Origin of the sequence: Pseudomonas sp. MWU349 (genome assembly GCF_017947325.1) — a bacterium.
Lineage (GTDB): Bacteria > Pseudomonadota > Gammaproteobacteria > Pseudomonadales > Pseudomonadaceae > Aquipseudomonas > Aquipseudomonas protegens.
Map to the genome: position 1 here is coordinate 622,218 of NZ_JAFEVP010000002.1, position 225,913 is coordinate 848,130.

Genomic DNA, 225,913 nt, shown 5'->3' on the forward strand with positions numbered 1-225,913 from the left:
CAGGATGGCGAACAGGTATCGGTGCCGGTGCAGGGCAACATCAGCGCCAACGAGGCCAGCACGCTGTTGCGCGCCACCATGGCCGGCGCCGGGATCGCCATGCTGCCCAGCTACCAGGCCGGCGAGTACATCAAACGTGGAGAGCTGGTACGCCTGCTGGCTCACGCCGAACCGCGCACGATGAACATGTACGCGGTCTATGCCTCGCGCAAGCACATGCCGGCGACCTTGCGCAGCATGCTCGACTTCCTGGTCCTCAGGTTTCCCCAGCAACCGCTCTGGGACGAAGGTTTGTAGAGAGATGCGCGGCGCTGGCCGGGCTGCTCGATCCAGTTGCTGAATACCCTGCCAAACAGGCCGGGCAAGCCCCCGCAACTGACCTATGCTGATAACAGTACCCCTTTAAACCAAAGGGGTATGGGTTCAGAGGTCGTTGCCATGAACGTCAAGACAAGAAGGTACCTGGCCATCTTCATGACCTGCACCGTGACTCTGGCGCTATACGGTACTGCCGCTTATCGCGTGGAGCAGGCGCGCATGCAACCGCGCAACTACGCCAGTTGCAACCTGGAGCGCTGCATACCCCACAACGCCACCTTGAACGCCCTCAGGTGAGCGTCTGCGAATCGGCGTCGCCGGCCTGATCGGCCTTCAGGCGGTCGCGAAATACCTTGGGCGAGATCCCCACCCGGCGCCGAAACAGCCGGGTGAAGTTGGTAGGGTCGGAAAACCCCAGGTCCGCGGAAATCTCGTAGATGGTCATCCCGGTGTAGGTCAGCAGCCGCTTGGCTTCCAGCAACTGGCGTTCGTGCATGATCTGCAGCGCCGGCTGCCCTGCCAGCTCACGGCAGGTGCCGTTGAGGTGCGACACGGAAATGCCCAGCCTGTGGGCCAGGTCCTCGACCTTCACATGCTCGCGGTAATGGGCTTCCACCAACTGGATGAAGCCATTGAAATACTCACGGGCCCGCTGGGGACGCCGGCTGGCACTGCTGCGCTGCAACGCCTGGCGCACGACCCAGACCACAATCATGCTGACCTGCGCATGCATGAGCATTTCCCGAGCCGGCTGCTGACCCTGGTACTCCTGCTGCAAGGCGGCAAACAACCCGTTCAGGTACGCCTCGTCTGCCCCCGTCGGATACCCCTCGGGCCTGGACAGGGTATTTTGCCCCTGACCCAGTTGGGTTTGCAGATGGCTTACCAGCGGCGCTGCCAGTGTCACCACATAGCCTTCTATGTCTTCGGAAAACCGGAAGCCATGGACCGACAGCGGCGGCAGGACCTGGACCATCGATTTGTCCAGCAGGGTGCGCTGGCCTTCGATCTCCAGTTCCGCCTGCCCACGGTACACAAACAGCAACTGGCAGAGGTCGGCATGCCGGTGGGGCTTGATTTCCCAGTGGTGCTCGCGGCTGCGCTGGCTGATGGGCTCGCAATGAAGCAGGTCCGGGGTAGGCCAGTCCAGGCTCTCGCCATAGAGCTTGAACACCGGAATCGACGCAAGGGCAGGCTTGTTCATCACTACAGTCCAGGCCTCAGTGTGACGGGCGACGGGGGCGCCAGTGGGCGAACCATCAGACAACCGCCAGGGCTCTTCGATAAACGAATAGGCCCGGGCGAAATGCAAGCAACAGCAATATCAATGGGCATTGACCGGCCCGGCGTTCAGAACACCAGCCCGGTGCCGGGCACTATACAGAATGCGTCCCATTACCAGCTAATCCTTGCCGCATCATCTGCGCTTTCGTATGACCGCCCACGGCTTCACACAGCATCGTTCCCACCAGTTAAGCCCAGATGAAAAATCCCCGCAGACTTCCTTGTATGGCTATCTAGTAGGCTCCTATCTAGTACACTGAAGCGCACTTCCACCGGCCTTGCTCCGCCGGGTCAATCTCTGCCCGCAGGTTCTTTCGTGACCCACTTCCAACAGCCCGTCTCGCCCAAACCGGCCATTCGCAGCGTGCTGATCGCCCTGATGCTGGCGATCTTTCTCGGCGCCCTGGACCAGACCATCGTCGCCGTCTCCATGCCGGCCATTTCCGCCCAGTTCAAGGACGTCGGCCTGCTGGCCTGGGTGATCTCCGGCTACATGGTGGCGATGACCGTGGCAGTGCCCATCTACGGCAAGCTCGGCGACCTTTATGGCCGCCGCCGCTTGATGCTGTTCGGCATGGGGCTGTTCACCCTGGCTTCGTTGTTCTGCGGCCTGGCACAGAACATGGAGCAACTGGTGCTGGCGCGGATTTTTCAGGGTATTGGGGCCGGCGGCATGATCTCCGTGAGCCAGGCCATCATTGGCGACATAGTTCCGCCTCGGGAGCGCGGCCGCTACCAGGGCTACTTCAGCAGCATGTACGCCGTGGCCAGCGTTGCCGGCCCGGTGCTGGGCGGCTACATGACCGAATTCCTTTCCTGGCGCTGGGTGTTCCTGATCAACCTGCCCCTGGGCCTGGGCGCCTGGTGGGTGGCGCATCGCACTCTGATCGGGCTGCCGGTGCCCCAGCGCAAGCCGATCATCGACTACCTCGGTACCGTGCTCATGATCATCGGCCTGACCGCCCTGCTGCTGGGTATCACCCAGGTAGGCCAGGGCTATTCCTGGCGCAGCGCCGAAGTGCTCGATCTGCTGGCCATCGCGGTCATCGTCCTGGCACTGTTCGTCTGGCATGAGCGCCGGGCCCGGGAACCCCTGCTGCCGATGCACCTGTTCACCAACCGCAACGCGCTGCTGTGCTGGTGCACGATCTTCTTCACCAGCTTCCAGGCCATTTCCCTGATCGTGCTGATGCCGCTGCGCTTCCAGAGCATCACCGGCGCCGGGGCCGACAGTGCCGCCCTGCACCTGCTGCCGCTGGCCATGGGTCTGCCAATGGGCGCCTATTGTGCCGGTCGCCTGACCTCGGTCACCGGCCGCTACAAACCGATGATCCTCAGTGGCGCGCTGCTGATGCCGCTGTCGATCCTCGGCATGGCCCTGGTCCCGCCGCAGTCGGAGCTGCTCAGCGGCCTGTTCATGCTGCTCTGCGGGATCGCCGGCGGCATGCAGTTCCCCACCTCCCTGGTGGGCACGCAGAATTCGGTGGAGCAACGGGATATCGGTGTGGCCACCAGCACCACCAACCTGTTCCGCGCCCTAGGCGGGGCGGTGGGCGTGGCGCTGATGTCGGCGTTGCTGCTGGCCTTGCTCCAGGATTCCAGCCTGGCCCATCTCAGTGGCGCCGGGCTGATGGCTGAAGGGCACTCCGGCAATGCCCTGCTGGAAGGCCTGAACGCCGCCCCCGGCCCGGCGCGGGACGCCTTGCGGGCCGAGTTGCTGACGACCTTCAAGCATCTGTTGCTGGTCAGTGCCGGGGTATCCCTGCTGGGGCTGGCAGCGGCGATCGCCATGCCCAACCGCCTGCTGCGCGGTCGCGACGACAAGGCGCGTTAACCCGCCCCGGGCTCCTGTAGCCGCTTTGCTCGAAGCGCTCCAGCCCTTGCTGAAGCCGCCTGCGGCAGCGGGGCAGCAGGATCAAGGGCTGTAGTAGCCCACCGCAACCAGCAGATTCCCTACCTTGCGCAGGTAGGCGTGCTTGTCCTCCACCTTGCCGGTTACCGGGTTCTTCCAGCGGTATTGGTATTCGCCCTGATCCTCGCGAGCCATGAGCGCCAGCATCGGCTCGCCCACAGGCTTGCCTTCCGGATCCTTGACCTTGGCGAAGTCGGTGTTGAGCAAACGCAGGTTGGTGCCATGGGCCAGGTAGCGCCGGCTGTCCAGGTCCACCACGAACACGTACAGATCGTCTTCGAGAAAACCGCCCTGCAACTGGTTGATCGCCTTGAGCGTGCCATTGCGGTCCGCGCTCAGAGCCGTGGCTGCCCTCTCCAGCAATGCCCTGGCCTGATCAGCAGACGCCCGAGGCTGGTAGTAACCCACCGCCAGGATGCGCTCGCCAACCCGCTGGAAATACACATGCTTGCGCTCGATCTTGCCGTCGGCCCAGTTCTGCCAGCGGTACTCGGCCTGCTGGATGCCATTGCCCTCGGGCGTCTTCAGCGCGTGCTTGAACGCCTTGCGCAGATCCGGCCCCAGGACTTGCGACACATCACGGCCAATCAAGGCCGACGAGGGACCGCCACTGGCCAGCATCACGCCTTGGGTATCCACCACGAACACATAGCGGTCGTGGTCGACGAACTCGCCCTGGCGGCTGAAGGCAGCGAATGCCTTGTCGCCCTGCTCGTGGTAGTAGCCCAGGGCCTTTTCCAGCAGCGCCCGGGCCGCCGCGCCATCCTCCACCGCCGGCGCCGCCTGCAGCGGGCTCAAGCACAACAGCAGCAGCCAGCCCAGCCAGGTATTTCCAAGCCACCGTCTCATCGCCCGCTCCTCGTTCGTGTTGGCGTTCGAAGAGCGTAGACGGCGACAGGATATGCGGAAACATTCAGCACACGGGGGTGAACCGGCGTCTTCCCACGCCAGGCGCGGGAAGACCGCCCCCCATCAAGGACGGGTGTTGATCTGCTGCTGCAGGTTCTGGATCTGGCTTTGCAGCGTGTTGATGTTGCGGGTCACCTGGCCGCGAAAGGCATCGAACTCGGCAGTGCTGGCACCGTTTTGCGCAGCGGCGGGACGGTTGTCCTGCTGGCTCTTGAGTACGATCAGGTCCTGTTCCAGGCGCTCGATGGCGGCGCTCGGATTGCCCTGTTTCTTCAGCGTGGCCAGGTCGGCGGCCAGGCTCTTGAGCTGGGCATCGACCTTGCCGTTGTCGCTCTGGGCGCTTTTCAGGCTCGCCAGTTCACCGCTCAAGGCTTTCACCTGAGCCTGCAACTGGCTGTTGGCTGCTTGCTGTTCGGCGGTCTGCGCGCTCATCTGCGCCAGGCGCTTGTCCAGATCGGTGGCCTGCCCCGCCACGCCCTGCTGCTGGCGGCTCTGGTCCTGCAGGCGGCTCTCCAGTTGCTTGATCTGCAGCTTCAGCGCTTCGCTGTCGGTGGTGACATTGGTCTGGCTGGCCACCACTTTGCCGGAGATGTCCTGCAGGCGGCCGGCCGCTTCCTCACTGATCCTGGCGAAGCTTTCCTGGGTCGCTACCAATTGCTGTTCCATCAGCGAAATCTGCTGGAAGCTCCACCAGGCAAGGCCGATGAAGGCAAAGAACAAGGCACCCACCAATGCCCAGAGCGGGCCGGTGCTGGGGCTCTTGACCTTGACTACCGGCGCACTGCGCGAATGCACGGAAGTGCGCTCGCGGGCAGCACTGGTGGTAGGGAAGACATCGTCGTCGAGAGGATCGGCGCGCAGACTGGGAACGTCGTCGAAGTCATCGTTTGCATCGTTACGCATGGGGCAACCTTTGTGAAACGCAGTGGTGGCTGAGTGCGGCGAGTATAAACCGCTAATCCGCCCGGCCAATGGACCGGGCCGGACAAACTCGGTTCAGTCTTTGGTTTCAGCTTATGTCCTGGGCTTTCCACCAGGCGCAGAACTCATCCAGGGCAGCCCACAGGCTGACCTTGGGCTCATAGCCGAGATAATGCCGGGCACGGCTGATGTCCAGGGTGAAATGCTTGTTCATGACCTGCATTCCCAGGCGCGACAGAGTCGGCTCTGGCCGCCCCGGCCAGAGCTTGCAGACACCTTCGTTGAGCGCCGCCACGCCATAAGCCAGGCCGAAGGAGCGATAACGGGTGACTTGCGGCACCTGCATCTGGCGCATCACGTAATTGACCACATCCCACAAAGGCACCGGTGTGCCGTTGCTGATGTTGTAGGCCTTGCCCAGGGCCGAGCCGCTGGCGTGCAGGCTGCTGTACAACGCATCGTTGAGGTTGTGCACACTGGTGAAGTCCACCTTGTTCAGGCCGTTGCCGACAATGGCCAGGCGGCCCTTGCGCTGCATCTTCAACAGCCGCGGGAAGATGCTCATGTCGCCGGCGCCGGTGACGAAGCGCGGGCGCAGGGCAAGCACTTCAAGGCCGAACTCCTGGGCGCCGAAGACCTTTTGCTCGGCCAGGTACTTGGTGGCCGCATAAGGATGCGCGAAGCGCTTGGGCACTTGTTCCTCGGTCAACCCCAGGTGATCCCGACCGTCGAAGTAGATCGAGGGCGAAGACAGGTGCACCAGCCGCTGCACCCGCTGCTTGAGGCAGGCTTCGACCACGTTTTCAGTGACCAGCACATTGCCCTGGTGGAAGTCCTGGTAGCGCCCCCACAAGCCCACGGCACCGGCGCAATGCACCACGCTGTCGACGTCGCGGCACAGCTCGCGCACCAGATCGGCATCGCTCAGGTCCCCCTGGACGAACTCTGCGCCACGGCGCACCAGATGCTCCACGGCTTCGGCGCGACGGCCATTGACCCGCACCTCCAGGCCCTGCTCAAGGGCAAAACGGGCGAAGCGCCCGCCGATGAAGCCGCTTGCGCCGGTAACCAGAATCTTCATGAAATATTCCTAAGAAAGCAGTGACGAGCTACGAGCTACAAGCTGCAAGTTAAAAATCAGTGCGCAAGCTGTCTACTTGCAGCTTGTCGCTTGACGCTTACGGCTGCTCCCAGGGCACCAGCCATTGTGCCGACAAACGTGCCAGGTGCTCGGTGAGCAGCCCCAGCAATTGGCCGCCGTTGCGCCAATGATGCCAGTACAGCGGCACATCGATGGGTTTATCCGGCAACAGCTCCAACAGCAGGCCCCGCTCGAGCTGCTCGCGGACCTGCAACTCGGGCACAAGCCCCCAGCCCAGGCCGGCCTCGGTCAGGCGAATGAAGCCCTCGGAAGAGGGGCACAGATGATGCTCGAAAGCACCGTCCACGCCCAGAGACGCCAGGTAGCGATGCTGCAGGAAATCGTCGGGGCCAAACACCAGCGCCGGTGTGCGCGGCAACTGCTCGGCACGCACGCCCTGGGGAAAATGCCGGGCGATGAATGCCGGGCTGGCCATGGCCCGGTAGCGCATGGCCCCCAGCAGCAGGCTGCGGGCCCCGGCCACCGGGCGCTCGCTGGCACAGACACAGGCCGCCACTTCCCCGGCGCGCATGCGCTTGAGGCCGACGGTCTGGTCCTCCACCACCAGGTCCAGGAGCAAGTGGTGCTCGGCGCAAAAATCGCCCACTGCGCCAGCCCACCAGGTGGCTAGGCTGTCGGCGTTGAGGGCGATGCGCAAGCGCTCCGGCAGGCCTTCCTCGTCCAGGGCCGGCACCAGGCTTTGCAGGTCGCGCTCCAGCAGGCGCACCTGCTGCACATGGTTGAGCAGGCGCCGGCCGATTTCCGTCGGCGCCGGCGGCGTCACCCGCACCAGCACTGGCTGGCCGACCCGGGCCTCCAGCAGTTTGATCCGCTGGGAAATCGCCGACTGTGACAAACCCAGCACCTGGGCCGCCCGCTCGAACCCTGCCTGCTCGATCACTGCGGCCAAGGCCGAGAGCAACTTGTAGTCGAACATCAGTTTTCCTAATGAGAGATCAGCAATATTGGTTTTTCTTATACAACCTGGGCCAGGAAAATAGCCAGCGTAAAGCCTCAGCAATGCCTCTTCGTTCAAGGATTCCGTTCATGGCCGGTGAAACCTCCCTCGCAACCCTGCTGCGCAGCATGAGCCCGCAGCTCAATGACGGCGAGTACGTGTTCTGCTCCCTCCCCGACCGCAGCCTGCTGCAGGACTGCGAAGTGCTGGGCAGTTTTCGCGAGCGCGAAGGCCTGACCGTGATTCTCCCGCGCCAGCAGGCCGAGCGCCTGGGCCTGGGCTTCGACTATGTAGCCGCCTGGATCACCCTCAACGTGCATTCGGCGCTCGAAGCCGTGGGCCTGACCGCAGCCTTCGCCGGGGCCCTGGGCAAGGCCGGAATCAGTTGCAACGTGATCGCCGGCTACTACCACGATCACCTGTTTGTCGGCCAGGCGGATGCCGGGCGGGCCATGCAGGTATTGCAACAACTGGCCGCCGGCGAGGAGCAATAACCATGTGGCAAAGCTATATGAATGGCCTGTTGGTGGCCTTCGGCCTGATCATGGCCATCGGTACTCAGAACGCTTTCGTCCTGGCCCAGAGCCTGCGCCGCGAGCACCACCTGCCGGTGGCGGCACTGTGCGTCACCTGTGATGCGCTGCTGGTGGCGGCCGGAGTGTTCGGCCTGGCCACCGTGCTCACCCAGAGCCCGATGCTGCTGGCGGTGGCACGCTGGGGCGGCGCGGCGTTCCTGATCTGGTATGGCGCCCAGGCATTGCGCCGGGCCTGCTCGAAACAGAGCCTGCAGCAGGGCGAAGGACAGACCGTGCGTTCGCTGCGGGCGGTGATGCTCAGCGCCCTGGCGGTGACCCTGCTCAACCCCCACGTGTACCTGGACACGGTGCTGCTGATCGGCTCGCTGGGAGCCCAGCAGACCGAACCGGGCGCCTATGTGGTGGGGGCCGCGAGCGCTTCGCTGCTGTGGTTCTTCACCCTGGCGCTGGGCGCTGCCTGGCTGGCTCCGTGGCTGGCACGCCCGAGCACCTGGAGGATACTCGACCTGCTGGTGGCGGTGATGATGTTCAGCGTCGCCCTGCAGTTGATCAGCGCCGCGTGACTTATTCCAAAAGGCTCTGGAACCTCTATCCCACACAGTTGTTGCGTGGTTAAGCCGCACCCCCGGTGCTATGATCCGAACCCTGCGCCGCAAAGAGTACAAACTCCCCGGCGCTTGTCTGGCCGCCCGTGATCGGCCTTGCGCTCACCGCAACTGACCTGATTAGGAGAATCATCATGGCTTTCGAATTGCCGCCGCTGCCCTATGCACACGACGCTCTGCAGCCGCACATTTCCAAGGAAACCCTGGAATACCACCACGACAAGCACCACAACACCTACGTCGTGAACCTGAACAACCTGGTGCCAGGCACCGAGTTCGAAGGCAAGACTCTGGAAGAGATCGTCAAAACCTCTTCGGGCGGCATCTTCAACAACGCAGCCCAGGTCTGGAACCACACTTTCTACTGGAACTGCCTGGCGCCAAACGCCGGCGGCCAACCTACCGGCGCCCTGGCTGAAGCCATCAACGCTGCGTTCGGTTCGTTCGACAAGTTCAAAGAAGAATTCACCAAGACTTCGGTTGGCACCTTCGGTTCCGGCTGGGGCTGGCTGGTGAAAAAGGCTGACGGCTCCCTGGCCCTGGCCAGCACCATCGGCGCCGGCAACCCGCTGACCAGCGGCGACACCCCGCTGCTGACCTGCGACGTCTGGGAACACGCCTACTACATCGACTACCGCAACGTTCGTCCAAAATACGTCGAAGCGTTCTGGAACCTGGTCAACTGGAAATTCGTGGCTGAGCAGTTCGAAGGCAAGAACTTCGTCGCTTAAGTCCGTTTGCAGTGTAAAAAACCCGGCATGGCCGGGTTTTTTTTGCCTCTGGCAAAGCCGGGATCTTGTCCCGCCCACCTGAAGCGCTAAGATTCATGACAGGTAAAAATAACGCCGCCCCTCAAGTTGCAAGGCGTCGCTACCGACACACTATCCACAGCACGAGCAATCCTGATTCTGATCACCCGGGCCTGGCCCGCAGACGTCCTGTTCTCGGCACTCATGTCACTTTGACGGCCATCACGGGATTGCCAATACTCATGGCAACTTGACGCTACACGCACGGAACAAGGAATAGCCCTTTGAAGCTGGAACTCAAAAACAGCTTGTCGGTGAAGTTGCTCCGGGTTGTGCTGCTGTCGGCACTCATAGTGGGCGTGGTCCTGAGCTGCGCCCAGATCGTCTTCGATGCCTACAAGACTCGGCAGGCGGTAGCTAGCGATGCCCAGCGCATTCTCGACATGTTTCGCGACCCATCGACACAGGCGGTCTACAGCCTGGACCGGGAAATGGGCATGCAAGTCATCGAAGGCCTGTTCCAGGATGACGCTGTGCGCATGGCCTCCATTGGCCACCCGAACGAGACCATGCTCGCGGAGAAATCCCGCGACCTGCAGAAATCCTCCAGCCGCTGGCTGACCGACCTGATCCTCGGTCAGGAACGCACCTTTACTACGCAATTGGTGGGCCGAGGCCCATACAGCGAGTATTACGGCGACCTGAGCATCACCCTCGACACCGCCACTTATGGCCAGGGTTTCATCATCAGTTCGGTGATCATCTTCATTTCCGGAGTCCTGCGGGCACTGGCCATGGGCCTGGTGCTGTACCTGGTCTATCACTGGCTGCTGACCAAGCCGCTGTCGCGGATCATCGAGCACCTGACCACCATCAACCCCGACCGCCCCAGCGAACACCAGTTGCCCCTGCTCAAGGGCCACGAGAAGAACGAGCTGGGGATCTGGATCAATACCGCCAACCAGTTGCTGGCCTCCATCGAGCGCAATACCCACTTGCGTCACGAGGCGGAAAACAGCCTGTTGCGCATGGCCCAGTACGACTTCCTCACCGGCTTGCCAAACCGCCAGCAGCTGCAACAACAGCTGGACAAGATCCTGGTGGACGCCGGGCGCCTGCAACGCCGGGTAGCGGTGCTCTGTGTCGGCCTGGATGATTTCAAGGGCATCAACGAACAGTTCAGCTACCAGACCGGCGACCAGCTGTTGCTGGCCCTGGCCGACCGCCTGCGTGGCCACAGCGGCCGGCTTGGCGCCCTGGCACGCCTGGGAGGCGATCAGTTCGCCCTGGTCCAGGCCGATATCGAACAGCCTTATGAAGCTGCGGAACTGGCCCAGAGCATCCTCGATGACCTGGAGGCTACCTTCGCCCTGGATCACCAGGAAATCCGCCTGCGTGCCACCATCGGCATCACCCTGTTCCCGGAAGACGGCGACAGCACGGAAAAGCTCCTGCAAAAAGCCGAACAGACCATGACCCTGGCCAAGACCCGGTCGCGCAATCGGTATCAGTTCTATATCGCCAGCGTCGACAGCGAGATGCGTCGCCGCCGCGAGCTGGAAAAAGACCTGCGCGAGGCCCTGGCCCGAGATCAGTTCTTCCTCGTCTACCAACCGCAGATCAGCTATCGCGACCACCGTGTGGTGGGCGTCGAAGCGCTGATCCGCTGGCAGCACCCCGAGCATGGCCTGGTGCCGCCAGACCTGTTCATTCCCCTGGCGGAACAGAACGGCACCATCATCGCCATCGGCGAATGGGTGCTGGACCAGGCCTGCCGCCAGTTGCGGGAATGGCACGACATGGGCTTCAGCGACCTGCGCATGGCGGTCAACCTGTCCACCGTGCAACTGCACCACGCCGAATTGCCACGGGTGGTCAACAATCTGTTGCAGATCTACCGCCTGCCGCCCCGCAGCCTGGAGCTGGAAGTCACCGAAACCGGCCTGATGGAAGACATCAGCACCGCCGCCCAGCACCTGCTGAGCCTGCGCCGCTCCGGCGCCCTGATTGCCATCGACGACTTCGGCACTGGCTACTCGTCTTTGAGCTACCTCAAGAGCCTGCCCCTGGACAAGATCAAGATCGACAAGAGCTTCGTCCAGGACCTGCTGGATGACGACGACGATGCCACCATCGTGCGCGCGATCATCCAGTTGGGTAAGAGCCTGGGCATGCAGGTGATCGCCGAGGGCGTGGAAACTGCCGAGCAGGAGGCCTACATCATCTCCGAAGGCTGCCACGAAGGTCAGGGCTACCACTACAGCAAACCCCTGCCCGCCCGGGAGCTGGGGGCCTACCTGAAACAGGCCCAGCGCAGCAATGCGGCAATCCTCTGAGCCAGGCACGGCGCTGGCGAACCTGACCCAGCGCAATCCCCTGTTGAATAAGAAATATTTCCAGGCACAACCCTTTACACATAATGCAAATCTTTCGCATTATGTCGCAGCTTTTGCGCGCCCCCGCGCCGTCCACTCCCCTCTCGAAGCAGGATGTTCGCCATGATTCGTATGCCTCTGGCTACCGCCAGTCTGTTGGCCATCGCCATTTCCCTCGCCGGCTGCGGCGAAGGCAAAGACGACAAGGCTGCCGCCCAAGCGCCGACCCCGGCCACCAGCACTGCCACCCCAGCGGCCGATGCGGCCGGCAAGGTCGACGAAGCGGCTGCCAAGGCCGTGGTCGCGCATTACGCCGACATGGTCTTCGCCGTATACAGCGACTCCGAATCCACCGCGAAAACCCTGCAAACCGCCATCGATGCCTTCCTCGCCAAGCCCAACGAGGACACCCTGAAAGCCGCCAAGGCTGCCTGGGTCGCCGCTCGCGTGCCTTACCTGCAGAGCGAAGTGTTCCGCTTCGGCAACACCATCATCGATGACTGGGAAGGTCAGGTGAACGCCTGGCCCCTGGACGAAGGCCTGATCGACTACGTCGACAAGAGCTACGAGCACGCACTGGGCAACCCGGGCGCCACCGCCAACATCATCGCCAACACCGAGATCCAGGTCGGCGAAGACAAGGTCGACGTGAAAGACATCACCCCGGAAAAACTCGCCAGCCTGAACGAGCTGGGCGGTGCCGAGGCCAACGTCGCCACCGGCTACCACGCCATCGAATTCCTGCTCTGGGGCCAGGACCTCAACGGCACCGGCCCTGGCGCCGGCGCCCGTCCTGCTTCGGACTACCTGGAAGGTGCCGGTGCCACAGGCGGCCACAACGACCGTCGTCGTGCCTACCTGAAGGCCGTGACCCAACTGCTGGTCAATGACCTGGAAGAAATGGTCGGCAACTGGAAGCCGGACGTGGCCGACAACTACCGCGCCACCCTGGAAGCCGAGCCGGCCGAGACCGGCCTGCGCAAGATGCTGTTCGGCATGGGCAGCCTGTCCCTGGGGGAACTGGCCGGCGAGCGGATGAAGGTTTCCCTGGAAGCCAACTCCCCTGAGGACGAGCAGGACTGCTTCAGCGACAACACCCACAACTCGCACTTCTATGACGCCAAGGGCATCCGCAACGTCTACCTGGGCGAATACACCCGTGTCGACGGCACCAAGATGACCGGCGCCAGCCTGTCGTCCCTGGTGGCCAAGGCCGACCCGGCCGCCGACGCGGCCCTGAAAGCCGACCTGGCGGCCACCGAAGCCAAGATCCAGGTCATGGTCGACCACGCCAACAAGGGCGAGCACTACGACCAACTGATTGCTGCGGGCAACGAGTCCGGCAACCAGATCGTGCGCGACGCCATCGCCGCCCTGGTCAAGCAGACCGGCTCGATCGAGCAGGCCGCTGGCAAGCTGGGCATCAGCGACCTGAACCCGGACAACGCCGATCACGAATTCTGATCAGCATTGCACCCGGCAAAAAGGCGACCCTAGGGTCGCCTTTTTTGTGCCCGTCACAACCGTTTGCACAACCTGCAACATCACGGCCTGAGCTCCGGCCAGCTTGTCCTGGGTCAAACTAAACGATAATTCCTCTTATTCAATCCAGGCCGCCCTGTTAGACTTTGCGCCCTTGTTTTGCTCGTCTTGCAGGATGTCCGATGCCCTCGTTGCTGCTTCGCTGGTCCGCTCTGTTCATGGCCCTGAGCCTGAGTGCCTGCGATGACGCGCCGCGCTTTACCCAGGCCGAACCTGGAGAAGCCCGGGCGGGCGGCGCAACCACGGTCAACAAGAGCGATCGCAATGCCTTCTCCCTGCCGTCGGCCAACCTGCCACCCACCCGGCGCCTGGACTTCAGCGTCGGCAACAGTTTCTTCCGCAACCCCTGGGTCATCGCCCCCTCCACCACCACCGCCCGCGACGGCCTCGGCCCGTTGTTCAACACCAACGCCTGCCAGAACTGCCACGTCAAGGACGGGCGCGGCCATCCCCCGGCGCCGGATGCGCTGAACGCGGTGTCGATGCTGGTGCGCCTGTCGATCCCCGACGATCCGGCCTTTGCCAAGCTCATCGAGCAGGCAGGCATCGTTCCAGAACCGGTGTACGGCGGCCAGTTGCAGGACATGGCCATTCCCGGGGTCGCTCCGGAAGGCCGGGTGCGGGTGGACTACGATCCCCTGCCGGTACGCTTCCAGGACGGCACCCAAGTGGAGCTGCGCAAACCCAAGCTGCAGATCACCGACCTGGGCTACGGGCCGATGCACCCGGACACGCGTTTTTCCGCCCGGGTGGCGCCACCGATGATCGGCCTGGGGCTGCTGGAAGCCATTCCCGAGGAGGCGATCCTGGCCAACGCCAGGCCGGCGAATAAAAATGCCATTGCCGGCCGGCCCAACTGGGTCTGGGATGACGCCCTGCAAAAGACCGTACTCGGGCGTTTTGGCTGGAAAGCCGGGCAACCCAACCTCAATCAACAAAATGTTCACGCATTTTCTGGTGATATGGGCCTGACCACCCGCCTGAGACCCTTCGATGACTGCACCGACGCGCAAACCGCCTGCAGGCAGGCCCCCAATGGCAACGGCCCGGATGGCGAGCCGGAGGTCAGCGACAACATCTTGCGCCTGGTGCTGTTCTATACCCGCAACCTGGCGGTACCGGCACGTCGCGATGTCGACTCGCCCCAGGTCCTGGCCGGCAAGAACCTGTTCCTCCAGGCCGGCTGCCAGTCCTGCCATACCCCAAGTTTCACCACCTCGGCCAACGCCGCCGAACCCGAGCTGGCCAACCAGGTGATACGCCCCTACAGCGACTTGCTGCTGCATGACATGGGCGAAGGCCTGGCGGACCACCGCACAGAGTTCAAGGCCAGTGGCCGCGACTGGCGCACCGCACCGCTGTGGGGCATCGGCCTTACCGAAACCGTCAGCGGCCACACCCAGTTCCTGCATGACGGCCGCGCCCGCAACCTGATGGAGGCGGTGCTCTGGCACGGCGGCGAAGCCGAAGGCGCGAAACAACAGGTCTTGACCTTCAATGCCCAGCAGCGCGCCGCGTTGCTGGCCTTCCTGAATTCTCTATAACGCTCGACTCACACGTTTTCTCCACAATAAAGGGAGCCCGAACATGTTCCGCCCCAAACTGCTGTTCACCAGCCTTGCCGCACTCGCCCTGGGCGCCTGCTCGCCCCAGGACCCACAAGCCGTGACCTCGGCGGCCATCGCCAAGCAGGTCATCCTGCCGACCTACAGTCGCTGGGTCGACGCTGACCGCCAGCTGGCCATCAGCGCCCTGGCCTTCTGTGAAGGCAAGGAAAGCCTGGACACCGCCCGAGCCGACTTCCTCCATGCGCAAAAAGCCTGGGCCGAGCTCCAGCCGTTGCTGATCGGCCCACTGGCCGAGGGCAACCGCTCCTGGCAGGTCCAGTTCTGGCCGGACAAGAAGAACCTGGTGGGCCGTCAGGTGGAGCAACTGGTCACTGCCAACCCGCAGATCGATGCCGCCGCCCTGGCCAAGTCCAGCGTCGTGGTGCAGGGGCTGTCGGCCTACGAATACATCCTCTTCGACAGCAAGATCGACATGGCCGACAGCGCGCAGAAAGCCCGCTACTGCCCGCTGCTGACGGCCATTGGTGAGCGCCAGAAACAGCTGGCCGAAGAAATCCTGTCGAGTTGGAACACCAACGACGGCATGCTCGCGCAGATGAGCAAGTTCCCCAACCAGCGGTACGCCGATTCCCACGAGGCTATCGCCGACCTGCTGCGGGTCCAGGTCACGGCTCTGGACACATTGAAGAAGAAGCTCGGCACGCCGATGGGCCGCCAGACCAAGGGCATCCCGCAGCCGTTCCAGGCCGATGCCTGGCGCAGCCAGTCGTCCCTGCAAGGCCTGGAAGCCAGCCTCAGCGCCGCCCAGACGGTCTGGGCCGGGGTCGACAACAAGGGCTTGCGCGGCCTGTTGCCTGCCGATCAGAAGCCTCTGGCCGACAAGATCGACGCCGCCTACGCCGCCTCGCTGAAACTCTTCGCCAGCACCCAGCGCTCGCTGACCGAAATGCTCAGTGACGACGCTGGCCGCCAGCAACTCAACGACCTGTATGACAGCCTCAACGTGGTCCACCGCCTGCATGAAGGCGAATTGGCCAAGGCGCTGGGGATCCAACTGGGCTTCAACGCCAACGACGGTGACTGATGATGCTGCGACGTCAGGCTTTGGCGCTGGGCAGCCTGCTGCTCAGTGCGGTGACCTTGGGCGGCTGGACGCTGTTCAAGCAAAAGGGCAAGCAGCCCCTGCTGCTTTCGGCCAGGGACGATGGTGACGGCAAGCATTACGCCGTCGGTTATCAACTGGACGGTAAACAGGTGTTTGCCACCCAGGTCGGCCAACGTTGCCATGACATCATCAACCACCCGCAACTGCCCATCGCCCTGTTCGTGGCGCGGCGCCCGGGCACCGAAAGCTACCTGATCGACCTGCGCAACGGCGCGCTCCTGCAGACCCTGGCCGCGCAACCGGACCGGCATTTCTACGGACATGCGGTGATCCACAAGAGCGGCGAATGGCTGTACGCCACCGAGAACGATACCCGGGACCCGGGCCGAGGCTTGCTGGGCGTCTACCGCTTCGAAGGTGAGCGCCTGGTGCACAGCGGCGAGCTGTCCACCCATGGCATCGGCCCTCACCAGGTGTCATGGATGCCCGACGGGGAGACCCTGGTGGTGGCCAACGGCGGTATCCGTACCGAAGCCGAAAGCCGGGTGGAAATGAACCTCGACGCCATGGAACCGAGCCTGGTCCTGATGCAGCGCGATGGCACCCTGCTGAGCAAGGAAACCCTGGCCCAGCAGATGAACAGCGTGCGCCACATGGGCATTGCCGGCGACGGCACCATAGTCACGGGCCAGCAGTTCATGGGCGCCGCCCATGAACCCTCGGAACTGTTGGCGATCAAGCGTCCCGGCCAGCCTTTCGCCCCCTTCCCGGTAGCCCAGGAACAATTGCAGTCCATGGGGCACTACACCGCCAGCGTGGCAGTGCACAGCGACCTGCGGCTGGTGGCCCTGACCGCTCCCCGGGGCAATCGCTTCTTTATCTGGGACCTGGACAGCGGTGCCGTGCGGGTCGACGCCCCACTACCCGATTGCGCCGGTGTCGGAGCGGTGGCCGATGGCTTCGTGGTGACCTCGGGACAAGGTCGCTGCCGCTTCTATGACTGCCGTCAGACACAGATCGTGGCCAAGCCCCTGGACCTTCCAGCAGGCCTGTGGGACAACCACCTGCATCTGATCTGATCATTCCCGGGCAAATAAAAGGCCTCGCATTGCGAGGCCTTTTTCTAGGGGCTGAACAAGCTTCAACTCTGGGGTTTCAAACCTTGAGCCATGCCGAACATGAACAGCAACAAGTCATGGTCGGGCTTGACCGCCACAGAGGCTTTGGCCACCCGCGGCAACGGGCAGTGGGCGTCTCCCTGGGCGCTCAGGACCTGCGTGCGCGGCTGCTCCCAGGCAGCTACGGCCAAAGAAGCGACTGCCAAGGCTCCTGCCAGGAACAAACCTCGTGCAATTTCTAGCTTCATCGCTATAAACCTTTGATGGGGCTGCCAAACACCGTCTTATAAAAGTAGTAGAGCTTTTGCCAGTCCGCGTCATTCCACGACGAATGGCGACGCAGTTGCTTGAGGTCATGGGCTGCGGCCCGCCGACTGCTCAAGCGCTGGCGGCATTTCTCGAAATCCAGCAGTGCGACTCGCACCTGAGCCTGCTCGCCCTCGCCGTCCACTCGTACGAAAACGTGCTTGGCGTACAGGCAACCATGTTGCCAGCGCCCCTTGTGCATGCGCGCCAGGGTCGCAGCCACTGCTTGCAACAAACGATCATGAAAGGCTTCACCATGGCGCTCGCGCCCACCGGCGGCATACCAGTTGTCGACCTCCATGAAGCCCTCCAGCGCTGCGGTGACCAGCAACGCCTGCCATTGGCGATCCGGGCCACGTCGGGCCCCGCAGAACACCAGCTCCGGAACCTCTACGTCCAGCAGGCGCAGGCCTTGCAGCGCTTCGCGCTCACGCAGGACCGTCGGTCGCCCGAAAGGGTGCAACCAACTGCGATGAATGTGCCCGATCTGCCGCTTGGCATAGAGCAGGCCGCCGCTACTGCTTTGAATGCGTTGGACGCCGCTCTCGCCGCCTCGACGCTGATTGGGTTCCTCGACCCATTCACCTTGTTTGTTCCAGAAGTATTCGAAGCAATCTGTGGGCGCGGCATCCAGTTCCGAAGCACATTCAACAGCCATCCTTTTACCTCTTGCGTAATACGTAGACCCGCCACATGGCGTAGAGCGGAAAGAAGTCCAGGTGTTCCTGGACACGAAAGCCGGCTTGCCTGAATTCTTCTTCGACCGTGGCCGCCGGTAACACGAAACGATTCTGGTAACCCTGCTGCCCGGCTTCAGCCTGGCGTTTGCGCTCCATGCGCTTGCGTTTCCAGGCCTTGAAGTTGCCATCGACCCACAACGAGATGATCACGCTATCACGGCTGACCCGCTGGAACTCCCGTAGCAGCGCCATGCGGTGCTCCGCCTGGCCTATGTGGTGCAATAAACGCATGGAAAAAATGCAGTCCACGGCGTTGTCCGGCAAATCAATGGCAAACGCAGAGGTCTGCAAGGGCCGTACCCGTTTTACCACATCGGCCGGCTGGGCCACCGTGGCGGTACTGAGCATAGCTGCCGAATTGTCGGCGCCAATGATCACTCGATTGGTTTTTTCTGCCAGCAGCGGCCAGAAACGTCCGGCGCCGCAGGGCAGGTCCAGCACCAGCCCGGGTTCTCCCGCCAGAGACAGCGCAGTACGGGCCAATTGTTCGTCACGTTTGTGAGACAACTGCCGCGCCAGGCCATCCTGATGCTTGAGCAGGTATTCCTGGGCATGTTGGGCATCGTATTTGTCGGAAAATTCCAGCTTGATCGGCGTAGCCATCATCAAAGTCTCCTGCAACTGATGGCGCCACCTTAAGCAGCGACGTGTCAGCGACAGGTCATCCCTTTGTGAAAACTTCGTACCGTCCAACGAGGAAATATTTCAGGGTTTTACAGGCTGAGGACAGTGGCCTGGGGCCACTTAAGAGGAAAAAACGACAAGTGACCGGCCCCGTAAAACAGGGCCGGAAAGAAGAGTCAGGCCTTGGCCGAATTCAGCTGAACGTAAAAACGACAGCCATTGGGCGTCATGGTAGTGAGGCTGACAGTCCAGCCCTGGTTCTCACAGATCCGCTGCACCAGGGACAGCCCCAGCCCCAGGCCTTCCCCACGCTTTTCATCGCCGCGGACGAAAGGCTGGAACATCGCCTCGCGCTTTTCCTCGGGAATGCCCACGCCGCTGTCCTCTACCACGAAGCCTTCCGGCAGCAGGGTCAGGCGAATGAACCCCTGCTCGGTGTAATGCAGGGCATTGCGCAGCAGGTTGCCCATCACCGCATGCAGGAAGGTCGCGTTGTAACGACTGTCACCCGGAGTGCCCGGCTCGAAGATCAGTTCGATTCCCTTGGCCTCGATGGCTTCGCTCCAGATCCCGATCAAGTCACTGGCCGCCTGGCTCAGGGTCAACTGCGGCGACATGCTGGCGTCTTCACGCTGGGCCCGCGCCAACATCAGGAAGGTCTGAACCAGTTCGCGCATTTCTTCACAGGCGCGGGCAATGCGTTCGACCTGGGCCCGGCCACGGTGATCCAGGCCAGGATTTTCCAGCAGCAGTTCGCAGGAGGTGGCCAGCACCATCAATGGCGTGCGCAGCTCATGACTGACGTCACTGGTGAACAGCCGCTCGCGGCTCAAGGCCTGGCGCAAGCGCCCCAGGGTTGCGTCAAAGGCGATGGCCAGTTCGCCGACCTCGTCCGCGGCATAATCCGGCGCCAAGGGCGGGGCCAGCCCCAGCAACTGGTCCCGGTGACGTACCTGGCGGGCCAGGCGGACCACCGGCGCCATCACCCGGCGAGCCAGGACCCAGCCGAGAAACACCGCCAGCGCCAGGCTCAGGACAAAGCCCACCAGCACCACGGCGAACAATACCCGCTCACGCTCTTCAAAATCGCTCTGGTCCTGCAGCAGCACATAGCGTCGACCGTCCACCACTTCGACCATCGCGTGATACGACAGCTGTTCACGGAACACTTCATGGAAGCCCGGATCCAGATGGCGCAAATCCTTGGGCAGCTCGAAGTCGCCGCGCCCGCCACTGTAGTAGAACAACTGGTCGGGCTCGGGACGATGCCGCCAATCGCTGACATCATCCATCAACAACAGGCGTTGCAGATCACCGCCCAGGCCAGCGGAGATGAGTTTCTCCTCCACCAGGTGCACCGTCGCCACGATGCCCATGGCGAACGCCCCCGCTACCAGTGCGCTCATCAACGCAAAGGCGATGATGATGCGCTGGGCAAGGCTCTGCTTAAACTCCATCACGGCCCTCGGCCAGGCGGTACCCAACACCGTGCACGGTGTGCAGCAGTGGCTTGGCGAACGGTTTGTCGATCACCTGGCGCAATTGGTGAACGTGGCTGCGCAGGCTGTCGCTGTCCGGGCAGTCGTCGCCCCACAGGGCTTCTTCGAGGATCTCCCGACGCAGCACATGGGGGCTTTTCTGCATCAGCACCGCCAGCAGCTTGAGCCCCACCGGGTTGAGCTTGAGCAAGCGGCCTTCGCGGGTGACCTCCAGGGTATCGAGGTCGTAGCTCAGATCGCCAACCTGCAGCGCCCGACGACCACCCCCCTGGGAACGGCGCATCACCGCCTCGATACGCGCCGCCAGTTCCGAGAGCGCGAAAGGCTTGAGCAGGTAGTCATCAGCCCCGGACTTGAAGCCCTGAAGGCGGTCGTCGAGCTGATCGCGGGCGGTGAGCATGATTACTGGAGTATCACGCCGGGCGTCTTCGCGCAGGCGCTTGCACAGGGTATAGCCATCGATTCCCGGCAGCATGATATCGAGCACGATCAGGTCGTAATGCTCGGTGGCCGCCAGGTGCAACCCGGACAGGCCATCCTGGGCGCAATCCACGGTATAGCCCTTGAGCCCCAGGTAGTCAGCCAGGTTGGCGAGAATATCGCGGTTGTCTTCAACCAGTAGAATTCGCATCGGCACTCTCTCCGTACACAGTTACGGCCATCTTGGCTCGCGCAGCTTAAGGCCAAGTCCGGTTCGCCGCCAGCCTTGTCGCCAGCGCCCGGCAGAGTTCTGCCGAGCCTCGGGGCTTAACAATATTTTCACCAGCGGTTCACAAGCTGACTACAGGGACAACCTCAGACTGCGGACCATTTGCCCCCAAGGAACACCCTCTGATGGATCTTCTCAAGACAGCTCCAGCGCGTTTCGTGCTGCTGCTGACCAGCACCTGGCTGGCGATTTTCCTGCTGACCCGCGGCATTTTGCTGCTCACCCACCTCAACGAAGCCGGTAGCGGCTGGCTGCCGCTGTTTGGCGTCGGCCTACTCTACGACCTGGGTTTCCTGGCCTATGCCGCCCTGCCCCTGGGCCTGTACCTGCTGCTCTGCCCACCCGCCCTGTGGCGTCGGCGCGGCCACCGCTGGCTGTTGCAGGGCCTGTTCAGCCTGAGCCTGTTCGCCATGCTGTTCACGGCCGTGGCGGAGTGGCTGTTCTGGGATGAGTTCGGCGTGCGCTTCAACTTCATCGCCGTCGATTACCTGGTGTACTCCGACGAGGTCCTCCACAACATTCTCGAGTCCTACCCGATCGGCCTGTACATGAGCCTGCTGGCCCTGGCGGCAATCTGCCTGAGCCTGGCCCTGCGCAAGCCCCTGAAGGCTGCGCTGGATGCACCCTTGCCGCCCCTGCGCGGCCGCCTGCTCAGTGCCCTCGGCTTGCTGCTGGTGGCCGGCGCCAGCCTGCAATTGCTCAGCCAGGACAGCCCGCGCAGCCAGGGTGGCAATGCCTATCAGAACGAACTGGCAAGTAACGGCCCTTATCAGTTCTTTGCCGCCTTTCGTAACAACGAACTGGACTACCAGCAGTTCTATCGCAGCCTGCCCGCCGATGTGGTGGCCCGTCAGATGCGTGCCGAACTCAATGAGCCCAATGCCCGCTTCATCGGCAAGGACCCGCTGGATATCCGACGTGTCATCGACAACCCGGGAACTCCACGCACTCCCAACATCGTCCTGGTGACCATAGAAAGCTTCAGCGCCAAATACATGGGCAGCAACGGCGACGACCGCAACCTGACGCCCAACCTGGATGCGTTGCGCGCACAGAGCCTGTACTTCAACAACTTCTACGCCACCGGTACCCGCACCGACCGCGGCCTGGAAGCCATCACCCTGGCAATCCCCCCCACTCCAGGTCGCTCCATCGTCAAGCGCATCGGACGTGAAAGTGGTTTCGCCAGCCTTGGCCAGCAACTGCGTGCCGTGGGTTACGACAGTGTGTTTGTCTATGGCGGCCGGGGTTACTTCGACAACATGAATGCCTTCTTCAGTGGCAACGGCTACCGTGTGGTGGACCAGAGCAGCGTCGAGGAATCCGAGATCCACTTCAAGAACGCCTGGGGCATGGCCGACGAAGACCTTTACACCCAGACCCTGAAGCTGGCGGACGCCGACTACGCGCAGCAGCGGCCCTTCCTGTTGCAACTGATGACCACCTCCAACCATCGCCCTTACACCTATCCCGATGGCCGGATCGACATCAAGTCCGGCAAGGGCCGGGATGGCGCGGTGAAATACACCGACTACGCCATTGGCGAGTTCCTCAAGGTTGCCCGCCAGAAGCCCTGGTTCGACAACACCATTTTCGTGTTTGTCGCCGACCACACCGCAGGCAGCGCGGGCAAGGAAGACCTGCCCATCAGCAACTATCAGATTCCGTTGTTCATCTACGCTCCCAAGCTGGTTCCAGCGCGGGAAAGTGCACAACTGGCCAGCCAGATCGACTTGGCGCCAACCCTGCTGGGCCTGTTGAACCTGGACTACGAATCGACCTTCTTCGGACGCAACCTGCTGCAGGACAACCCCCTGCCACCCCGGGTGCTGGTGGGCAACTATCAACACCTGGGCCTGTTCGACGGCCAGGACCTGGCAATTCTCAGCCCGCGCCAGGGGTTGCGCCGGCATGACCAGGCCCTGGGCGCCAGCCAGGAATCCCGGGTACCGGACAGCGATCCTTTGATCCAGCGCGGCATCAGCTATTACCAAAGCGCCAGTTATGGCTTCAAGCAGCAGTTGCTGGACTGGAAGGTGCCCAAGGCAGCGGCGGATGAAATGAGCCAGCGCTGAGGTCGTTCGCGGGCAAGCCCGCTCCTACAGAAGTGGAGCGGGCTTGTCCGTGAAGGTCCAGGCCCCGCCTCCATATCCCAGCAATAAAAAAGCCCCGCCGGCTTTCACCGGCGGGGCTTTTTAGTACGGGGGTAAGGCTGGCTTACATCATGCCGCCCATGCCACCCATGCCGCCCATGTCTGGCATGCCGCCAGCTGCAGGCTTGTCTTCCACGATTTCAGCAACAGCGGCTTCGGTGGTCAGGATCAGACCGCCGATGGACGATGCGGCTTGCAGCGCGGAACGGGTTACCTTGGTTGGATCCAGGATGCCCATTTCGATCATGTCGCCGTATTCGCTGGTAGCAGCGTTGTAGCCGAAGTTGCCGGCACCCTGCTTGACCTTGTCCACGACAACGCTTGGCTCGTCACCGGAGTTGGCAACGATCTGACGCAGTGGAGCTTCGATCGCGCGACGCAGAACAGCGATACCCACGTCCTGGTCGGCGTTGTCGCCTTTGAGGTCCTTGATGCCTTGCAGAGCACGGATCAGGGCTACGCCACCGCCAGGTACCACGCCTTCTTCAACGGCTGCACGGGTAGCGTGCAGGGCGTCTTCAACGCGGGCCTTCTTCTCTTTCATTTCCACTTCGGAGCCAGCACCAACCTTGATCACTGCAACGCCGCCGGACAGCTTGGCCAGGCGCTCTTGCAGTTTTTCACGGTCGTAGTCGGACGAAGTGTCGGCCACTTGTTGACGGATCTGAGTCACACGAGCCTGGATGTCCGCTTCAACGCCAGCACCGTCGATGATGGTGGTGTTTTCTTTGGACAGGATCACGCGCTTGGCGTTACCCAGGTGCTCCAGGGTGGTGCTTTCCAGGCTCAGGCCGATCTCTTCGGAGATGACGGTACCGCCGGTCAGAACGGCGATGTCCTGCAGCATGGCCTTGCGACGGTCGCCGAAGCCTGGTGCCTTGACGGCAGCGACTTTGACGATGCCACGCATGTTGTTCACGACCAGAGTCGCCAGGGCTTCGCCTTCAACGTCTTCAGCCACGATCAGCAGTGGGCGGCCGGCTTTGGCAACGGCTTCCAGCACTGGCAGCATTTCGCGGATGTTGGAGATCTTCTTGTCCACCAGCAGGATCAGCGGGCCGTCGAGTTCGGCGACCATGGTGTCCGGCTTGTTGATGAAGTAAGGGGACAGGTAGCCGCGGTCGAATTGCATGCCTTCTACGACAGACAGTTCGTTTTCCAGGCCCGAGCCTTCTTCAACGGTGATCACGCCTTCTTTACCGACTTTTTCCATGGCTTCGGCAATGATGTCGCCGATGGAGTTGTCGGAGTTGGCGGAGATGGTGCCGACCTGAGCGATGGCTTTGGAGTCAGCGCATGGCTTGGACAGACCCTTCAGTTCTTTGACGATGGCGATGGTCGCCTTGTCGATACCGCGTTTCAGGTCCATCGGGTTCATGCCGGCAGCGACGGCTTTCAGGCCTTCGTTGACGATCGACTGAGCCAGAACGGTAGCGGTGGTGGTGCCGTCGCCAGCGTCATCGTTGGCACGGGAGGCAACGTCTTTGACCAGCTGCGCGCCCATGTTTTCGAAGCGGTCTTTCAGCTCGATTTCTTTGGCAACGGAAACGCCGTCCTTGGTGATGGTCGGAGCGCCGAAGCTCTTCTCGATGATCACGTTACGGCCTTTCGGGCCCAGGGTCGCTTTTACTGCGTCAGCCAGAACGTTGACACCAGTGAGCATTTTCTTGCGGGCGGAATCGCCGAATTTAACTTCTTTAGCAGCCATGATCGATATTCCTTAAATACTGTGTAGTAGCGGGAAAATACGCGGGAAATCAGCCTTCGATAACAGCGAGAATCTCGTTCTCGGCCATTACCAGCAGATCTTCGCCATCGACTTTCACGGTGTTGCTGCCGGAGTACGGGCCAAACACCACTTTGTCACCCACTTTCACGGCCAGCGCACGTACTTCACCGTTGTCCAGCACACGGCCGGTACCTACAGCGACGATTTCGCCACGGTTAGGTTTTTCAGCGGCCGAACCAGGCAGAACGATACCGCCGGCAGTTTTCGATTCTTCTTCGCTGCGACGGATGACGACGCGGTCATGCAGAGGACGAAGCTTCATTGTCGATCTCTCCTAATTGTGGTTTTCAACGGCCGGTGTCGATACCGGCGGGTTAGCAAATCCGGCTTTGCCGGGTGCGACTCGACAAGCGAGCCGCGGAAGTCTGTCTGGTGTCAGCACCAGAAACCTTGCGGTGACCGTTACATAAGGGCGCATAAGGTTATTACAAGGGGTGGTCGATGAAATTTTTTACATCGCTGGCGCCAAAACGAACACGGCACCCGAAGGTGCCGTGTGCCTAGAGTTTCTGACTCAGGAGTCGCGATGCTCGAATTCGCCTTCGATCACGTTGGGCTCGCGGCCCAGCGGCTGCTGGGGTGCAGCGCCGCCTTGGGCGGCACGCATGTCGTCGGCAAAGGCGCGCTGGCGCAGGGCCTGCTCCTCGGCACGCTGGCGCATTTTATTGGCCAGCAGGCGACGGCTGATCGGCAACAGCATCAGCAGACCGAACACATCGCTGATGAAACCCGGCAGGATCAGCAGACCACCACCCAGGGCCAGCATCAGGCCCTCGAGCATTTGCTGGGCCGGCAGCTCACCGCGATTGAGGCTTTCACGGGCACGCAGAGCCGTGGCCAGACCGGCCACGCGCAACACCAGCACACCGAGCATCGAACCGAGGATCATCAGCAGCAGCGCCGGGAAAAACCCGATGGCCGCGCTGACCTTGACGAAGACGAACAGCTCAAGCACCGGGAACAGTAAAAAGAGCAACAGAAAAGGGCGCATCAAATGGTTTCCTCTGCGGAAGAATGCCTTCCAGTAGACCGTAAATGACGTCGCCAATTCGTGAATTCAAGCACCCAGGGGCGGATTTTTCGGCCATTGATCAGCTCGGGCCAGGAAAACCAGGGCCTCGCGTACTTGTGTCGGCGTATTGCAAGGCGCCTGGAAGGGCAGCCAATACAAGGCCTGGCCGATGCGCAGGTGCATGCCTTCGGTATCGATCCCCGCCATTTGCGCCGGCGCGTTGTCCGGCAACCCGGTCAACTGGACATAGTGGGCAATGGCCTTGGCATGGTCGCTGTTCATGTGTTCCACCATGCTCAGCTCGGCCTTTCCGGCGAAGGGGTTGGCCAGGGTCAGTTGGTCGACCCAGTGGATCGCCCCGAAGCCGCCGATGTAGCGGTGGCGTACCGGCTTGAGCACCCAGAAATCGAAATCGTGGGCCTTGTGGTAGTTCTGCGACTCGGGAAAGTAACGGTAGTAACGCTCGGCTGCGGCGTCGATGGCGGCCTCGTCCTCGAGCTTCTCAGCCTCGGCCAGGTAGGTCAGGCGACCGACTGCCTGCACGTCGTCGGCATCGCGCTCGCCCACCAGCAGCGAACACTTGGGATCCTTCTGCAGGTTGTGGGTGTGCTGGGCGATACGGCTGATCAGGATCAGCGGCCGGCCCTCGGCGTCCAGGCAATAGGGCACCACGGACCCGAAGGGAAATCCCGGCATGGCCTTGGAGTGAGTGGACAACACCCCGCGATATTCCTTGAGCAGCAGTTCTCGTGCATTCTTGGCAGCTTCAACGCTCACTTTATGACTCCTTATGTAGAATCCGTCGAAAACGGACGGGCGCCTGGAGCATTGTTCCAGCTACGCCAACAGGGCAATTCTCATCTGCAGCCAGGCCAGGTCCGGCCGCCGAGCGAGGGTTCCCGAAAAGGACTCCCCTCAAGATCAGCTAGCGGGACATGCGAATGCAACTCACTGACAAAGTAATCATTATCACCGGCGGTTGCCAAGGTCTGGGCCGCTCCATGGCCGAGTATTTCGCGGCCAAGGGCGCGCGGCTGGCATTGGTCGATCTGAACCAGGAAAAACTCGACCAGGCGGTTGCGGCATGCAAGGCGCTCGGCGTCGAAGCCCGTGCCTATCTGTGCAACGTCGCCAATGAAGAACAGGTGAACCACATGGTGGCCCAGGTGGCCGAGGACTTCGGCGCCATCCACGGCCTGATCAACAATGCCGGAATCCTGCGCGACGGCCTGCTGGTCAAGGTCAAGGACGGCCAGATGACCAAGATGAGCCTGGCCCAGTGGCAGGCGGTGATCGACGTCAACCTGACCGGGGTCTTCCTCTGTACCCGGGAAGTGGCGGCAAAAATGATCGAGCTGAACAACAACGGCACGATCATCAACATCTCGTCGATCTCCCGCGCCGGCAATATTGGCCAGACCAACTATTCCGCGGCCAAGGCCGGGGTCGCAGCGGCCACCGTGACCTGGGCCAAGGAACTGGCGCGCTATGGCATCCGCGTGGCCGGTATTGCCCCGGGTTTTATCGAAACCGAGATGACCCTGGGCATGAAGCCCGAGGCCCTGGAGAAGATGACTGCCGGTATTCCCCTCAAGCGCATGGGCAAGCCGGAAGAGATCGCCCACTCGGCGGCCTATATCTTCGAGAACGACTACTACACCGGGCGCATCCTAGAATTGGATGGTGGCCTGCGGGTCTGATCCTGCCGTCGCAACGGTAGGAGCCGGCTTGCCGACGAAAGCGATCTTGAGGACGCCTTCGCCGGCAAGCCGGCTCCTGCATGACTCACCCGCCTGGGGCTTCAGTCGTCGCTGATGGTGATGTTGGGCATCGCCGGGGCGGCCGCTTCTTGCAAGACAATGCGCGCGCCCACATGCCGTGCCAACTCCTGGTAGACCATGGCGATCTGGCTTTCCGGCTCGGCGATCACCGTCGGCTTGCCGCCGTCGGCCTGCTCGCGGATCAGCATCGACAGCGGCAGCGAGGCCAGCAGCTCGACATCGTACTGGCTGGCCAGCTTCTCGCCGCCGCCTTCGCCAAACAGGTGCTCGGCATGGCCACAGTTGGAGCAGATGTGCACCGCCATGTTCTCCACCACGCCCAGCACCGGAATGTTGACCTTGCGGAACATCTCCACACCCTTGCGCGCATCCAGCAGCGCCAGGTCCTGGGGCGTGGTGACGATCACCGCACCGGCCACCGGGACTTTCTGCGCCAGGGTCAGTTGGATGTCGCCGGTGCCTGGCGGCATGTCGATCACCAGGTAGTCCAGGTTGCCCCAGTCGGTCTGGGTCACCAGTTGCAGCAAGGCCCCGGAGACCATCGGCCCGCGCCAGACCATCGGCGTGTTGTCATCGGTGAGGAAGGCCATGGACATGACTTCCACGCCGTGGGACTCGATCGGCACGAACCACTTCTGGTCCTTGATCTTCGGCCGGGTGCCTTCGGCGATGCCGAACATGATGCCCTGGCTCGGGCCATAGATGTCGGCGTCGAGAATCCCCACCTTGGCGCCTTCGCGGGCCAGGGCCAGGGCCAGGTTGGCCGCGGTGGTGGACTTGCCCACACCGCCCTTGCCGGAAGCCACCGCCACCACGTTCTTGACGTTGGCCAGGCCCGGGATCTGCGCCTGGGCCTTGTGCGCGGCAATGACGCTGCTGATCTCGACCTTGGCCGAGCTCACGCCGTCCAGGCCTTCGATGGCCAGTTGCAGCATCTGCGCCCAGCCGCTCTTGAACAGGCCGGCGGCATAACCCAGTTCCATGCGGACCGTGACCCGGTCGCCCTGGACCTCGATGTCCCGCACGCAGCCGGCGCTGACCGGGTCCTGGTTCAGGTATGGGTCGGTGTATTGACGAAGGACGGCTTCCACCGCTGCGCGATTGACGGCGCTCATGGGCAACTCCGATAACAAGACAGGAAAATCAGCCGGCTATCCTACGCCGCCGACTCCTTCGTGGCGAGAAAGCTTGCTGCGCACAATGTGCCTGGAAGGGTGAAAATTCCGCGCCGGCGCTTTATAGTGGCCGACCTCCGTTTCATCAAGTAGCCGAGCCCCATGTCCGAGCCACGCAAGATCCTCGTCACCAGCGCCCTGCCCTATGCCAATGGTTCCATCCACCTTGGCCACATGCTTGAGTACATCCAGACCGACATGTGGGTGCGCTTCCAGAAGCTACGCGGCAACCAATGCATCTATGTCTGCGCGGACGACGCACACGGCTCGGCCATCATGTTGCGCGCGGAGAAGGAAGGCATCACCCCGGAGCAGTTGATCGCCAACGTGCAGGCTGAACACTGCGCCGATTTTGCCGAGTTCCTGGTGGATTTCGACAACTTCCACTCCACTCACGCCGAAGAAAACCGTGAGCTGTCGAGCCAGATCTACCTCAAGCTGCGGGACGCCGGGCACATCGCCACGCGCTCCATCACCCAGTATTTCGACCCGGAAAAGAAAATGTTCCTGGCCGACCGCTTCATCAAGGGCACCTGCCCGAAATGCGGCACCGAGGACCAGTACGGCGACAACTGCGAAAAATGCGGCGCCACCTATGCCCCCACCGACCTGAAGGATCCGAAGTCGGCAATCTCCGGCGCCACTCCGGTGCTCAAGGATTCCCAGCACTTCTTCTTCAAGCTGCCGGACTTCCAGCAGATGCTGCAGAGCTGGACCCGCAGCGGCACCCTGCAAGACGCCGTGGCCAACAAGATCGCCGAGTGGCTGGACGCCGGCCTGCAGCAGTGGGACATCTCTCGCGATGCACCGTACTTCGGCTTCGAGATCCCGGATGAACCGGGCAAGTACTTCTATGTGTGGCTGGACGCGCCGATCGGCTACATGGCCAGCTTCAAGAACCTCTGCAGCCGTCGTCCGGAACTGGATTTCGACGCCTTCTGGGGCAAGGACTCCACCGCCGAGCTGTATCACTTCATCGGCAAGGACATCGTCAACTTCCACGCCCTGTTCTGGCCTGCCATGCTCGAAGGCGCCGGCTACCGCAAGCCGACCGGCATCAACGTGCACGGCTACCTGACGGTCAACGGCCAGAAGATGTCCAAGTCCCGTGGCACCTTCATCAAGGCCCGCACCTACCTGGAGCACCTGTCGCCGGAATACCTGCGCTACTACTACGCCTCCAAGCTGGGCCGGGGTGTCGACGACCTGGACCTGAACCTCGAAGACTTCGTGCAGAAGGTCAACTCCGACCTGGTGGGCAAGGTGGTGAACATCGCCAGCCGTTGCGCCGGCTTCATCCACAAGGGCAATGCCGGGGTGATGGTGGACAGCAGTGCCGCCCCCGAGCTGACCGAGGCTTTCCTGGCCGCGGCGCCAAGCATCGCCGACGCCTATGAAGCCCGTGACTTCGCCCGCGCCATGCGCGAGATCATGGGCCTGGCCGACCGCGCCAACGCCTGGATCGCCGACAAGGCTCCATGGTCGCTGAACAAGCAGGAAGGCAAGCAGGATGAAGTCCAGGCCATCTGCGCCACCGGCATCAACCTGTTCCGCCAGTTGGTGATCTTCCTCAAGCCGGTGCTGCCACTGCTGGCTGCCGATGCCGAGGCCTTCCTCAACGTGGCCCCGCTGACCTGGAACGACCACCAGCAACTGCTGGCCAACCATCAGCTCAACGAATTCAAGCCGCTGATGACGCGGATCGACCCGGTAAAAGTGCAAGCCATGACCGATGCCTCCAAGGAAGACCTGGCCGCCAGCCAGACCGACACCGGTGGCCCTAAAGGCAACGGTGAACTGGTGAAGGACCCGCTGTCCGCGGAAATCGACTTCGATACCTTTGCCGCCATCGACCTGCGTGTCGCCCTGATCGTCAAGGCCGAAGCCGTGGAGGGTGCCGACAAGCTGCTGCGCCTGACCCTGGATATCGGCGACGAACAGCGCAACGTGTTCTCCGGCATCAAGAGCGCCTACCCTGATCCGTCCAAGCTCGATGGTCGCCTAACCATGATGATCGCCAACCTCAAGCCACGGAAAATGAAGTTCGGCATCTCCGAAGGCATGGTGATGGCTGCCGGCCCTGGCGGTGAAGAAATCTACCTGCTGAGCCCGGACAGCGGCGCCAAGCCCGGCCAGCGGATCAAGTAAGGCTGCAGGCTGGACCTCATCCCCCCGTTGCGCCCGGCGCAGCGGGGGGATTTGCATATCTGGCGGGCCCTGCGCCGACGCTGGAGTTTGCCTACTCTTGAAGGACAGCCTGCCCGTACCGGCCCCGACCATGACCGACTTCCTCCTCGTCCTTGTCAGCACTGCCCTGATCAACAACTTCGTGTTGCAGTGGCCGCTGGGCGTCGACCCGCTGCTGCAGGCCCCAGCCGATAGCGCTCGGCTTCGGATCCATGCGCTGGGCCTGGCAACGACGGTCTTGATGCTGGTCAGCTGCGTACTCGGCCATGCCCTCTATCGTGGCGTGCTGGTGCCCTGGGGGCTGCAGTCCTTGCAGCTGTTTGCCTGGCTGTCCCTGAGCGTGCTGCTGATCAGACCGGCGCTACACTGGCTGGCCCGGGCCCTGCCCGGTTTGCCATTCGATGGCCTCTGGCCCCTGTTGCTGGCCAATGCCGGGATGCTCGGCCTGTTATTGATCGCCAGCGGGGAAAACCTTGGGCTGGCGACCCTCGGCGCCATGAGCCTGGGTGCCGGGCTGGGCTTCTGGTTGGTACTGAGCCTGGTCAATGACCTGCGCCAGCGTATTTCCACCAACGACATTCCCCTGCCCTGGCAAGGCCTGCCGATCGACCTGATCAGCGCCGGCCTGCTGGCAGTGGCGTTTTTCGGCTTCAACGGACTGCTCAAGACATGAGTCTGATTCAACGCATCGACGCCCTTCTGCCCCAGACCCAATGCGGCAAGTGCGGCCACGCTGGATGCAAACCCTACGCCCAGGGCATCGCCCGTGGCGAGGCCATCAACAAGTGTCCGCCCGGGGGCCAGGAAACCATCGCCGGCCTGGCACAACTGCTCCAGTTGCCGGTGGTGGAACTGGACCACAGCCGTGGCGAGGCCCCAGCGCAGATCGCCCATATCCGCGAGGCCGAATGCATCGGCTGCACCAAGTGCATCCAGGCCTGCCCGGTGGACGCCATCGTCGGCGCGGCGAAGCTCATGCACAGCGTATTGATCGACGAATGCACCGGCTGCGACCTCTGTGTGGCGCCCTGCCCGGTGGATTGCATCGACATGCTGCCGTTGCCCATGGCCCGAGTGCTGCCGATTGTCGGCGGCCTGGCCAGCAGCGCCGAGCAGTTGCAGGCTCGCGCCGCCAAACGCGATCACGCCCGGCGCCGCTTCGAGCAGCGCAATGATCGCTTGCAGCGCGAAGAGGCCCGGCGCCTGGCCGAACGTCAGGCCAGGGCCCAGCGCGCCAGCCAGGCCAACGACGCCAGCCAGGACCCGGTTCAGTCGGCTATCGAGCGGGTCCGCGCACAGAAAGCCGCGGCGGCCGATGCCGCCTTGAAAAAGGCCAAGATCGAGCTGGCCATGAGTCGCGCCCAGTTGCACAAATCCCTCAAGGCCTTCGGTCATCCGCCGACCTTCGAGCAGCAATCGCAGTTGATCATCCTGCAGCGTCAGTTCGAAGTGGCCGAGCAGGCACTGGCCCAACTGGAAGCCCAGGCGCCTCCACCGGCCATGCCGGTGGCCCGGGATGCCGACCTCAAGCGAGCCAAGATCCAGTTGGCGATGCGCCGCGCCGAACTGAAAAAAGCCCAGGCCGCAGCAGCCCCCGAAGCCGAACTGCAAACCCTGGCTGCCGCCCTGGCGGACGCCGAACTGGCGCTGCACGCCGCGGAAGACGCCAGTGGCAAACCGGCCCCAGTACTGGAGCGGATCGAGAAACGCCCGATCGCACCACAACTGCGACAACTGAAGACCGAGCTGGCCTACGCCCGCGCCGAACTGAGCAAACTGCAACGCCAGACCGATACCAGCAGCGAACAACTGGCCCAGGCCCAAGCCCGCCTGAGCGAAGCCGAGCGCCAGGTAAACGCCCATGACGAGCCCTGAAACAGTCGACCCGCGCCTGCGCCAGGCCATGCAGCGCGTGCTGCTGGCTACGCTGCCGGGGCTGCTGGTACTGCTGTGGTTGTATGCCTGGGGGCCACTGCTGAATCTACTGCTGACAGCCAGTGGCGCCCTGGCCATGGAAGCCTGGGTGCTGTTCCTGCGGCGGCGTCCGCTGCAACCTGCCCTCAGCGATGGCAGTGCGTTGGTCAGTGCCACCTTGCTGGCCCTGGCCCTGCCACCCTATTGCCCTTGGTGGCTGCCGCTGAGCGCTGCCGCCAGCGCCGTGCTCTTGGGCAAGCAGGTATACGGCGGTGTCGGCCAGAACCCCTTCAACCCGGCCATGCTGGGCTATGCGCTGGCCCTGCTGTGCTTCCCGCAATCCATGACTCACTGGCCCGCGCCCCATGCCCTGGATCTGCTCGGCGGGCTGCAACAGGTATTCGGCCTGAGAGGCAACCCGCCCCCGGACGCCTGGGCCCAGGCCACGGCGCTGGACAGCCTGCGGATCAACAAGAGCCTGACCGTCGATGAACTCTTTGCCGGCAACCCCGCCTTCGGTCACTTCGGCGGCCGTGGTGCCGAATGGGTCAACCTGGGATTTCTGGCTGGCGGCCTGTTTCTGCTGCAACAGCGGGTCATCAGCTGGCAAGCGCCCGTGGGCATGCTTGGCAGCCTGTTGCTGATCAGCCTGCTGTGCTGGAACGGCAGCGGCTCCGACTCCCACGGTTCCCCGCTGTTCCATCTGCTCAGCGGCGCCAGCATGCTCGGCGCGTTCTTTATCGTCACCGAGCCGGTGTCCGGCCCCAAGGCCGCCAAGGCCCGACTGCTGTTTGGCGTTGGCGTTGGCCTGCTCACCTACCTGATCCGCACCTGGGGTGGCTACCCCGACGGGCTCGCATTCGCCGTGCTGCTAATGAACCTGGCGGTACCGGCCCTGGAGCGCCTGAGCTCCGAAAAACGGCTGGAGCGCCCATTATGAAAGGGGCTCGCAGCCTGTTGCTGTTGATGTTGCTCGGTGCCGTGGGCATCGGTGCCACCCTGTGGCTGCAAGATGCCGCCACTCCACGCATCGAAGCCGAACAACGGGCCCTGCAGGCACGCAGGCTGCTGGATGTGCTGCCCGCCGGTAGCTATGACAACCAGCCCCTGGACCAGCCAGTGCCCCTGCCCGATGGGCAACTGAGCAACAGTCGCCTGCTCGATGGCTACCTGGCCACCCGCGATGGCCGGCCCAGCGCCGTGCTGCTGCGCAGCCAGGTCACAGGCTACGCCGGCCCCATCGAGTTGCTGATTGCTATCGACCCCCAGGGGCGCCTGCTGGGCAGCAAGACCCTCCGGCAGGATGAGACTCCAGGGCTGGGAGCGCGTATCGCCGGCTGGCCCAATGCCTGGCTCCAGGGCTTTTCAGGAAAATCCCGCAATGATCCGGGCGACAGCGCCTGGGCCTTGAAAAAGGACAACGGGCAGTTCGATCAGATTGCCGGCGCCACCATCACTTCCCGTGCGGTGATCAATGCCTTGCATGATGCCTTGCGCTACTTCGACGAACACCGCGGACAACTGCTCCCTGGAGCGCCTCATGAATAAGCCGCTGTCATTGCCGGGGCTGCTGATGCTGCCGCCCCTGATCGGGGCTACGGATTCCTGGGTCAAGGCCATCGGGCTGGCCCTGGCCTGGGTATTGCTGATCGGCCTCTACGGCGCAGGCATGCGCTTACTGCGTCCGCCCATCGAGGCCCGCCACCACTGGCTGGCCAGCCTGCTGCTCAGCGCCAGCCTGGGCAGTTGCCTGTGGCTGGCGCTGCAGGCCTGGAGTTATGAGCTGCACCAGCAATTGAGCCTGTACCTGGGCCTGCTGGCCCTGCAATGCGTGGTACTGGAACAGGCGGGCTTCTTCCAGCACCGCAACCGACTGCGCCTGGCCGGCGCTTTCTGTGGCGCCCTGATCGGCCTGGGTGCCCTGCGCGAGCTGCTGGGCGCTGGTACGCTGGGCAGCCATCTGGGCTGGCTTGTCGGCCAGCCGGATGCCGGCAACGGCTGGGTCGTGCTGCCACATGGGGGGCTGCGCCTGCTGACTCTCGCCCCCGGCGGTTTTATCCTGCTGGGTGCGCTGCTGGCCGCAAAACGGGCCTGGGCCGGCCCCTGGACCTTAAACCGACCGCCTTCGAGGAAATGAATCACCCATGAATGCCGCCAAACGCCTGGAAATCTTTCGCCGGCTACACGAAGACAACCCCGAACCGAAAACCGAGCTGGCCTATTCCTCGCCGTTCGAGCTGCTGATCGCGGTGATTCTCTCGGCGCAATCGACCGACGTCGGAGTCAACAAGGCGACTGCCAAGCTCTTCCCCGTAGCCAACACCCCAGCGGCAATCTACGCCCTGGGTGTCGAAGGCCTGTCCGAATACATCAAGACCATCGGCCTGTACAACAGCAAGGCCAAGAACGTCATCGAGACCTGCCGCCTGCTGGTGGAACGCCATAACAGTGAAGTGCCGCAGACTCGGGAAGAGCTGGAGGCTCTGCCCGGGGTGGGCCGCAAGACCGCCAACGTGGTCCTCAACACCGCTTTCCGACAACTGACCATGGCGGTTGACACCCATATCTTCCGGGTCAGCAACCGAACCGGGTTGGCCCCGGGAAAGAACGTGGTGGAGGTCGAAAAGAAACTCATGAAGTTCGTGCCCAAGGAGTTTCTGCTGGACTCCCATCACTGGCTGATCCTCCACGGCCGCTACGTTTGCCTGGCACGCAAGCCACGCTGTGGCAGCTGTCGAATCGAAGACCTGTGCGAATACAAGCAAAAGACTTCCGACGATTGAGCAACCATTGATTTTGCCGATAGATCGATTGAAAAAATCTTTTTTACCCGCCAGGAGAATATCGATATAAGGAGCGCCAATGGCAGTCCTAGCCTGGAGTCGACCTTATGAGTACTGGCAAAGAACAACTGGACGTAGAAGACGATTTCGTCGCGGCTGAAACAGATGATGCAGAGCCGGTGGTCGAAGTGGCGAAAACCAATCTGAGTAAACGCCGGACCATCGACAATCTCCTTGAGGAACGGCGCCTGCAAAAACAGTTGGCCGATTACGACTTTGACCTCTAGTCACAAAAGAACCTCCCCACGGAGGTTTTTTTGTACCTGTGCCCAGCCGCAAACCTGGCCGGTCAGCCTCCCCGACTGACCGGCTGCATCAGCACTCAAACGAGCCTATCCAGCACACCGCCTCAATGCGCACGTGCCCTGAAGGCTCATATCAACCGATGCCGTTGAGCGAACTCGATCAGATCAACCAGTGAACGAGCATTGAGCTTGGCCAACAGCCGGCGCTTGTAGGTACTGACGGTCTTGTTGCTCAAGCACAACCCCTCGGCAATTTCCTTGTTACTCATGCCGTTGGTGAGTTGTTTCAATACGATCAATTCGCGCCCTGAAAGCAGCTCGATCATCTGCTGCTCACTGCTGATGCCCTGGCTTGAGCGAAAAGTGTGCAAGGCCTCGTTGGGGAAATAGCTGTATCCCGCAAGCACCGCACGCACGGCACTCAACAGCTCGGTGATGTCCTGCTGCTTGCACACATAACCGGCAGCACCGGCCTGCATGCAGCGCATGGAAAAAGGCCCCGGAACTTGCAGGGTCAATACCAGAATCTTGATCGGCATACCTCTGGACATCAGCCGGTTTATAACTTCAAGCCCATCAAGTTGCGGAATTCCAATATCCAGAATCAAGATATCTGGAACATATTCAAGAGCCAACTTCAATGCATCCGTGCCGTTATCTGCTTCCGCCACTACTTCAAGGCCATGACGCTCCATCAACATGCGCACAGCCAAACGGACAACAGGGTGATCATCCACGATCAATACTCTTTTCATAGGTCCATCTCAGTCCTGAGAGTTTTTTTAGAGCCCGCACGATACCCCAGAGAATTGACTCTGACACCGTGCTACAGAGGGCTACGACCTTACGAGGACGATCCTTACAAACAATACCGAATTGCCTTACAAAACGACCCAGATAAAAGCGGTTCAATATCCAAACCGCCTAGGATCAATCGTCAAATCAGCTACTTTTCGTACTAATAAAATTCCAAGCTACAAGCACTCTCAGTAGCGACACTGGGTACTTCGCCCATCAAGAAGCGGCTCACCTTGGCCAACAGACATTTGCTGATATGAACTAGACCCTGATGTTCATCGCGATTATCCAGGGCAAAAAAAACCCCGCTTATCGCGGGGCTTTCTTCAACCACTCAAAGCATCAGACCAGGGTCCGACCCTTGTTCGCGGCAATGCGCATGCGCAGGGCGTTGAGCTTGATGAAGCCAGCTGCGTCCGCCTGGTTATAGGCACCGCCGTCCTCTTCGAAGGTAGCGATGTTGGCGTCGAACAGCGACTCGTCAGACTTGCGACCGGTCACGATCACGTTGCCCTTGTACAGCTTCAGGCGTACCACGCCATTCACGTGGGCCTGGGAGGCGTCGATCATCTGTTGCAGCATCAGACGCTCAGGGCTCCACCAGTAGCCGGTGTAGATCAGGCTGGCGTACTTGGGCATCAGCTCGTCTTTGAGGTGAGCCACTTCGCGGTCCAGGGTGATGGACTCGATGGCGCGGTGAGCACGCAGCATGATGGTGCCGCCAGGCGTCTCGTAGCAGCCGCGGGACTTCATGCCCACGTAACGGTTCTCGACGATGTCCAGGCGGCCGATACCGTGTTCGCCACCGATGCGGTTCAGGGTCGCCAGCACGGTGGCCGGGGTCATCTCGACGCCGTCCAGTGCCACGATATCGCCATTGCGGTAGGTCAGCTCCAGGTATTGCGGGGTGTCTGGGGCCTTCTCCGGGGAGACAGTCCAGCGCCACATGTCTTCTTCGTGCTCGGTCCAGGTGTCTTCCAGCACGCCACCTTCATAGGAGATGTGCAGCAGGTTGGCATCCATCGAGTACGGGGATTTCTTCTTGCCGTGACGCTCGATCGGGATCCCGTGCTTCTCGGCGTAGTCCATCAGCTTCTCGCGGGACAGCAGGTCCCACTCGCGCCAAGGGGCAATCACCTTCACACCCGGCTTGAGGGCGTAGGCGCCCAGTTCGAAACGCACCTGATCGTTGCCCTTGCCGGTGGCGCCATGGGAAATGGCGTCGGCGCCGGTTTCGTTGGCGATTTCGATCAGGCGCTTGGCGATCAACGGACGAGCGATGGAAGTACCCAACAGGTACTCGCCTTCGTAGACGGTGTTGGCGCGGAACATCGGGAAGACGAAATCACGCACGAACTCTTCGCGCAGATCGTCGATGTAGATCTCTTTGACGCCCATGGCTTGCGCCTTGGCGCGGGCCGGCTCGACCTCTTCGCCTTGGCCCAGGTCAGCAGTGAAAGTCACTACTTCACAGTTGTAAGTATCCTGCAGCCACTTGAGGATCACCGAAGTGTCCAGGCCGCCCGAATACGCCAGAACGACCTTGTTAACGTCCGCCATGCCATCACTCCACGGGGTTGTACGGAAAGCCGCCAAGTCTACCGATCCACGCGGATAATTTACAGAGGCGCGACAGCTTATGACGACCAAGCGACAGATTATGTCGAGCGAGCGACGACGACAGCCGTATCAGGAAGTCGCCGCGGCGCTGGATCCGGAAGCCGCCTGAGGCGCTGGGGCCGGCTTTTCGGCAGGAGCGACCCGCTCCAGATGCACATTGACCCGCCGGTTCTTCGCCCGGTTGGCCGCATTGGTATTGGGGGCCAGGGGATAGCGCTCGCCATGGAAGCGCACCACGATCTGGTTTTCCGCCAGGCCATTGGCCTTGAAGAACTCCATGACCGCCAGCGCACGACGGCGCGACAGGTCTCGGTTGGTCAGGCGGTTGCCACTGTTATCAGAGTGCCCGTCCAATTCGACATGATTGACCGTGGGGTCGGCCTTGATGAAGTCCACCATCACTTGCAGCTTGGCCTTGGCCCGGGCGTCCAGGTCGATACCACCTCCGGGGAAACCGATCTCGGCCTGCTTGACCTGTTCATAGTTCATCGGCAACAGCTTGGCCATGCAGCTTTGATAGTCGCCGTAGGCCTTGCTGAACTTCACCGGCAACAGGCGTACCTCGGACACTCCGCCTTCACGGGAGAAGTGCCGGACCACCGGGCTGCGCCCCTCCAGCAAACCGACGATCAGACGGCCGGCCTGCATCTGGTTGCTGTTGAACAGCACCCCATCGGTACCGGCCTTGACCGCCCCGAGATTGATGTCGCCACGCCCCGGCTGCCAGGGGGCGGCGGCCGCGAGCAGGGTCGCGGAACCACCGGCCTGCATGGGGTTGAAACTCTTGAGGCGGAAAATCGCCTGCTCGCCGGCGCGACGAACGAATTCGCCGGAACCGAAATCGGTAACCGGTTGGATCAGGCGGCACTCGAATTTGTCACCTTCGACCGTCCACTCAATGCTCTCCAGGCGAGTCTGGAAAGTGAGAGCCATCGCAGGCAGGCTGGCAAACACACTGAGCAAGGCTAGATAACGCTGGCGCACGGGAGGCTCCACTGACGTGTACAACAGAAAAATCGACAGGCGTTAATACGCCATACCTTCGGGATATCGGTTGCTCGTCGCAAAACTTGATAGCGAGTGCCTGGAAGAGTCTTTTCCGGTAGCATTCCCCCCGAGTTTTACCCGCCTGGAACCTCCCATGTCCGACCGCCTGACCCTGCTGCGTCCCGACGACTGGCATATTCATCTTCGCGATGGGGCCGTGTTGCCCAATACAGTCGCCGATGTCGCGCGCACCTTTGGCCGCGCCATCATCATGCCCAACCTGGTACCTCCGGTGCGCAACGCCGCGGAAGCCGACGCCTATCGCCAGCGCATTCTAGCTGCGCGCCCGGCCGGCAGCCGCTTCGAGCCACTGATGGTGCTCTACCTGACCGACCGTACCCAGCCGGAAGAAATCCGCGCGGCCAAGGCCTGCGGTTTCGTCCACGCCGCCAAGCTGTACCCGGCCGGCGCGACCACCAACTCGGATTCGGGCGTGACCAGCATCGACAAGATTTTCCCGGTGCTTGAAGCCATGGCCGAAGTCGGCCTGCCGCTGCTGATCCACGGCGAGGTAACCCGCGGCGACGTCGACGTCTTCGACCGCGAGAAAATCTTCATCGACGAGCACATGCGGCGTGTGGTTGAACGCTTCCCCAGCCTGAAAGTGGTGTTCGAACACATCACCACCGCTGAAGCCGTGCAGTTCGTCAAGGAGGCTTCGGCCAACGTCGGCGCCACCATTACCGCGCACCACCTGCTGTACAACCGCAACCACATGCTGGTGGGCGGTATTCGTCCGCACTTCTATTGCCTGCCGATCCTCAAGCGCAACACCCACCAGGAAGCCCTGCTGGATGCGGCCACCAGCGGCAACGCGAAGTTCTTCCTCGGTACCGACTCGGCACCTCACGCCCAGCACGCCAAGGAAGCCGCTTGCGGGTGCGCCGGCTGCTACAGCGCCTACGCCGCCATCGAGCTGTACGCCGAAGCCTTCGAACAACGCAATGCCCTGGATCAGCTGGAAGCTTTTGCCAGCCTCAACGGCCCGCGCTTCTACGGTCTGCCGGCCAACACCGACAGCATCACCCTGGTCCGTGAAGAATGGACCGCTCCCGCCAGCCTGCCATTTGGCGAGCTGACTGTCATTCCGCTGCGCGCCGGTGAAAAACTGCGCTGGCGCCTGCTGGAGGATCACTCGTGAGTGACGACCATTTCGACGACGAACAAGAAGGTAGCAGCGGCGGTCCTCGCCACCCGATGGCGGCGCGCTTTCGCGGTTACCTGCCGGTAGTCGTCGACGTTGAAACCGGTGGCTTCAACTCGGCCACCGACGCCCTGCTGGAAATTGCCGCTACCACCATCGGCATGGACGAAAAAGGCTTCGTGTTCCCCGAACACACCTACTTCTTCCGGGTCGAGCCTTTCGAAGGCGCGAACATCGAAGCTGCAGCCCTGGAATTCACCGGGATCAAGCTTGACCATCCCCTGCGCATGGCTGTGAGCGAAGAAACCGCCCTCACCGATATTTTCCGCGGGGTGCGCAAGGCGCTGAAGGCCAATGGCTGCAAGCGCGCCATTCTGGTAGGCCACAACAGCAGCTTCGACCTGGGCTTCCTGAATGCCGCCGTGGCGCGCCTGGACATGAAGCGCAATCCGTTCCACCCGTTCTCCAGCTTCGACACCGCCACCCTGGCTGGCCTGGCATACGGCCAGACCGTGCTGGCCAAGGCCTGTCAGAGCGCAGACATCGACTTCGACGGTCGCGAGGCCCACTCGGCTCGCTACGACACGGAGAAGACCGCCGAGCTGTTCTGCGGCATCGTCAACCGCTGGAAACAGATGGGCGGCTGGCAGGATTTCGACGACTGAATAGTCGCTTTACTTTGCCCCATAAAAAAACCGGCCCTAAGGCCGGTTTTTTTATGCGTGACGCCAAGCCTTACAGCTTGCCGGCGTTCTCGCTCAGGTAAGCAGCAACGCCTTCTGGCGAAGCGGTCATGCCCTTGTCGCCTTTCTTCCAGTTGGCAGGGCAGACTTCGCCGTGCTCTTCGTGGAACTGCAGAGCGTCGACCAGACGGATCAGCTCTTCCATGTTGCGGCCCAGTGGCAGGTCATTGACGATCTGCGAGCGGACAACACCTTTGTCGTCGATCAGGAACGCGCCACGGAAAGCCACGCCGCCTTCGGACTCAACGTCGTAGGCCTTGGCGATTTCGTGCTTCATGTCAGCAGCCATGATGTATTGAACCTGACCGATGCCGCCGGCATTGATCGGGGTGTTACGCCAGGCGTTGTGAGTGAAGTGCGAGTCGATGGACACAGCGATCACTTCAACGTTGCGTGCCTTGAAGTCAGCCATGCGGTGGTCCAGAGCGATCAGCTCGGACGGGCACACGAAGGTGAAGTCCAGTGGGTAGAAGAACACCAGGCCGTATTTGCCTTTGATGGCCGAGGACAGGGTGAAGCTGTCGACGATTTCGCCATTGCCGAGAACGGCCGGAACGGTGAAGTCAGGGGCTTGTTTGCCTACGAGTACGCTCATTGGATATCTCCTGGTGTGGACGTAGTAATGAAGAAGAAGGGTTGGCCCCGAGCCTGCCATGCTGATGCGACAGCCCCGTGACGCGCGCCCGCTTCGCAAGGACCGACCATCATACACGGCGTTTTTAAGCTGTCCTTAGTGGTTTTTCCTCTGGCCGGCCTCCAACGCGAAAAATGCGAATGATCTGTCCTTAACGCCAAGAAAAGCCGTTCGTCACTCAGGCAAGAATCAGCAACAAAGGGCGTCGAAACCACTTTGACAATCATTCTCGTTAACATTAAGATCCATCGCAATTGAGCCCTAACCAGCGACGGTTCTCATCTTATGTATGTCTGCCTCTGCACCGGTGTCACCGACGGACAAATTCGCGAAGCGATCTACGAAGGTTGCTGCAGCTACCGCGAAGTGCGCCAGGCCACCGGCGTTGCCAGCCAGTGCGGCAAATGTGCCTGCCTGGCCAAGCAAGTGGTTCGCGAAACCCTGACCGAACTGCAGAGCAGCCAAGCGGCCATTCCCTACCCTGTGGAATTTAATGTTGCTTGATTTCGCTAATAATTAGCACCAATTCAAACAACCGGACCTAGCGTCCGGTTTTTTTATGCCTGTAATTCAATCGCTTAGAGGCAAAACGCGGAACACAAACATTCTTATTCCGATTAAATTTCATATATTATTCAATAACTTAGGTTTGACAGTAATGTTCATGCAGCTCAGACTCCGCCCATGTTCCACTAAATACAGGGCAGGACCCCATCATGAAAGGCGACATTACAGTCATCCAGCATCTCAATAAAATCCTTGCCAATGAACTGGTCGCGATCAATCAGTACTTCCTGCATGCGCGCATGTATGAAGATTGGGGCCTGAACAAGCTGGGCAAGCACGAGTACCACGAGTCCATCGACGAGATGAAGCATGCGGACAAGCTGATCAAGCGCATCCTCTTCCTCGAAGGCCTGCCCAACGTCCAGGACCTGGGCAAGCTGCATATCGGTGAGCACACCAAGGAAATGCTCGAATGCGACCTGCGTATCGAGCGCACCGGGCATGCCGATCTCAAGGCCGCGATCGCCCACTGCGAATCGGTCGGCGATTTCGGCAGCCGTGAACTGCTGGAAGACATTCTGGAATCCGAAGAAGAGCATATCGACTGGCTGGAAACCCAATTGGGCCTGATCGATAAAGTGGGTATCGAAAACTATCTGCAATCGCAAATGGGTGACGAGTAACTTAACTCGTAATACCCGAAGTACAAAAAAGCCCCGCTTCTCTTAATGAGAGCGGGGCTTTTTTATTACACGAATGTGTTCGTGTAATAAACCGAAGCAGAGTGCTTGCCGCAAGTTTCCGAGCATCACATGAGCAACATGTCGATTCCCGGAAACCCTCGCCAGCAGGCTCGTCTTTACGCTTCGGTCTTGGCAGCGGCTTTTTCGGCAGCGGCCTTGATCAGGCTCTGCAATTCACCGTTGGCGAACATTTCAGCCATGATGTCGCTGCCGCCGACCAGCTCACCGGCCACCCAAAGTTGTGGGAAGGTTGGCCAATTGGCGTACTTGGGCAGGTTGGCGCGAATTTCCGGGTTCTGCAGGATGTCCACGTAAGCGAACTTCTCACCACAGCCCATTACGGCTTGCGCGGCTTTGGCAGAGAAGCCGCACTGCGGGGCATTCGGCGAGCCTTTCATGTAAAGCAGAATGGTGTTGTTGGCAATCTGCTCTTTAATAGTTTCGATGATATCCATGGAACACCTCGGCTGAACTTTCCGACTCTGTTGTCGGCACGGTGGCGCATTGTAACGGAATCCTGAGCACCCTGCTCGGCCTCTCCGACAGACATCTCAGGCCGCCTGCACCCTGACCGGCACTCCGTTCAACGCCGCATTCCCCGACAGCACATCGAGCTGGCGCTCGTCGGTCAGGTCATTGGCACTGCAACCTGGCTGCTCCGTGGCAATGTTCATCTGCACGCCCGGACGCCCATGCCCCCAGCCATGGGGCAGGCTCACGACCCCCGGCATCATTTCGGCGCTGGCCAGCACCTCGACTTCCACCGCGCCGACCCGTGAACTGATGCGTACCCGTTGACCGTCCTGCAAACCCCGATGAGCCAGATCCTGCGGATGCATCAGCAGTTGATGACGAGGCTTGCCCTTCACCAGGCGGTGATAGTTGTGCATCCAGGAGTTGTTACTGCGTACGTGCCGGCGGCCGATCAACAACAATTCCCCTTCCTGCGGCGCCTTCAGGGCAGCAAAGCGCTCCAGGTCAGCCATGATCGCCGGCGGCGCAGCCTGGACCCGCCGGTTTTCGGTTTTCAGGCGCCCGGCCAGATTCGGCCGCAGCGGCCCCAGATCAATACCATGGGGATGCTCGGCCAGCGTCGCCAATGACAGCTTGAACGGCGAGGCGTCGCCATAAGGCCCGGCGCGCAGCCCCATATCAATCATTTGCGCCGGTGCGATAGTCGGCTTGAGCGAGCCTTCGGTGCGCTCGGCAAAGGCCTTGGCCAGGCCGACGAAGATCTCCCAGTCGTGCAGTGCACCTTCGGGCTTGGGCAGGATCGCCCGGTTGAAACGGCTGACATTGCGCACCGCGAACAGATTGAACGTGGTGTCGTAGTGATCATTCTCCAGGGCCGAGGTGGACGGCAGGATCAGGTCGGCATAGCGGGTGGTTTCATTGATGTACAGGTCGATGCTGAGCATGAACTCCAAGCCATCCAGCGCCTGCTCCAGCTGCCGGCCATTGGGCGTGGACAGCACCGGGTTGCCCGCCACCGTGATCAGCGCCCGCACCTGCCCCTCCCCTTCGGTGAGCATCTCTTCGGCCAGGGCCGACACCGGCAACTCGCCGCCGTACTCCGGAAGCCCGGAAACCCGGCTCTGCCAGGCATTGAAGTGGCCGCCCGAAGTCGCCGCTACCAGATCCACCGCGGGGCTGGTACACAAGGCGCCACCCACCCGGTCGAGGTTACCGGTGACCAGATTGAGCAATTGCAGCAACCAATGGCACAAAGTGCCGAAGGCCTGGGTCGAGACGCCCATGCGCCCGTAACAGACGGCTCTGTCGGCCGAAGCGAAATCCCTGGCCAGTTGGCGGATCTGCGGCGCCGCAATGGCGCACAGGGGGCTCATGGCCTCCGCCGTGAACCGGGAAATGGCCTGGCGCACCTCGGCCAGCCCATCCACCTGCAAGTGGCTGTCGCGGGTAGGCCCCTCTTCGAAGATGCTGTTGAGCAGGCCGAACAGCAGCGCGACATCGCCCCCCGGGCGGATAAACAGATGCTGGTCGGCCATGGCCGCGGTTTCGCTGCGCCGCGGATCGACCACCACTACCTTGCCGCCACGGGCCTGGATCGCCTTCAGGCGTTTTTCCACATCCGGAACGGTCATGATGCTGCCGTTGGACGCCAGGGGGTTGCCGCCAAGAATCAACATGAAATCGGTGTGATCGATATCCGGAATCGGCAACAGCAAGCCGTGGCCATACATCAGGTAGCTGGTCAGGTGCTGAGGCAATTGGTCGACCGAGGTAGCCGAGAAGCGATTGCGCGTCTTGAGCTGGCCGAGAAAGTAGTTGCTGTGGGTCATCAGCCCATAGTTGTGCACGCTGGGGTTGCCCTGGTAGGTCGCCACCGCGTTGTTGCCATGACGCTGCTGAATGCTGGCCAGGCGCTCGGCCACCAGGGCAAAGGCCTCGTCCCATTCGATCGGTTGCCACTCATTGCCAACCCGGCGCACCGGCTGGCGCAGGCGGTCCGGGTCATTCTGGATATCCTGCAAGGCCACGGCCTTGGGGCAGATATGACCGCGGCTGAAACTGTCCTGAGGGTCGCCCTTGATCGAGCTGATGCGCGGAGCACTGCCGTCTTCTTCGGTGATTTCCAGGGTCAGGCCACAGATGGCCTCACACAGGTGGCAGGCACGGTGGTGGAGAGTCTTGGTCATGGCCAGTCTCTATTGTTTGAGAGCGCAGCGTATTCGCCCGCCGGAAGCAAAAACTATGGCCGTTACCCTGCCAGGACACCAGTGACGTTCGTCCCATGAATTCACGGCCATCAGCCCCGGCCATGATCGGCGCCTTCAGTTGGAGGGCAACCGTGGCGGCCCATCCGTTGAGACGTGGGTGGTTGCATCCACGGTCCCCCGCTCCCCATAGCCACCCGAGAGTTGTGCGAGCAATCGCCAATGCTCGTCCAGGCCTGCACTGAGGGTCATCATCCGGTCGATCATCTTGCGCGCGGCCGCTCGGGTCACCGGATCTTCACTGCGCAGCAGCTCGAAGGAAAACGCCGTCACCGAAGCGGTCATGTCGGTGAGTGCCCGGGCCGTGAGCCCCAAGAGCGTCATCAGTTGTTGCTCCCTGGATTCCATGGTTCACCCGTCCCTGCCACTGATTCGCCTTTATAACCTCAGCACTTTGCATTAGGAAATGTTTCAGGCTGCCAGCCCGCGGATTATCCGGGACGCAGCTCCCGCCCTCCAGGTCAGAAAACGACTGCATGGGCATCACCCGCGCCGCGCTCGATTGCCAAGGCGCGCCGGGGCAGTGTACAAATGCCCGGCTGCTGTCTGGAAACTGGTCTCAAAAGTGCCAGCGCATTCGCGTCCTGGCCTCTCATGTCCATAATCGCCGTAGCACTACTATTGGTAAGACGCGACATTTAATTATAAGATCGCGCCTTCCCCTATTTCGTCGCCCCGTGCGGCTTTCGCCGCAGGTCCAGCCCGTTGTTCGACTAAACAAGGCTTTGAGAATCTGCGGTCCGTTGCAAAAAGGTAGTTAATGATGAGCGCAAGGCACTTTCTCTCCCTGATGGATTGCACGCCCGAAGAGCTGGTCAGTGTGATTCGTCGAGGCATCGAGCTGAAGGACCTGCGTAACCGCGGCGTACTCTTCGAGCCCTTGAAAAATCGTGTGCTTGGCATGATTTTCGAGAAGTCGTCGACCCGAACCCGACTGTCTTTCGAAGCCGGCATGATCCAGCTGGGCGGCCAGGCCATCTTCCTTTCGCCACGGGACACCCAACTGGGGCGCGGCGAACCCATCGGCGACTGCGCCATCGTCATGTCGCGCATGCTCGATGCGGTGATGATCCGCACCTTTGCCCACAGCACCCTGACCGAGTTTGCGGCCAACTCCCGCGTACCGGTGATCAACGGCCTGTCCGATGACCTGCACCCCTGCCAACTGCTGGCGGACATGCAGACCTTCCTCGAACATCGCGGCTCGATCCAGGGCAAGACCGTGGCCTGGATCGGCGACGGCAACAACATGTGCAACAGCTATATAGAAGCGGCCATCCAGTTCGACTTCCAACTGCGCATCGCTTGCCCCGAAGGGTACGAGCCCAACGCGGATTTCGTAGCCCAGGCCGGCGAGCGCGTGACCATCGTCCGCGACCCTCGCGAAGCCGTGCGTGGCGCCCACCTGGTGAGCACCGATGTCTGGACCTCCATGGGCCAGGAAGAGGAGACCGCCAAGCGCCTGCAACTGTTCGCTCCCTTCCAGGTCAACCGTGCACTGCTGGACCTGGCCGCCGAGGACGTTCTGTTCATGCATTGCCTGCCCGCCCACCGCGGTGAAGAAATCAGCCTCGACCTGCTGGACGACCCGCGTTCGGTAGCCTGGGACCAGGCGGAAAACCGCCTCCACGCACAAAAGGCCCTGCTCGAATTCCTCGTCGAGCCGGCGTACCACCACGCATGAGCCAGCCCTTGCTACTGAACCTGCGCAACCTCGCCTGCGGCTACCAGGACCAACGTGTGGTGCAGAACCTCAACCTGCACCTCAATGCCGGGGATATCGGTTGCCTGCTGGGTTCGTCCGGCTGCGGCAAGACCACCACCCTGCGCGCCATCGCCGGCTTCGAGCCGGTGCATGAAGGGGAAATCCAGCTGGCCGGCGAGACCATCTCCAGCGCCGGCTTCACCCTGGCGCCGGAGAAGCGCCGGATCGGCATGGTGTTCCAGGACTATGCGCTGTTCCCGCACCTGAGCGTGGCCGACAACATTGCCTTCGGCATCCGCAAGCACCCGCAGAAAGAGCGGGTGGTGGCCGAACTGCTGGAGCTGGTGAACCTGAAGAACCTCGGCCAGCGCTTCCCTCACGAACTGTCCGGCGGCCAGCAACAACGGGTGGCCCTGGCTCGAGCCCTGGCTCCCGAACCGCAACTGCTGCTGCTCGACGAGCCCTTCTCCAACCTCGACGGCGAACTGCGACGCAAGCTCAGCCACGAGGTGCGTGACATCCTCAAGGCCCGTGGCACCAGTGCGATCCTGGTCACTCACGACCAGGAAGAAGCCTTCGCCGTGAGCGATCAGGTAGGGGTATTCAAGGAGGGTCGCCTGGAGCAGTGGGACACACCGTACAACCTCTACCACGAACCCCAGACGCCCTTCGTCGCCAGCTTCATCGGTCAGGGCTATTTCATTCGCGGCCAGTTGAGCAGCCCGGAATCGGTACAGACCGAACTCGGGTTGCTGCAGGGCAACCGTGCCTACACCTGGCCAACCGGCGGCGCGGTGGATGTGCTGTTGCGTCCCGACGATATCGTCCACGCCCCGGACAGCGCCTTGAAAGCCCGCGTCGTGGGCAAGACCTTCCTCGGCGCCTCGACCCTGTATCGCCTGCAACTGCCCACCGGCAGCCAGCTGGAGTCGATCTTCCCGAGCCACGCCGATCACCAGGTCGGCGCCGATGTGGGTATCCGGGTCGCGGCGGAACATCTTGTGCTGTTCCAGGCCCCGGGCAGCACCGCGGCGCAGATCCCGCAAAGCGACTCAGGGGTGCGCCGCTACAGCAGCGCCCATTGAGCCGTCTTCGCTGGCAAGCCCGCTCCTACGACAGCCCACTGTAGGAGCCGGCTTGCCGGCGAAATACCCACCGCACTCATTGCAGATGCAACTGCCCACTGGCAATCAGCCGGGCATGCCCACCGATCTTCACCCGCTCACCTTCCAAACGACAAAACAACGCGCCACCTCGGGCAGAGCATTGGTAGGCGCTCAACTGCGGCTTATCCAACCGCTGCGCCCAGTAAGGCGCCAGACAGCAATGGGTGGACCCGGTCACCGGGTCCTCATCGATACCGATGGCGGGGGCAAAATAGCGCGAGACAAAGTCGTGCTGCTCCCCGCGCGCCGTCACGATCACTCCGGGCCAGGGCAGTTTCGCCAGCGCCGTCATATCCGGCCGGCACTCACGCACCGCCTGTTCCGACGCCAGCACGGCCAATAGCTCGTTGGCCCCCAGCAATTCGACGACCTCAACCCCCAGCGCTTGCGCCACCGCCTCCCGCCCTGCCTGGCGGCTCGGGCTGCGCAGCGGGAAATCCAGCCACAACAGGCCCTCTTCACGGGTGACACTCAGGGGCCCGGACTGGCTAAGAAAGTCGATACGCTGCGCGGTCTGGCCATAAACCTCGAACAACACGTAGGCACTGGCCAAGGTTGCATGCCCGCACAACGGCACTTCCGTCACCGGGGTGAACCAGCGAATCCGCCAGCCCTGGGCCTCACGCACCACAAAAGCGGTCTCTGCCAGATTGTGCTCGGCAGCAATCTGCTGCATCAGCCTGTCATCGAGCCAGGACTCAAGCCGGTAAACCATGGCCGGATTACCCGCGAACGGGCGCTCGCTGAACGCATCGACCTGATGAAACTCAAGCTGCATATCCCTTCTCCGTGAATAACCGGCCACCAGCATGGGCCCTGGCCCCCAACGGGCGACAGACACAGAAGTCGGGATTTTCCTGCATACAGCAGCGGCCTTAGCGGCAGCCGCTGCGACTCAAGGACGACCGATATCGGCGAACCTGGCCTGGGTATGCTCGGCCAGCACCGCCGGCGCCAGCTCGACTTCCAGGCCACGGCGCCCGGCGCTGACAAAGATGCTGGCGAACGGCTGCGCACTGTTATCGATAAAGGTCCGCAGGCGCTTCTTCTGCCCCAGCGGGCTGATGCCTCCCAGCAGGTACCCCGTGGCGCGCTGGGCGGCAGCCGGGTCGGCCATTTCAGCCTTCTTCACACCCGCTGCGTGGGCCAGGGCCTTCAGGTCAAGACTTCCGACGACCGGCACCACCGCCACCAGCAACTCACCCTTTTCACTGCTGGCAAGCAAGGTCTTGAACACCTGCGCAGGATCAAGATCAAGTTTCTCCGCGGCCTCCAGGCCATAGGAGGCGGCCTTGGGATCATGTTCGTAACTGTGGATGCGATGTTCGGCGCGAACTTTTTTCAGCAGGTCCAGTGCAGGGGTCATGGCAGCTCCAGGCGAGGAATGAAAAGGCAAAACCAAGCGCGCGAATTTTAGGTCATTCACCAGCAAAAGGCTCTATTCCGAGCCTTGTTAACCGGCCCGTGTGCCGACGAAGGCAACCATGCTTGTCGTTCCCGCGACTAGGTCCCGGAATCATTCATTTGATTGATATCTATAAAATGACCATCCGTTCACTTTCGACCTTTGACAGCGGTGTTTCTTGTCTATATTTTTTCGTTTCTGAATATCATGCGGTAGATCCAAGGTTGTACCCAGTAGCAAGGCGAGGTCGGAATGGGGATTCCGCCTTCGTTTAAAGTCGCGCTCCATGCCTTTTGCAGCAGCGCCAGACAACAACAAAAATCGAGGTTCACATGACAACTGCTCTGCAACAACCGTCGCTATCGGGCCAATGCATCGCCGAGTTTCTGGGTACTGCGCTGTTGATCTTCTTCGGCACCGGTTGTGTCGCCGCGCTCAAGGTCGCGGGGGCCAGCTTCGGCCTATGGGAAATCAGCATCATCTGGGGGATCGGCGTCAGCATGGCGATCTACCTGACCGCCGGAGTTTCCGGCGCGCACCTGAACCCGGCCGTGAGCATCGCCCTGTGCCTGTTCGCCGATTTTGAAAAGCGCAAACTGCCGTTCTACATCCTCGCCCAGATCGCTGGCGCCTTCTGCGCGGCGCTGTTGGTTTACACGCTATACAGCAACCTGTTCTTCGATTTCGAACAAACCCACCAGATGGTCCGTGGCTCCCAGGCCAGCCTGGAACTGGCCTCGGTGTTCTCCACCTTCCCCAACCCGGCGCTGTCCACTGCCCAGGCGTTCCTTGTGGAGTTGGTGATCACCGCCATCCTGATGGGCGTGATCATGTCCCTGACCGATGACAACAATGGCCTGCCGCGCGGCCCGATGGCTCCGCTGCTGATCGGCCTGCTGATTGCCGTGATCGGCAGTGCCATGGGCCCGCTGACCGGGTTTGCGATGAACCCGGCGCGGGACTTCGGGCCTAAACTGATGACGTTCGTGACCGGCTGGGGGGAGATTTCCTTTACCGGCGGCCGTGATATTCCGTATTTCCTGGTGCCGATCTTCGCTCCGATCCTCGGCGCCTGCCTGGGTGCTGCGGCCTATCGCGGCTTGATTGCCCGCCATTTGCCCAGCGCTGCTGTCGCCCCGGAGGCCGAACAGGTCACCGAAGGCAAAGTCAAAGTTTCCTGAATCCAGTGGCGCGCGATCCTGCCCAAATCGATCACGCGCCTGTTTCCACTCCCTTATTTCGTCCAAGGCAATCGACATGACCGACATTCAGAATAAGAACTACATCATTGCCCTCGATCAGGGTACGACCAGTTCCCGGGCGATCATTTTCGATCGCGACGCCAACGTGGTCTGCACCGCCCAGCGCGAATTCGCCCAGCATTACCCTCAGGCCGGCTGGGTCGAACATGACCCGATGGAAATCTTCGCCACCCAGAGCGCGGTGATGGTCGAGGCCCTGGCACAAGCCGGCCTGCATCACGACCAGGTGGCCGCCATCGGTATCACCAACCAGCGTGAAACCACTGTGGTCTGGGACAAGAACACCGGCCGGCCGATCTACAACGCCATCGTCTGGCAGTGCCGCCGCAGCACCGAGATCTGCCAGCAGCTCAAGCGCGACGGCCTTGAAGACTACATTCGCGAAACCACCGGCCTGGTGACCGACCCCTACTTCTCCGGCACCAAGCTCAAGTGGATCCTCGACAACGTCGAAGGCAGCCGCGAGCGTGCACGCAACGGCGAGCTGCTGTTCGGCACCATCGACAGCTGGCTGATCTGGAAATTCACCGGCGGCAAGACCCACGTCACCGACTACACCAACGCCTCGCGCACCATGCTCTTCAACATCCACACCCTGGAGTGGGACGCGAAGATGCTGGAGGTGCTGGACATCCCGCGGGAAATGCTCCCCGAAGTGAAGTCCTCGTCGCAAATCTACGGCCGCACCAAGAGCGGCATCGCCATCGGCGGTATCGCCGGCGACCAGCAGGCCGCGCTGTTCGGCCAGATGTGCGTCGAGCCGGGCCAGGCCAAGAACACCTATGGCACCGGCTGCTTCCTGCTGATGAACACCGGCGACAAGGCGGTCAAATCCCAGCACGGCATGCTCACCACTATCGCCTGCGGCCCCCGTGGCGAAGTGGCCTACGCCCTGGAAGGTGCAGTGTTCAATGGTGGTTCCACCGTGCAGTGGCTGCGTGATGAGCTGAAGATCATCAACGATGCCCACGACACCGAATACTTCGCCGGCAAGGTCAAGGACAGCAACGGCGTGTATCTGGTGCCGGCCTTCACCGGCCTGGGTGCTCCCTACTGGGACCCCTATGCCCGTGGCGCGCTGTTCGGCCTGACCCGCGGCGTGCGCGTGGACCACATCATCCGTGCCGCCCTGGAGTCCATCGCCTACCAGACCCGCGACGTGCTCGACGCCATGCAGCAGGACTCCGGCGAACGCCTAAAAGCCCTGCGGGTGGACGGCGGCGCCGTGGCCAACAACTTCCTCATGCAGTTCCAGGCCGACATCCTCGGCACCCAGGTGGAACGCCCGCAAATGCGCGAAACCACCGCCCTGGGCGCCGCCTACCTGGCAGGCCTGGCCTGCGGTTTCTGGGGCAGCCTGGAAGAGCTGCGGGGCAAGGCGGTGATCGAGCGCGAGTTCGAACCACAACTGGCGGAAGCGGAAAAAGAAGGCCTGTACGCAGGCTGGAAGAAGGCGGTCAGCCGCACCCGCGACTGGGAACCCCACGACGAGGCCAAATAAGCCAAGCCGTGGATAGGTAACCGCTTGTAACTGGTCGGGAGGGGATTCCTGCGGCATCATGGGCAAATTTTGCACGGCAGCCCAAAGGAAGCCCCATGAATCTGCCTCCCCGTCAGCAGCAAATCCTCGATCTGGTCCGCGAACGCGGCTACGTCAGCATCGAGGAATTGGCCCAGCTGTTCGTCGTAACCCCGCAAACCATCCGCCGCGATATCAACCAGCTGGCGGAAGCCAATCTGCTGCGCCGCTACCACGGTGGCGCAGCCTATGACTCCAGCGTAGAAAACACCGCTTACGCCATGCGCGCCGACCAGATGCGCGACGAAAAGCAGCGTATCGGCGAAGCCGTTGCCGCGCAGATCCCCGATCACGCCTCGCTTTTCATCAATATCGGTACCACCACCGAATCCATTGCCCGGGCCCTGCTCAATCACAGCCACCTGAAGATCATCACCAACAACCTGCACGTGGCCTCCATGCTCAGTGCCAAGGATGATTTCGACGTGCTGCTCACCGGCGGCAATGTGCGCCGTGACGGCGGCGTGGTAGGCCAGGCCAGCGTCGACTTCATCAACCAGTTCAAGGTCGACTTCGCCCTGGTGGGCATCAGTGGCATCGACGAGGACGGCAGCCTGCTGGACTTCGACTACCAGGAAGTGCGGGTATCCCAAGCGATCATCGCCAATGCCCGGCAGGTGATCCTGGCTGCCGACTCCAGCAAGTTCGGGCGCAACGCCATGATCCGCCTGGGGCCCATCAGCCTGATCGATTGCCTGGTCACCGACCAGCAACCCGTACCGGCCCTGACTCAATTGCTCAACCAGCACAAGATCCGCCTCGAAGTGGTCTGACTGCCCCCTCCTGCGGATCCGGCCGCGCTCGAACGACAAGCCTCGACGCTTCATCGTTTTCGAAATCGCCGCGGCCGATCCCGCCATCCAGCCCAAGGCAACAGCAGCGGCTACAGTTACCCGTCGACAATGTTCGAAAACTTTCCTTTAGCGCGGCTTCGATCAGTTTTTTCAATCGAAGCACGCTGGATGCGTGCCTATTTATGCGCTATTATTTTCGAAAATGAACATTAATGTTCGAATTCAAATATCAAAGTAACACGAGGCCTGTCGATGCCCACTTCTACCTTGCCCGCGCGCCCTCTTTCCGAGGTTTACGATATCGCCGTCATTGGCGGTGGGATCAATGGTGTTGGAATTGCCGCCGATGCGGCAGGTCGAGGCCTGTCCGTGTTCCTTTGCGAAAAGGACGACCTGGCCAGCCATACCTCCTCGGCCAGCAGCAAGCTGATCCACGGCGGCCTGCGCTACCTCGAACATTACGAGTTCCGCCTGGTGCGCGAAGCCCTGGCCGAACGCGAAGTGCTGCTGGCCAAGGCCCCGCATATCGTCAAGCCCATGCGTTTCGTCCTGCCGCACCGGCCACACCTGCGCCCGGCCTGGATGATCCGCGCCGGCCTGTTCCTGTATGACCACCTGGGCAAGCGGGAAAAACTCGCCGGCTCGCGCAGCCTGAAGTTCGGTGCCGACAGCGCCCTGAAAGCCGAAATCACCCAGGGCTTCGAATACTCCGATTGCTGGGTCGACGATGCGCGGCTGGTGGTGCTCAATGCCATGGCCGCCCGCGAACACGGCGCCCATGTGCATACCCAGACCCGCTGCATCAGCGCCCGCCGCAGCAAGGGCCTGTGGCAACTGGAGCTGGAGCGCGCCGATGGCAGCCTGTTCTCCATCAGCGCCAAGGCCCTGGTGAACGCCGCGGGCCCCTGGGTCGCCAAGTTCATCAAGGACGACCTCAAGCTGGAGTCGCCGTACGGTATCCGCCTGATCCAGGGCAGCCACCTGATCGTGCCCAAGCTGTACGAAGGCGAGCACGCGCATATCCTGCAGAACGAGGACCAGCGCATCGTCTTCACCATTCCCTACCTCGACCAGTTCACCCTGATCGGTACCACCGACCGCGAATACATCGGTGACCCGGCCAAGGTAGCAATCACTGAAGGTGAAACCGATTACCTGCTGCAAGTGGTCAATGCGCACTTCAAGAAGCAGCTGAGCCGCAGCGATATCCTGCACAGCTATTCCGGCGTTCGCCCGCTGTGCAACGACGAGTCCGACAACCCTTCGGCCGTGACCCGCGACTACACCCTGGCCCTTTCCGGCCATGGCGAGGAAGCCCCCCTGCTGTCGGTGTTCGGCGGCAAGCTGACCACCTACCGCAAACTGGCGGAATCGGCGATGGCGCAGCTGGCGCCGTACTTCAAGCAGGCCAAGCCGAGCTGGACAGCCCAGGCCACCCTGCCCGGTGGCGAGAACATGAGTACGCCACAGGCTCTGGCAGAAGCCATCCGCAAGAAATTCGACTGGGTACCCAGCCAGATCGCCCAGCGCTGGGCCACCAGCTACGGCAGCCGTACCTGGCGCCTGCTGGAAGGCGTGCACAGCCTCAGCGACCTGGGCGAACACCTGGGCGGCGGCCTCTATACCCGCGAAGTGGATTACCTGTGCAGCGAGGAATGGGCAGTAAAAGCCCAGGACATTCTCTGGCGCCGGAGCAAGCTCGGGCTGTTCACCACCGAGGCGCAGCAACAGCAACTGCAGGATTATCTGCAGAAAGTCGAGCACAATCGCAGCAAGATCAAGGCTGCCTGAGCCCCATAAGCAAGCAAAGCCCCTGCACCGGAAGGTCCAGGGGCTTTTTTGTGGGCCCGCAGCATTGAACGTTTCGCCGGCAAGCCGGCTCCTACAATGGCAGGGGCGCGTTCGGTTTTCCGAATGGCGAAGCCGCAGGGGTTCGGATAACCGGATAAAGCCGCTGAAATCCCCAGGTCATAAATATTCTATAGGCTTGAAAATCAAGGGTTTGACGATGATCAATGGGTCTGGCACGACTCATGCTCTACACTGTGCGACGAATGCCTGTCGTGCCAACACAACAGGAGCCGTCAAGGCATTCGCTGTATAAAAGAGCCGTCGAACTGGCTTCATAAAAAAAACAAATGTCGAGGAAATATTGATGCGCATCGTTCCCCATCTGTTGGGCGCAGCTATCGCTGCCGCTCTGATTAGCACTCCAGTTTTCGCTGCCGAGCTCACCGGCACACTGAAGAAAATCAAAGAGTCCGGCACCATCACCCTCGGACATCGCGACGCTTCCATTCCATTTTCCTACATCGCTGACGCTTCCGGCGTGCCAGTGGGCTACTCCCACGACATCCAGCTGAAAATCGTCGAAGCGATCAAGAAAGACCTCGACATGCCTGACCTGAAGGTCAAGTACAACCTGGTCACCTCCCAGACCCGTATCCCGCTGGTGCAGAACGGCACCGTGGACGTCGAGTGCGGCTCCACCACCAACAACGTCGAGCGTCAGCAACAAGTCGACTTCTCCGTTGGCATCTTCGAGATCGGCACCCGTCTGCTGTCCAAGAAGGACTCTTCCTACAAGGACTTCGCGGACCTGAAGGGCAAGAACGTGGTAACCACCGCCGGTACCACTTCCGAGCGCATCCTCAAGGCCATGAACGCCGACAAGCAGATGGGCATGAACGTGATCTCCGCCAAGGACCACGGTGAGTCGTTCCAGATGCTGGAATCGGGCCGCGCCGTCGCGTTCATGATGGACGACGCGCTGCTGGCCGGTGAAATGGCCAAGGCCAAGAAACCGACCGACTGGGCCGTGACCGGTACCCCCCAGTCCTACGAAATCTACGGCTGCATGGTGCGCAAGGGCGATGCCCCGTTCAAGAAAGCCGTGGATGACGCCATCGTCGCCACCTACAAATCGGGCGAAATCAACAAGATCTACGACAAGTGGTTCCAGTCGCCGATCCCGCCAAAAGGCCTGAACCTGATGTTCCCGATGAGCGACGAGCTCAAGGCCCTGATCGCCAACCCGACCGACAAAGCGGCTGACGACAAAAAGTCCTGATTCCTGACTAACCTTATCTCCTGAAGGGGCCCTGCCCTTTCAGGAGTCTGTCACTACCTGCTGGCATTTTTTGGAAACACTCGAACCGGTGGTTGTCGAGCCGATCGCGTGTGCCTGATCGTCATGATCAGGCGGGAACGGACGTCCCCAGGCGGGTGCTTGTACATCGAACGATCTGAGGGGTAACCCTAATGAATTACAACTGGGACTGGGGCGTGTTCTTCAAGTCCACCGGCGTGGGCAGCGAGACCTATCTCGACTGGTTCATCTCCGGCCTGGGCTGGACCATCGCCATCGCCGTGGTGGCCTGGATCATCGCGCTGCTGCTGGGCTCGATCCTGGGCGTCATGCGCACCGTGCCGAACCGCCTGGTGTCGGGCATCGCCACCGTGTACGTGGAGATCTTCCGCAACGTGCCGCTGCTGGTGCAGCTGTTCATCTGGTACTTCCTGGTGCCGGACCTGCTGCCGGAGAACCTCCAGGAGTGGTACAAGCAGGACCTGAACCCCACCACCTCGGCCTACCTGAGCGTTGTCGTGTGCCTGGGCCTGTTCACCGCCGCACGGGTTTGCGAACAGGTACGTACCGGTATCCAGGCCCTGCCCCGCGGCCAGGAATCCGCCGCGCGCGCCATGGGCTTCTCGCTGCCGCAGATCTACTGGAACGTGCTGCTGCCCCAGGCCTACCGGATCATCATTCCGCCGCTCACCTCGGAATTCCTCAACGTATTCAAGAACTCCTCCGTGGCGTCGCTGATCGGCTTGATGGAATTGCTGGCCCAGACCAAGCAGACCGCCGAATTCTCGGCCAACCTGTTCGAAGCCTTCACCCTGGCTACCCTGATCTACTTCACCCTGAACATGAGCCTGATGCTGCTGATGCGCCTGGTGGAGAAGAAAGTTTCGGTCCCCGGCCTGATCTCCGTGGGAGGTAAATAATGGAATTCGACTTCTCGGGCATCATCCCGGCCATTCCGGGCCTGTGGAACGGCATGCTGATGACCCTCAAGCTGATGGTCATGGGTGTGGTCGGCGGGATCATCCTCGGCACCTTGCTGGCCTTGATGCGCTTGTCCCACAACAAGCTGCTGTCGAACCTGGCCGGCGCCTACGTCAACTACTTCCGCTCGATCCCACTGCTGCTGGTGATCACCTGGTTCTACCTGGCGGTGCCTTTCGTGCTGCGCTGGATCACCGGCGAAGACACCCCGATCGGCGCATTCACCTCGTGCATCGTGGCCTTCATGATGTTCGAAGCGGCGTACTTCTGCGAAATCGTCCGTGCCGGCGTGCAGTCGATCCCCAAGGGCCAGATGGGCGCCGCCCAGGCACTGGGCATGAGCTATGGCCAGACCATGCGTCTGATCATCCTGCCCCAGGCGTTTCGCAAGATGACCCCGCTGCTGCTGCAGCAGAGCATCATCCTGTTCCAGGACACCTCCCTGGTGTACACCGTGGGCCTGGTGGATTTCCTCAACGCCTCGCGGTCCAGCGGCGACATCATCGGCCGCTCCAATGAATTCCTGATCATCGCTGGTCTGGTCTATTTCACAATCAGCTTTGCCGCCTCGCTGCTGGTCAAGCGTCTGCAAAAAAGGTTCGCCGTATGATCTCTATCAAGAACATCAACAAGTGGTATGGGGACTTCCAGGTGCTGACCGATTGCAGCACCGAGGTCAAGAAAGGTGAAGTGGTGGTGGTCTGCGGGCCATCGGGCTCGGGCAAGTCGACCCTGATCAAGTGCGTCAACGCCCTGGAACCCTTCCAGAAGGGCGACATCGTGGTCGACGGCACCTCGATTGCCGACCCCAAGACCAACCTGCCGAAACTGCGCTCTCGCGTCGGCATGGTGTTCCAGCATTTCGAACTGTTCCCGCACCTGACCATCACCGAAAACCTGACCATCGCGCAGATCAAGGTGCTGGGCCGCAGCAAGGAAGAGGCCACCAAGAAAGGCCTGCAACTGCTGGACCGGGTTGGCCTCGCCGCTCACGCCCACAAGCACCCGGGGCAACTCTCCGGTGGCCAGCAACAGCGCGTGGCCATCGCCCGCGCCCTGGCCATGGACCCGATCGTCATGCTGTTCGACGAACCGACCTCGGCCCTGGACCCGGAAATGGTCAATGAAGTGCTGGACGTCATGGTGCAACTGGCCCAGGAAGGCATGACCATGATGTGCGTGACCCACGAAATGGGCTTTGCCCGCAAAGTGGCGAACCGAGTGATCTTCATGGACAAGGGCCAGATCATCGAGGACTGCCAGAAAGAAGAGTTCTTCGGCGATATCAGCGCCCGTTCCGAACGTGCGCAGCACTTCCTCGAGAAGATCCTGCAGCACTAAAACCCGCGTTCCTGTAGGCGCCGGCTTGCCTGCGACGGGAGGGTAACTGACTCCCCTATCGTCAGCGCCGCCCTGATCGCCGGCAAGCCGGCTCCTACAGACACTGCGCAGTGGTTGACCCAAGGCATCTGTGATGAAATGCGACCCCACTCTCTATCGCGCCGCGCCGCCATCACTCGCCGTGAAACCCCGCCTGATCCGACATCTGTTCCTGCCGCCCCTGGTCATCCTGCTGATGATCGGCCTGGGCTACGTCGGGTTCTGGATCAGCGAGCACAACGGCATCCGCACACTCAGCGAAAATGGCCAGCGCCAGCTGGAGCTGCATGCCCGCGCCGTAGAAAGTGAAATCAGCAAGTACACCTATCTGCCGAGCCTGCTGGAACTGGAATCCAGTGTGTCCCAGCTGCTGGGCGATCCTTCGCCGGAACACCGGCAAACCGTCAATCAATACCTCGAAGGCCTGAACCGCCGCAGCCGCAGCCGGGCCATCTATGTCATGGACACCACGGGCCGGGTGGTGGCCACCAGCAACTGGCGTGACGTCGACAGCTACCTGGGCGAAGACCTGTCGTTCCGGGCCTATTACCAGAACGCCGTGCGCGGCCAGCCCGGGCGCTTCTACGGCATCGGCAGCACCAACGGCGAACCTGGCTATTACCTGGCCCATGGCCTGGAAGAACAAGGCAAGATCATCGGCGTGGCGGTGGTCAAGGTACGCCTGGAGGCCCTGGAGGAACGCTGGCAGCGCGCCCGCCTGGAAGCCTTCGTCAGCGACGAGAACGGCATCATCATCCTGTCCAGCGACCCGGCGCGCCGCCTCAAGTCGGTCCGCCCCCTCAGCGACGACACCAAGGAACGCCTGGCCCGCAGCCTGCAATATTACTGGTTCCCCCTCAACGAACTGGAACCCCTGGCCCGCGAACGCCTGGCCGAAGGCGTGGAAAAGCTGACCTTTCCGGCCAACACCGAGCTGGTGTCCGACGAGAAAGCCATCAGCTACCTGTCCCAGACCCGGCCCCTGAGCGACACCCCCTGGAACTTCACCCTGCTCACCCCGTTGCAGGACCTGCGCCGCGAAGCCATCAACCAGGGCATCCTGGTGGCGGTGGCCTTTGCCCTGGTGGCCTTTCTACTGATCGCCTGGAACGAACGGCGCAAGGTCATCGCCACTCGCCTGGCCGCCCGTGAAGCCCTGCAGGAAGCCAACAGCCAGCTGGAACGGCGGATCACCGAACGCACCGCCGACCTGCGGGCCAGCAACGAACGGCTCAAGGGCCAGATCCGCGAACGCCGCCAGGCCGAGGAAACCCTGCGCCGGGCCCAGGACGAACTGGTCCAGGCCGGCAAGCTGGCGGCCATCGGCCAGATGTCCACCAGCATCGCCCACGAACTGAACCAGCCCCTGGCGGCCTTGCGTACCTTGTCCGGCAACACCGTGCGCTTCCTCGAACGCGGCGCCCTGGACACCGCCAGCGCCAACCTCAAGACCATCAATGAACTGATCGACCGCATGGGTCGCATCACCGCCAGCCTGCGCTCCTTCGCCCGCCGCGGCGACGACCAGGGCCAGGCCAGCCTGGACAAGGCCGTTGACGCAGCCCTGCAAGTGCTCAATGCGCGCCTCGAACCCCTGCCCCTGCAACTGCACCGCGACTTCACCGAGCAGACCCTGCAGATCGACCAGACCCGCCTGGAGCAGATCCTGGTCAACCTGATCGGCAATGCCCTGGATGCCATGCAGGCCCAACCGGCGCCGCAACTGTGGCTGGAGGGCGAGCTCAGCGAGGGCAAGTACCGCCTGCGGGTGCGCGACAACGGCCACGGCATCGACCTTGAAGCGCGCAAGCACCTGTTCGAACCCTTCTTCACCACCAAACCCGGCGAGCAGGGCCTGGGCCTCGGCCTGACCCTGTCCGCCAGCCTCGCCGCCGCCACCGGCGGCAGCCTGGGGGTGGAACACCCCGCAAGCGGCGGTACCGCCTTTGTCCTCAGCTTGCCCCTGGCAAGCCCCACTCAAGCCGAGCCGATATGAACAACGAGCTGACCGTGCTGATCGTCGAAGACGACCCCCATGTCCTGCTGGGTTGCCAACAGGCCCTGGCCCTGGAAGACATTCCCTGCATCGGTGTGGGCAGCGCCGAAGAGGCCCTGGCCCAGGTCGGAGAAAACTTTCCCGGCATCGTGGTCAGCGACATTCGCCTGCCGGGCATCGATGGCCTGGAACTGCTGAACCGCCTCAAGGCCCGGGACCGCAGCCTGCCGGTGGTGCTGATCACTGGCCACGGCGATATTTCCATGGCCGTGGGCGCCATGCAGAAAGGCGCCTACGACTTCATGGAAAAACCCTTCTCCCCCGAACGCCTGGTGGACGTGGCCCGCCGCGCCCTGGAACAACGGGGCCTGGCCCGGGAAGTGACCTCGCTGCGCCGCCAGCTGGCCGAACGCAGTTCCCTGGAAGGGCGGATCATCGGCCGCTCGCCGGCCATGCAGAACCTGCGGGAGCTGATCGCCAACGTTGCCGATACCTCGGCCAACGTGCTGATCGAAGGCGAGACCGGCACCGGCAAGGAACTGGTCGCCCGCTGCCTGCACGACTTCAGCCGGCGCCACCAGCAGCAGTTCGTCGCCCTGAACTGCGGCGGCCTGCCCGAGAACCTGTTCGAAAGCGAGATCTTCGGCCACGAGGCCAACGCCTTCACCGGCGCCGGCAAACGGCGGATCGGCAAGATCGAGCACGCCCACCAGGGCACGCTGTTCCTCGACGAAGTGGAAAGCATGCCGATCAACCTGCAGATCAAGCTCTTGCGCGTGTTGCAGGAGCGTACCCTGGAGCGCCTCGGTTCCAACCAGAGCGTGGCCGTGGATTGCCGGGTGATCGCCGCCACCAAGTCGGACCTGGACGAAATGAGCCGGGCCAAGGCCTTTCGCAGCGACCTGTACTACCGCCTCAACGTGGTGACCCTGGAACTGCCGCCCCTGCGCGAGCGCCGCGAAGACATCCTGCAGTTGTTCGAGCACTTCCTGCAGCAGTCGTCCTTGCGCTTTGACCGCGCGGTGCCGGAGCTGGACAACCAGACCCTCTCGACCCTCATGAGCCACGACTGGCCGGGCAACGTGCGCGAGTTGCGCAACGTCGCCGAACGCTTTGCCCTCGGCCTGCCGGCCTTCAAGAAGCCCGGCAGCAGCGCCACCCAGGGCCTGGGCTTTGCCGAGGCGGTGGAAGCCTTCGAGCGCAACCTGCTCAACGATGCCTTGCAGCGCAGCGGCGGCAACCTGACCCAGGCCAGCCAGGAGCTGGGCATGGCCAAGACCACCCTGTTCGACAAGGTCAAGAAGTACGGCCTGAGCCACTAACCCAAGGCGCGAGTAACCATGGATCTATTGTTGAAGGCCGCCCTGGGCGCGGCGGTGGTGGTGATTCTGGCGGCCCTGGCCAAGACCCGGAACTACTACATCGCCGGCCTGGTGCCGCTGTTCCCGACCTTTGCCCTGATCGCCCACTACATCGTCGGCAAGGGCCGCTCCCTCGATGACCTGAAGACCACCATCCTGTTCGGCATGTGGTCGATCATTCCCTACTTCGTCTACCTGGCGACCCTGTATGTGATGGTCGATCGCCTGCGCCTGGAAGCGTCCCTGGCGGTGGCCGCCGTGGCCTGGCTGATCGCCGCGACGATCCTGGTCAGCGTCTGGGTGCGCCTGCACGCCTGAGCTCCCGCCCTTCCTGTAGGAGCGAGCTTGCTCGCGAAGCCGGCGCCGCGGTCTGTCGCCGGCCACCCTGGCCCGACCCTTGCATTTACCCGGCAAAGCCCGTCCAGCCTGCGTTCGAGCGGTATCACGCAGTTTTCTGGAGGGCGCTGCCATGGGTAAAGAACACTTTGAATATCTTAGATCTCGACCACAGCCTGACCGCCCAGGAGCCGATCATGCGGCGCCTGAACAGCGGCCAGGCGCGGCGTCTCGACCTGCTGGACCTGGGCCCAAAGCTGCGCCTGTGGTCCACCGAGCGCACCTACCGCCACTTCACCGAACGCCTGCGCCAGCGGCCCCGCCACAGCGGCCCGCAGCCGGAAATCTTCTTTGTCGGCTCCGGTGACTATCACCACCTGACCCCGGCTTTTCTCGGCGACCTGCAAGAGCCGGTGAGCCTGATCCACTTCGACAACCACCCGGACTGGGTGCGCCTGGCTCCGCGCCGGCATTGCGGCTCCTGGGTCAACCGGGCGCTGAAACTGCCGCACATCCAGCGCATCGTCACCCTCGGCCCCTGCAGCGAAGACCTGCACAACCCGCAACTGCGCGGCGGCAATGTCGCCGCCCTCAGGCACGGCAAGCTGCAGTTGTTCCCCTGGCAGCACGCGCCGTCCAAGGTCTGGGGGCGGGTCGGCGACGGCGCCGGGCACCAGCAGCAGGAAAACCACCTGCACTGGCGCAACCTGGCGGAACTGGACTGGCAGGCCTTTCTCGAACAGATGATCGACAGCCTGCCCACCGAGGCGATCTGGATCACCATCGACAAGGATGTGCTGGCCAGCGAAGACGCCGCCACCAACTGGGACCAGGGCGGCATGCGCCTGACCCACCTGCTGCAGGCCCTGCGCACCCTGGCGGCGCGCAAGCGGATCCTGGGCATCGACGTCTGCGGCGAGTTCGCCCAGCCGGCCTTCAGCAACGCCTTCAAGCGCTGGGAAGCCAAGTCCGACCAGCCTCCGGCCGAGCGCTGGAGCCAGGACGACCTGCTGCGCAACTCGGTGACCAATGAAGCCCTGATTTCGCTGTTCGAGGAGCTGTTCCCGTGACCCTGACCGTTGTTCTGCTGGTGGCCTTTTCCATTGTCCTGGACGTGGTCGGCCAGCTCTGCTTCAAACTCGGCCTGGACCGCCTGCCGGAGCTGGAAGGCGGTTTTCGCCTGAACGCCTTCTGGGCCCAGGTGTTCAACGCACCCTTGCTGTGGTGCGGCATCGGCGCCTACGCCATCGAGTTCTTCGTCTGGCTCGAAGCCCTGTCCCGGGCGCCCCTGAGCCTGCTGTTCCCCGCGGCGGCCCTGGCCTATTGCGGCGTGGTGCTGGCGGGCAAGGTGGTGCTGGGCGAGACCGTCAGCCGCCGTCGCTGGCTCGGCACCCTGGTGATCACCGCCGGGGTGATGCTGGTGTGCGTGGCCAGTACCTGAGCCTTGTTCAACGAATAGAAGGAAGCGTTTGATGAGTTCCAATACCTCCCATGGCTGGCTGCACGAGCGCCTGGGCACCATCGTGCTCTGGGCCCTGCTGATCGGTTTCGAGAGCGCCGGGCAGATCGCCACCAAGGTTGGCGGCGACCAGTTGGGCCAGATGGATTTCAACCTGCAATGGCTGGCGGCGGTCGCGGTCAACCCCGGGGTGCTGATGGCGATCGCCTGCTATATCGGCGCGTTTTTCGTGTGGATGCTGATCCTGCGGCGCAGCAGCCTGTCCCTGGCCTTCCCCTTGAGCTCCCTGGTATTCGTGGTGGTGCTGCTGGGCTCGTGGCTGGGCCTGGGCGAGCAGATCAGCCTGCTGCACTGGATCGGGGTCTTCGTGATCATCGGCGGGATTGCCCTATTGGCGGAGGGTGAAGAGGCCTGAGGGCCTCTTTGCTACAGCGAAGGGATGTTGTGTAGGAGCCGGCGTGCCGGCGAAGGCGATCTTGCCGCCCCCTTCGCTGGCAAGCCAGCTCCTACAGCCACGGGGTTTACGCCTTGCGGTGGGACACCAGGAAGCCCAGGCCGTGGGACACCGGAATCACTTTCACCCCGGCAGCCCGTTGCTGCTCGCGGATCTCGCGGTGGAAGGCCTTGACCTTGGTCCAGTGCATCTTCGGCCGGTAGTGATGCTCGGCGTGGTAGCCGTTGTTCATCCAGATCAGGTTGTACAGCGGGCTGTAGGAGCTCACGCCCCAGGCGATCGGCAGGTCCGGGTTGCCGCCCAGGTGCTCGTAGTACCCATTGAGCGACGACAGTGACTGCCCCAGGTACCAGAACGGCAGCAGCACCAGCACCGCGTGCCAGTCATACAGCGCCAGGGCCAGGTAGAAGGCAACCGTGACGCCGATTTCCACCTTTACCCAACGGGCATCATCAGGCCGCTTGCGCTGCATTTCCTGGTAGATCTCCTTGGGGTCGTCGCGGAAAAAGCTCAGGAAGGTGTAGGCCCAGGGGTTATCCGGCTGCCCATTCTTACCATGCAGGTAGATGGAGAGCGGGTCGACGGTCTTGCCATTGGCGTCCGGCAGGTCGGAGTTGCCCCTGTGGTGGCGGTTGTGGATGTCGCGGTACAGGGTCTGGGAAAAACCTATGGTCACCGACAGCAGCAGGTCGAAGCCGCGGTTCATCCACCCGGGGGTGAAATAGGCGTTGTGGATCTGGTTATGGGAAATGCTGTTGATGCTCCACGACAGGCTGACCGCGTAGAGCAGCGCCGCCGGCAGGATCACCCACCAGGACAGGGCGTGAAAATCCAGCACCAACCACAGCACAAAGGCGAAATGCGCCAGGGCCATGGCAATCGGGATCAGGTCCCAAAGGGAATAGGCGAGTAGACGATAGGCAGGTCGAGCCATGAAGAACTTCCTGAGAAATTGAATTCATGACGACCGTTGCAAAGGCCAGACCAGTTTTTGCTGTAGCCGCCCCAGACCATGCTCAGGCCTGGGGCGGCGCCCCTCAGAACTTGTAGCTGATAGCGGTCTGCACCTGGCCCTGGTTGACCTCGCCCTTGTCCCGGACGATGGTGCTGTCCGCGGCGGAATTGACCAGACGGATCCAGCTGGCGCTGGCCACCAGCGACCAGTTGTCCCCCAGGGGGAACTGGAAGCTCTGGCTCAGGGTGAAGTTCTGCAGGCCAGCGCCGGCGTTGTAGCGATCGATACCGGAGGCCAGGGACTCTTTGGCGCTGACGCCATAGAAGGTATTGGCCTGACGGTCGTCGGCAAAGTGCAGGGTCAGTTCGTTGCTGCCAATGATGCCCATGCCCAGTGGATAGCCGATCTCACCGCCGAGCTTGCCCAACAGGCCGCCCTGGCCGCCGGCACCGCCGACCGCCTGGCCCAGGGTCGCGAACAGCCGCCAGAAGTCATCCGGGGCGTATTCAACGAATCCGCCGATATCGGCCATGTCGCGCACGTCCCGCAAGCCGCGCAACTTGCCGTCGGCGTTGCGCCCCTGCAGGTAATTGACATAGGGACCGATGCTCAAGCCGTTGCTCTTGAAGGCACTCCAGGTCAGGCCATCGTCGGAGCTGAGGCTGACATCGCCCCATTCCAGATCCATATAAGGCAGCGGCACCGTGTCGTAGCTGCTACCGGTCGGGTCGTGGGGCTGGTAGCCGAGGCCAAGTCCCAGTTCACCGGTGATGCCGGAGTCCGCGGCGGCGCCCATTGCCGCGCCCAGCGAGAGCAGGCCGGCCAGTATGGCGGGCAGAGAAAGCCTAGGCATAAGTGAGTTTCCTTGTCTGAACAGCCGCGCATCAATCACCAGAGCGCCCTTGCGACGCAAGCACTGATGTTGGTTGTAGCAAGCTACAAAAATTGTAGCCAGAAAGCTACAAATCACTTCCCCCTGCGGCCAGAGCCCCAGCCACGCTGGGTTTTCCCCAGTTGGCACAGTCCCTGCTCTACCCCTGCCACAAGCGCAAGCAGCGCTCTTATTCAACAGGTAACAGCAGATGATGCACTGGCATATCGTATGTGACTTCGACGGGACCATCTCCCGCGCCGACGTGATCGATAACGTTCTCCAACGCTTCGCCGACCCGAGCTGGGAAGGCATCGAGCAGGAATGGCTGGACGGTCACATCGGCTCCCGTGAATGCCTCAGCCGCCAACTGGCCCTGGTCAAGGCTTCGCCCGCCGAACTGCTGGGCTACTTCGACAGTGTCGAAATCGACCCCGACTTCCCCGACTTCGTCGATCACGTGATCGGCCTGGGCGCTTCCATCGAAGTGGTCAGCGACGGCATCGAACAAGGCATCGCCCGCATCCTGGCACGCAACTACGTGACCCTGCTGCCGATCCTCGCCAACCGCCTGCGCCAGGTCGACCACAACAGCTGGCGCATCGACTTCCCCTATGCCAGCGACGCCTGCCGCGCCGCTTCCGGCAACTGCAAGTGCAAATCCACCCCGCGGGGCAAGCGCGTGCTGGTGATCGGCGACGGTCAATCGGACATGTGCGTGGCTTCCACCGCCGACTTCGTGTTCGCCAAGGATCGCCTGGCCGACTACTGCGAACGCAACAAGATTCCCCATGCGCGGTTCGACTCCTTCGCCGAACTGCCGGCGCTACTGGCCAAGCTGCCGAACAGCGCCGCCAACGCCACTAATTTCTCTCTTGAAACCCAGGAACTCTTCCACCATGTCTGATATCCGCATCGCGACCGCCGAAGACCAGATCCTTCTGGAAAAAGAAGCCAAGTACTGCTCCTACGGCGATACCGTTCACTACATCGAACCGCCGCGCATTTTCAGCCGCTGCGAAGGCTCCTATGTCTGGGACACCAGCGACCAGGCCTACCTCGACCTGCAGATGTGGTACTCGGCGGTGAACTTCGGCTACGCCAACCCGCGCCTGAACAACGCCCTCAAGCAACAGATCGACACCCTGCCGCAGATCGCCAGCCAGTACCTGCACAAAGGCAAGATCGAGCTGTCGGAAATGATCGCCGTGGACGCCAAGAAGAAGTTCGGCCTGGACGGTCGCGTGCACTTCAACGTCGGCGGTTCGCAGTCGGTGGAGGACTCGCTGAAAGTGGTGCGTAACGCCACCAACGGCAAGAGCCTGATGTTCGCCTTTGAAGGCGGCTACCACGGTCGCACCCTGGGCGCTTCGTCGATCACCTCCAGCTACCGCTACCGTCGCCGCTACGGCCACTTCGGCGAGCGCGCTCAGTTCATTCCGTTCCCGTACCACTTCCGCGGCCCCAAAGGCATGACCAAGGAAGAGTACGGCAGCCACTGCGTGCAGCAGTTCGCCCGCCTGTTCGAAACCGAATACAACGGCGTCTGGGACCCGAAAGTCGGCCAGAGCGAATACGCGGCCTTCTACGTCGAGCCGATCCAGGGCACCGGTGGCTACGTGATCCCGCCGATGAACTTCTACAGCGAGCTCAAGCACGTGCTGGACCAGCACGGCATCCTGCTGGTGGTCGACGAAATCCAGATGGGCTTCTATCGCACCGGCAAGCTGTGGTCGATCGAGCACTTCGACGTCAAGCCGGACGTGATCGTGTTCGGCAAGGCGCTGACCAACGGCCTCAACCCGCTGGGCGGCATCTGGGCCCGTGAAGAGCTGATCAACCCGGGCGTGTTCCCGCCAGGTTCGACCCACTCCACCTTCGCCTCCAACCCGCTGGGCACCGCCGTGGGCCTGGAAATGTTCAAGATGACCAGCGAGATCGACTACGGCGCGATGGTCATGGAAAAGGGCAAGTACTTCCTGGCCGGCCTGCAGGACCTGCAAAAGCGCTACCCGATCATCGGCGACGTCGACGGCCTGGGCCTGGCCCTGCGCTGCGAGATCTGCACCACCGACGGCTTCACACCGGACAAGGCCACCCTGGACTTCATGGTCGAGGAAGGCATGAAGGGCGACATCGAAATCAACGGCCAGCGCCTGGGCCTGATCCTCGATGTGGGCGGCTACTACAAGAACGTCATCACCCTGGCCCCGTCGCTGGAAATCAGCTACGCGGAAATCGATCTGGGCATCGCACTGCTGGACCGCCTGCTGGACCGGGCCATGAAGCGATGAGCAAGGCTGAGATCGATCTGGGCGAAGGCAGCGCCGGCTTCGTTCTCGGCACGGGTCCGGTCGGGGTCTTGTTGATCCACGGCCTGACCGGCACCCCGACGGAACTCCGTCGGGTGGCCCAGGGCCTGGCCAAGGACGGTACGTGCACAGTGTACGTACCGACCCTGCCCGGGCACTGCGGGGACAACAGCGACCTGCAGGCCACCGGCTGGCAGGACTGGTACGAGGGCGTGCGCAAGACCTTCGCCGATGTACAGCAGCGCCACGAGCAGGTGTTCGTCGGCGGCCTGTCCATGGGTGCGGTGATGTCCATGTACCTGGCCTCCGAGCATCCGGGACGGATCAGCGGCCTGCTGATGTACTCCACCACCCTGAAGTACGACGGCTGGAGCATCAACAAGCTGGCCTTCCTCACTCCGTTGCTGATGAAGATCCCCTTTGGCGTGCACATCTGCCGCTTCGAGGAAAAGCCGCCCTACGGGATCAAGAACGAGCGTCTGCGGGCCATCGTCGAGAAGCAGATGAAAGCCGGTGAAAGCAGCAATGCCGGGCTCCTGACCATGGAGGGCGTGACGGTGCGCGAATTGCACCGGATGAACGCCGTGGTCAAGAAACGCATGCCGTCGATCCTGACCCCGGCCCTGGTGCTGCACTCCAGCGAAGACGACATCACCAGTACCTGGAATGCCGACTATGTGGAGCGCAAGCTCGGCGGTCCGGTGACCAAGATCCTCCTCGACAACTGCTATCACATGATCACCGTGGACCTGCAATACCAGCGGGTGATCGAGCTGAGCGCAGATTTCATCCAGCAGCGAGTGGTGGCACCTGCGGTGCGCGAAGACTACCGACAGCTGGCGTGACTTAAGGAAGAGACGTGATAACCGCCCAAGCCTTTTCAACCATCCAGGCCATCGATCGCAGCGCCTGGAATGACTGTTTCCCAGGGGCCCTGGAGGATTGGGACTATTACCTGGCCGTGGAAAAAGCCGCGATCGCCGATTTTCGCTGGCGCTACCTGGCGCTCTACGAGGGTTCGACCCTGGTGGCAGTGGCGCCGGCCTTCACCACCCAGTACCGGCTCGATACCACGGTCTCCGGGCTGGCCAAGCGCTTCACTGAACGCTTGGCACGCCAGTGGCCCGGGGCCCTGGAGCTGCGCCTGTACGCCATAGGCTCGCCTGTGGCCGAACAGTGCAATGCCGGCACCGCCAGCCATGTTCCTGCGCAGCGTCGCCAGGAGCTGCTGGAGCAGTTACTGCAGCTGGCCCGACGCGATGCCGACAGCTTTGGCATCGGCCTGATGGCGGTCAAGGATGCGCCGAGCAACGACCAGCAATGGGCTGCCAGTTGCCTGGCCGCGGGCCTGCAAGCCATGCCGAGCCTGCCCACGGCGCTGTTGCCGGTGCCCTTTGCCTCGATCGATGCCTACCTGGGCACCCTGGGCAAATCCACCCGCAAGGACCTGCGCCGCAAACTCCGGACACCGGCGCCACGCATAGAATGGCGACGCCAGATCGACGACGTGCTGCCGGACATCATGCGCCTCTACGAGGCCACCCTGAATCGGAGCGACCTGCAGTTCGAACGCCTGCCGGCAGACTACTTCACCGGCATCCTCCAGCAGTTGGGGGAGCGCGCGGCCTGTGTCCTGTACTGGGTCGACGAGCAATTGGTGGCCTTCAACCTGGTGCTCATCGACCAGCATCGGCTGATCGACAAGTTCTTCGCCCACGACCTCAGCATCACCCGTGAGCACAATCTGTATTTCCGCAGTTGGCTGACCAACGTCGACTACTGTATTCAACAGCGTATTCCCCTGTACGAGTGCGGTCAGGCCGGTTATGCCAGCAAGTTGCGCCTGGGTTGCCAGTTCACCGGTAACATGTTGTTTTTCCGGCATCGCAACCCCTTGCTCAATGCCCTGCTCAAGCTGATAAAACGCTTTGTCCGCCCGGATCGCTCCGACCCCGCCATGGCTGCTGCAATAAGCGAAAGTACATGACCAGAAAAGATCGTCGCCCTCCTCGCCCCTTCGCCATTTCCCGCTGGAGCCTGCAACGCAAGCTGGTGCTGGCGTTCTGGCTGGTCAGTGTGATTCCCACCATGATCGCCGCGGAACTGGCGGCCACTACCCTGTCGGAAATCTTCGACAGCAACGTGCGGATCTGGCTGCAGGAGTCCACCAAGATCGTCGAGGACGAGATCACCGAAATCCTCCATGACAACGCGCGGATCGCCCAGCTGTTCCTGCGCTATACGCGCCCGCCCACGGACCGCAATGCGGCCAAGCATGACAAGCTCACCGCCGATATCGCCGACTCCATGGGCATCGACGTGGTGGCGCTGATCCGCAAGAACGATCACAAGGTGGTGTTCACCACCGCCGCCGATGACGTGGTGGGGCAGATCAGCACCGCCTCCAATGCCGTGCTGCAGACCATCCAGGTCGGCGGCGTGGCTACCGGGGCGGTGGTCTCGACTTTCCAGACCCAGCTCGACGGGGTCGACTACCAATTGCTGATCGCCACCTACCTGGACGCCAGCTTCCTCACCAGCGTGGCCGACGTGCACTCGCTGGACCTGCGCCTGTACCTGGCCAAGGCCGACGACTTCTCGGAAATCTTCGCCACCCAGCGCTTCGAGGACCATCCGCCCCAGGTGCCGCACAAGATCGAAGACATCCTGCGCGCCACCCGCCAGCCCACCGAGCAGTTCACCAGCCGGTACAGCGGCCTGTACCGGCCGATCTTCAATGACAGCGGCGATCTGGTGGGGGTGATCTTCAGCGGTCTGCTACGCCATAGCAGCCTGGTGGGCCTGGTCAACCAGAGCAACCTGTTCATCCTGATCTTCCTGCTCAGCTCGGCGGCCTCGCTGTGCGTCGGCTGGCTGGTTTCCCAGCGCCTGACCCGACCGCTGCGGGGCCTGTCAAAGGGCGTACAGGCAGTGATCGCCGGCGACTACCGCCAGCGGGTGCCGGTGATCGGCGGCGACGAACTGGCTGAGCTGAGCAGCACCTTCAACCACATGACCGAGCGCCTGGGGGAACTGCAACATCTGGAAGCCCAGTTGCGCCGCCGCGACCGCCTGCACGCCCTGGGCGAAGTGGCCATGGGCCTGGCCCACGAGATCCGCAACCCGCTGGGCATCATCAAGACGGCCACGCAGCTGCTGCACCGCCGGGCCAACCTGCCGGAAAACGACAAGCGCCACCTGGAATACGTGATCAGCGAGGTCAGCCGGATCAACGACCTGATCACCGAATTCCTGGATTTCGCCAAACCCAGCGCGCCGATACGCTCCACCCAGCTGGCACGCCCGCTGGTGGAGGATCTGCTGGGCTTCTGCACCCCGGAACTGGCCACCCACAACATCGACGCTCGAATCGACGACCAGGCCCCGGGCGCGACCATCCACGCCGATGCCCGGCAACTCAAGCAGGCCTGCCTCAACCTGATTCTCAACGCCATCGACGCCATGCCCGACGGCGGCCGCCTGACCCTGGGGATTTCTCAGCAGGAAGACGAAACTGTCATCAGCGTCAGCGACACTGGCCAAGGCATTGAACCGGACATGCTGGAACGCATCTTCACCCCGTTCGTCACCACCAAGGCGTCGGGCACAGGCCTGGGATTGGCTAAAGTCTTCTCGATCATGGAAAGCCATGACGGCCATATCGAGTGCACCAGCGAAAAAGATGCTGGCGCCACCTTCAGCCTGTACATTCCGGCCAACGGTGAAGAAGACGACGAGGACAGTGATGACGCATAACCTGCTGGTGGTCGATGACGAGCCGAAACTCTGCGACTTGCTGTCCTCGGCCCTGAGCCAGAACGGCATCCAGGTATTTACCGCAGGCAACGGCCTGCACGCGCTCAAGGTGCTGGAGCAGGAAGACATCGACCTGGTGATCAGCGATTGGCGCATGCCCGGCATGGACGGGCCGCAGTTGCTGGGGGAAATCAAGCAGCGCTACCCGCAGCTGCCGGTGATCGTGATGACCGCCTACAGCACGGTGAAGAATGCCGTGCAGTCCATGCGCAACGGCGCCTATGACTACATCGCCAAGCCCTTCGACATCGACGAGCTGGACATCACCGTCAGCAAGGCCCTGCAGTTTCGCGACATTCTCAAAGACAACCAGCGCATGCGTGCCGAGCTTGCAGAACACCAACAGATCGACAGCCTGGTGGGCGACAGCCCGGCCTTTCGACGGGTACTGCAAGCCGTGGATTCGGTGCGCGAAAGCAACGCCACCATCCTCCTGACCGGGGAAAGCGGCACCGGCAAGGAAATGGTCGCCCGGGCCATCCACAAGCACGGTAACCGGGCCGACAAGCCCTTTGTCGCGGTCAATTGCGCGGCCATTCCCGAGGGCCTGCTGGAAAGCGAGATGTTCGGCCACCGCAAGGGCGCCTTCACTGGTGCCGTGGCGGACCGGGTCGGGCGTTTCCAGCAAGCCGACAAGGGCACCCTGTTCCTCGACGAGGTCGGGGACATGCCCCTGGCGCTGCAGGCCAAGATCCTGCGTGCCCTGCAGGAGCGAGTGATCGAGCCGGTGGGCGATCCGCGGGAGCGCAAGGTGGATGTGCGGGTAATCGCCGCCACCAACAAGAACCTGCTGGAAGCGGTGGCCAACAAGGAATTTCGCGAAGACCTGTACTACCGCCTGAATGTGTTCCCGATCCCCTTGCCGGCACTGCGCGAACGGGTCGAGGACATCGCCCTGCTGGCCCGGCACTTCGCCCACAGCCTGGGCGCCACCGCCGGCAAGCGCATCAGCGGTTTCAGCCCCGAAGCCCTGCAGGCCATGGCCAGCTACGCCTGGCCGGGGAATATCCGCGAACTGCAGAACTGCGTGGAGCGGGCCACCATCGTTGCCAGCGGCCAGGTCATCGAAGAAAAGGACCTGCCGGGGTATCTGTTCGGCCCCCAGGCGCATGGCGCAGAGAGCGGCGCAGCCATCAGCGTCGGCCCGCAAGTGCCCAGCGACCTGGAAGCGGCCCTGGCGGAAGTGGAAAAAGCCTACATTCTCGCCGCCCTGCAGCAGAGCAACGGTGTCCAGGCGGCAGCGGCGCAGTTGATCGGCATTTCCGAGCGCAGCTTCTGGTACCGGCTGAAGAAACTCGGCATCCACGTGGACAAGATCGTTCGCTGAAACCGCGGCGCTTCATTGGCCGGCAACCGGCTCCTGCGCCCAAGCGCAAAGGCCGGCCTGCCGCGCGGCCCTAGAGGATGTTGCTGCTATCGAGCGGCTCGATCTGCGCCCAGTGGGAAGTGTCTTCCCGATGGGTTTGCAGGTACGGCAGTACCGCCGCCAGCAGCGGCGCCTTGAAGGCTTCCTGGAAACGGTGGGCCAACCCCGGAATCAATTTCAGCTGGCTGCCCTGGATCTGCGCCGCCAGGTGCACGCCGTGCATCACCGGCAGCAACGGGTCGGCGGTGCCATGCACCACCAGGGTCGGCACCCGCAGTTGCTTGAGCATTGCCACCCGGCTCGGCTCGGCAAGAATCGCCATGATCTGGCGCTTGACCCCTTCCGGGTTGAAGGCCCGGTCATAGGCCACCGCCGCTTGTTGCAACAGGACCTGGCGGTCATCGCTGACCTTCGGGCTGCCCAGGGCCGCCAGCAGGTCGGCCTGCTGCTCCAGAGCCGCTTCCCGGCTTGGTGCATTGCGCCGCGAGAGCAGTTGCACCAGCGCCGCGTTCGGCGCCGGCAAACCTTCGGCCCCGGAACTGGTCATGATCAGCGTCAGGCTCTCGACCCGCCGCGGCTCCATGGCTGCCAGATGCTGGGCGATCATCCCGCCCATGCTCGCCCCCAGCACGTGGAATTGTTCGATATGCAGGGCGTCCATCAGGCCCAGGGCGTCATCGGCCATGTCGGTCAGGGTGTAGGGCGCCGCCACCGGCAGGCCGAGCTTGTAGCGCAGCACTTCGAAGGTCAGGTTGGCGCTGGCCGGGGCCTGGCGCCAGGTGGACAGGCCGACATCGCGATTGTCGTAGCGGATCACCCGAAACCCTTGCTGACACAGGGCCACCACCACCTCATCCGGCCAGTGGATCAGTTGCCCGCCCAGGCCCATGACCAGCAGCAACGCCGGGTCGGAGGTGCGCCCAATGCTCTGGTAAGCCAGGCTCACCTGCGGCAGGTCGACCCGTTGGGTCGGGACATTGACATCGCAGCGCGCGGCCGCAAAACACAGCGGGCCGAGCAACAGCCCGGCCAATAGTAGAACAGTCGAAAGAAATCGTACCCGCATGAAAAACACCGAAACGCAGAACCCCAGTGGAGCGCGAGTCTGATGAACCTGGATGATTCGCGCTGCCACAGTTGCGTGACAATTTGATGAAGATTGCCCCAGCGGTACTTTTTCCGCGGCAAGGGACGGCGCTTGCCCCCAGCACCCGGTGCACCACACACAGGCGCTGTCGCCCCTATCGGCAAAGATGCCCGCGAATCGATGAACGCTGGATGGTCGACAGGCCCGTCAACATGAGACAAACTCAACCTTTTCGCTTTAACCACAAAATTCACTCATGGAGATCCTGGTGCTCGAAATCCGTCACCTGAAGACCCTGCACGCCTTGCGCGAAGCCGACAGCCTGGTGGAAGCCGCTGAGCGCCTGCACCTGACCCAGTCCGCCTTGTCCCATCAGTTCAAGGAGCTGGAAGAGCGCCTGGGCATGCCGCTGTTCGTGCGCAAGACCAAGCCGGTGCGTTTTACCAGCGCCGGCCTGCGCCTGCTGCAACTGGCGGATGCGACCCTGCCCCTGCTGCGCGGCGCCGAACGCGACATTTCGCGGCTGGCCGGCGGTACCGCCGGGCGCCTGCACATGGCCATCGAATGCCACAGCTGCTTCCAGTGGCTGATGCCGACCATCGATCAGTTCCGCGACGCCTGGCCGGAAGTGGAGCTGGACCTGGCTTCCGGCTTCTCGTTCGCTCCATTGCCAGCTCTGGCCCGGGGCGACCTGGACCTGGTGGTGACCTCCGACCCGCTGGAGCTGGCGGGTATCACCTACGTGCCGTTGTTCACCTACGAAGCCATGCTCGCGGTCGCCAACCAGCACCCCCTGGCGAGCAAGCCATATGTAGTGCCGGAAGACCTGCTGAGCGAAACCCTGATCACCTACCCGGTGGAACGCGACCGCCTGGACATCTTCACCCGCTTCCTGGAACCGGCGGACATCGAACCGGCCCAGGTACGGACTTCGGAGCTGACCGTGATGATGATGCAACTGGTGGCCAGCGGCCGGGGCGTGTGCGGGATGCCCCACTGGGCCCTGCACGAGTACAGCTCACGGGGTTATGTGAAGGCCAAGCGGCTCGGGGAAAAGGGCCTGTTCGCCACCCTGTACGCGGCGATTCGCGCCGACATGCTGGATGCGCCCTACATGCGCGACTTTTTGCTCACGGCCAAGGACACCTCGTTCTCGACCCTGGACGGCGTCAGCGCCGTACGCTGACCCCCAGCCGGCTTGCCAGCGAACCTGGGGTCAACCTTCGACCGGCAATGGGCGCCACATGTGGATCTTGTCGAAATAGTCCTCGCCCACCCGCACTGCCTGGGGCTCCATGCCGAACTGGACGAAACCGCAGCGCTGGTACAGGGCCAGCGCCGCTTCATTGCCGGCCGTAACGGTCAACTGGATCAGGCGCAACCCTTCGTATTCAGCCGCTTCGGCCAGCAGCCCCTGGACCAGGCGATAGCCCAGGCCGCTGTTGCGCTGCGTGCCGGTGACATAGAGGCCGAACAGGGTCGCCTTGTGTCGGGCCTTCTCTCGCAGCTCGAAGGCCAGGCCGACGATCCCCAGCAACCGACCTTGGGAAAACGCCCCCAGCAACAGGTCGAGCTCGCCGTCCAGGCGTGCGGCCCACCAGGCCAGAGGCAGTTTTTCCCGCTCTTTGACGCTGGAGGTGAAAGCCTGGGGATGGCGCTCATAGGCTTCGAGCATCAAGGCCCGGTATTGCTCCACATCGTCAGGGGTCAGGCGCTGGATCTGCATGCTCAGTCGAGGGTCTTGAGGCCGGTAATGAATGAAGCGCATTTTATCTTGCCGTCCTGCACTTCATAAATGGCCACGGTTTCCAGGGTGCCGCTGCCATCGGCGAAGGTGCGGCTGATCAGTTCGTGATCGATCACCACGTTGCCCATGACCGTACGCTGGATCAGCCGGGCATGCAGGTTGGGTTCCTGGAAACGCACCACGGCCCGGGCACGTATTTCCTCGTGCCCCCTGGCCAGCAAAGTGGCCGGATGTTCGTATTGCCGGGCATCTATGGCATAAGTCGCCAGCCAGGCCTCCAGATCCTTGCAGTTGTAGGCCTGCAGTTGTGCTTCGACCACCGCTTCCGGGCTTGTAAAATCACTCATGCTGGCACTCCTCGATCAGTTGACACGACGCTGTTCGAACATCAGGCGCACGGCCAGCCCCGCCAGTACAAAGCCCATGAAATAGCGCTGCACCGAGAGCCAGGTGGGGTTGCTGGCAAACCAGGAGGCGATACCGGCGGCAAACAGGGCGATCAGCAGGTTCACCGAGAAACTCACGCTGATCTGGGTCAGGCCCAGGATGATGCTCTGGGAGAACACCGAACCGTGCTCGGGGTGGATGAACTGCGGAAAGATCGACAGGTAGAACACCGCGATCTTGGGGTTCAGGGCGCTGGTCAGAAAGCCCATGGTCACCAGCTTGCGTGGCGAATCCGCCGGCAGTTGCTGGGCTTCGAAGGGCGAGCGTGCGCCGGGCTTGAGGGCCTGCCAGGCCAGCCACAGCAGGTACAGGGCGCCGGCCCACTTGAGCACCTCATAGGCCATGGGCACCGCCATGAACACCGCGGTCAGGCCCAGCGCGGCGGCAAACAAGTGGACGAAGAACCCCGCCACCACCCCCAATAACGACGTCACCCCAGCCTTGCGCCCCTGGCAGATCGAACGGGAAATCAGGTAGATCATGTTCGGCCCCGGGGTCAGCACCATCAGCAGGGAAGCAGCGGCGAAGATCAGGTAGTCGTGGAGTGGAATCATGGCAATCCTTGGCAATGGGAGGGGGTCAGGCGAAGCCCGCTTGGGCCTTGCGATAAAACGGCAAGATCAGATCGCGTGTCAACGGCGCAAGGAACAAATCTCCATCGCCGGCCGGGTCGATCCAGCGTACTTCCTCGATCTCTGCCGCCGGGGTCACCGGACCATGGATATGGACCAGGAACACCTCGGCCTCCACCACATGCCCCGGCTCGTTGGCCGCTGGTGCCGAGAACTGTTGCAGGTAACGAGCCTGGGCCGGGTCGATGCGCAATCCCAGTTCTTCTTCCAGCTCACGGGCCAGGGCGTGCACCGGTTGTTCACCGGCTTCGATCTTGCCACCGGGCTGCATGAAGGCCTGGGTGCCACGCTTGCGCACCAGCAGGGTCCGGCCGTCGGCACCGATCAACAGGGCAGCGGCGATACGAATGATGGAGGGTGCAGCAACGGACGACAGCGACATGGGAACCCGGGAGCCTTGAGAATGAGGGCGCAAGGATCACATGCCAGGCGGCGGCTCGTCATCCGCCGCCGGCATTTTTCCAGGTGACCGCAACCCGGTTTCAGGCCCTTGCCTGCTGTTCCTGGGGCAACTTGACGAACACGCTGTAGCGGGCGCCCTCCATGGTTTCAAAGGCGATCAGCTTGTCCACCAGCGGCAGGTTGAGCACCTTGCCGGCGTTGAGCAGCAGCATGCCGTTATCGGCATTCAGGTTGCGCGCCAGGATCATCCCCGCCGCCAGCTCCCGGGTGCTCAGAACCTTCACCGAAGGGTCGCCCAGGGTCACGTCGCTGAGGTAGACCGCACACACCTGGATGAAACCTTCCACCAGGTCCGGGTCGTACAGCCGGCCGGCGTACTTGCGGATGAACACCAGGGCCTCGTCGCTGTTCATGTGCCGTTCCAGGATCAGCCCGCACTGCAGCTCGATGAAGTCCACCGCCAGCTTGAGCAGCCGCGAGCCCAGGGGAATCGCGTCGCCCTTGAGGTGGTCGGGAAAACCGCTGCCGTCCCAGTGTTCCTGGTGATGGCGGATCAGCCGCGCGGCGTCCTGCACCGGCTCCAGGGTCATCAGCAAAGATTCGCTCTGCGCCGGATAGGCCCGATAACGCTCGCGCTGATGGTGATGCAGCAAATCCGCCGGGCTGGTCATCATGCTGTCGCTCCAGCTCAGCTTGCCGATGTTGTGCAGCGCCGCGGCCATGGCCAGGTCACGCTGGGCGACAGGGTCGATGCCCTGGACTTTGCAGTAGGCCCGCACCAGCTCGATGATCCGCCGGTTGGTCTGCTTGTCTGCGGGCAAGCGCTGGTTGACGAGCAGGGAAAACAGCTCGGCGCCAGTGGCGTAGCTGTGCTTGAGCTCCTCATAGGCCAGGTCGAGCATGTCGGCGGTCTGCTGCAGCTCCGAGGTGCGTGCCGCTACACGTTTTTCCAGCAGCGTGTTGAGCGCCTTGAGCTCGGCATTCTGCTGCTGGGCCAGATCCTGCAGGCGCAAGCGCTCGCGCTCGGAGTGCTGATGTTCAAGGGCCTGGCGCAGGGCCAGCAGCAATTCCTGGTCATCCCAGGGCTTGCTCAGGTAACGGTAGATCTCCCCTTCGTTGATGGCCTTGGCAATCAATTTCAGGTCCGGGTCGCCGGTCAGCAGGATGCGGGTGGTGCTCGGGTACTGTTGGTGGATGCGCGCCAGCAGGGTCGGGCCATCCATCTGCGGCAGATGGGCGGCGCTGATCACCAGGTCCACCTCCCGGCTGGCCATCAGCTGTAGGGCCTGGGTGGCATCGCGGGCGAAATGCAGCGTGTAGGGAAGCGGGCTGAGCAACTGCTGCAGGCGTTGCAGGATCACTTCCTGGCTATCGACCAGCAGAATCTCGGGTCGGCGTGTGACAGTGGCAACGTTTAGCTCACCCATGAGACACCTCGGGTCAACGTCGATGCACGTGTCCTTCATTGTTCTGGCTGGCAACGATATTCCCTGTTGCCTGATTGAAGACTAGAAGAATTTCCAATCGAGATAGTGGCTTTTTAATACCATCGGTCCGCTGCGGCTGCGCCGCCAATCGCCTTCAGCGAGTGTTGCGCACTGGCAACACTCGCCGTGCACGCCGTCACTGGGCGGCTTTGGCGCCGGAACCGAAGGAAGCGAAACGCTTGTTGAAGCCGGCGATGCGGCCTTCGGACTGGGTCTTGCGCTGCTGGCCGGTGTACACCGGGTGCGAGGCGCTGGAAACGTCCAGCGCCACATAGGGGTAAGTCTTGCCGTCGCTGTAGGTGTGGCTGCGATCGGTATCGACGGTGGAGCCGATGAGGAAGTACACGTCGGCAGCGGTATCGTGGAAAAGCACGGTGCGGTAGTCAGGATGGATACCGGGTTTCATGAGGCCTCCTGGGCATCTGGGTGAGCTTAATATGTTATACAGTAACATATAAAGACCACCCAAACGAGAACCGATTGCAATAAGAAACCTGCAGGCAGTTCTATGCCGCTTCCTGAAAATCCATTTCCGGAGGCTGGCGGGAGAAACCGCGAGTGAGGAAACCCAGGTACACCAGGCCAATAACCAGCCAGCTCGCCCCCAGGTAGATCGCCAGGTGATCGAGGCTGGACATCAGCCACAGATCGGCCGCCAGACCAATGAGGGGGAAGATCAGGAACAGGATCAACTCCCGCAGGCCGCGCTGCCGGGCCCCCACCCAGTAATGAAAGATCACCGACAGGTTGACCAGACTGAAGGCCAGGAAGGCACCGAAGTTGATGAAGGACGTCGAGGTGGTGACATCCAGCTTCAATGCCAGCAACGCCACCACGGCGCACAGCAGGATGCTGTTGACCGGGGTACCGAAGCGCCCGTGCAGGCTGCCGAAAAAGCGCTTGGGCAAGACCCCGTCGCGGCCCATGGCGAACAGCAGTCGCGAGCCGCTGGCCTGGGCCGAAAGCCCCGAGGCGAATTGACCGACAATCAACCCGATCAGGAAGATCGAGACGAACAGATCGCCGCCGATATTGCGCGCAATCTCGTAGGCCGCCGAATCCACATCGGCGAACTCGAAGGACGGATGGGCAACCTGGACGAAGTAGGACACCGCGACAAAGATCAGCCCGCCCACCAGGGTGATCAGCATGATCGCCCGGGGAATGGTCCGGCGTGGGTCGCGGGTTTCCTCGGTCAGGGTGCTGACCGCGTCAAAGCCCAGGAACGAATAACAGGCGATTGCCGCCCCGCTCATGATCAGTGGCAGGTGCATCTGCCCGTTGAAGAACGGCGCCAGGGTGAACAGCGGCTGCCCGGCTTCGCCGCCAAGGTAGTGGATGCACAGGCCGACAAAGGCGATCAGCACCAGGAACTGCACCAGCATCAGCAGGCCGTTGATGCCGTTGGCCAGTTTCAGGCCAACGATATTGATCGCGCTGGTCACCCCGATGAACGCCAGCACCCAGACCCACTGCGGCACACCGGGAAACGCCGAATGCAGGTAAGCGGCGCCGATCAGCCAGATGGCCATGGGCAGGAACAGGTAATCCAGCAGCACCGCCCAGCCGGCGATGAACCCCAGCTTGGGGCTGATGGCCTTGCGCACATAGCTGTAGGCCGAGCCGGCCACGGGAAATGCCGCGGCCATGCGCCCGTAGCTCATGGCGGTGAAGAACATCGCCACCAGCGCCGCCAGATAGGCTGCCGGCACCATGCCAGCGGTGGATTGGGCGAGGATGCCAAAGGTGCCGAGGACAATGATCGGCGTCATGTAAGCGATGCCGAACAGCACCACCGCGCCCAATGAAAGGGTGCGTTGCAAGCGAGCCATGAGCGAGTACTCCGCAATTATTAGATTTATGGCAGGACTGAAATGAGTGCAGCAGGGGTCTTTCTTATGGGATTGGCCGTCCGCGGACGGCCCTTTCAGCGGATCGGAATCAGCAGTTCACGCACGCCATTGCCGTGTTCGAGCACTTCGCCCGCAAGCTTCAGGCGCTGGTCTTCGAGGTAGCGGTAGTCCTGACGCGCCACCTGCAGTTGCTTGAGATCCAGCTCGACCTTGAACTGACCTTCCTCGCGCCCGGCTTCGAACAGCAGGCTGCCCAGGGGGTCCACCAGGGCGCTGCCGCCGGCGAACAGCAGGCCGCCATCGCCTTCTTCCACTCGGTTGACCATTAGCGCGAACGCCTGGTTTTCCTGGGCCCGGGCCATGATCGCGGTACGGTGGGTGGGCCCGTAGGGGTCCATGTTGCCGTTGGTCACGATCAGCAGTTCAGCGCCCAGTTGCGCCAGGGCCCGGGCGCTTTCGGGGAACTCGATGTCGTAGCAGATCAGCAGGCCGACCCGCACACCGTTCCACAGGCAGGTGGCGTAGCGGTCACCGGGGGTGAACACACCGCGGTCGGACGCCCACAGGTGGGTCTTGCGATAACGCAGGGCGATGCCCTCGGGGGTAATCAGCAAAGTGGTGTTATAGAATCGGCCGTCGTCGTTTTCGGCCATGCCGATCACCACCGCGATATTGCGCGCCCGGGCGGCCTGGATCACAGCCTGCACGGTGGGGCCATCCAGCGGCTCGGCCACGGCGGCCACGGTCTCGGCGCTGGGGAAACCCATCAGGTGGGTTTCTGGAAACACGATCAACCGGGTATCGGCGGCGCAGGCGGCAATGGCCGCCAGGGCCCGTTCCAGGTTGTAAGCTGTGGCGTTATCACGGCCCGCCAACTGGGCCAGTTCAACCTTCATGGGTATTCCTTGTTCTTTGGCTGTGCCGCAGTATGCGCAGCAGCAACCGGCCCGCAAATCACGCAGCCGGGGTAACCCGATAGGGGTAGATGCATGACATTGTCGCTGGATGACATCGCCTGGCACCGCTCGGTGGGGCAGATGATCGAAGCCCTGGACCAGGCCAGTTTCTGGCCCCAGCTGGTGCGCCTGCTGGAGCAGTACGTGAGTTTCGACAGCTGGGTGGCGCTGCTGTTCTGCAGTGAGCGCAAACCCCTGGTGTTCGCCGAATGCCCGGGGGAGGACGGCAGCCCCGACCAGTTGTTCCAGGACTACCTCAACGGCCTGTACCTGCTCGACCCCTTCTACGTTGCCAGCCGCGAACAATCGCGCAGCGGCCTGCTGCGCCTGGCGGAAGTGGCCCCGGAACACTTCCAGCTGACCGAGTACTACCAACGCTACTTTCGTCTGAATGTGGTGGCCGATGAGATCCAGTTCAATTGCCAGCTGGCGGACGGCCGCACCCTGTGCCTGTCCCTGGGTTCGCGACAACGCTTCGCCCCACCCCAGATCGCCCTGCTGTCACTGATCGAGCCCTGGGTGGTGGCCTTGCTGCGCCAGCGCCTGCCCCACGAAAGCATTGAGCAAGACAACCCTGCGCAATTGCATCCACTGCCCGATTGGCGCAGCCAGCTGGACCACTCCATGCAACAACTGCGGGGCGCACAACTCACCGCCCGGGAGCTGGATGTGGGGCGCCTGATGCTCAGCGGTTGCTCCAACAAGGAGATCGCTCGTAAGCTGGAAATCTCCGCCGAAACCGTGAAAGTTCATAAAAAGCACATCTACAGCAAGCTGGGCATCAAGTCCCAATCCGAACTGTTTTCGATTTTTCTCCAGGCGCAAAGCGCCTGATACCCCATCAGGGCCGCCCCGGCAGCCCCACACAACAATAAGATCTTGTGCACCCATAAGAATGAGTACTGATAAACGACCTTAATGAGTCCGAACCAAGGAAACCGTATGAGCCTGTCCCTTCTGAGCCGCTACGCCTTCTTTGCCGCCTGTGTGATTTTCACCCTCGCCAGCCTGCCCTTTCTCGAACACGACTGGCTCTGGCCATTCACCCTGGTCACCGGCCTGCTGAGCCTGCTGGGGATCTTCGACCTGCTGCAAAGCCCGCACGCGGTGCGGCGCAATTACCCGATCCTGGGCAATATCCGCTACCTGGTGGAAGGCATCCGCCCGGAAATCCGCCAGTACCTGCTGGAATCCGACAGCGACGCCCTGCCCTTTTCCCGCGCCCAACGCTCCCTGGTGTACTCCCGGGCCAAGAACGAAAGCGCCGACAAACCCTTCGGCACCCTGATCGATGTGTACCAGTCGGGCTTCGAATTCATCGGCCACTCCATGCGCCCGGCGCCCCTGAGCGATCCCAACAGCTTTCGCGTGACCGTCGGCGGCCCGCAATGCACCCAGCCCTACTCGGCCTCGGTGTTCAACATCTCGGCCATGAGCTTCGGCTCCCTCAGCGCCAACGCCATCCGCGCCCTGAACCAGGGTGCCAAGCTCGGCAACTTCGCCCACGACACCGGTGAAGGCAGCATCAGCCCCTACCACCGCGAACACGGCGGCGACCTGACCTGGGAACTGGGCAGCGGCTACTTCGGCTGCCGCACCAGCGACGGCCGTTTCGACCCGGAACGCTTCGCCGTGCAGGCGCAGAACCCCCAGGTGCGGATGATCGAGATCAAAATGAGCCAGGGCGCCAAGCCGGGTCACGGCGGCATCCTGCCCAAGCACAAGGTGACCCAGGAAATCGCCGACACCCGGGGCATCCGCATGGGCGAGGACTGCATTTCACCGTCGAGCCACAGCGCCTTTTCCACCCCGATCGAAATGATGCATTTCATCCAGCAACTGCGTGAGCTGTCCGGCGGCAAGCCGGTGGGCTTCAAGTTCTGCCTGGGCCACCCCTGGGAGTTCATGGGCATCGCCAAGGCCATGCTGGAAACCGGCATCCTGCCGGACTTCATCGTGGTCGACGGCAAGGAAGGCGGCACCGGCGCGGCACCGGTGGAGTTCACCGACCACATCGGCGCACCGATGCGCGAGGGCCTGCTGTTCGTCCACAACACCCTGGTGGGCCTGAACCTGCGGGACAAGATCAAGCTCGGCGCCAGCGGCAAGATCGTCAGCGCCTTCGACATCGCCAGCGTGCTGGCCATCGGTGCCGACTGGGCCAACTCGGCCCGGGGCTTCATGTTCGCCATCGGTTGCATCCAGTCCCAGAGCTGCCATACCAACAAGTGCCCCACCGGCGTCGCCACCCAGGACAACCTGCGCCAGCGCGCCCTGGTGGTGCCGGACAAGGCCCAGCGGGTCTACAGCTTCCACCGCAACACCCTCAAGGCCCTGGCGGAAATGCTCGCTGCCGCCGGCCTGCAACACCCTTCGCAACTGGAAGCCAAGCACCTGGTGCGCCGCATGTCGGCCACCGAGATCAAGCTGTTCTCCCAGTTGCACGTGTTCCTCAAGCCCGGCGAGCTGCTCACCGGCGAGGTCAACGGCGAGTTCTACTCGCGCATGTGGCAACTGGCCCGGGCCGACAGCTTCGAACCCAACACCGAAGCCGCCGCTTAAGCCCCATTGCCCAGTGCTCCCCGGTGGCCGGGGGGCGCCGGGCGCTGCTCAAGGAAGATTGCAATGCTCAAGGTCATCGCCGAAGACTTCATCCAGCCCGAACACTTGGAAACCGTGCGCCCGTGGTACGCCGAACTGGTGGAAAAAACCCGCCAGGAACCGCTGTGCATCGCCTACGATCTGTTCGTCGATCAGAAAGACCCCGGACACTTCATCTTCGTCGAACAGTGGCCGGACCAAGCGGCCCTCGACACCCACTGCCAGACCGAGCACTTCACCCGCCTGGTGCCGCAAATCAACGCTTTTCAGCGCCGCGAATGCCGCGTGCTATTGATGGACGAGTTCTAGAAAACCCGACCCAGACCTTGCTTGACCGGACCACCGAAAGCAGACGCAAACCCCACTGACCTTTCGGAGACCCGCCATGCCCTTGCTGTCATTCGAACAACTGTCCCGCCAACTGCCAGCGCCCTGGCAATCCACGCTGGTGGGCCAGGTCGGCCCGGCCCGCATCAAGGTGCTGCGCATGGACGGCCAGCCCTACCCGGAAGAAACCCACGACTTCAACGAAGGCCTGCTGGTGACCCAAGGCTGCCTGCGCCTGGGCATTGGCCAGGCCGTGGTGGAAGTGGCGACGGGCCAGATGTACCTGGTGGAGGCCGGCCAGGCCCATAGCGTGCTGCCCGGCAGCCACGGCACCCTGGTGATCATCGACGTCTAGCCGGCCCCTCAATCGACTCAATCGCGGTAACCACCTGCCCAAGGTCGGTCCGACCAGAGGGCCCATGCACGGAGAAGCCCATGTCTCGTCGTCTGTTTGCAGTGATCGCTCTACTGATGTCCTTCAACAGCGCCTTTGCCAGCGAACGCTGGCAGAGCCTGCCGCCCACACCGGCCCCGGTAGCCGGGGCGCAAGCCGGTTATGCCGAAGTCAACGGCATCCGCCTGTACTACAGCAAGGTCGGCCAAGGCTCGCCGGTGGTGCTGCTGCATGGCGGCCTGGGCAATGCCGACTATTGGGGGCTGCAGGCCAAGGCCCTGGCGGCCAGGCACACGGTGATCAGCGTCGACAGCCGCGGCCACGGGCGCAGCACCCGGGACGCCCGGCCCTACGGCTACGACCTGATGGCCGACGACGTCATCGCCCTGCTGGACCAGCTGAAGATCCCCCGCGCCGATTTCGTCGGCTGGAGCGACGGCGCGATCCTCGGCCTGGACCTGGCCATGCGTTACCCGCAGCGGGTCGGCAAGGTCTTCGCCTACGCCGCCAACACCCAGACCTCCGGGGTCAAGGAGGGCGTGGAGAACAACCCGACCTTCGCCACCTACATCGAGCGCGCCGGCCAGGAGTACACCCGCCTGTCACCCACGCCCAAGGAGTACCCGGCCTTTGTCGAGCAGATCGGCCACATGTGGGCCAGCCAGCCGAACTGGAGCGATGCCGACCTGGCGAAGATCAAGACGCCGGTGCTGATTGTCGATGGCGACCACGATGAAGCCATCAAGCGCGAGCACACCCAATACATGGCCCAGGCGATTCCCGGCGCCGGGCTGCTGATCCTGCCCAACGTCAGCCACTTCGCCTTCCTCCAGGACCCGGGCCTGTTCAATGCAGCCCTGGAACATTTCCTCGACGAAAAATAGCCCGGCCACCGCCATGGATGCCCCTCTTTCCAGGGACGTCCACGGCAGGCAATATGCGTTAATGCATAATTTAATTGCATTTACGCATCAATCCTCTAAGGTTGTTTGCAGACCCGGTCAACGCAGGCCATCGAGGCTGGCCCAGCGCAGCGCCATGTCCCGGGTCCGGCTACGCGCAGTAGCCCGACACGCAACGACGACACCAGCCGGAGGCTGGTTTTCATTCATGGAGGATGAACATGTTAAGTAGCAACCTGACCCCAGGCGACGCTCCCCAGGCCCTGCCCCAGTGCCTGGCCGACAGCCTGCTCGACCCGCAACTGAGCGAAGTCGATCCACACACCGAAGCCGCACCCCAGGCCGCTGCCCGGCTCAACTTCAGCGTGCAGCAGCAAACCCAGAGCAACTGGTGCTGGGCGGCCTTGTCCGCCTCGGTGGGCAACTACTACGGCACCGGTTCCTGGACCCAGTGCGGGGTGGCCAACGCCGAACTGGGCCGCAACTCCTGCTGCAGCCAGCCCGGGCCGTGCAACGTCTACGGCTACCTGGACTCGGCCCTGCGCACCACCCGCTGCTACGGCGGCATGCGTGAGAACAGGATGCAGATGCCGGCCATCGACAACCAGCTCGGCATGGGCCGCCCCGTGGGCCTGCGCTGTGCCTGGTACGGCGGCGGTGCGCATTTCCTGACGATCTACGGCAGCGATGGCGGCTACATCCTGGTGGCGGATTCGATCTACGGCTACTCGACCCGCGCCCTGAACAATTTCCCCGGTTCCTACAACGGTGGCGGCAACTGGACCCACACCTACTTCACTCGGAAAAACTAGGAGGCGACATGCAACTGACTTACCCCAAGGCGCCTGTCGATGGCGTCCAGCACCTGCGCTCGGCCCTTCAGGCGGCCCTGCAGACCCAGGGTTTCGGTATCAACCGCGGGTTTGCCAAGGCCAGTGCCCGCAACCTGAATCTGTCCCAGGCCTTTCGCGGCTACGCCCTGAGCCTGGAGGACCTGGCCCAGGGCAAGGGGCTGGCACAGGCCAAGGCCGGTGACTGGCATTACCTGGTGTTCGATGCCGGAGTGTCGATTGCCGATGCGCAGTTGACCGAGATGGCCGGCAAGGTCGGCTTCTCTGCGCTGAACCATGGCAGCGTGGCGGCGTCCGCCGTCAACGCCCTGGACCTGGCGGAACAGGCGCCGCAACTGCAGGGAAAAAGCTATGAACTGCGCCTGCTGTTCATCTCGGCGCTGCAGGTCACGGCGATCTGGCTGCATGGGCCCGGCGAAGAGGTGCTGATTCCCATCGAGCCGACGCCCAAAACCCTGGCCGCCCATCAGCTCCACAGCGAAACGGCGTTGCTCGCCCTGCTGGCGCCGGCGGCGCTACAGGCCAAGGCCATCTTCGACGCCGATACCAGCGGCACCCTGGGCGGTTGACCCGGGCAAAAAAAATCCGGCGGCCTTTGCAGGTCGCCGGATTTCTGGTCTCAGCGTTTCAGTCCGGGATGCTCAAGCCAGCCGCATCACCCAAGCGCAGGTCAGGACGCCGACCGCGCCGAACCTTGCTGGACATTGGTCGGTTGCAGCTTGAACAGATAGAACAACACCGTCAGCAGCACCAGGAACGCCGGGCCGACATACAGCGCCACACGGGTATCCGGGAAGTAGGCCATCAGCCCCACCACCAGTACCAGGAAGGCCAGGGCCAGGTAGGAACTGATCGGGTACAGCCACATGCGGTACTTCAGGCCGGCACGTTCTGCCGGGCTCAGGCCCTTGCGGAACTTGAGCTGGGCCAGAAGGATCATCACCCAGGTCCAGATCGCACCGAAGGTGGCGATGGAGGTCACCCAGACGAACACTTTTTCCGGCACCAGATAGTTCAGCAGCACGCCCAGCAGCAGGGCGAAGATCGACAGCAGCAACGCGCGACGCGGCACGCCGTTGTTCGAGGTCTTGGCGAAGCCGGCCGGGGCCTGGCCGTTCTGCGCCAGGCTGTAGAGCATGCGCCCGGTGCTGAAGATGCCGCCGTTGCAGGACGACAGCGCGGCGGTGATCACCACGAAGTTGATGATGCCGGCGGCGGTCTTGATACCCAGGCGCTCGAAGGTCATCACGAAGGGGCTGCCCTGGGTGCCGATCTCGTTCCACGGGTAGATCGACAGGATCACGAACAGCGCGCCCACGTAGAACAGCAGGATGCGCCAGAACACCGAGCCGATGGCGTTGGGAATGGTCTTTTGCGGGTTGCGCGCTTCACCGGCGGTGAGGCCGATCATCTCTACGCCCAGGTAGGCGAACATCACCATCTGCAGGGACATCAGCACGCCGGTCACGCCATTGGGCATGAAGCCGCCGTGGGTCCACAGGTTGGAGATGCCCAGGGCCACGCCGTCATTGCCGAAACCGAAAGCGATGATGCCGATGCCGCCGACCACCATGGCGATGATGGTGACGATCTTGATCAGGGCGAACCAGAACTCGAACTCACCGAAGGCCTTGACCGCGATCAGGTTGATCGAGCCCATGCTCACCAGCGCCGCCAGGGCCCAGATCCAGCGCGGCACATCGGGGAACCAGATCCCCATGTACACCGCCACCGCGGTGATTTCCGCCACACAGGTCACCAGCCACAGGAACCAGTAGTTCCAACCGGTGAGAAAGCCCGCCAGCGGGCCCAGGTAGTCTTGTGCGTAACGGCTGAAGGAGCCTGCGACCGGGTTATGCACCGCCATCTCGCCGAGGGCGCGCATGATCACCAGGATCGCCAGACCGCCGATGATGTAGGACAGCATGATGGCCGGGCCGGCCATTTCGATGGCCTTGGCCGAGCCGAGGAACAGGCCGACACCGATACAGGCGCCGAGGGCCATCAAGCGAATATGCCGTTCGCCGAGTTCGCGTTTCAGCGGGCCGCCCTGAGCGGTCTCGCCGTGGGGCAGTTGGTTGCCAACTGGCATAGAGATACAACCTCATTTTGTTATTGGATATGAACCACCGAGCCTTCGAAGCGCCAGCGGATAGCCGAAGCTTGCTCGACCGCACCGGCCTTGTGGGACGGAGCGTCTGGTAGGACAAGACCTGCCAGATCAGCGGGGTGCGCAGTATAAAAAGCTCCCGACAGGGCTTTTCACTCTATAAGTTGCAATATTCAGAGAGAAATCTCGGCAAATACCGCTTTCACGGAGAAGCATTACCTGCTTTTTGCCCTGAAACCTCACTCGGAAAGGGCCGGGAGTATTGCACAGGCCTGGTGCATCGTCATGCCCCTACCTAGGGCGTATTTACCTGGGAAAAGGCTCTACCCTGTGGCGAGGGAGCGTGCTTCCTCGCCACGGAAGCGGGACCGGGTCGTTTTCACATTTTCTTCACCGGTGCCCACCACCGACTAAGCTTCAGGCAAGTCCGATCAATCTGCGTGAATGGATCAATCGACTATGGGCGCTTTGTGGCAGACCGATTCGCGTAAGAACGCAGTGCCAAGCCACAGCGAGGACGAAGCGCCTTTACCGAAACGCCGCACACCCCGCCGTTATGCCTGGCGCCTGTTCTGGCTGTTGCTGCTGATCGCCCTGATTGCCCTGGGCTTTGCCTCTGCCCGGGAGATGCGCACCTCGAAACTCCAGGCCCGGGAATTCAGCCGGCTGGCCGCTGACCTGAGCTACTCCCTGGAGCCCGGCCCCAGTGATGCCGTGCTCTATCCCGGTGCCGGGCCGTTCGACCGGCGCCTGGGCTACAGCGCCCTGGGGGAGTTCCTGCCACGCTTGCTCAAGCGCGGTTACCTGATCGACGCCCAGACACGTTTTTCCCCGGCACTGATGGACTACAGCAAAAGCGGATTTTTCGTGCCTTACACCGAAAAGATCCAGGCGGGCCTGTCCATTACCGACTGCCGAGCCGCGCCCCTGTATCAGTTCAATTACCCACAACAGTTGTATGAGAGTTTTGCCAGCATTCCGCCGCTGGTGGTGCACAGCCTGCTGTTCATCGAGAACCGCGATCTGCTGGCCCCCAAGCCGGCCGAGGCCAACCCGGCGGTGGACTGGCCGCGCTTTGCCAAAGCCGCCTGGTCGCAGATCGCCCGGCTCTTGCACCTGCCCGGGCAGAGCGCCGGGGGTAGCACCCTGGCCACCCAGTTGGAAAAATACCGCCACTCGCCGGATGGCCTGACGGTATCCGGGGGCGAGAAGATCCGGCAGATGGTTTCCGCCAGCGTGCGGGCCTATCAGGACGGCCCGCAGACCCTGGAGGCCCGCAAGCGTATCGTGCGCGACTACCTCAACAGCGTGCCGCTGTCCGCGGTGCCCGGCCACGGCGAAGTGCACGGCATGGCCGAGGGCCTGCGGGTCTGGTACGGCGCTGACTTCGACAAGGTCAACCAGGTGCTCGGCAGCACCGCCACGGACTCGAAAAGCCTCGCCGCACGAGGGCTGGCCCTGCGCCAGGTGCTGTCGCTGATGATTGCCCAGCGCCGCCCCTCCCACTACCTGGCCAAGGGCCGCGCAGAACTGGCGGAACTGACGGACAGCCATATCCGCCTGCTGGCGCAGAACCATGTCATCGACCCGGCGCTGAGCAGCGCCGCCCTGGCCAGCCAGGTGACCTACCGCGACTGGCAACAGCAGCCGACCATTCAGCCGATCGAGACCAACAAGGGCATCAGCGTCGCCCGCAGCCGCCTCGCCGCCCTGCTCAACCGGCCACTGTATGACCTGGACCGCCTCGACCTCTCGGCCACCAGCACCTTGCAGAGCGACCTGCAGCGCCAGGCCACCGAATACCTCAAGCACCTTGCGGACCCGGCCTTCGCCGCGCAGATTGGTGTGCTAGGCGAACGCCTGCTGACCCCCACCAGCACCACTCAGGTGCGCTACAGCTTCACCCTGTTCGAACTGACCCCCGACGGCTCGCGGGTGCGGGTGCAGACCGACAGCACCGACCAGCCTTTCGACATCAACGAAGGCAGCAAGCTGGAACTGGGCTCCACCGCCAAGCTGCGGGTGCTGACCACCTACCTGCAGATCATTTCCGAGCTGCACGACAAGTACGCCACGCAAACACCCGCGCAATTGAAAAAGATCCCGGTGAACGAGCAGGACCGCCTGAGCCGCTGGGCCCTCGACTACCTGATGCAGAACAGCGACCGCAGCCTGCCGAAAATGCTCGACGCCGCCCTGGACCGCACCTACTCCGCCAGCCCCGGCGAGGCCTTCTTCACCGGTGGCGGGGTGCATCACTTCCACAACTTTCGCAACGAAGACAACGGCCGCAGCCCGACCCTGCGCGATGCCCTGCGCGAATCGATCAACCTGCCATTCATCCGCCTGATGCGCGACCTGGTGCGCTACAGCACTTATGGCGGCGACAGCAGCAGTGCCGAATTGCTCAGGGACGACGAGAACCCGCGGCGCCAGGAGTACCTGGCACGCTTTGCCGACCGTGAGGGCACCTCGTTCCTGCTGCGTTTCTGGAAGAAGTACCGCAACAAGGACACCCAGTCGCGCCTGGAAACCTTCCTCGACAGCATGCACCCCACGGCAATCCGCCTCGCCGCCGTGCACCGCTACCTGCTGCCGGACGCCAGCCAGGAGAGCTTCAACCGCTTCGTCCGGGCCCACATGAAGAACGCCAAGGTCAGCGAGAAGCTCACCGACGAACGCCTGGACAAGCTCTACGCCAGCTACGGCCCCGGTGCCTATGACCTGCCGGACCAGGGCTACATCGCCAAGGTCCACCCCCTGGATCTCTGGCTGCTGGGCTACCTGATGAACAACCCGGAGGCGAACTTCACCCAGATCGTCAAGGCCAGCGAGTTCGAGCGCCAGGAGGTCTACAGCTGGCTGTTCAAGAGCCGCCATCGCAGCGCCCGGGACAGTCGCATCCGCACCATGCTGGAGATCGAGGCCTTCCTCGATATCCACCAGCGCTGGCAGAGCGTCGGCTATCCGTTCGACCACCTGGTACCGTCCCTGGCCACCGCTATCGGCAGCTCCGGCGACCGCCCGGCGGCGTTGGCGGAACTGGTGGGCACCATCCTCAACGACGGCGTGCGCCTGCCAACCTTGCGCATCGACAGCCTGCACTTCGCCGCCGGCACGCCCTATGAAACCCGCCTGCTCAACGACCCGGACAAGGGCAAGCGGGTGATGCCTTCGGAGGTGGCCACGGCGCTGCGCGGGGCCTTGTCGCAAGTGGTGGATGCCGGCACCGCGAAACGGGTGTCCGGCAGCTTCAAGCTGGCCGATGGCACGCCATTGGCCATGGGCGGCAAGACCGGTACCGGCGACAACCGCATCGAAGCCATTGGCGCCGGCGGGCGGGTGCTGAGCTCCAAATCCATCAACCGCACCGCAACCTTCGTGTTCTACATCGGTGACCACCATTTCGGCACCCTTACCGCGTACGTACCCGGAGCCTCGGCCCAGGCCTTCAAATTCACCTCGGCACTGCCGGTGCAGGTGCTCAAGGGCATGGCGCCGATCCTCATGCCCTACCTGCAACCGGGCAGTGGCACCCAATGCCTGGGCAGCGTGGCGCAACGCTGAATCACGACAGGCCCCCCTCTCTCTCCGACAAACGGCAGCTTTGCCGCCGGCAGAAATGCTTGCGTCATTCTTAAGATATATCTTAAGTTATGTCTAAATCGAAACGGAGAAAGAGAAAATGAGAGAGCACCACCACCCTCCCCATCGCGAACACGGGGACAGCCATGAGATCTTCGAACGCCGCCCGGGCCGCGAACGCGGCGGCCGCGGACCCCGGGTATTCGCCCCCGGCGACCTGAAACTGCTGCTGTTGGCGCTGATCGCCGAGCAGCCCTGCCACGGCTACGACCTGATCCGCCAGATCGAAAGCATGTTCGACGGCGCCTACAGCCCCAGCCCCGGCGTGATCTACCCGACCCTGACCTTTCTCGAAGAAAGCGAAATGATCCAGGGCGATGCCGAAGGCGGCAAAAAGCGCTACAGCGTGACCGACGCCGGACGTCTGTCCCTGCAGGAGCAAGCCATCGCCCTGGACGGCGTGCGCATGCGCATCGAAGTCAGCAAGCGCTCCCTGCGCGGACATGATCGCCCCGCTGAAATCCACGAGGCGGTGCACAACCTGCGCCACGCCCTGCAAATGCACCATGGCCGCTGGAGCCCGGAAGAGATCCTTCGGGTACGCGACCTGCTGAACAACACCGCCAAGGCCATTGTCGATGGTCCTGTGAGCCACCCCGCCCCGGAGAAAAGCCAATGACTGCCAGCCCAGAACTGTCCATCCATCGGGTCATGCACGAGATCAAGCGCCGACGCCTGGAGGTGCTGCGCGTTGTCGACCTGACTCCGCGCATGCGCCGCATCACCCTGGGCGGGCCCGAGCTGGCCGGGTTCATCAGCCTGGGCAGCGACGATCATGTGAAGCTGCTGTTCCCGCAGAACGCCGAACAGCAAGCCGCCCTGGAAACCCTGGTACTGGGCCCGGGCAAGGACAACGGCCCGATGCCCGCCATGCGCGACTACACCCCGCGCCGCTATGACCTGGAGCTGGGCGAACTGGACATCGACTTCGTGCTCCACGGCGACGGCCCCGCCTCCACCTGGGCCGAACAGGCCGCACCAGGCCAGCTCCTGCACATCGGCGGGCCACGGGGCTCGATGGTGGTGCCGGATATCTTCGACAGCTACCTGCTGATCGGCGATGAAACCGCGCTGCCGGCCATTGCCCGGCGCCTGGAAGAACTGCCGGCCGGGCGCCAGGTGCTGGCGGTGATCGAGGTACAGAACGCCGCCGAACGCCAGGCTCTGGACAGCGCCGCCCAGGTGCAGGTGATCTGGGTTGAACGGGACGCAGGCGGGCAGGACCTGATCAGCACGGTGCGCCAGTTGCAGGTGCCGCAAGGCAAGCTGTATGCCTGGGTAGCCACCGAGAGCAAGGTGTCGCGCCAGGTGCGTCGAGTGCTGCTGGATGAGCACCAGCTCAACGACGAATTCGTCAAGACCGCCGGTTACTGGCGCCTGGACAGCAGCGAAGAAGAATAATCGCGCATCAGGGTAGGAACTGGCTTGCCAGCGAAGGCGGTCCCAAGGGCCCCCTCACCGGCAAGCCGGCTCCTACGGGCCCCTGGACCGGAGTTTACCCAGCCAGCGGTCCAGCCCCAGCAACAGCAGGGATACCAGGACGAACCCCGCCAATATCCCGAGGGCATTGAGCAGTACCCGGGGGTAGCCCAGCCTGTCCACGGAGATGAAGGGATAGGGGTACAGCCCAAGCAAATGCCCGCGCAGCAACAGGTAGGCGAAATACACAATCGGGTAGAGCGTCCACCACCCGATGTGCCTCATCCGCAGCCCGCCCTTGGGCACGCAACACCACCAATAGACCAGAAACAGCAGCGGCATCACGTCATGCAGCAACTCGTCCGCCAGCCATTGCCAACCCTGGGGATGCCACAGGTGGCGCAACAGCAGGCTGTAGGCCAGCCCCACCAGCAGAATGCTCGCCGCCACGGCGCCGCTGACCCAGGGCTGGAGCATGAACGCCTGCCCCTTGGAAACCCGCAGGTTGAGGGCGCAGGTCAGCACGCTGGCCACCAGGGTATTGCTGAGCACGGTGAAGAAACTGAAGAAGTTCACCAGCCCGCCCAGCAGGCTGGCGCCACTGTCCCAGCGCAACAGCAGGATCAGGTACAGCTGCACGGTCAGCCCGAACCAGCCAAGGATCGCCGCCACGGCAATCAGGCCACGCCGAGTGCACAGCCCCGGCAGCGAAAAGCCAGCCATAGGGTTCCTTAAAGCGGGCGCTTGGTACGTTGCAACTTCACATAGAGCTTCTCGACCTTCTCCCTCGCCCAGGGTGTCTTGCGCAGGAAGGTCAGGCTGGACTTGATGCTCGGATCGCTCTTGAAGCAGCGGATATCAATGCGTTCAGCCAGCCCCGACCACTCGTAGTGTTCCACCAGCGCCTTGAGGATCTGTTCCAGGGTCACGCCATGCAGCGGGTCGGTGTGGGTGTCGGTCATGCCAGGCCTTTGCGGGAAGAAAATGGGGAAAGCCGCGCACCTTAGCCGAGGGCTTGGCCCCGCGCCAGCACGCTTGAGTAACTGTAGTCGCAGCCCGTCACCGAGGCGATCGGGCATGAACAGCGAAAAGTTCCTGGCTTTTCGAAATAAAAGAGATGTTATATTGTATCAATCAATAACAACTCACCCGCATTTTGGGCACCCCCGTGTCCCGCCTGCTCACTGACTCAAAGCGCCTAGCGCCCTGTTCGCCAAGGAATGACCGATGTCCCGCTCAACTCCCCGCCCTTCTCGCTCCCTGCTCTGGCGCCTGTCGCCACTGTCCGCCGCGCTGCTGATCGCCTCCCAGGCCCATGCCGTGGAATTGCCCCAGCAGGTCATCACCGCCAACCCCCTGGGCAGCACCGAACTGGCCGCCCCAAGCACTGTGCTGGAAGGCGACCAACTGACCCTGGAACAAAAAGGCAGCCTCGGTGAAACCCTGAACAAACAGCCGGGCGTGTCTTCATCCTACTTCGGGCCGGGGGCCAGCCGGCCGATCATTCGCGGCCTGGATGGCGACCGGATTCGCATTCTGCAGAACGGCGTCGGGGCCCTCGACGCCTCGTCGCTGTCCTACGACCATGCGGTGCCCCTGGACCCGGTTAACGTCGAGCGCATCGAGATCGTCCGCGGCCCGGCGGCCCTGCTGTACGGCGGCAACGCCATCGGCGGGGTGGTCAACAGCTTCGACAATCGGATACCCACCGAGGCCATCGAGGGCATCCACGGGGCGGGCGAGTTGCGCTACGGCGGCGCCGACACCACCCGCAGCAGCGCCGGCAAGCTGGAAGCCGGCGATGGCACCTTTGCCCTGCACCTGGATGCCAACTCGCGGCAGTTCAATGACCTGAAGATTCCCGGCTACGCCCGCAGCCGTCACGCTGCGGCCAGTGAAGATGGGGATGGCAAGAAAGGCCGCCTGGGCAACAGTGACGGTCGTCAGGACGGCGGCGCCATCGGCGGTTCCTACACCTGGGATGACGGCTATGCCGGCCTGTCCTACAGCAACTACGACTCCAACTACGGCTCCCCCGCCGAAGAGGACGTGCGCATCCGCATGAAGCAGGACCACTACGCCTTCGCTTCGGAACTGCGCAACCTGCAGGGCCCGTTCAGCTCGCTCAAGTTCAACGCCGGCTACACCGACTACGAACACCGCGAGATCGAGGGCGGCGAAACCGGCACCACCTTCAAGAACAAGGGCTACGAGGCCCGTGTCGAGGCCCGGCACCAGCCGCTGGGCCCCCTCGAAGGGGTGATCGGCGCCCAGGTCAACCGCAACGAATTCTCCGCCTTGGGCGAAGAAGCCTTCGTGCCACAGACCGATACCAACAGCGGCGCGCTGTTCATCCTCGAAGAACTGCAAGCCACCGAACGCCTGCGGCTCAGCCTCGGCGGGCGCCTGGAACACACCACCGTAGACCCGGACAGCAAAGGCAACGAACGCTTCGCCCAGGCCGACAAGTCCAGCAGCTTCACTGCCGGCAGCCTGTCCTCGGGGGCGGTCTACACCCTGACCCCGGTCTGGTCCCTGGCCGCGACCCTGGGCTACACCGAGCGCGCCCCGACCTTCTACGAGCTGTACGCCAACGGCGCCCACGTCGCCACCGGCACCTATGAAGTGGGCAGCGCCAAGCTATCGAAGGAAAAAGCCGTGTCCAGCGACCTGGCCCTGCGCTTCGACAACGGCATCCACAAAGGCAGCGTCGGCGTGTTCTACAGCCACTTCTCCAACTACATCGGCCTCTTGGGCACCGGGCGCACCCTCAACGATGAAGGCGAAGAAGATGCAACAGGCATCCCGGAATACGCCTACAGCGGAGTGCGAGCACGCTTCAGTGGGATCGAAGCCCAGGATCGCTGGACCCTGGGGGAAAACGCCTACGGCAAGTTCGCCCTGGAACTGTCCGGCGACTACACCCGGGCCAAGAACCTGGATAACGGCCAGGACCTGCCACGCATTGCTCCATTGCGCCTGAACAGTGGCCTGCTGTGGGAACTGGACCGCTGGCAGGCACGCCTGGATGTCCAACATGCTGCCAGCCAGGGCCGGGTGCCGGACAACGAAAGCGGCACCGACGGCTACACCACCCTTGGCGCCAGTGCCGGTTATCGCTTCGACATCGGCCATAGCCAGTGGCTGGCCTTCGTCAAGGGCGAGAACCTGACCAACCAGACCGTGCGCTATGCCAGCTCGATCCTGCGGGATATCGCCCCGGCCGCCGGGCGCAGTGTGGAAGTGGGCTTGCGTACTACCTTCTAAGGCCCTGTTCGCCGGCAAGCCTGCTCCTACACGGCCCCGCAGGAGCAGGCTTGCCAGCCAAGAGCTTAGCGGTAACGCCGCGGGTCAGCCTCGATCAGGCTGGCCAGTTGGGTCAGGGCAAAGCGCAACTCGTCCTGGGTGGTGGGCGACATCAATACCACCCGCACACAACGGGAGCTGGCACCGCGTTCCACCTGGAACTGGCTGCCGCTCATCACCAGCACCCCATTGGCCCGGGCCAGGGTGGCGAACTCATCGCCCGTCCAGGGTTCCGGCAACGTCAGCCACAGGTGATAGCTGTGGGGCTGGGTCTGGATCTCCAGGCCGGCAAACACGTCCCGGGCAATCGCCTGGCGCGCTGCCGCTTCACTGCGCTGGGTCTGCACCAGCTTGCGGTCCAAGCCTTCGACAATCACGTTACTGGCCAATTGCGCGGTCAAAGGCGACGGCATCCAAACGCTGCTACGCACCATCGAACTCAGCCGCGACAGCAGCTTCGGCGGGCTGTAGAGATAGCCCACGCGCAACGCCGGCATGATCGCCTTGGACAGGCTGGTGAGGTACACCGAACGCTGCGGCGCATAGCTCGACAGCGGCTTGATCGACGGATCGGTGGCGAGAAAGCCGTAGATATCGTCGTCGATGATCAAAAAATCGAACTCTTCGGCAATCGCCGCAATCTGCGCCCGACGCCTTGGCGACATGATCGCCGTGGTGGGGTTCTGGCAACTGGCGACACACACCAGCAGCGCCGGTTTTTCCCGCAGGCACTGCTCGCGCAGGGCCTCGGGGAGCATCCCCTCTTCATCCATGGCCACGCCCCGCAGGCGCCGCTCCAGGCCGTGGGCCACGGAGATGATGCCCGGGTAGCAGAGCGACTCGCAAAGCACCAGGTCGCCGGCGTTGCTCAGGGCGCTGATGGCCACCATCAGCCCGTGCTGGGCACCGGAGGTAATGACCACCTGCTGCCAGTTGGCCTCGGGCAAGGAATGGCGCAACCACTGCGCCCCGGCCTCGCGATGAGCCGGGTGGCCTCCATCGGGGGCGTAGTCCAGGGCCCGGCCGAAGTCACTGCTGCGGGCCATGCCCACCAGGGCGCCACGCAACCAGTACTCCAGGGTTTCGCTGTAGGGCTTGATGATCGACAGATCCAGGGCTTCGGCCTGCCCCAGGGACAGGGACGGAGCGCTGGAACCTTCGGGCAACACCAACGGCGGCTGCGCCAGCACGTAAGTGCCGCGGCCGACTTCGCCCTGCACCAATCCGCGCCGCTGAGCTTCGCTGTAGGCGCGGCTGATGGTGCCAGGGGTGACATTCAGGGTTACCGCCAGCTCGCGCAGGGTCGGCAAGCGGTCACCATCATTCAACAAACCGCTGCCGATATCCCGCGCCAGGGCGTCGGCGATGGACAGGTAGACCGGTTGATTGAACTCGCTTAACTGGGGAACCCACATGGAGGCTGATGACCATCGGCTGCGTTGAGGTGGACCGGAGCATATCACAGCCATGGGTCGCTCCTTAACATCGATTCATTTGGAAAATTGATTCGATCTTCACGCCAAACTGGCGACTCGAAGCCGTTAAAAAAGTTTTTATATGATCTATAAACCATTATAAATCATCACCTTACCGATAAAACTCAGCCAACTTCGGCACAGCCCTCTCGAGAAACAATTGAATCGACTCAATTTATTGAAATACACTCAATCAGCACCAACCCAATCGACTCAATTTCTCCCACCCATGCCCAGTCGAGATGCCATGCACAGTCTCAGCAAGGACCTGTCCCTCTCCGCCGTGATTGCCGGCCTGATCGCCGTGATCATTTCCTACGCCGGCCCCTTGATCATCGTGTTCCAGGCCGCCCGCGAAGCCCATCTGCCCAGCGACCAGGTGTCATCGTGGATCTGGGCCATCTCCATCGGCAGCGGCCTCACCGGCCTGCTGCTGAGCTGGCGCCTGAAAGTGCCGGTGATCACCGCCTGGTCCACCCCCGGCGCGGCGCTGCTGGTGTCGATGCTACCCACGGTGTCGCTGCCCCAGGCCATCGGCGCCTACATCGTGGCCTCATTGCTCATCGCGCTGGTCGGGCTTTCCGGGGCCTTCGACAAACTCATGAGCCGCCTGCCCAAGGCGATTGCCGCCGCCATGCTGGCGGGCATCCTGTTCCGCTTCGGCGCCGGCCTGTTCACTTCGGTCAGCCTGCAACCGGCCCTGGTGCTGGCGATGATCGCCGCCTACCTGCTGGGCAAGCGCCTGTCACCCCGCTACGCGATCCTCGCGGTGCTGCTGGTGGGCTGCGCGATGGCCACAGGCCTGGGCGAACTCAATGGCGGGGCCATCACCCTGGCGGTGGCCCAGCCGATCTTCATCGCTCCCGAGTGGAGCTGGCACGCCATCATCAACATCGGCCTGCCCCTGGCCCTGGTCACCCTGACCGGGCAATACGTGCCGGGCATGGCGGTGATGCGCAGCGCCGGCTACAACACCCCGGCCCGCTCGATCATTTCCTGGACAGCCATCACCTCGGCACTGCTGGCGCCGTTCGGCTCCCACGGGATCAACCTGGCAGCCATCACCGCTGCCATCTGCACCGGCCGCGAAGCCCATGAAGACAAGGACAAGCGCTACATCGCCGGGATCGCCTGCGGCCTGTTCTACCTCCTCATGGGGATTTTCGGCGCGACCCTGGCCTCGGTGTTCGCCGCCCTGCCCAAGGAACTGATTGCGGCACTGGCCGGCCTGGCCCTGTTCGGCGCCATCAGCGCCGGGTTGAGCGGCGCCATGGCCGACGAAAAACAGCGTGAAGCGGCGCTGATCACCTTCCTGGTCACTGCATCGGGCATGAGCTTCCTGGGCCTGGCCGCCGCGTTCTGGGGGTTGATCTTCGGCCTGGTGGCGCACTTTGCCCTGAGCCATACCCGGCACAAACCCAGCCTCGCCCAGGCCAGTGCCCCACGCTGAGCAGAGACCGAGCCGGGAACTGTTACCGATTGCGAAACTGTTCATGTCAATAAAAGCGCTTTCTCTCCCGGAGACGGCGCTTTATCCTTAGCCCCCTAATAAAGCTGAACCGTTTCATCTTTCCCTTTGAAATCAGTGGCCTGCCGTTCTCGATCAACCTGCATCGATGCTACGCGCCATGCCCTTGCTTCTGCCTATTCCTAGAAAAAGACCTTATCCGAATGCCTATGCCCACTTTTCAGCGTTTAAAAGACAGCGCTGTCCTGACTTCCGTCGCCCTGCCCAAGAGCCTGAGCCTACTCGGCGCCCTTGGTTTTGCCGCCTGCGCCCAGGCCGCACCGGCCTTCGACAGTGACTCACCGTGGATGCTCGGCGACTGGAATGGCGCCCGCACGGAACTGGCCAACAAAGGCTACGACTTCAAGATCGACTACGTCGGCGAGATGGGCTCGAACCTGCACGGTGGCTACGACCACGACCGCACCGCGCGCTACAGCGACCAGTTCGCCTTCGGCAGCCACCTGGACCTGCAGAAGATCCTCGGCTGGGACGACGCCGAATTCCAACTGACCGTGACCAAGCGCGACGGCGACAACATCAGCAACGACCGGATCAACGATCCGCGGGTCGGCGGCTTCACCTCGGCCCAGGAAGTCTGGGGCCGTGGCCAGACCTGGCGCCTGACCCAGATGTGGTACCAGCAGAAATTCTTCGACCAGAAGCTCGACATCAAGGCCGGACGCTTCGGCCAGGGCGAAGACTTCAACAGCTTCCCCTGCGACTTCCAGAACCTGGCGTTCTGCGGCTCCCAGGTGGGCAACTGGGCCGGCAGCGTCTGGTACAACTGGCCGGTCAGCCAGTGGGCCCTGCGGGTCAAGTATCACCTGAGCGCCGAGCTCTACGCGCAGATCGGCGCCTATGAGCAGAACCCCTCGAACCTGGACCGCGACAACGGTTTCAAGCTCAGTGGCAGCGGCACCCAGGGCACCCTGTTGCCGGTGGAACTGGTGTGGACACCGAAACTCAACGGCCTGGCCGGTGAGTACCGCGCCGGCTACTACTACAGCAGCGCCAAGGCCAACGACGTATACAAGGATGGCAATGGCCAGCCCGCCGCCCTGACCGGCGAGGCCTACCGCAGCAGCTCCAGCAAGCACGGCCTGTGGCTGGGCGCGCAACAGCAAGTCACCAGTTTGGCCAGCGACCACTCCCGCGGCCTGAGCCTGTTCGCCAACGTCACCGCCCACGACAAGAAGACCAACGCCATCGACAACTACGTCCAGGCGGGCCTGGTCTACAAGGGGCTGTTCGACGCCCGGGCCAAGGATGACATCGGCTTTGCCCTGGCCCGGGTCCATGTCAACCCGGCGTACCGCAAGAACGCCCAGGCCAGCAACCAGGCCCGGGCGCTCTACGACTACGACAACCCGAGCTACCTGCCGCCCCAGGACACCGAATACAGCGCCGAGCTGTACTACGGCGTGCACCTGGCCAACTGGCTGACCGTGCGCCCCAACCTGCAATACATCCGCCACCCCGGCGGCGTGAGCCAGGTGGACGACGCCCTGATCGGCGGGATCAAGATCCAGAGTTCGTTCTGAGGCCAGCAGGCACACAACGACGCCATTCACAGTTTTCAGCTGAACCAAGCCCGCGCCTGATCGTCATCTACAGTGAACATGCGCGGGAACACTCTAAACGTCACGGAGAACCACACTATGAGCACTGAGGGTGCTTCAAGTCCGAGCCGCTTGCTGCCAAGCCTGCTCGGGATCTTGCTGCTGCTAATGGGCCTGGCCTTGCTGGCCGGGGGGATCAAGCTGAGCATGCTCGGCGGCTCGCTGTATTACGTCCTGGCCGGTATCGGCCTGACGTTGACCGGCCTCTTGCTGCTGGCCGGTAAACGCGCGGCGCTGGGCCTGTATGCCCTGGTACTGTTCGCCAGTACCGTCTGGTCGCTATGGGAAATCGGCCTGGACTGGTGGCAGTTGGTGCCACGCTTGTCGCTGTGGTTCGCCCTCGGCGTGGTCCTGCTGCTGCCCTGGTTCCGTCGCCCGCTGCTGCGCGATGGCCCGGCCCCGCTGGGCACCGCTGCCCTGAGCGTGGCCGTGGTCCTGGCCGGTGGCGCCGCCATTGGCAGCCAGTTCACCCACCCCGGGGAAATCTCCGGTGACCTGGGCCGCGACACCGCGGACATGACCAGCACCGCGCCGGCCATGCCCGACGGTGAATGGCAGGCCTACGGCCGCACCGAGTTCGGCGATCGCTACTCGCCGCTGAAGCAGATCACCCCGGCCAACATCGGCAAGCTGCAGGAAGCCTGGCGCATCCGCACCGGCGACATGCCGACCGCCAAGGACCCCGTGGAAATCACCAACCAGAACACCCCGCTGAAGGTCAACGGCATGCTCTATGCCTGCACCGCCCACAGCAAGGTGCTGGCTCTGGACCCGGATTCCGGCAAGGAAATCTGGCGCTTCGATCCACAGATCCAAGGCCCCAACGGCGACGATTTCCGTGGCTGGGCACACATGACCTGCCGTGGCGTGTCGTACTACGACGAAGCCAACTTCAAGAACACCGACGCCATCAGCCAGCCGGCCACCCTGTCCCCCGCGGGCCAGGCCATCGCCACCAGTTGCCCGCGTCGCCTGTTCCTGCCTACCGCCGATGCGCGCCTGATCGCCATCAACGCCGACACCGGCAAGGTCTGTGAAGACTTCGGCAACAAGGGCGTTGTGGACCTGAAGGCCGGTATCGGCCCGTTCACCCCGGGTGGCTACTACTCCACCTCGCCGGCGGCCATCACCCGTAACCTGGTGATCATTGGCGGCCACGTGACCGACAACGAGTCGACCAACGAGCCGTCCGGCGTGATCCGCGCCTTCGACGTGCACGACGGTCACCTGGTGTGGAACTGGGATTCGGGCAACCCCGACGAGACCACGCCGCTGCCGGAAGGCAAGACCTATACCCGCAACTCGCCGAACATGTGGTCCCTGGCCAGCGTCGACGAGAAACTGGGCATGGTCTACCTGCCACTGGGCAACCAGATGCCTGATCAGTGGGGCGGCAACCGCAGCGCGGGCGCGGAGAAATTCAGCGCCGGCACCGTGGCCCTGGACATCGACACCGGCAAGCTGCGCTGGAACTACCAGTTCACCCACCACGACCTGTGGGACATGGACGTGGGCAGCCAGCCGACCCTGCTCGACATGAAGACCGCCGACGGCGTCAAGCCGGCGCTGATCCAGCCGACCAAGCAAGGCAGCCTGTACGTGCTGGACCGTCGCGATGGCACCCCGATCGTGCCGATCCGTGAAGTACCGGCCCCCACCGGCGCTGTCGAAGGCGACCACACCGCGCCAACCCAGGCCCGTTCGGACCTGAACCTGTTGCCGCCGCCACTGGACGAGAAAGCCATGTGGGGCGCCACGCCGTTCGACCAGATGCTGTGCCGCATCCAGTTCAAGCAACTGCGCTATGAAGGCCAGTACACCCCGCCGTCGGTGCAGGGCAGCCTGATCTACCCGGGTAACGTGGGCGTGTTCAACTGGGGTAGCGTGTCCCTGGACCCGGTTCGCCAGCTGCTGTTCACCAGCCCGAACTACATGGCCTTCGTTTCCAAGCTGGTGCCGCGCGCCGAAGTCGCCGCCGACAGCAAGCGCGAAAGCGAGACCTCGGGCGTACAACCCAACACCGGCGCGCCTTACGCGGTGATCATGCACCCGTTCATGTCGCCTCTGGGCGTACCTTGCCAGGCCCCGGCCTGGGGCTACGTGGCCGGTATCGACCTGACCACCAACAAAGTGGTGTGGAAGCACAAGAACGGCACCAGCCGCGACAGCTCGCCGATCCCCATCGGCCTGCCGATGGGCGTGCCAAGCATGGGCGGTTCCATGGTCACCGGCGGTGGCGTGGGCTTCCTCAGTGGCACCCTGGACCAGTACATCCGCGCCTATGACGTGAAAAACGGCAAGGAACTGTGGAAATCCCGCCTGCCTGCGGGCGGCCAGGCCACGCCGATGAGCTACACCGGCAAGGACGGCAAGCAGTACGTGCTGGTGGTCGTGGGCGGCCACGGCTCCCTGGGCACCAAGATGGGCGACTACATCATTGCCTACAAACTGTCGGAATAAGCTGTACCGGCAGGCATGAAAAAGGCGGCTACCTTCGGGTAGCCGCCTTTTTTTGTACCGTTCGCCCTCCGTAGGAGCTGGCTTGCCAGCGAAAACGTAGGCCGGGGCGATGCAAGGCTTGCGGGCCTCTTCGCCGGCAAGCCGGCTCCTACATAAGGTGCCTGGTGTTTGATCCTGCTCGACCAGCAGCCCCTCAAAGGGCGATCACCGAAAATTCCTACCACTCGCGTCCGATTGCATCACCTTGTCCCTCCAAGGCGATGCCCTTAAGGTCTGGGGGTCATTGCAAATTCAGTGACAGGGGTGTGGAAGCCCCTATCTCGTTAGGCGTAAACGACGCCACCTAATGGCCATTCTGATTCCTGCGAGAGAGTCCCACAGCAATGAACAACAACGCAGCTGACCAACCCGAGAGACGCTACATGCCCCTCACCAGCAACGACTACAACATCCCCGCCCTGCTGGTGGACACCCAGGCCCCGCTGGACGCGCTCCACGAAGCCGCCGCGCACCGCATCCGCGCGGCCACCCAGTTGCTGGAGAACATCGCCAGCCACGACAACCTGCAGAGCAACCCGGCCCTGCTCCAGGACTTCGCCCAGCTGTGCGTCATCCCCCTGCGCGATGGCTGCGACCTGCTGGACGTACTGGGCCGACGCCTGCAGGAACAACTGCTGACCTGACCCCGGATCCAGGACCGGCAGCGCCTCGCCGGTCCTCTCAAGCGGCCCTGTTCGCCTGCCCAACAGCCTCGTAATTGCAAAGCGACATTAGCCCATTTGTGCTAATCGACCCTCCCCCACCCCGGGGCTATAGTGCCGGGCAACCACCTGATCTCCCCATCGCCGCCAGCCTGCGGTGTCGGGAGCGGCTGCGCCGTTGAAAACACAACAACACCAAGGAAGAGTCATCATGAAACTCCAGTCCAGCCTCCGCCCCCTTGCCCTGCTCAGCGCCCTGGCCCTCGCCCTGGGCGGTTGCGCCATCGCCAAACCGAGCAACGACGATCTGAAGAACCGCGCCCAGATCACCCTCGGCAAGCCGGTTTCCACCGTCTCGAATGTGCGCAGCGACGCGTCCCAGACCTACTTCACCGCCAGCACCAGCGCCGGCGAATACAACTGCGTATTGCCCAGCGGCGGCATGGTCGCCTTCGCCACCATGGGCGGCGTGGTCGCGCTGCCGGCCGAGTGCAGCAAGCAATAAACCGCTAACCCCTGGCCAACCGGTTCGCCGCGACGAGTTGCCCCGGTGTAGCAGCGGGACAACGTCGGGCGAGCAACGCGCCCTCCTGAAAAGGTCCTGAGTTGATGAAACCCCGTCTCTTCATGGTGACAGGCCTGGCCCTGCTCGCCTGTACCCTGATTGCCTGCGCGCCGCGCCAAGGGCGAACCCTGGACGAATACCCGCCAGTCAAGATTTCCACCGTACAGTACCCCGATGAACCCTTCGACACCCAGGCCGCGCGCGCCGCGCTGCAACCCGGCAACGCAACGCTTACCGGCAAGTTCTGTATCGTCGGCAATGACGGTATCGAAGACAGCCGCGACGTCGAGATCTACCTCTACCCGGTCACCCCGCACTTGCAGGCCTGGCACAAGTTGCGCGCGTCCCAACCTGAAGGCGCGCCGGTGAGCATGGTCCCCGAAGCCCTGGCCGTGCACCGGATGACCCGCACCGACGGCAACGGCATCTTCCAGTTCACGGGGCTGAAACCGGGCCGCTACTTCGTCCAGGGCCGCGATATGGTGTACGGCACCAGCCGCTGGAACGAGTACGTGGGCACCGGCCAGAGCAACACCAACTACGGGCCAGTGACCACTCACTACTACACCGAGCGCAGTTCGATCTCTTCGTACTCGGGCATGCTGGATGACTTCGTCGAACTGGCCAGTGGCGAGAACAAGAAGCTGACCATGACCAACTACCCCCTGCTTATCCCGTGCCGGACCTGGTAACCGCCTCTGGCGCCGCAGCCCTGTGGGCAGGCACCAGCGGCGCCTCGCGCAGGGCCCGCAAGGTGCTGCGCAATTCCACCGGCCGCACCGGCTTGGACAGGATGGCGATGTTGCGGTCGTGCAGGGCGGCGTGGATTTTCTCGATGTCGTGCCCAGTGATAATCAGCGCCGGCACTTCCCAGCCCCGCTGCTGGCGGATGCTGTCGATGCATTCGATACCCGAGGCCCGAGTGCCCAGGTCGTAGTCGGCGACGATAATGTCGCAGTCGGTCAGCAGGTTCTCCCCGCTCGACTCGGCCTGGACCACGCAGCCCCAGCGTTCCAGCAACGCCGAGGTGGCCAGCAAGACGTTGCGGTCATCCTCCACAAGACACACCCGCAGCCCGGTCAGCAAGCCGCTCTGCAACGCCTCGTCACGACCGTGCAAACGCTGTGGCGCGGCCAGTGACAGGCCGTGCAGGCTGACCGCGGTGCCGTGATCGACCCGCGAACGAATCGTCACCTGCAGGCCGGTCATCTGCCCCAGGCGCTTGACGATGGATAAGCCCAGGCCAACGCCTTCGACATCCTTGTCCCGTACCTGGCGCACCCGGTAGAACTCCTCGAAGATCTTCGGCAGATGCTCCTCGGCAATCCCCCGGCCCTGGTCATAGATGACAATGGCCAGGCCTCGGCCACGCCGGCGTACGCCAATCAGCACTGGCCGTTCCGCGGCGTACTTGAAGCAATTGGACAGTACGTTCTGCACCATGGTCGCCAGCAACCCCGGATCGACCCGCACCCAATGGGCGCAAGGCCGCAGCCGCAGTTCGACACCCGCCCAGCGCGCCGCCTCGGAATTCTGGCGCACCAGGTCGCGCAGCAGCTCGCCCAGGTGGACGGTTTCGTATTTGGGCTGAACTCGCCCGTTGTCCAGGGTGTAAAGGTCGAGGATCGAGCGGAACAGCTGCGAGACGTTGAGCAGTGAACGATCGATGTTATCCACCAGGCGCCGCTCATCCACCCCCAGGCTGGCTTCGCGCAGGCAGGCGGTGAACAGGCCGATGGAGTGGATCGGCTGGCGCAAGTCATGGCTGGCCTGGGCCAGGAAACGGGACTTTTCCAGGTTGGCGGCAATCGCCTCTTCCGAAGCCAGGCGGGTACGCTTGAGCAGGATATGGGCATACACCGGAATCACCGTGCTGGTGATCATCAACATCAACACCATGTAGGGCTGGGCCTGCCAATAGGGGGTCAGCAGGTAGACCATGAACAGCGCGACCTGCGCCAGCACGGTGGCGATGGCCAGGTAACGCGAGCCGAAGCGCATGCCATTGCCCAGGTTGACCCAGACCATCACCGCATAGATCGGCAGTGCCCCCTCGCCGCCTACCACCAGGCCATAACAGGTGCCGGTGTAGTCGTAGACCATGCCCAGGATGCGCCGCGCCGGGTAGTGCCCGGGCCAGCGGGCAATGGCCATGCGCAGGGCGATCGAACCGAGCATGAACAGGGAAATGTAGATCATCACCGGCACGTAGGGATCCACCTCCTGCCCCGGCAGAAAGCCGATCACACCAAACCAGACCAGGGCGCATCCGGCCACGATAATCCGCAGGGTGGCCTGGTCGAGTTCACTGTCTTTCTCAACTTTCATGCAATCACCTCCTTGTGCAATATGCGCCGCCGTGGTCTTTTGCCGTTCGCAAAGCTGGCCCACCAGACACGACCAGCGGGCAGTTACAACGCCGTGCGCCAAGTTAGCATGCCCACAGGACTGGATGTTTCAAGGAGTTTCAAACATGACATGCCGGATTATCGTCGCCGACGACCACCCGCTGTTTCGCGAAGGCATGCTGCGCACCATCCAGCGCTTGCTGCCCGATGCCGTGCTCGAAGAGGCCGGCGACCTGGCTGCGGTAATGGCCCTGGCCAAGAGCGGCGAGGAGCCGGACTCGCTGATTCTCGACCTGCGCTTTCCCGGCCTGACCTCGGTCAGCATGATTGCCGGCCTGCGCCAGCAATTGCCACGCACCTCGATCATCGTGGTGTCGATGATCGACAACCAGGACCTGATCGCCGAAGTCATGGCGGCCGGTGCCGACGGTTTCATCGGCAAGAGCATCAGCCCGGACGAGATCGGCCAGGCCATCGATGCCATCCGCGAAGGCGAAGTGGTGGTCAAGTACGCGCCTTCCGGCCTGCTGCTGCCCCTGGACGCCTGCGCCGAAGTGAGCCAGCTGACCACCCGGCAACAGGAAGTCCTGCGCCTGATCGCCCAGGGCAAGACCAACAAGGAAATTGCCCGAGAGCTGGATATCTCGCCGTTCACCGTGCGCATCCACGTGTCTTCCCTGCTGCATACCCTCAAGGTGCCGTCGCGCGCCGCGGCGGCGGTGAAGTTCGCCGGCACCTGGTAAACCGGGACACTTGGGCCCGGGCTATCGGGCGGTCTGCACCAGAATGCCAAGACATTGTTGGTCAACGCCCGTTGTTAATGCTGGGAAGCCCTGCGCAAATGAGGCAGCATCGGTTCTGGCACGCCGTTATAAACGCCATGGCATCGGGCGGCACGCCAGGAACAGCGTGCTGGCGCGACCGCCCTCGCAGGAGAAAGACATCATGAGCACGGATAAGCGTGATGAGTTGTTTGAACGGTTACACCACTGGTTCGGTGACTCGGAAGCCGCCAACTGGAACGAATACACCACCGAGCAGGTGGCCAAGGGAGTCCTCCACGCCTTTACCCCGGCGCAATGGCAACGCCTCGGCGAAACCCTGCTGTCGCGCCCAGAGTACTGGCAGCACCGCTGCGCGGTGTCCCTGGGAGAGTTACGCAGCCCGCCGGCCATCGAGCTGCTCAAACGCCTGCTGGTGGATTCGCCCTACCTGGACGTAAGGGTCATGGCCGTCTATGAACTGGACTGGTCGGAAGCGGCCATCGAACCCCGCTATGCGCCCTGCATCCTGGAAATCATGGACAACCTCAGTGAGGAAGGCATAGAGCCGGAGCTGCAAAGCCTGTTGACCAAGGCCGAGTCCGCCGCCCCCTGAGCCCCCTCCCCTGGATGGCCTGTCGGCCATCCAGCGCTTTCAGCTCGACACCCGGGAGTTCACCAGCCAGCGCTCAAAGGCCTCGGTCGGCAACGGGCGGCTGATCAGGTAACCCTGCACCGTGTCGCAGCCCCAGCTTTCCAGCAGTTTCAGGCAGTGCTCATATTCCACGCCTTCGGCCACCACCTTGAGTCCCAGCTTGTGGCTCATTTCTATGGTGGAACGCACGATCACCGCATCGCCGCTGCTTTCATCCAGATTACGGATGAACGACTGGTCGATCTTCAGTTCCTGCACCGGCAGGCGCTGCAACTGCGCCAGGGATGAATAGCCGGTGCCGAAATCGTCCACCGACAGGCTGATGCCGCAGCCGCGCAAGCGTTGCAGCACGGCCAGGGCCTGCTCCGGGTCGCGCATGATGGCGCTCTCGGTGATTTCAAACACCAACTGTTCGGCCGCCACCTGATAACCCTCAAGGTAATCGCTGACCCGTACTTCCAGGCCATCGTCCTCCAGGTCGCTGGCCGAGATGTTCAGTGACAGGCGTACAGGCAGGGCCCGCCGGTTCCACTCCGCCAACTGGCGGATACAGGCTTCGATGACCCAGGCGGTGAGGCTGTGCATGCTGCCGGTGCGCTCGGCCAGGGGAATGAATTCCGCCGGCGAAACCACACCAAACACCGGATGCCGCCAGCGCAGCAGGGCTTCGGCCTGGTGCAGGTAGTCCCGGCGCAGATCGAGCTTGGGCTGGTACAACAGGAACAGCTCACCTTCGGCAGCCGCCCGGCGCAGATCGCGGATCAGGCTGATCTGCCGCTGGTGAGCCAGGTCTCGGTCCTGCTGATAGACCTGCACGTAACCGGGCTTGAGCGAAGCATCATGGCGGGCGATAGCGGCGCGACTGATCAATTCCTCGGCGGACTTGCCATCGGCGGGGTACACCGCCATCCCCATGCAGATCTGCCGGCGCACCTCATCACCCTGGATCAGTTGCGGTCGGCTGAGCAGGTCATGCAGCCGGTCAGCCATGGCCATGGCTCCGTCCAGTTCGGTGTTCTCCAGCAGCAGGAGGAATTCACTGGCGGTGATCCGGGCCGCCGTATCGCCCTGGGACAACACCTCCCGCAGCCGCCGGCTGAGCTCGCCCATCATCTGGTCCAGGCCTTCTGTGCCAAAGCCTTCGTTGATCGCCCGATAGTTGTCGATGCCCAGGTAGAGCAGCACCACATTGCGCCGGGCGGCAATGGCCTTGGTCAGGCGTTCGATGGCCAGTGCCCGGTTCGGCAGCCCGGTCAGCGGATCATGCAGAGCGTTGTGGGCCAGTTGCCGCTCGCGGGTGGCAATGGCGCTCTGCATGGCGTTGAAGGCATCCGCCAGCACCCCGAACTCGTCGCTGCGCTTGATGCTTACCGGGGCCTGATAGTTACCGGCACCGATGCGTCTTGCCGCCTGGGCCAGGTCTTCCAGGGGCCGCGATACCCGTCGCGCCATCAGCAGGGCGCAGGCCAGGGAGACCGCCAGCGCTACCATGGCGATCCACATGAACTCTCGGTCCAGCGGGGCAAAGGCCTGCAACGCCTGCTCCAGGGGGCTTTGCAGCAAGGCCATGACCCGCGGATCGCCGGCATCCCCGGTATTGGCCAGTTGCAAGGCCTGGTTGAGAAAACGCTGGCCACGGGTCTCGCTCAACTGCGGCAGGGATTGCCACAGGGGGTCGACCAGGACCTTGATGATGGGCGGCCAGAAGGACTCCGGCTGGGTGCTGAACAGCTCACCGGGATGCTGACCATCGACCGTCAGAAACGACACTTCCAGGTTGCTCATGGAGCGCAGTTCCTGGGCAAACAGCTCATCCATGGGAAAGCCCATCACTACCCGGGCAATGGGTAGCGACTCCAGCACCTCCCCCTGGACCAGCAGATAGGGCCGGCCCTTGATTGCGACGAAGAGCATGTGGGTGTTGTGCCGCATGGCCCGGCGCAGGGCCTGGTCGTAGGGAAAGTGCTGGTCCCGGGCGATCACGGGCAGGGTACTGGCGATGACCCGGCCCTCGGGGCTGAGCACGAACATCTCGCTGGAACGGATGCCGCCGCTATGCTGGGCCAGCGCGGCAAGGATATCCACCGGTTTGCCGCTGAGCACCGCGCGGCGAAACTCGGAATCCACCACCAGCCAGTCGACGCCGTACTGCAGGTTGCGACCGCGCAAGTCCAGCAGCCGCTCGAACACCCGGGTGCCGATCTTCAGTTGCAATTGCGCCTGGCGCTCCACCGCTTGGGTGGTGGCGGTCTTGACCGCGAAATACACCGCGGCAATCAATACCAACAGCAATAGCGCCAGCACCCCGACAATCCTTGCCTGAAAGGTTCGGCGCCACTTCATAAGGCAGCTCTCAGTCGCTCCGAATCCCCGGCAGGCCTTGAAAAGGCCGACGCAGATGCCCCCTGCCGGAAGCTGAAAAATCCCTTCTTCATACCCATCCCTCTGAGAAGCTGAATGCGCGCGTCAAATAAATGCCAGTTTTATTCCAGCATGCCGGGCACTCAGATTAATCCTCAAACTACACAAGATCACGCAATAAAACAGGTGATATCGCAGTCATTTTATTGACAACCCGTGTCAAACAGCCTCTTCAAGTGGGCTTGAATACCCTCGCAAAAACCCGCAGGCATGCACCAAGAACCGCCTAGGCCGCGGCTGTACAACGCCTCTCTGCCAGGGCAACAGGCGATGCAGCGGCACTTCCAGCCGTCTCGGAAAAATGCTGAAACCTGTCCCCCATTGAAACCCGCGACGACCCGCCCCATCTAAGCTGCATAGTCCATCGCGCAGGAGCCTCCATGAGCGACCAGCAAGAATTTCCCGAAGATCCACGTGACTACGTCGATCCGGAAAACACCGAACACCAGGCTGCCCATGGCACTGGCCTGGCCCTGCCCGGACAGAATCTGCCGGACAAGGTCTACATCATTCCGATTCACAATCGGCCCTTCTTTCCTGCGCAAGTATTGCCGGTCATCGTCAATGAAGAGCCCTGGGCCGAAACCCTGGAACTGGTGAGCAAATCCGAGCATCACTCCCTCGCCCTGTTTTTCATGGACACCCCGCAAGAGGACCCGCGGCACTTCGACACCTCGGCGTTGCCGGAGTACGGCACCCTGGTCAAGGTCCATCACGCCAGCCGTGAAAACGGCAAGCTGCAGTTCGTTGCCCAGGGCCTGACCCGGGTACGCATCCGCACCTGGCTCAAGCACCATCGCCCGCCCTACCTGGTGGAGGTCGAGTACCCCCATCAGCCCAGCGAACCCACCGACGAGGTCAAGGCCTACGGCATGGCGCTGATCAATGCGATCAAGGAGCTGCTGCCGCTCAATCCGCTGTACAGCGAAGAGCTGAAGAACTACCTCAACCGTTTCAGCCCCAACGATCCGTCGCCCCTGACCGACTTCGCCGCCGCCCTGACCTCCGCCACCGGCAACGAACTGCAGGAAGTGCTGGACTGCGTGCCCATGCTCAAGCGCATGGAAAAAGTCCTGCCGATGCTGCGCAAGGAAGTCGAAGTGGCGCGCCTGCAGAAAGAGATTTCCGCCGAGGTCAACCGCAAGATCGGCGAGCACCAGCGCGAGTTCTTCCTCAAGGAGCAGCTCAAGGTGATCCAGCAGGAGCTGGGGCTGACCAAGGATGACCGCAGCGCGGACCTGGAGCAGTTCGAACAGCGCCTGACTGGCAAAGTGCTGCCGCCCCAGGCGCAGAAACGCATCGACGAGGAAATGAACAAGCTGTCGATCCTGGAGACCGGCTCGCCGGAATATGCGGTTACCCGCAACTACCTGGAATGGGCCACGGCCGTGCCCTGGGGCGTCTTCGGCGACGACAAGCTCGACCTCAAGCACGCGCGCAAGGTGCTGGACAAGCACCACGCCGGGCTCGACGACATCAAGAACCGTATCCTCGAATTCCTCGCGGTGGGCGCCTACAAGGGCGAGATCAGCGGTTCCATCGTGCTGCTGGTAGGCCCACCCGGTGTCGGCAAGACCAGCGTCGGCAAATCCATCGCCGAATCGCTGGGGCGGCCGTTCTACCGCTTCAGCGTCGGCGGCATGCGTGATGAAGCCGAGATCAAGGGCCACCGCCGCACCTACATCGGCGCCCAACCGGGCAAGCTGGTGCAGGCCCTCAAGGAAGTGGAGGTGATGAACCCGGTGATCATGCTCGACGAGATCGACAAGATGGGCCAGAGCTACCAGGGCGACCCGGCCTCGGCCCTCCTGGAGACCCTGGACCCGGAGCAGAACGTCGACTTCCTCGATCATTACCTGGACCTGCGCATGGACCTGTCCAAGGTCCTGTTCGTGTGCACCGCCAACACCCTGGATTCGATTCCCGGCCCGCTGCTGGACCGTATGGAAGTGATTCGCCTGTCCGGCTACATCACCGAAGAAAAACTGGCCATCGCCAAACGCCACCTGTGGCCCAAGCAGTTGGAAAAGGCCGGTGTCGCCAAGACCAGCCTGAGCATCAGCGACAGCGCCCTGCGCACGGTGATCGATGGCTACGCCCGGGAAGCCGGGGTGCGTCAGCTGGAGAAACAACTGGGCAAGCTGGTACGCAAGGCCGTGGTCAAGCTGCTGGACGAGCCGGACGCCACGATCAAGATCGCGCCCAAGGACCTGGAGGCTTCCCTGGGCATGCCGGTGTTCCGTAACGAGCAGGTCCTGAGCGGCACCGGGGTCATCACCGGCCTGGCCTGGACCAGCATGGGCGGCGCCACCCTGCCTATCGAGGCCACGCGCATTCACACCCATAACCGCGGCTTCAAGCTCACCGGGCAACTGGGGGATGTGATGAAGGAATCGGCGGAGATCGCCTACAGCTACGTCAGCTCGCACCTCAAGCAGTTCGGCGGCGACAGCAAGTTCTTCGACGAAGCCTTCGTCCACCTGCACGTTCCCGAAGGCGCCACGCCCAAGGACGGCCCCAGTGCCGGGGTAACCATGGCCAGCGCCCTGCTGTCCCTGGCGCGCAACCAGCCGCCGAAGAAAGGCGTGGCCATGACCGGCGAGCTGACCCTCACCGGCCACGTGCTGCCGATTGGCGGGGTGCGCGAGAAAGTCATCGCCGCGCGGCGCCAGAAGATCCTTGAGCTGATCCTGCCGGAGCCCAACCGCGGGCATTTCGAAGAGCTGCCGGACTACCTCAAGGAAGGCATCACCGTGCATTTTGCCAAGCGTTTTGCCGACGTGGCCAAAGTGCTGTTCTAACCCCGTTCGCCGGCAAGCCGGCTCCTGCAAGGCCCCCCCTCGCAGGAGCCGGCTTGCCGGCGAAGAGGCCATAACCGCCAACCTTTATTCCCCTCCCCACACCGCCCATCATCTTCAGTTATGCTCGCCGTTCGTCATGAATGATCGGAGCTTCCTGACCCATGCGCGCCCCCCGCCTTCTTGCCCTGCTCAGCTTCGCCCTGCTGACCGCTTGCGCCAGCCAACCCAAGCAGAACGTCACCGTTGAAAACCAGAGTGAATGCCCGCTGCAACTGCACAATGGGCAGAACCTGATCCTCACCCTGCCAAGCAACCCCACCACCGGTTATCGCTGGGCGATCCAGGATTCGGCCGGCGGCATCCTGCGCAAGGTCAGCCCCGAGGTCTACAGCAACCCCGAAGACACTGGCCTGGTGGGCAGTGGCGGGCAGTCGACCTGGCGCTTCCAGGCCTTCGCCAGCGGCCGGGGCCGGCTGCTGCTGACCTACCAGCAACCCTGGGCCCCGGAAGAGGCCCCGGTGAAGGCCTTCGACTGCTCGATCACGGTGAACTGACATGGGCTGGCTGATACTGGCGCTGATGGGCGCCGCCACTTTCCTCTACGGCGTCAGCGTGCATGCCACCCTGCTCTGCCTGCTGGTCAAGCCGCTCCCGGTGCTGGCCCTGCTGGGCTGGATGCACGATGCACCGCCCGGGGACTACCGCCGCTGGATCATCATCGGCCTGCTGTTCTCGGTGCTGGGGGATGTCCTGCTGGCCTGGCCCACGGACCTGTTCGTGTTCGGTCTCGGAGCCTTCCTGGTGGCGCACCTGGCCTACCTCAAGGCCTACCTCAGCGATTGCCGGCGCCCTGCCCTGTTGCCGCTGGCGGTGGCCCTGGCCATCGGCGCGGTGTTGCTGACGATCCTGATCTCCCACGGCCTGGGGCCGCTGCTGGTGCCGGTGATCGTCTATGCCCTGACCATCAGCGCCATGCTCTGGCGTGCCCTGGCACGCCTCGGCTCAGCGGTGCCCACCCGGTCCGCGGCACTGGCAGCGCTGGGCGCCCTGAGCTTTGCCTTCTCCGACAGCCTGATCGGCATCAGCCGCTTCGTGCTGGCCTTCGATGCCGCGCCCTACCTGATCATCATTTTCTACTGGCTGGGCCAGTGGGGCATTGCCGCTTCCGCGTTCAGCCAGAAGCCGCGCTGAGCCGCCTGCGCCGGCAAGCCGGTCCCTACTCTCCGTAGGAGCCGGCTTGCCGGCGAACGGGCCACACCTTGCGTCGCCCTTGCGCCCCTGAAGGCCCTTCGGGCCTTATCGCAGCCTGCGCCAGCGGCTACAATGCCGCCCTCTTTTTATCTCCATCGCCGGAACCGCCGTGAGCAAAGAACCCGACCGCCTTTTCGCCCAGCCACTGGCCCAGGTGCCCGACTTCGCCTTCAACGAGGATGTGGTGCGGGTGTTCCCGGACATGATCAAGCGCTCGGTGCCGGGTTACCCGACCATTGTCGAGAACCTCGGGGTGCTGGCGGCGCAGTTCGCCCAGCCCAACAGCGTGCTCTACGACCTGGGCTCTTCCCTGGGGGCAGTGACCCAGGCCCTGCGCCGCCATGTGCGCACGGACGGTTGCCGAGTGATCGCGGTGGACAACTCCGCGGCCATGGTCGAACGTTGCCGGGAATACCTCAACGGCCAGGACTCGATGTTCCAGGAGCTGCTGCCGGTGCAGGTGATCGAGGGCGATATCCTGGCCCTGGAGTTCCAGCCGGCCTCGGTGGTGGCGCTGAACTTCACCCTGCAGTTCATCGCCCCCGAGCAGCGTCTGGCCCTGCTGGGGCGCATCCGCCAGTCGCTGCTGCCCGGCGGAGCGCTGATCCTCTCGGAGAAGCTGCGCTTCAACGATGACCAGGAACACGCCCTGCTCACCGACCTGCACATCGCCTTCAAGCGTGCCAACGGCTACAGCGAACTGGAAATAGCCCAGAAGCGCAGTGCCATCGAAAACGTCATGAAGCCCGACAGCCTCGAAGAACACCGCGAACGCCTGCTGGCTGCCGGGTTCTCGAAAGTCGTGCCGTGGTTCCAATGCCTTAACTTTGCCTCGTTGATTGCCCTGCCATGATTGATCTGTCCCCCCTCGCTCGCCGTCTGGCGGGTACGCCCCTGGCCACCTGGGCCAACGGGCTGCAAGCCCAGCTCGACGCCAAGATGGAAAAAGGCCATGGCGACCTGGAACGCTGGCAAAGCGCCCTGGATGCATTGCCGAAGATCCAGCCCAGCGAAGTCGACCTGATCAATGGCCTGCGCCTGGACACCGACTGCGACGACGCCACCCGGGCGCAGATGCGTACCGCGCTGATGGGCCTGTCGCCGTGGCGCAAAGGGCCGTTCGATCTGTTCGGCGTGCACGTGGACACCGAATGGCGTTCGGACTGGAAGTGGTCGCGGGTCGCCCCGCACCTGAACCTTGAAGGCAAGCGCATCCTCGATGTCGGCTGCGGCAACGGCTACTACATGTGGCGCATGCTTGGCGCCGGCGCCCACAGCGTGATCGGCGTCGACCCCAACTGGCTGTTCTTCTGCCAGTTCCAGGCGGTGCAGCGCTACCTGTCGGAGCCTTCGGTGTGGCACCTGCCGTTCCCCTTCGAAGACCTGCCGGCCAACCTCGAAGGCTTCGACACGGTGTTTTCCATGGGGGTGTTCTACCACCGCCGTTCGCCCATCGAGCACCTGCTGGCGCTCAAGGACTGCCTGGTCAAGGGCGGTGAACTGGTGCTGGAAACCCTGGTGGTGGAAGGCGACCAGCATCAGGTGCTGGTACCGGAAGATCGCTACGCGCAGATGCGCAACGTATGGTTCCTGCCGTCCGTACCGGCCCTGGAACTGTGGCTGCGACGGGCCGGTTTCAGCGATGTGCGTTGCGTGGATGTGAGCGTGACCAGCATCGAGGAACAGCGCGGCACCGAGTGGATGAAGTATCAGTCCCTAAGCGACTTCCTGGACCCCAACGACCACAGCAAGACCATCGAAGGCCTGCCGGCGCCGATGCGTGCGGTGATAGTCGCCAAGAAATAACCCCGCCTTCCCCCGCAGGAGCTGGCCGGGCGGCGTTCCGCTTGCCAGCGAAGGCGCCCGCCAGAACGGCGCAAGGCTCAAGGGCCCCTTCGCCGGCAAGCCGGCTCCTACGGTTTTTTGTGGGAGCGAGCTTGCTCGCGAAAACCGCAGACACGTTCGAGATCAGCGCGCTCGACGCGCCTTGAAGAATTCGCTCAGCATCGTGCCGCACTCCTCGGCCAGCACCCCGCCTTCGTACAGCACCCGATGGTTGAGAAACCCTTGGGTGAAGAACTGCCCCTGGCTCTGCACAATGCCGGCCTTGGGTTCCAGTGCGCCGTATACCACCCGGGCAATGCGCGAATGGACGATCAGCCCGGCGCACATGCTGCAAGGTTCAAGGGTCACGTACAGGGTGCTGCCGGGCAGGCGGTAGTTGCTCACCGCCTGGGCCGCTTCGCGGATCGCCACCATCTCGGCGTGGGCGCTGGGATCGCTGCCGCTGATGGGGCAGTTGTAGCCACGGCCGATGATCTGCCCCTCCAGCACCAGCACCGCGCCAACCGGCACCTCCCCCAGGGCCGCGCCCTGCGCGGCCAGGGCCAGGGCTTCACGCATGAAGTCCTGGTCGCGGCTGCGGTCGATGATCGGCGCCGGGCGTATCTGGCGCATCACACCACCTCGATGGCGGCCATAAGGCCGGTTTCCATGTGGTCGATCACGTGGCAGTGGAACATCCAGACCCCCGGGTTATCCGCCACCAGGGCGACCCGGGCGCGCTCGTTCTTGCCCAGCAGGTAGGTGTCGGTGAAGTAGGGGGTGATCTTCTTGCGGTTCGAGGCAATGACCTTGAAGCTCATGCCGTGCAAGTGGATCGGGTGCTGGTACTGGGTCATGTTCTTCAATTCGAAAATGTAGCTCTTGCCCTTTTTCAGGGTGGCAATCGGGCGGTCGGCGCAGGTCTTGTCGGTGATGTCCCAAGCCTGGCCGTTGATCTGCCACAGGCTAGGCGGCTTGCCATTGTCCACGTTCACCGAGACCGAGCCAACCCATTCGAAATTGAAGTTGAGCTTCTCGGCGTTGTCGAGATCCGGCTCGGCCACGGGGTTGGCCGGCAAGGCGGCGGGCCACTGGGTGGGCGCATCGTTGTTGGCCACCGAGCGCAAAGTGCCCAGGCGCACCGGTCCGTTGCGCAGGGAGAGTTCCACACCGGCCGCCGGCGCCTTGATCGCCAGGCAGATGCGCATGCCCGGGCCCAGCCAGTATTCCTTGCCCAAGGGGCGCGGCTCGATGGGGTTGCCGTCCAGGGCGTAGATCTGCGCTTCGACATCGGGAATGTTGATGCGGTAGGTCAGGGTGTTGTCCAGGTTCAGCAGGCGCACACGGGTGATCTGCCCGGCCGGCAGGTCGATCACTGCCTGGGACACACCGTTGATGGTGGACAGGCGCCCGGCCGTACCGCCTCGCGCCGCTTCCCGAGGGATGCTGAAGGGCATGAACGCGCCCTCTTCATCCACGTGCCAGCTTTTCAGGCTCAGGGTGCGCTCGTACTTGAAGCCGGTGGGTTCGCGTTCTTCGATGATCAGCGGGCCCACCAGGCCGCGACCCAGTTCTTCGCTGCTGTTCACATGGGGGTGATACCAGTAGCTGCCGGCATCCGGCACGCGGAATTTGTAGTCGAAATATTCGCCGGGCAGCACCGGCAGTTGCGAGACGTAAGGCACGCCGTCCATTTCCAGGGGCAGGCGGATGCCGTGCCAGTGGATAGTGGTGGCCACCGGCAGGTGGTTGATGAAGCGTACCCGCAGCCACTCACCCTGGCGTACCCGCAGTTCGGTACCCGGCGCCGAAGGGCCGAAGGCCCAGGCCTGGGTCTTGTGCCCCGGTACCAGCTCCACGTCCAGTGGCGCGGCGATCAACTCGTAATCGTGCCCCGCCTCGGCGTCAGCCATCTTTCCCAGCCAATAACGCGATGCGCCGCCTGCCCCCACGCCCACCACTACCAGACCGGCCAGACCACCGAGTATTTGTCGACGGGTAAAGGACATGGACTCAACTACCTCACGTATCAGCCGCGGGCCCAGGCCCGCAAAAGGCGAATACGATACACCCGCAGTTGAGAAACAGTAAGGCCGGCGCGGCGACGGGACGCAGGCGGCAACGCTGGCAACAGGCCTGTTCGTTGGCAAGCCCGCGCCTACCGGCGCTTGCATCGCTCTGGTAGGAGCCGGCTTGCCGGCGAAAAAGCCCCCTCAGCCCTGCAAGCCCAACAGCAGATGCACCACGCCACCGCCCAGAAGCATCACCGCCGGTACCCCCGCCACGCGCAGGGCGCTGCTGTCCAGCAGTTGCGGATCATGCAGCTCAAGGCGCAGCCGGGTCAGGGCCAGGGGTTGCTGGCTCTTGATGTTGGCGCTGCCACCCAGCGCCGCCAGCATTGCGTCATTCAGAACATTACCGTTGGCCTTGGGGGCCTTCGGCTGATCAGGGATCAGATCCGGAGTCAGGGCTTTCCAGAACGCGCGTTGCAATTTCTCGAACATTTTCAGTTCTCCAGAACCAGTGAATCGGCTGCGACTGGCTGCTTGTGCAAGTATTCACGTACCTGAACCGCGTCCTCCAGATCGATGATCCGTGCTGCCAGCGCTTGGCATTCGCTCAGGTCCAGCTCCCGCACCCGGGCCTTGATGGCCGGGATCAACGGCACGCTCACCGACAGTTCGTCCACCCCCAGGCCCAGCAACAGCGGCACTGCCAGGGTCTCGGAAGCCAGTGCTCCACAGACTCCGACCCACTTGCCGTGGGCATGGGCGGCCTGCACCGTTCGCGCGATCAGGCGCAGCACCGACGGGTGGAAGCTGTCGGCCTGACTGGCCAGGCGCGGATGATCACGGTCCATGGCCAGGGTGTACTGGGTCAGATCGTTGGTGCCGATGGAGAAGAAATCCACCTCCGGAGCAAAGCGGTCTGCCATCAGGGCCGCCGAAGGCACCTCGATCATGATGCCCAACTTGGGCCGCTCCGCCAGGCCCAGGGCCCGAACCTCGTCATCCAGTAGCTGGCGCGCCTGACGCAGCTCCGCCAGTTGGCTGACCATGGGCAACATGATGTGCAGGCGTGCCTGCCCGGCGCTGGCGAGAATCGCCCGGAACTGCTCCCGCAGCAGTTCGGGACGCTCCAGGCACAGGCGGATGCCCCGCAGGCCGAGAAAGGGGTTGGCTTCACTGTCCATGGGCACATAGGCCAGGGGCTTGTCGCCGCCCACGTCCAGGGTGCGCACCACCAGATTGCGCTCGGGGCCCAGGGCCTGGGCGATGGCCCGATAGGTTTCGGCCTGCTCCTCCAGGCTGGGGGCGTGACTGCGGTCCTGGTAGAGGAACTCCGAACGCAACAGGCCGACGCCCTCGCCTCCCAGGCTCATGGCTTGCTCGGCCTCCGCCAGAGAGGCAATGTTGGCCGTGACCTCCAGATGATGACCATCGCGGGTCACCGCCGGCTGCGCCGCCTGGGCCAGGTCCTGACGCTGGCGCAGGCGTTGCTGCTGACGCAGGGACTCCAGTTGCTGCAAGCGTTGCGGGTCCGGGTCCGTATGCAGTTCGCCGCGATCGGCATCCAGCAGCACCCGGGTGCCGTTGGCCAGGGACAGGACCCGGGGCGACAGCCCACAGATCGCCGGCAGGCCCAGGGCTCGGGCGAGAATCGCCACGTGGCTGGTGGCGCCGCCGCCGACGGTGGCAAACCCCAGCACCTTGGCCGTGTCCAGGCTGGCGGTCTGCGAGGGGGTCAGTTGCTCGGCAATCAGAATGGCCTGCTCCGGCAAGCTCACGGCATGCTCTTGCACCCCGAGAATCAGCTTGAGCACCCGTTGGCCGACGTCCGCCAGATCCACTGCGCGCTCAGCCAGCAGCGTACTGCCCAGGCCCTTGAACAGCTCGGCGGTAACCTCGATGGCACTGTTCCAGGCAAAGGCGGCGCTCTTGCCGGCGACGATCAGGGCTTGGGCCTGCTGCAACAGGCTCGGATCATCGAGGAGTTCCTGGTGGGCACGGAAGATTTCCTGCTGGGCTTCACCCGGGGCATGGTCCCGCAGCTGTTGCAGGCCCCGCACCGCCTCTCGCAAGGCCCGCTCAAGGATTTCGCGCTCCTGCTGCGGGTTCGCCGCCCACTCGCTTATCTGCAGGCGCTGCTCAGCCACCTGGACCACCTGGCCGACCGCCGAACCCGGTGACGCACAGACGCCCCGCAGAACCGTCTCCAACGACTCATCCCGCGCCGCTACTGGCTCAGGACTCGGCGCCGCAGCAGTGACTTTCTCGCCACAACCCGAGGCCAGCAGCTCCACCAGAACCTGGATCGCCTGCTCGGCATCCGCACCCACAGCACTGACCTGCAAGACATCGCCCTGCACCGTCTGCAACGCCATGATCGACACCAGGGACTTGGCATTGGCCGAGTCCTGGCGCCGGTGCAGGCAGATGTTCGCGGCAAAGCCCTTGGCGGCCTGGGCCAGCAACGCCGCCGGACGTGCGTGCAGCCCCTGGGGGTTGCCCAGGATCAGCGGTTTGGAAAACAGCGTCTCGGCTTCAGCGCCTTCGGCCTTGGCCCCCTCCTCTGCGCAGGCGGGCTCGATCTGCAACACCGGCTGTCCCAGCTCCACCAGCGGGCTGCCGGACACCAGCCCCGTCACCGCCTCGCCACTGACCACCAGCATCAGGGTCAACAGGCTGCGCGCGTGCCGGGCCAGATAGTCAGCATCGAACCCGATCAGCGGCTGGCCTGCCGAGACCTGCTGACCTTCCTCGACCAGGCAGGTGAAGCCCTTGCCCGCGAGGTTCACCGTGTCCAGCCCGATGTGCATCAGCACCTGCTGGCCCTGCTCACCGGTGATGCTCACTGCGTGGCCACTGTGCTGCAGGTTGCTGACCACTCCGGTCAAGGGGGCGCAGAGGGTCTGGGAAGTCGGGTCGATGCACACGCCGTCGCCGATCACCCGGCTGGAAAACACCGGATCGGGCACCTGCTCCAGGGGCAGCAGCACCCCGGACAGGGGCGCGAGCAATTGCAAGGGTTGGGTTATGGCCATGACGTCACCTGCTAATGATTCCTTGAAGTGCCGATGGAGCGCGAGCCCCGACAGCATCGCTTATTTCCACCAGTACTCGACCTGCAAACCGACGTTCGCCCCGTGCCGGGCGGTGCCGAAGACACCACTGTCGGACAGCGCGGAGCCAGCCGCCAGTTCGTTGGCCGCGCGTTTGGCGGCCTCGTTCCAACTGGCATAGGTGTAATACAGGCGCACCTCGGGCCGCGCCCAGAACTCCGGCCCCTTGGGCGACCAGGTGGGTGCAAAGGTGAACTTGCTGAGTTTGCGGGTGCCTCCGGGCGCCTGCACCTGATCATGACCAAACTCGGTCACCAGCTTGAACTGTTCGGTGATGGCATAGGCCGGGCGCACACCCAGGGAGATCCAGTTCTGATCCTGGCCGTCGGGGCGAATGTCCTTCTGATAGACCGCCTCTACCTGGCCGCCGAAGCGCGGGATGACCTGCCAATCGAAGAACTCCACCAGGCGATAACTCTTGTTGCCGTCATCCAGGTAGGGATTGCCGGTGTAGCCCAGGCCGGTACCGGGCCCCTCACCGTATTGCAGGGCCAGTTTGTTCTTGCCACCGAAAAAGTCTTTCTGCACATGCTGGGTGGTGATCGCCCAGCCATTGTGGGCACCACGGTGATCGGGCTTTTCCAGGTAACTCAGGCCCAGTTCCAGCTCGCCGCCGGAGTTGGTCTGGAAACCGGCAACGTTGAAGTCATGACGGCTCACGGCCTGCTTCTGGTAGAGGTTGTCCTTGCGGGAAAAGGCGTAGCTGTATTTCAGATCGCCGATGCGTACGTCCTCGACGCCGCCGCCGGTGGCACTCTGGTTCCAGTAGTAGAAGTCGGAAATATGGATGTCGTTACGCTTGTAGTAACGGCGCCCGGCCCACAGCGAACCGCCATTGAGGCTGGGCAGGTTCGACCACTGGGCGTACATCTGCGGCATGCGCGCCGAGCCGTTCTCGCCCTGGAACGTCAGGTTGCGGTCGTAGCGGTTATAGAGCGAGGCCATGCCGTCGACGCTGAGTACCGAACCGTCCTCCAGGGTGTACAGGTCCTGGCGCAGCTCAAGCTCGGCGTACTGCTCGCACTCGTTGCCCAAGCGGTACTTGGAGGGCGCCCCGGGTAGCTGAAAGCAGGATTGTGGGCCGCTGTTGACCGAAGTACCAAGGCCGCTGCGCAGGTAGCCGGCGAACTCCAGGGCCTGGGCCGGAAAGGGCAATGCCAGACATAGGCAGGACGCCGCCAGGCCGCGATTTATTGTTGTTTTCATAAGCCACCCCATTATTTTTATTGTGATATTTCGATCCACAGAAGCCGGCTTACCGACGAACGAAGCCCTGCGCTGTATCTGCAACAGCGCATTCAGGGCAGACGCAAACGGCCCGACCGCTTCTGCGAGGATTGTCAGCAGTCGGTCAGGTGCAGGACGAAGGACTCATAGGGCCGCAGCCGCAAATGCCGGCTGCGAGCGCCATCTCCCGGGTAGTTGCTGATCAGCAGACGCTGCTGCATGCCCGGGTCGATGACCTCCTGCGGCAGTTCAACCTCGCACGGCGAACCATAGAAGTTGTTCACCACCAGCAGTCGCTCGCCCTGCCCTTCCCGCACGTAGGCCCAGACCTGCGGATGCTCGGGCAGCAATTGGCGATAGACGCCGTGCTGGATCAAACCCTGCTCACGGCGCAACGCGATCAATTGGCGATAGTGGTGCAGCACTGATTGCGGGTCGTCGAGCTGTGCCTGGACATTGATCTGGCCGGCGTTGGCCGCAACCTCGATCCAGGGGGTAGCGCTGCTGAAACCGGCATTGGCCCCGGCATTCCACTGCATTGGCGTGCGCCCGTTGTCCCGGGACTTCTGCTGGATCGCCGCCATGATGGCCTGCGGCTCTTCACCGGCCTCGCGCTTGAGGCGGTAGATGTTCAGGGTCTCGACGTCGCGATACTGCTCGATGCGCTGGAAATGCGGATTGGTCATGCCCAGCTCTTCGCCCTGATAGACAAAGGGCGTGCCCTGCAGCAGGTGCAATGCGGTGGCCAGCATCTTCGCCGACACCACACGGTGTTCGCCGTCGTCGCCAAAGCGCGAGACCACCCGGGGCTGGTCGTGGTTACACCAGAACAGCGCATTCCAGCCGCCACCGGCCTGCATGCCGCACTGCCAGTCGGACAGGATGCGCTTGAGTTCAAGGAAGTCGAAATCGGCCCGCAACCACTTCTGCTGATTGGGGTAATCCACCTTCAGGTGATGGAAGTTGAAGGTCATGGACAGCTCCTTCGACTCCGGGTTCGAGTAGCGGATGCAGTGTTCCAGGCGGGTGGACGACATCTCGCCGACATTCACCAGGTCATGGCCGGCGAACACTTCCCGATGCATTTCCTGCAAGTACTCGTGAACGTTCGGGCCATCGGTATAGAAGCGCCGGCCATCGCTCTGGTCCTCGGGGAAGTCCGCAGGCTTGGAGATGAGGTTGATCACGTCGAGACGAAAGCCGCCGACGCCCTTGTCCCGCCAGAAGCGCATCATCTTGAAGACTTCGGCGCGCACCCGTGGGTTGTCCCAGTTGAGGTCGGCCTGGGTGTGATCGAACAGGTGCAGGTAGTACTGCCCGGTCTGTGCCTCGTATTCCCAGGCAGAGCCGCCGAACTTGGACTCCCAGTTGTTGGGCTCATCGCGCCAGATGTAGAAATCCCGGTAGGGGTTGTCCAGGCTGCTGCGGGCCTGCTGGAACCAGGCGTGCTCGATGGAGGTGTGGTTGACCACGATGTCCAGCATCAGCTTGATCCCGCGCTTGCCGGCCTCTTCGATCAGCAATTGGCAGTCGGCCATGCTGCCGTAGCTGGGGTCGATGGCGTAGTAGTCGCTGATGTCATAGCCGTTGTCGCGTTGCGGCGAACGCAGGAACGGGGTCAACCACAGGCAATCGACCCCCAGCCAGTGCAGGTAGTCGAGCTTGTCCACCACTCCCAGCAGGTCGCCGGTGGCCTGCCCTTGGTGGCTGTGAAAACTTTTCGGGTAGATCTGGTAGATCACCGAACGCTGCCAGTCTTGCATGGGGGAATCCTTTGGAAAGTGCGAGGGCATTCGCCGGCGAGCCGGCGCCTAGAAGGCCGGTCAGGCCACTCGGTAGCCGGGACGGATGATCTTCAGGCTCAGGCCGCAGGTCAGGACGAACGGCACCACCAGGGCGACGACCATGCCGATCACGAACATCGGGATGTATTGCGGAATGATCGAGATGAACCCCGGCAGCCCACCGACGCCGATGGCCGAGGCCTGGACCTTGTTCAGCGAGAGGAAGATGCTGCCCAGGGCCGAACCGACCAGCGCGGCATAGAACGGAAACTTGTAGCGCAGGTTGACGCCGAACATCGCCGGCTCGGTGATGCCGAAGTAGGCCGAGATCGCCGAGGTCGAAGCCATGCTGCGGTCCCGGGCGTTGCGGCTCATGGTGAACACCGCCAGGGCCGCGCTGCCCTGGGCCAGGTTGGACATGACGATCATGGGCCAGATAAAGGTGCCGCCCTGGGTGGAGATCAGTTGCAGATCGACCGCCAGGAACATGTGGTGCATGCCGGTGATCACCAGCGGCGCATAGAGCAGGCCAAAGATCGCCCCGCCCACCACCGGCGCCAGGTCGAACAGGGTGACCACGCCTTCGGTGATCAGGATCCCCAGATGGCGGGTCACCGGGCCGATGATCGCCAGGGCCAGCACCCCGGTGACCACGATGGTGGTGATGGGCACCACCAGCAGGGTAATGGCGTTGGGCACCCGGGCCCGCAGCCATTTTTCGATCACGCTCATCACATAGGCTGCCAGCAGGATCGGCAGGATCTGCCCCTGGTAGCCGACCTTCTCGATCTGGAACAGGCCGAGGATGTCGAAGTACGGCAGGCTCTGGCCATCCAGCCCGGCCACGGCCTTGCCGTAGTTCCAGGCGTTGAGCAGGTCCGGGTGCACCAGCATCAGGCCCAGGACAATGCCGAGGATCTCGCTGCCGCCGAAGCGCTTGGCCGCCGACCAGCCCACCAGGGCCGGCAGGAACACGAAGGACGTGTTGGCCATCAGGTTGATCAGGCTCCACAGCCCGTCCAGGCCCGGGTAGGCCTCGAGCAGGGTCTGGCCCTCGATGAACATGCCCTTGGCACCCAGCAGGTTGTTCACCCCCATCAGCAGGCCGGCGATGATCAGGGCCGGCAGGATAGGCATGAACACATCGGAGAACACCCGCACCAGGCGCTGCATGGCGTGGGTCTTCTGCGCGCCCTTGTCCTTCACATCGGCAATGGTCGAGGCCGCAAGGCCAGTCTGCTCACGCAGCGCCGCATAGACCTTTTCCACTTCGCCGGGGCCGATCACAACCTGGAACAGGCCGCCGGTGAAGAACGATCCCTTGACCAGGTCGATCTGGTTGAGCGTGGCGCTGTCGACCCGGCTCGGGTCCTTCAGGGCCAGGCGCAGGCGGGTCACGCAATGGGCAGCCTGCTCGAGGTTGTCGGCGCCACCGAGGCTGTGCAGCAACTCGCTGGCGATCGTTGAATAGTCGTGGCTCATGCTCGTTCTTCCACCTGAGTTTTTTGTTATTGGCAGCACGCCGAGGAGGAAACTACTCGTCTGTACGAGTTAAATCAACAACTCGTACAGACGAGTTTGGATTTTTCTTCTGGCCAACGTTCGAAATGTGCTTTTCCGAGCCGACTCCGGCCTGCCAGGTACATGGACAAATACCCCGCGCAGCCCTTAAGGTGCCTGCCTTGAGCACAGCGCGGCGCAGAGCCATCCCATGAGCAAATACAACCAGATCTACAGCGATCTGCTTGCCAGCATCACCACCGAACGTCTGGAGCGTGGCGCCCGCCTGCCTTCGGAAAGCGAACTGATGGACAGCTACCAGGCCAGCCGCGGCACCGTGCGCAAGGCCATCGAACTGCTGCAGGAGCGCGGCTTCGCGCAGAAGATCCACGGCAAGGGCACCTTCGTGCTCTCGCCCAATCCCATCGAGTTCCAACTGGGCGGCATCGTCAGCTTCCAGGAAACCTATCCAGGCCTGGGGGATGACGTCAGCACCGAGGTGGTGGAGTTCAGCCAGTTTCCTCTCGAAGGCCCGCTGCGGGCCCATCTGCAAGCCGAAGAAGGCAGCCTGATCACCCGGATCAAGCGGGTCAGGCGCATTGACGGCAAACGGGTGATTCTCGACATCAACCACTTTGTCGCCGATCTGATTCCAGGGCTGGACCGGCAGATCGCCGAGCAGTCGATCTATGCCTACATCGAACAAACCCTGCAATTGAGCATCAGCTACGCCCAACGCACCATCGAGGCCAGCCCGCGGAGCAAGGACGACCAGCAGTTGCTCGACCTGGACGGCCAGAGCCACGTAATAGTGGTGAGCAACCAGACCTTTCTGCAGGACGGGCGCCAGTTCGAGTACACCGAATCACGGCACACCCTGGACAAGTTCTACTTCTCCGACGTGGCGCGGCGCTAAGCCCTGCACCGTCAGCCCAGCAGGGCCACCAGTTCACCGCTCAAGGGGCCGATGCGCTTGGATTCCTTGGCGGTGTTCACTTGCTGCGCCACCCGCGCCACCTCGATCACCGGGTGTTCGAGGGCATAACCGCCCTTGCTGTCCAGCCAGCTCAGGACCTCGGCCAAATGCCACAACGAAGTGCTGCCTTCATGGATCGCCAGGGGAAAGCTGTCGGCATGGCCGAGCATCAGCTTGCGCATGTTCTGCCGGGACACGCCGACTATTTCGGCGATCTCGCTGAGGCCGACAAAATCCGGGCTGGCCTCCACCAGCCGCGCTTCGGGAATGATTCGCTTGATATCCCCCAGGGCACTGAGCAGCGCCGCCTCGGCGCTCTCGGCCTCGCGACTGAACTCCAGGGCCAGGCGCCCGGCCAGGCCGGTGCCCACCAGGACGTCGGTGCAACCCGCCGCACCGAGGCGCTCCACCAGTTGCAGCGGATCGCAGCCCTCCAGCGGCAGCAGGTAGTTGAGGGTGAACAGGTATTCCATGGTGCTTACTCCTTGCGGGCTGCCGGCGACTTGGCTCCACGCAGCTGGTTCAGGGTGCAGTTGTCGATCACCCGGCATAACGCCCGGGCGTGCTGGGTCGGATTCTTCGGCGTACGCCATACGCTGGTGATGCAGAACTCGCCACAGCGGCACACTTCGTTGTTGTACGGGCAATAGATCCGCCCCCAGGCATGACCACCGCCGATCTCGATGCGCCAGCCCTGCCATTCGGCGTAGCGCAGGGCCATTTCAATGTCCTTCTTGGGATGAGTTGCACGAGCCATCCATAGCCTCCAGTATCGCCAGTCACACAAGGTTGTCAACCGACAACCTTATATCATCCGATCAAACCCCGCCGCGAACAAGCCGCAGCAAAAACAGGCGGGGGAAGACCCAAGGGTAGAGAGAAGCCCAGGACAAAGGGCCGAGCATGTCTTACGTGATATTGCCGGAAGGCGAAAAAGCGCCGTTTCTAAAGGTCCTGCAACACAAATGCCGATGTGTACCGGAGGCAATCCCCCAGAAACGACAATGGATCAAGCGCCGATCACTAGGCCCCGATCATTCCCACTCTATTATTAACAAGCAGGTAAACGTCAGGAAAAACGGCGCTTCTGGCGAGGCAATTAGTACAGAACCATGAAAAATACCATTTCACATCTCAGCGCATCATTCGTTATCTGTCGCGGTTTATGCCGTAGCAATCGGAAGTAAGTCCTCTTACTGACTCGCCTAATCTTCACAGGCACCCCCTTCGCTTTGCGAAACCTCGATCATACGTGGCGCCTCTCGCGCCATGACGTGAGCATCGAAGGGCGTCCTAATCAAGAATCGCCGATAACGCGAGCCTAGTCATATCCGTACTGGGCTGATAGTCCCCAGGCAGTGTCCGCCTGCGGTAAACCTTTGGTGGTATTTCTGAAATCCAGTGATCTGGAAGCACTGAGGTCTGCGGCTTGTGCCTGAACAATCAATAGTGGCCTAATAGTGTCTTTTTCGCCTTTTCCCTGCTGGGCAGGCTTCTTTCGACAAGGACCGTTGCATGACCTCCCAACCGACCCTGCAAGTCGATCCACTGCTCACGGCCAATCTCGATGCCCTGCTCAGCTCCGTGATCGATGCCGACCAGCGGCAGCTACAGATGCCAGCTGGCGCTCGGTCCGAACGGGAGACACTGAAAGACAAGCGCCTCCAGGAGCTGCTCGACCGCTGCCGCGAAGAAGCCCTGCAACAAGTGGTCGGCCCCTTCGGATTGACCCCGGCAATGTTCTCGGACATCGATGGTGGCAACGTCACCACCCAGCACAATGCTAACCAGGATATCTACGCCAAGGCATCCGAGCATTATGACCGGGAAGCCGACTACGATTACGCTGCCGCGAAAAAGCAGAAGATGAAGGATGCGGTGAGGGACGGCACGATGAATTCGCAAACCTTCATCGACACCTACACCAATGAAAATGCACCGACCAAGCGCACGGCCAAGTCAAATGGCAAGCTGGTGATGAACGCAGAGCTGGATCACACCATACCCCTGAAGCAAGCACACAAGGAAGGCGGCTGGATGCTTACTCCGGAGCAACGCAAGGCGCTGGCCTCGGAAAAAGACAACCTGCATTTCACCACCTTTGAAAATAATCGAGAAAAGAGTGATACCGCCGCAGAGACCGCGCTTTCTGCCGAAAACGGTTATGACGAATCCATTACCAAGCCGCTGATCGACAAGGCCCGCGCCGCCATCGACCAGCATCAGCCCGATACCAAAGACCGCTTGCTCTACCACGGCAAGGAGTTGGGCATTACAGGCGCGAAGGAATTCGGCAAGACAGGCCTCCGCAGGGCAGTGGGAGTGCTGTTGTTCGAGGTGGTCAACGGCAGCTTCGTCGAAGTGCACAAGGTGGTCAGCCAGCGTGACGATCAGCAGCCCCTGCTCGACCGTGTGATGGCAGCAGTTGAGCGTGTGCTCAAGCGCGTTCAGAGCAAGTTCAAGGCCGCCTTCGAGGCTTTCTTCGAAGGCGGCCTGCAAGGCCTTGTGAGCAACCTGCTGACCTTCCTAATCAACAACCTCATTACCACTTCGGCCAAGGTCGTGACGATCATCCGCGAAGGCATGCAGGAGCTGTTCAAGGCACTTAAGCTGCTGCTTTGGCCGCCCAAGGAGATGTCCGGCGCTGACGTCATGCGCGCCGTCAGCAAGAGCCTGGCCGGCCTGCTCACCCTCGGTGCCGGTATGCTCCTGGAGCAATCGATGAACACGTTCATCATCGGCATCCCGGTGCTCGCACCGCTGGCCGGCATGATTGCCCCGGTGCTCACCGGCCTTATGACCGGCCTCGCCAACGCCCTGCTGATGTACGCGATCGACTCGCTGATCGATTGGATGCTGGATAAGGGAACCGACTTCATCAACGCGCAGATCGATACCCTGCAAGCCACAGCCGAACTGGGCGAGCGCATGATCGAACAGGTAGAGCTGCAATTCCGGCTGTCGGCGCGCTACCGGATGATGGCCCAGCTCAATCAGCGTATCGCCGAGCGCTTCGACCAGGCAACCGAGGCCTCCCAAGCCTCGGTGCAGCACGCGCAAGGCACCATGGAAGAACAGGCTTCGACTATCGTCGCCCTATCCCAGGCCATCGATAGCAAAAAACAGTTCAACGAACGCCTCAGTTCGTTGCTTCAGCAGTTCAGGAAGGAAACATAAGGGATGTCCAAGGTCATTGCCCACCTCGCCAGCACCGTCCCAAGCGACGACCTGCTCGCCCGTATCGACATCGCCGAGGTGTACGAGAAATTCCACAGCACCTTCAAACGTCTAGACGATTTCAAGAGGGTGCGCGACGAACACGAGCAGCGTAACTTCCTAGGCCGGCTTTTTCATCGTGGCGAACTGAAGAACGCCCAGCTCGACGCCCAGCAAGTGCAGGCGGAATTCTCCAAAACTCTCGCCCAGTTGATGGTGATCAGCTCGCTGCAGGCGCAGCAACTGACCGAACAGCAGGGGCAACTGGCCGACCAGCAGAAGACCTTGGATGCCAAGGCCGAGGAACTGGCACGACAGAACACGCGCCTCGAACAGCACCAGGCCGTGATCAAGCACCAAGCCGCTGGCTTGCGCCAATACGTCACAGACCTGTTGAAAGTCCAAGGACTGACCGACGAACACGGCGAGATGCTGATAAGCATCGCCAAAGAAGTGATGGAAACCCGGGATCGTCTGCTGGCGGACTTTGACAATCGCATGCAGCAGATGCAGGGAGTTCTGGAAGAACAGCGGCAGTTGCTCCGGGAAGTCCTAGATGAGCAGGCGGGCACTTTGGAGCAGCGCCTCACGAAGTTGCAGCAGGCGGTCGACTCAACCCTGGAACAACGTCTCACGGCTGTAGAGCGAGGTCTGCTCGCCGTACTCGACGAACAACGCCGTGAAGCCGCCAGCCAGACCGAACGGCTCGATGCCGACTTAGCCTTTCAAGCGCAGCTGCGGGACGAGAATCACCGCGACCTTGAGCGCCAGCTCTCGGAACTGCGCGAAGTGCTGGCCGAACAGAGCCAAGCGCTACTTAACGAACGCAGCGAACGGCAGCAGGAGCGGGCCGAGCGTCAAGCCGAGGTACATGCCCTGCGCAACGAACAGAAGAGCGGCGAAACACGCTTGCGCCGCGAGCAGCGTCGTCTCATGGCCGGACTGTGCGGCTTGGCATTGGTGTGCGCGGGTGCCCTCGCCGGGTTCACCTTCTGGAACACGTCAAAGCCTGTTTTGGCCCCGGTCGAAATCCACGAATCTCAAATACCAGCGTCATGAGCAGCTTGTTCGGATCAGCGACTCAGGCCTGATCGTCACTCCACCAGTTTGCCTCGATTGCGAAAATGCAAAAACCTGCCCAAAGGAAAGGCATTACATGAATAAGGTATTGTGGGTCAAATTCGGGTGGTCAGAATATTATCGAGGAGGCGACATCGCCGGTAACTTTGCCTGGCTAAATCAGAATAGAGGCACGGAAAACGAAGGACGAGGCCATGAAGCGTACAACTTCATGCCAGATGTCGATGGGACTTACTACTGTTATGTTCCCCCTCAAGGAGGCAACTACGCGCCTTATCATGACGACCCGGAAGGATGGACGGTTGTATGTCTGGCCAAAAATCCGGCAACCCCAGGTATACACGTGGTCGGCTGGTACGAAAATGCGACTCTTCGTGGTGAGTGGATTGTCCGCCCGAACAACACCGACCAGCGACAGCAAATTTCCCCCCATCCTGCTTACGACTGGTCATATTGCATAACCAGCGATTCCGCTTACTTCATCCCGCCCGAGGAGCGAGTTCTGCCGTTCTCGGATCCATCCGTGAAACAGGGGAAGTACTCTTTTCTGGACGGCCCAAACGTTACGAAGACCGAGAACAAAGAAAGAGTGCAGGCTCGGCTCGAGAGCTTAATGACGCGCTTGGCCCTAGTCGCAGTACACAACCCCAATGAACACACCGTTTTTGACCCAGAACTAGATCAGGCCGACCCTCTTCGGGGATTTGGCAGCCCTGAACACCGTAAAGCCGTTGAGCTTGCAGCTGAGGACGCCGTGATAGCGTATTACATAGCACAAGGTTATGACTACCAGCGTACAACACACCTTCCCTGCGGATATGACTTTCTCTTCACGCGCAAAGAGTCAGAGCTACATGTCGAAGTTAAGGGTACGGCCGGCACGACACCGCGCTTTTTCCTCACACGTAACGAACACAACGCAGGATTAATGCTCAACCCAGACTGGAGGTTAGCCATGGTGATGTCAGCGCTATCTGATACGCCGCAGGTCATCGAGTACAATCCTCGCCAGCTAAAAGAGGCGTTTAATCTTGAGCCTTATGTTTACATCGGGACATTCGCGCCAAAACCCGAACCTTAATGTTTAACCCCTGTACCGCGACAAAAAACAAAAGCCCGCTGTTACGCGGGCGTTTGTTTATTACGAGGAGGGGTCACTCCCACTCAATCGTGGCCGGCGGCTTGCTCGACACGTCGTAGGTGACGCGGGAGATGCCTTCGATCTCGTTGATGATCCGGCCGCTGACGGTTTCCAGCAGCTCGTAAGGCAGGTGCGCCCAACGTGCGGTCATGAAGTCGATGGTTTCCACGGCGCGCAGGGCCACGACCCACGCGTAACGACGGCCATCACCTACCACGCCCACGGACTTCACCGGCTGGAACACCACGAAGGCCTGGCTGACCTTGTGGTACCAGTCGGCCTTGCGCAGCTCTTCGATGAAGATGTGGTCGGCGCGACGCAGCAGGTCGGCGTATTCCTTCTTCACTTCACCCAAGATGCGCACGCCCAGGCCCGGGCCCGGGAACGGGTGGCGGTAGACCATGTCGTACGGCAGGCCCAGTTCCAGGCCCAGACGGCGGACTTCGTCCTTGAACAGCTCGCGCAGTGGCTCGACCAGCTTGAGGTTCATTTCTTCCGGCAGGCCGCCCACGTTGTGGTGCGACTTGATCACGTGGGCCTTGCCGCTTTTCGCGCCAGCCGACTCGATCACGTCCGGGTAGATGGTGCCCTGGGCCAGGTACTTGATGTTTTCCAGCTTGCAGGATTCGGCATCGAACACGTCGATGAAGGTACGACCGATGATCTTGCGCTTCTTCTCCGGGTCCGACTCGCCGGCCAGGTTGTTGAGGAACTGCTCCTCGGCGTTGGCGCGGATCACCTTGACGCCCATGTTCTCGGCGAACATGGCCATCACTTGCTCGCCTTCGTGCAGGCGCAGCAGGCCGTTGTCGACGAAGACGCAGGTCAGCTGGTCGCCGATGGCCTTGTGCAACAGGGCCGCGACCACCGAGGAGTCGACGCCGCCGGACAGGCCCAGCAGGACGTTGTCGGTGCCAACCTGGGCACGGATCTGGGCAATGGCGTCCTCGGCGATCTTCGACGGGGTCCACAGCGCTTCACAGCCGCAGATGTCGAGGATGAAGCGCGACAGGATGCGACCGCCCTGCTTGGTGTGGGTCACTTCCGGGTGGAACTGCACGCCGTAGTAACGCAGGTCGTCGTTGAACATGCCGGCAATCGGGCAGCTCGGGGTGCTGGCCAGGATGTGGAAGTCTTCCGGCATCTTGGTGACCTTGTCACCGTGGCTCATCCACACGTCGAGGCCGAACAGGCCGTCGGCGTCGACGTGGTCTTCGATGCCGTCCAGCAGGCGGCTCTTGCCGACGACATCAACCCGGGCATAGCCGAATTCACGCAGCTCGGAACCTTCGACCTTGCCGCCCAACTGCTCGGCCATGGTCTGCATGCCGTAGCAGATGCCGAAGACCGGGACGCCCAGGTCAAACACCGCCTGTGGGCAGCGAGGGCTGTTGGCTTCGTGCACGGATTCGGGGCCGCCGGCGAGGATGACGCCTTTGGGAGCGAATTCGCGGATCGCTTCGTCGTCCATGTCGAACGGATGCAGTTCGCAGTAGACCCCGATCTCGCGCACACGGCGGGCGATCAGTTGGGTGTACTGGGAACCGAAGTCGAGGATCAGGATACGGTGAGCGTGAATGTCGAGGGCCATGGTCAGTCTCGTCTAATTTCAGAAACGACACGGGGCTGAAAAACACAGCCCCGGTTACTAAATTCGTCAATCGCCTCCGGGCCTTGGCCTGGAGGCGATCACTATCAACCTACGCGATAGTTTGGCGCTTCCTTGGTGATCTGCACGTCGTGGACGTGGGATTCAGCCATGCCGGCGCCGGTGATGCGGACAAACTCCGGCTTGGTGCGCATTTCTTCGATGTTGGCGCTACCGGTGTAGCCCATGGAAGAACGCAGGCCGCCCATCAGCTGATGGATGATCGCGGTCAGGGTGCCCTTGTACGGCACGCGACCTTCGATACCTTCCGGCACCAGCTTCTCGGCACCCGCGGAGGAGTCCTGGAAGTAGCGGTCGGAAGAGCCCTGGGCCTGGGACATGGCGCCCAGGGAACCCATGCCACGGTAAGCCTTGTAGGAGCGGCCCTGGAACAGCTCGATCTCGCCCGGAGCCTCTTCGGTACCGGCGAACATCGAACCCATCATCACGCAGGAAGCACCGGCGACGATGGCCTTGGACAGGTCACCGGAGAACCGGATACCGCCGTCGGCGATCAGCGGCACGCCTGTGCCGACCAGCGCCGCTGCAACATTGGCGATGGCGCTGATTTGCGGCACGCCAACACCGGCAACGATACGGGTGGTGCAGATCGAGCCCGGGCCGATACCGACCTTGACTGCGTCGGCGCCGGCTTCGGCCAAGGCCTTGGCGGCAGCGCCAGTGGCGATGTTGCCGCCGATCACCTGCACTTGCGGGAAGTTCTCTTTGACCCAGCGAACGCGGTCGATCACGCCTTTGGAGTGACCGTGGGCGGTGTCCACCACCACCACGTCGACACCGGCATTGACCAGCGCAGCAACGCGATCGCCAGTGTCCTTGCCAGTGCCGACCGCAGCGCCAACACGCAGGCGACCCTGGTCGTCCTTGCTGGCCAGCGGGTAAGCCTTGGCTTTCTCGATATCGTTGACGGTCATCATGCCCTTGAGAGCGAAGGCGTCGTCGACGATCAGTACACGCTCGATGCGGTGCTTGTGCAGCAGCTCGCGGACGGCGGTCTTGTCGGCGCCTTCCTTGACCGTGACCAGGCGCTCTTTAGGCGTCATCACTTCACGGACGCTGACTTCCAGACGGCTTTCGAAACGCACGTCGCGGGAAGTCACGATACCCACCAGGTCGCCGTTGTGCAGTACCGGCACACCGGAGATGTTATGCATGCCGGTCAGTTCGAGCAGGTCACGCACGGTGGCGTCGGCCTCGATGGTGATCGGGTCCTTGACCACACCGGCTTCGAAACGCTTGACCTTGCGCACTTCGGCGGCCTGCTGCTCGATGGTCATGTTCTTGTGGATGATGCCGATGCCGCCTTCCTGAGCCATGGCGATTGCCAGACGGGCTTCAGTGACGGTGTCCATGGCAGCGGAAACCAGTGGAATATTCAGCTCGATGCCACGGGTCAAACGGGTCTTAAGACTGACTTCATTAGGCAGTACTTCGGAATAACCGGGCACTAGGAGAATGTCGTCGAAGGTGAGGGCTTCTTGGCTGATACGCAGCATCGCGGGGGCTCCCGGGCGGGAAAATGGAAGCGCGCCATTATACTCAGACAGCTACCCGGGCTCAATGTAAAACTCTGGCTAATATCGCTGGAGTGATAGATGGAGATATCAGCGCGCTACAACTCGACCTTGACCCAACTAATCGGTTGATCCAGCCAGTCGGCGAACTCGTCGATAAAGCTCTGTTTAAAACCCGCTTCGGCCCAGTTGTTGAAGATAAAGCCCAAGTTGGAAAAGCCGCACTCCTGAAGAAACAGAAAGCCGTTGATGTCATCTTCATGACCGCATTCGGGGCAGGTGAAGTTATCGGTGCGCCCCGGCATCCAGTCTTCCAGACTCTCGAACAGCGCCTCGCCGATTTCCTGGCGGCATTCGGCACAGCCGGCTTCTTCGAGAAAGCCCTTGGCCGGGGTATAGATGCAGCGTTTGGTGATGATCTCCAGACCATTGATCGGCTCGCCGAAGGGCAGTGCCTCCGGCCGCAGCACCACCTCCCGTGCCCCCGGCGCAATCGCGTGGCCCATGCGATTGCCGGTGCGCCCGCAGGTGCTGAGGCTTTCCTCGACGATGTTCTTGCGCACCAGCCAGCGCACGATCGCCCGAGCCCGGGGCTCGTGCACCGGCAGGGTGGAAATTTTCGGGACGAGGATGCTTTGCGAGTTCATGGATAAGCCTGAAACGTGCGGGACAATACGAACGCTTGCGCCGGCAAGCCGACTCCTACCTTCAATTGTAAGAGGGCGTGCCAGCGAACGGATTGAAAGGCCCGCAGCTTAATCCCTGAACCCCGCAGGTCAAGTGCTCAGGTAGCGTCCGATCAGGGCAACGCCACTGGCCAGCACCAGCCAGGTCACCAGGCGCACAAAAGCCTCCCGTGACAGTTTCATCGTCAGCCGACGGCCAATCCACAACCCCAAGGCCATCGCCGGCAACAGGCATAGCGCCAACAGCAGCAGCGGCAACTCGGCATAGACCCCGGCCAAGGCGAACAGGCTCAGACGCACCACGGTGCTGCAACTGATCAGCGCACTCTGGGTCGCCCGCGCCGGGTCCTTGGGCAGGCGGCTGTTCAGGTAGATGGCATATAGAAAGCCGCCACTGCCGAAGAGTGCGCCAAACAGCCCACCGACAATCCCCATCGGCACCGCCCAGCCGGCCGCCAACTGGGTTGGACGCGCCTTCACCCACAGGCTGTAGATGGCGTAGGCACTGATAAACAGCCCCATCAATAGAAGCAGCAGATCGGACTTGAGGTTGAGTAGGAAAATCACCCCCAAGGTGCAGCCCAGCGCCATGCAGGGCAGCAACCGCAACAACTCGGGTTTTGCCACGTCCTTGCGCGACGGCAACAGGTTGCCGAAGGCGGCGACGAAATCCAGCAGCACCAGCAACGGCACGATCTTCGACAATGGCATGAACAGGATCAGGATCGGTCCCGCCACCAGCGCCGTGCCGAAACCGGCGATGCCAAATACGATGTACGCCAGCGCGATGCCCAGACCAATCGCCAACCAACCACCCGGGCCGAAAGACCACTGGTTCAAACCTTCGATTACCAAGCTCATCACTGCGACTTCTCCAACCGGATCAGCAATGACTTTAGCCAGCGACGAGCCTTGCGACTAATATCGTCAAAGCCTTCAACCCATCGCAAAAAGGCATGCCTTGTGATTTCAACCCGTCAACTGCGCTATTTCGTGGAAATTGCCGAGAGCGGTAGCTTCAGCGCGGCGGCAGAACGCCTGTTTGTCGCCCAGTCGGCCCTTAGCCGACAGATCAAGGAACTGGAAAGCCAGCTGCAAACCCCACTTTTCCAACGCACTGCCCGCCAGCCTCGGCTGACCGCCGCTGGTGAAGCCTTCCTGCCCAAGGCACGCAACCTGCTGAGCGAACTGCACAAGGCCGCGGAGCTGGCCACCCAGGTCGGCCAGGGGCAACTGGGCACACTGCGCCTCAGCCACTCAAGCACCGTGCCCATGAGCGGTCGTCTGCTTGGGGGTATCAGCGAGTATCTGCAGGCGTGCCCCGGAGCTTCGATGGATATCGTCAAGCTATCGTCCGAGGCGCAGTTGCAAGAACTCGCCGAAGGCCGGCTGGATGCTGGCCTGCTGCGCCTGCCGGTACTGCGCCAACGCGAGGGAGTGCAAATCGTGCCCTTGTTCAGCGAACCCCTGCTGCTGGCATTGCCGCCGCAGCATCCCCTGGCCCTTGATCCACCCGTTCACGGGGTGGAACTGGCACAACTGCGCAACGAAGCCTTTATTTCCATCCCCCATCCCCAGCGTGGGGGCTTGAGCTACCTCTCGGCCGAGTTGTGCATGCGCCAGGGCTTCTTTCCCAGGGCGGCGCGGGTGATGTCGCGCAAGACCACCCAATTGCAACTGATCCAGGCCGGCTTCGGCATCGCCCTGCTGCCCGAGTCGATGCAGGACATCGCCCCGGCCAGCATCCGCTTCCTGCCGCTGGCGGATGCCGATTGCCAGAGCACCGTGGCCCTCGCCTACCGACAGGAGCCAACGCCTCTGGTGGCGCAATTCGTCGAACATTTTCGCAATCACTTGTAGTTGATTTGCGTTGTTCCATTCAGAGACAGGCCTTTACACTGCGCCCCATGATTAAAGATCCCTTCGCACGACTCGGCCTGGACCGCGAGGTCCTCACCGTCACCCAGCTCAACGGCCGCGCCCGGGTGCTGCTCGAGGACGTGTTCAGCAATATCTGGGTGGAGGGCGAGATCTCCAACCTCGCCCGCCCGGCCTCCGGCCATGTGTACTTCACCCTCAAGGACAGCGGCGCCCAGGTGCGCTGCGCACTGTTCCGGCAGAACGCCGCGCGGGTCCGCCAGGCGCTGAAGGACGGCCTGGCGGTCAAGGTGCGGGGCAAGGTCTCGCTGTTCGAAGGGCGCGGTGACTATCAGCTGATTCTCGACACCGTGGAACCGGCCGGTGATGGCGCCCTGCGCCTGGCTTTCGATGCCCTGAAAGACAAACTCAGCGCCGAAGGGCTGTTCAGCGCCGAACGCAAAGTGCCCCTGCCGGCCCATCCGCAACGCATCGGCATCATCAGTTCGCCCACCGGTGCGGTGATCCGCGACATCATCAGTGTGTTCCGGCGCCGCGCACCGCAGGTCGTGCTGACCCTGATCCCTACCGCCGTGCAGGGCCGCGAGGCTACGGCGCAGATCGTCCGGGCCCTGCAGCTGGCCGACGCCCGGGGCTTCGACGCGCTGATCCTGGCCCGTGGCGGCGGCTCCCTGGAGGACCTCTGGTGCTTCAACGAAGAAGCCGTGGCCCGTGCGGTGGATGCCTGCGTGACACCGATCGTCAGCGCCGTCGGCCATGAAACCGATGTCTCCATCAGTGATTTCGTGGCCGACGTTCGCGCGCCCACGCCTTCCGCAGCAGCCGAACTGCTGGCCCCCGATTCCAGTGACCTGCAACGCCGGGTCGACAACCTGCAGCGACGCCTGGTGATGCGCATGCGCGACCGGCTGGTGCGTGATCGACTGCGCCTGGACGGCCTGGCCCGCCGCCTGCGCCATCCCGGTGAACGCCTGCGCCAGCAGGCACAGCGCCTGGACGACCTGGACATGCGCCTGCGCCGCGCCTTCGAGCGCAGCCTCAATACCCGTCGCGAACGCTTGATCCGCCTGGAAACCCGCCTGGGAGCCCAGCATCCAGGGCGGCAACTGACGCTGCTGCGCCAGCGCCTGGACAGCCTGGCCGAACGCCTGCCCCGGGCCATGCGCGAAGGCCTCAAGGGCCGCCGCCTGCAATTGCACAGCCAGATGCAGACCCTGCATGTGGTCAGCCCCCTGGCCACCCTGGGGCGCGGTTACAGCATCCTGCTGGACGATCGCGGGCAGGCCATTCGCAGTGCCAGCCAGACCCGCCCAGGCCAGCGCCTCAGTGCCCGCCTGGGCGAAGGCGAGCTGCAAGTACGCGTCGAAGACAACCACCTGACGCCCGTCACTCTTTCTCTACTGGATTGATCCATGCCGCGTTTTCTCTGCTCCCTGCTGTTGCTGTGCCTGGCCTTCAATGCTCACGCCGACAGCTACATCACCCGCCTGCTGAACAAACCCGTGCCCGGTGGCGTAGCGGTGGTCGACCTGGGCAGCGCCGCCCAGGCGCCCAAGGCCAGTTACCAGGGCAAGCCGGTACTGGTGGTGAGGGAGCAGAACAACTGGCTGGCGATTGTCGGCATCCCGCTGACGGTCAAGCCCGGCACTCAACAAGTAAGCGCCGGTGGGCGCAGCCTGAACTTCGTGGTAGGCAACAAGAAATACCCCGAGCAGCACATCACCCTGAAGAACCAGCGCCAGGTCAATCCGAACCCGGCGGACCTCAAGCGCATCGATGGCGAGTTGGCGGAACAGATCCGCGCCTACCGCAGCTTCAGCCCCAATACCCCGAGCAACCTGCTGCTGGACAAGCCGGTGAACGGGCCGCTATCGAGCAAGTTCGGCGTGCGCCGTTTCTTCAACGGTGAAGAGCGCAACCCTCACGCCGGCCTGGACTTCGCGGTGCCGGCAGGCACACCGATCAAGACCCCGGCGGCGGGCAAAGTGATCCTGATCGGCAACTACTTCTTCAACGGCAACACCGTGTTCGTCGACCACGGCCAGGGCTTCATCAGCATGTTCTGCCACATGTCGAAAATCGACGTGAAGAATGGCCAGTCCCTGGCCCGTGGCGCCGTGGTGGGCAAGGTGGGGTCGACCGGCCGCGCCACCGGGCCGCATATGCACTGGAACGTCAGCCTGAATGATGCGCGGGTCGATCCGGCCATCTTTATCGGGGCCTTCCAGCCCTGATCACGCGGCGCCGCTTACCTGCATCAGGCATTGATTCAGCGGCGAGCCGACGCCCACGGGGATTGCGCAGCCCAACTCGACTGCGCAATCGTTAGTATTCTTTCAAAGAATACCCAGCATAAAATCTCGATATGGCTTTGTTTTCGAGTATTCCTCTCAATTTTTTTCGACTGCTTGCCATCTCTCACCCCAGTGGTTAGGGTTGAGCACATGAAAACCTCTCACACCCTCATTCAGCGTCGTCAACACCGGAGCCTCTGCCTCGTCAGCGCACGACTGCCAGGCTGAATCGCGGTGCCTCATCCCCCTGCGTCAACCTCACTCTTGACTCACCGGCAGGCCGCCTCTTTTCGGCCCGGACAATAAGGATTTCTCCATGACCATGCTCAAAGACCCATCCTCCAAGTACCGCGCGTTTCCGACCATCAACTTGCCGGACCGTACCTGGCCGTCGAAAACCATCACCAGCGCGCCGATCTGGTGCAGTTCGGACCTGCGTGATGGCAACCAGTCGTTGATCGAACCGATGGATGCGGTCAAGAAGCTGCGCTTCTGGAAGACCTTGGTAGCTGTGGGTGTGAAGGAAATCGAAGCTTCCTTCCCCGCCGCTTCGCAAACCGACTTCGACTTCGTGCGCACCCTGATCGAAGGCGGGCACATTCCGGACGACACCACCATCCAGGTATTGACCCAGGCCCGCGAAGACTTGATCGCCCGCACCTTCGAATCCTTGCGTGGAGCGAAAAAGGCCATCGTCCACCTGTACAACGCCACCAGCCCTTCGTTCCGCCGCATTGTCTTCAACCAGGACAAGGCCGGTGTGAAAGAGATCGCGGTGAATGCGGCCAAGCTGTTCGTCAAATACGCCGCCCAGCAACCGGAAACCCAGTGGCAGTTCGAGTACTCGCCAGAGACCTTCAGCGCCACCGAGCTGGAGTTCGCCAAGGAAGTCTGCGACGCCGTGGTGGAAGTCTGGAACGCCACGCCAAGCAACAAGGTGATCCTCAACCTGCCGGCCACCGTAGAAGTCGCCACACCGAACATCTATGCCGACCAGATCGAGTGGTTCTGCCGCAACATCAACCGTCGTGACAGCGTGCTCATCAGCCTGCACACCCACAACGACCGCGGTACGGGCGTAGCCGCCACCGAGTTGGGCCTGATGGCTGGCGCCGACCGTGTCGAAGGCTGCCTGTTCGGCAACGGCGAGCGTACCGGTAATGTCGACCTGGTCACCGTGGCCTTGAACCTCTACACCCAGGGTGTGAACCCGGAACTGGACTTCTCCGACATCGACGGCGTGCGCAAAGTCGTGGAAGAGTGCAACCAGATTGCCGTGCACCCGCGTCACCCTTATGTCGGCGACCTGGTCCACACCGCGTTCTCCGGCTCGCACCAGGACGCGATCCGCAAGGGCTTCGCCCAGCAGAAAGCCGATGGCTTGTGGGAAGTGCCGTACTTGCCGATCGACCCGGCCGATATCGGTCGCAGCTACGAGGCGGTGATCCGCGTCAACAGCCAGTCGGGCAAGGGTGGTATCGCCTACCTGCTGGAGCAGGAATACGGCATCAGCTTGCCACGCCGCATGCAGATCGAATTCAGCCAGGTGGTGCAGCGGGAAACCGACCGCCTGGGCCTGGAAATGACCGCCCAGCAAATCCACGCGCTGTTGCACAGCGAGTACTTGCAGGCCAACACTCCCTACGCGCTGGTCAGCCATCGCCTGCAGGAAGAGAACGGCCACAGCGCCGTGGAAGTGGAAGTCTCGAGCAAGGGCCAGGGCGAAACCAACCTGCACTGGCGCGGCAAGGGCAACGGCGCCCTGGAAGCGCTGGTGGCCGGGCTGCCGGTTCCGGTGGAGATCATGGACTACAACGAACACGCCATCGGCGCCGGCACCAACGCCAAGGCGGCGGCCTACATCGAACTGCGGGTCAACGGTGAGCGTGCCGTGCACGGCGTCGGTATCGACGAGAACATCACCACCGCCAGCTTCAAGGCGCTGTTCAGTGCGCTGAACCGCTCCTTGAGCGAGCAGCAGGCCAAGGCAGCCTAAAGGCGCCAAAAGCGAAAGGCCCCGAGGAGCTCGACTCCCCGGGGCCTTTTTTATGCCGGAACAGATAACACCAGCTAAATGTCAGCAACGACGGTTTCAGGCATGCACATCAACGCTGAACATGGCTTGCAGCAAAGCCGCCTGCAGCACCTGCAAGGTGCTGTTGGTCACGGCGATCTGCGCCTGGACCTCCATCACTTGCTGGGCTTTCTGTTCGTCGCTGGCCTGGCCCTTCTGCACATTGGCCAATTGCGCCTGCTGTTCAGTCAGGGTTTTCTGGGTTTGCTCAATCTGTTTCTGCAGCGCCTTGACCGGATCACCACCGGCCTTTACTGCATCGATATTGGCATCGCCAGAGTTGACCCGCAGTTCCTTATCCTGGCCGTCCTTGCTTTCATCCACCGGCGCCAACGGGCTGGCGCCGTTGCCTTCGGCTTCAGTCGACGCAGTTTTGGGGGCCGACAGGGGGTAAGGATTGACGATGGTGGCAGTGATGGTAGTCATGGTTGATTCCTCCTGAACTGCTCCTGCTATCGGCCTTCACCCTCGAAGCTTGATATTCGCAACCTGTAAAAAAGTGTGCAGTGCCGAAGCGATCCTAAGTGAACATGAAGGTATCGGCGTCGAGGTTCGCCGGAAAGCGCGCACGGTAAGCCGCCAGTTCACCCGCGCTCAGGCAGACCTGGAAGACGCCATCGGCCTCTCCGGCGCTGAGCAGGGTTTCGCCCTGGTAGTCCAGAACCTGGCTGTCTCCGGTATAGGCAAAGCCCTTGCCGTCGGTGCCCACCCGGTTCACCGCCGCAACGTAGCAGAGGTTTTCAATGGCCCGGGCTGGCAGCAGGCGGTTCCAGTGCAAACGGCGGGCACCCGGCCAATTGGCGGTGTAGAGCAGCAGGTCGGTGTCCTGGGCGTCCCGGCTCCACACCGGGAACCGCAGGTCGTAGCAGATCAGCGGGCGAATACGCCAACCCTTGAGCTCGAACTGTACCTGCCGTTCCCCCGGCGTGTAGTGATTGTGCTCGCCAGCCATGCGAAACAGGTGGCGCTTGTCGTAGTGCCAGACCTCACCGTCAGGGCGCGCCCACAGCAAGCGATTGCGATGGCTGCCATCCGCTGCCTGGATTATCACGCTGCCGGTGATCACCGCATTCAGCTTCTTCGCCTGCCCACGTAGCCATTTGCTGGTAGGGCCATTCTCCGCTTCCGCGAGAGTCGCGGATTCCATGGAGAATCCGGTGGTAAACATTTCCGGCAGGATGATCAGATCTGCACCACGGGCCTGCTCCAGCAACTGCTCGAAATGCTCGAAGTTGGCCTGGCGGTCGTGCCAGGCCAGGGTGGTCTGGATCAGAGCCAGATTCAGATCGGGTAATGCACTCAGATCACGCATAGTTTCTCCGCTGCTTGGCGCAGCGTCTCCTCGCGCTTGGCAAAACACAGACGCACCAGACGCTGCCCCTGGGGCGGCTGCTGATAGAACACCGACACCGGAATGGCTGCCACGCCGTGTTCGCGGGTCATCCATATCGCCATGTCGACATCATTCAAGTCTGGACGAATCTGCGAATAGTCCACCAATTGAAAATAGGTACCCGACACCCGGTTGAAGCTGAAACGCGAGGCGCTCAGCAGATCGCAGAACAGATCACGCTTGGCCTGGTAAAAGGCCGGCAACTCTTCGACATGTTCCGGGTGCTCGGCCATGAAGTCCGCCAGAGCGTACTGCAAAGGCGTGACTCCGCAGAAGCTGACATATTGATGCACCTTGCGCAGCTCGGCGCTCAGGGCCGGTGGTGCAACCACATAACCGGTCTTCCAGCCGGTCACGTGGTAGGTCTTGCCGAACGAGCTGACCACGAAGGCCCGCTGATACAGCTCCTCATGGGCCAACACACTGACATGGGGTACGCCATCGAACACCAGGTGTTCGTAGACCTCATCACTGACCAGATAGATATCGCGATCACGGATCAGGGCAGCCAACTGGTCCAGCTCCGCGCGGCTGATCAAGGCACCACTGGGGTTGTGCGGCGAATTGAGGATGATCATCCGCGTGCGCGGACTCAGGGCTTCACCGAGTTTCTGCCAATCGAGGGCAAAGCCCTGCCCCGCCAACGACACATGCACACAACGCCCACCGGCCAGCTCCACCGACGGCTCATAGCTGTCGTAACTGGGGTCGAACACAATGACTTCGTCACCGCGCTGGATCACCGCCTGGATGGCACAGAAGATTGCCTGGGTCGCACCGGGGGTGATGGTCACCTCAGCGTCCGCATCGACCTGGACGCCATAGCTGCGGGCGATTTTCGCGGCGACCTGCTGGCGCAGTGCCGGTAGGCCGGTCATGGGTGCGTACTGGTTATGGCCATTGGCGGCATGCCAGCCAAGTGCATCACGCAGGGCTTGCGGGCCATCGAAATCAGGAAAGCCCTGGGACAGGTTGAGCGCTCCGGTTTCCACCGCGAGCTGGGACATTTGCGTGAAGATGGTGGTGCCGACATTCGGCAACTTACTGATGATCATGAGGATTCCCTGCTGAGCAGTCCGCACTACGGCGGCGCGGAGGTCCCCGAGAATAGCCCAAACGCCAGGCATGAAAAAGGGCGCCCGGGGCGCCCTCTTATCCACACAGTTCCCCTAGGAACTGGCTTGCCAGCGAAGCTCTGAAGCAGCGCCAGAGCTTCACCGGCAAGCAGGCCCCTGTAGCCGGTCAGCGCTTGTCGCGGCGCTTCTTGTCGGCCTTCTTGTGGTGCGACATCAAGCGACGCTTCTTGTTGACCTGGCGGTCGGTCAGCGTGTTCTTGTTGCCTTCGTACGGGTTCTCGCCGCCCTTGAACTCGATGCGGATCGGCGTACCTACCAGCTTCAAGACTCGGCGGTAGGTGTTTTCCAGATAGCGCACATAAGACTTGGGCACCTTCTCCACCTGGTTGCCGTGGATCACGATCAGCGGCGGGTTGGCACCACCCAAGTGGGCGTAGCGCAGTTTGATCCGGCGATTGTTGACCATGGGCGGCGCGTGCTCGCCAACGGCATCTTCGAGGATCTGCGTCAGGCGGCTGGTGGGCCAGCGGGTTACCGCCGACTTGAAGGAGTTCTGCACCGACTGGTAGAGGTTGCCCACACCGGTACCGTGCAGCGCCGAGATGAAGTGGATATCGGCGAAGTCGACGAAGAACAGCCGGCGTTGCAGCTCGGTCTTCACGTAGTCGCGCTCGCTCGGCTGCATGCCGTCCCACTTGTTCAGGGCGATCACCAGGGCCCGCCCGGCTTCCAGGGCAAAGCCCAGCAGGTTCAGGTCGTGGTCCACCACACCTTCGCGGGCGTCCATGACAAAGATCACCACGTTGGCGTCCTTGATCGCCTGCAGCGTCTTGACCACCGAGAACTTTTCAACTTCCTCGTGGATCTTGCCGCGCTTGCGCACACCGGCGGTGTCGATCAGAGTGTACTTCTCGTCGTTGCGCTCGAACGGGATGTAGATACTGTCGCGGGTGGTGCCGGGCTGGTCATAGACGATCACCCGGTCTTCACCGAGCATGCGGTTGACCAGGGTCGACTTGCCGACGTTGGGACGACCGATGATGGCGATCTTGATCCCGTCCTTCTCGCTCGGGCCCGGAATGCGCTTGGCTTCCTCACCCTCGGCAACGATCTCTTCCTCGCCTTCTTCCGGCTCGTCAGCGTCATCCTTGGGGAATTCGCTCAGGGCGATTTCCAGCATCTGGGTGATACCGCGGCCATGCGCACCGGCGATCGGGATGGCATCGCCCATGCCCAGCGGCGCGAACTCGGCGCGGGCCATGTCCGGGTCGATGTTATCGACCTTGTTGGCGATCACGTAGGAAGTCTTGTTACGTTTGCGCAGGTGCTCGCCGATCATCTGGTCGGCCGCGGTAAACCCGGCCTTGGCATCCACCAGGAACAACACCACATCAGCTTCTTCGATGGCCAGCAGCGACTGCTCGGCCATCTTTTCATCCATGCCATGCTCGTCACCGGAGATACCGCCGGTGTCGATCAGAATATAGGTACGCCCTTGCCACTTGGCCTCACCGTATTGGCGATCACGGGTCAGACCGGACAGGTCGCCGACAATGGCGTCGCGAGTCCGAGTCAGGCGGTTGAACAAGGTGGACTTGCCGACGTTAGGTCGGCCCACCAGGGCGATTACGGGAACCATGCGGCTCTCCACTGCGTTAATTCAGAAAATACAAAAGCCGCTGCGAGGCAGCGGCTGGTGCTCGGGGCAGCACTGCAGGAGCGAGCACGCTCGCTCCTGCAGTTCGCTTGGGGATCACCCCAAGCATAGTCAAACCATTACTTGATGGTCAGGGCTTCCAGTTTGCCGCTGTTGCCATACACATAAATCATGTCGCCCACCACCAGCGGACGGGCACGCAGGCCGTCGCTATCGATGCGCGTACGACCGACGAAGCGACCGTCAACCTGGCTCAGCAGGTGCAGGTAACCTTCCAGGTCGCCCACGGCTACGTAGCTGGAGAAGACTTCCGGTGCCGACAGTTGGCGGCGAGCCAGGGAGTCGTTGCTCCACAGCGCGGTAGTCGAACGCTCGTCCACGCCTTCCACGGTACCCGAGGACAGGCTGACATAAACGCTGCCGAACCCTTGGGCCACACCGGCGTAGCTGGAAGCATCACGCTGCCACAGTGGACGGCCGCTCTCCAGGTCCAGGGCAACCACGCGCCCCTGATAGCTGGCAACGTACAGGGTGCCACCGGACAGCAGCAGGCCACCGTCGATGTCCACGACCCGATCCAGTTCGGAACGGCCTTGTGGAATGGCGACACGCTGCTCCCACACCGGTACGCCGTTGCGAATATCCAGCGCGACCACCTTGCCGGTGGAAAGACCGGCCAGGGCCAGACGGTTGGTCGCCAACGGCGCACTGGTGCCCCGCAGGGTCAACACCGCTGGAGTGCTGTCGTAGAGCCAGATCTGATGACCGGTGCTGGCTTCAAGGCCAATCACTCGGTCGTCCTGAGTCTGCACCACCACCACGTCACCGTTGGTGGCTGGTGGAGCCAGCACTTCACTGGTCACACGGGCACGCCATTTCTCTTCACCGCTGGAGGCATCCAGGGCAACCACTTCGCCTTTCAGAGTGCCGATCATGACCAGCCCATAACCCACGCCCACGGCGCCGGAAACAGGAAGTTCGAGATCTTTCTTCCATTTGACGTCGCCGTTCATGCGATCCATGGAAACCACCACACCGGTGACGTCGGCGGCATAGATGGTGTCACCATCGATGGCCGGCACCAGCATGTTGTAGGTTTCACCCTGACCGTCACCGATCGAACGGCTCCACTGCTTCTGCAGGACCACTTCTTCTTTAAAGTCGACCAGTTCCGCCGGTGGCAGTTCTTTCTTGCTGTTGCTGCTGCAACCCGCGGCCAACAAGGCCAGAGCCAGCAATGCTGCATGTTTCCAACGGATCACGTCATGCATCCCCTTTGGCCAGGTCGTCCAGCTTGATTTGTAGGCCACCGACTGCTGCTTCGTCCGAGAGCGCCGCCTTGGCTTTTTGGTATGCCGCATGGGCTTCGTCCACACGGCCCAGCTGGACCAGCAGATCGCCCTTGAGTTCTTCACGAGTCGCCAGGAATGCCTTGTCGGCATCGCCGTCGAGCAGCTTCAGAGCCTCGTCGGCCTTGTTCTGCGCCGCCAGCACCTGCGCCAGGCGCTGACGCGCCACTTCACCCAGGGTCGGGTTGGCGGGCTTGTCGGCCACGGCCTTGAGCTGTGCCGCTGCATCGTCCAGCTTGCCGGTGTCTACTGCCACTTTGGCCACGAACAGGTTGCCGTACTGCGCGTAGGCAGTACCGCCGAACTCGCTGTTGAGCTTGCCCGCCAGGTCCGTAACACGAGCGGCATCCGGCTTGCCATCCGGCGTCAGGGTAGTTTCCAGCAGTTGCTGATAGAGCACCGAAGCGCCTTGCGACTGATTGTTCTGATACTTGTGCCAGGCTTGCCAGCCGAACACGATAACCAGGGCCAGCAGGCCGCCAGTTACCAGGGGTTTGCCGTTACGCTGCCACCAGTCTTTCAATTCCGCCAGCTGTTCATCTTCGGTACTCGACACCCCAATACTCCTTATTCGCTAAATCGGCTGTTTGACAGCTTCAACCCTGCACGACGCAGGTGGCCAGGTGCGCAGCGAGTGCATCCCAGGCAATGCTTTGTTGTTCGCCCTGGCCACGCAGGGGTTTGAAACCTACCACTTGCTGGGCCAGTTCGTCGTCACCGAGGATCAGCGCATACAGCGCGCCGCTCTTGTCGGCCTTCTTGAATTGGCTCTTGAAGCTGCCAGCACCGGCATTGATCTGCAGACGCAGGTTCGGCAATTGATCGCGAACACGCTCGCTCAGCGCCAGCGCAGCCAGTTCGGCGGCCTCACCGAAGGCGCAAAGGTAAACGTCGACCTGGCGCGAGATCTCTTCCGGGACCTGCTCCAGGGTTTCCAGCAGCAGCACCAGGCGTTCGATCCCCATGGCAAAGCCAACGCCCGACGTAGGCTTGCCGCCCATCTGCTCCACCAGGCCATCGTAACGGCCACCGGCACAGACGGTGCCCTGGGCACCGAGCTTGTCGGTGACCCATTCGAAAACGGTCTTGCTGTAGTAATCCAGCCCGCGCACCAGCTTGGGATTGATCACATAGGGGATACCCGCAGCATCCAGGCGGGCCTTGAGGCCTTCGAAGTGCACGCGGGACTCTTCGTCCAGGTAGTCGGCCAGCTTGGGCGCATCCACCAGCACGGCTTGAGTGTCCGGGTTCTTGGTGTCCAGCACCCGCAGCGGGTTGGTCTTCAGGCGGCGCTGGCTGTCTTCGTCCAGCTTGTCCATGCGCGCCGACAGGAACTCCACCAGCGCGTCGCGATAACGCGCACGTGCTTCGGCGGTACCCAGGCTGTTGAGTTCGAGCTTGACCGCATCACGAATGCCCAGCTCGCCCCACAGGCGCCAGGTCAGCACGATCAGTTCAGCGTCGATGTCCGGCCCGTCGAGGTTGAATACCTCGCAACCGATCTGGTGGAACTGGCGATAACGGCCTTTCTGCGGGCGCTCGTGACGGAACATCGGGCCGATGTACCAGAGTTTCTGCACCTGGCCACCGCCGGTAATGCCGTGCTCCAGCACCGCACGGACACAGGCAGCGGTGCCTTCCGGACGCAGGGTGAGGGAGTCGCCGTTGCGATCTTCGAAGGTGTACATCTCTTTTTCGACGATGTCGGTCACTTCACCGATGGAGCGCTTGAACAGCTCGGTGAATTCGACGATCGGCATGCGGATCTGCTTGTAACCGTAGTTATCCAGCAGGCGCGCCACAGTACCCTCGAAATAACGCCACAGGGGCGTCTGCTCGGGCAGGATGTCATTCATGCCACGAATGGCTTGCAGAGACTTGCTCACAAAAAATCCTTAAATACGTTCGGTTAGCCGCGAGCGATCAGCGCTGCGTCGGCTTCGACCTTTTCGGCCGCCTTCTGCCGGATCAGCTTTTCAAGCTCGTCCACCAGATTGTCATTGGTCAGTTTCTGTGCCGGCTTGCCATCGATGTAGATCAGGTTCGGTGTGCCGCCGGTCAGGCCGATGTGCGCCTCTTTGGCTTCACCCGGGCCGTTGACCACGCAACCGATCACTGCAACATCCAACGGCACCAGCAGGTCTTCAAGGCGCCCTTCCAGCTCGTTCATGGTCTTCACCACATCGAAGTTCTGCCGCGAGCAGCTCGGGCAGGCGATGAAGTTGATGCCACGGGAACGCAGGTGCAGGGACTTGAGAATGTCGTAGCCGACCTTCACTTCCTCGACCGGGTCGGCCGCCAGCGAAATGCGAATGGTATCGCCAATTCCTTCGGCCAGCAGCATACCGAGGCCGACGGCGGATTTCACTGTGCCTGAACGCAAACCACCGGCTTCGGTGATCCCCAGGTGCAGGGGCTGGATGATTTCCTTGGCCAGCAGGCGGTAGGCCTCGACGGCCATGAACACATCCGAGGCTTTCACGCTGACCTTGAAGTCCTTGAAATTCAGGCGTTCCAGGTGCTCTACGTGACGCAGGGCCGACTCCACCAATGCGGCCGGGGTCGGTTCGCCGTATTTTTTCTGCAGGTCTTTTTCCAGGGAGCCGGCGTTGACCCCGATACGGATCGGGATCCCGCGATCACGGGCAGCATCCACCACCGCGCGCACCCGGTCTTCACGACCGATATTGCCCGGGTTGATCCGCAGGCAATCGACGCCCAGTTCGGCCACGCGCAGCGCGATCCTGTAGTCGAAGTGGATGTCGGCCACCAGCGGTACCTTGACCTGCTGCTTGATCCGGCCGAACGCCTCGGCAGCGTCCATGTCCGGCACCGAAACCCGCACGATATCGACACCGGCGGCTTCCAGGCGGTTGATCTGGGCAACGGTTGCCGCTACGTCATTGGTGTCGCTGTTGGTCATGCTCTGCACCGCAATCGGGGCATCGCCTCCGACCGGTACCGAGCCGACCCAGATCTTGCGGGATTCGCGACGCTTGATTGGAGATTCGCCGTGCATGACTTATTGACCTAACTTCAGGCGAGCAGTCTCGCCACTGGTGAACGGGGCGATATCCACCGCCTGACCGTTGTAAGTGATTTGTGCGCCACGGGCATAGCCCAGACGTACGGCAAAAGGCGGCTTGCCGCTGACATCGACGGTTTCACCCTTGCGCTTGAGGGCACTGAGCAGAACCTTACCGTTGGCATCGATGACCTGGGCCCAGCAGTCGGCACTGAACTGGATCTGTACCTGGCCCGCGCCTGCAACCGCAGTTGCCGCTGCGCTACCCGGTACAACCGCAGCAGCAGGCGCGGTCGGCGTGACAGGCGCTTGTGCCACGGCAGCCGGTGCAACAGGCGCCGGAGCCGGCGCGTTGTGCACAGGAGCTGCAGGGACGGACGCAGTGGCAGCCGGTGCCGGAGCGGTCGAAGCGGCTGGGGCAGCAGGAGTTTCGCTCGCTGCCTGGCCTTCGCTTTGAGCGCCATTGTCCAGCGTTTCGCTCTGCCCCTCGGCAACCGCCTGGTCTTCGGGCTCATCGATAGGATGAATCTGGGTAGTGCCGTCGGCACCTTCGACCTCGACATGCTCGGGGCTCAGGGAGACCGGCTCCTTGCCGCGCTGGGAGGACTGATCCTGCCACCAGATGAAACCGCCACCAACCACCGCCACCAGCAGCAGCAAACTGACAATGCGCAAGATGGTATGGGAAACCCGCACCGGCTCTTCGATGCGCCCCAGGGCATGGACGCTGCTGCCCTGGGAGTCGGTACCGGTGTATTGATCGAACTCCTGGACCAGTACCGCCTGATCCATACCCAGCAATTTGGCGTAGGCACGAATATAGCCACGGGCGAAGGTGTGCCCCGGCAGCTTGTCGAAGGCGCCCGCTTCCAGGTTGCTCAGGGAGCTCACGGTGAGGTTGAGCTTGTGGGCCACTTCGGCCAGCGACCAACCATTGCTTTCGCGGGCCTGACGCAGGGTCTCACCGGGGTTTACGCGAGTCACTGCTTGAACTTCGGGATGGGCCGCTTTCATCATTGCTCCGACAGGTATTGCTGATATTCCGGCGTACCGGGATAAAGTCGTTTTAGTTGCAGACCGTAACTGGCGGCCTTGTCGCGATCTTCGAACACCGTTGCCAGCCGAACGCCGAGCAATAGACTACGTGCATTTTGCTCGCCGAGCAGGCTAAAACGATCGTAATAGTCGCGCGCGGGCACATAATGCCTGTCTTCGTAAGACAACTCAGCCATTTCCAGCAACGCACGGGGCTGTTGATGATTGAGACGCAGGGCCTTTTCCAGCTGCAGCTGGGCCAGATCACGCTGGCCGAGCCTTGAAGCGGTCATGCCGAGGTTTTCAAACACTCGGGAACGTTCGGGGTACAGAGTATCAGCAGCGGCTTGCTCGAAGCGCTGATAAGCCTCTTTGTAACGTTTTTCCTGGAATAGAAAGCTGCCGTAGTTATTGAGGATGCGAGCACTGTCCGGACGCGCCGCCAGGGCCTGGCGAAAATGCTCGTCGGCCAGGGCCGGCTCCATCTCGGCCTGGAACACCAGCGCCAGGGCAGCATTGGCGTCGGCATCGGCGGGGGCCAGTTCCAGGGCTTTCTTCAGAGGCACCTTGGCGCGCTCGCTCATGCCCTGCTGCAAGTAGCCCAGGCCCAACTGCACATAGGCTTCGCGTGCCTCGTCGCGCCCCTTGCTGGTGTTCATCGGGTTGGAATCACCCGACAGAACACAGCCAGCACAGAGGCTGGCAACAAGCAGGAGCAGCGCAAAGCGCAGGGCCATGGAGATCCTCTCTCAGGTACGGGTTGCGGCGCTTTGCGGCATATCGGCGTCGGCGCTCAACTCACGCACGGCGATATAGCGTTCGCTGCGGCGGGTGCGATCCAGCACCTGCCCGACCAACTGACCGCAGGCGGCATCAATGTCTTCACCGCGCGTGGTGCGCACGGTGACGTTGAAACCGGCGTGATGCAGCTGGTCCTGAAAGCGACGAATGGCATTGTTGCTCGGACGCTCATACCCGGAATGCGGGAACGGGTTGAACGGGATCAGGTTGATCTTGCACGGTACATCCTTGAGCAGCTCGATCATCTCCACCGCGTGTTCAAGCTTGTCGTTGACGTCTTTGAGCAGGGTGTACTCGATGGTCAGCACACGCTTTTCGCCCAGGGCCGACATGTAGCGCTGGCAGGACTCGAGCAGCATCTTCAGCGGGTACTTCTTGTTGATCGGTACCAGCTGGTTGCGCAGTGCATCATTGGGTGCGTGCAGAGACAACGCCAGCGAGACGTCGATGTGCTTGGCCAGCTCATCGATCATCGGCACCACGCCGGAGGTCGACAGGGTTACCCGGCGCTTGGAGATGCCGTAGCCCAGGTCGTCCATCATCAGGTGCATGGCAGCGATGACGTTGTCGAAGTTCAGCAGCGGCTCACCCATGCCCATCATCACCACGTTGGTGATGGCACGGTCGACGGTCGCCGGGACGCTGCCAAAGGATTTGTTGGCAATCCACACCTGACCGATGACTTCGGCGGCGGTGAGGTTGCTATTGAAGCCTTGCTTGCCGGTGGAGCAGAAACTGCAATCCAGGGCACAGCCCGCCTGGGACGAAACGCACAGAGTGCCGCGCTTGCCCTGGGGAATGTAGACGGTCTCGACGCAGCTGCCGGACGCCACGCGCACCACCCATTTACGGGTACCGTCGCTGGAGATGTCCTCGCTGACCACTTCCGGACCGCGAATCTCGGCAACAGCCTTGAGCTTTTCGCGCAAGGCCTTGCCGACATTCGTCATGGCGTCGAAATCATCGACGCCAAAGTGGTGAATCCATTTCATTACCTGACCGGCACGGAAACGCTTCTCCCCGATTGAGTCGAAGAATTTCTCCATTTCCGGTTGAGTAAGACCCAACAGGTTAGTTTTGCCGATCGATGCAGTCATGGTTTCACCCCTCACGCGCAAGCCTTACTCAGCGAGCGGTTACTTCAGTAGCTGCGAAGAAGTAAGCGATTTCGCGAGCAGCGGCAGCTTCGGAGTCCGAACCGTGAACGGCGTTGGCGTCGATGGACTCGGCGAAGTCAGCACGGATGGTGCCGGCAGCAGCTTCTTTAGGGTTGGTAGCGCCCATCAGTTCGCGGTTGCGAACGATGGCGTTTTCGCCTTCCAGAACCTGAACAACAACCGGGCCGGAAGTCATGAAGGCAACCAGTTCGCCGAAGAAGCCACGCTCGCTGTGCTCAGCGTAGAAGCCTTCAGCTTCAGCCTTGGACAGTTGCTTCATTTTCGAAGCTACAACGCGCAGGCCGGCTTCTTCAAAACGGGAAACGATCTTGCCGATAACGTTTTTTGCAACAGCGTCAGGCTTGATGATGGAGAAAGTACGTTGAACAGCCATGGTGTAACTCCAGAAACGGTGATTAAAGCGAAAAATTAAACCCGCGAATTATACGCGGGTTTATAGGGATTGCCTAACTGCGTAGCCCGCGGATTCAGTCAGTTTCGTCGATCCAGGCGGCCTGAATTGCTTCAAGAACCTTCTCGCCTCCGCGAGCCGGATCGTCACTGAACTCCGGCAGTGCCAGAACCCATTGGTGCAGATCGACAAAGTTCACATAACGCGGATCCACATCCGGCTTGGACTCAGCCAGTTGGATCGCGATTTCCAGTACATCAACCCACTTGAGGCTCATGCCAGTTCCTTGAAATCAGTGCGGCGCTTCGGCTGCATGGTTGAGCGAGTATTTTGGAATTTCGACGGTCAGGTCTTCATCGCCGACGATGGCCTGGCAGGACAGGCGCGACTGCGCTTCCAGGCCCCAGGCCTTGTCCAGCAGGTCTTCTTCCAGTTCGTCAGCCTCGTTCAGCGAGTCGAAGCCCTCACGAATGATGCAATGGCAAGTGGTGCAGGCACAGACGCCGCCACAGGCACTTTCGATCTCGATGTGGTTGTCGTGGGCCACCTCGAGCACCGAGACGCCAGGCTCGACCTCTACAACCAGGCCGTCCGGACAGAACACGGCGTGTGGCAGAAAAATGATCTGCGGCATCAGTTATTCCTCGATTTCATTCAGGTTGCGCCCCGCCAGCGCGGCTTTCACCGTCGAATCCAGGCGTCGGGCAGCAAAGGCATCGGTCACTTGCGACAGACGCTTGGTCTGCTGCTCGATGGCGTAACCATCGGTGCCACGCATCAATTCACTCAATTCCTGCATCTGCAGCTCGATGACCATGCGCTCTTCGGCGTCCAGCAGACGCTCGCCATCGGCGTCCAGGGCGCCCTGCACCGCCTCGATGAGGCGCTGAGCATCAACCTGCTGCTCGCGCAGTACACGGGCCACCTTGTCGTCGCCGGCGTACTGGAAGGAATCCTTGAGCATCTTGGCGATCTCGCCGTCGGTCAGACCGTAGGATGGCTTGACCTGGATGCTGGCTTCGACGCCCGAACCCAGCTCGCGCGCGGACACGCTGAGCAGGCCATCGGCGTCGACCTGGAAGGTCACGCGGATCTTCGCCGCGCCAGCCACCATCGGCGGGATGCCGCGCAATTCGAAACGCGCCAGGGAGCGACAGTCGCTGATCAGCTCGCGCTCGCCCTGCAGCACATGAACCATCATGGCCGTCTGGCCATCCTTGTAGGTGGTGAAGTCCTGGGCACGGGCAACCGGAATAGTGGTGTTGCGCGGAATCACCTTCTCCATCAGCCCGCCCATGGTTTCCAACCCCAGGGACAGCGGAATCACGTCCAGCAGCAGCAATTCGCCGCCTTCGCGCTTGTTGCCAGCCAAGGTATCGGCCTGGATCGCAGCCCCAATGGCCACCACTTGATCCGGATCGATCTCGGTCAACGGCTGGCGACCGAACATTTCAGCCACCGCCTCACGCACACGCGGCACACGGGTCGAGCCGCCGACCATGACCACGGCCTGCACTTCGTCCAGCTCGACATTGGAGTCGCGAACGGCGCGGCGGCAGGCCTTGAGGCTGCGAGCCACCATCGGCTCGATCAGGGCGTCGAAAGCGTCGCGAGTCAGGGTGGCACGCCAATCGCCATACACCACCTCCACGGACGCGGCGCCAGTCAAGGCTTCCTTGGCCGCACAAGCAGCTTGCAACAGACTGCGCTGGGCACCAGGGTCGAGGTCGGCGGACAGGCCCGCGCCCTCGATGATCCAGCCAGCAATGGCGTGATCGAAGTCATCGCCGCCCAGGGCAGTATCGCCACCGGTAGCCAAGACTTCGAAGACGCCGCCGGTCAGGCGCAGAATGGAAATATCGAAGGTGCCGCCACCCAAGTCATAGATCGCCACCACGCCTTCGGCGTGCTGATCCAGACCATAAGCCACCGCTGCCGCAGTCGGTTCGTTGAGCAGGCGCAGTACATTCAGGCCCGCCAGCTTGGCAGCATCCTTGGTGGCTTGACGCTGAGCGTCATCGAAGTAGGCCGGAACGGTGATGACCGCACCCACCAGCTCCCCGCCCAAGGTAGCTTCGGCGCGCTGACGCAGCACCTTGAGCACTTCCGCCGAGACTTCAACCGGGCTTTTCGGCCCCTGGATAGTCTCGATGAACGGCATGTGCGACTCGCCCTCGACGAAGCGATAGGGCAGTTGCTCACCCAGCTGCTTGACGTCGGACAGGCCACGACCCATCAGGCGCTTGACTGAAAGCACGGTGTTCAACGGGTCGGTAGGTGCAGCCAGGCGGGCAGACTCGCCCACCTCGACGCGGTCGGCGTGATAACGCACAGCGGACGGCAGAATCACCTGTCCCTGCGCATCGGCCAGCGGCTCGGAAAGACCACTGCGCAAGGCAGCGACCAGCGAATTGGTAGTGCCCAAGTCGATCCCCACAGCCAGGCGACGCTGGTGCGGTTGAGGACTTTGGCCGGGTTCGGCGATCTGCAGTAGGGCCATGCTTATCTGGACTTATCTGTATATCAGGCGTGCGACCGGAGCGGCACTGGGTTAATCGTCGAGGCGCTCTTCTAACTGGCGCACTTCGTAGGTGAGCTTGTCGAGGAACTGCATGCGCCGCATCAGGCGCTCGGCCTGCTCGCGTTGCGCCGCATCATCCCAACAGGCTGCGAAGCTTTCATTCAGTTCATCCTGGGCGGTCTTGAGCCGACGCTTGAATGCCGCCACTCCGGCCAGGTCGGCGCTGTCTTGCAAATCCTCGAGCTCTTCGCGCCACTGCATCTGCTGCAGAAGAAACTCCGGATCATGCACCGTGACTTCCAGCGGCAACTCGCCGCCATTCAAAGCCAGCAGGTAACGGGCGCGCTTGGGCGGGCTCTTGAGGGTCTGGTAAGCCTCGTTGAGGCTCGCCGACTGCTCCAGGGCCAGGCGCTGCTCGCGCTCGGAAGCATCGGCAAAACGGTCTGGATGAACCCCACGCGCCAACTCGCGGTAGCGCGCGGCCAACTGCTCGAGATCCAGGCGGAAGCTCGGTTGCAGCTCAAATAAAGCGAAATGACAAGGAGTACCCACGACAAGCCTCAGATGTTGAAGCTTTCGCCGCAGCCACACTCACCGCGCACGTTGGGGTTGTTGAACTTGAAGCCTTCGTTCAACCCTTCCTTGACGAAATCAAGTTCGGTGCCGTCCAGATAGGTCAGGCTTTTCGGATCGATGATCACTTTCTCGCCGTGACTCTCGAATACCTGATCGTCCTCGCCAATCTCGTCGACGAACTCCAGCACATAGGCAAGGCCGGAACAGCCCGTGGTGCGAACACCCAGACGAATCCCATCACCCTTGCCGCGCCCATTGAGGGAGCGTCGCACGTGTTGAGCAGCCGCTTCTGTCATGCTGATAGCCATCGTGACTCCTTACTTGTCGCCAAAACTGTGAAAGCCGATCGGTCAGATCAGGCCTTTCTTCTGCTTGTAGTCGCGTACAGCGGCCTTGATGGCGTCTTCGGCGAGTACCGAGCAGTGAATCTTCACGGGAGGCAGGGCCAGCTCTTCAGCCAGCTGAGTATTCTTGATGGTTTCGGCCTCATCCAGAGTCTTGCCCTTCATCCACTCAGTGGCCAGGGAGCTGGAAGCAATGGCGGAACCGCAGCCATAGGTCTTGAACTTGGCGTCTTCGATGATGCCCTGCTCATTGACCTTGATCTGCAGGCGCATCACGTCGCCGCAGGCAGGAGCGCCGACCATGCCAGTGCCGACATCCGGATCTTCCGCGTTCATCTTGCCGACGTTGCGCGGGTTCTCGTAGTGGTCGATGACCTTTTCGCTGTAAGCCATGATTCTTAATCCTCACTCATCAGAGAGTCGCTCTTGGGTTCTGTAAATCGCCGTTATCGGTACGCTCTACAGAACCCTGTGCGGCGACTTATATTCAGTGCGCCGCCCACTCGATCTTCGAGATATCGACGCCATCTTTGTACATGTCCCACAGCGGCGACAGAGCACGCAGCTTGGTAACGGCTTCGCAGACTTTCTGCGCCGCGTAATCGATTTCTTCTTCAGTGGTGAAGCGGCCGAAGGTGAAGCGGATCGAGCTGTGAGCCAGCTCGTCGTTGCGACCCAGGGCACGCAGCACGTAGGAAGGCTCAAGCGAAGCCGACGTACAGGCCGAACCGGAAGACACTGCCAGGTCCTTGAGGGCCATGATCAGCGACTCGCCTTCAACGTAGTTGAAGCTCAGGTTCAGGTTGTGCGGTACACGGGCAGTCATGCTGCCGTTGATGTACAGCTCTTCCAGGTGCTCGACCTGCTTGTAGAAGCGGTCGCTCAATGCCTTGATGCGCAGGTTCTCGGCAGCCATGTCTTCCTTGGCCACGCGGAAGGCTTCGCCCATGCCGACGATCTGGTGAGTGGCCAGGGTGCCGGAACGCATGCCGCGTTCGTGACCACCGCCATGCATGGTGGCTTCCAGGCGCACCCGCGGCTTGCGGCTGACGTACAGCGCGCCGATCCCTTTAGGACCATAGGTCTTGTGGGCGGAAAAGGACATCAGGTCGACCTTCAGGGCCTGCAGGTCGATGTCGACCTTGCCGGTGGACTGAGCGCCGTCGACATGGAACAACACGCCTTTGGAGCGGGTCAGTTCGCCGATGGCAGCGATGTCGTTGATGGTGCCGATCTCGTTGTTCACATGCATGATCGAAACCAGGATGGTGTCATCACGCAGGGCTGCTTCGACCATGGCCGGAGTGATGAGGCCGTCTTCGCCCGGCTCGATGTAGGTCACTTCGAAGCCTTCACGCTCGAGTTGGCGCATGGTGTCCAGGACAGCCTTGTGCTCGATCTTCGAGGTGATCAGGTGCTTGCCCTTGGTGTGGTAGAAATGCGCGACACCCTTGATTGCCAGGTTATCGGATTCAGTAGCACCGGAAGTCCAGACGATTTCACGCGGGTCGGCATTCACCAGGTCGGCCACCTGGCGACGGGCATTTTCCACCGACTCTTCGGCTTTCCAGCCAAACACGTGGGAGCGGGACGCCGGGTTACCGAAGTTCCCGTCAACCAGCAGGCATTCACTCATTTTCTGCGCGACGCGCGGATCAACCGGGGTGGTCGCTGAGTAATCAAGGTAAATCGGCAATTTCATGGACTCTCTCCTAAATCAGGCTGGCTGGCGTGCCGCTAGCTCTTTGGCTGTCATTCGACGGCGGACGCTTCAATCTTGTCCAGGCGCGGCGCCTTGCCATTACAACGGCGCTGGTCCTGACGCTGGGCTACTTCTTGCACCTCACGGCGAGTGACAAGGTCAGCCAAGCTGATACCGCTTAGAAATTCGTGGATCTGCAGGCTCAGATCGCACCACAGGTGGTGCGTCAGGCAGGTGTCGCCGGCGTGGCAATCACCCAGCCCCTGGCATTTGGTTGCATCGACCGATTCGTTCACCGCATCGATCACCTGGGCCACCTGGATCCCCTGCATGTCGCGGGACAGCTGATAGCCGCCACCAGGCCCCCGGACGCTGGACACCAGATTGCTACGGCGCAACTTGGCGAAAAGCTGTTCGAGATAGGACAGGGAAATACCTTGGCGCTCGGAGATATCGGCCAGGGAGACCGGGCCATGTTGCGCGTGCAACGCCAGATCAAGCATGGCGGTCACGGCGTATCGGCCTTTAGTAGTCAGTCGCATGGACAAGTACCACGGAGTTTCGGAATGGAAGCGAGTATGCAATACCCGAGTAATCAGGTCAACTATAAGACCAACTACTTTAGTCGGATTTACCCGCAAAAGAGCGCGCGAATCATAGCAAAGTCTGCGACGTAATGGCACAGCGCGATGGCAACAACCGACCCACGGGTCGCTTATGGCCGCTCGAGGGCCTCTTGGCCGGCAAGCCGACTCCTGCAGGAGTCGGCTTGCGGAGCATCAGCCGACCTGGCTGTCGCCCTTGCCCTTGACTTCAGCAAAGTCTTCTTCACGCAGGGCAGGCAAGTCCTTGGCGCAGTAGTCACTGCCCAGATCCTTCAGCGCGCCACACATCCCCTCCAGACGACCATCGACCGCTTGCAGGTGATCAAGCAACTGGCCAATGGCCCGCGCCACGGGGTCAGGCATATCTTCGCTGACGCCATAGGCATCGAAGCCGAGCTTTTCCGCCATGGCCTTGCGCTTGGCTTCCTGCTCGTCATTGGATTTCATGATGATCCGCCCCGGAATCCCCACCACGGTCGCACCGGCCGGCACTGCCTTGGTCACCACGGCATTGGAACCAACCTTCGCCCCGGCCCCGACCGTGAACGGCCCCAGCACCTTGGCACCAGCCCCCACCACCACACCATCCTCCAGGGTCGGGTGGCGCTTGCCTTTATTCCAACTGGTGCCACCCAGGGTCACCCCCTGGTAAAGCGTGACGTCATCGCCGATCTCTGCGGTTTCGCCAATGACGATGCCCATTCCATGATCAATAAAGAAGCGACGACCGACCTTGGCCCCCGGATGGATCTCGATCCCGGTCAGCCAGCGCCCGAAGTTCGAGACCAGCCGCGCCAACCACTTCCAACCCATCCCCCACAAGGCGCCGGACAGGCGGTGGATCCAGATCGCATGCATCCCCGGGTAGCAGGTCAGCACCTCAAAGGCGTTGCGCGCTGCCGGGTCACGATGGAAAACACTTTGGATATCTTCACGCAGACGTTCGAACATCACTGATCCTTCCGCTTCTGTAGCTCCCCACGGGCCGCTTTCTGGGTTTCCGTGAGGATGCCTCGCAATATATTCATTTCCGCCCGGCTGACCGAGCTGCGACCGTACAACCGACGCAAGCGCGCCATCAAGTGCCGAGGTTTCTCCGGATCGAGGAAGTCGATGGCCACCAGGGTTTGCTGCAGGTGCTCGTAGAACCGCTCCAGCTCATCCATGGTTGCCAGCTCATCACTGCGCGGCGACGCCACCTCATCCTTCTCAACCTTGCTCGGCCGGCCCTGGGCTGCCAACCAGGACATGCGCACTTCATAGGTCAGCACTTGCACCGCCGTGGCCAGGTTCAACGAGCTGAACTCCGGATCCGACGGGATGTGCACATGGAAATGACATCGCTGCAGTTCGTCATTGGTCAGGCCGGAATCTTCACGACCGAACACCAGGGCGATCTGCGCCCCCTGCCCGGCCTCCTCCACGACCTTGAGGCCCGATTCGCGGGGATCCAGCAGCGGCCAGGGAATGCGCCGATCACGAGCGCTGGTGCCGAACACCAGGGTGCAACCCGCCAGAGCATCCTCCAGCGTCGCCACCACCTGGGCATTTTCGAGAATATCGGTGGCACCGGAAGCCCGCGCATCCGCCTCATGGGACGGAAATACTCGCGGCTCCACCAGCACCAGCCGCGACAAGCCCATGTTCTTCATGGCACGCGCAGCCCCGCCGATATTGCCCGGATGACTGGTATTGACCAGGACGACACGAATGTTCTGCAGCAAGGGAGGCGCTCTCGGACACGGGAAGGGGGAGCAAATATTACAGAACAGGCTGCACCACCGCCTCAAAAATAACCATCTGCCAATTCCGCTGCCTTATTGAGAGCCCGCGACAGGAGCGGCCAATACCCGCCGAGGAAATGCGCCACACAGCGGATCAATGCAATCAAAGCGAACACCGACCTTCATCTGCAAAAGTTTTCTGCTAGAATGCTCGGCTTTCTTTAACAACCTTAGGTGACCTATCCATGCAGCCAATGCTGAATATCGCGCTGCGCGCCGCCCGCAGCGCCAGTGAATTGATTTTCCGCTCCATCGAGCGCCTGGATACCATCAAGGTCGACGAAAAAGACGCCAAAGACTACGTATCCGAAGTTGATCGCGCTGCCGAGCAGAAGATCATCGACGCGCTGCGCAAAGCCTACCCGACCCACGCCATCCTCGGCGAAGAAACCGGCCTGCACGCCGGCAGCGGCGAAGGCGAAGACTACCTGTGGATCATCGACCCGCTGGACGGCACCACCAACTTCCTGCGCGGCATCCCGCACTTTGCCGTGAGCATCGCCTGCAAATACCGCGGCCGCCTGGAACACGCCGTGGTCCTGGACCCGGTTCGCCAGGAAGAATTCACCGCCAGCCGTGGCCGCGGTGCCCAGCTGAACGGTCGTCGCCTGCGGGTCAGCGGCCGCACCAGCCTGGACGGCGCCCTGCTGGGCACCGGCTTCCCCTTCCGCGATGATCAGATGGACAACCTGGACAACTACCTGGGCATGTTCCGCGCCCTGGTTGGCCAGACTGCCGGCATCCGTCGCGCTGGCGCAGCAAGCCTGGACCTGGCCTACGTCGCCGCCGGTCGCTTTGACGCCTTCTGGGAATCGGGCCTGTCCGAATGGGACATGGCGGCAGGCGCCCTGCTGATCCAGGAAGCCGGCGGCCTGGTGAGCGACTTCACCGGCGGTCACGACTTCCTGGAAAAGGGCCACGTCGTGGCCGGCAATACCAAATGCTTCAAGGCAGTGCTGACCGCCATCCAGCCGCACCTGCCGGCTTCGCTGAAGCGCTAAGCACCCGCGACAAAAAAAGCACCCCGAGGGGTGCTTTTTTTATGCCCGCATCTTCCTCAGGAGCCGGCTTGCCGGCGAATGGGATCTTGAGATCGCCTTCGCCGGCAAGCCGGCTCCTACAGACGAGGGTTATTGGCCGGGCTGATTCTGGTTCTGGCCGAGAATCAGGCGCCCTTCTTTATCCACCGGAATCTGGTTGCCCGGATCCCGATCCATACGCACCTGGCCCTGCTTGCCACCCAGGTCGTACTTCACGTCATAACCAACGATCTTGTCACTGATGTCATTGACCGTGTTGCAGCGAGTCTGCGTGGTGGTGTAGGTATCACGCTCCTGCATGCCTTCCTGCACCTTGTTCCCCGCATAACCCCCACCAACAGCACCGGCAACCGTGGCGAGTTTCTTGCCATTGCCATTACCGATCATGCTGCCCAACAAGCCACCGCCCACTGCGCCAGCCACGGTACCAAGGATCTGATGCTCATCCTTGACCGGACGCTGCCGGGTCACGGCGACATCCTTGCAAACCTCCCGCGGGGTCTTGATCTGTTGCTTCACCGGCTGAACGGCCAGCACTTGCGCATACTCAGGGCCGCTTTTAACCAGGCTGTAGGTGGCAACAGCACCCCCGGCGGTGACACCGACAGCACCCAATACCGCACCAACCAGCAACGACTTGTTCACGTGAACCTCCTGACCATACATGCGGGTCAAAAGCCCGCGCTTCTCCCAGCCTTGGAGCAAAAAAAAAGGCGCGAGTTCAACACTCGCGCCTTTTTAACTGACAGCCGGAACAGGTCAGGCCATCAAGGACGGTCGTCCACTTCCTTCTCGGTATTGGCCGGAGGAATCAGGTCTTCACTGTTCAGGTTCAGCCAGATCAGCACCACGTTGGCGATGTAGATCGACGAGTAGGTACCCGCCAAAACGCCGACAAACAACGCAATCGAGAAGCCGTGCAGGTTGTCGCCACCGAAGAACAGCAGAGCCACGATCGCCAGCAAGGTGGAGATCGAAGTGGCCATGGTGCGCAGCAGGGTCTGGGTGGTCGAGATATTGATGTTCTCGATCAGGCTGGCCTTGCGCAGCACACGGAAGTTCTCACGCACCCGGTCAAACACCACGATGGTGTCGTTGAGCGAGTAACCGATGATCGCCAGCACCGCTGCCAGCACCGTCAGGTCGAAGGTGACCTGGAAAAACGACAGGATACCCACGGTCACGATCACGTCGTGGATCAGCGAGACGATGGCACCAACCGCGAACTTCCACTGGAAGCGGAACGCCAGGTAGATAAGGATGCCACCCAGCGCCATGAGCATGCCGAGGCCACCCTGGTCGCGCAGCTCTTCACCCACTTGCGGACCAACGAACTCGACACGCTTGACCTGCGCCGGGTTGTCGCTACCGGCCTTCTGCAGCGCTTCGGCCACCTGGTGGCCCAACTGCGGGTCTTCACCCGGCATCCGCACCAGCAGGTCGGTAGTAGCACCGAAGCTCTGCACAATGGCTTCGTGATAACCGGCGTCATTCAGTTGCGAACGCACCTTCATCACATCCGCCGGACGCTCGTAGGTCAGCTCGATGAGCGTACCGCCGGTAAAGTCCAGACCGTAGTTCAACCCCTTATGGAACCAGCTGAACAACGCCAGGACGGTAAGCAGCACAGTGACGCCGAACGCAACGTTGCGCACGCCCATGAAGTTAATAGTACGTAACATGGCAGCCCCTTAAATCCACAACTTCTTGAAGTCACGACCGCCGAAGATCAGGTTGACCATCGCGCGGGTCAGCCAGATGGCCGTGAACATCGAGGTAAAGATCCCGAGGGACATGGTCACCGCAAAGCCCTTGACCGGGCCGGTGCCCATGGCAAAGAGGATGCCCCCCACCAGCAAGGTGGTCAGGTTGGCATCGAGAATCGCAGTGAATGCCCGGCCGAAGCCTTCGTTGATTGCCCGCTGCACAGTCATGCCGGCGGCGATCTCTTCACGTATCCGCGAGAAGATCAGCACGTTGGCGTCCACCGCCATGCCCATGGTCAGCACGATACCGGCGATACCCGGCAGGGTCAGCGTAGCCCCCAACAGGGACATCAGGGCCAACAGCAACACCATGTTCAAGGCCAGCGCCACAGTGGCGATCACCCCGAAGAAGCGGTAGATGGCGATGATGAACAGCGACACGAACAGCATGCCCCACAGCGACGCATCGATACCCTTGGTGATGTTGTCAGCACCCAGGCTCGGACCGATTGTGCGCTCTTCAGCGAAATACATCGGCGCCGCCAGACCACCGGCACGCAACAGCAGCGCCAGCTCGGAGGATTCGCCCTGGCCATTGAGGCCAGTGATACGGAACTGGCTGCCCAGCGGCGACTGGATAGTCGCCAGGCTGATGATCTTCTTCTCTTCCTTGAACGCCTGGACCGGTACGTCCTTCTCGACGCCGTCGACCATCTGCTTGGTGTAGGTGGTGATCGGCTTCTGCTCGATGAAGATCACTGCCATGCTGCGGCCGACGTTGCTGCGGGTCGAACGGTTCATCAGCTCACCACCGTGACCATCAAGCTTGATGTTCACCTGTGGACGGCCATGCTCGTCGTAACCGGCCTGGGCATCGGTCACCTGGTCACCGGTGATGATCAGGCCACGTTCGATCTGCGCAGGAGGACGATTGCCCTCACGGAACTCGAAGGACTCGGAAGTTGCCTTGGAAGCACCCGGCTCTGCGGCCAGACGGAACTCCAGGTTGGCGGTCTTGCCCAGGATCCGCTTGGCTTCAGCGGTGTCCTGCACGCCCGGCAGCTCAACCACGATACGGTTGGCGCCCTGGCGCTGAACCAGAGGCTCGGCCACACCCAGCTCGTTGACCCGGTTACGCACGGTGGTCAAGTTCTGCTTGATGGAGTATTCGCGGATTTCCGCCAGCTTGGCCGGGGTCATCGCCAGACGCAGCACCGGTTGGCCATTGAGGTCGGCCGGTACGATATCGAAATCATTGAAGTTCTTGCGGATCAGCGAACGGGCCTGCTCACGGCTGTCTTCATCGCTGAAACCCAGCTGGATGGCGCCATTGAGCTGCGGCAGGCTGCGATAGCGCAGGCGCTCTTTGCGCAGCAGGCTCTTGACGTCGCCTTCATAGACTTTCAGGCGGGCGTCGAGGGCTTTGTCCATGTCCACTTCCAGCAGGAAGTGCACACCGCCGGACAAGTCCAGACCCAGTTTCATCGGGTGCGCACCGAGGTTGCGCAGCCATTGCGGAGTGGTTTGCGCCAGGTTCAACGCCACCACATAGTCATCGCCCAGCGCCTTGCGCACTACATCCTTGGCCGGAAGCTGGTCTTCCTTGTTGGTCAAGCGCAGCAAGCCACCCTTGCCATTGGCGGCAATGGAAGAAGCCTTGACGTTGATGCCGGCGTCGGTGAGCGCTTTGCTCGCACGATCCAGATCCGCCTGAGTGACCTGCAACGCGGTACTCGCGCCGCTGACCTGAATGGCCGGGTCATCAGGGTATAGATTGGGAGCGGAATAAATAAAACCGATCGCCAGCACCGCCAGGATCAGTAGGTACTTCCACAGAGGATATTTGTTCAGCATCACGCCGCCCGTTTATGACGCGGGGCGCCTTGCGCGCCCCGTCGATTGGTAAAAGATGAAACTTAGATCGCTTTCAGCGTGCCTTTTGGCAGCGTGGCAGCAATCGCGCCCTTCTGGAACTTCAGTTCAACGGAATCCGACACTTCCAGAACCACGAAGTCGTCGGTCACTTTGTTGATCTTGCCGGCAATACCGCCGGTGGTCACAACTTCGTCGCCTTTCTGCAGGCTACCCAGCAGGTTCTTCTGCTCTTTGGCGCGCTTGGCCTGTGGACGCCAGATCATCAGATAGAAGATGACCAGGAAGCCAACCAGGAAAATCCACTCGAAACCAGTGCCGGCAGGACCGGCAGCGGCAGGTGCAGCGGCGTCCGCATACGCGGCAGGGATCAAAAAGCTCATTTAACACTCCGATAATTTCAGAATTAGTGTCTTAACGTCTTTAGAACTTATTCTAAAGGCGGCACGGGTAACCCGCGTTTGGCATAGAAGGAATCGACAAAGGCGGCCAATGTACCTTGTTGAATAGCCTCGCGCAAACCAGCCATAAGACGCTGGTAATGGCGCAAATTATGGATGGTATTGAGCATACTCCCGAGCATTTCCCCACACTTGTCCAAGTGGTGCAGATAAGCACGGGAGAAGTTCTGGCAGGTGTAGCAATCACAAGTTGGGTCCAGCGGCGAATCATCATGGCGATGGAACGCGTTACGGATCTTCAGCACGCCTGTATCGATGAACAGATGCCCATTGCGGGCATTGCGGGTTGGCATCACGCAATCGAACATGTCCACACCGCGGCGCACACCCTCAACCAGATCTTCCGGCTTGCCAACTCCCATAAGGTAACGAGGTTTGTCGGCTGGCATCTGGCCTGGCAGGTAGTCCAGGACCTTGATCATTTCATGCTTGGGCTCGCCCACCGACAGGCCGCCAATGGCCAGGCCGTCGAAGCCGATCTTGTCCAGGCCTTCCAGGGAGCGCATGCGCAGGTCCTGGTGCATGCCGCCCTGGACGATACCGAACAGCGCCGCGGTGTTGTCGCCGTGGGCATTCTTCGAGCGCTGGGCCCAACGCAGGGACAGCTCCATGGAGATTCGCGCCACGTCTTCATCAGCCGGGTACGGCGTGCATTCATCGAAGATCATCACGATGTCCGAACCCAGGTCGCGCTGCACTTGCATCGACTCTTCCGGGCCCATGAACACCTTGGCGCCGTCCACCGGCGAGGCGAAGGTCACGCCCTCTTCCTTGATCTTGCGCATGGCACCCAGGCTGAACACCTGGAAGCCACCGGAGTCGGTCAGAATCGGGCCTTTCCACTGCATGAAATCATGCAGGTCACCGTGGGCCTTGATCACTTCCGTACCCGGGCGCAGCCACAGGTGGAAGGTGTTGCCGAGGATGATTTCGGCGCCGGTAGCGACGATATCCCGCGGCAGCATGCCCTTGACCGTGCCATAGGTGCCCACCGGCATGAAGGCCGGGGTTTCCACCGTGCCGCGGGGGAAGGTCAGGCGACCGCGACGAGCCTTGCCATCAGTGGCCAGGAGCTCGAAGGACATACGACAAGTGCGACTCATACAGTTTCCTCGGGGGCCAGATCCTTGGGAGCGGTCGGCGCGGGATTACGGGTGATGAACATCGCATCACCGTAGCTGAAAAAGCGGTATCCATTTTCCACCGCGGCGCGATAGGCGGCCATGGTTTCGGGATAGCCGGCGAATGCCGAAACCAGCATCAACAACGTGGATTCCGGCAGATGGAAGTTGGTCACCAGGGCATCGACCACATGGAACGGCCGGCCCGGGTAGATAAAGATGTCGGTGTCGCCACTGAACGGCTTGAGCACGCCATCGCGGGCAGCGCTTTCCAGAGAGCGCACGCTGGTGGTGCCCACTGCCACCACCCGGCCACCGCGAGCCCGGCACGCAGCGACTGCATCCACCACGTCCTGGCCGACTTCCAGCCACTCGTGGTGCATATGGTGATCTTCGATGCGCTCGACCCGCACCGGCTGGAAGGTGCCAGCCCCCACGTGCAGGGTGACGAACGTGGTCTCCACGCCTTTGGCGGCAATGGCCTCCAGCAGCGGCTGGTCGAAATGCAGCCCGGCGGTCGGCGCCGCCACCGCGCCCAGGCGCTGGGCGTACACGGTCTGGTAACGCTCGCGATCGGCGCCTTCATCCGGACGGTCTATATAAGGAGGCAACGGCATGTGCCCGACCCGGTCCAGCAGCGGCAGCACTTCTTCGGCAAAGCCCAGCTCGAACAGCGTGTCATGGCGCGCCAGCATCTCGGCTTCGCCACCGCCCTCGATCAGGATCTTCGACCCCGGCTTGGGCGACTTGCTGGAGCGCACATGGGCCAGCACACGGTGGCTGTCCAGCACCCGCTCGACGAGGATTTCCAGCTTGCCGCCGGAAGCCTTCTGACCGAACAGACGGGCCGGAATCACCCGGGTATTGTTGAACACCATCAGATCGCCCGGGCGCAAATGCTCAAGCAAATCAGTGAATTGACGGTGGGCCAAGGCGCCGGTTGGCCCATCCAGGGTCAACAGACGGCTGCCGCGACGCTCGGCCAATGGATGGCGGGCGATCAGCGAATCAGGAAGCTCGAAGGTAAAGTCAGCAACGCGCATGATGGGGTTCGTCTAGCAGGGCCGGAAAGTTTAGCGGATTAAGCAAAAATTGACCATGAAAGCCGATTGACCAACGGTAAGCGCCTCTCTATACTTCGCCGCCATTGAGCCCTGATGGCGGAATTGGTAGACGCGGCGGATTCAAAATCCGTTTTCGCAAGAAGTGGGAGTTCGAGTCTCCCTCGGGGCACCAAACATGAAAAAGACCTTGAAATCCAAGGTCTTTTTTTTCGCCTGCAAAAAAGTGCCAGCACGGCGTACAGCTCCCGTTGCCGGCCCCTCTCCCCGTTCTGCTCAGTCGTACAAATCCTCCACGTAGTACTCGTAGTTGTCGGCATTCTCCACCGCGTCGCTCGGGCGATTGGCTCCCAGGTTCTGCGACCCCGCCACGCCATAGGCGCCGGGGATATCGGTGGTGTGGCCAATGGAATGGGTCAGCTCATGCACCACGGTACCGGCCTGGGTATCGAAACCCACGCGCGGCGCCAGGGCAAAGAATGCCGTGCAGAACCAGGCCTGTACGTCCCCGCGGGCGTTGACGTAGGTGGCGGCGATATCTCCGGGCGCGTCGCAAGGGTCATTCGGGTTGACCCGGCAATAGGCCGTCAGGGTGTTGCCACTGTTGAGCTTGAAACGCACTCCGTCGAGCACTGCACGCACCCGCTGGTAGCGATCCTGGCTGAAAGTGCCGAACCAGGTCCGGTAGGCCAGGTCCTGATTGCCGCGAAAGGTCGCTTCATTGTTGTTGACCTGGTTGTAGGCATTGGTCGACCAGGTAGTAGCGACGGCCACGGCATTGCTCACCGCAGTACGGTCAGCCTGGGTAGCACAGGAGCCGTCAAACGCCACGTTGATCGCGAACGCCGATTGCGCCAGTGCCCCCAGGCCCAGTAGCAGCAACAGACTTTGCCAGCGACGCGCCAGACGACGGCTTGAATGAACAACGGCATCAGTATCCATATTCAGCATCCTTCCATGCAGGTTCCGAGGAATGTCGCTCCCCCTGCCAGGGGCGACACTCGCATTGGATTCCCGAGGCTCGCGGTGCAACAGCAGGAAGTGCTTCCGTAGCCGGCGCCAGGGCCCCGCGCGCCTGATACAAGCATCTCTCGGACACATCCTTGATGGAGGTCAAAGAGCCGACGTTTGAGGGCCATACACTTGTAAGTGAACATTTGAACGAGAAGCACAGGCCCTCCTTATATGAGTGAAGAATCCACCCTCCGTCCCCCACCCAAAGCCTTGCCGGAAGCCAGCTCCGCCAGCCCTGCCAAAAGCACCCCGCGCAAACCCGCAACGCCGCGCCCGCGTCGCCCACGCACAACGAGCAAGGCCGCACCGGTGAAAGCCGCCGAGGCCGAGATCAGCGCCATCAGCCAGAAGCCCATGGCCCTGCAGGTAGCCAGCGCGCCGCGCGGCTCCAACGAAGACAGCGTGTCCGCTGCGCTGCCAGGCAATTATCCGTACCGCAACCGCATGCGCCGCGCCGAGTACGAAAAGGCCAAGAACGAACTGCAGATCGAACTGCTCAAGGTACAAAGCTGGGTCAAGGACACCGGGCAGCGCATCGTGGTGCTGTTCGAAGGCCGTGACGCCGCTGGCAAGGGCGGCACCATCAAGCGCTTCATGGAACACCTCAACCCCCGCGGCGCGCGGATCGTGGCCCTGGAAAAGCCCTCCGAACAGGAAAAGGGCCAGTGGTATTTCCAGCGCTACATCCAGCACCTGCCCACCGCCGGGGAAATGGTCTTCTTCGACCGCTCCTGGTACAACCGCGCCGGGGTGGAACGGGTGATGGAGTTCTGCTCGCCCCTGCAATACCTGGAGTTCATGCGCCAGACCCCGGAGCTCGAGCGCATGCTGTGCAACAGCGGCATCCTGATGTTCAAGTTCTGGTTCTCGGTGAACCGTGAAGAACAGCTGCGCCGCTTCATCTCGCGTCGGGACGACCCGCTCAAGCACTGGAAGCTATCCCCCATCGACATCAAGTCCCTGGACAAGTGGGACGAATACACCGCCGCCAAACAGGCAATGTTCTTCCACACCGACACCGCCGATGCCCCTTGGACGGTGATCAAGTCCGATGACAAGAAGCGCGCGCGAATCAACTGTATCCGCCACTTCCTCCACGAGCTGGACTACCCGGGCAAGGACCTGAAAGTCGCCCACGCCCCGGACCCATTGCTGGTGGGCCGCGCCTCGCGGGTACTGGAAGAGGATGAAGGCACCCAGGCCCAGGCTGCGACAGATCCGCGAGCCACGCGCCTGGTCTTGTCGGCCTGAATCCCGGGCAAAAAAAACTGCGCGCAGACAGGCGGGTCTGTGCGCAGCAAAAGTCGAGCGGATCTATGAATCAGAGCACTGGATCAGCTTGAGGCCTCAGGCAGCCTCGGTCACCGGTGCAACCTTCTCCGGTGGCTTGATAGAGCCTATGTACACCGCAAAGATGGTCAGCAGCGCACCCGCAATCTGCAGCGCCGAGCTGGCCTTGCCGAGAAATGCCACATCGACGAAGTAGGTGATCACCGGCTCCAGCAGCAGGATCAACCCCGCCAGGCCCAGGCTGATGGCACCGATGGAACGGTTGACCAGCAACCAGCCCACGAATTGCACCATCACCCCGTAGATGATCAGCATCACCAGGGTCTGCCCATCGACGATGGCCAGGCTTTCCCCCATGGCCAGGGCATACACCAGCAGCACCAGCGCGGCCCACAGGCTCAGGTTGAGCATCTGTGCGATCTTGTCGCCCCCGCCGTCAGGCAACTGCGTGTTGACCTTGAGGAAATACACGCAGATAGCGTAGGCCAGGCCCGAGAGCACGCCATAGACCACACCCTTGATGCCCACTGCGCTGGTCATTTCCGGCAGCAGCAACAGGTACAGGCCGATAAACGCCAGGGTGATGGAGATCAGGAAGTAGATCGACGGCTTCTCCTTGAGCAGGTACAGCCCCAGCAGGGTCATGAAGAACACCTGGCAGTTGGTCAGGATCGAGCCGATGCCCGGGCCGACGATGTAGATGCTCTGGTGCCAGAGCACCAGGTCGATGGCCAGGAACACTCCGGCCAGGGCCGTGTACAGCTGGGCCTTGGCGCTCTTGAGCAGCACCGGAATGCGCCGCACCTTGAGCAGCAGGAAGAACAGGATCGAGGCGAACAGCATGCGGTAGAACCCGGCCCCGCCGGCGCCGATGTGGGCAAAGGCCACCGCCAGCGCCGACAGGCTGAGCATCAAGCCACCAATGGTCAGCTCGATGATGGCGCGGTTGGTATTAGTCGACATGCGCGACTCCATTGATGAAGACCAGAGGATCGACGTCCTGGTCCGGGTCACTTAACTTGCCCTGCTCCAGCACCTGTTGCATGGCGTCGAAAATGCTCGCCAGGCCGGCCTGCAGCGTTTCGCTGCTGATGGTCAGCGCCGGCATCAGCTTGAGTACCTGGTCCACCGGACCGCAGCGCTCGATGATCAGGCGACGAGCAAAGCAGGCACGCATCACCGCGGCGGCCAGGGCCGGGTCGTGAAACTCGATGCCGTAGAACAGCCCGCGCCCGCGCACATCCTTGATATGCCCGGCGAAGCGTTCGGTCACCTCAGCCAACCACTCCTTGAGCTGTGCTTCGTTGGCCTGGATGTGCTTGACCAGGCGGTCATCGCTCCAGAACTCCTGCACGGTCTTGGTGGCGGCGACAAAGGCCAGGGTGTTGCCGCGGAAAGTGCCGTTGTCCTCGCCAGGGGACCATTGGTCCAGTTCCGGGCGATGCAGCAACAGAGCGAAAGGCAAGCCGTAGCCGCTGAGGGACTTGGACAGGCACACCATGTCCGGGGTGATGCCCGAGGGCTCGAAGCTGAAGAAGGTTCCGGTGCGGCCGCAGCCGGCCTGGATGTCGTCGACGATCAGCAGGATGCCGTGCTCGTCGGTCAGCTGGCGCAGGCGCTGCAGGAACTCTGCCGACGCCACGTTGATCCCGCCTTCGCCCTGGATGGTTTCCAGGATCACCGCTGCCGGCAGGTCCATGCCCGAACTGTTGTCCTTGATCAGGCGCTCGAAGTAGGCGATGGAATCCAGGCCCTCCAGGTAACCGTCGAACGGCATGCGGAACACATAGGGATCCACCCCTGGCTGGCGGTTGTCACGGTTGCCGGTCAGCCCCAGGGAGGTGTTGGACATGCCGTGGAAGCCGTTGGTGAAGGCCACGATGTGCCGGCGCCCGGTGACCTTGCGCGCCAGTTTGACCGCCGACTCCACCACGCTGGTGCCGGTGGGCGAGGTGAACTGCATTTTGTAGGGCAAGGCCCGGGGCGCCAGGATGATCTTGCGGAAGTTGTAGATGAACTCCTGCTTGGCCCGGCTGTGCATGTCCAAGGCAGCCTGGATGCCGTCCCGTTGCAGGTAGTCGATCACCGCGGCCTTCACCGCCTTGGGGTTGTGGCCATAGTTCACGGACCCGGCGCAGCTCAGGAAGTCGATATAGGCCTGGCCTTTCAGGTCATACAGATGACTGCCCTGGGCCTGGTCGAAGACCACCGGAAAGCTGCGGCAGTAACTGCGCGCCGAAGACTCCACATCCGCAAATACGCCCAATTCATCCATTTCTGAAATATCCATTGCTGCCTGCTCACATAAAGGGGTCGAGGTTCAGGATTCGATGCAGCGGCTCAAGCGATCTTTTCTGCAGCCTGGGCCAGGCCCAGTTGCTGGTTCAGCGAGTTGAAAATGTCCCGCGAGCGCAGCGACAGCAGGCTGAAGGAGCCTGCATCGCCATAGCCGTGGGAGGATTCGCACAGACCATTGAGGTATAACGCTGGCAGATGGCTGCCCTTGGCTGCGGCCAGGCTGTAGTCGCGCCCGATGCGGATCACGCCCTGAGCGTCGCTCTCCAGGTGTTCGGCCAGGTCCTTGAGGAGCGCCGGGTAGCGCTCTTCCTGGGGGCCGGTGCCGAGGTTGCGAAAACCCGTGGCCAGGACGATCGCGTCCAGCCCGCCCAGTTCCTCGGTGGCGTGGGTGCTGCTGTTGCGCAGCGACAGGCTGTAGCCCTCGCCGTCCGGCGTGCAGCCCTGGATCTCGCTGAGCCCCTTGATGATCACCCGCTCGCGGCCCTGCAGCTTGTCCTCATACATGCCCACGTAGAGTTCCTTGATTACGTCGGCATCGGCAGCGGAATAGTTGGTGTAGTGCAAGTGGCGGTTGATGTTCTTCTTCGCCTCGGCGGAGCTGTTGTAGTACTGGTCGACGAAGGACGGGAAGTACACGTGCTCGCTGAACTGGCTGGTGTCCTTGAGGCGGAAGCCGTAGCCGCGCTGCACGCTGACGATTTCCAGGTTCGGGTAGGTGTGGCGCAGGTGCAGGATGATTTCGATGGCGCTCTGGCTGCCGCCGACCACCGCCACGCGCTTGAGCTCACCCTTCTGGGCCAGGTTGGCCAGGCGCCCCAGGTACTGGGTCAGGTGGAACACTCGGTCCGCCGCCGCGTTGGCGAACACCTGGGGAATCACCGGGGTGCGGCCCGGGGCCAGGACCACGGAACGCGCCTGGTACTGCACGCCGGCCTGGGTGGTAATGGTGTAGAGGTTGCTGGCCGGGTCGACCTGGATCTGGCTCACGCTCTGGTTGTAGGCCACATCCCGGGCGAAAAAGCCGGCAACCCAGCGTACGTACTCGGCGAACTCGCTGCGCAGGGGAAACTCCAGCCCCAGGTTCAGGTGCTCGAACAGGCGGTCGTTCTCGAACAGGAAGTTGGTGAAGGTGTAGCGGCTGCGCGGGTTGCGCGGCGTTACCAGGTCACGGCTCGGGTGGTTCTGGATATCGCTGCCCGAGAGCATCATCTCCGGCTGCCATTGAGTGCTCGCGTGACGCTCGAGAAACAGCCGGGTGCCGGCAAATTCCATCTCTTCCATGGCGATGGCCAGGGCGATGTTCGCCGGGCCAAAACCGATGCCGATCACGTCGTAAACCTGCCCTTCACGGCCAACATCCTTGGCAGTCACTTTATGAACACTCATAAATTCCCCTTCCTGCAACAAAAGTCAGACTCGAAAAAGCAGAAAAAACACCAGGGTCTTTTCTGCCTTCCGTCAAATAGCCATTAATTTTTAGTTAGCGTTATTCGTTATAACTAGTTGGGCTTTTTTCAAACTTCTTCCGCAGCCAACTTCTGCCACTTTTGTACTGGCGGATAGGCCAGAACTTGTTCGACATAAGCCTGAAGTTGTGCCGGCACCGCCACACCATAACGACGGAAGCGGAACACCACCGGTACGAACATGGCATCGACGATGCCGAAGTCGCCGCACAGGAACTGCTTGGAGCCGCTGGCGTGGCGCAGGTTGGTCCAGATGTCGAAGATCCGCTGGATCTCTTGCTGGGTGTCGGCGGTCAGCGGCTCGGGGGTATCGCCGGTGTTCAGGCCGAAGGACATCTGGGTACGCAGGTTGACGAACCCGGAGTGCATTTCAGCCGCGGCAGCGCGGGCCTGGGCCTTGACCAGCGGGTCCTGGGGCCACAGGTTGGCCGCCGGATAGGCACCGGCAACGTACTCGCAGATGGCCAGGCTGTCGTTGATCACCACCTTGTCCAGCAGCAGTGCTGGCACCTTGCCCGAAGGCGAATAGCGCAGGATCTGCTGGCGGGTGTCATTCTGTTCCAGCTTGACCTGAAGGGTCTCGAAGGAAACGTCTGCCGTCACAAGAACCAGCCATGCACGAAATGACCATGAAGACTTTTTGTAATCCCCAATAACTAGTTTTGTAGGCATCACTTCCCCTAGCTCGCGTTGTGAAATGGGTGCTAAATTTAGCGGCCAACTTTTCCAACGTATTGCACAAAACTGGACAAACTCATGGATGAGCACCAACCCGGCAAAGTCTTTAGGCCAGACAAGGATTTCGTGCAGTTTTGGCGAATACCCGAAGGCGACTGTGAGTTGTTATCGGCGCGTTACAGCACTCAGTCTTTTGGCAGGCATTCACATGATCGGTACGCAGTAGGCGTTATAAGCAGCGGGGTGGAAAAACTCTTCTATAGAGGCAGCTACTACCTGGGCAGCGCCGGCAGCGTGGTCACCATCACCCCGGGGGAAATTCATGACGGCCTCCCCGGGCATGACCAGGGCTGGATGTACCGCATGCTTTACCTCGACCCGGGCTGGGTCAACCGGGTGATTTTCCAGGGCCGCTTCGGTGCCGAGCACATCCATCTGTTCCAGAATGCCCTGAACCTGGACCCCAGCTTTGCCCTGACCTTCCTCCAGCAACACCAGATCATCGAAAATTCCCCACCCAGCCTGGAGCGCGAATCCATCCTTCTGGACCTGGTGACCCAACTCTTCGAACGCAGCGGCGCCCCCATCGCCGCCATCGCCAGCGCCGAGCGCAGCGCCATCAAGTTCATCAAGAAAAAGCTCGAAGACGAATACGCCCGGCACATTCCCCTGGAGGAACTGGCGCAACTGGTGGACATGGACCCGCTGTACCTGATCCGCGTGTTCAAGAAGACCGTCGGCGTCTCACCCCACAGCTACCAGATCCAGAAGCGCGTGGCCCAGGTGCAGAACCTGCTGCGCACCGGCGCCAGCCTGGCGGAAGCCTCGTTCAGTTGCGGCTTCTTCGATCAGAGCCACATGACCCGCGCCTTCAAGAAGGTAGTGGGCATTACCCCCGGCAGTTTCCGTAATAGCCGCGCCTGAGGCGCGGCCTTCCTTCCCTGTTGTTCCCGTTTGAGCAAGGACCCGCTGCATGCCCACGATCCAAACCCCGGAATGCACCCAACTGCCGGCCGGCGCCGTCGCCTACCCCGATGCCCAGGAGGTGTTCGTCGCCGACCAGCAGGAACTGACCGAGCACCTGCTGCCCCTGCTGTCCATCGACGCCAACCTGATCAACCCCGACTGGTCAGGGCGCCTGCACCTGCTGAGCCCTATCGAACCCGATGAGGGGCTGGTAGGCGAATTGACGGCAGACTGCGGCTTTGGCAGTGAACTGCTGAAGACCAACTGGATCGGCTTCAAGATCGAGAACGGCCGCTACCGCCTGTGCGGCGACCCGCGCTACTTCTTCCTGCACCCGGGCAATGCCGATCTACCCGAGCCCCGGCGCAACGTGCGGGCCAGCCTGCAAAGCCACTACGCCCAAGAGCACGCCACCTACCAGGCTTCGCGCCAGCGCTACCAGAAGCTCGGCCGCCTGACCTGGCCGGAGGACAGCGACTACCACATGACCTTCATCGACCAGATGGCCGGCATCGCCGAGGGCTATGGCAACTGGGTGGAAACCGTGGAATTTCCCATGGATATCGTCGAAGCCACGGATGACAGCGGCGACATCGACGTCTGGCCCTTGAGCCCCGCGGGCCGACGCTTCGAGCACGCGCTCAGCGTACCGGCCAGCCACTACGGAATCAGCGGCGCCGACCTGATCGTGATGTTCTACGAACCGGTGGAAGGGCTGGTGCTGTTCTGCTTCGACTGGTCCTGAGTCGGCGCCAGTCATTGAGCCCAGGCCCATTGGCCGGCCTGGGCGCTCGAACGGCCTAGAAAGGCCTAGAAAGGCCCTTCGGGCCTTGTCGCAGCCTGCGGTCGCGGCTACAGCGGCAACTCCACCCGCGCCTCCAGGCCACCGCCTTCACGATTGAACAGCCGCAACTCGCCGCCGTGCTCGCGGACAATGGCCCGCGCTGCCGACAGCCCCAGGCCCACGCCGCCGGTGCTCTTGTTGCGCGAGCTTTCCAGCCGGAAGAACGGTGCAAACACCTGTTCCAGAGCCTCGGGTGGAATCCCCGGGCCACGATCGAGCACGCGCACCCGCACCTGGTCCGCCCCCTGCTCCAGCACGATGGCTGGCTGCACACCGTACTTGAGCGCGTTGTCCAGCAGGTTGGCCATCACCCGCTTGAGCCCCAGGGGCCGGCCGCAATACACCAGACGCGGCGGCCCGGTGAAGAGGATCTCCATGGACTGGTCGCGGTAGTCGTCCACCAGGGTCTGCAACAGTTCGGCCAGGTCGAAATGGGTGGCCTGCTCCAGTCGCGCATCGTCGCGAAAGAACTCCAGGGCTGAATTGATCATCGCCTGCATCTCGTCCACATCGCGGAACAGGCGCTGCTGCTGGTCGGCATCCTCGATGAACTCACCGCGCAGGCGCATGCGGGTCAGCGGTGTGCGCAGGTCATGGGAAATGGCCGCGAGCATCTGGGTGCGGTCCTTGATGAAGTGCTGCAACTGCGCCTGCATGGCGTTGAAGGCAAGAATCGCCTGACGGATCTCGTGGGGTCCCACCGGATCGATGGGCGGCGCACGAAAGTCCACGGCAAAGCGTCGGGCGCCCTGGGCGAACTGCTGCAGCGGCTTGGCCAGCCGGCGCGTGGCGATCAAGGCCACCAGGCCGGTGGACATCAGTACCAGGGCAATTACGATCAGGTTGCGCGTGCCCTCCTCCAGCCCCCAACTGCGCGACGCCGAAGAAAACATCAGCCAGCTTTGGTCGCTCAACTGCACCAGCAATGCGTAGCGGCCTTGATCGCTCCGCCAGTCGCTGGGCTGATAGGCCTCGATATGCCGCTGCGGTGGGCCGAGCAAGGCGCGAAACGCCTCGGAGCCGTCGCGGTATTCGGAGTCTTCCAGCAGCGGCAGATCCAGGCCCTGCCGTGTCGCCTGCCAGACAATGCTCAGGTGATCGGTGCTGACCGAAGCCGCCAACCGCGAGCGCTGGCCCGGCTCCGAGGCCTCGACCATGCGCACGATGGCCGCGGACTTTTCCAGCAGCCCGGTTTCCGCCAGGGGCGGATAAGCCCAGACCCCGGCCAACTGCACGAACAGCGCATTGAACGCCAGGGCCGTGAGCATGGCCATGATGATGGTCAGGGCGATCCAGCGCGCCACGGTGTCGCGCAGGCGATAACGCCACAAGGGCTTGATCAGCCTCACTGGCGGGTCACGCTGGGGGTGAACAAGTAGCCGCCGTTGCGCACCGTGCGAATCATCGCCGGGCGCTTGGTGTCGAACTCCAGCTTGCGCCGCAGGCGGCTGACCTGGACATCGATGCTGCGGTCGAAGGCGTCATGGGCCTGGCCCCGGGCCAGGTCCAGCAACTGCTCGCGGGTGAGGATGCGTTGCGGATGCTCGACAAACACCAACAACAGGTCGAACTCCCCCGCCGACAGCGGAATCATCACCTGCTCCGGCGAGCGCAGCTCACGGCGTGTCAGGTCCAACTGCCAGTCGGCGAACTTGATCAGAGGCCGCGGCACCTCGCCACTCAGTGGCCGGCTCTCCCCGGCCCGGCGCAGTACCGCCCGCACCCGGGCCAGCAGCTCACGGGCGTCGAAGGGCTTGCTCAGGTAATCGTCGGCGCCCATCTCCAGGCCCACCACCCGGTCGCTCAACTCGCCCATGGCAGTGAGCATGATCACCGGTGTGGCATGCTGCTGGCGCAAGCGCTGGCACAGGGTCAGGCCGTTATCGCCGGGGAGCATCAGGTCGAGGATGATCAGGTCCGGAACCTCCCGCTCCAGAGCCGCCCACAGCGACGCGCCATCGGTGGCCACCGCCACCTGATAGCCCTGTTGGACAAAGAATTTCTTCAGCAGAGCGAGGACTTCAATGTCGTCGTCCACGATCAAAAGACGGCTCACCAGCAGGCATCACTCAAAGGTCGGAAAGAGCCGTTATCTAAAACCATTCGGCGCGGCCCGTCATATATTTCAACGCTGTAACAAACCTTCAGGCGCGCAATAAAACAGACATCTTTGTGCAAGGTTCACCTGCCAGCATCGGCGTCCCCTTGCTGGAGAATCCTGACCATGCGCCTGCTCAACCCCGCTTCGGCCCCAGCCCCTCTTGCCGCAAAGGAGCTGCCCATGACCACCTGCGAACAACACGCCCTGATGCTGCTGCAACGCGTGACCAAGCTCGATAACGCCAGCCTGCATTGCCGCGAAGTCAGCCTGCGCATGTCCGAAGACCAGAATCATCTGGTGCTGACCCGCTACAGCGAGCACTACAGCCCCGAGGGCATGGAGTGGGTGGAGCGCAAGCACCGGGTGTCGGTGACCGACCTGCTGCGCTGGGTGATCGAGCAGGGCCAGCCGCAGAGTATTGAACGCGGAGAAGAACACAAGGCCTCGGCCTGAGGCCTGTAGGGGCGAGCCTGTTCGTGACGATCGCGAGCAAGCTCGCCCCCACAGAACTCCGTCAACTGATCTGACTGGCCGTGGCCACAAAGGCGCCCCTAAGCCTCTTCGGCAGATGCCTGTCTGCCCTCCCCTCCACGGATGCCAACCTCCCGGCACGCCAACGCACTCACCGCCAGACACCCCGCCGCCAGCGAATACACCCACACCGTGGGCGCCACCGGCAGCAGCAAGCCGGAGATCAAGGGCCCGACCCCGGCGCCGATATCCCGCCACACCGCATTGGCCGCCAAGGCCCGCACCCTGCCCGCCCCCGGATGCCGCTGTGCAACCACCGTGACCACCAGCGGCAATTGCAGGGCCCGTAACACCAGCACCAGGGCGCCGCCGACAATCAGCCAATGGCAACCAAAGCCCACCAGGGCCACAGAGGTCAGCAGGGAGAAGACGATCAGCATCCGCGTCGCGCCCCAGCGTTGTGCAGCGAGGCCTCCCAGGGGGCTCAGGAGCATTTCCGAAACGTAGCGCAGGGCCAGAAGCCCACCCGCCACCAGCACCGCATTACCCGCCATCAGCTGTTCGGCCTGCAGCGACAGGCCAATGATGAACAGACCATCCAGCACCAGCCCTTCGATAAAGGACCACAGCGCCACGCTGTCGGGGCGCTGAAAACGGCGGCTGGAACTGGCCAGTGGATGGGGTTTGCTCGGCAGCCCGAAGGCCAGGAGCAGGGCGACCAGCGACGTCAGGGCCATAAGAAGGAAGATCACTCGCGGGCCATATTCGACGCTGACCAACGCGCCCAGGGGCAAGGCCAGCATCGGCCCGGTGGCGATCAGCGCCCGGGAGCGGCCGGTGCGGCGGGCGGCGCCCGTAGGCTCGGCGGTGGCCATGACCTGGGTTGAAAGGTTGAGGGCGGCGTAGGTCAGGCCCCAGCCCAGGCGCAACAGCAGCAGCCACCAGAAGCCGGACAAGGTAGCGTAGCCCAGGGCACAGAGTGCAGCGGTGGCGGCGGCCAGTACGCAAACCGGGCGATCACCGCGCCGGGCGTAGAAGCGCATCACATGGCTGTAGCCGAAGATCCGCACCAGGCGGTTGGCTGCCAGCAACAGGCCGGCTTCGGCCAGGGTCACGCCGAAGGCTTCATGCTGCATGGGCAGCAGCAGGTAGAGCAAGGTGTCGCCGGGCAGGCACAGGCCAAGGATCGAGGCGGCGCGGGCGGAAGCCTTATCGGTGGTGCGGGCGTGGGTATCGGGCATGGCAGGCAAACCGGCAGGTCACGAACGGCGTTCAGCGTGACCTTCTGTGGCGACACTGACAAACGCTTTAATTGCGCCATACATGTGACTAAATTAGACACATGATCACTGACCTGCCGCCCCTGAACGCCGTCCGCGCCTTTGCCGCCGCTGCTCGCCATGAGAGTTTCAGCCGCGCCGCCGAAGAACTGCATGTGAGCCACAGCGCGGTGAGCCGCCATATCAAGTTGCTGGAAGAGCACCTGGGGGTGCTGCTGTTCGAGCGGCGCATCCGCCAGTCGGTGCTTACCCCTGCCGGGCAAGCCTTCCATGAGCAGGTCAGCGTGGCCCTGGCCCAGATCGCCAATGCCGCCGCCTCCCTGCGGCGCGGCGCGGCCCTGCGCAAGGTCACCATCAATGTGCGGCCGTCCTTCGCGGTGCGCTGGCTGATTCCCCGCTTGCCGCAGTTCATGGCGCTGTACCCGCAGATCCAGCCGGAGGTGGTGACCAGCACCCTGCTCCCGGACCCCGCCAAAGAAACCTTCGACCTGGTGATTCGCCGTGGCCGTTCGGGCTGGGCAACCACGCTGCAACCCCAACGCCTGCTGGAAGACGAAATCCTGGTGGTGGCAGCGCCGTCGCTGTTGCACCGCACAGCACTGAACAGCCCCGATGATCTGCCACGACATACCTTGCTGGTCAGCCGCACCCGCGCCAGCGACTGGCAGAAGTGGCTGGAGCACTGCGGCCTGAAACCGCTGCGCACCTCGCCGACCTTGCATTTCGACCATATGCACTTTGTGCTCCAGGCCTGCGTCGACGGGCTGGGCCTGGCGCTGTGCCCGGCCTCGTTGCTGGCCAAGGACCTGGCCAGCGGCCGCCTGATCTGCCCCTTGCCGGACCTGCGCCAGCCCCTGACCCGCTATTACTACGCACTGACCAGTGATGCGGCCCCCGAAGCCCAGGTGTTTATCGACTGGATGCTGGCGCAGATTCGCCAGGACGCCATGGATAATCAGGTACAACAGCTTGCGGGCAACGCAGGCCAACGCCCATAAATAATCGGATACAAAAGCCTTGCTCCAGCCCGCGCAACCGACGTTTCTTCGACATGGGCTGCGCTACCATTTCGCCCCCTTTGCAACCGCTAGAGATCCCACAGCAGATGCTCCCAACCTCGCCCCCCACAGCCCCGCCTCCTGTTCTCGCCGGCCCGTTGCTGCGCCGCCTGGAGCCGAGGCGGCTGGTGCTGTGGCTGGTGGGTTCCAGGGCGTTAGCGCTGACCCTGCGCCTGCAGCCCGCTGGCAGCGCGACTCTGGATCTGGCCCTCGACCCGCAGCAATGCCAGGTCATTCCCGTCGGTCGCCATGCCTTTGTCCACCTGATCGATGTGGCACTGGACGATGCCCTGCCCCTGGACGTGACGATCGCCTATGACCTGCTGGTCAACGATGCCGATGACGCTGCTCAGGCTATTGCCGATTGGGCGCCGCACTTGCTGTATGGCGATGGCAGGACCCCGGAGTTCGTGCTCCACAGCCGCATCGACAACCTGCTCCACGGCTCCTGCCGCAAGCCCCATCACCCGTCCGCTGACGGCTTGCTCTGCGTCGACCGCCTGCTGGCGCAACAACCCGAGCCTGCACAACGCCCGGCCTTGTTGATGATGAGCGGCGACCAGGTGTACGCCGACGATGTGGCCGGGCCCATGTTGCGGGCCATTCACGCCCTGATCGAGCGCCTCGGGCTGTTCGATGAACAACTGGAGGGCGCCGTGGTGGCCGACAGTCAGGCGTTGTACCGCCATGGCGCCAGCTACTACCAGCGGGCCGAATTGCTCCCGGCGTTGAAGAGCAATGAAACCCTGCGCGAGCGGTTTTTCGGCGGGGTGAAAAAACCGATCTTCACCAGCAGCAATGCTGACAACCACCTGGTGACTTTCGCCGAGGTAATGGCCATGTATCTGCTGGTCTGGTCGCCGTTGCCCTGGACCCTGATCACGCCACAGCCGCCGCGACTGGCACCGGAACAACAGACGCGCTACACCCGGGAACAGCAGCGCATCGACGAGTTTGTCCAGGGCCTGAACGGTGTCGCACGAGTCTTTGCCCACCTGTCGTGCCTGATGATCTTCGATGACCACGACATCACCGACGACTGGAACCTCAGCGCCCAATGGGAGGAAACCGCCTACGGCCATCCCTTCTCCAAGCGCATCATCGGCAACGCGCTGCTGGCCTACATGTTGTGCCAGGGCTGGGGCAACAACCCGGATGCCTTCGCCCAACTGCTGGAACACACCCGGGCCTTGAGCGCCACGGCACAAGCCTCGGACCACCTGCTGCAACGTCAGCCCCAGGACGATCTGATCGACCAATTGCTGCGCTTTGCGCAATGGCAGTACGTCTTGCCCAGCACCCCGGCCCTGGTGGTGCTGGACACCCGCACCCGGCGCTGGCGCAGCGAGTCCAACCTGGGCCAGCCCTCGGGCCTGCTGGACTGGGAGGCCCTGAGCGAACTGCAACACGAGCTGCTGGATCACCCCTCGGCGATCATCGTTTCACCGGCGCCGATCTTCGGTGTCAAGCTGATCGAAACGGTGCAGAAGGTCTTCAGTTGGTGCGGCTACCCGCTGCTGGTGGACGCGGAAAACTGGATGGCCCATCGCGGCTCGGCCCAGGTGATACTGAATATCTTCCGTCACTCCCGCACCCCGGGCAGCTACGTGATTCTCTCGGGGGATGTGCATTATTCCTTCGTCTACGAAGTGCTGATCCGTCACCGCCAGGGCGGCCCACGGATCTGGCAGATCACCAGCAGCGGCATCAAGAACGAATTCCCCGCCGCCCTGCTGGAATGGTTCGACCGCCTCAACCGCTGGCTCTACTCGCCGCGCTCGCCGTTGAACTGGTTCACCAAACGCCGGCGGATGAAGGTCATTCCCCATGTGCCCGAGCATGCCCAAGCCGGAGAACGACTGTGGAATTCCTCAGGGATAGGCCAGGTGTTTTTCAATCAGCAGGGCCAGCCGGTGACCATCCTCCAGCACAATGCCAATGGCGCGGCGCCGACCCGGATGATCGCCCCAAGATAGAATCCGCCAGCGCGCCAGGCAGATCCCCGAAAGCCCAAGGAAGGAGCACCGCGTGTCATCAGACATCACCCCGAAGCAGCGGGACGATATTCGCTACGTGCTGTCGGACGCCTTTGTCGATAACGAGGTGGACTACGCCTACATCGCCCGCGAAACCCAGGCTTATGACCGGGCCGAGGTCGAGCGCATTCTCTACGAAGAGGTGGCGCCGGTGTGCTACATCAACCTGATGGCGGTGATCCCGGAAATCTGGATGGGCTTCGCCCGCGAGCCCTTGCTGGAGGAGATCGAGGCAAGCCTGGCGCTAAGGCGTAACAGCCGCTGGCAGGCGTTTCGCGGGCGCTTGTTCATCCGCTGGATCCGCTTTCGCGGCGCCTACATCTGGGAAGAGATCTGCAAGCACTACGCCCCCTAGACTCACGCCCTATTGCGTTTTGGCGCGGCACAGATCGGTGGGGCGCAGAACCACCAGGTCCGGCAGCGCCTCGCCACGCTCATCGATCTTGCGCAGCCTCGCGGTGCACATCTGGTCCTGGAGAAACTCCATCTGATAGGTCGCGCCGGCTTCGGGCACGAAGGTCACGCTTTGTTCGCACACGGAGCGGTAATCCTTATCCATCCCCGGTTCAGTGTTGTAGAACATAAAGGCGAACGGACGATTGGCCGGGATCTTCAGTTCGTTGGCGCCAAAGCCTTCCTGGCGACGCATGCGGTCGGTCGCGGCGGTCATGGGAATGCCCAGATTGCGGAAATTTGGGTGGGCGATGCCACGATGGGGCCGAACCATCAGCCCCGACGCAGGCTTGCTCCAGTCGATGCAATCGCTGTAGGGCACACCCCGCACCAGCCCCTGGGCGACGATGCGGATCAGCGCGGTCTCACCGGCATCGGCCGGCACACGGTAGCTGACGGTGGTGGCTTTGAGGGCAGAGACAAAAGCACAACCGCCCAGGCCCAGGGACAGGCTGAGCAACAGGATCGAGCGAAGCCGCATAGTTCATCCTTGAGGGACCGACAGCGAAGGCTGGCGAAAAAGGATGGCAATCTTACCTCGGCGCCAGGGAGCATCGGCAGATTTTTCTACGGGCCCTGTAGCCGCAGCCCAATGCGGCTACAGGGCCAAGCCCTCAGTAGCGAGCGTCCGCCGGCCGGCCGCCGTTGGGCCAGTCCTTGACCTTGTCCGGGAAGTCCGGGCGCGGCTGGTGGGAGAAGTATTCGGCCACGTCCAGGGCCTCCTGGTCCGAGAGGCCGCCCTGGCCCAGGGGGAATTTTTCGTGGAAGCCAATCGGCATGTTGCGTTTGACGAAGGCCGCCGCGGTGTAGGTGCGGGCCATGCCGGCGCCGATGTTAAAGGATTGATCGCCCCACAGCGGCGGGAAGATCAGGCTACCGTCGGCGCGTTTCAGGCCCTCACCGTCAGCTCCGTGGCACACCGCGCATTGCTTGGCGTACACCTGCTTGCCATTGTCGGCATTGGGCTTGAGGGCCGGGTCGATCTTGCCCACGCCGCGCCCGGCCACCTTGTCTTCTGGGCGGGTGTTCATTTTCATCCACTGGAAGTAAGCCACCATGGCTTGCATGTCGGCGCCGTTCACCGGCAGCGGCTTGCCGTGCATGGAGCGGCGGAAGCAGCCGTTGATGCGCTCTTCCAGGGTGATGGTCTTGCCCGCCCGCGGCGCGTAGCCGGGGAAGAACGCCGAGACACCGACAAAGGGTGAGCCGTCGGCCACGGTGCCAGCGTTGAGGTGGCAGCTGGTGCAATTCAGCGAGTTGCCGACGTTGTCCGGCAGCAGGGCCTTGGTTTCCAGGTGCAGGCGCATGCCGCGCACCACCTGTTCGGCATTCGGCGCCGCCAGCAGGTTGGCCAGGCGCGGGGTTTCGAACAGGGTGTTTTCCACTTGCGGGCTCAGTTGCGCACGCATCTTTTTCACTTGCTCGGCGCTGATGGCCGAACCGTTGTTGCCCCAACTGCTGCGGACAAAACTGAGGATCTCGGCGATCTCCCCGTCAGCCAGCTGGGCAAACCCGGGCATGGTATAGACCCGTGGATGAGCCGCGGTCTGGGCGGTCTTCCAGCCGGTCAGGGTGATGTGCAGCAGGGAGGTCGGGTTGGCCGAAGCGACGCTGGGGTTGCCCGCCAGGGACGGGAACATCTGCGGCACGCCGGCGCCATCCTGGCGATGGCAGTCGGAACAGAACTGCGCGTAGCCCAGGCCACCGCGAGAGGTGAACAGGTTGCTCGGCGGGGCCGCCGGTGTCAGGGCCACCGAGGGCATCGGCAGGTCATCTTTGCCGGCCGGCAAGGACTTGAGGTAGGCGGCGATGGCGGTCAGGTCGGCGTCGGTGAAATGCTGGGTGCTGTGGTGGATCACATCGGCCATGTTGCCGGACACCGTGGCGAAGCGGTTCTGCCCGGTCTTGAGCAATTGCACCGTATCTTCCACGGTCCACAGGTTGCGCAGGCTCAGGGCCCGCCACTCTTCCACCGTCTCGCCGGCCAGGTAATGCTGGCCGCCGGACTCGGTGTCGCTCATGGCCTTCTCCTGGAAGGCAATGCCCCGTGGCGTATGGCAGGAGCCGCAGTGGCCCAGGCCCTGGACCAGGTAGGCGCCGCGATTGAGCTGGTCGTCCTTGGCCGGGTCAGGCTTGAAGGGCTGCTTGTCGACGAACGCCAGGTTCCAGAACCACAGGCCCCAGCGCTGGTTGAAGGGGAAACCCATGTCGGCTTCCAGGTTGCCCTGGGCTACGGGTTCCACCCCATGCATCAGATAGGCGTAGAGGGCGCGCATGTCCTCTTCGGTCATCTTGGCGTAGGACGGATAAGGCATGGCCGGGTACAAATGACTGCCGTCAGGGGTTACGCCTTCGCGCATGGCCCGGTCGAATGCTTCGAAGCTGTAGGTGCCAATGCCGGTGTCTTTATCCGGGGTGATGTTGCTGGAGTAGATGGTGCCCATGGGCGTCTTCAGCTCAAGGCCACCGGCCATGGTGGCTCCGCCCTTGGCGGTGTGGCAGGCAATGCAGTCGCCGAGCTGGGCCACGTACTGGCCACGCTGGATCAACTCGGAATCTGGGGTGGAGGCCGCCGCTGCCGGGGTCGGCTCGCTGGCATGCAACAGGGGTACGCAGAGCAACGCAGCGCCCAGAAGGCACAGGCGTGACAGAGAAAAAGCCATCAGGTTATTCCTTTAAAATCCGCCTGGGGTGGTCCCCTCGGCCGATATCCACAAAGGTTTTTATTGGTTATCCCGGCCTTCACGGTACAGGCCCGGGGCTCGATACCTTGTGGGTCCGAGCCTGATGCCCTTGTAGCGGATTTTTCTGAAAACCCTGTTGATATGGATCATGGCGTCCTAGGCAATGTCCTGTATGCCCGCCTATGTGACGCTTTTACTCGCGGGTTTCCACCCTCAATCCCGCCGCTTGCCAATCGGTGAACCCCTGGTCCAGGCGCCGCACCTTGAAGCCCTTGGCCCGTAGCAGGGCCGCGGCATTCTGTGACAGCACGCAGTAGGGGCCGCGGCAATAAGCCACCAGCTCCTGATCAGCGGCCAATTCGGCCAGACGCTGTTCCAGCTCCTCCAGCGGGATGTTGATTGCCCCGGGCAAATGCCCTTGAGCGAACTCCTGCGGCGAACGCACGTCCAGCAGGGTCATGCCGCCTTCCTGCAAGCGTTGACGCAATTCCTCACGGGAGATGCCCTCCAGTCGCATGGGTTGCTGCTCACTGTCGGCCAGCAGTTGGCGAATCTGCCCATGGTTGTAATCGACGTACTGACGCAAGGCGCCCAGCAAACTGGCCAGTGGCCCCTGGCTGAGGCTGTAGAGCACCCGCTTGCCATCGCGCCGGGTCTGCACGAAGCCGCCTCGCCGCAACTGCTGCAGATGCTGGGAGGTATTGGCCACCGACAAGCCCGAGGCCTCCACCAGACGCTCCACCGGCAGCTCGCCGCGAGCCATGTGCTCCAGCAGGATCAGACGGTGGTGGTGGCCCAGGACACGCGCCAACTCAGCCATTTCGGCCAGAGGCTGCTGGGGGGAAATCGAATCGCTCATTGACAGTTCCTGCTGCTTTAATGATTATTCAATCAATTAATTGAATGAAACCTTATCACACCCGTGCACAAGGCTGAAGCACAGCCCGTCGCACTTCAAGGAGTCCTTGATGCATGAATTCGTCGCGTTGATGTTACAGGCGCTGCTGTTGGGCATCGGCGCCACCTTGATCCTCGATCTGTGGACGCTGTTTCTGGCGCGAGTGTTGAACATTCCTGGCGCGAATTGGGCCATGGTCGGCCGCTGGATCGGGCATTTTCCTCGTGGGAAGTTTGTGCACCAAAGCATCGCCCAGGCCAATGCAGTACCCGGGGAGCGGGCACTGGGCTGGCTGGCTCACTACCTGATCGGCGTCGTCTTTGCTGCCCTGTTGCTGCTGATCTGCGGCCTGGAGTGGGCGCGGCAACCGACCCTGGCACCGGCCCTGATCATCGGCGGATTGACGGTGGCTGCGCCGTTCCTGCTGATGCAACCGGGCATGGGCGCCGGGATCGCGGCGAGCAAGATGCCCAAGCCGAATGTGGCCCGGCTGCGCAGCCTGATGGCGCATTCGGTGTTCGGGCTGGGCTTGTACATGGCGGGGATGTTCTGGGCGTGGGTGTTGGGGCAGACTGCGTGACCTCAGCCCAGAGGCCGAGCATGCCCAGAGAGATCGATCGATGAAGCCACCTGTATGCGACCTGTGCCACAACGATTTTTCCTCGGAGATGTGCCATGCCGGAAGTGGTGGCGGCATGGTGCAGTTCGCCGATTATCGCCCGCTGGGCAAAGGGTGCGCGGGGCACCCTCATGGCTACGAGTGGTTCTGCGATGAACATCTGGCCAGTGCCCGGGCCCTGGCTTGGCTGAGCCATAGCAATGCCAGGGCAGTGCTGACCCGGCAGTATGCTCCGCTTGCGGACTACCCGCCCCTCGCCCCCAGTGATCCAGCACTCTGGATCACCGAGGTGGGCCCCAACCCCGCGAAGATCTTCGCGCTGATCAGGCAAGCCATGGGCGTCAGCCCCAACGTGGCCAGAAACTTGCTGAGCGGCGTCCCCTTCAAGGTGATCCAGGCCTGGCCGCAACAGTTCAGGGTCTGGCAGGAAGCCCTGATTCAAGCCGGCGCCCAGGTTGAAGTACGCTATCCCTCGTCTAAGTCCGCCAGGACCGGGCAAGCCGACGCAGATAACGACTGATCCTGCTCGCGCATCCAGTCTGCACGCACAGGGGCTTTCACATACCCGCTGAACCCAGTTTGCTCCACACAAGCAATATCCGTAGGTCTAGCCGTGTCCGCCGCCGAAGCTGGCGTCTACGCTGGGTTCTGATGGACCGGCAGGCACCCTGGCGGTACCTGCGCTGGAAGATCCCGGGCACTTGTGCCGGTGAAAGGAATCAGAGCCATTTGTAACCTGATCATCGCCCGGCTTGTTTTCATGCCCCCTGCGGAAGCCCTTGCCCATGCTCGAACACCTCGACCTCAACGCGCTGATCGCCGCCTACGGCTACTGGGTGATCTTCATCGGCTGCCTGCTGGAAGGCGAAACCGTGTTGATTCTCGGCGGCATGGCGGCGCATCAGGGTAGCCTGCAATGGCCGCAAGTGATTGGCTGGGCCACCCTGGGGGGCATCCTCGGCGATCAGTTGCTGTTCTGGACCGGGCGCTATGGCGGGGCGCGCCTGCTGCCCAAGCTCAAGCACCATCAGGCGGCCATCGAACGGGTCCAGGGGCTGATCCAGCGCTACCCTTCGACCTCGGTGTTCGCCGTGCGCTTTCTCTACGGCATGCGCCTGGTGGGCCCCATGGTGATCGGCGCCAGTGGCCTGGCGCCCTGGCGTTTCGCCCTGCTCAATGTGCTGGGGGCTGCGGTCTGGGCCATTCTGTTCGTCAGCGCCGGCTACTGGGCCGGCGAAGCCTTGCAGCATTTTCTTGGCGACCTGAAACCCTATCGCCTGCCAATCTTCCTCGGGGTGATAGCACTGGTGGTCCTTGCGGCACTGGTGCGGCATTTGCGTAATAGGCACAAGGCCCAACAGCACTGAGACAATGGCTTCGGCACATCGGGAATTTTCATACTGACCCGGCAACTTTATTTCGTTTGTCCAGGGCCCCCGGCCCCGGCTTAGATAACGGCTTGTTTCCGGCACCCAGAGCCCGCATCCATGAGCCACGAGAACATCAGCCGTTCGATCTCCACCGTCCACCCGATCCGCCTCAGCCACGGACGCAACACCGAGGTCTGGGACATCGATGGCAAGCGCTACATCGACTTTGTCGGCGGTATCGGCGTGCTCAACCTCGGGCACTGCCACCCACGCATAGTCTCAGCCATCCAGCAGCAGGCCACCCGGCTCACCCACTACGCCTTCAATGCCGCGCCTCACGGACCCTACATCGAGTTCATGCAGCGCCTGGCGGACTTCATCCCGGTGAGTTACCCGGTCAGCGGCATGCTCACCAACAGCGGCGCCGAGGCCGCGGAAAACGCCCTGAAGATCGTGCGCGGAGCTACCGGGCGCAGCGCGGTGATCGCCTTTGACGGAGGCTTCCATGGGCGCACCCTGGCCACCCTCAACCTCAACGGCAAGGTCGCGCCCTACAAGCAGAAGGTCGGCGTGCTGCCGGGGCCGGTGTATCACCTGCCCTACCCCAGCGCCGACAATGGCGTCAGCTGCGACGAAGCGCTGAGGGCCATGCAGCGCCTGTTCAGTGTGGAAATCGATGTCGAGGAAGTGGCCTGCTTCATCTTCGAACCGGTGCAGGGCGAAGGCGGCTTCCTGGCCCTGGACGCCACGTTCGCCAGGGCCTTGCGCAGCTTCTGCGATGAACATGGCATTTTGCTGATCGCCGACGAGATCCAGTCCGGCTTCGGCCGCACCGGGCAACGTTTTGCCTTCTCCCGCCTGGGCATCGAGCCGGACCTGATCCTGCTGGGCAAGAGCATTGGCGGCGGGGTGCCGCTGGGCGCCGTGGTGGGGCGCAAGGAATTGCTCGATGTGTTGCCCAAGGGCGGTCTGGGGGGGACCTACTCGGGCAACCCGATTGCCTGCGCGGCGGCGCTCGCAACCCTGGATGAAATGACCGACGAGCACCTGCAAGCCTGGGGCGAGCGCCAGGAGCGGGCGATCGTGCAGCGCTATGAGCATTGGAAAAGCAGTGGGCTCTGCCCCTTCCTGGGCCGCCTGACGGGGGTGGGAGCCATGCGCGGCATCGAGCTGGTCAATGCCCGGGGCGAACCGGCGCCAGAGCAACTGAGCACGCTGCTAAGCAGCGCCCGGGATGCGGGCCTGCTGCTGATGCCCAGCGGCAAGTCGCGGCACATCATTCGCCTGCTGGCGCCCTTGACCACCGAGCCTGAAATATTCGAGGAGGGCCTGGATATTCTCCAGGAGTGCCTGGCGCGCCTGTGATTCCCGGCGCGCCTCAGGGCGAGGCTAGAACAGGTAGCCCATGTAGGTGGCAATGCCGCCACCGGCCTGTGGGCCAACGTTCATGCCAGCCATGACCACTGCGCCCTTGGCCGAACGCAGCAACTGCTCGTTGACCTTGATCGAAGCCATTATGGTCGCCGGGTTGCTTCCCAAAAAGACGGCCAGGGCCAGTAGCTTGGGGTCCAGGCCGAACAGCAGGGCCGTGGCCGAACCACCCACCACCAGTCCGCCACCGACTTCGGTATAGAAGCAAGGCCCGGTGATGTCGTCCTCGGTCAGGTCCCGGCTGCGAAGGGCATCGCTGACAAAGACCTTGCCGGTGCTGGGAAAAGCCTCCGCCGCACCGGCACCACTGACGCTCTTGCCCTTGACCTGGATATTGACCTTGCCGAAACGCGGCAGGCGCCCGCCAAAGCCGGCGCCCACCCCCAGGCCGCCATAGCGATAGCTGACGTCCTTGCCCTGAGGCGAACGCAGGGTGATCGAACCACCACCGCCGGCCACGAGGGCGATGGTCAGGCCGCCGCCGCTGGCGGTCTGGTACAGCCATTTACTTTCGTTGACCGGAATCGGAATGCTGAGGTTCATGGGGTCAAAGTCCTTTTGCTCGTTGTGTGGCTCGTCCGCGCTGGCTGATGACACCCACCAGGCCGGCCAGGGTAAACACCAGACCGATCAGGCCGAGCACACCCGGGGTGGCCCAGAGTGCTGCCGGGTCGTCGATGATGGCGCTATTGGCCGGCCGCTCGGGCTGGTAATACACCCGCACCGGCTGGTCCTTCTGGTAACCGAAGATAAAGCCGCCCTGGGGGTAGGAAATCTTTTCACCAGTGCTGCTGGTGAAGGCGATCTCGGGGTGCGAACCCCCGGCATTCAAATCGCTGACGATACCGTCGGCGGTCTGAGCGCTGGCGAGGAACTCGCGACGATCAAGGGTGAGATTGACGGCGATGACCAACAGGCCGATGCCGATCAGGGCGAACAGCAGACCCTGGAGGATCTTGCCAAAGCGTGACGGGGTGGAGTTAGCCATGGGCTGTCTCGATATTCGTCCGTGAAAGAGGGAGGCCACGATAACAAGAAACCTGCCTCCAGAAAAACCACTGCCGCAGCGCAAGCGCAATCCGGCAACGGCGTTCAGGCGCCCTGGAAAGCGGCCTGAGCGCCTGTCGCCAGCGCTTGCAAACCGAATTTCCGAGGGGCATCGCCCTGGAGGCATTTGTCCGCAAAGACCGGTGGAAGTTCCAGGCCCCGGGCCTGCTCTCGGCGTTTTTTTTCAACACAATAGGAGGAGTTGGGCGGCGAGCAGCACTTTGCCCAGGCCACAAGTCCGCGGCCAATGCCTGAGCGCCGCGAATAACCGTACGAGTTTCGAAGAACGCCCTTGGCCGGCAGCGTTCAGACACCAGGGGCTGCCAGTTTCCGAGGCAGACTTGTATCCTCCAGGTCACCCACGACCGAGCCGGCCCCCCGATGCGACAACGATGCCCACTGTGCCGAAGCATTCAACTCCGTGAGTCGGCCCCAGGCACGGTAGGGGCGCGATCTGCCCGTGCTTGCCCATTGGAGAGTTCCCCATGCTGATCCGCGACGCACACGCCGCTGAAAGCGAAGCGCTGCGACAGTTTCTCGGCGATAACGGCTGGGGCCATCGGGTGGGCAACAGCGAATACTTCGCCCAGTTGCTGGCAAACTCCCAGCGCACGGCGGTCGCCCTTCTGCAGGGGCAGATCGTCGGCTTCGCCCGAGGCATCAGCGATGGTCTGTCCAACGGTTACCTGTCCATGGTGGTCGTTGCCGAGCAGCACCAGCGGCGCGGTATCGGCCGCGCCCTGGTGCATTGGGTGATGGGCGACAACCCCGAGATCACCTGGGTCCTGCGGGCCGGGCGCCCAGGGGCAGCGGAATTTTTCAGCTCGCTGGGCTTCGAACCCTCGATCATCACTCTTGAACGCACGCGCCATCGCGCATAATCACTCCCCCGCCTCCTGCTCATCCAAGGAAGACCCATGTCCGAACAGCACGACTCCAACGCCGACAGGCCCCCCGCCGGCTGCCCGCCCCTGGCCTGGCCGGAACTGCCTGACCAGGCTGCACGGCTGAGCTGGTACCTGGCGGTCATGGGTGCCTACGGCGCGCTATGGGAAGGGCACGTCAACGAACCGGAACTGACGCCTGTCAGCGAGGACGCCTTGCAGGCGCTGGAGCAACGCCTGGGCTGCCCGTTGCCTCGGTCGCTGCGCGACTACCATCGGCAATTGGGGGTGCTGTCCCTGGCGGAGGTGCTGTGCAGCGTCGGGCCTGGGCACACGCCGATCCAGCCGTTGCTGGAGGCCTATCCCGGTATCGTCGAGATCAGCGATGTCGATCTGGCACTGGCAGGCAAGCTGGTGGCCTTCGGCGACTATCTGGGCAACGGTAACCTGTTCTGCTTTCACCGCGAATCCGGCGCGGTCTACTACTTCGATCACGACACAGGCGCTGCGCTGACATGCTTCTTCGATTCCCCCGAGGAGTACCTGGATGCGCTGATGCTGCTCTGCCTGGCGGAGGTATACGACGACGATGATGCTGTCGAAGCACTGATCAGCCAGCGCTACGGCGAGGACCTGGTACGCAAGTGGCGCTATTGACCCCAGCGCCTCATCTGCCTGTGCCTGCGCGCTGCCGGGCACAGTAGCCGTCGCCATTGGGCTGCGACTGCAAATCGGTGCAACCGCCTCCCATGAACGCGGCCAGGGCGGCAAAGGGCAGCAGGAGCACCACCTGCGCGATGCCCCGGGCCTGGGCATGCGGATCCTCGACCTTGCGCTGAAAGTCATGTTCATGGGCCGCCGTCTCGGTTTGCAGGGTGGCCCAGAGGGTGTAGCGAAAGGCTTGTGCTCCAGGCCCCTGGCCACCGACACGCTGACAGGCGTCCAGCGCCTGGACGGCGTAAACACCCCCCACCTGAAGCGGCGCTCCCGCCGGGCGGGCTAGGCTAGCGTTGAAGTCATCGATCAGGGTGGTGAGCTGCAACTGGTCCGCCTGCTGGGCCGCCAAGCAATCGCTCTCGGCAGCAAACTCTCGGCTGGTGCGGGCCAGCGTATCCAGCCAGTCCCGGTAGTTGGTGTAGAAGTCGAACTGGCTGCCGTCCGGTAACTCCTGCCGATACAGCTTGATGGCCCCGACAAAGTGCTTGCCGGTGTCGGTCAGCCGCTGCACCTGCTCGCGGCTCAGCGGCTGATTGAGGGTGTAGCCATACACCTGCGGCCCCTCGATCGCCGGCCTGACCGGCGCCGTAGTACAAGCTCCCAGCGATGACAGGATGATCACCAGGCTTAAAACGCTGCACAGCATCCGTTGCATGACATGCCCCAGGGCGAGTGGACGGCTCGATGGCCGGACGCGAGATTACGCCATTTCCCAGCTGCTGTTTCGGCCGGACCTGCCAAACCCTTAACCCGACCCAGCGATAGGCCTGTTGCCGCGAGGCTGGTGACAGACTGGTGCAGTTGCGCCGCTGTCGCGATGGCCCCCATACCCGGCTTGACATGCCCGAAGCGGCGCCCCAATGTCCCCGGCCCGCCCCTCGAACAAGGATGCTCCATGCTCCAGCGCGTCATGCTCTGCACCCTCCTGACCGTTATCGCCCTGCCCGCGTTCGCTGCGCCTGCCAAAGTCGAACGCCGGTGCGGCTGGTTCGAGAACCCGACGCCAGCCAACGCCACCCTGACCGACCGCGATGGCGTCTGGGAGATCGCCAGCCAGGGCGGCTATCAGGCCGAGGGCGAGTGGCCCACCTTCAACGACCAACAATGGGTGCGCACCAACAATCACTACGGCTACGGCTGCGCCTGTGTCAGCGCCAGTGCAGATCCACGAACTCATCGCCTCGACCAATTGCACAAGGCCCAGGCCCGTCCGCTGTCCGCCTGTCGCAACGATCCCAGCTTGCATGAACCCTTGCGCGAGGAGGCCGGGGTTCCGGTATTGCCCAAGGATTCACCACGCTTCAAGGGCCAGGGCTTCAGCCTGCAATACCCCAAAGGTTGGAAGCTTGGCCAGGCGCAGAGCTGCCTCACCCTGGACCACCCGAAAAAACGCCCCCAGGAGGAGTACACCCTGCATCTGTGCCTGCAGCAGGGCAGCCTGGAACAGGCCGCCGAAGGTTTGTTTTTCTATCAGGAAAACGGCGTGTGGATGCGCAGCGCCGGAAGGGATGAACCCAGCCCGGTGCAAGAGATTTCAGGCCCCGGCTGGAAAGGCCTGCTGGCCTATCAGACCTGCGGCATCAGCGATGGGGACACCGGCTTTCACGCCTATGGCGGCACCTGCCTGATGGCGCTGATCGACAGCGGCCAGCGTCAGGTGGTGGCTGACAGCGTCGGGTTCTTCCAGGACTTCGCCACCCTGAGGGCGATTCTGTACTCGATCCGCTTCGACCCGGCGCCAGCGGGGCAATAAAGCCCGTGCTAAGGCACGGCACGATACAGGGTTTACAGGTGGGACAGGTGCAAGCCGCAGTGTTCAAGGCTTGGCGGACACCCACGACAAGGACTCCTCACCCTGATCACCCTAGAGCTGCGCGTCCATGCCCCGGGGCCGCAGGTATGGGTGCCATGCCTACTCAAGCACCGGCGCACGGCGGCGATCCATATCAGCGGTTACCCACCGGGGTTTCACTGACCCAAGGCACGCGGACCTGTTCGGCGATGCTGGCGGCCTGCTGCTGCAGGACCTCCAGCTTGGCACGCCGCCCAAAGATCCCAGTGAAATGCAGCAGCAGGCGCCCGGCAAACCCTAGGCCATCGCCGCGTTTGCGCGGGATCAGGTGCAGGTGCGCATGGGGAATGTGCTGGTTGGTGGCGCGGCCGTCATTGACCAGCAGGTGGGTACCTTCGACGCCGTAGCCGGCACGCCGTTGCGCCGCCAGCAGGCCATCGAAGACCTGGTACAGGTGCTGGCGGATGAAACCAGGCAATTGCTCGAGCTTCTCTACGTGCTGCTGGGGGATCAACAGCAGGTGCCCTTCTCCCAGCGGATGCACGTCCATAAAGGCCATGCAGTGCTCATCGCGGTACACCAGTGCGGCGGGCAAGGTGCCAGCGGCAATGTGACAGAAAATGCAATTCATCCCTGAATCCTCAAGTGGCACGGCGCCCCCAGGCGGGCGCCGCCAATGTAACCCACCTGCATCCTGCAAAGCGCGTTCCTTGCGCCAGGCTTGGGCTCAGTCCAGCGCCAGGTAAGCGCCGGCATCGACCTCGATCATCACCGGCTGCCGGGTGTCCTTGAGGGTGTGCAACAGGTCTTGCAGCTGCGCGGGGGAGTCGGCGCGGTGGTGGGCCACATGGAAGCTTCGGGCCATGGCCTGGAAGTCCGGGGTGAGAATGTCCACCCCCAGCGGCACGATATCCCGGGCCTGCATGTAGTCGCGGATCTCGCCGTAGCACTGGTTGTTCCATACCAGCAGGATCACGCCGATCTGTGCTTCCTTGGCCGCGATCAGCTCGCCGCTGGCGAACTGCAGGCCACCATCCCCCACCAGGGCCACCACTGGCCGCTCGGGCCGCGCCAGCTTGGCGCCCATGGCCGCCGGCAAGCCGTAGCCCAGGGTGCCGTACCCACTGCCGGCGTTGAACCAGCTGGCCGGGGCCGGGGCCTGGTAGCCACAGGCGCCCTGGTACACCGGCTGGGTCGAGTCGCCCACCAGGATCGGTGCATCCAGATTGTCCCGCAGCAAGTCCAGCAGGCCCTGCAAGCCTTGCTGCTTGAGCGTCCAGCCGGCGCGCTCGGTCTGGTTCACCCGTTGCACGCTGTCCAGTGCCCAGCGCCCGCGGGAATTGGCAGGCGCCACCTTGCCCAGCAGTGCCTGCAAACCTTCCAGGGCATCCCCCACCAGGCCAACATGGGCCCGCTGCACGCCCATGACCTGCATCGGATCGATGTCCAGGCGAATCAGCGAACCCTTGAAGCGCAGCGGCCCGAGGCCGAAGAAGTCGTAGTCGGTTTCCCCCAGCTCGGTGCCCACGGCCAGCACCACATCCGCTTCGTCGATCAGCGCCCGGCCATGGGCCGAGGACTGCACGCCATCGAGCAACAGTGGGTGGCCGCAAGGCAGCAGGCCGCGGGCGTTGGTGGTCAGGGCCACCGGCGCCTGCAGGCGCTCGGCCAATTGCCGCAGGACCTGGGCGCAACCCCGGGCACCACCGCCGGCCAGGATCAACGGGCGGTGGGCACTGTTGAGCAAGGCCAGCGCCGCCTCGATCGAAGCCCCGGCCGGCGCCGGCGCGCCAGGCAGGCTGCGAGGCATCAGGTTGAGGTCATCGGCGGGCATCTCCAGCACGTCCAGGGGAATCTCGATATGCACCGGCCGTGGCCGTGCGCATTTGAATACGGCAAAGGCCCGCGCCAGCAGTTCCGGCAACTCCGAAGGCGCTTGCAGGGTGTGGCTGAAGGCGCAGACCCCGGCCACCATTGCTCGCTGGTCCGGCAGTTCGTGCAGGTGGCCGTGGCCCAGGCGCAGGTGCTCGCGACGGTTGACGGTAGAGATCACCAGCATCGGCACCGAATCGGCATAGGCCTGGCCCATCGCCGTGAGGATATTGGTCATGCCAGGGCCAGTGATGATGAAGCACACCCCGGGCTTGCCGCTGGCCCGGGCGTAGCCGTCGGCCATGAACCCGGCCCCCTGTTCATGCCGTGGGCTGACGTGGCGCAAGCGGCTGCCGTGCAGGCCGCGATAGAGCTCGACGGTGTGCACGCCGGGAATCCCGAATACCGTGTCCACGCCATAACCTTCCAGCAAACGAACCAGGGACTGCGCACAGGTGGTCATCGACTACTTCCTCTTGTTCTTATGTGCGGGCGACACCCTGCGCCCGGCTGATGTCGAGGGACATTAGTCGCTGCACCCAAGGGGCAACAATCGAAAAAAATCGCGGCGATTGCTCAATAAAATTCACGCTTTGCCGTTGCGCCGAGGCTCCGGGTGCAAGCGGGTGATGCCCTGCAGCTGGGACTTGACCCACTCGCTGAACGCCAGCACCACCGGCCGCTCGGACTTGAGTAGGTCGGCCACCAGGTAGTAACCGCGGTTGGACTCGATCTCGGTGCCGAAGGGCTGTACCAGTTGGCCCCGGGCCAGGGCTTCGCCGCTGATCAGGTTGTCGCCCATGGCAATGCCCTGGCCGGCGATGCAGGCCGACTGCACGAAGTGCGCGTCGGCAAACACGATGCCCCGGCGCACGTCGACATTCGGCGCCCCGGCGGCCGCCAGCCAGACCCGCCAGTCGGAGTAGTCGATCATGTGCAGGAGCAAGGCGTGATCCAGGCCATCCAGGGTTTTCAGGCCGCCCATGGCGTTCACCAGGCTCGGGCTGCACACCGGGAAATAGCGCAGGGAGACGATCTTCTGCACGTGCTGGTTGGGCCAGTCGCCCATGCCATAGGCCACGAACAGATCGACGCTGCTGTCGCTGGTGTCCCCCGGCGTGCGGGGCGACACCAACTGCAGTTCAACCTGGGGATACAGCGCCTGGAATTCGGCGATATGGGTGCACAGCCAATAGGTGGCGAACCCCGGCGGGCTGCTGATGCACAGCCGGCCGCTGACCTGCTGGCCATCGGAGCGCTGGCCGGCCTCCAGGATATTGGCCAGCAGCAGGTGGATGTCCCGAGCATAGCGCTCGCCCTGGTAGGTGATGCGAATGCTGCGGCCCTGGCGCTCGGTCAGGGCAAAACCCAGGGTCTGCTCCAGGCTCTTGATCTGGTGGCTGATGGCGCTGGGCGTCAGGTTCAGCTCATTGGCGGCTTCGGCGACACTGCCCAGGCGGGCCACCGCGTCCAGAGCGCGCAACGCGGTCATGGAGGGATAACGCATACCGATCATGCCTCGACTACAAAAAAACGAGTGGCAGCACCATAGCTGCAATCGGCGTGCGGCAATAGCCTTGCTCGTCGCCGAAAAAAGAGCCAATTACTGAAAAAAATTACCGTGTGCCACTAAAAATGCTCGATTGACCCGCCGCCGTCGATGGCTAATTCTCAAGCCCTACCCTGTGCCGGGTACTGCCCGGCCATCGCACAATAACAAGAGGGTCGACCCTTGCAATCGCAGCCCAACTCCGTCAATCCCGTGGTGGCGATCGATGATCTGCACAAGAGCTACGCCGATCACCACGTGCTCAAGGGCATCGCCCTGCGCGCCAATGAAGGCGAAGTGGTGTCGTTGATCGGCTCCAGCGGCTCGGGCAAAAGTACCCTGCTGCGCTGCATCAACCTGCTGGAGATTCCCTGCAGCGGCAGCCTGCGCATCAATGGCGAAGAAGTGCGCATCAGGACCGACCGTGCCGGCAACCCGCAGGTCGCCGACCCGGCCCAGGTGGCGCGCCTGCGCACCCAGTTGAGCATGGTGTTCCAGAGCTTCAACCTGTGGCCCCACCGCACCGTCCTGGAAAACGTCATCGAAGCGCCGGTGTATGTCCTCGGTGAAGACCGCAAGGACGCCATCGCCCACGCCGAGCACCTGCTGGAAAAGGTCGGCCTGGCCAACAAGCGCGACGCTTTCCCTTCTTTTCTCTCCGGCGGCCAGCAGCAGCGGGTGGCCATCGCCCGGGCCCTGGCCATGCGCCCCCAGGTGCTGCTGATGGACGAACCGACCTCGGCCCTGGACCCGGAACTGGTGGGCGAGGTGCTCAAGGTCATCCAGGGCATCGCCGAAGAAGGCCGCACCATGATCCTGGTGACCCACGAAATGGCCTTTGCCCGGGACGTGTCGAGCAAGGTGATGTTCCTTCACCAGGGGCTGGTGGAAGAAGAAGGGCCACCCCAGCAAGTGTTCCTCAACCCGGTCAGCGAGCGCTGCCGGCAATTCGTCATGGCTCAGGAAAACCGCGTCTGACGTTTCGCTTCAATCCTTGAAAACAACAACTTCGATAAAGGGTAAAGCCATGAAAAACCTGCTCAAGGTGCTCGCCACCGGTTGCCTGCTCAGTGCACTGGCCAGCCACGCCGTGGCCGCCGACAAGATCGTCTTCGGCATCGCCCTGGAACCCTACCCGCCGTTCTCGATGAAAAGCGGCAACGGCGACTGGAGCGGCTTCGAACCGGAGCTGATCAAGGCTCTGTGCGACCGCATGCAGGCCCAGTGCCCACTCAAGGAAGTGGCCTGGGACGGCCTGATTCCGGCCCTGCAATCGAGCCAGATCGACGCCATCCTCAACTCCCTGAGCATCACCGACGAACGGGAAAAGGTCATCGATTTTTCTGCGCCCTACTACCAGACTCCGGCCATGTGGGTCGCCGACCAGAGCCTGGAACTGGTCACCACCCCCGAGGGCCTCAAGGGCAAGCTGATCGGCGTGCAGGGTTCGACCTCCAACGCGACCTTCGCCAAGACCTACTACGGCAAGACCTCGACCCTGCGCTACTACACCACCCAGGACGACATGATCGCCGACCTGCAGAGCGGGCGCATCGACGTGATGCTGGCCGACGCCCTGACCATCGAGCCGATCCTCAAGACCGCGGCCGGCGCCGGCCTGGCGGACAAGGGCCTGGCGCCCAAGGACCCGCTGTTCGGTTCCGGCATCGGGGTCGGCCTGCGCAAGGGTGACAGCGCCCTGCAGCAGCGGATCAACACCGCCCTGGCCTCGCTCAAGGCCGATGGCACCTACGACAAGATCCGCAGCCGCTACTTCAGCGTCGACATTTCTGCCAACTAAGCCGTCCGGCGCGCCCGTTTGCGCGGGCCGCCGGCGTTGACTGGATACGTCATGATTTCTCTGTCCGACCTTTCCCAACTGTTCGTCGCCGACGGCTGGCTCGGCGCCCTGGCCCAGGGCGCGCTGGTGTCCCTGCAGATTTCCGCCGGGGCCTTTGTGCTTGGCCTGGGCATCGGCCTGCTGGTGGCGATGATCAAGCTCAAGGGCCCGCGCTGGCTGGTAAAGCTGGCCAACGCCTACACCACCCTGTACCGGGCCATGCCCGAGCTGCTGCTGATTCTGCTGCTCTACTACGCCGGCACCGACCTGTTGAACATGGCCATGGCCGCCATGGACCGGCCGAGCGTCACGGTCAACGGTTTCATCGCCGCGGTGCTGGTGCTGGGCATCGTCCAGGGCGCCTATTCGGCGGAGATCATCCGGGGCGCGATCCAGGCCATTCCCTACGGCCAGATCGAAGCGGCCCGGGCCTACGGCATCGAGCGCTGGCTGCTGGTGCGGCGCATCCTGCTGCCGAGCATGCTGCCCTATGCCATGGCCGGGCTATCGAACCTGTGGCTGGTACTGGTCAAGGACAGCGCGCTGATCAGCATCGTCGGCTACAGCGAGCTGCTCTCGGTGGGCAAGCAGGCAGCCGGTTCCACCAAGCATTACCTGGTGTTCTACCTGGCGGTCGCAGCCTTCTACTTCGTCATCACCCTGGTGTCCGGCAGCGTGTTCCGCGTGCTCGAACGACGCACCAACCGCTGGCTGCCCCAGCACTAGGAGACTCGGATGGACTTTTCCTGGATCAACGGTTTTTCCAGCGAGCTGCTGCGCGGCCTGGGCATCACCCTCAAGCTCCTGCTGCTGAGCGGAATCTGCGGCTTTGCCCTGGCAGTAGTGGTGGGCCTGGGCCGGGTGTCGCGCAACCCTCTGATTCGTGCGCCGATGCAGTTCTACATCAGTGTGTTTCGCGGCACGCCGCTGCTGGTGCAGATCTACATCCTCTATTACGGGGTCGGCAGCCTGTTCGCCGCCTACCCACCAATCCGCGGCAGCTTTCTCTGGCCCTACCTGCGCGAGGGTTTCTGGTATGTGGCTTTGGCCCTGACCCTGAGTGTCGGCGCCTACGTCGGCGAAGTGCTGCGAGGCGGCCTGCGAGCCGTGCCCCGAGGCGAGCTGGAAGCCGCCCGCGCCTACGGCATGGGCCACTGGCTGACCCTGCGCCGGGTGTGGCTCCCCCGGGCCCTGGAACTGGTGCGCCCGACCCTGGTGGGGGAATGCGTGCTGCTGCTCAAGGCCACTGCCCTGGCGTCCACCGTGGCGGTCACCGACCTGCTGGGCGCGGCCAACCTGGTACGGGCCCAGACCCTGAAAGTCTACGAGCCGCTGCTGGCCGTGGCACTGATCTACATCGTCCTGGCCTTTGTCATCGAACATCTGTGCGCACGCCTGGGCAAGGTCCCCCAGCGTCAGGCCTGAACCCATTCATTGCGCGGGCAGCGAGGCCCGTGAGGAGAACAACATGCGTTACTCACCTTTCGTACAGCGCATCAGCGGCGAATCTGTCAGCGCCTGGGACATCCACTACGCGGCCATCGAGGCCCGTGGTCGCGGCGAAGACGTGATCGTGCTCAGCGTCGGTGACCCGGACTTCGCCACCGACGAGCGCATCAGCGCCGCCGCCAGCGCCGCCCTGGAGCAAGGCGACACCCACTACACCCACGTCCTCGGCCGCCCGGCCCTGCGTGAAGCCATCGCCGCCAAGCAGCGCCGCCTGCTGGGCATCGAGGTCAGCGCCGACAACGTGGCGCTGGTGGCGGGTGCGCAGAACGGCCTGTTCGCCACATCGCTGTGCCTGTTCAGCAGCGGCGACGAAGTGCTGGTGCCAGAACCCATGTACCTGACCTACGAGGCCTGCATCCACGCCTCGGGGGCGCAGATCGCCTGCGTCCAGCAGCCGGCGGCCAATGGCTTTCGCCTGACCGCCGCGGCCCTGGAAGCGGCGCTCACCGACAAGACTCGGGGCATTGCCCTGGCCACCCCGTGCAACCCCACCGGCAACGTCTACAGCCGTGAGGAGCTGGAAGCCGTGGCCGAGGTGGCGCGCAAGCATGACCTGTGGGTGATCTCCGACGAGGTCTACGGGCAACTGACCTACGACCGCGAACACCTGAGCATCGCTTCGCTGCCGGGCATGGCCGAGCGCACGGTGATCCTCAACAGCCTGTCGAAAACCCATGCCATGACCGGTTGGCGCGTGGGCTGGGTGATCGCCCCGCCGGCCCTGGTCGGGCATCTGGACAACCTCTTGCTGTGCATGCTCTACGGCCTGCCGGGGTTTATCCAGGAAGCCGCGCTCAAGGCCCTGGAGCTCGATGAAGAAGTGATCGGCAGTGCCCGCGAGGTTTATCGCCGGCGCCGCGACCTGGTGGTGGCGGGCCTCAAGCAGGTGCAACTGCTGGACTGCCGCGAGCCGGAAGCCGGGATGTTCATGCTGGTGGATGTGCGCCGCACCGGGCTGTCGAGCATGGATTTCGCCTGGCAACTGTTCCGCGCCACCGGGGTTTCGGTGCTCGACGCCCAGGCCTTCGGCGCCAGTGCCGAAGGCTTCGTGCGGATCTCCTTCACCGTCGCCGACGAAGTGCTCAAGGACGCCTGCCAGCGCATTGCCGGCTTTGTCGAAACCCTGGGCGCACAACGCTGAATGCATGACCCGGGCCGCCCAGCGGCCCTGGTACCTCTGACAAGAACACTGCTGCGCCTTACTTTTTTGCCCACCTTTGAAGGGCCCCCTGCTTGAGAGGTTGACCCCGTGACCGCTTCCGACCAATTCAACTCCACCCATAGCGCCGTCGATCAATACGCTGAACTGGTGCTGCACAACGGCCGGATGTACACCCTCGATCCGGCCCAGCCCTGGGCCGACGCCGTGGCCATCCGCCAGGGCAAGCTGATCGCGGTGGGCAGCCTCGCTTCCCTGGCCTCGCTGATCGGGCCCAACACCCGCCAGCATGATCTGGACGGGGCCTTCTGCATGCCCGGCCTGCACGACATGCACACCCACCCGGACCTGGCCCTGGCCCCGCGCTACGCCGACGACCTGGACGTGGGCATCGAAGACCCGACCCCGGAACAACTGGCAGCAGCGATCCACGCCTATGCCGACAGCCATCCCGGCGACGGCTGGATCTACGGCCAGTACTGGGTGCGCTACACCTTCCGCGAAGCCGGGCTGACCCCAGGCCGCGAGTGGCTCGACAGCGTCATGCCGGACCGCCCGGTGGCGCTGTTGGACCGCATGTGGGGGACCATGATGGTCAACTCCAAGGCCCTGGAACTGGCCGGCATCGACCGCCACACCAGCGACCCGCGCAACGGTTACCTGGAACGTGACGAACTGACCGGCGAGCCCAATGGCCTGCTGATCGACGGGGCCTACGCCCTGATCCACGCCGCCATGCCGCCGACTCCTGTCTCGGTACTGCGCCGTGCCTACCGTGATGGCGTGCACTTCCAGACCTCTCGCGGGGTCACCGCCACCAAGTACGTGCACGTCTGCGAGAACCGCCTGCAGGCCCTCAAGGAACTGGACGATGCCGGCGAGCTGACCCTGCGGGTGGAAGCGGCCATCAGTTGGCAGGACGATATCTTCCCGGTGCGCCGGCGCTGGGAACTGCTCAGTGGCGAGCGGCATTTCTATCGCAGCGCGCGCCTGAGTGCCAACGCGGTGAAGTTCCACTTCGATGGCACCGTGGAGCCCAAATCCTCCTACCTGCTGACCCCCTGGCCGGAAGAGTCGAGCTGGCGCGGCAAGCTCAACCTGACCCCGGAACACATCACCGACATGGTGGTGGACATGGACAAGCGCGGCCTGCGGGTGATCGCCCACTGCACCGGCGACGGCGCCTCCGACGTGTTCCTCGATGCCGTGGCCGAGGCCCGGCGGCGCAACGGCAATAGCGGCATCCGCCACCAGTGCGCCCACAGCACCCTGCTGCACCCGGGCAACCTCAAGCGCTTCCAGGCCCTGGACGTGATCGCCGAGTTCTCTCCGGCAGCCTGGTACCCGACGCCATTCGCCAGCGGTGCACGCTCCGGCTACGGGCAGGAACGCCTCAAGCGCATCTATGACTTCAAGGGGGTGCTGGCAGCCGGTGGCATCGCGGTGTTCGGCACCGACTGGCCGGTGGCATCCATCGACCCCTGGCTGGCCCTGGAAACCATGGTCACCCGGCAGAACCCGTGGAACCAGGAACCCGACACCTTCGGTGACCCCATCAGCCTGGAACAGGCCCTGCAAGTGGCGACCCTCAACGGCGCCCATGCCATGGGCCTGGAACACCTGACCGGCAGCCTGGAGGCCGGCAAGTCGGCGGACCTGATCGTCCTCGACCGCAACCTGTTCGCCCAGGGCGCACGCAACTACATCCACCACACCCAGGTGCAACTGACCTTCGTCGAAGGGCAGCTGGTCTACGATCGCCAGGGCACTTTCAGCGACACGCCACTGCAAGCGGTGTGGGAAGGCCTGCCACCGGTGATCGAGGGCAAGGAACAATGAACAGCAACCCGAGCATTCCGGTCACCGTGGTTGCAGGCTTTCTCGGCGCCGGCAAGACCACCCTGCTCAACCGCATGGTGCAACGCGCCGACAGCGGCCGGCTGGCGGTGATCGTCAACGATTTCGGCGAGCTGAACATCGATGCGGCGATCATCGCCGAGGTCACCGACGCGGTGTACAGCCTGCAGAACGGCTGCATCTGCTGCACCGTGCAGGAGGACCTGCTGGCGCAACTGGTGAGCCTGTCCAAGCTGCGCCCGGCCCTGGAACGGATCGTCATCGAGTGCAGCGGCGTCTCCGACCCGCAGCGCATCGTGCAGACCATCGGCTACCCGCAACTGCGCAGCCGCCTGCACCTGGACGCGGTGATCACCCTGGTGGACGCCAGCGGCTACCAGGACCTGGAAGGGGAAATGGCCCGCCTGTCCCGAGCCCAGGTGGCCTGCGCCGACTGGGTGCTGCTGAACAAGGCCGATCTGGTGAGCGCCGAGCAATTGCAAAGCATCCGCGCCAGCCTCGGCAATCGCGCCCCGGTGTTCGACACGGTGCAGGCCGAACTGCCCCCCGAGCTGCTGCTGGCGCCGCCGGTGCGCTCCACCGAAGTGCTGTTCAAGGCCCTGCCCCAGGCCCACGACCAGTTGTTCGAAAGCTGGGTGTGGAAAAGCTCGCGGCCACTGCAGCCCAAGGCGCTGCGGGACTGGCTGGCGCGCCTGCCCGCCGACCTGCTGCGCCTCAAGGGTCTGGTGCGCCTTGAAGGCAATGAACAACCTTATTGGTTGCAGCATGTGGGCAACCGCAGCCAGTTCACCCTGGCCGCCGACCAGCCCACCGAGCATGCCGCGCAATTGGTGTTCATCACCCGCCGGGGCAGCGATCTGCGCCAGGAACTGGAGGCTGGGGTCAGCGATACACAAGTGCTTTGAACGACAGGGAATCTGTAGCGCGAAGGCCGGTCTGAAAGAGGCGCGGCTGCCGGGCCGTCGCTTGGTCCGTGACAATAGGGCCCGGGTCCAATAGATTAGGCGCCCCCGAAAATCCCCCTGGGCCTTTCGCGCCTCAAACCTGTTAAACCAAGTAGTGGATGTTCAATGCCTGATTCCAACACCGAAGAATCCGTAGTCGCCCTGTCCAACAAGGCCGAATACGAAAACGCCATTCATCTTTCACAACACGTGTCCCAGGCCAAGACCATCAGCGAGATGGTGCTCGACGCCTTCCACACCTCGAAAGAAAGTGACCAGATTCGCGAACTGCGCGCAGCGATTCGCCAGGCCCACGACCGCTTTGACGACGACACCGCCTATGAACTCATGGGCCAGCTCAAGCAGCTCAAAGACGCCGAGGCCGCCGACCTGGCCGCCCTGGAAGACCTGAGCAAGAAATTCCCCATCAGCCGGATTCTCTCCAGCTACAAAGACGATCCGGACTTCCAGGAGCTGGTCTACGGCCTGGCCCTGAAGGTGCTGAACCAGACCCACCAGGCCATCAGCAACCCCAGCGGCGGCAAGAGCAAGGCGCGTCCGAAAAAAGAAATGGAAGTGTTCGCCATCAGCAAGGACGGCGTCAGCGTCAACCTGCCGATGCGCCCGCGCTCCAAGGCCAACGTCGACCGTGAAGCCTTCGAATTCCTCGGCTTCAGCTTTGTCGGCGAAGGCGACGAGGCGGAACTGGAAAGCGAGATGTTCCTCGACAAGGATGGCAACGAACAGCAGGCCACCCGCAAGAACATCATCACCGCGATCCAGCAGCAGACCGCGTTCGAAGGCTACAGCGCGCAACAACAGCTGTAACCCGGCTGTAGGAGCGGGCGTGCTCGCGAAGCGCCAGCACAGCCTTCTGCTGACCTGAAAAGCCCCGTATTCCAGCGTGAAGACGGGGCTTTTCTTTCTTCAGCGATCCCCGTACTCAAGGATGGGGTACATCGCACACAACGCCTCGGTCTCCAGCCGGAAGCGCTTCTGCTGCGCGGGCTCCAGAACGTATGGCTGCTCGCCCCGCGGCTGCAGCTGATCCAGTATCCGGCACACCAGGTCGACGATCTGCCGACAGCCCTGGGGGTCCACATAGCGCTGTGCGATGGAGCCCGTGCCGATACACAAGCCATTGGCGGCAAATGACGATCGAGTCTCCCCTGGTGCGCGTTTTTTGCTGACGATGATTCCGCACTTTTCCAATGCCGATTCGGCAAGGGAGCCGCTGATACCCTTAGGCAAGCGCAACAGGATCGTGTGGTTTTCCGTCCCGCCGCCCACTACCTCGTAGTCCCGCGCCATGAACGCGCAGGCCATTTCATCCGCCGTGGCGCGAATACGCCCCATGTAGGCATCGAACTGTGCAGACATGGCATAGCCCAGCGCAGCCGCCTTGGCGGCGATCATGTTGACTGCAGGCGCCCCCTGCATCCCGGGGAAAACTGCCTGGTCGAGCACCCGACGAAAGCTCGACCTCAGGCCGGGCACCTTGGTGTCCGCGTCCCGCCCGGAAAGAATCAGGCCGCCGCGTGGCCCGGCGAGCTGTTTGTGGGTGCAAGTGGTGGTGACGTGCGCCACATCGATCGGGCTCGGGTGACGCCCCGTGGCAACCAGACCGGCGATATGGGAGATGTCGGCAAGGACGATGGCCCCGGCTTCATCGGCAATGTCGCGAAAACGCTGGAAGTCCACGACCCGCGAATAAGCCGTTGCCCCACAGATGATGATGCGCGGGCGGTGGGCCATCGCCAGTTCACGTACCTCCTGGTAGTCGATGGTGCCCTGGGCCGTGGTGCCGTAGCGGATCGCCTTGTAGTGGGCACCGGTAAAAGCGAGGGAGCTGCCGTGGGTCAGGTCGCCGCCATGATCCAGGGCCATCCCGAGCAGGGTGTCCCCCGGCTCAAGCAGCGCGGACAACACCTGGTAGTTGGCGTTCGAGGCCGAGTGCGATTGCACCGCGGCGTATTGCGCGGCAAACAACTTCCGAGCCCTGTGGATCGCCAGGGATTCCACCAGATCGACGTTTTCGCACCCGGCGTGATGGCGTTTGCCCGCAACCCCCTGCGCCGTCACGTTGACCAGCGCCGAGGCCGAGGCGGCAAGGCTTCTGGGGGTGGCTGCACAGGAGGATGAAACCAGGGAAAGCGTGCGTTGTTGCCGGCTTACTTCAGCGTCCAGGATCCTGGCCAGCTCGGCGTCTTCTGTTCGCAGGTCCGCCAAGCCATATCGCAGCAAGTCGGCCTGGTTCCTCAGTGGTTCGATATCGGCTGCCATAAATCTGTACCCCTTCCTTGAGTGCTGCGCGCCACGAACGAGGGCGCGCTTCCTGGGTTTTACGTTCGTTGGTGTGAATCAGGCTGATCCAAGCCCTGGGCCAAGACTGTATAAGGCGTAACAGAATTAATCAAAAAATTAAACATCCTAAAAGTTAAATGCTTCTTTTTTGAAATGAAAGGACATCGGTGCAGCCTTGCCAGTGCACGCCTCAGGGCGAGAGTGATGATGCCCAAGCCTTGGGGCTTTATTGTCATGGCTGACGCATGCAACACTTGCCCGTTGCGGCCCCCTGCAAACCGGCCCCTCTCAGCGATTTGATCGCCCACAGTCCCCGTAGCGAAGTATCCCAGGACGGATACAGGCTGGCTAAAGGAGCACGAGCGAATTACCAGACGACATAAAAGCAACTGACAGGCTTCTGCCACAGTGATCCCGCTACTGGCCCCAGGCAATCGATGTCGTGCGCGATGTGAACGCTAAAAAATTCGATGCATTACGACTATAAGGAAATGGTGAGGCATTTGATGCACAGAAGAGAAAGAACAGAGTATTTAAAAAGCAATATCAAATACCTGATTAAAAGTCGCGGAGAGACACAACTGTCTTTATGCAACGCCAGTGGCCTGACCAGAACAACCATATACAACATCCTGGAAGGCAAGGTCAGCAACGTCCAGCAGTCCACCATCCGAAAAATCTCCGACTTCTTCGGTATCTCCTATGAGGAAATAGAGACCGTCGACTTTGAAAAGAAGGAAATCATCGAAAGCAGCATTTCCCCGCAAGGAAACATGAACCCGGCCGCTGTTCCGATCCTCAAGGAAAGCCAGTTGATGGCCAATATGGATAAACGTATTGGCGAACTGGCTACTCGTTTCCCATTGACCTACTACTTCGGTACATCCTGTAATTTGATAGCCGTGCGGCTGGAAAACGATATCAAGGGCATGAACGAGGTTGGCGACCTGTTGATCGTGCAAAAGGGATCGATCACCGATGAAAAAGAAAAACTGGCATACGACAAGCGGACCAGCAAACTGCTGATCATGAACGAGGTCATCTTCGACCCGGATCGTATATCTGTCGTCGGCGATATCATTGAGGAACGCTTCAATGACTGCCTATGAAGGTGATATCGAGAATAGTAAGTACAAACTCCTGGGGTTTGAGAACAATAAAAACCAGGCCGTGATCATGATCATCGACACCGGCAAGGTCATAAAAATAAAGCTAAGCGAAGTAGTTAACAGCGAAATAATGGATAACTTAAACAAAATGGAAGTTAAAAACCTATATAAAAAATTCTACTCCCAAGGAGGAACACTTACTGCGTACGACTTGAACGACCGCAATGAAAACTCATGGATGATCTACATCATCCTCAACCTACTGCTTTTTACCTTTTATATTTTCACCAGCATCGCTGCAACAAAGCCGATCTACCTTGAATCCCTCGACATCATTATCACCCCCGGCACCTTTCTGTACCCTCTGACATTCCTGATCGTTGACCTGCTGAACGAAAACTTCGGACTCAGGCTCGCCAGAAGAGCCATTCTGTTTGCATTTGCAAGCAACGCCATGATCATCATCCTGCTCTACGCGTCCACTTTCCTCCCCGGACTGCCAGGCTGGAAACTCGACACATCTTATAACGACGTTATTATCCAGGTGTCGTCTGTACTGGTAGCGTCTTCCGTTTCTTTCCTTGTTTCTGAAAATATAAACTCATATTTGCTGTGCAAGATAAAGGAACTCACAAACTCCAGATTCCTATTTCTGCGGATATTCCTCAGCACCTTGTTTGCGGTCATCATCGACAGCTTCGTGTTTTGCTACATCGCATTCTATGGAGCCATGCAAAACAACGACATCCTGAACATGATTTATGTTCAGATCGCGATCAAGGTCTGTTTTGCATTCTTCAATATATTGCCCGCCTATGGCGCACGATCACTGTTCAAGAGATACATAACGGATAGCCAGGCAAAATGATCGATCGCTGTTTGTAGAGCAACGCCGGAGCTCAACACCTATCTGCCAGGCAGGTTCAGTGTTGGGCTCCAAGGGCAGCAAGCGGCTCAAATCCTCACTTCAGACCCATCTTGCTCTTCAGGCTATCCATGACTTGCGTCTTGTTCTCCAGATAAGCGTTCAAGCCTTTTGCCCGCAGATTGCAGGCGTCGCAGTTGGCGCAGCCACTGCCCATAATGCCGTTGTAGCAAGTCAGGGTTTGCTCGCGAACCAGCTCCAGTTGATTGTGGTAGTCCGCCAGAGCCCAGGTTTCTGCTTTGTTCAGCCACATCAGTGGAGTCTCGAGACGCAACTTGTACTCCATGCCCAGCTCGAGGGCCTTGTTCAATGCCTTTACAAATTCATCGCGGCAATCGGGGTAACCCGAGAAATCGGTCTCGCACACTCCGGTAATCACGGTCTCGGCTTTTACCTGATAGGCGTAGATAGAGGCCAGGGTTAGGAACAGGATATTTCTTCCGGGTACAAAGGTACTGGGCAAGCTCTCGCCTGAACTGTTCACCGTGGGCACCGGAATGTTGTCCCGAGTGAGGCTGCTGATCGCCAGTTCGTTGAGCAACGAAGCGTCCAGCACTTTGTGCACGGTCGCCCCCAGTTGCTTGGATAGCCGCTGCGCGGTCTCGATTTCCGCGTGGTGCCGCTGGCCATAGTCGAACGTAATGCAGTGCACCTCGTCATAGAGCGGCAAGGCGTGGATCAGACAGGTTGTCGAATCCTGTCCGCCGCTGAACACGATAACCGCTGTTTTCTTGATCATTCTGCTTCCTGCATAAGTTGGGTCATTTGAATAGTTGGGCAGCCCACGCAAGGGCTCTCAATAAAATACCTCGCGCGTCTCTCGAAGGCGGGGCTTTTGTGTGTTTGGATGCGCGGCTCACGCCGAGCGTGCACTGCCGGCCATGCGCCGCAGGATATGCCCCTGGCCCTTGATGCAGTGCAGGATCAGCGCCGCCACATGGCCGACGATCAGCACCAGCAGGGTCCAGCCCAGCAGGCTATGGAAGCTGTTGCCCAGGTCGGTCATCCACTGGATCTTCGGCCCTTCGAAGCCGCTCATCACCGGCAGCCCGAAGGCGGAAAAGGCACGGCCCGAGCCGTACTGACGCAACAGGCCGAGAAACGGAATGGCGAACATCCCGGCATACAGCAGCCCATGCCCCAGTGTTGCTGCAAGGTTGAGGCTCGGCGGCCGGCGATGACGATTCAACAGGCTCCAGACTACCCGCACCAGCAGCAGGGCCATCAGCAGCAGGCCGACTTGCTTGTGGGTCGGCCAGAGGAATTTGTCCAGGGCCGAATCGGCCAGCAGGTAGTGCGCACTGGTGGTGCTGTAGAGCCAGGCAAAGGCCAGGGCCATGGCCCAGTGCAGTCCACGACTGATAACGCCATAGCGCGCCTTCGAGTCGTACAGTTCAATACGGTTTTCCATTGCATCCACTCAGGTTCTATCCACGAACGGCGCATTTTACCCGGACTGGCCAGGCCTTCGGACCGAAAAACTTTAAATGATGTGACCATCAACCCAGCGCAATGAAAAAAGCCCCGCGCTTCTTACGAAGGCGGGGCTTTTCTGTGGCCTGGACAGCTTAGTGTGCGTAGGTCAGCAAGAGCTCGGTCGGGGCCTTGAAGTCCACCGACATCATCACGCTCAGCGCGGTGATGGTGAAGATCGAGAACACGAACAGCTTGCGCGCCCACACGGTGTCATCCACTGCCTTGTAGCCGGTCCAGGCCATGTACAACCAGTACATGCCCATGGCCGCCGCTACCGCCAGGTAGCTCATGCCGGCGTAACCGCTGAAGGTCAGCATCAGGGTCGCCACCAGGAATGCCAGGATGTAGAACAGGATGTGCTTCTTGGCCACGCGGATGCCACGCTTCACCGGCAGCACCGGAATCGATGCGGCCAGGTAATCGTTGAAGCGGAAGATCGCGATGGCGTAGGAATGCGGCATCTGCCACAGGCTGAACATCACCAGCAGGGTCAATGCAGCCATGTCGAAGCTGTTGCTGACCGCGACATAGCCGATCACTGGCGGCATGGCCCCGGACAGGCTGCCCACCAGCGTGCCGTGAACCGACTTGCGCTTGAGGTACAGGCTGTAGAAGCCGACGTAGATGACAAAGCCGATTACCGCGAACAACGCGGCCAACGGGTTGGCCACGTAGTACAGCAGGGCGACGCCGGCGACACCGAGGATAGAGGCGTAGACCAGTGCCACTTCCAGGGAGATCAGGCCCTGGACCAGCACGCGGTTCTTGGTGCGCTCCATCTTCAGGTCGATGTCACGGTCGATGCAGTTGTTGAACACGCAACCGGACGCTACCACCAGCGAGGTGCCGATCATGGCGGCCAGGAAAATGGCCAGATCGACATGCCCTTTCGAGGCCAGGAAGAACCCGCCTGCCACAGAAAGCACGTTACCGAAAATGATCCCCGGTTTGGTGATTTGGATAAAGTGCTTGAGCGACATCGGGTTTACCTCACTTCGCCATCATGACGGTGTGGATGCTGAACATGATCCACAACGACAGACCAACCAGCAGAACAATGACCAACGCGGCGAAGATGAACGCCACCACGTTGTTGCGCTGTGCTTCGGAACGGTCCAGGTGCAGGAAGTACACCAGGTGCACCAGCACCTGGATGACTGCGAACGCCAGGACGATCCACAGGGTCACGTCTTTGGGCAGCGATGGGTACATCACCAGGCCGAACGGGATCAGTGTCAGGATGACCGACAGGATGAAGCCGATGGCGTAGGACTTGACGCTGCCGTGACCGGCTTCGTCGTGGGAGTGTGTGTTGGCCATTTACATAGTCCCCATCAGGTAAACAACGGTGAATACGCAGATCCACACCACGTCCAGGAAGTGCCAGAACAGGCTCAGGCAGCTCAGACGGGTCTTGTTGGTCGCCGTCAGGCCGTTTTTCTGCACCTGGTACATCATGATCGCCATCCAGATCAGGCCGCTGGTCACGTGCAGACCGTGGGTACCGACCAGGGTGAAGAACCCGGACAGGAAGCCGGAACGGCTAGGGCCGTAGCCTTCGGAGATCAGCAGGTGGAACTCGTTGATCTCCATGCCGATGAAGCCCAGGCCGAACAGGAAGGTCATGGCCAGCCAGCCCAGTACCTGCTTCTTGTTGCCCCGGAAGAACGCCAGCATGGCGAAGCCGTAGGTGATCGAACTGAACAGCAGCAGGGCGGTTTCACCCAGTACGTATGGCAGTTCGAAGATGTCGTGGCCCGACGGGCCACCCGCTACGTTGTTAACCAGTACCGCGTATACCGCGAAGATCGACGCAAACAGAATGCAGTCGGTCATCAGGTAGAGCCAGAAACCGAATACGGTCATCTCGCCCGAGTCGTGGTGATGGTCATCGTGCCCATGGTCATCGACATGGGCGTGTCCAGCATTGGTCACTAAGTTCGACATGGATTAAGCCTGTTCCAACGAGGTTTCAACACGGGTAGCCGGGATCTTGTTCTCCGATACCAGACGCTTGTGCTGTTCGGCTTCGATGCGTTCGATCGTTTCGACCGGCACCATGTAGCCTTGATCATCACGGGCAGCGTGGATCGCGAAATAGATCACGGTGCCGGCCAGGCTTGCGATGGCCAGCCACCAGATGTGCCAGATCATGGCGAAACCGAACACGGTCAGCAGAGCCCCCATGACCAGACCGGTAGCGGTGTTGTTGGGCATGTGGATCGGCTGGTAGCGACCAGGCTGCGCGTAGGCAGTGCCGTTTTCCTTGGCTTCGGTGAACGGATCGATGCCTTCGGCTTTCGGCAGTACCGCGAAGTTGTAGAACGGAGGGGGCGACGAGGTCGACCATTCCAGGGTGTGGGCGTTCCAAGGGTCGCCGGATACACACATGTTCTGCTTGCGGTCACGCACGCTGACGTACAGCTGGATCAGTTGGCAGGCGATACCCACGGCGATCATCACCGCACCTACCATGGCGACGTACAGGTACGGCACCCACTCAGGGTTGGTGGTGGCGTTCAGACGACGGGTCATGCCCATGAAGCCCAGTGCATAGAGCGGCATGAACGCGACGAAGAAGCCGGAGATCCAGAACCAGAACGCAGCCTTGCCCCAACCTTCATGCAGCTTGAAGCCGAAGGCTTTCGGGAAGTAGAAGCTGAAGCCGGCGATGTAGCCGAATACCGCGCCGCCGATGATCACGTTGTGGAAGTGAGCGATCACGAACAGGCTGTTGTGCAGAACGAAGTCGGCACCCGGAATGGCCAGCAGTACGCCGGTCATGCCGCCGATGGCGAAGGTCACCATGAAGCCCAGGGTCCACAGAACCTGGCTGGTGATGCGCAGACGGCCGTGGTAGATGGTGAACAGCCAGTTGAACAGCTTCACCCCCGTCGGAATCGAGATCAGCATCGTCGCCAGGCCGAAGAAGGCGTTGACGCTGGCCCCCGAACCCATGGTGAAGAAGTGGTGCAGCCAGACCATGAAGCCCAGTACCGAGATCGCGCCGGAAGCGTAGATCATCGAATGGTGGCCGAACAGGCGCTTGCCGGAGAAGGTCGAGATCACTTCGGAGAAGATACCGAACGCCGGCAGGATCAGGATGTACACCTCGGGGTGACCCCAGGCCCAGAACAGGTTCACGTACATCATTGGATTGCCACCAAGTTCATTGGTGAAAATGTGGAAATCCATGTAACGGTCAAGCGTCAGCAGTGCCAGGGTAGCGGTGAGGATCGGGAACGAAGCCACGATCAGCACGTTGGCCCAGGTGCAGGTCCAGGTGAAGATCGGCATGTCCATCATCTTCATGCCCGGGGTACGCATTTTCAGCACGGTGGCCAGGAAGTTGACCCCCGTCAGCGTTGTCCCCAGCCCTGATAGCTGTAGCGCCCAGATGTAGTAGTCCACACCCACGCCCGGACTGTATTGCAGGCCCGACAGCGGCGGATAGGCAACCCAGCCGGTCTTGGCGAATTCGCCAACGCCCAGGGACAGGTTGATCAGCACCACGCCCGATACCAGCAGCCAGAAGCTCAGGGAGTTGAGGAACGGATAGGCCACGTCACGCGCGCCGATCTGCAGCGGCACGACAAGGTTCATCAGGCCGGTGAAGAATGGCATCGCCATGAAGATGATCATGATCACACCGTGAGCGGTGAAGATCTGGTCATAGTGTTCAGGTGGCAGGTAGCCAGGCGAACCCTCGGTGGCCATGGCCAGCTGGGTACGCATCATGATGGCGTCGGCGAAGCCACGCAGCAGCATGACCATGGCGACGATGATGTACATCACACCGATTTTCTTGTGGTCGACGGACGTCAGCCACTCGGTCCACAGGTAGGTCCACTTCTTGAAGTAGGTGATTGCCGCGAACAGCGCCACGCCACCGAGCAGAATCATGGCAACGGTGACCATGACAATCGGCTCGTGGAACGGAATCGCTTCCAGACTTAATTTACCAAACATCGTTTACTCCTCTGCCCCGGCAGCTGAATGCGAACTCACGTCCATCCCTTCCGTTGCGGCCACTTCCTTTTCTTTCTTCTCGTGCTTGAGCGGCTTGCCCGGTTTCATGCCTTCATACTTGTCGATGACGGTCTGGAACAGGTTTGGCGCGTAGGCGGAGTAGAGCTCTACAGGATTGTTCTGGCTTGGCTTGGAAAGGGCTTCGTATTCAGCGGTGTCCAGCTGTTTAGGTGCCTTCTTGACTTCGTTTACCCAGGCGTCGAAATCTTCCTGACTGGTAGCGATCGCTTTGAACTTCATGCCGGTGAAACCCGCGCCGCTGTAGTTGGCGGAGATACCTTCAAGTTCGGTGTTCTGGTTGGCAATCAGGTGCAGCTTGGTGGTCATGCCCGCCATCGCGTAGATCTGGCCGCCCAGGCCCGGGATGAAGAACGAGTTCATCACGGTGTCGGAGGTCACGCGGAAGTTAACCGGGGTATGGGCCGGGAAAACGATCTTGTTGACGGTGGCGATCCCTTGGTCGGGATAGATGAACAGCCACTTCCAGTCCATGGCGACCACTTCGATGGTCACTGGCTTGACGTCGGAATCCAGCGGACGGTACGGGTCCAGGGCGTGGGTCGACTTGTAGGTGACATAACCCAGGGCAATGATGATGAGCACCGGAACCAGCCACACCGCGATCTCGATCTTGGTGGAGTGGGACCACTTCGGCGCGTAGGTCGCGTCCTTGTTGGAGGCGCGGTATTTCCAGGCGAAGGCGAAGGTCATGATGATGACCGGCACAACCACCAGCAGCATCAGGATGGTTGCCGTGATGATCAGGTTTCGTTCATCCAGACCGACCTGACCCTTGGGATCGAGCAAGGTCCACTTGCAGCCTCCCAGCATTAACATGCCGAGCAGCGGCAATAAGCCTAGTAATCTGGGGTACCTGTTTTTACTCATCTCACGACCTCTAAAGCAGCTTGCGCAATGCAGTTGGGTTTTGATCGCCAACACTTCACCCTGCCAAGGGTTGGCATTTTTCTTCAATTGAATAAGGGCCTGCCCGTTGCGTTAAGCGCTCAACGACACATCCCGGGCTAGCAGTGGTTCTTATTCGATCTCGTGGTCAAAGGCCTTGTTACAGACCAATTCCATTTGGTGCGGAAGTTTGGAAGGCGCCGACACCCGCAGTCGCATGGAGCGCTCTATCCGCCCCTCGACCGTCCTCGTGTGCTCAGGGTTGAGCAGCGTCGGAAATTCAGTGCGGGCGATTGTAGATATGTCGCGTTTTATAAACCATGTCTTATCCCGAAATAATTTTTATCCCATGACGCAACAATCCGTCATGATTGTTGCGAAGGATATAAATCATAGCGATTTTCATTTGCAACAAAAAGCCCCAAAAAGGACCTGAAACACCCCCCTTGCAGGACTCCCGATCCCCCCTGAGGGCCGCCTTCCATCTGGCTTCACCCCTTGTAAAACGGGCGCTGTGAAGATTTTTATCGATAGCAGGCTATGGTTCTCGGCCGACAGGCTCGCGTACACAAACTGACAGGCTCTCATTGAACCAGCGCACCAGAATGCAGTCTGTTGCAGCGACTCAACCGCCCCTCTGCGACCGCGACACTGTGACAACATGTCGCACTTTTGCCGCACCTGCGCTTGCCGCAAATCACGGACTTTTCAGGTGCCGAATGAACGGCACAAAAAAGCCCCGGCCCTCCCATCGGGGACCGGGGCTTTTACGGGTGAATCAGTCGTTTTTCTTGCGATTGCGCACCACACCCAGAGGCACCAGGATCACCGTCAGCACGAACGCCACCAGCGCCCACTGGGCCAGGGACAGACCGAGGATCGGCGGGTACGGCGTGGAGCAGAAACCGTCGACCTGAAAGCCCAGGGGGAAGATCTTGGCCAAGGGCAGGCTGTCGACAATTGGCTGCAGCACATCGATGCCACAGCTCACCGCAGGGTAGAACTGGGTGTACACATGGTGCCCGGCCACGCCCACGCCAGCGAGGGCGCAGATGACCACCAGGGTTTCCATGACCGTGACCCCGCGTCGCGAACTCATGGCCGCACCGATGAAGGCAAACAGTGCAATCAGCAGCAAGGCATAACGCTGCAGGATGCACAGTGGGCACGGTGCCTCGCCCAGCACCACCTGCATGTACAGGGCTCCGCCGATCAGTGCCAGGCAGATAATCCCCAGCAGCACCAGGAAACGCCGCTCACGTCCCAAACCCAGTCTGTCGTCACTCATCCCTATTCCTTTTTCTGTTGTGTTCAGCCTGCCCCCGAGACCCGAGGCGGCAGACCGAGATTGTCTTCGATGAACCCGTCGACCGCGCGCCGGCCAATGCTCGCAGAGGCCCACCCGGCTGCCGGGAAGTCTACACGTTGAACATGACCTTTGAATGCAGGGTCATAAAGCGCCACCGCAACGCGGCTTCGGGCTTTTTGCCCGTTGCGGACAATAGCGACAAGCAGGTTAAGAGTGGATTAACCGCCGTACCAAATACGCGGAGAACAAAGGCGGTTTCGGGAAAGCCAGCGAATGCTGGAGCGACATGAAACGAAGGGAGAGAAAAAAGGCCGGCGCCCGTGGGTAGCCGGCCGGGGGTGGTTATTCCAGGGCCGCAGCCGGACCGAAGAACTCGTAGCGGCTCTGGTGCTCGGGAATACCCAGGGCCTGCAGGTGGCGCTTGATCGCGGCCATGAAACCCTTGGGCCCGAGGAAGTAGGCGTCCAGGTCGCGTTGCTCCGGCAGCCACTGGTCCAGTTGCTCGCGGGTCAGCATGCCCAGCTTGTCCGCCGCCGGGCTGACACCGTCATCCTCGGCGTAGCAATAGAAGCGCTTGAGCTGTGGATACCGCTGGGCCAGTTCATCGACCCAGTTGCGAAAGGCATGCACCTGGCCGTTGCGGGCGCAGTGGATGAAATGCACCGGACGCTCGGTGGCCAGCGCTGCCTCCAGCATCGGCAGGGTTGGAGTGATGCCCACCCCGCCGCTGATCAATACCAGCGGTTTGTCGCTGGCCGCCAGGGTGAACTCCCCCGCTGGAGGGAAGAGCATGACGCAGGTGCCCACCGGGCATTGGTCATGCAGGTAGTTGGAGGCCACGCCGCCGGTTTCGCGCTTGACGCTGATGCGGTACTGGCCCTGGTTGGAAAGTGCCGAGAGGGAGTAGTTACGACGGATTTCCTCGCCCCCTATAAAGAGCTGCAAACCGATGTACTGCCCCGGTTCAGCGGCGAGGATCGGCCCTTGGTCCTGCGGTTCGAAATAGAAGGAGGTGATTTCAGCGCTCTCTTCCACCTTCTGCACCAGCCGGAACTCACGGGCACCGCGCCAGCCGCCAGGCGCCTGGGCTTTCTCGTCGTAGATCGCCGCCTCGGCGCCGATCAGGATATCCGCCAGCTGGTTATAGGCGGCGGCCCAGGCATCGATCACTTCCTGGGTGGCGACCTCGCTGCCCAGCACTTCGGAAATGGCCCGCAGCAGGCAACTGCCAACGATGGGGTAATGTTCCGGAAGGATCTGCAAGGCAACGTGCTTGTTGATGATCTTGGCCACCAGATCCCCCAACTGGTCCAGTTGGTCGATGTGCCGGGCATACATCAGAACACCATTGGCCAAGGCCCGAGGCTGATCGCCGCTGGCCTGATGCGCCTGGTTGAACAGTGGCCGCACTTGCGGGTACTCGGAGAGCATCATCCGGTAGAAGTGGGTAATCAGGGCTTCGCCGCCGCTTTCGAGCAGGGGCACGGTGGCTTTGATGATGGCACGATCTTGAACGCTTAGCATAAGGACAACTCCTGGACTTTATGACTGCTTGCAGGTTTCCTATGACTAGTCAGTTTTCGTGCCAAAAATAAATTACTTAAATATCAACAAGTTAAAATAAATATAGTCATAAAGACACTCTGTCTTTTATAGTCATTAAGACATCACGGAGTCATTATGACTGCAAAATCCCTGCTCACCGCCCTGCTGCCCCTGGTCACCGACCTGTCCCGCGAACTGCCCGAAAGCGAGCGCTATCGCCGCCTGCTGGAAGCTCTGCGTGCCCTGCTGCCCTGCGATGCCACTGCACTGCTGCGCCTGGATGGCGAGTGGCTGGTGCCACTGGCGGTCAACGGCTTGAGCACCGACACCCTGGGCCGCCGCTTCAAGGTCAGCGAGCATCCGCGCTTCGCCGCCCTGCTCAGCAGCCCGGGACCAACCCGCTTTGCCAGCGACAGCGACTTGCCCGACCCCTACGACGGCCTGGTGGAAGGCCTCGACGATCACCTGGAAGTGCATGACTGCATGGGCTGCCCGCTGTTCGTCGACGAGCGCCCCTGGGGCCTGCTGACCCTCGATGCCCTGGACCCGCAGCGCTTCGAACCCATCGAGCTGGATGCCCTGCAAGCCTTCGCCAGCCTCGCCGCCGCAACGGTCAGCGCCGCCCAACGCATCGAACGCCTGGCCCAGCGCGCCGAAAACGAGCACCAGCGGGCCGAGGTCTATCGCCAGGCCAGTGGGCAGAACCGCGAGCTGATCGGCCAGAGCAAGGCCCACAAACGCTTGCTGGAGGAAATCAAGCTGGTGGGCGGCAGCGACCTGACGGTGCTGATCACCGGAGAAACCGGCGTCGGCAAGGAACTGGTCGCCCAGGCTATCCACGCGGCTTCGCCTCGGGCCGAGCAGCCGATCATCAGCCTCAACTGCGCGGCCCTGCCCGACACCCTGGTGGAGAGCGAGCTGTTCGGCCACGTGCGCGGCGCCTTCACCGGGGCCACCCAGGATCGCCGGGGAAAATTCGAACTGGCCAATGGCGGCACTCTGTTTCTCGATGAAGTGGGCGAGTTGTCGCTGACCGTGCAGGCCAAACTGTTGCGGGTGCTGCAAAGCGGCCAACTGCAACGCCTGGGGTCGGACCAGGAGCATCGGGTCGACGTGCGCCTGATTGCCGCCACCAACCGCGATCTGGCGGAAGAAGTGCGCAACGGCCGCTATCGTGCCGACTTCTACCACCGTCTCAGCGTCTACCCCCTGCGGGTGCCGGCACTGCGCGAGCGCGGCCGCGATGTGCTGCTGCTCAGTGGCTACTTCCTGGAACAGAACCGCTCGCGCATGGGCCTGGGCAGCCTGCGCCTGAGCGTTGAGGCGCAACAGGCGTTGCTGGCCTACCACTGGCCGGGCAACGTCCGTGAGCTGGAGCACTTGATCGGCCGCAGCGCTCTGAAAGCGCTGGGCAACCACCCCGAGCGACCGAAGATCCTCAGCCTGGATGCCAGCGATCTGGACCTGCCGCGGGCCAGCGAAAGAACCAGCGCACCCACCGAGCCAGCCGTTGCAACCCAGGCCCTACCTGCCGTCGCCGGCGACCTGCGCCAGGCCACCGACCACTACCAGCGTCAACTGATCAGCAACTGCCTGGAGCGGCACCAGCACAACTGGGCCAGCGCCGCCCGTGAGCTAGGCTTGGACAGGGCCAACCTGAGCCGTCTGGCCAAGCGCTTGGGCCTGCGGTAAACGCCAGCGCCGACAAAGCGCCCTGCCCCTCTGCAGGCGCCGGCTTGCCGGCCTGGGTCGCGCCGCCGACGGAAAGCGGGAACACCGCTAAAGCCAGCCCTGAACACGTCGATAACCCGTTATCAATGGTTGTCCGTGGCCCGTGCCACGAGCCAATTTTCTCCAGAGAAGGTTTTTATGTCCTCCAACAAAGCCCGCGCAGATTCGCTATCGCTTCTGCTGTTTACCTTGCGCAGCGGCAAGCTGATGGCAATCAACCTGCTTAAAGTCAGTGAAATCATTCCTTGCCCGCCGCTGACCAAGCTGCCCGAATCCCACCCCCACGTGAAAGGCATCGCCACCCTGCGGGGCAACTCGCTGTCGGTGATCGACCTCAGCCGGGCCATCGGCGAGCGGCCCCTGGCCGACCCGGACAGCGGCTGCCTGATCGTCACTGACGTCAGCCGCTCCAAACAGGGCCTGCATGTGCAGGCCGTGAGCAAGATCGTGCATTGCCTGACCACCGATATCCGTCCACCGCCCTTCGGCTCCGGCGGCTTGCGGTCCTACATCACCGGGGTGACCCAAGTGGACGGCACGCTGGTGCAGGTACTGGATATCGAGAAAGTGATCCATGGCATCGCCCCGGCCCAGATCGAAATGGCGCCCACCGAGCTGAGCATGGAAGACGCCGAAGCCCTGGGCAACGCGCGGATCCTGGTGGTGGACGACAGCCAGGTGGCCCTGCAGCAATCGGTACACACCCTGCGCAACCTCGGCCTGCAATGCCACACCGCCCGCAGCGCCAAGGAAGCCAT

The 225,913-nt window shown here is 62.3% G+C and carries 215 protein-coding genes, 1 tRNA gene and 2 pseudogenes (2 of these 218 only partly in view); 109 read left to right on the plus strand and 109 right to left on the minus strand.

Annotated features, from left to right (window positions below; translation table 11 throughout):
* Both KCG88_RS10065 and KCG88_RS10070 read left to right on the plus strand, forming a co-directional pair.
* On the plus strand, positions 1–297 hold the 3' portion of the coding sequence (locus tag KCG88_RS10065; protein WP_210712316.1) for a LysR family transcriptional regulator. Its footprint begins 609 nt before the window's first position; only the last 297 of its 906 coding nucleotides appear in the window; the start codon falls outside the window, past its left edge; it ends in the stop codon at positions 295–297.
* A 141-nt stretch (positions 298–438) separates the two neighbouring features.
* Entirely contained in the window at positions 439–615 is a 177-nt protein-coding gene (locus tag KCG88_RS10070; RefSeq protein WP_016968420.1) for a hypothetical protein, read from the plus strand.
* Here KCG88_RS10070 and KCG88_RS10075 read toward each other — a convergent pair.
* Positions 608–1,522 (minus strand): helix-turn-helix domain-containing protein, encoded by a 915-nt coding sequence (locus tag KCG88_RS10075; RefSeq protein ID WP_047288834.1) that lies wholly within the window; start codon positions 1,520–1,522, stop codon positions 608–610. The genes KCG88_RS10070 and KCG88_RS10075 overlap by 8 nt on opposite strands.
* A gap of 396 nt (positions 1,523–1,918) precedes the next feature.
* On the opposite strand from KCG88_RS10075, the gene KCG88_RS10080 reads away from it, so the two are divergent.
* Positions 1,919–3,436 carry an MDR family MFS transporter gene (locus tag KCG88_RS10080; RefSeq protein WP_210712317.1) on the plus strand — a complete coding sequence of 506 codons (1,518 nt, stop codon included), beginning with the start codon at positions 1,919–1,921 and terminating at the stop codon, positions 3,434–3,436.
* An 81-nt stretch (positions 3,437–3,517) separates the two neighbouring features.
* Here KCG88_RS10080 and KCG88_RS10085 read toward each other — a convergent pair whose 3' ends face one another.
* From KCG88_RS10085 to KCG88_RS10100, 4 genes are all read right to left on the minus strand, one after another.
* Positions 3,518–4,363 (minus strand): cache domain-containing protein, encoded by an 846-nt coding sequence (locus KCG88_RS10085; RefSeq protein WP_210712318.1) that lies wholly within the window; start codon positions 4,361–4,363, stop codon positions 3,518–3,520.
* Positions 4,364–4,486: 123 nt separating this feature from the next.
* Complete coding sequence (locus KCG88_RS10090; protein WP_047337660.1) at positions 4,487–5,326, minus strand: hypothetical protein; 840 nt, start codon at positions 5,324–5,326, stop codon at positions 4,487–4,489.
* Between the two features lie 106 nt (positions 5,327–5,432).
* Positions 5,433–6,425, minus strand: a complete 993-nt coding sequence (locus tag KCG88_RS10095) for an NAD-dependent epimerase/dehydratase family protein (protein ID WP_047337661.1) — start codon at positions 6,423–6,425, stop codon at positions 5,433–5,435.
* Positions 6,426–6,522: 97 nt separating this feature from the next.
* On the minus strand, positions 6,523–7,422 hold the full coding sequence (locus tag KCG88_RS10100; protein ID WP_047288844.1) for a LysR family transcriptional regulator ArgP: 900 nt from the start codon (positions 7,420–7,422) through the stop codon (positions 6,523–6,525).
* Between the two features lie 110 nt (positions 7,423–7,532).
* Here KCG88_RS10100 and KCG88_RS10105 point away from each other — a divergent pair, with 110 nt between their 5' ends.
* The 8 genes from KCG88_RS10105 to KCG88_RS10140 all read left to right on the plus strand — a co-directional run bounded on the left by KCG88_RS10105 (position 7,533) and on the right by KCG88_RS10140 (position 17,002).
* Positions 7,533–7,937 (plus strand): ACT domain-containing protein, encoded by a 405-nt coding sequence (locus tag KCG88_RS10105; RefSeq protein ID WP_011063078.1) that lies wholly within the window; start codon positions 7,533–7,535, stop codon positions 7,935–7,937.
* 2 nt (positions 7,938–7,939) lie between these two features.
* Positions 7,940–8,542, plus strand: coding sequence for a LysE/ArgO family amino acid transporter (locus KCG88_RS10110; RefSeq protein ID WP_047288848.1), 603 nt, complete (start codon positions 7,940–7,942; stop codon positions 8,540–8,542).
* 176 nt (positions 8,543–8,718) lie between these two features.
* A complete protein-coding gene (locus tag KCG88_RS10115) occupies positions 8,719–9,315 on the plus strand; it encodes a Fe-Mn family superoxide dismutase (RefSeq protein WP_011063080.1) in 597 nt (198 codons plus the stop codon).
* 302 nt (positions 9,316–9,617) lie between these two features.
* Positions 9,618–11,669 (plus strand): GGDEF domain-containing phosphodiesterase, encoded by a 2,052-nt coding sequence (locus tag KCG88_RS10120; protein WP_210712319.1) that lies wholly within the window; start codon positions 9,618–9,620, stop codon positions 11,667–11,669.
* Between the two features lie 162 nt (positions 11,670–11,831).
* Positions 11,832–13,172 carry an imelysin family protein gene (locus KCG88_RS10125; protein ID WP_047288851.1) on the plus strand — a complete coding sequence of 447 codons (1,341 nt, stop codon included), beginning with the start codon at positions 11,832–11,834 and terminating at the stop codon, positions 13,170–13,172.
* Between the two features lie 236 nt (positions 13,173–13,408).
* Positions 13,409–14,794 (plus strand): di-heme oxidoredictase family protein, encoded by a 1,386-nt coding sequence (locus KCG88_RS10130; RefSeq protein ID WP_241774866.1) that lies wholly within the window; start codon positions 13,409–13,411, stop codon positions 14,792–14,794.
* Positions 14,795–14,837: 43 nt separating this feature from the next.
* Positions 14,838–15,902, plus strand: coding sequence for an imelysin family protein (locus KCG88_RS10135; RefSeq protein ID WP_011063084.1), 1,065 nt, complete (start codon positions 14,838–14,840; stop codon positions 15,900–15,902).
* A 2-nt stretch (positions 15,903–15,904) separates the two neighbouring features.
* Complete coding sequence (locus KCG88_RS10140) at positions 15,905–17,002, plus strand: DUF1513 domain-containing protein (RefSeq protein ID WP_210712439.1); 1,098 nt, start codon at positions 15,905–15,907, stop codon at positions 17,000–17,002.
* 62 nt (positions 17,003–17,064) lie between these two features.
* Here KCG88_RS10140 and KCG88_RS10145 read toward each other — a convergent pair whose 3' ends face one another.
* From KCG88_RS10145 to colR, 5 genes are all read right to left on the minus strand, one after another.
* On the minus strand, positions 17,065–17,289 hold the full coding sequence (locus KCG88_RS10145) for a hypothetical protein (RefSeq protein WP_041119677.1): 225 nt from the start codon (positions 17,287–17,289) through the stop codon (positions 17,065–17,067).
* A 2-nt stretch (positions 17,290–17,291) separates the two neighbouring features.
* Positions 17,292–18,005, minus strand: coding sequence for a lipopolysaccharide kinase InaA family protein (locus tag KCG88_RS10150; RefSeq protein ID WP_047288855.1), 714 nt, complete (start codon positions 18,003–18,005; stop codon positions 17,292–17,294).
* 4 nt (positions 18,006–18,009) lie between these two features.
* Positions 18,010–18,693 carry a class I SAM-dependent methyltransferase gene (locus KCG88_RS10155; RefSeq protein WP_199521999.1) on the minus strand — a complete coding sequence of 228 codons (684 nt, stop codon included), beginning with the start codon at positions 18,691–18,693 and terminating at the stop codon, positions 18,010–18,012.
* Between the two features lie 194 nt (positions 18,694–18,887).
* Positions 18,888–20,168 carry a HAMP domain-containing sensor histidine kinase gene (locus KCG88_RS10160; protein ID WP_047337664.1) on the minus strand — a complete coding sequence of 427 codons (1,281 nt, stop codon included), beginning with the start codon at positions 20,166–20,168 and terminating at the stop codon, positions 18,888–18,890.
* Positions 20,158–20,841: a two-component system response regulator ColR gene (gene colR / locus KCG88_RS10165; RefSeq protein WP_047288861.1), complete on the minus strand. Its 684-nt coding sequence runs from the start codon at positions 20,839–20,841 to the stop codon at positions 20,158–20,160. The genes KCG88_RS10160 and colR overlap by 11 nt, the downstream gene beginning before the upstream one ends.
* A gap of 203 nt (positions 20,842–21,044) precedes the next feature.
* Here colR and KCG88_RS10170 point away from each other — a divergent pair, with 203 nt between their 5' ends.
* Positions 21,045–22,994, plus strand: a complete 1,950-nt coding sequence (locus KCG88_RS10170; RefSeq protein ID WP_210712320.1) for an LTA synthase family protein — start codon at positions 21,045–21,047, stop codon at positions 22,992–22,994.
* Positions 22,995–23,136: 142 nt separating this feature from the next.
* Here KCG88_RS10170 and groL read toward each other — a convergent pair whose 3' ends face one another.
* The 4 genes from groL to KCG88_RS10190 form a co-directional block, all read right to left on the minus strand.
* Entirely contained in the window at positions 23,137–24,780 is a 1,644-nt protein-coding gene (groL, locus tag KCG88_RS10175; RefSeq protein ID WP_047288866.1) for a chaperonin GroEL, read from the minus strand.
* Between the two features lie 49 nt (positions 24,781–24,829).
* Positions 24,830–25,123: a co-chaperone GroES gene (locus tag KCG88_RS10180; protein WP_011063093.1), complete on the minus strand. Its 294-nt coding sequence runs from the start codon at positions 25,121–25,123 to the stop codon at positions 24,830–24,832.
* Positions 25,124–25,375: 252 nt separating this feature from the next.
* Positions 25,376–25,852 carry an FxsA family protein gene (locus KCG88_RS10185; RefSeq protein WP_210712321.1) on the minus strand — a complete coding sequence of 159 codons (477 nt, stop codon included), beginning with the start codon at positions 25,850–25,852 and terminating at the stop codon, positions 25,376–25,378.
* A 66-nt stretch (positions 25,853–25,918) separates the two neighbouring features.
* Entirely contained in the window at positions 25,919–26,650 is a 732-nt protein-coding gene (locus KCG88_RS10190) for a HugZ family protein (protein ID WP_047337666.1), read from the minus strand.
* A gap of 164 nt (positions 26,651–26,814) precedes the next feature.
* Between KCG88_RS10190 and KCG88_RS10195 the strand changes: the two genes are divergently transcribed.
* Positions 26,815–27,573 (plus strand): SDR family oxidoreductase, encoded by a 759-nt coding sequence (locus tag KCG88_RS10195; RefSeq protein WP_047288873.1) that lies wholly within the window; start codon positions 26,815–26,817, stop codon positions 27,571–27,573.
* A gap of 101 nt (positions 27,574–27,674) precedes the next feature.
* On the opposite strand, the gene apbC is transcribed toward KCG88_RS10195, so the two are convergent.
* Entirely contained in the window at positions 27,675–28,769 is a 1,095-nt protein-coding gene (gene apbC, locus KCG88_RS10200; protein ID WP_011063097.1) for an iron-sulfur cluster carrier protein ApbC, read from the minus strand.
* A gap of 162 nt (positions 28,770–28,931) precedes the next feature.
* Here apbC and metG point away from each other — a divergent pair, with 162 nt between their 5' ends.
* From metG to KCG88_RS10240, 8 genes are all read left to right on the plus strand, one after another.
* On the plus strand, positions 28,932–30,977 hold the full coding sequence (gene metG, locus KCG88_RS10205; RefSeq protein ID WP_210712322.1) for a methionine--tRNA ligase: 2,046 nt from the start codon (positions 28,932–28,934) through the stop codon (positions 30,975–30,977).
* Between the two features lie 130 nt (positions 30,978–31,107).
* A complete protein-coding gene (locus KCG88_RS10210; protein WP_210712440.1) occupies positions 31,108–31,689 on the plus strand; it encodes an Rnf-Nqr domain containing protein in 582 nt (193 codons plus the stop codon).
* Complete coding sequence (locus KCG88_RS10215; RefSeq protein WP_210712323.1) at positions 31,686–32,891, plus strand: RnfABCDGE type electron transport complex subunit B; 1,206 nt, start codon at positions 31,686–31,688, stop codon at positions 32,889–32,891. The genes KCG88_RS10210 and KCG88_RS10215 overlap by 4 nt, the downstream gene beginning before the upstream one ends.
* On the plus strand, positions 32,878–33,870 hold the full coding sequence (locus tag KCG88_RS10220; RefSeq protein WP_210712324.1) for an RnfABCDGE type electron transport complex subunit D: 993 nt from the start codon (positions 32,878–32,880) through the stop codon (positions 33,868–33,870). The genes KCG88_RS10215 and KCG88_RS10220 overlap by 14 nt, the downstream gene beginning before the upstream one ends.
* Entirely contained in the window at positions 33,867–34,478 is a 612-nt protein-coding gene (locus tag KCG88_RS10225) for an RnfABCDGE type electron transport complex subunit G (RefSeq protein WP_047337671.1), read from the plus strand. Before KCG88_RS10220 ends, KCG88_RS10225 begins: the two co-directional genes overlap by 4 nt.
* Positions 34,471–35,067: an Rnf-Nqr domain containing protein gene (locus KCG88_RS10230; protein ID WP_210712325.1), complete on the plus strand. Its 597-nt coding sequence runs from the start codon at positions 34,471–34,473 to the stop codon at positions 35,065–35,067. The genes KCG88_RS10225 and KCG88_RS10230 overlap by 8 nt, the downstream gene beginning before the upstream one ends.
* 7 nt (positions 35,068–35,074) lie before the next feature.
* Complete coding sequence (gene nth, locus KCG88_RS10235) at positions 35,075–35,713, plus strand: endonuclease III (RefSeq protein ID WP_011063104.1); 639 nt, start codon at positions 35,075–35,077, stop codon at positions 35,711–35,713.
* Positions 35,714–35,820: 107 nt separating this feature from the next.
* Positions 35,821–36,000: a hypothetical protein gene (locus KCG88_RS10240; protein WP_011063105.1), complete on the plus strand. Its 180-nt coding sequence runs from the start codon at positions 35,821–35,823 to the stop codon at positions 35,998–36,000.
* 146 nt (positions 36,001–36,146) lie between these two features.
* Here KCG88_RS10240 and KCG88_RS10245 read toward each other — a convergent pair whose 3' ends face one another.
* The 3 genes from KCG88_RS10245 to KCG88_RS10255 all read right to left on the minus strand — a co-directional run bounded on the left by KCG88_RS10245 (position 36,147) and on the right by KCG88_RS10255 (position 39,420).
* Positions 36,147–36,773 (minus strand): response regulator transcription factor, encoded by a 627-nt coding sequence (locus KCG88_RS10245; protein WP_047337672.1) that lies wholly within the window; start codon positions 36,771–36,773, stop codon positions 36,147–36,149.
* Between the two features lie 385 nt (positions 36,774–37,158).
* Positions 37,159–38,376, minus strand: a complete 1,218-nt coding sequence (locus tag KCG88_RS10250; protein WP_011063107.1) for an argininosuccinate synthase — start codon at positions 38,374–38,376, stop codon at positions 37,159–37,161.
* A 129-nt stretch (positions 38,377–38,505) separates the two neighbouring features.
* Positions 38,506–39,420 carry an OmpA family protein gene (locus KCG88_RS10255; protein WP_011063108.1) on the minus strand — a complete coding sequence of 305 codons (915 nt, stop codon included), beginning with the start codon at positions 39,418–39,420 and terminating at the stop codon, positions 38,506–38,508.
* Positions 39,421–39,577: 157 nt separating this feature from the next.
* On the opposite strand from KCG88_RS10255, the gene pyrC reads away from it, so the two are divergent.
* Together pyrC and rnt are read left to right on the plus strand one after the other, a co-directional pair.
* The gene (pyrC, locus tag KCG88_RS10260; RefSeq protein WP_011063109.1) at positions 39,578–40,624 is read left to right on the plus strand and encodes a dihydroorotase; all 1,047 of its coding nucleotides are present in this window, start codon (positions 39,578–39,580) and stop codon (positions 40,622–40,624) included.
* Positions 40,621–41,292, plus strand: a complete 672-nt coding sequence (gene rnt, locus KCG88_RS10265; protein ID WP_011063110.1) for a ribonuclease T — start codon at positions 40,621–40,623, stop codon at positions 41,290–41,292. The genes pyrC and rnt overlap by 4 nt, the downstream gene beginning before the upstream one ends.
* Before the next feature lie 70 nt (positions 41,293–41,362).
* Here rnt and KCG88_RS10270 read toward each other — a convergent pair whose 3' ends face one another.
* Positions 41,363–41,965 (minus strand): peroxiredoxin, encoded by a 603-nt coding sequence (locus KCG88_RS10270; protein ID WP_011063111.1) that lies wholly within the window; start codon positions 41,963–41,965, stop codon positions 41,363–41,365.
* A 324-nt stretch (positions 41,966–42,289) separates the two neighbouring features.
* Here KCG88_RS10270 and KCG88_RS10275 point away from each other — a divergent pair, with 324 nt between their 5' ends.
* A complete protein-coding gene (locus KCG88_RS10275) occupies positions 42,290–42,508 on the plus strand; it encodes a bacterioferritin-associated ferredoxin (protein ID WP_011063112.1) in 219 nt (72 codons plus the stop codon).
* Positions 42,509–42,720: 212 nt separating this feature from the next.
* Entirely contained in the window at positions 42,721–43,194 is a 474-nt protein-coding gene (bfr, locus tag KCG88_RS10280; protein WP_011063113.1) for a bacterioferritin, read from the plus strand.
* A gap of 176 nt (positions 43,195–43,370) precedes the next feature.
* Here the strand turns inward: bfr and grxD are convergent, their stop codons facing one another.
* The 3 genes from grxD to KCG88_RS10295 form a co-directional block, all read right to left on the minus strand.
* Entirely contained in the window at positions 43,371–43,709 is a 339-nt protein-coding gene (grxD, locus tag KCG88_RS10285) for a Grx4 family monothiol glutaredoxin (RefSeq protein ID WP_011063114.1), read from the minus strand.
* Positions 43,710–43,805: 96 nt separating this feature from the next.
* Positions 43,806–45,914 (minus strand): molybdopterin oxidoreductase family protein, encoded by a 2,109-nt coding sequence (locus tag KCG88_RS10290; RefSeq protein ID WP_047337674.1) that lies wholly within the window; start codon positions 45,912–45,914, stop codon positions 43,806–43,808.
* 135 nt (positions 45,915–46,049) lie between these two features.
* On the minus strand, positions 46,050–46,340 hold the full coding sequence (locus KCG88_RS10295) for a hypothetical protein (protein WP_210712326.1): 291 nt from the start codon (positions 46,338–46,340) through the stop codon (positions 46,050–46,052).
* A 415-nt stretch (positions 46,341–46,755) separates the two neighbouring features.
* On the opposite strand from KCG88_RS10295, the gene argF reads away from it, so the two are divergent.
* Positions 46,756–47,676 carry an ornithine carbamoyltransferase gene (gene argF, locus KCG88_RS10300; RefSeq protein WP_011063117.1) on the plus strand — a complete coding sequence of 307 codons (921 nt, stop codon included), beginning with the start codon at positions 46,756–46,758 and terminating at the stop codon, positions 47,674–47,676.
* A complete protein-coding gene (locus KCG88_RS10305; protein WP_047288892.1) occupies positions 47,673–48,782 on the plus strand; it encodes an ABC transporter ATP-binding protein in 1,110 nt (369 codons plus the stop codon). Before argF ends, KCG88_RS10305 begins: the two co-directional genes overlap by 4 nt.
* 76 nt (positions 48,783–48,858) lie before the next feature.
* Here KCG88_RS10305 and KCG88_RS10310 read toward each other — a convergent pair whose 3' ends face one another.
* Together KCG88_RS10310 and ybaK are read right to left on the minus strand one after the other, a co-directional pair.
* Positions 48,859–49,641, minus strand: coding sequence for a PhzF family phenazine biosynthesis protein (locus KCG88_RS10310; protein ID WP_210712441.1), 783 nt, complete (start codon positions 49,639–49,641; stop codon positions 48,859–48,861).
* A 117-nt stretch (positions 49,642–49,758) separates the two neighbouring features.
* Positions 49,759–50,229 carry a Cys-tRNA(Pro) deacylase gene (ybaK, locus tag KCG88_RS10315; RefSeq protein ID WP_011063120.1) on the minus strand — a complete coding sequence of 157 codons (471 nt, stop codon included), beginning with the start codon at positions 50,227–50,229 and terminating at the stop codon, positions 49,759–49,761.
* A 371-nt stretch (positions 50,230–50,600) separates the two neighbouring features.
* Here ybaK and KCG88_RS10320 point away from each other — a divergent pair, with 371 nt between their 5' ends.
* From KCG88_RS10320 to KCG88_RS10385, 14 genes are all read left to right on the plus strand, one after another.
* On the plus strand, positions 50,601–51,449 hold the full coding sequence (locus tag KCG88_RS10320) for an MIP/aquaporin family protein (RefSeq protein WP_210712327.1): 849 nt from the start codon (positions 50,601–50,603) through the stop codon (positions 51,447–51,449).
* 76 nt (positions 51,450–51,525) lie between these two features.
* The gene (glpK, locus tag KCG88_RS10325; protein ID WP_047288898.1) at positions 51,526–53,031 is read left to right on the plus strand and encodes a glycerol kinase GlpK; all 1,506 of its coding nucleotides are present in this window, start codon (positions 51,526–51,528) and stop codon (positions 53,029–53,031) included.
* A 95-nt stretch (positions 53,032–53,126) separates the two neighbouring features.
* Positions 53,127–53,882, plus strand: coding sequence for a DeoR/GlpR family transcriptional regulator (locus KCG88_RS10330; protein ID WP_011063123.1), 756 nt, complete (start codon positions 53,127–53,129; stop codon positions 53,880–53,882).
* A gap of 273 nt (positions 53,883–54,155) precedes the next feature.
* Positions 54,156–55,694, plus strand: a complete 1,539-nt coding sequence (gene glpD / locus KCG88_RS10335; RefSeq protein WP_047288901.1) for a glycerol-3-phosphate dehydrogenase — start codon at positions 54,156–54,158, stop codon at positions 55,692–55,694.
* Positions 55,695–56,058: 364 nt separating this feature from the next.
* Positions 56,059–56,973: a glutamate/aspartate ABC transporter substrate-binding protein gene (locus KCG88_RS10340; RefSeq protein WP_011063125.1), complete on the plus strand. Its 915-nt coding sequence runs from the start codon at positions 56,059–56,061 to the stop codon at positions 56,971–56,973.
* 191 nt (positions 56,974–57,164) lie between these two features.
* Positions 57,165–57,911, plus strand: coding sequence for an amino acid ABC transporter permease (locus KCG88_RS10345; protein ID WP_011063126.1), 747 nt, complete (start codon positions 57,165–57,167; stop codon positions 57,909–57,911).
* Positions 57,911–58,582 carry an ABC transporter permease subunit gene (locus KCG88_RS10350; RefSeq protein WP_011063127.1) on the plus strand — a complete coding sequence of 224 codons (672 nt, stop codon included), beginning with the start codon at positions 57,911–57,913 and terminating at the stop codon, positions 58,580–58,582. Before KCG88_RS10345 ends, KCG88_RS10350 begins: the two co-directional genes overlap by 1 nt.
* Positions 58,579–59,313, plus strand: a complete 735-nt coding sequence (locus tag KCG88_RS10355) for an amino acid ABC transporter ATP-binding protein (RefSeq protein ID WP_016964662.1) — start codon at positions 58,579–58,581, stop codon at positions 59,311–59,313. Before KCG88_RS10350 ends, KCG88_RS10355 begins: the two co-directional genes overlap by 4 nt.
* Positions 59,314–59,446: 133 nt before the next feature.
* Entirely contained in the window at positions 59,447–61,348 is a 1,902-nt protein-coding gene (locus tag KCG88_RS10360; RefSeq protein WP_047337680.1) for a sensor histidine kinase, read from the plus strand.
* Positions 61,345–62,670 carry a sigma-54 dependent transcriptional regulator gene (locus KCG88_RS10365; RefSeq protein ID WP_047288906.1) on the plus strand — a complete coding sequence of 442 codons (1,326 nt, stop codon included), beginning with the start codon at positions 61,345–61,347 and terminating at the stop codon, positions 62,668–62,670. Before KCG88_RS10360 ends, KCG88_RS10365 begins: the two co-directional genes overlap by 4 nt.
* Before the next feature lie 27 nt (positions 62,671–62,697).
* Positions 62,698–63,027, plus strand: coding sequence for a GlpM family protein (locus KCG88_RS10370; RefSeq protein WP_169892259.1), 330 nt, complete (start codon positions 62,698–62,700; stop codon positions 63,025–63,027).
* Positions 63,028–63,194: 167 nt separating this feature from the next.
* Positions 63,195–64,115 carry an arginase family protein gene (locus KCG88_RS10375; protein WP_047288908.1) on the plus strand — a complete coding sequence of 307 codons (921 nt, stop codon included), beginning with the start codon at positions 63,195–63,197 and terminating at the stop codon, positions 64,113–64,115.
* Entirely contained in the window at positions 64,112–64,486 is a 375-nt protein-coding gene (locus KCG88_RS10380) for a transporter (RefSeq protein WP_047288910.1), read from the plus strand. The genes KCG88_RS10375 and KCG88_RS10380 overlap by 4 nt, the downstream gene beginning before the upstream one ends.
* 31 nt (positions 64,487–64,517) lie before the next feature.
* Positions 64,518–64,919: an EamA family transporter gene (locus KCG88_RS10385; protein WP_047288912.1), complete on the plus strand. Its 402-nt coding sequence runs from the start codon at positions 64,518–64,520 to the stop codon at positions 64,917–64,919.
* Between the two features lie 106 nt (positions 64,920–65,025).
* On the opposite strand, the gene KCG88_RS10390 is transcribed toward KCG88_RS10385, so the two are convergent.
* Positions 65,026–65,892 carry a fatty acid desaturase gene (locus KCG88_RS10390; protein ID WP_210712328.1) on the minus strand — a complete coding sequence of 289 codons (867 nt, stop codon included), beginning with the start codon at positions 65,890–65,892 and terminating at the stop codon, positions 65,026–65,028.
* Between the two features lie 103 nt (positions 65,893–65,995).
* Positions 65,996–66,766, minus strand: a complete 771-nt coding sequence (locus KCG88_RS10395; protein WP_047288915.1) for a MipA/OmpV family protein — start codon at positions 66,764–66,766, stop codon at positions 65,996–65,998.
* Positions 66,767–66,995: 229 nt separating this feature from the next.
* Here KCG88_RS10395 and KCG88_RS10400 point away from each other — a divergent pair, with 229 nt between their 5' ends.
* From KCG88_RS10400 to KCG88_RS10425, 6 genes are read left to right on the plus strand one after another with little or no spacing between them, the layout of a single operon-like run.
* Positions 66,996–67,691: an HAD-IB family phosphatase gene (locus tag KCG88_RS10400; RefSeq protein ID WP_047288917.1), complete on the plus strand. Its 696-nt coding sequence runs from the start codon at positions 66,996–66,998 to the stop codon at positions 67,689–67,691.
* Entirely contained in the window at positions 67,684–69,078 is a 1,395-nt protein-coding gene (locus KCG88_RS10405) for an aminotransferase class III-fold pyridoxal phosphate-dependent enzyme (protein ID WP_047288922.1), read from the plus strand. The genes KCG88_RS10400 and KCG88_RS10405 overlap by 8 nt, the downstream gene beginning before the upstream one ends.
* A complete protein-coding gene (locus KCG88_RS10410; protein ID WP_041119697.1) occupies positions 69,075–69,941 on the plus strand; it encodes an alpha/beta fold hydrolase in 867 nt (288 codons plus the stop codon). The genes KCG88_RS10405 and KCG88_RS10410 overlap by 4 nt, the downstream gene beginning before the upstream one ends.
* Before the next feature lie 14 nt (positions 69,942–69,955).
* Positions 69,956–71,083, plus strand: a complete 1,128-nt coding sequence (locus KCG88_RS10415) for a GNAT family N-acetyltransferase (RefSeq protein ID WP_047288924.1) — start codon at positions 69,956–69,958, stop codon at positions 71,081–71,083.
* On the plus strand, positions 71,080–72,852 hold the full coding sequence (locus KCG88_RS10420) for a HAMP domain-containing sensor histidine kinase (RefSeq protein WP_047288926.1): 1,773 nt from the start codon (positions 71,080–71,082) through the stop codon (positions 72,850–72,852). The genes KCG88_RS10415 and KCG88_RS10420 overlap by 4 nt, the downstream gene beginning before the upstream one ends.
* Positions 72,842–74,239, plus strand: coding sequence for a sigma-54 dependent transcriptional regulator (locus tag KCG88_RS10425; protein ID WP_210712329.1), 1,398 nt, complete (start codon positions 72,842–72,844; stop codon positions 74,237–74,239). The genes KCG88_RS10420 and KCG88_RS10425 overlap by 11 nt, the downstream gene beginning before the upstream one ends.
* A 70-nt stretch (positions 74,240–74,309) precedes the next feature.
* On the opposite strand, the gene KCG88_RS10430 is transcribed toward KCG88_RS10425, so the two are convergent.
* Positions 74,310–75,344: an alpha/beta hydrolase gene (locus tag KCG88_RS10430; protein ID WP_246882635.1), complete on the minus strand. Its 1,035-nt coding sequence runs from the start codon at positions 75,342–75,344 to the stop codon at positions 74,310–74,312.
* A gap of 289 nt (positions 75,345–75,633) precedes the next feature.
* On the opposite strand from KCG88_RS10430, the gene metR reads away from it, so the two are divergent.
* Positions 75,634–76,551, plus strand: coding sequence for a transcriptional regulator MetR (gene metR, locus KCG88_RS10435; protein WP_011063144.1), 918 nt, complete (start codon positions 75,634–75,636; stop codon positions 76,549–76,551).
* A 30-nt stretch (positions 76,552–76,581) separates the two neighbouring features.
* Here the strand turns inward: metR and KCG88_RS10440 are convergent, their stop codons facing one another.
* The 8 genes from KCG88_RS10440 to KCG88_RS10475 form a co-directional block, all read right to left on the minus strand.
* Positions 76,582–77,091: a GNAT family N-acetyltransferase gene (locus KCG88_RS10440; RefSeq protein WP_047288930.1), complete on the minus strand. Its 510-nt coding sequence runs from the start codon at positions 77,089–77,091 to the stop codon at positions 76,582–76,584.
* A 2-nt stretch (positions 77,092–77,093) separates the two neighbouring features.
* On the minus strand, positions 77,094–77,459 hold the full coding sequence (locus tag KCG88_RS10445) for a nuclear transport factor 2 family protein (RefSeq protein WP_047337683.1): 366 nt from the start codon (positions 77,457–77,459) through the stop codon (positions 77,094–77,096).
* 15 nt (positions 77,460–77,474) lie between these two features.
* Complete coding sequence (locus KCG88_RS10450; protein WP_011063147.1) at positions 77,475–78,113, minus strand: LysE family translocator; 639 nt, start codon at positions 78,111–78,113, stop codon at positions 77,475–77,477.
* Positions 78,114–78,138: 25 nt separating this feature from the next.
* Positions 78,139–78,573, minus strand: coding sequence for an NUDIX domain-containing protein (locus KCG88_RS10455; RefSeq protein ID WP_047288934.1), 435 nt, complete (start codon positions 78,571–78,573; stop codon positions 78,139–78,141).
* A 100-nt stretch (positions 78,574–78,673) separates the two neighbouring features.
* Positions 78,674–80,020, minus strand: a complete 1,347-nt coding sequence (locus KCG88_RS10460) for an HD domain-containing phosphohydrolase (protein ID WP_047288936.1) — start codon at positions 80,018–80,020, stop codon at positions 78,674–78,676.
* Between the two features lie 196 nt (positions 80,021–80,216).
* Entirely contained in the window at positions 80,217–80,486 is a 270-nt protein-coding gene (locus KCG88_RS10465; protein WP_011063150.1) for a type B 50S ribosomal protein L31, read from the minus strand.
* A 100-nt stretch (positions 80,487–80,586) separates the two neighbouring features.
* Positions 80,587–81,912 (minus strand): APC family permease, encoded by a 1,326-nt coding sequence (locus KCG88_RS10470; protein WP_047288939.1) that lies wholly within the window; start codon positions 81,910–81,912, stop codon positions 80,587–80,589.
* 95 nt (positions 81,913–82,007) lie between these two features.
* Complete coding sequence (locus tag KCG88_RS10475; RefSeq protein ID WP_047288941.1) at positions 82,008–82,829, minus strand: carbon-nitrogen hydrolase family protein; 822 nt, start codon at positions 82,827–82,829, stop codon at positions 82,008–82,010.
* Between the two features lie 93 nt (positions 82,830–82,922).
* Here KCG88_RS10475 and KCG88_RS10480 point away from each other — a divergent pair, with 93 nt between their 5' ends.
* From KCG88_RS10480 to KCG88_RS10510, 7 genes are all read left to right on the plus strand, one after another.
* Positions 82,923–83,723 carry a LuxR C-terminal-related transcriptional regulator gene (locus KCG88_RS10480; protein ID WP_047337687.1) on the plus strand — a complete coding sequence of 267 codons (801 nt, stop codon included), beginning with the start codon at positions 82,923–82,925 and terminating at the stop codon, positions 83,721–83,723.
* A gap of 108 nt (positions 83,724–83,831) precedes the next feature.
* Positions 83,832–85,451 (plus strand): FMN-binding glutamate synthase family protein, encoded by a 1,620-nt coding sequence (locus KCG88_RS10485; protein ID WP_047288944.1) that lies wholly within the window; start codon positions 83,832–83,834, stop codon positions 85,449–85,451.
* Positions 85,452–85,514: 63 nt separating this feature from the next.
* A complete protein-coding gene (locus KCG88_RS10490) occupies positions 85,515–85,799 on the plus strand; it encodes a putative quinol monooxygenase (protein WP_047288946.1) in 285 nt (94 codons plus the stop codon).
* 76 nt (positions 85,800–85,875) lie between these two features.
* Entirely contained in the window at positions 85,876–86,172 is a 297-nt protein-coding gene (locus KCG88_RS10495; RefSeq protein ID WP_041119704.1) for a cupin, read from the plus strand.
* A gap of 80 nt (positions 86,173–86,252) precedes the next feature.
* The gene (locus KCG88_RS10500) at positions 86,253–87,095 is read left to right on the plus strand and encodes an alpha/beta hydrolase (protein WP_210712330.1); all 843 of its coding nucleotides are present in this window, start codon (positions 86,253–86,255) and stop codon (positions 87,093–87,095) included.
* Between the two features lie 239 nt (positions 87,096–87,334).
* Positions 87,335–87,925 carry a papain-like cysteine protease family protein gene (locus KCG88_RS10505; RefSeq protein WP_210712331.1) on the plus strand — a complete coding sequence of 197 codons (591 nt, stop codon included), beginning with the start codon at positions 87,335–87,337 and terminating at the stop codon, positions 87,923–87,925.
* An 8-nt stretch (positions 87,926–87,933) separates the two neighbouring features.
* Positions 87,934–88,533 (plus strand): hypothetical protein, encoded by a 600-nt coding sequence (locus KCG88_RS10510; RefSeq protein ID WP_210712332.1) that lies wholly within the window; start codon positions 87,934–87,936, stop codon positions 88,531–88,533.
* A 101-nt stretch (positions 88,534–88,634) separates the two neighbouring features.
* Here KCG88_RS10510 and KCG88_RS10515 read toward each other — a convergent pair whose 3' ends face one another.
* Positions 88,635–90,056, minus strand: a complete 1,422-nt coding sequence (locus KCG88_RS10515; protein WP_015636846.1) for an amino acid permease — start codon at positions 90,054–90,056, stop codon at positions 88,635–88,637.
* 477 nt (positions 90,057–90,533) lie between these two features.
* Here KCG88_RS10515 and KCG88_RS10520 point away from each other — a divergent pair, with 477 nt between their 5' ends.
* The 3 genes from KCG88_RS10520 (at position 90,534) to KCG88_RS10530 (ending at position 95,120) form a co-directional block, all read left to right on the plus strand.
* Positions 90,534–93,641 (plus strand): transglycosylase domain-containing protein, encoded by a 3,108-nt coding sequence (locus tag KCG88_RS10520; RefSeq protein WP_210712333.1) that lies wholly within the window; start codon positions 90,534–90,536, stop codon positions 93,639–93,641.
* A 118-nt stretch (positions 93,642–93,759) separates the two neighbouring features.
* Positions 93,760–94,338: a PadR family transcriptional regulator gene (locus KCG88_RS10525; RefSeq protein ID WP_011063161.1), complete on the plus strand. Its 579-nt coding sequence runs from the start codon at positions 93,760–93,762 to the stop codon at positions 94,336–94,338.
* Positions 94,335–95,120: a siderophore-interacting protein gene (locus KCG88_RS10530; protein ID WP_210712334.1), complete on the plus strand. Its 786-nt coding sequence runs from the start codon at positions 94,335–94,337 to the stop codon at positions 95,118–95,120. Before KCG88_RS10525 ends, KCG88_RS10530 begins: the two co-directional genes overlap by 4 nt.
* A gap of 72 nt (positions 95,121–95,192) precedes the next feature.
* Here KCG88_RS10530 and KCG88_RS10535 read toward each other — a convergent pair whose 3' ends face one another.
* Positions 95,193–95,861 (minus strand): Pr6Pr family membrane protein, encoded by a 669-nt coding sequence (locus KCG88_RS10535; RefSeq protein WP_047288954.1) that lies wholly within the window; start codon positions 95,859–95,861, stop codon positions 95,193–95,195.
* 8 nt (positions 95,862–95,869) lie between these two features.
* Positions 95,870–96,100 carry a VF530 family protein gene (locus tag KCG88_RS10540; RefSeq protein WP_019093117.1) on the minus strand — a complete coding sequence of 77 codons (231 nt, stop codon included), beginning with the start codon at positions 96,098–96,100 and terminating at the stop codon, positions 95,870–95,872.
* A 265-nt stretch (positions 96,101–96,365) separates the two neighbouring features.
* On the opposite strand from KCG88_RS10540, the gene KCG88_RS10545 reads away from it, so the two are divergent.
* Positions 96,366–98,405, plus strand: a complete 2,040-nt coding sequence (locus KCG88_RS10545; RefSeq protein ID WP_210712335.1) for a TonB-dependent receptor — start codon at positions 96,366–96,368, stop codon at positions 98,403–98,405.
* Positions 98,406–98,470: 65 nt separating this feature from the next.
* On the opposite strand, the gene KCG88_RS10550 is transcribed toward KCG88_RS10545, so the two are convergent.
* The gene (locus KCG88_RS10550; protein WP_210712336.1) at positions 98,471–99,859 is read right to left on the minus strand and encodes a PLP-dependent aminotransferase family protein; all 1,389 of its coding nucleotides are present in this window, start codon (positions 99,857–99,859) and stop codon (positions 98,471–98,473) included.
* 307 nt (positions 99,860–100,166) lie between these two features.
* Here KCG88_RS10550 and KCG88_RS10555 point away from each other — a divergent pair, with 307 nt between their 5' ends.
* The 6 genes from KCG88_RS10555 (at position 100,167) to KCG88_RS10580 (ending at position 107,466) form a co-directional block, all read left to right on the plus strand.
* Positions 100,167–101,369: a benzoate/H(+) symporter BenE family transporter gene (locus KCG88_RS10555; protein WP_047288960.1), complete on the plus strand. Its 1,203-nt coding sequence runs from the start codon at positions 100,167–100,169 to the stop codon at positions 101,367–101,369.
* Positions 101,370–101,596: 227 nt separating this feature from the next.
* Positions 101,597–102,970 (plus strand): carbohydrate porin, encoded by a 1,374-nt coding sequence (locus KCG88_RS10560; RefSeq protein ID WP_047288962.1) that lies wholly within the window; start codon positions 101,597–101,599, stop codon positions 102,968–102,970.
* A 117-nt stretch (positions 102,971–103,087) separates the two neighbouring features.
* Positions 103,088–105,508 carry a glucose/quinate/shikimate family membrane-bound PQQ-dependent dehydrogenase gene (locus KCG88_RS10565; RefSeq protein WP_210712337.1) on the plus strand — a complete coding sequence of 807 codons (2,421 nt, stop codon included), beginning with the start codon at positions 103,088–103,090 and terminating at the stop codon, positions 105,506–105,508.
* A gap of 422 nt (positions 105,509–105,930) precedes the next feature.
* Entirely contained in the window at positions 105,931–106,191 is a 261-nt protein-coding gene (locus KCG88_RS10570) for a hypothetical protein (protein ID WP_015636855.1), read from the plus strand.
* A 229-nt stretch (positions 106,192–106,420) separates the two neighbouring features.
* The gene (locus KCG88_RS10575; RefSeq protein ID WP_047288969.1) at positions 106,421–106,714 is read left to right on the plus strand and encodes a hypothetical protein; all 294 of its coding nucleotides are present in this window, start codon (positions 106,421–106,423) and stop codon (positions 106,712–106,714) included.
* A gap of 104 nt (positions 106,715–106,818) precedes the next feature.
* Positions 106,819–107,466, plus strand: a complete 648-nt coding sequence (locus KCG88_RS10580; protein ID WP_047288972.1) for a carboxypeptidase-like regulatory domain-containing protein — start codon at positions 106,819–106,821, stop codon at positions 107,464–107,466.
* Here KCG88_RS10580 and KCG88_RS10585 read toward each other — a convergent pair.
* Positions 107,444–109,102, minus strand: a complete 1,659-nt coding sequence (locus tag KCG88_RS10585) for a hybrid sensor histidine kinase/response regulator (protein ID WP_210712338.1) — start codon at positions 109,100–109,102, stop codon at positions 107,444–107,446. The two genes, KCG88_RS10580 and KCG88_RS10585, sit on opposite strands and share 23 nt — an antisense overlap.
* A gap of 145 nt (positions 109,103–109,247) precedes the next feature.
* Between KCG88_RS10585 and KCG88_RS10590 the strand changes: the two genes are divergently transcribed.
* On the plus strand, positions 109,248–109,865 hold the full coding sequence (locus KCG88_RS10590; protein WP_210712339.1) for a response regulator transcription factor: 618 nt from the start codon (positions 109,248–109,250) through the stop codon (positions 109,863–109,865).
* A 202-nt stretch (positions 109,866–110,067) separates the two neighbouring features.
* A complete protein-coding gene (locus tag KCG88_RS10595) occupies positions 110,068–110,499 on the plus strand; it encodes a hypothetical protein (protein ID WP_047288980.1) in 432 nt (143 codons plus the stop codon).
* Positions 110,500–110,538: 39 nt separating this feature from the next.
* Here KCG88_RS10595 and KCG88_RS10600 read toward each other — a convergent pair whose 3' ends face one another.
* Entirely contained in the window at positions 110,539–112,881 is a 2,343-nt protein-coding gene (locus KCG88_RS10600; protein ID WP_047288982.1) for a GGDEF domain-containing phosphodiesterase, read from the minus strand.
* A gap of 458 nt (positions 112,882–113,339) precedes the next feature.
* Here KCG88_RS10600 and lon point away from each other — a divergent pair, with 458 nt between their 5' ends.
* The 5 genes from lon to cmoB all read left to right on the plus strand — a co-directional run bounded on the left by lon (position 113,340) and on the right by cmoB (position 118,817).
* A complete protein-coding gene (gene lon / locus KCG88_RS10605) occupies positions 113,340–115,760 on the plus strand; it encodes an endopeptidase La (protein ID WP_047288984.1) in 2,421 nt (806 codons plus the stop codon).
* Between the two features lie 161 nt (positions 115,761–115,921).
* On the plus strand, positions 115,922–116,314 hold the full coding sequence (locus KCG88_RS10610) for a protease inhibitor I42 family protein (RefSeq protein WP_047337696.1): 393 nt from the start codon (positions 115,922–115,924) through the stop codon (positions 116,312–116,314).
* Position 116,315: 1 nt separating this feature from the next.
* Complete coding sequence (locus KCG88_RS10615; protein ID WP_047288988.1) at positions 116,316–116,951, plus strand: lysoplasmalogenase; 636 nt, start codon at positions 116,316–116,318, stop codon at positions 116,949–116,951.
* Positions 116,952–117,120: 169 nt separating this feature from the next.
* Positions 117,121–117,864, plus strand: a complete 744-nt coding sequence (gene cmoA / locus KCG88_RS10620; RefSeq protein ID WP_011063179.1) for a carboxy-S-adenosyl-L-methionine synthase CmoA — start codon at positions 117,121–117,123, stop codon at positions 117,862–117,864.
* Positions 117,861–118,817, plus strand: a complete 957-nt coding sequence (cmoB, locus tag KCG88_RS10625; RefSeq protein ID WP_047337697.1) for a tRNA 5-methoxyuridine(34)/uridine 5-oxyacetic acid(34) synthase CmoB — start codon at positions 117,861–117,863, stop codon at positions 118,815–118,817. Before cmoA ends, cmoB begins: the two co-directional genes overlap by 4 nt.
* Positions 118,818–118,979: 162 nt before the next feature.
* On the opposite strand, the gene tadA is transcribed toward cmoB, so the two are convergent.
* From tadA to treP, 7 genes are all read right to left on the minus strand, one after another.
* The gene (tadA, locus tag KCG88_RS10630) at positions 118,980–119,468 is read right to left on the minus strand and encodes a tRNA adenosine(34) deaminase TadA (protein WP_047288992.1); all 489 of its coding nucleotides are present in this window, start codon (positions 119,466–119,468) and stop codon (positions 118,980–118,982) included.
* Positions 119,468–120,844 (minus strand): multicopper oxidase family protein, encoded by a 1,377-nt coding sequence (locus KCG88_RS10635; protein ID WP_047288994.1) that lies wholly within the window; start codon positions 120,842–120,844, stop codon positions 119,468–119,470. Before KCG88_RS10635 ends, tadA begins: the two co-directional genes overlap by 1 nt.
* Before the next feature lie 204 nt (positions 120,845–121,048).
* The gene (locus tag KCG88_RS10640) at positions 121,049–121,339 is read right to left on the minus strand and encodes a PTS transporter subunit EIIB (protein ID WP_210712340.1); all 291 of its coding nucleotides are present in this window, start codon (positions 121,337–121,339) and stop codon (positions 121,049–121,051) included.
* A 2-nt stretch (positions 121,340–121,341) separates the two neighbouring features.
* Positions 121,342–123,879 carry a phosphoenolpyruvate--protein phosphotransferase gene (gene ptsP, locus KCG88_RS10645; protein ID WP_210712341.1) on the minus strand — a complete coding sequence of 846 codons (2,538 nt, stop codon included), beginning with the start codon at positions 123,877–123,879 and terminating at the stop codon, positions 121,342–121,344.
* 60 nt (positions 123,880–123,939) lie between these two features.
* The gene (locus KCG88_RS10650; RefSeq protein ID WP_210712342.1) at positions 123,940–125,163 is read right to left on the minus strand and encodes a carbohydrate porin; all 1,224 of its coding nucleotides are present in this window, start codon (positions 125,161–125,163) and stop codon (positions 123,940–123,942) included.
* Positions 125,164–125,297: 134 nt separating this feature from the next.
* Positions 125,298–126,947 (minus strand): alpha,alpha-phosphotrehalase, encoded by a 1,650-nt coding sequence (gene treC / locus KCG88_RS10655; RefSeq protein ID WP_210712343.1) that lies wholly within the window; start codon positions 126,945–126,947, stop codon positions 125,298–125,300.
* A 60-nt stretch (positions 126,948–127,007) separates the two neighbouring features.
* Positions 127,008–128,450 carry a PTS system trehalose-specific EIIBC component gene (treP, locus tag KCG88_RS10660; protein WP_210712344.1) on the minus strand — a complete coding sequence of 481 codons (1,443 nt, stop codon included), beginning with the start codon at positions 128,448–128,450 and terminating at the stop codon, positions 127,008–127,010.
* A 229-nt stretch (positions 128,451–128,679) separates the two neighbouring features.
* Here treP and treR point away from each other — a divergent pair, with 229 nt between their 5' ends.
* Positions 128,680–129,384 (plus strand): trehalose operon repressor, encoded by a 705-nt coding sequence (treR, locus tag KCG88_RS10665; protein WP_011063188.1) that lies wholly within the window; start codon positions 128,680–128,682, stop codon positions 129,382–129,384.
* Positions 129,385–129,395: 11 nt separating this feature from the next.
* Here the strand turns inward: treR and KCG88_RS10670 are convergent, their stop codons facing one another.
* Together KCG88_RS10670 and KCG88_RS10675 are read right to left on the minus strand one after the other, a co-directional pair.
* Entirely contained in the window at positions 129,396–129,917 is a 522-nt protein-coding gene (locus KCG88_RS10670) for a hypothetical protein (protein WP_047289007.1), read from the minus strand.
* A 5-nt stretch (positions 129,918–129,922) separates the two neighbouring features.
* The gene (locus KCG88_RS10675) at positions 129,923–130,201 is read right to left on the minus strand and encodes a hypothetical protein (RefSeq protein ID WP_047289009.1); all 279 of its coding nucleotides are present in this window, start codon (positions 130,199–130,201) and stop codon (positions 129,923–129,925) included.
* Positions 130,202–130,959: 758 nt separating this feature from the next.
* Here KCG88_RS10675 and KCG88_RS10680 point away from each other — a divergent pair.
* The 3 genes from KCG88_RS10680 to KCG88_RS10690 all read left to right on the plus strand — a co-directional run bounded on the left by KCG88_RS10680 (position 130,960) and on the right by KCG88_RS10690 (position 134,821).
* A complete protein-coding gene (locus tag KCG88_RS10680) occupies positions 130,960–132,621 on the plus strand; it encodes a hypothetical protein (protein WP_210712345.1) in 1,662 nt (553 codons plus the stop codon).
* Between the two features lie 3 nt (positions 132,622–132,624).
* Entirely contained in the window at positions 132,625–133,719 is a 1,095-nt protein-coding gene (locus tag KCG88_RS10685) for a hypothetical protein (protein ID WP_210712346.1), read from the plus strand.
* Positions 133,720–133,816: 97 nt separating this feature from the next.
* Positions 133,817–134,821, plus strand: coding sequence for a DUF3883 domain-containing protein (locus tag KCG88_RS10690; RefSeq protein ID WP_210712347.1), 1,005 nt, complete (start codon positions 133,817–133,819; stop codon positions 134,819–134,821).
* 73 nt (positions 134,822–134,894) lie between these two features.
* Here the strand turns inward: KCG88_RS10690 and guaA are convergent, their stop codons facing one another.
* The 4 genes from guaA to KCG88_RS10710 form a co-directional block, all read right to left on the minus strand.
* A complete protein-coding gene (gene guaA, locus KCG88_RS10695; protein ID WP_047289103.1) occupies positions 134,895–136,472 on the minus strand; it encodes a glutamine-hydrolyzing GMP synthase in 1,578 nt (525 codons plus the stop codon).
* A gap of 104 nt (positions 136,473–136,576) precedes the next feature.
* Complete coding sequence (gene guaB / locus KCG88_RS10700) at positions 136,577–138,046, minus strand: IMP dehydrogenase (RefSeq protein WP_047289105.1); 1,470 nt, start codon at positions 138,044–138,046, stop codon at positions 136,577–136,579.
* A 116-nt stretch (positions 138,047–138,162) separates the two neighbouring features.
* Complete coding sequence (locus KCG88_RS10705) at positions 138,163–138,711, minus strand: sugar ABC transporter ATPase (protein ID WP_210712348.1); 549 nt, start codon at positions 138,709–138,711, stop codon at positions 138,163–138,165.
* 129 nt (positions 138,712–138,840) lie between these two features.
* A complete protein-coding gene (locus tag KCG88_RS10710; RefSeq protein ID WP_047337703.1) occupies positions 138,841–139,611 on the minus strand; it encodes a sulfite exporter TauE/SafE family protein in 771 nt (256 codons plus the stop codon).
* 102 nt (positions 139,612–139,713) lie between these two features.
* Between KCG88_RS10710 and KCG88_RS10715 the strand changes: the two genes are divergently transcribed.
* The 4 genes from KCG88_RS10715 to leuA all read left to right on the plus strand — a co-directional run bounded on the left by KCG88_RS10715 (position 139,714) and on the right by leuA (position 144,918).
* On the plus strand, positions 139,714–140,610 hold the full coding sequence (locus tag KCG88_RS10715; protein WP_047289111.1) for a LysR family transcriptional regulator: 897 nt from the start codon (positions 139,714–139,716) through the stop codon (positions 140,608–140,610).
* A gap of 47 nt (positions 140,611–140,657) precedes the next feature.
* On the plus strand, positions 140,658–142,037 hold the full coding sequence (xseA, locus tag KCG88_RS10720) for an exodeoxyribonuclease VII large subunit (RefSeq protein WP_047337704.1): 1,380 nt from the start codon (positions 140,658–140,660) through the stop codon (positions 142,035–142,037).
* Between the two features lie 3 nt (positions 142,038–142,040).
* Positions 142,041–142,862: a peptidoglycan DD-metalloendopeptidase family protein gene (locus KCG88_RS10725; protein ID WP_210712349.1), complete on the plus strand. Its 822-nt coding sequence runs from the start codon at positions 142,041–142,043 to the stop codon at positions 142,860–142,862.
* 376 nt (positions 142,863–143,238) lie between these two features.
* Complete coding sequence (leuA, locus tag KCG88_RS10730; RefSeq protein WP_047289118.1) at positions 143,239–144,918, plus strand: 2-isopropylmalate synthase; 1,680 nt, start codon at positions 143,239–143,241, stop codon at positions 144,916–144,918.
* A gap of 96 nt (positions 144,919–145,014) precedes the next feature.
* On the opposite strand, the gene KCG88_RS10735 is transcribed toward leuA, so the two are convergent.
* The 22 genes from KCG88_RS10735 to trmJ form a co-directional block, all read right to left on the minus strand.
* Positions 145,015–145,422 carry a hypothetical protein gene (locus KCG88_RS10735; RefSeq protein WP_047289120.1) on the minus strand — a complete coding sequence of 136 codons (408 nt, stop codon included), beginning with the start codon at positions 145,420–145,422 and terminating at the stop codon, positions 145,015–145,017.
* Positions 145,423–145,516: 94 nt separating this feature from the next.
* Positions 145,517–146,308 carry an amidohydrolase gene (locus KCG88_RS10740; protein WP_047289122.1) on the minus strand — a complete coding sequence of 264 codons (792 nt, stop codon included), beginning with the start codon at positions 146,306–146,308 and terminating at the stop codon, positions 145,517–145,519.
* Entirely contained in the window at positions 146,296–147,444 is a 1,149-nt protein-coding gene (locus tag KCG88_RS10745; protein WP_210712350.1) for a pyridoxal phosphate-dependent aminotransferase, read from the minus strand. Before KCG88_RS10745 ends, KCG88_RS10740 begins: the two co-directional genes overlap by 13 nt.
* 187 nt (positions 147,445–147,631) lie before the next feature.
* Positions 147,632–149,104, minus strand: coding sequence for a ribosome biogenesis GTPase Der (gene der, locus KCG88_RS10750; RefSeq protein WP_011063203.1), 1,473 nt, complete (start codon positions 149,102–149,104; stop codon positions 147,632–147,634).
* Positions 149,105–149,241: 137 nt separating this feature from the next.
* Positions 149,242–150,393 (minus strand): outer membrane protein assembly factor BamB, encoded by a 1,152-nt coding sequence (gene bamB, locus KCG88_RS10755; protein WP_011063204.1) that lies wholly within the window; start codon positions 150,391–150,393, stop codon positions 149,242–149,244.
* The gene (locus tag KCG88_RS10760; RefSeq protein ID WP_011063205.1) at positions 150,386–151,027 is read right to left on the minus strand and encodes a tetratricopeptide repeat protein; all 642 of its coding nucleotides are present in this window, start codon (positions 151,025–151,027) and stop codon (positions 150,386–150,388) included. Before KCG88_RS10760 ends, bamB begins: the two co-directional genes overlap by 8 nt.
* 40 nt (positions 151,028–151,067) lie before the next feature.
* Positions 151,068–152,357: a histidine--tRNA ligase gene (gene hisS / locus KCG88_RS10765; protein WP_011063206.1), complete on the minus strand. Its 1,290-nt coding sequence runs from the start codon at positions 152,355–152,357 to the stop codon at positions 151,068–151,070.
* Between the two features lie 23 nt (positions 152,358–152,380).
* Positions 152,381–153,490, minus strand: a complete 1,110-nt coding sequence (gene ispG / locus KCG88_RS10770; protein WP_047289125.1) for a flavodoxin-dependent (E)-4-hydroxy-3-methylbut-2-enyl-diphosphate synthase — start codon at positions 153,488–153,490, stop codon at positions 152,381–152,383.
* A 3-nt stretch (positions 153,491–153,493) separates the two neighbouring features.
* Positions 153,494–154,510, minus strand: a complete 1,017-nt coding sequence (locus KCG88_RS10775) for a RodZ domain-containing protein (RefSeq protein ID WP_210712351.1) — start codon at positions 154,508–154,510, stop codon at positions 153,494–153,496.
* Complete coding sequence (gene pilW, locus KCG88_RS10780) at positions 154,510–155,268, minus strand: type IV pilus biogenesis/stability protein PilW (RefSeq protein WP_011063209.1); 759 nt, start codon at positions 155,266–155,268, stop codon at positions 154,510–154,512. Before pilW ends, KCG88_RS10775 begins: the two co-directional genes overlap by 1 nt.
* Positions 155,269–155,280: 12 nt before the next feature.
* A complete protein-coding gene (gene rlmN, locus KCG88_RS10785; RefSeq protein WP_011063210.1) occupies positions 155,281–156,429 on the minus strand; it encodes a 23S rRNA (adenine(2503)-C(2))-methyltransferase RlmN in 1,149 nt (382 codons plus the stop codon).
* Positions 156,430–156,457: 28 nt separating this feature from the next.
* Positions 156,458–156,883, minus strand: coding sequence for a nucleoside-diphosphate kinase (ndk, locus tag KCG88_RS10790; RefSeq protein ID WP_011063211.1), 426 nt, complete (start codon positions 156,881–156,883; stop codon positions 156,458–156,460).
* A 94-nt stretch (positions 156,884–156,977) separates the two neighbouring features.
* Complete coding sequence (gene iscX / locus KCG88_RS10795; RefSeq protein WP_047289129.1) at positions 156,978–157,178, minus strand: Fe-S cluster assembly protein IscX; 201 nt, start codon at positions 157,176–157,178, stop codon at positions 156,978–156,980.
* A 15-nt stretch (positions 157,179–157,193) separates the two neighbouring features.
* Complete coding sequence (fdx, locus tag KCG88_RS10800; protein ID WP_011063213.1) at positions 157,194–157,535, minus strand: ISC system 2Fe-2S type ferredoxin; 342 nt, start codon at positions 157,533–157,535, stop codon at positions 157,194–157,196.
* A gap of 3 nt (positions 157,536–157,538) precedes the next feature.
* Entirely contained in the window at positions 157,539–159,401 is a 1,863-nt protein-coding gene (hscA, locus tag KCG88_RS10805; protein ID WP_047289131.1) for a Fe-S protein assembly chaperone HscA, read from the minus strand.
* A gap of 51 nt (positions 159,402–159,452) precedes the next feature.
* Positions 159,453–159,974 carry a co-chaperone HscB gene (gene hscB, locus KCG88_RS10810; RefSeq protein ID WP_011063215.1) on the minus strand — a complete coding sequence of 174 codons (522 nt, stop codon included), beginning with the start codon at positions 159,972–159,974 and terminating at the stop codon, positions 159,453–159,455.
* Between the two features lie 8 nt (positions 159,975–159,982).
* Positions 159,983–160,306 (minus strand): iron-sulfur cluster assembly protein IscA, encoded by a 324-nt coding sequence (gene iscA, locus KCG88_RS10815; protein ID WP_007929524.1) that lies wholly within the window; start codon positions 160,304–160,306, stop codon positions 159,983–159,985.
* Between the two features lie 42 nt (positions 160,307–160,348).
* Positions 160,349–160,735, minus strand: a complete 387-nt coding sequence (gene iscU, locus KCG88_RS10820; RefSeq protein WP_007929523.1) for a Fe-S cluster assembly scaffold IscU — start codon at positions 160,733–160,735, stop codon at positions 160,349–160,351.
* Between the two features lie 94 nt (positions 160,736–160,829).
* Positions 160,830–162,044 (minus strand): IscS subfamily cysteine desulfurase, encoded by a 1,215-nt coding sequence (locus KCG88_RS10825; RefSeq protein WP_015636881.1) that lies wholly within the window; start codon positions 162,042–162,044, stop codon positions 160,830–160,832.
* A 50-nt stretch (positions 162,045–162,094) separates the two neighbouring features.
* Entirely contained in the window at positions 162,095–162,586 is a 492-nt protein-coding gene (iscR, locus tag KCG88_RS10830) for a Fe-S cluster assembly transcriptional regulator IscR (RefSeq protein ID WP_011063217.1), read from the minus strand.
* Between the two features lie 237 nt (positions 162,587–162,823).
* A complete protein-coding gene (cysE, locus tag KCG88_RS10835; protein WP_011063218.1) occupies positions 162,824–163,600 on the minus strand; it encodes a serine O-acetyltransferase in 777 nt (258 codons plus the stop codon).
* Entirely contained in the window at positions 163,600–164,373 is a 774-nt protein-coding gene (gene trmJ, locus KCG88_RS10840) for a tRNA (cytosine(32)/uridine(32)-2'-O)-methyltransferase TrmJ (RefSeq protein WP_047289134.1), read from the minus strand. The genes cysE and trmJ overlap by 1 nt, the downstream gene beginning before the upstream one ends.
* Before the next feature lie 245 nt (positions 164,374–164,618).
* Between trmJ and suhB the strand changes: the two genes are divergently transcribed.
* Positions 164,619–165,434, plus strand: a complete 816-nt coding sequence (gene suhB, locus KCG88_RS10845) for an inositol-phosphate phosphatase (protein ID WP_011063220.1) — start codon at positions 164,619–164,621, stop codon at positions 165,432–165,434.
* A 129-nt stretch (positions 165,435–165,563) separates the two neighbouring features.
* Here the strand turns inward: suhB and KCG88_RS10850 are convergent, their stop codons facing one another.
* From KCG88_RS10850 to queA, 6 genes are all read right to left on the minus strand, one after another.
* Positions 165,564–166,118 (minus strand): glycine zipper 2TM domain-containing protein, encoded by a 555-nt coding sequence (locus KCG88_RS10850; protein ID WP_011063221.1) that lies wholly within the window; start codon positions 166,116–166,118, stop codon positions 165,564–165,566.
* Between the two features lie 122 nt (positions 166,119–166,240).
* The gene (secF, locus tag KCG88_RS10855; protein WP_047289136.1) at positions 166,241–167,155 is read right to left on the minus strand and encodes a protein translocase subunit SecF; all 915 of its coding nucleotides are present in this window, start codon (positions 167,153–167,155) and stop codon (positions 166,241–166,243) included.
* A gap of 9 nt (positions 167,156–167,164) precedes the next feature.
* Positions 167,165–169,033: a protein translocase subunit SecD gene (secD, locus tag KCG88_RS10860; RefSeq protein ID WP_047289138.1), complete on the minus strand. Its 1,869-nt coding sequence runs from the start codon at positions 169,031–169,033 to the stop codon at positions 167,165–167,167.
* 62 nt (positions 169,034–169,095) lie between these two features.
* Positions 169,096–169,434 carry a preprotein translocase subunit YajC gene (gene yajC / locus KCG88_RS10865; protein ID WP_011063224.1) on the minus strand — a complete coding sequence of 113 codons (339 nt, stop codon included), beginning with the start codon at positions 169,432–169,434 and terminating at the stop codon, positions 169,096–169,098.
* A gap of 47 nt (positions 169,435–169,481) precedes the next feature.
* Complete coding sequence (gene tgt / locus KCG88_RS10870; protein ID WP_162470478.1) at positions 169,482–170,597, minus strand: tRNA guanosine(34) transglycosylase Tgt; 1,116 nt, start codon at positions 170,595–170,597, stop codon at positions 169,482–169,484.
* 14 nt (positions 170,598–170,611) lie between these two features.
* Entirely contained in the window at positions 170,612–171,676 is a 1,065-nt protein-coding gene (gene queA / locus KCG88_RS10875) for a tRNA preQ1(34) S-adenosylmethionine ribosyltransferase-isomerase QueA (protein WP_047289143.1), read from the minus strand.
* Between the two features lie 108 nt (positions 171,677–171,784).
* Here queA and KCG88_RS10880 point away from each other — a divergent pair.
* Positions 171,785–171,869, plus strand: a tRNA-Leu gene (locus KCG88_RS10880).
* Between the two features lie 101 nt (positions 171,870–171,970).
* Here the strand turns inward: KCG88_RS10880 and KCG88_RS10885 are convergent.
* On the minus strand, positions 171,971–172,636 hold the full coding sequence (locus KCG88_RS10885) for a M35 family metallo-endopeptidase (protein WP_210712352.1): 666 nt from the start codon (positions 172,634–172,636) through the stop codon (positions 171,971–171,973).
* A gap of 426 nt (positions 172,637–173,062) precedes the next feature.
* Here KCG88_RS10885 and ppk2 point away from each other — a divergent pair, with 426 nt between their 5' ends.
* Positions 173,063–173,959 carry a polyphosphate kinase 2 gene (gene ppk2, locus KCG88_RS10890; RefSeq protein ID WP_199522012.1) on the plus strand — a complete coding sequence of 299 codons (897 nt, stop codon included), beginning with the start codon at positions 173,063–173,065 and terminating at the stop codon, positions 173,957–173,959.
* Positions 173,960–174,055: 96 nt separating this feature from the next.
* Here ppk2 and KCG88_RS10895 read toward each other — a convergent pair whose 3' ends face one another.
* The 4 genes from KCG88_RS10895 to KCG88_RS10910 form a co-directional block, all read right to left on the minus strand.
* Positions 174,056–174,961 (minus strand): DMT family transporter, encoded by a 906-nt coding sequence (locus tag KCG88_RS10895; protein WP_047289151.1) that lies wholly within the window; start codon positions 174,959–174,961, stop codon positions 174,056–174,058.
* Positions 174,951–176,273, minus strand: coding sequence for a diaminobutyrate--2-oxoglutarate transaminase (ectB, locus tag KCG88_RS10900; RefSeq protein ID WP_210712443.1), 1,323 nt, complete (start codon positions 176,271–176,273; stop codon positions 174,951–174,953). Before ectB ends, KCG88_RS10895 begins: the two co-directional genes overlap by 11 nt.
* A 65-nt stretch (positions 176,274–176,338) precedes the next feature.
* A complete protein-coding gene (locus KCG88_RS10905; RefSeq protein ID WP_047289154.1) occupies positions 176,339–177,682 on the minus strand; it encodes a SidA/IucD/PvdA family monooxygenase in 1,344 nt (447 codons plus the stop codon).
* A gap of 128 nt (positions 177,683–177,810) precedes the next feature.
* Complete coding sequence (locus KCG88_RS10910) at positions 177,811–178,434, minus strand: glutathione S-transferase family protein (RefSeq protein ID WP_210712353.1); 624 nt, start codon at positions 178,432–178,434, stop codon at positions 177,811–177,813.
* A gap of 84 nt (positions 178,435–178,518) precedes the next feature.
* Here KCG88_RS10910 and KCG88_RS10915 point away from each other — a divergent pair, with 84 nt between their 5' ends.
* Both KCG88_RS10915 and KCG88_RS10920 read left to right on the plus strand, forming a co-directional pair.
* Positions 178,519–179,364: an AraC family transcriptional regulator gene (locus KCG88_RS10915; protein ID WP_047289159.1), complete on the plus strand. Its 846-nt coding sequence runs from the start codon at positions 178,519–178,521 to the stop codon at positions 179,362–179,364.
* A 49-nt stretch (positions 179,365–179,413) separates the two neighbouring features.
* On the plus strand, positions 179,414–180,151 hold the full coding sequence (locus KCG88_RS10920) for a hypothetical protein (protein WP_047289161.1): 738 nt from the start codon (positions 179,414–179,416) through the stop codon (positions 180,149–180,151).
* Positions 180,152–180,258: 107 nt separating this feature from the next.
* On the opposite strand, the gene KCG88_RS10925 is transcribed toward KCG88_RS10920, so the two are convergent.
* The gene (locus KCG88_RS10925; protein WP_047337712.1) at positions 180,259–181,599 is read right to left on the minus strand and encodes an ATP-binding protein; all 1,341 of its coding nucleotides are present in this window, start codon (positions 181,597–181,599) and stop codon (positions 180,259–180,261) included.
* On the minus strand, positions 181,596–182,306 hold the full coding sequence (locus KCG88_RS10930) for a response regulator (protein ID WP_047289165.1): 711 nt from the start codon (positions 182,304–182,306) through the stop codon (positions 181,596–181,598). The genes KCG88_RS10925 and KCG88_RS10930 overlap by 4 nt, the downstream gene beginning before the upstream one ends.
* Before the next feature lie 225 nt (positions 182,307–182,531).
* Here KCG88_RS10930 and KCG88_RS10935 point away from each other — a divergent pair, with 225 nt between their 5' ends.
* Positions 182,532–182,804, plus strand: a complete 273-nt coding sequence (locus KCG88_RS10935; RefSeq protein ID WP_241774765.1) for a hypothetical protein — start codon at positions 182,532–182,534, stop codon at positions 182,802–182,804.
* Positions 182,805–182,902: 98 nt separating this feature from the next.
* On the opposite strand, the gene KCG88_RS10940 is transcribed toward KCG88_RS10935, so the two are convergent.
* Complete coding sequence (locus tag KCG88_RS10940; RefSeq protein ID WP_210712354.1) at positions 182,903–184,063, minus strand: MFS transporter; 1,161 nt, start codon at positions 184,061–184,063, stop codon at positions 182,903–182,905.
* A gap of 101 nt (positions 184,064–184,164) precedes the next feature.
* On the opposite strand from KCG88_RS10940, the gene gcvA reads away from it, so the two are divergent.
* The 3 genes from gcvA to KCG88_RS10955 all read left to right on the plus strand — a co-directional run bounded on the left by gcvA (position 184,165) and on the right by KCG88_RS10955 (position 187,551).
* Complete coding sequence (gcvA, locus tag KCG88_RS10945; RefSeq protein ID WP_047289171.1) at positions 184,165–185,100, plus strand: transcriptional regulator GcvA; 936 nt, start codon at positions 184,165–184,167, stop codon at positions 185,098–185,100.
* A 107-nt stretch (positions 185,101–185,207) separates the two neighbouring features.
* On the plus strand, positions 185,208–187,136 hold the full coding sequence (locus KCG88_RS10950) for an alkaline phosphatase D family protein (protein ID WP_210712355.1): 1,929 nt from the start codon (positions 185,208–185,210) through the stop codon (positions 187,134–187,136).
* 52 nt (positions 187,137–187,188) lie between these two features.
* Positions 187,189–187,551, plus strand: coding sequence for a hypothetical protein (locus tag KCG88_RS10955; protein WP_179599957.1), 363 nt, complete (start codon positions 187,189–187,191; stop codon positions 187,549–187,551).
* A 9-nt stretch (positions 187,552–187,560) separates the two neighbouring features.
* Here KCG88_RS10955 and KCG88_RS10960 read toward each other — a convergent pair whose 3' ends face one another.
* From KCG88_RS10960 to KCG88_RS10970, 3 genes are all read right to left on the minus strand, one after another.
* Positions 187,561–188,130, minus strand: coding sequence for a hypothetical protein (locus tag KCG88_RS10960; RefSeq protein ID WP_210712356.1), 570 nt, complete (start codon positions 188,128–188,130; stop codon positions 187,561–187,563).
* Between the two features lie 133 nt (positions 188,131–188,263).
* Positions 188,264–190,312, minus strand: coding sequence for a c-type cytochrome (locus KCG88_RS10965; RefSeq protein WP_210712357.1), 2,049 nt, complete (start codon positions 190,310–190,312; stop codon positions 188,264–188,266).
* A 214-nt stretch (positions 190,313–190,526) separates the two neighbouring features.
* The gene (locus KCG88_RS10970; RefSeq protein ID WP_047337716.1) at positions 190,527–191,192 is read right to left on the minus strand and encodes a metalloregulator ArsR/SmtB family transcription factor; all 666 of its coding nucleotides are present in this window, start codon (positions 191,190–191,192) and stop codon (positions 190,527–190,529) included.
* 109 nt (positions 191,193–191,301) lie between these two features.
* Here KCG88_RS10970 and KCG88_RS10975 point away from each other — a divergent pair, with 109 nt between their 5' ends.
* The 4 genes from KCG88_RS10975 to KCG88_RS10990 all read left to right on the plus strand — a co-directional run bounded on the left by KCG88_RS10975 (position 191,302) and on the right by KCG88_RS10990 (position 194,585).
* Positions 191,302–191,811, plus strand: coding sequence for a DUF2938 domain-containing protein (locus KCG88_RS10975; protein WP_210712358.1), 510 nt, complete (start codon positions 191,302–191,304; stop codon positions 191,809–191,811).
* A gap of 40 nt (positions 191,812–191,851) precedes the next feature.
* Complete coding sequence (locus KCG88_RS10980) at positions 191,852–192,370, plus strand: hypothetical protein (RefSeq protein ID WP_210712359.1); 519 nt, start codon at positions 191,852–191,854, stop codon at positions 192,368–192,370.
* A gap of 265 nt (positions 192,371–192,635) precedes the next feature.
* Positions 192,636–193,217, plus strand: a complete 582-nt coding sequence (locus tag KCG88_RS10985; RefSeq protein WP_210712360.1) for a DedA family protein — start codon at positions 192,636–192,638, stop codon at positions 193,215–193,217.
* A gap of 120 nt (positions 193,218–193,337) precedes the next feature.
* Positions 193,338–194,585, plus strand: coding sequence for an aspartate aminotransferase family protein (locus KCG88_RS10990; RefSeq protein WP_210712361.1), 1,248 nt, complete (start codon positions 193,338–193,340; stop codon positions 194,583–194,585).
* A 24-nt stretch (positions 194,586–194,609) separates the two neighbouring features.
* Here KCG88_RS10990 and KCG88_RS10995 read toward each other — a convergent pair whose 3' ends face one another.
* Both KCG88_RS10995 and KCG88_RS11000 read right to left on the minus strand, forming a co-directional pair.
* Positions 194,610–195,194, minus strand: coding sequence for a hypothetical protein (locus KCG88_RS10995; protein ID WP_210712362.1), 585 nt, complete (start codon positions 195,192–195,194; stop codon positions 194,610–194,612).
* Positions 195,195–195,198: 4 nt separating this feature from the next.
* Positions 195,199–195,729: a DUF3592 domain-containing protein gene (locus KCG88_RS11000; RefSeq protein WP_047289191.1), complete on the minus strand. Its 531-nt coding sequence runs from the start codon at positions 195,727–195,729 to the stop codon at positions 195,199–195,201.
* Between the two features lie 454 nt (positions 195,730–196,183).
* Here KCG88_RS11000 and KCG88_RS11005 point away from each other — a divergent pair, with 454 nt between their 5' ends.
* Both KCG88_RS11005 and KCG88_RS11010 read left to right on the plus strand, forming a co-directional pair.
* Complete coding sequence (locus KCG88_RS11005; RefSeq protein WP_194237143.1) at positions 196,184–196,579, plus strand: GNAT family N-acetyltransferase; 396 nt, start codon at positions 196,184–196,186, stop codon at positions 196,577–196,579.
* A gap of 36 nt (positions 196,580–196,615) precedes the next feature.
* Positions 196,616–197,239 carry an SMI1/KNR4 family protein gene (locus tag KCG88_RS11010; protein ID WP_210712363.1) on the plus strand — a complete coding sequence of 208 codons (624 nt, stop codon included), beginning with the start codon at positions 196,616–196,618 and terminating at the stop codon, positions 197,237–197,239.
* Positions 197,240–197,249: 10 nt separating this feature from the next.
* On the opposite strand, the gene KCG88_RS11015 is transcribed toward KCG88_RS11010, so the two are convergent.
* Positions 197,250–197,954 carry a hypothetical protein gene (locus KCG88_RS11015; RefSeq protein WP_210712364.1) on the minus strand — a complete coding sequence of 235 codons (705 nt, stop codon included), beginning with the start codon at positions 197,952–197,954 and terminating at the stop codon, positions 197,250–197,252.
* Positions 197,955–198,194: 240 nt separating this feature from the next.
* Here KCG88_RS11015 and KCG88_RS11020 point away from each other — a divergent pair, with 240 nt between their 5' ends.
* The gene (locus KCG88_RS11020; protein ID WP_210712365.1) at positions 198,195–199,052 is read left to right on the plus strand and encodes a DUF4087 domain-containing protein; all 858 of its coding nucleotides are present in this window, start codon (positions 198,195–198,197) and stop codon (positions 199,050–199,052) included.
* Positions 199,053–199,245: 193 nt separating this feature from the next.
* Here KCG88_RS11020 and KCG88_RS11025 read toward each other — a convergent pair whose 3' ends face one another.
* The 3 genes from KCG88_RS11025 to KCG88_RS11035 all read right to left on the minus strand — a co-directional run bounded on the left by KCG88_RS11025 (position 199,246) and on the right by KCG88_RS11035 (position 202,470).
* Positions 199,246–199,722, minus strand: coding sequence for an HIT family protein (locus KCG88_RS11025; protein ID WP_047289198.1), 477 nt, complete (start codon positions 199,720–199,722; stop codon positions 199,246–199,248).
* Between the two features lie 96 nt (positions 199,723–199,818).
* Positions 199,819–201,426 (minus strand): 5-guanidino-2-oxopentanoate decarboxylase, encoded by a 1,608-nt coding sequence (locus tag KCG88_RS11030; RefSeq protein ID WP_210712366.1) that lies wholly within the window; start codon positions 201,424–201,426, stop codon positions 199,819–199,821.
* A gap of 123 nt (positions 201,427–201,549) precedes the next feature.
* The gene (locus KCG88_RS11035; protein WP_015636908.1) at positions 201,550–202,470 is read right to left on the minus strand and encodes a LysR substrate-binding domain-containing protein; all 921 of its coding nucleotides are present in this window, start codon (positions 202,468–202,470) and stop codon (positions 201,550–201,552) included.
* 255 nt (positions 202,471–202,725) lie between these two features.
* Between KCG88_RS11035 and KCG88_RS11040 the strand changes: the two are divergent.
* The 8 genes and pseudogenes from KCG88_RS11040 to KCG88_RS11075 form a co-directional block, all read left to right on the plus strand.
* Positions 202,726–203,490 (plus strand): annotated as a pseudogene (locus KCG88_RS11040) (ATP-binding cassette domain-containing protein); the annotation flags it as partial.
* Positions 203,491–203,539: 49 nt separating this feature from the next.
* Positions 203,540–204,313: a transporter substrate-binding domain-containing protein gene (locus KCG88_RS11045; RefSeq protein WP_210712367.1), complete on the plus strand. Its 774-nt coding sequence runs from the start codon at positions 203,540–203,542 to the stop codon at positions 204,311–204,313.
* A gap of 51 nt (positions 204,314–204,364) precedes the next feature.
* On the plus strand, positions 204,365–205,078 hold the full coding sequence (locus tag KCG88_RS11050) for an ABC transporter permease subunit (protein ID WP_015636909.1): 714 nt from the start codon (positions 204,365–204,367) through the stop codon (positions 205,076–205,078).
* Positions 205,079–205,087: 9 nt separating this feature from the next.
* The gene (locus KCG88_RS11055; RefSeq protein ID WP_011063273.1) at positions 205,088–205,777 is read left to right on the plus strand and encodes an ABC transporter permease subunit; all 690 of its coding nucleotides are present in this window, start codon (positions 205,088–205,090) and stop codon (positions 205,775–205,777) included.
* A 43-nt stretch (positions 205,778–205,820) separates the two neighbouring features.
* The gene (locus tag KCG88_RS11060; protein WP_011063274.1) at positions 205,821–207,002 is read left to right on the plus strand and encodes an aminotransferase class I/II-fold pyridoxal phosphate-dependent enzyme; all 1,182 of its coding nucleotides are present in this window, start codon (positions 205,821–205,823) and stop codon (positions 207,000–207,002) included.
* A 108-nt stretch (positions 207,003–207,110) separates the two neighbouring features.
* On the plus strand, positions 207,111–208,859 hold the full coding sequence (locus KCG88_RS11065) for an amidohydrolase (protein WP_210712368.1): 1,749 nt from the start codon (positions 207,111–207,113) through the stop codon (positions 208,857–208,859).
* Entirely contained in the window at positions 208,856–209,782 is a 927-nt protein-coding gene (locus KCG88_RS11070; protein ID WP_210712369.1) for a GTP-binding protein, read from the plus strand. The genes KCG88_RS11065 and KCG88_RS11070 overlap by 4 nt, the downstream gene beginning before the upstream one ends.
* Before the next feature lie 165 nt (positions 209,783–209,947).
* The gene (locus tag KCG88_RS11075) at positions 209,948–210,649 is read left to right on the plus strand and encodes a hypothetical protein (protein WP_210712370.1); all 702 of its coding nucleotides are present in this window, start codon (positions 209,948–209,950) and stop codon (positions 210,647–210,649) included.
* A gap of 99 nt (positions 210,650–210,748) precedes the next feature.
* On the opposite strand, the gene KCG88_RS11080 is transcribed toward KCG88_RS11075, so the two are convergent.
* Positions 210,749–212,104, minus strand: coding sequence for a serine hydroxymethyltransferase (locus KCG88_RS11080; RefSeq protein ID WP_210712371.1), 1,356 nt, complete (start codon positions 212,102–212,104; stop codon positions 210,749–210,751).
* Positions 212,105–212,631: 527 nt separating this feature from the next.
* Between KCG88_RS11080 and KCG88_RS11085 the strand changes: the two genes are divergently transcribed.
* On the plus strand, positions 212,632–213,234 hold the full coding sequence (locus tag KCG88_RS11085) for a helix-turn-helix transcriptional regulator (RefSeq protein ID WP_047289215.1): 603 nt from the start codon (positions 212,632–212,634) through the stop codon (positions 213,232–213,234).
* Positions 213,221–214,102 (plus strand): queuosine precursor transporter, encoded by an 882-nt coding sequence (locus tag KCG88_RS11090; protein ID WP_210712372.1) that lies wholly within the window; start codon positions 213,221–213,223, stop codon positions 214,100–214,102. The genes KCG88_RS11085 and KCG88_RS11090 overlap by 14 nt, the downstream gene beginning before the upstream one ends.
* Before the next feature lie 94 nt (positions 214,103–214,196).
* On the opposite strand, the gene queC is transcribed toward KCG88_RS11090, so the two are convergent.
* From queC to cyoA, 7 genes are all read right to left on the minus strand, one after another.
* Positions 214,197–214,895 carry a 7-cyano-7-deazaguanine synthase QueC gene (gene queC, locus KCG88_RS11095; protein WP_011063281.1) on the minus strand — a complete coding sequence of 233 codons (699 nt, stop codon included), beginning with the start codon at positions 214,893–214,895 and terminating at the stop codon, positions 214,197–214,199.
* A gap of 120 nt (positions 214,896–215,015) precedes the next feature.
* Positions 215,016–215,570, minus strand: coding sequence for a cytochrome b/b6 domain-containing protein (locus tag KCG88_RS11100; protein WP_210712373.1), 555 nt, complete (start codon positions 215,568–215,570; stop codon positions 215,016–215,018).
* Positions 215,571–215,727: 157 nt separating this feature from the next.
* Positions 215,728–216,615 (minus strand): heme o synthase, encoded by an 888-nt coding sequence (gene cyoE / locus KCG88_RS11105; RefSeq protein ID WP_047285200.1) that lies wholly within the window; start codon positions 216,613–216,615, stop codon positions 215,728–215,730.
* A 10-nt stretch (positions 216,616–216,625) separates the two neighbouring features.
* Positions 216,626–216,955 carry a cytochrome o ubiquinol oxidase subunit IV gene (gene cyoD, locus KCG88_RS11110; RefSeq protein WP_011063284.1) on the minus strand — a complete coding sequence of 110 codons (330 nt, stop codon included), beginning with the start codon at positions 216,953–216,955 and terminating at the stop codon, positions 216,626–216,628.
* Positions 216,956–217,582 carry a cytochrome o ubiquinol oxidase subunit III gene (locus KCG88_RS11115; protein WP_011063285.1) on the minus strand — a complete coding sequence of 209 codons (627 nt, stop codon included), beginning with the start codon at positions 217,580–217,582 and terminating at the stop codon, positions 216,956–216,958. It abuts the gene before it with no gap.
* 3 nt (positions 217,583–217,585) lie between these two features.
* On the minus strand, positions 217,586–219,604 hold the full coding sequence (gene cyoB, locus KCG88_RS11120; protein WP_011063286.1) for a cytochrome o ubiquinol oxidase subunit I: 2,019 nt from the start codon (positions 219,602–219,604) through the stop codon (positions 217,586–217,588).
* A 3-nt stretch (positions 219,605–219,607) separates the two neighbouring features.
* The gene (gene cyoA, locus KCG88_RS11125) at positions 219,608–220,552 is read right to left on the minus strand and encodes a ubiquinol oxidase subunit II (protein WP_011063287.1); all 945 of its coding nucleotides are present in this window, start codon (positions 220,550–220,552) and stop codon (positions 219,608–219,610) included.
* 27 nt (positions 220,553–220,579) lie between these two features.
* On the opposite strand from cyoA, the pseudogene KCG88_RS31195 reads away from it, so the two are divergent.
* Positions 220,580–220,774, plus strand: a pseudogene (locus tag KCG88_RS31195) (hypothetical protein); the annotation flags it as partial.
* Positions 220,775–221,348: 574 nt separating this feature from the next.
* Here the strand turns inward: KCG88_RS31195 and KCG88_RS11130 are convergent.
* Positions 221,349–221,858: a disulfide bond formation protein B gene (locus KCG88_RS11130; RefSeq protein WP_047285203.1), complete on the minus strand. Its 510-nt coding sequence runs from the start codon at positions 221,856–221,858 to the stop codon at positions 221,349–221,351.
* A gap of 363 nt (positions 221,859–222,221) precedes the next feature.
* Positions 222,222–223,403 (minus strand): NO-inducible flavohemoprotein, encoded by a 1,182-nt coding sequence (gene hmpA / locus KCG88_RS11135; RefSeq protein WP_210712374.1) that lies wholly within the window; start codon positions 223,401–223,403, stop codon positions 222,222–222,224.
* A gap of 156 nt (positions 223,404–223,559) precedes the next feature.
* On the opposite strand from hmpA, the gene norR reads away from it, so the two are divergent.
* Both norR and KCG88_RS11145 read left to right on the plus strand, forming a co-directional pair.
* Positions 223,560–225,116 (plus strand): nitric oxide reductase transcriptional regulator NorR, encoded by a 1,557-nt coding sequence (norR, locus tag KCG88_RS11140; RefSeq protein WP_210712375.1) that lies wholly within the window; start codon positions 223,560–223,562, stop codon positions 225,114–225,116.
* 177 nt (positions 225,117–225,293) lie between these two features.
* A protein-coding gene (locus KCG88_RS11145) for a chemotaxis protein (RefSeq protein WP_011063291.1) crosses the window boundary here: on the plus strand, positions 225,294–225,913 show its 5' portion. 283 nt of this gene lie beyond the right edge of the window; 620 of the gene's 903 nt are visible here — the first part of the coding sequence; its start codon is at positions 225,294–225,296; its stop codon lies off the right edge, out of view.

Bases quoted from the DNA above. Each gene is read 5' to 3' on its own strand.
- treP (WP_210712344.1), bottom strand. From the start codon at position 128,450: ATGAGCCACGACTATTCAACGATCGCCAGCGAGTTGCTGCACAGCCTC.
- cmoB (WP_047337697.1), top strand. From the start codon at position 117,861: ATGATTGATCTGTCCCCCCTCGCTCGCCGTCTGGCGGGTACGCCCCTG.
- KCG88_RS10470 (WP_047288939.1), bottom strand. From the start codon at position 81,912: ATGGCTCGCTTGCAACGCACCCTTTCATTGGGCGCGGTGGTGCTGTTC.
- KCG88_RS10465 (WP_011063150.1), bottom strand. From the start codon at position 80,486: ATGAAACCCGGTATCCATCCTGACTACCGCACCGTGCTTTTCCACGAT.
- KCG88_RS10195 (WP_047288873.1), top strand. From the start codon at position 26,815: ATGCAACTCACTGACAAAGTAATCATTATCACCGGCGGTTGCCAAGGT.
- suhB (WP_011063220.1), top strand. From the start codon at position 164,619: ATGCAGCCAATGCTGAATATCGCGCTGCGCGCCGCCCGCAGCGCCAGT.
- KCG88_RS10585 (WP_210712338.1), bottom strand. From the start codon at position 109,102: ATGAAAGTTGAGAAAGACAGTGAACTCGACCAGGCCACCCTGCGGATT.
- KCG88_RS10400 (WP_047288917.1), top strand. From the start codon at position 66,996: ATGATGCACTGGCATATCGTATGTGACTTCGACGGGACCATCTCCCGC.
- hmpA (WP_210712374.1), bottom strand. From the start codon at position 223,403: ATGCTAAGCGTTCAAGATCGTGCCATCATCAAAGCCACCGTGCCCCTG.
- KCG88_RS10600 (WP_047288982.1), bottom strand. From the start codon at position 112,881: ATGAAGTGGCGCCGAACCTTTCAGGCAAGGATTGTCGGGGTGCTGGCG.
- KCG88_RS10555 (WP_047288960.1), top strand. From the start codon at position 100,167: ATGCACAGTCTCAGCAAGGACCTGTCCCTCTCCGCCGTGATTGCCGGC.
- KCG88_RS10275 (WP_011063112.1), top strand. From the start codon at position 42,290: ATGTATGTCTGCCTCTGCACCGGTGTCACCGACGGACAAATTCGCGAA.
- KCG88_RS10460 (WP_047288936.1), bottom strand. From the start codon at position 80,020: ATGGGTGAGCTAAACGTTGCCACTGTCACACGCCGACCCGAGATTCTG.
- KCG88_RS10515 (WP_015636846.1), bottom strand. From the start codon at position 90,056: ATGCCAGTTGGCAACCAACTGCCCCACGGCGAGACCGCTCAGGGCGGC.
- KCG88_RS10775 (WP_210712351.1), bottom strand. From the start codon at position 154,510: ATGAAAGCGGCCCATCCCGAAGTTCAAGCAGTGACTCGCGTAAACCCC.
- KCG88_RS10365 (WP_047288906.1), top strand. From the start codon at position 61,345: ATGAACAACGAGCTGACCGTGCTGATCGTCGAAGACGACCCCCATGTC.
- KCG88_RS10610 (WP_047337696.1), top strand. From the start codon at position 115,922: ATGCGCGCCCCCCGCCTTCTTGCCCTGCTCAGCTTCGCCCTGCTGACC.
- KCG88_RS10935 (WP_241774765.1), top strand. From the start codon at position 182,532: ATGACCACCTGCGAACAACACGCCCTGATGCTGCTGCAACGCGTGACC.
- KCG88_RS10160 (WP_047337664.1), bottom strand. From the start codon at position 20,168: ATGGAGTTTAAGCAGAGCCTTGCCCAGCGCATCATCATCGCCTTTGCG.
- bfr (WP_011063113.1), top strand. From the start codon at position 42,721: ATGAAAGGCGACATTACAGTCATCCAGCATCTCAATAAAATCCTTGCC.
- cyoD (WP_011063284.1), bottom strand. From the start codon at position 216,955: ATGGCCAACACACACTCCCACGACGAAGCCGGTCACGGCAGCGTCAAG.
- KCG88_RS10680 (WP_210712345.1), top strand. From the start codon at position 130,960: ATGACCTCCCAACCGACCCTGCAAGTCGATCCACTGCTCACGGCCAAT.
- KCG88_RS10185 (WP_210712321.1), bottom strand. From the start codon at position 25,852: ATGCGCCCTTTTCTGTTGCTCTTTTTACTGTTCCCGGTGCTTGAGCTG.
- KCG88_RS11060 (WP_011063274.1), top strand. From the start codon at position 205,821: ATGCGTTACTCACCTTTCGTACAGCGCATCAGCGGCGAATCTGTCAGC.
- KCG88_RS10710 (WP_047337703.1), bottom strand. From the start codon at position 139,611: ATGAGCTTGGTAATCGAAGGTTTGAACCAGTGGTCTTTCGGCCCGGGT.
- xseA (WP_047337704.1), top strand. From the start codon at position 140,658: ATGATTAAAGATCCCTTCGCACGACTCGGCCTGGACCGCGAGGTCCTC.
- tgt (WP_162470478.1), bottom strand. From the start codon at position 170,597: ATGTCCTTCGAGCTCCTGGCCACTGATGGCAAGGCTCGTCGCGGTCGC.
- KCG88_RS10100 (WP_047288844.1), bottom strand. From the start codon at position 7,422: ATGTTCGACTACAAGTTGCTCTCGGCCTTGGCCGCAGTGATCGAGCAG.
- leuA (WP_047289118.1), top strand. From the start codon at position 143,239: ATGACCATGCTCAAAGACCCATCCTCCAAGTACCGCGCGTTTCCGACC.
- guaB (WP_047289105.1), bottom strand. From the start codon at position 138,046: ATGCTGCGTATCAGCCAAGAAGCCCTCACCTTCGACGACATTCTCCTA.
- ptsP (WP_210712341.1), bottom strand. From the start codon at position 123,879: ATGGCCATAACCCAACCCTTGCAATTGCTCGCGCCCCTGTCCGGGGTG.
- KCG88_RS10985 (WP_210712360.1), top strand. From the start codon at position 192,636: ATGCTCGAACACCTCGACCTCAACGCGCTGATCGCCGCCTACGGCTAC.
- KCG88_RS10475 (WP_047288941.1), bottom strand. From the start codon at position 82,829: ATGAAGGTTGAACTGGCCCAGTTGGCGGGCCGTGATAACGCCACAGCT.
- KCG88_RS10145 (WP_041119677.1), bottom strand. From the start codon at position 17,289: ATGAAGCTAGAAATTGCACGAGGTTTGTTCCTGGCAGGAGCCTTGGCA.
- KCG88_RS10115 (WP_011063080.1), top strand. From the start codon at position 8,719: ATGGCTTTCGAATTGCCGCCGCTGCCCTATGCACACGACGCTCTGCAG.
- KCG88_RS10615 (WP_047288988.1), top strand. From the start codon at position 116,316: ATGGGCTGGCTGATACTGGCGCTGATGGGCGCCGCCACTTTCCTCTAC.
- secD (WP_047289138.1), bottom strand. From the start codon at position 169,033: ATGCTGAACAAATATCCTCTGTGGAAGTACCTACTGATCCTGGCGGTG.
- KCG88_RS10330 (WP_011063123.1), top strand. From the start codon at position 53,127: ATGAATCTGCCTCCCCGTCAGCAGCAAATCCTCGATCTGGTCCGCGAA.
- KCG88_RS10355 (WP_016964662.1), top strand. From the start codon at position 58,579: ATGATCTCTATCAAGAACATCAACAAGTGGTATGGGGACTTCCAGGTG.
- KCG88_RS10420 (WP_047288926.1), top strand. From the start codon at position 71,080: ATGACCAGAAAAGATCGTCGCCCTCCTCGCCCCTTCGCCATTTCCCGC.
- cysE (WP_011063218.1), bottom strand. From the start codon at position 163,600: ATGTTCGAACGTCTGCGTGAAGATATCCAAAGTGTTTTCCATCGTGAC.
- KCG88_RS10905 (WP_047289154.1), bottom strand. From the start codon at position 177,682: ATGAGTGTTCATAAAGTGACTGCCAAGGATGTTGGCCGTGAAGGGCAG.
- tadA (WP_047288992.1), bottom strand. From the start codon at position 119,468: ATGCGCCAGATACGCCCGGCGCCGATCATCGACCGCAGCCGCGACCAG.
- fdx (WP_011063213.1), bottom strand. From the start codon at position 157,535: ATGCCGCAGATCATTTTTCTGCCACACGCCGTGTTCTGTCCGGACGGC.
- KCG88_RS11090 (WP_210712372.1), top strand. From the start codon at position 213,221: ATGACTGCCTATGAAGGTGATATCGAGAATAGTAAGTACAAACTCCTG.
- KCG88_RS10690 (WP_210712347.1), top strand. From the start codon at position 133,817: ATGAATAAGGTATTGTGGGTCAAATTCGGGTGGTCAGAATATTATCGA.
- KCG88_RS10240 (WP_011063105.1), top strand. From the start codon at position 35,821: ATGAGTACTGGCAAAGAACAACTGGACGTAGAAGACGATTTCGTCGCG.
- KCG88_RS10490 (WP_047288946.1), top strand. From the start codon at position 85,515: ATGCTCAAGGTCATCGCCGAAGACTTCATCCAGCCCGAACACTTGGAA.
- glpD (WP_047288901.1), top strand. From the start codon at position 54,156: ATGCCCACTTCTACCTTGCCCGCGCGCCCTCTTTCCGAGGTTTACGAT.
- KCG88_RS10990 (WP_210712361.1), top strand. From the start codon at position 193,338: ATGAGCCACGAGAACATCAGCCGTTCGATCTCCACCGTCCACCCGATC.
- guaA (WP_047289103.1), bottom strand. From the start codon at position 136,472: ATGGCCCTCGACATTCACGCTCACCGTATCCTGATCCTCGACTTCGGT.
- KCG88_RS10130 (WP_241774866.1), top strand. From the start codon at position 13,409: ATGGCCCTGAGCCTGAGTGCCTGCGATGACGCGCCGCGCTTTACCCAG.
- KCG88_RS10885 (WP_210712352.1), bottom strand. From the start codon at position 172,636: ATGGATACTGATGCCGTTGTTCATTCAAGCCGTCGTCTGGCGCGTCGC.
- KCG88_RS10570 (WP_015636855.1), top strand. From the start codon at position 105,931: ATGCCCCTCACCAGCAACGACTACAACATCCCCGCCCTGCTGGTGGAC.
- KCG88_RS10210 (WP_210712440.1), top strand. From the start codon at position 31,108: ATGACCGACTTCCTCCTCGTCCTTGTCAGCACTGCCCTGATCAACAAC.
- KCG88_RS10670 (WP_047289007.1), bottom strand. From the start codon at position 129,917: ATGGAATACCTGTTCACCCTCAACTACCTGCTGCCGCTGGAGGGCTGC.
- cyoB (WP_011063286.1), bottom strand. From the start codon at position 219,604: ATGTTTGGTAAATTAAGTCTGGAAGCGATTCCGTTCCACGAGCCGATT.
- KCG88_RS10915 (WP_047289159.1), top strand. From the start codon at position 178,519: ATGGATGAGCACCAACCCGGCAAAGTCTTTAGGCCAGACAAGGATTTC.
- KCG88_RS11010 (WP_210712363.1), top strand. From the start codon at position 196,616: ATGTCCGAACAGCACGACTCCAACGCCGACAGGCCCCCCGCCGGCTGC.
- KCG88_RS11045 (WP_210712367.1), top strand. From the start codon at position 203,540: ATGAAAAACCTGCTCAAGGTGCTCGCCACCGGTTGCCTGCTCAGTGCA.
- KCG88_RS10150 (WP_047288855.1), bottom strand. From the start codon at position 18,005: ATGGCTGTTGAATGTGCTTCGGAACTGGATGCCGCGCCCACAGATTGC.
- ispG (WP_047289125.1), bottom strand. From the start codon at position 153,490: ATGCACGGCGAATCTCCAATCAAGCGTCGCGAATCCCGCAAGATCTGG.
- KCG88_RS11015 (WP_210712364.1), bottom strand. From the start codon at position 197,954: ATGCAACGGATGCTGTGCAGCGTTTTAAGCCTGGTGATCATCCTGTCA.
- der (WP_011063203.1), bottom strand. From the start codon at position 149,104: ATGGTTCCCGTAATCGCCCTGGTGGGCCGACCTAACGTCGGCAAGTCC.
- KCG88_RS10220 (WP_210712324.1), top strand. From the start codon at position 32,878: ATGACGAGCCCTGAAACAGTCGACCCGCGCCTGCGCCAGGCCATGCAG.
- KCG88_RS10410 (WP_041119697.1), top strand. From the start codon at position 69,075: ATGAGCAAGGCTGAGATCGATCTGGGCGAAGGCAGCGCCGGCTTCGTT.
- KCG88_RS10215 (WP_210712323.1), top strand. From the start codon at position 31,686: ATGAGTCTGATTCAACGCATCGACGCCCTTCTGCCCCAGACCCAATGC.
- KCG88_RS11055 (WP_011063273.1), top strand. From the start codon at position 205,088: ATGGACTTTTCCTGGATCAACGGTTTTTCCAGCGAGCTGCTGCGCGGC.
- KCG88_RS10550 (WP_210712336.1), bottom strand. From the start codon at position 99,859: ATGTGGGTTCCCCAGTTAAGCGAGTTCAATCAACCGGTCTACCTGTCC.
- KCG88_RS10995 (WP_210712362.1), bottom strand. From the start codon at position 195,194: ATGAACCTCAGCATTCCGATTCCGGTCAACGAAAGTAAATGGCTGTAC.
- KCG88_RS10675 (WP_047289009.1), bottom strand. From the start codon at position 130,201: ATGGCTCGTGCAACTCATCCCAAGAAGGACATTGAAATGGCCCTGCGC.
- KCG88_RS10225 (WP_047337671.1), top strand. From the start codon at position 33,867: ATGAAAGGGGCTCGCAGCCTGTTGCTGTTGATGTTGCTCGGTGCCGTG.
- KCG88_RS10125 (WP_047288851.1), top strand. From the start codon at position 11,832: ATGATTCGTATGCCTCTGGCTACCGCCAGTCTGTTGGCCATCGCCATT.
- iscX (WP_047289129.1), bottom strand. From the start codon at position 157,178: ATGAGCCTCAAGTGGGTTGATGTACTGGAAATCGCGATCCAACTGGCT.
- iscU (WP_007929523.1), bottom strand. From the start codon at position 160,735: ATGGCTTACAGCGAAAAGGTCATCGACCACTACGAGAACCCGCGCAAC.
- KCG88_RS10940 (WP_210712354.1), bottom strand. From the start codon at position 184,063: ATGCCCGATACCCACGCCCGCACCACCGATAAGGCTTCCGCCCGCGCC.
- KCG88_RS10485 (WP_047288944.1), top strand. From the start codon at position 83,832: ATGAGCCTGTCCCTTCTGAGCCGCTACGCCTTCTTTGCCGCCTGTGTG.
- KCG88_RS11025 (WP_047289198.1), bottom strand. From the start codon at position 199,722: ATGAATTGCATTTTCTGTCACATTGCCGCTGGCACCTTGCCCGCCGCA.
- KCG88_RS10685 (WP_210712346.1), top strand. From the start codon at position 132,625: ATGTCCAAGGTCATTGCCCACCTCGCCAGCACCGTCCCAAGCGACGAC.
- KCG88_RS10350 (WP_011063127.1), top strand. From the start codon at position 57,911: ATGGAATTCGACTTCTCGGGCATCATCCCGGCCATTCCGGGCCTGTGG.
- KCG88_RS10305 (WP_047288892.1), top strand. From the start codon at position 47,673: ATGAGCCAGCCCTTGCTACTGAACCTGCGCAACCTCGCCTGCGGCTAC.
- iscR (WP_011063217.1), bottom strand. From the start codon at position 162,586: ATGCGACTGACTACTAAAGGCCGATACGCCGTGACCGCCATGCTTGAT.
- KCG88_RS10480 (WP_047337687.1), top strand. From the start codon at position 82,923: ATGACATTGTCGCTGGATGACATCGCCTGGCACCGCTCGGTGGGGCAG.
- KCG88_RS10580 (WP_047288972.1), top strand. From the start codon at position 106,819: ATGAAACCCCGTCTCTTCATGGTGACAGGCCTGGCCCTGCTCGCCTGT.
- cyoE (WP_047285200.1), bottom strand. From the start codon at position 216,615: ATGTCGCTCAAGCACTTTATCCAAATCACCAAACCGGGGATCATTTTC.
- KCG88_RS10920 (WP_047289161.1), top strand. From the start codon at position 179,414: ATGCCCACGATCCAAACCCCGGAATGCACCCAACTGCCGGCCGGCGCC.
- apbC (WP_011063097.1), bottom strand. From the start codon at position 28,769: ATGAGCGCCGTCAATCGCGCAGCGGTGGAAGCCGTCCTTCGTCAATAC.
- cyoA (WP_011063287.1), bottom strand. From the start codon at position 220,552: ATGAGTAAAAACAGGTACCCCAGATTACTAGGCTTATTGCCGCTGCTC.
- lon (WP_047288984.1), top strand. From the start codon at position 113,340: ATGAGCGACCAGCAAGAATTTCCCGAAGATCCACGTGACTACGTCGAT.
- KCG88_RS10445 (WP_047337683.1), bottom strand. From the start codon at position 77,459: ATGAGTGATTTTACAAGCCCGGAAGCGGTGGTCGAAGCACAACTGCAG.
- ectB (WP_210712443.1), bottom strand. From the start codon at position 176,273: ATGGATGAATTGGGCGTATTTGCGGATGTGGAGTCTTCGGCGCGCAGT.
- KCG88_RS10565 (WP_210712337.1), top strand. From the start codon at position 103,088: ATGAGCACTGAGGGTGCTTCAAGTCCGAGCCGCTTGCTGCCAAGCCTG.
- KCG88_RS10825 (WP_015636881.1), bottom strand. From the start codon at position 162,044: ATGAAATTGCCGATTTACCTTGATTACTCAGCGACCACCCCGGTTGAT.
- KCG88_RS10520 (WP_210712333.1), top strand. From the start codon at position 90,534: ATGGGCGCTTTGTGGCAGACCGATTCGCGTAAGAACGCAGTGCCAAGC.
- KCG88_RS10440 (WP_047288930.1), bottom strand. From the start codon at position 77,091: ATGCAGATCCAGCGCCTGACCCCTGACGATGTGGAGCAATACCGGGCC.
- KCG88_RS10975 (WP_210712358.1), top strand. From the start codon at position 191,302: ATGCATGAATTCGTCGCGTTGATGTTACAGGCGCTGCTGTTGGGCATC.
- nth (WP_011063104.1), top strand. From the start codon at position 35,075: ATGAATGCCGCCAAACGCCTGGAAATCTTTCGCCGGCTACACGAAGAC.
- KCG88_RS10140 (WP_210712439.1), top strand. From the start codon at position 15,905: ATGCTGCGACGTCAGGCTTTGGCGCTGGGCAGCCTGCTGCTCAGTGCG.
- hscA (WP_047289131.1), bottom strand. From the start codon at position 159,401: ATGGCCCTACTGCAGATCGCCGAACCCGGCCAAAGTCCTCAACCGCAC.
- KCG88_RS10540 (WP_019093117.1), bottom strand. From the start codon at position 96,100: ATGACCGACACCCACACCGACCCGCTGCATGGCGTGACCCTGGAACAG.
- rlmN (WP_011063210.1), bottom strand. From the start codon at position 156,429: ATGACTGCATCGATCGGCAAAACTAACCTGTTGGGTCTTACTCAACCG.
- KCG88_RS10110 (WP_047288848.1), top strand. From the start codon at position 7,940: ATGTGGCAAAGCTATATGAATGGCCTGTTGGTGGCCTTCGGCCTGATC.
- treC (WP_210712343.1), bottom strand. From the start codon at position 126,947: ATGCAAGACTGGCAGCGTTCGGTGATCTACCAGATCTACCCGAAAAGT.
- gcvA (WP_047289171.1), top strand. From the start codon at position 184,165: ATGATCACTGACCTGCCGCCCCTGAACGCCGTCCGCGCCTTTGCCGCC.
- KCG88_RS11050 (WP_015636909.1), top strand. From the start codon at position 204,365: ATGATTTCTCTGTCCGACCTTTCCCAACTGTTCGTCGCCGACGGCTGG.
- KCG88_RS11020 (WP_210712365.1), top strand. From the start codon at position 198,195: ATGCTCCAGCGCGTCATGCTCTGCACCCTCCTGACCGTTATCGCCCTG.
- KCG88_RS10155 (WP_199521999.1), bottom strand. From the start codon at position 18,693: ATGATGGCTACGCCGATCAAGCTGGAATTTTCCGACAAATACGATGCC.
- KCG88_RS10725 (WP_210712349.1), top strand. From the start codon at position 142,041: ATGCCGCGTTTTCTCTGCTCCCTGCTGTTGCTGTGCCTGGCCTTCAAT.
- KCG88_RS11035 (WP_015636908.1), bottom strand. From the start codon at position 202,470: ATGCGTTATCCCTCCATGACCGCGTTGCGCGCTCTGGACGCGGTGGCC.
- treR (WP_011063188.1), top strand. From the start codon at position 128,680: ATGAGCAAATACAACCAGATCTACAGCGATCTGCTTGCCAGCATCACC.
- KCG88_RS11100 (WP_210712373.1), bottom strand. From the start codon at position 215,570: ATGGAAAACCGTATTGAACTGTACGACTCGAAGGCGCGCTATGGCGTT.
- KCG88_RS10395 (WP_047288915.1), bottom strand. From the start codon at position 66,766: ATGCCTAGGCTTTCTCTGCCCGCCATACTGGCCGGCCTGCTCTCGCTG.
- KCG88_RS10290 (WP_047337674.1), bottom strand. From the start codon at position 45,914: ATGACCAAGACTCTCCACCACCGTGCCTGCCACCTGTGTGAGGCCATC.
- norR (WP_210712375.1), top strand. From the start codon at position 223,560: ATGACTGCAAAATCCCTGCTCACCGCCCTGCTGCCCCTGGTCACCGAC.
- KCG88_RS10455 (WP_047288934.1), bottom strand. From the start codon at position 78,573: ATGTCGCTGTCGTCCGTTGCTGCACCCTCCATCATTCGTATCGCCGCT.
- KCG88_RS10650 (WP_210712342.1), bottom strand. From the start codon at position 125,163: ATGAAAACAACAATAAATCGCGGCCTGGCGGCGTCCTGCCTATGTCTG.
- metG (WP_210712322.1), top strand. From the start codon at position 28,932: ATGTCCGAGCCACGCAAGATCCTCGTCACCAGCGCCCTGCCCTATGCC.
- bamB (WP_011063204.1), bottom strand. From the start codon at position 150,393: ATGCATGACGTGATCCGTTGGAAACATGCAGCATTGCTGGCTCTGGCC.
- KCG88_RS10575 (WP_047288969.1), top strand. From the start codon at position 106,421: ATGAAACTCCAGTCCAGCCTCCGCCCCCTTGCCCTGCTCAGCGCCCTG.
- KCG88_RS10250 (WP_011063107.1), bottom strand. From the start codon at position 38,376: ATGGCGGACGTTAACAAGGTCGTTCTGGCGTATTCGGGCGGCCTGGAC.
- KCG88_RS10075 (WP_047288834.1), bottom strand. From the start codon at position 1,522: ATGAACAAGCCTGCCCTTGCGTCGATTCCGGTGTTCAAGCTCTATGGC.
- KCG88_RS11005 (WP_194237143.1), top strand. From the start codon at position 196,184: ATGCTGATCCGCGACGCACACGCCGCTGAAAGCGAAGCGCTGCGACAG.
- secF (WP_047289136.1), bottom strand. From the start codon at position 167,155: ATGTTACGTACTATTAACTTCATGGGCGTGCGCAACGTTGCGTTCGGC.
- KCG88_RS10535 (WP_047288954.1), bottom strand. From the start codon at position 95,861: ATGGCTGGCTTTTCGCTGCCGGGGCTGTGCACTCGGCGTGGCCTGATT.
- pyrC (WP_011063109.1), top strand. From the start codon at position 39,578: ATGTCCGACCGCCTGACCCTGCTGCGTCCCGACGACTGGCATATTCAT.
- KCG88_RS10960 (WP_210712356.1), bottom strand. From the start codon at position 188,130: ATGCGGCTTCGCTCGATCCTGTTGCTCAGCCTGTCCCTGGGCCTGGGC.
- colR (WP_047288861.1), bottom strand. From the start codon at position 20,841: ATGCGAATTCTACTGGTTGAAGACAACCGCGATATTCTCGCCAACCTG.
- ppk2 (WP_199522012.1), top strand. From the start codon at position 173,063: ATGGCCCTGCAGGTAGCCAGCGCGCCGCGCGGCTCCAACGAAGACAGC.
- KCG88_RS10910 (WP_210712353.1), bottom strand. From the start codon at position 178,434: ATGCCTACAAAACTAGTTATTGGGGATTACAAAAAGTCTTCATGGTCA.
- KCG88_RS10895 (WP_047289151.1), bottom strand. From the start codon at position 174,961: ATGTCGACTAATACCAACCGCGCCATCATCGAGCTGACCATTGGTGGC.
- KCG88_RS10345 (WP_011063126.1), top strand. From the start codon at position 57,165: ATGAATTACAACTGGGACTGGGGCGTGTTCTTCAAGTCCACCGGCGTG.
- KCG88_RS10180 (WP_011063093.1), bottom strand. From the start codon at position 25,123: ATGAAGCTTCGTCCTCTGCATGACCGCGTCGTCATCCGTCGCAGCGAA.
- KCG88_RS10500 (WP_210712330.1), top strand. From the start codon at position 86,253: ATGTCTCGTCGTCTGTTTGCAGTGATCGCTCTACTGATGTCCTTCAAC.
- KCG88_RS10560 (WP_047288962.1), top strand. From the start codon at position 101,597: ATGCCCACTTTTCAGCGTTTAAAAGACAGCGCTGTCCTGACTTCCGTC.
- KCG88_RS10635 (WP_047288994.1), bottom strand. From the start codon at position 120,844: ATGTCCTTTACCCGTCGACAAATACTCGGTGGTCTGGCCGGTCTGGTA.
- KCG88_RS10545 (WP_210712335.1), top strand. From the start codon at position 96,366: ATGTCCCGCTCAACTCCCCGCCCTTCTCGCTCCCTGCTCTGGCGCCTG.
- groL (WP_047288866.1), bottom strand. From the start codon at position 24,780: ATGGCTGCTAAAGAAGTTAAATTCGGCGATTCCGCCCGCAAGAAAATG.
- argF (WP_011063117.1), top strand. From the start codon at position 46,756: ATGAGCGCAAGGCACTTTCTCTCCCTGATGGATTGCACGCCCGAAGAG.
- KCG88_RS10295 (WP_210712326.1), bottom strand. From the start codon at position 46,340: ATGGAATCCAGGGAGCAACAACTGATGACGCTCTTGGGGCTCACGGCC.
- pilW (WP_011063209.1), bottom strand. From the start codon at position 155,268: ATGGCCCTGCGCTTTGCGCTGCTCCTGCTTGTTGCCAGCCTCTGTGCT.
- KCG88_RS10590 (WP_210712339.1), top strand. From the start codon at position 109,248: ATGACATGCCGGATTATCGTCGCCGACGACCACCCGCTGTTTCGCGAA.
- KCG88_RS11085 (WP_047289215.1), top strand. From the start codon at position 212,632: ATGCACAGAAGAGAAAGAACAGAGTATTTAAAAAGCAATATCAAATAC.
- KCG88_RS10385 (WP_047288912.1), top strand. From the start codon at position 64,518: ATGAGTTCCAATACCTCCCATGGCTGGCTGCACGAGCGCCTGGGCACC.
- yajC (WP_011063224.1), bottom strand. From the start codon at position 169,434: ATGAGCTTTTTGATCCCTGCCGCGTATGCGGACGCCGCTGCACCTGCC.
- KCG88_RS10425 (WP_210712329.1), top strand. From the start codon at position 72,842: ATGACGCATAACCTGCTGGTGGTCGATGACGAGCCGAAACTCTGCGAC.
- KCG88_RS10505 (WP_210712331.1), top strand. From the start codon at position 87,335: ATGTTAAGTAGCAACCTGACCCCAGGCGACGCTCCCCAGGCCCTGCCC.
- KCG88_RS10310 (WP_210712441.1), bottom strand. From the start codon at position 49,641: ATGCAGCTTGAGTTTCATCAGGTCGATGCGTTCAGCGAGCGCCCGTTC.
- iscA (WP_007929524.1), bottom strand. From the start codon at position 160,306: ATGGCTATCAGCATGACAGAAGCGGCTGCTCAACACGTGCGACGCTCC.
- KCG88_RS10360 (WP_047337680.1), top strand. From the start codon at position 59,447: ATGAAATGCGACCCCACTCTCTATCGCGCCGCGCCGCCATCACTCGCC.
- KCG88_RS11070 (WP_210712369.1), top strand. From the start codon at position 208,856: ATGAACAGCAACCCGAGCATTCCGGTCACCGTGGTTGCAGGCTTTCTC.
- KCG88_RS10980 (WP_210712359.1), top strand. From the start codon at position 191,852: ATGAAGCCACCTGTATGCGACCTGTGCCACAACGATTTTTCCTCGGAG.
- KCG88_RS10230 (WP_210712325.1), top strand. From the start codon at position 34,471: ATGAATAAGCCGCTGTCATTGCCGGGGCTGCTGATGCTGCCGCCCCTG.
- KCG88_RS10970 (WP_047337716.1), bottom strand. From the start codon at position 191,192: ATGAGCGATTCGATTTCCCCCCAGCAGCCTCTGGCCGAAATGGCTGAG.
- KCG88_RS10170 (WP_210712320.1), top strand. From the start codon at position 21,045: ATGGATCTTCTCAAGACAGCTCCAGCGCGTTTCGTGCTGCTGCTGACC.
- KCG88_RS10525 (WP_011063161.1), top strand. From the start codon at position 93,760: ATGAGAGAGCACCACCACCCTCCCCATCGCGAACACGGGGACAGCCAT.
- KCG88_RS10320 (WP_210712327.1), top strand. From the start codon at position 50,601: ATGACAACTGCTCTGCAACAACCGTCGCTATCGGGCCAATGCATCGCC.
- grxD (WP_011063114.1), bottom strand. From the start codon at position 43,709: ATGGATATCATCGAAACTATTAAAGAGCAGATTGCCAACAACACCATT.
- KCG88_RS10245 (WP_047337672.1), bottom strand. From the start codon at position 36,773: ATGAAAAGAGTATTGATCGTGGATGATCACCCTGTTGTCCGTTTGGCT.
- KCG88_RS10430 (WP_246882635.1), bottom strand. From the start codon at position 75,344: ATGCGGGTACGATTTCTTTCGACTGTTCTACTATTGGCCGGGCTGTTG.
- KCG88_RS10340 (WP_011063125.1), top strand. From the start codon at position 56,059: ATGCGCATCGTTCCCCATCTGTTGGGCGCAGCTATCGCTGCCGCTCTG.
- ndk (WP_011063211.1), bottom strand. From the start codon at position 156,883: ATGGCTGTTCAACGTACTTTCTCCATCATCAAGCCTGACGCTGTTGCA.
- glpK (WP_047288898.1), top strand. From the start codon at position 51,526: ATGACCGACATTCAGAATAAGAACTACATCATTGCCCTCGATCAGGGT.
- KCG88_RS10095 (WP_047337661.1), bottom strand. From the start codon at position 6,425: ATGAAGATTCTGGTTACCGGCGCAAGCGGCTTCATCGGCGGGCGCTTC.
- KCG88_RS10090 (WP_047337660.1), bottom strand. From the start codon at position 5,326: ATGCGTAACGATGCAAACGATGACTTCGACGACGTTCCCAGTCTGCGC.
- KCG88_RS10530 (WP_210712334.1), top strand. From the start codon at position 94,335: ATGACTGCCAGCCCAGAACTGTCCATCCATCGGGTCATGCACGAGATC.
- KCG88_RS10595 (WP_047288980.1), top strand. From the start codon at position 110,068: ATGAGCACGGATAAGCGTGATGAGTTGTTTGAACGGTTACACCACTGG.
- KCG88_RS10495 (WP_041119704.1), top strand. From the start codon at position 85,876: ATGCCCTTGCTGTCATTCGAACAACTGTCCCGCCAACTGCCAGCGCCC.
- KCG88_RS10135 (WP_011063084.1), top strand. From the start codon at position 14,838: ATGTTCCGCCCCAAACTGCTGTTCACCAGCCTTGCCGCACTCGCCCTG.
- KCG88_RS10405 (WP_047288922.1), top strand. From the start codon at position 67,684: ATGTCTGATATCCGCATCGCGACCGCCGAAGACCAGATCCTTCTGGAA.
- KCG88_RS10105 (WP_011063078.1), top strand. From the start codon at position 7,533: ATGGCCGGTGAAACCTCCCTCGCAACCCTGCTGCGCAGCATGAGCCCG.
- KCG88_RS11115 (WP_011063285.1), bottom strand. From the start codon at position 217,582: ATGTCGAACTTAGTGACCAATGCTGGACACGCCCATGTCGATGACCAT.
- KCG88_RS10510 (WP_210712332.1), top strand. From the start codon at position 87,934: ATGCAACTGACTTACCCCAAGGCGCCTGTCGATGGCGTCCAGCACCTG.
- KCG88_RS10745 (WP_210712350.1), bottom strand. From the start codon at position 147,444: ATGATCATCAGTAAGTTGCCGAATGTCGGCACCACCATCTTCACGCAA.
- KCG88_RS10085 (WP_210712318.1), bottom strand. From the start codon at position 4,363: ATGAGACGGTGGCTTGGAAATACCTGGCTGGGCTGGCTGCTGCTGTTG.
- KCG88_RS10450 (WP_011063147.1), bottom strand. From the start codon at position 78,113: ATGATTCCACTCCACGACTACCTGATCTTCGCCGCTGCTTCCCTGCTG.
- KCG88_RS10270 (WP_011063111.1), bottom strand. From the start codon at position 41,965: ATGAGCGTACTCGTAGGCAAACAAGCCCCTGACTTCACCGTTCCGGCC.
- KCG88_RS10735 (WP_047289120.1), bottom strand. From the start codon at position 145,422: ATGACTACCATCACTGCCACCATCGTCAATCCTTACCCCCTGTCGGCC.
- KCG88_RS10070 (WP_016968420.1), top strand. From the start codon at position 439: ATGAACGTCAAGACAAGAAGGTACCTGGCCATCTTCATGACCTGCACC.
- queA (WP_047289143.1), bottom strand. From the start codon at position 171,676: ATGCGCGTTGCTGACTTTACCTTCGAGCTTCCTGATTCGCTGATCGCC.
- KCG88_RS11030 (WP_210712366.1), bottom strand. From the start codon at position 201,426: ATGACCACCTGTGCGCAGTCCCTGGTTCGTTTGCTGGAAGGTTATGGC.
- KCG88_RS10705 (WP_210712348.1), bottom strand. From the start codon at position 138,711: ATGAACTCGCAAAGCATCCTCGTCCCGAAAATTTCCACCCTGCCGGTG.
- KCG88_RS10640 (WP_210712340.1), bottom strand. From the start codon at position 121,339: ATGTTCGAGAAATTGCAACGCGCGTTCTGGAAAGCCCTGACTCCGGAT.
- KCG88_RS11080 (WP_210712371.1), bottom strand. From the start codon at position 212,104: ATGGCAGCCGATATCGAACCACTGAGGAACCAGGCCGACTTGCTGCGA.
- KCG88_RS10390 (WP_210712328.1), bottom strand. From the start codon at position 65,892: ATGGCTCGACCTGCCTATCGTCTACTCGCCTATTCCCTTTGGGACCTG.
- KCG88_RS10740 (WP_047289122.1), bottom strand. From the start codon at position 146,308: ATGCGTGATCTGAGTGCATTACCCGATCTGAATCTGGCTCTGATCCAG.
- ybaK (WP_011063120.1), bottom strand. From the start codon at position 50,229: ATGACCCCTGCACTGGACCTGCTGAAAAAAGTTCGCGCCGAACATCGC.
- KCG88_RS10965 (WP_210712357.1), bottom strand. From the start codon at position 190,312: ATGGCTTTTTCTCTGTCACGCCTGTGCCTTCTGGGCGCTGCGTTGCTC.
- KCG88_RS11075 (WP_210712370.1), top strand. From the start codon at position 209,948: ATGCCTGATTCCAACACCGAAGAATCCGTAGTCGCCCTGTCCAACAAG.
- KCG88_RS10950 (WP_210712355.1), top strand. From the start codon at position 185,208: ATGCTCCCAACCTCGCCCCCCACAGCCCCGCCTCCTGTTCTCGCCGGC.
- KCG88_RS11130 (WP_047285203.1), bottom strand. From the start codon at position 221,858: ATGAGTGACGACAGACTGGGTTTGGGACGTGAGCGGCGTTTCCTGGTG.